This window comes from Kribbella sp. NPDC049584, from assembly GCF_040675555.1.
In the GTDB taxonomy this organism is placed as follows: domain Bacteria; phylum Actinomycetota; class Actinomycetes; order Propionibacteriales; family Kribbellaceae; genus Kribbella.
Genome location: NZ_JBFAPF010000001.1, coordinates 933,076 through 1,159,557 on the forward strand (window position 1 = coordinate 933,076; position 226,482 = coordinate 1,159,557).

At 68.2% G+C, this 226,482-nt stretch carries 221 protein-coding genes (1 of these 221 only partly in view); 94 read left to right on the forward strand and 127 right to left on the reverse strand.

The annotated features are described in order from the left end of the window. On the forward strand, positions 1–486 hold the 3' portion of the coding sequence (locus AB0J62_RS04635; RefSeq protein WP_130440992.1) for a citrate synthase 2. Its footprint begins 627 nt before the window's first position; 486 of the gene's 1,113 nt are visible here — the last part of the coding sequence; the start codon falls outside the window, past its left edge; its stop codon occupies positions 484–486. On the opposite strand, the gene AB0J62_RS04640 is transcribed toward AB0J62_RS04635, so the two are convergent. Continuing rightward, positions 483–1,232, reverse strand: coding sequence for an AraC family transcriptional regulator (locus tag AB0J62_RS04640; RefSeq protein WP_363864398.1), 750 nt, complete (start codon positions 1,230–1,232; stop codon positions 483–485). The two genes, AB0J62_RS04635 and AB0J62_RS04640, sit on opposite strands and share 4 nt — an antisense overlap. 104 nt (positions 1,233–1,336) lie before the next feature. Here AB0J62_RS04640 and AB0J62_RS04645 point away from each other — a divergent pair, with 104 nt between their 5' ends. Both AB0J62_RS04645 and serC read left to right on the forward strand, forming a co-directional pair. Continuing rightward, positions 1,337–2,188, forward strand: a complete 852-nt coding sequence (locus AB0J62_RS04645; RefSeq protein ID WP_363864400.1) for a phytanoyl-CoA dioxygenase family protein — start codon at positions 1,337–1,339, stop codon at positions 2,186–2,188. A gap of 105 nt (positions 2,189–2,293) precedes the next feature. Next, entirely contained in the window at positions 2,294–3,421 is a 1,128-nt protein-coding gene (gene serC, locus AB0J62_RS04650; RefSeq protein WP_363865149.1) for a phosphoserine transaminase, read from the forward strand. Positions 3,422–3,477: 56 nt separating this feature from the next. Here the strand turns inward: serC and AB0J62_RS04655 are convergent, their stop codons facing one another. The 3 genes from AB0J62_RS04655 to AB0J62_RS04665 are packed head-to-tail and all read right to left on the reverse strand — an operon-like array spanning position 3,478 to position 6,930. Next, complete coding sequence (locus tag AB0J62_RS04655) at positions 3,478–4,437, reverse strand: GNAT family N-acetyltransferase (RefSeq protein WP_363864402.1); 960 nt, start codon at positions 4,435–4,437, stop codon at positions 3,478–3,480. Positions 4,438–4,486: 49 nt separating this feature from the next. Continuing rightward, positions 4,487–5,605, reverse strand: coding sequence for a hypothetical protein (locus AB0J62_RS04660; protein ID WP_363864404.1), 1,119 nt, complete (start codon positions 5,603–5,605; stop codon positions 4,487–4,489). Next, the gene (locus AB0J62_RS04665; protein WP_363864406.1) at positions 5,602–6,930 is read right to left on the reverse strand and encodes an SAM-dependent methyltransferase; all 1,329 of its coding nucleotides are present in this window, start codon (positions 6,928–6,930) and stop codon (positions 5,602–5,604) included. Before AB0J62_RS04665 ends, AB0J62_RS04660 begins: the two co-directional genes overlap by 4 nt. A gap of 163 nt (positions 6,931–7,093) precedes the next feature. Here AB0J62_RS04665 and AB0J62_RS04670 point away from each other — a divergent pair, with 163 nt between their 5' ends. Both AB0J62_RS04670 and AB0J62_RS04675 read left to right on the forward strand, forming a co-directional pair. After that, positions 7,094–7,345: a type II toxin-antitoxin system prevent-host-death family antitoxin gene (locus AB0J62_RS04670; protein ID WP_363864408.1), complete on the forward strand. Its 252-nt coding sequence runs from the start codon at positions 7,094–7,096 to the stop codon at positions 7,343–7,345. Further along, positions 7,342–7,722, forward strand: a complete 381-nt coding sequence (locus AB0J62_RS04675; RefSeq protein WP_363864410.1) for a PIN domain-containing protein — start codon at positions 7,342–7,344, stop codon at positions 7,720–7,722. The genes AB0J62_RS04670 and AB0J62_RS04675 overlap by 4 nt, the downstream gene beginning before the upstream one ends. Before the next feature lie 9 nt (positions 7,723–7,731). Here the strand turns inward: AB0J62_RS04675 and AB0J62_RS04680 are convergent, their stop codons facing one another. Then, positions 7,732–8,097, reverse strand: coding sequence for a hypothetical protein (locus tag AB0J62_RS04680; protein ID WP_134107605.1), 366 nt, complete (start codon positions 8,095–8,097; stop codon positions 7,732–7,734). Positions 8,098–8,281: 184 nt separating this feature from the next. Here AB0J62_RS04680 and AB0J62_RS04685 point away from each other — a divergent pair, with 184 nt between their 5' ends. Together AB0J62_RS04685 and AB0J62_RS04690 are read left to right on the forward strand one after the other, a co-directional pair. Continuing rightward, positions 8,282–8,869, forward strand: coding sequence for a helix-turn-helix domain-containing protein (locus AB0J62_RS04685; protein WP_363864412.1), 588 nt, complete (start codon positions 8,282–8,284; stop codon positions 8,867–8,869). Continuing rightward, positions 8,866–10,134 carry an MFS transporter gene (locus AB0J62_RS04690; RefSeq protein WP_363864414.1) on the forward strand — a complete coding sequence of 423 codons (1,269 nt, stop codon included), beginning with the start codon at positions 8,866–8,868 and terminating at the stop codon, positions 10,132–10,134. The genes AB0J62_RS04685 and AB0J62_RS04690 overlap by 4 nt, the downstream gene beginning before the upstream one ends. A 4-nt stretch (positions 10,135–10,138) precedes the next feature. On the opposite strand, the gene AB0J62_RS04695 is transcribed toward AB0J62_RS04690, so the two are convergent. Continuing rightward, positions 10,139–11,020 carry a universal stress protein gene (locus tag AB0J62_RS04695; protein ID WP_363864416.1) on the reverse strand — a complete coding sequence of 294 codons (882 nt, stop codon included), beginning with the start codon at positions 11,018–11,020 and terminating at the stop codon, positions 10,139–10,141. 85 nt (positions 11,021–11,105) lie between these two features. Beyond that, positions 11,106–12,143, reverse strand: coding sequence for a hypothetical protein (locus tag AB0J62_RS04700; protein WP_363864418.1), 1,038 nt, complete (start codon positions 12,141–12,143; stop codon positions 11,106–11,108). Between the two features lie 262 nt (positions 12,144–12,405). Between AB0J62_RS04700 and AB0J62_RS04705 the strand changes: the two genes are divergently transcribed. The 4 genes from AB0J62_RS04705 to AB0J62_RS04720 are packed head-to-tail and all read left to right on the forward strand — an operon-like array spanning position 12,406 to position 18,087. Then, positions 12,406–13,368, forward strand: a complete 963-nt coding sequence (locus AB0J62_RS04705) for a sugar ABC transporter permease (RefSeq protein WP_363864420.1) — start codon at positions 12,406–12,408, stop codon at positions 13,366–13,368. Beyond that, positions 13,368–14,228 carry a carbohydrate ABC transporter permease gene (locus tag AB0J62_RS04710; RefSeq protein ID WP_363864422.1) on the forward strand — a complete coding sequence of 287 codons (861 nt, stop codon included), beginning with the start codon at positions 13,368–13,370 and terminating at the stop codon, positions 14,226–14,228. The genes AB0J62_RS04705 and AB0J62_RS04710 overlap by 1 nt, the downstream gene beginning before the upstream one ends. Before the next feature lie 18 nt (positions 14,229–14,246). After that, complete coding sequence (locus AB0J62_RS04715; RefSeq protein ID WP_363864424.1) at positions 14,247–15,557, forward strand: extracellular solute-binding protein; 1,311 nt, start codon at positions 14,247–14,249, stop codon at positions 15,555–15,557. Positions 15,558–15,567: 10 nt separating this feature from the next. Beyond that, positions 15,568–18,087 (forward strand): hypothetical protein, encoded by a 2,520-nt coding sequence (locus AB0J62_RS04720; protein WP_363864426.1) that lies wholly within the window; start codon positions 15,568–15,570, stop codon positions 18,085–18,087. A gap of 108 nt (positions 18,088–18,195) precedes the next feature. On the opposite strand, the gene AB0J62_RS04725 is transcribed toward AB0J62_RS04720, so the two are convergent. Beyond that, the gene (locus AB0J62_RS04725) at positions 18,196–19,845 is read right to left on the reverse strand and encodes an acyltransferase (protein WP_363864428.1); all 1,650 of its coding nucleotides are present in this window, start codon (positions 19,843–19,845) and stop codon (positions 18,196–18,198) included. Between the two features lie 83 nt (positions 19,846–19,928). On the opposite strand from AB0J62_RS04725, the gene AB0J62_RS04730 reads away from it, so the two are divergent. From AB0J62_RS04730 to AB0J62_RS04745, 4 genes are all read left to right on the forward strand, one after another. Beyond that, positions 19,929–21,014, forward strand: a complete 1,086-nt coding sequence (locus AB0J62_RS04730) for a LacI family DNA-binding transcriptional regulator (RefSeq protein ID WP_363864430.1) — start codon at positions 19,929–19,931, stop codon at positions 21,012–21,014. A gap of 211 nt (positions 21,015–21,225) precedes the next feature. Then, positions 21,226–22,545, forward strand: a complete 1,320-nt coding sequence (locus AB0J62_RS04735; RefSeq protein ID WP_363864432.1) for a sugar ABC transporter substrate-binding protein — start codon at positions 21,226–21,228, stop codon at positions 22,543–22,545. A gap of 88 nt (positions 22,546–22,633) precedes the next feature. Further along, positions 22,634–23,614: a sugar ABC transporter permease gene (locus tag AB0J62_RS04740; RefSeq protein ID WP_363864434.1), complete on the forward strand. Its 981-nt coding sequence runs from the start codon at positions 22,634–22,636 to the stop codon at positions 23,612–23,614. Further along, the gene (locus tag AB0J62_RS04745; protein ID WP_363864436.1) at positions 23,607–24,446 is read left to right on the forward strand and encodes a carbohydrate ABC transporter permease; all 840 of its coding nucleotides are present in this window, start codon (positions 23,607–23,609) and stop codon (positions 24,444–24,446) included. Before AB0J62_RS04740 ends, AB0J62_RS04745 begins: the two co-directional genes overlap by 8 nt. Positions 24,447–24,552: 106 nt before the next feature. Here AB0J62_RS04745 and efeB read toward each other — a convergent pair whose 3' ends face one another. The 4 genes from efeB to thpR are packed head-to-tail and all read right to left on the reverse strand — an operon-like array spanning position 24,553 to position 28,433. Then, positions 24,553–25,803 carry an iron uptake transporter deferrochelatase/peroxidase subunit gene (gene efeB, locus AB0J62_RS04750; protein ID WP_363864438.1) on the reverse strand — a complete coding sequence of 417 codons (1,251 nt, stop codon included), beginning with the start codon at positions 25,801–25,803 and terminating at the stop codon, positions 24,553–24,555. Then, positions 25,800–26,939, reverse strand: a complete 1,140-nt coding sequence (efeO, locus tag AB0J62_RS04755; protein WP_363864440.1) for an iron uptake system protein EfeO — start codon at positions 26,937–26,939, stop codon at positions 25,800–25,802. Before efeO ends, efeB begins: the two co-directional genes overlap by 4 nt. Before the next feature lie 32 nt (positions 26,940–26,971). Beyond that, entirely contained in the window at positions 26,972–27,823 is an 852-nt protein-coding gene (gene efeU, locus AB0J62_RS04760) for an iron uptake transporter permease EfeU (protein ID WP_134107573.1), read from the reverse strand. Between the two features lie 46 nt (positions 27,824–27,869). Next, a complete protein-coding gene (gene thpR / locus AB0J62_RS04765; RefSeq protein ID WP_363864443.1) occupies positions 27,870–28,433 on the reverse strand; it encodes an RNA 2',3'-cyclic phosphodiesterase in 564 nt (187 codons plus the stop codon). Between the two features lie 34 nt (positions 28,434–28,467). Between thpR and AB0J62_RS04770 the strand changes: the two genes are divergently transcribed. Next, on the forward strand, positions 28,468–29,916 hold the full coding sequence (locus AB0J62_RS04770; protein ID WP_363864445.1) for an LLM class flavin-dependent oxidoreductase: 1,449 nt from the start codon (positions 28,468–28,470) through the stop codon (positions 29,914–29,916). Here AB0J62_RS04770 and AB0J62_RS04775 read toward each other — a convergent pair. Next, positions 29,899–31,302, reverse strand: a complete 1,404-nt coding sequence (locus AB0J62_RS04775) for a mycothione reductase (RefSeq protein WP_363864447.1) — start codon at positions 31,300–31,302, stop codon at positions 29,899–29,901. The genes AB0J62_RS04770 and AB0J62_RS04775 overlap by 18 nt on opposite strands. Before the next feature lie 107 nt (positions 31,303–31,409). Between AB0J62_RS04775 and AB0J62_RS04780 the strand changes: the two genes are divergently transcribed. Then, entirely contained in the window at positions 31,410–32,114 is a 705-nt protein-coding gene (locus tag AB0J62_RS04780; RefSeq protein WP_363864449.1) for a DUF4429 domain-containing protein, read from the forward strand. Between the two features lie 27 nt (positions 32,115–32,141). On the opposite strand, the gene AB0J62_RS04785 is transcribed toward AB0J62_RS04780, so the two are convergent. Then, a complete protein-coding gene (locus AB0J62_RS04785; RefSeq protein WP_363864451.1) occupies positions 32,142–33,488 on the reverse strand; it encodes an MFS transporter in 1,347 nt (448 codons plus the stop codon). After that, positions 33,485–33,934: a MarR family transcriptional regulator gene (locus AB0J62_RS04790; RefSeq protein WP_350858923.1), complete on the reverse strand. Its 450-nt coding sequence runs from the start codon at positions 33,932–33,934 to the stop codon at positions 33,485–33,487. The genes AB0J62_RS04785 and AB0J62_RS04790 overlap by 4 nt, the downstream gene beginning before the upstream one ends. 82 nt (positions 33,935–34,016) lie before the next feature. On the opposite strand from AB0J62_RS04790, the gene AB0J62_RS04795 reads away from it, so the two are divergent. Beyond that, entirely contained in the window at positions 34,017–35,117 is a 1,101-nt protein-coding gene (locus tag AB0J62_RS04795) for a hypothetical protein (RefSeq protein ID WP_363864454.1), read from the forward strand. Here the strand turns inward: AB0J62_RS04795 and AB0J62_RS04800 are convergent. Further along, entirely contained in the window at positions 35,078–36,550 is a 1,473-nt protein-coding gene (locus tag AB0J62_RS04800; RefSeq protein ID WP_363864456.1) for an NCS2 family permease, read from the reverse strand. The genes AB0J62_RS04795 and AB0J62_RS04800 overlap by 40 nt on opposite strands. Positions 36,551–36,623: 73 nt before the next feature. Here AB0J62_RS04800 and AB0J62_RS04805 point away from each other — a divergent pair, with 73 nt between their 5' ends. Next, complete coding sequence (locus AB0J62_RS04805; RefSeq protein ID WP_363864458.1) at positions 36,624–36,935, forward strand: DUF2530 domain-containing protein; 312 nt, start codon at positions 36,624–36,626, stop codon at positions 36,933–36,935. Between the two features lie 626 nt (positions 36,936–37,561). Continuing rightward, positions 37,562–37,774 carry a hypothetical protein gene (locus tag AB0J62_RS04810; protein WP_363864460.1) on the forward strand — a complete coding sequence of 71 codons (213 nt, stop codon included), beginning with the start codon at positions 37,562–37,564 and terminating at the stop codon, positions 37,772–37,774. Positions 37,775–37,937: 163 nt separating this feature from the next. Here the strand turns inward: AB0J62_RS04810 and AB0J62_RS04815 are convergent, their stop codons facing one another. Next, on the reverse strand, positions 37,938–38,723 hold the full coding sequence (locus AB0J62_RS04815) for a DUF3027 domain-containing protein (RefSeq protein ID WP_363864462.1): 786 nt from the start codon (positions 38,721–38,723) through the stop codon (positions 37,938–37,940). Between the two features lie 220 nt (positions 38,724–38,943). Between AB0J62_RS04815 and AB0J62_RS04820 the strand changes: the two genes are divergently transcribed. Next, a complete protein-coding gene (locus AB0J62_RS04820; protein ID WP_363864464.1) occupies positions 38,944–41,241 on the forward strand; it encodes an MFS transporter in 2,298 nt (765 codons plus the stop codon). 129 nt (positions 41,242–41,370) lie between these two features. Here the strand turns inward: AB0J62_RS04820 and AB0J62_RS04825 are convergent, their stop codons facing one another. Further along, a complete protein-coding gene (locus tag AB0J62_RS04825; protein ID WP_363864466.1) occupies positions 41,371–42,918 on the reverse strand; it encodes an MFS transporter in 1,548 nt (515 codons plus the stop codon). Between the two features lie 100 nt (positions 42,919–43,018). Here AB0J62_RS04825 and AB0J62_RS04830 point away from each other — a divergent pair, with 100 nt between their 5' ends. Beyond that, a complete protein-coding gene (locus AB0J62_RS04830; protein WP_363864468.1) occupies positions 43,019–43,744 on the forward strand; it encodes a TetR/AcrR family transcriptional regulator in 726 nt (241 codons plus the stop codon). On the opposite strand, the gene AB0J62_RS04835 is transcribed toward AB0J62_RS04830, so the two are convergent. Together AB0J62_RS04835 and larE are read right to left on the reverse strand one after the other, a co-directional pair. Next, positions 43,741–44,124: a cold-shock protein gene (locus tag AB0J62_RS04835; RefSeq protein ID WP_130441062.1), complete on the reverse strand. Its 384-nt coding sequence runs from the start codon at positions 44,122–44,124 to the stop codon at positions 43,741–43,743. The genes AB0J62_RS04830 and AB0J62_RS04835 overlap by 4 nt on opposite strands. Before the next feature lie 127 nt (positions 44,125–44,251). Further along, entirely contained in the window at positions 44,252–45,727 is a 1,476-nt protein-coding gene (larE, locus tag AB0J62_RS04840) for an ATP-dependent sacrificial sulfur transferase LarE (protein ID WP_363864471.1), read from the reverse strand. A gap of 112 nt (positions 45,728–45,839) precedes the next feature. On the opposite strand from larE, the gene AB0J62_RS04845 reads away from it, so the two are divergent. The 3 genes from AB0J62_RS04845 to AB0J62_RS04855 are packed head-to-tail and all read left to right on the forward strand — an operon-like array spanning position 45,840 to position 48,380. Further along, entirely contained in the window at positions 45,840–46,769 is a 930-nt protein-coding gene (locus tag AB0J62_RS04845) for a TauD/TfdA family dioxygenase (protein WP_363864473.1), read from the forward strand. Between the two features lie 55 nt (positions 46,770–46,824). Beyond that, entirely contained in the window at positions 46,825–47,436 is a 612-nt protein-coding gene (locus AB0J62_RS04850; RefSeq protein WP_363864475.1) for a TetR family transcriptional regulator, read from the forward strand. Next, positions 47,433–48,380, forward strand: coding sequence for a R2-like ligand-binding oxidase (locus AB0J62_RS04855; protein ID WP_363864477.1), 948 nt, complete (start codon positions 47,433–47,435; stop codon positions 48,378–48,380). Before AB0J62_RS04850 ends, AB0J62_RS04855 begins: the two co-directional genes overlap by 4 nt. A gap of 158 nt (positions 48,381–48,538) precedes the next feature. Here the strand turns inward: AB0J62_RS04855 and AB0J62_RS04860 are convergent, their stop codons facing one another. The 9 genes from AB0J62_RS04860 to AB0J62_RS04900 form a co-directional block, all read right to left on the reverse strand. Next, on the reverse strand, positions 48,539–49,636 hold the full coding sequence (locus tag AB0J62_RS04860; RefSeq protein WP_363864479.1) for an MSMEG_0565 family glycosyltransferase: 1,098 nt from the start codon (positions 49,634–49,636) through the stop codon (positions 48,539–48,541). Next, positions 49,566–50,453: a carbon-nitrogen hydrolase family protein gene (locus AB0J62_RS04865; RefSeq protein WP_363864481.1), complete on the reverse strand. Its 888-nt coding sequence runs from the start codon at positions 50,451–50,453 to the stop codon at positions 49,566–49,568. Before AB0J62_RS04865 ends, AB0J62_RS04860 begins: the two co-directional genes overlap by 71 nt. Beyond that, complete coding sequence (locus AB0J62_RS04870) at positions 50,444–51,271, reverse strand: carbon-nitrogen hydrolase family protein (protein ID WP_363864483.1); 828 nt, start codon at positions 51,269–51,271, stop codon at positions 50,444–50,446. The genes AB0J62_RS04865 and AB0J62_RS04870 overlap by 10 nt, the downstream gene beginning before the upstream one ends. Continuing rightward, on the reverse strand, positions 51,268–52,698 hold the full coding sequence (locus AB0J62_RS04875) for an MSMEG_0567/sll0787 family protein (protein ID WP_363864485.1): 1,431 nt from the start codon (positions 52,696–52,698) through the stop codon (positions 51,268–51,270). Before AB0J62_RS04875 ends, AB0J62_RS04870 begins: the two co-directional genes overlap by 4 nt. After that, positions 52,668–53,738 carry an MSMEG_0568 family radical SAM protein gene (locus AB0J62_RS04880; protein ID WP_363864487.1) on the reverse strand — a complete coding sequence of 357 codons (1,071 nt, stop codon included), beginning with the start codon at positions 53,736–53,738 and terminating at the stop codon, positions 52,668–52,670. The genes AB0J62_RS04875 and AB0J62_RS04880 overlap by 31 nt, the downstream gene beginning before the upstream one ends. 11 nt (positions 53,739–53,749) lie before the next feature. After that, positions 53,750–54,271 (reverse strand): MSMEG_0572/Sll0783 family nitrogen starvation response protein, encoded by a 522-nt coding sequence (locus AB0J62_RS04885; protein WP_131286158.1) that lies wholly within the window; start codon positions 54,269–54,271, stop codon positions 53,750–53,752. Between the two features lie 15 nt (positions 54,272–54,286). After that, the gene (locus tag AB0J62_RS04890; RefSeq protein WP_363864490.1) at positions 54,287–55,105 is read right to left on the reverse strand and encodes an amidohydrolase family protein; all 819 of its coding nucleotides are present in this window, start codon (positions 55,103–55,105) and stop codon (positions 54,287–54,289) included. 1 nt (position 55,106) lies between these two features. After that, entirely contained in the window at positions 55,107–56,363 is a 1,257-nt protein-coding gene (locus AB0J62_RS04895; protein ID WP_363864492.1) for an MSMEG_0569 family flavin-dependent oxidoreductase, read from the reverse strand. 129 nt (positions 56,364–56,492) lie between these two features. Continuing rightward, positions 56,493–56,918, reverse strand: coding sequence for a helix-turn-helix domain-containing protein (locus AB0J62_RS04900; RefSeq protein ID WP_363864494.1), 426 nt, complete (start codon positions 56,916–56,918; stop codon positions 56,493–56,495). A gap of 50 nt (positions 56,919–56,968) precedes the next feature. On the opposite strand from AB0J62_RS04900, the gene AB0J62_RS04905 reads away from it, so the two are divergent. Next, positions 56,969–58,123 carry an MFS transporter gene (locus tag AB0J62_RS04905; RefSeq protein ID WP_363864496.1) on the forward strand — a complete coding sequence of 385 codons (1,155 nt, stop codon included), beginning with the start codon at positions 56,969–56,971 and terminating at the stop codon, positions 58,121–58,123. Here the strand turns inward: AB0J62_RS04905 and AB0J62_RS04910 are convergent. After that, positions 58,059–59,681 carry an AMP-binding protein gene (locus AB0J62_RS04910; RefSeq protein ID WP_363864498.1) on the reverse strand — a complete coding sequence of 541 codons (1,623 nt, stop codon included), beginning with the start codon at positions 59,679–59,681 and terminating at the stop codon, positions 58,059–58,061. The genes AB0J62_RS04905 and AB0J62_RS04910 overlap by 65 nt on opposite strands. A 229-nt stretch (positions 59,682–59,910) precedes the next feature. Between AB0J62_RS04910 and AB0J62_RS04915 the strand changes: the two genes are divergently transcribed. The 7 genes from AB0J62_RS04915 (at position 59,911) to AB0J62_RS04945 (ending at position 65,637) form a co-directional block, all read left to right on the forward strand. Continuing rightward, positions 59,911–61,368, forward strand: a complete 1,458-nt coding sequence (locus tag AB0J62_RS04915; RefSeq protein ID WP_363864500.1) for a restriction endonuclease — start codon at positions 59,911–59,913, stop codon at positions 61,366–61,368. 220 nt (positions 61,369–61,588) lie between these two features. Then, complete coding sequence (locus tag AB0J62_RS04920) at positions 61,589–62,056, forward strand: nucleotidyltransferase domain-containing protein (protein WP_363864502.1); 468 nt, start codon at positions 61,589–61,591, stop codon at positions 62,054–62,056. Next, complete coding sequence (locus AB0J62_RS04925) at positions 62,056–62,433, forward strand: HEPN domain-containing protein (protein WP_363864504.1); 378 nt, start codon at positions 62,056–62,058, stop codon at positions 62,431–62,433. The genes AB0J62_RS04920 and AB0J62_RS04925 overlap by 1 nt, the downstream gene beginning before the upstream one ends. Before the next feature lie 54 nt (positions 62,434–62,487). Continuing rightward, on the forward strand, positions 62,488–63,096 hold the full coding sequence (locus AB0J62_RS04930; RefSeq protein ID WP_363864506.1) for an SIMPL domain-containing protein: 609 nt from the start codon (positions 62,488–62,490) through the stop codon (positions 63,094–63,096). 60 nt (positions 63,097–63,156) lie between these two features. Beyond that, positions 63,157–64,392, forward strand: a complete 1,236-nt coding sequence (locus AB0J62_RS04935; RefSeq protein WP_363864508.1) for an Nramp family divalent metal transporter — start codon at positions 63,157–63,159, stop codon at positions 64,390–64,392. Positions 64,393–64,411: 19 nt separating this feature from the next. Then, positions 64,412–65,188 carry a metallophosphoesterase gene (locus tag AB0J62_RS04940; protein ID WP_363864510.1) on the forward strand — a complete coding sequence of 259 codons (777 nt, stop codon included), beginning with the start codon at positions 64,412–64,414 and terminating at the stop codon, positions 65,186–65,188. Positions 65,189–65,259: 71 nt separating this feature from the next. Beyond that, positions 65,260–65,637, forward strand: coding sequence for a DUF427 domain-containing protein (locus AB0J62_RS04945; protein ID WP_363864512.1), 378 nt, complete (start codon positions 65,260–65,262; stop codon positions 65,635–65,637). Here the strand turns inward: AB0J62_RS04945 and AB0J62_RS04950 are convergent. Continuing rightward, a complete protein-coding gene (locus AB0J62_RS04950; protein WP_363864514.1) occupies positions 65,624–66,391 on the reverse strand; it encodes an alpha/beta hydrolase in 768 nt (255 codons plus the stop codon). The genes AB0J62_RS04945 and AB0J62_RS04950 overlap by 14 nt on opposite strands. Positions 66,392–66,496: 105 nt before the next feature. Between AB0J62_RS04950 and AB0J62_RS04955 the strand changes: the two genes are divergently transcribed. Genes AB0J62_RS04955 through AB0J62_RS04965 form a run of 3 tightly spaced genes read left to right on the forward strand, consistent with a single transcriptional unit; the run spans position 66,497 to position 70,094 of the window. After that, the gene (locus AB0J62_RS04955; RefSeq protein ID WP_363864516.1) at positions 66,497–67,279 is read left to right on the forward strand and encodes a GNAT family N-acetyltransferase; all 783 of its coding nucleotides are present in this window, start codon (positions 66,497–66,499) and stop codon (positions 67,277–67,279) included. Beyond that, complete coding sequence (locus AB0J62_RS04960) at positions 67,276–67,809, forward strand: kinase (protein WP_363864518.1); 534 nt, start codon at positions 67,276–67,278, stop codon at positions 67,807–67,809. Before AB0J62_RS04955 ends, AB0J62_RS04960 begins: the two co-directional genes overlap by 4 nt. A 2-nt stretch (positions 67,810–67,811) precedes the next feature. After that, complete coding sequence (locus AB0J62_RS04965) at positions 67,812–70,094, forward strand: helicase-associated domain-containing protein (protein ID WP_363864520.1); 2,283 nt, start codon at positions 67,812–67,814, stop codon at positions 70,092–70,094. Here AB0J62_RS04965 and AB0J62_RS04970 read toward each other — a convergent pair whose 3' ends face one another. Beyond that, the gene (locus AB0J62_RS04970; protein WP_363864522.1) at positions 70,095–70,505 is read right to left on the reverse strand and encodes a DUF4259 domain-containing protein; all 411 of its coding nucleotides are present in this window, start codon (positions 70,503–70,505) and stop codon (positions 70,095–70,097) included. 137 nt (positions 70,506–70,642) lie between these two features. Here AB0J62_RS04970 and AB0J62_RS04975 point away from each other — a divergent pair, with 137 nt between their 5' ends. Continuing rightward, positions 70,643–72,316: a DNA repair helicase XPB gene (locus tag AB0J62_RS04975; protein WP_363864524.1), complete on the forward strand. Its 1,674-nt coding sequence runs from the start codon at positions 70,643–70,645 to the stop codon at positions 72,314–72,316. Positions 72,317–72,431: 115 nt separating this feature from the next. On the opposite strand, the gene AB0J62_RS04980 is transcribed toward AB0J62_RS04975, so the two are convergent. The 4 genes from AB0J62_RS04980 to AB0J62_RS04995 all read right to left on the reverse strand — a co-directional run bounded on the left by AB0J62_RS04980 (position 72,432) and on the right by AB0J62_RS04995 (position 76,210). After that, entirely contained in the window at positions 72,432–73,289 is an 858-nt protein-coding gene (locus AB0J62_RS04980; RefSeq protein WP_363864527.1) for a type IV toxin-antitoxin system AbiEi family antitoxin domain-containing protein, read from the reverse strand. Positions 73,290–73,445: 156 nt separating this feature from the next. Further along, positions 73,446–74,156 carry an FCD domain-containing protein gene (locus tag AB0J62_RS04985; protein ID WP_238160520.1) on the reverse strand — a complete coding sequence of 237 codons (711 nt, stop codon included), beginning with the start codon at positions 74,154–74,156 and terminating at the stop codon, positions 73,446–73,448. Between the two features lie 39 nt (positions 74,157–74,195). After that, entirely contained in the window at positions 74,196–75,131 is a 936-nt protein-coding gene (locus tag AB0J62_RS04990) for a dihydrodipicolinate synthase family protein (RefSeq protein WP_363864529.1), read from the reverse strand. Between the two features lie 14 nt (positions 75,132–75,145). Then, the gene (locus AB0J62_RS04995; protein WP_363864531.1) at positions 75,146–76,210 is read right to left on the reverse strand and encodes a sialidase family protein; all 1,065 of its coding nucleotides are present in this window, start codon (positions 76,208–76,210) and stop codon (positions 75,146–75,148) included. Positions 76,211–76,257: 47 nt separating this feature from the next. Between AB0J62_RS04995 and AB0J62_RS05000 the strand changes: the two genes are divergently transcribed. The 5 genes from AB0J62_RS05000 to AB0J62_RS05020 all read left to right on the forward strand — a co-directional run bounded on the left by AB0J62_RS05000 (position 76,258) and on the right by AB0J62_RS05020 (position 82,645). Further along, positions 76,258–77,880, forward strand: coding sequence for an extracellular solute-binding protein (locus tag AB0J62_RS05000; protein ID WP_363864533.1), 1,623 nt, complete (start codon positions 76,258–76,260; stop codon positions 77,878–77,880). Then, complete coding sequence (locus tag AB0J62_RS05005) at positions 77,880–78,824, forward strand: ABC transporter permease subunit (RefSeq protein WP_363864535.1); 945 nt, start codon at positions 77,880–77,882, stop codon at positions 78,822–78,824. Before AB0J62_RS05000 ends, AB0J62_RS05005 begins: the two co-directional genes overlap by 1 nt. Next, positions 78,821–79,708 (forward strand): carbohydrate ABC transporter permease, encoded by an 888-nt coding sequence (locus AB0J62_RS05010; protein WP_363864537.1) that lies wholly within the window; start codon positions 78,821–78,823, stop codon positions 79,706–79,708. The genes AB0J62_RS05005 and AB0J62_RS05010 overlap by 4 nt, the downstream gene beginning before the upstream one ends. A 100-nt stretch (positions 79,709–79,808) precedes the next feature. Beyond that, the gene (locus AB0J62_RS05015; RefSeq protein WP_363864539.1) at positions 79,809–80,597 is read left to right on the forward strand and encodes a phosphatase PAP2 family protein; all 789 of its coding nucleotides are present in this window, start codon (positions 79,809–79,811) and stop codon (positions 80,595–80,597) included. Positions 80,598–80,635: 38 nt separating this feature from the next. Next, positions 80,636–82,645 (forward strand): ATP-binding domain-containing protein, encoded by a 2,010-nt coding sequence (locus tag AB0J62_RS05020; RefSeq protein WP_363864541.1) that lies wholly within the window; start codon positions 80,636–80,638, stop codon positions 82,643–82,645. Positions 82,646–82,679: 34 nt separating this feature from the next. Here the strand turns inward: AB0J62_RS05020 and AB0J62_RS05025 are convergent, their stop codons facing one another. Beyond that, the gene (locus AB0J62_RS05025; RefSeq protein WP_363864543.1) at positions 82,680–83,870 is read right to left on the reverse strand and encodes an MFS transporter; all 1,191 of its coding nucleotides are present in this window, start codon (positions 83,868–83,870) and stop codon (positions 82,680–82,682) included. Between the two features lie 89 nt (positions 83,871–83,959). Here AB0J62_RS05025 and AB0J62_RS05030 point away from each other — a divergent pair, with 89 nt between their 5' ends. Both AB0J62_RS05030 and AB0J62_RS05035 read left to right on the forward strand, forming a co-directional pair. Next, on the forward strand, positions 83,960–84,271 hold the full coding sequence (locus AB0J62_RS05030; protein ID WP_363864544.1) for a metalloregulator ArsR/SmtB family transcription factor: 312 nt from the start codon (positions 83,960–83,962) through the stop codon (positions 84,269–84,271). A gap of 97 nt (positions 84,272–84,368) precedes the next feature. After that, positions 84,369–86,615, forward strand: a complete 2,247-nt coding sequence (locus tag AB0J62_RS05035; RefSeq protein ID WP_363864546.1) for a PQQ-binding-like beta-propeller repeat protein — start codon at positions 84,369–84,371, stop codon at positions 86,613–86,615. Here AB0J62_RS05035 and AB0J62_RS05040 read toward each other — a convergent pair. Next, positions 86,599–87,483 (reverse strand): Gfo/Idh/MocA family oxidoreductase, encoded by an 885-nt coding sequence (locus tag AB0J62_RS05040; protein WP_363864548.1) that lies wholly within the window; start codon positions 87,481–87,483, stop codon positions 86,599–86,601. The two genes, AB0J62_RS05035 and AB0J62_RS05040, sit on opposite strands and share 17 nt — an antisense overlap. A gap of 175 nt (positions 87,484–87,658) precedes the next feature. On the opposite strand from AB0J62_RS05040, the gene AB0J62_RS05045 reads away from it, so the two are divergent. Further along, a complete protein-coding gene (locus AB0J62_RS05045; RefSeq protein ID WP_363864550.1) occupies positions 87,659–90,040 on the forward strand; it encodes a hypothetical protein in 2,382 nt (793 codons plus the stop codon). A gap of 329 nt (positions 90,041–90,369) precedes the next feature. Further along, entirely contained in the window at positions 90,370–91,557 is a 1,188-nt protein-coding gene (gene tuf / locus AB0J62_RS05050; RefSeq protein ID WP_363864552.1) for an elongation factor Tu, read from the forward strand. A 26-nt stretch (positions 91,558–91,583) separates the two neighbouring features. Here the strand turns inward: tuf and AB0J62_RS05055 are convergent, their stop codons facing one another. Beyond that, entirely contained in the window at positions 91,584–91,850 is a 267-nt protein-coding gene (locus tag AB0J62_RS05055) for a DUF4031 domain-containing protein (RefSeq protein ID WP_134107446.1), read from the reverse strand. Further along, entirely contained in the window at positions 91,847–92,551 is a 705-nt protein-coding gene (locus AB0J62_RS05060) for a copper homeostasis protein CutC (protein ID WP_363864554.1), read from the reverse strand. Before AB0J62_RS05060 ends, AB0J62_RS05055 begins: the two co-directional genes overlap by 4 nt. A 109-nt stretch (positions 92,552–92,660) precedes the next feature. Between AB0J62_RS05060 and AB0J62_RS05065 the strand changes: the two genes are divergently transcribed. After that, positions 92,661–93,698 (forward strand): LacI family DNA-binding transcriptional regulator, encoded by a 1,038-nt coding sequence (locus AB0J62_RS05065; RefSeq protein ID WP_363864556.1) that lies wholly within the window; start codon positions 92,661–92,663, stop codon positions 93,696–93,698. 77 nt (positions 93,699–93,775) lie between these two features. Continuing rightward, complete coding sequence (locus AB0J62_RS05070; RefSeq protein ID WP_363864558.1) at positions 93,776–93,985, forward strand: hypothetical protein; 210 nt, start codon at positions 93,776–93,778, stop codon at positions 93,983–93,985. A 72-nt stretch (positions 93,986–94,057) separates the two neighbouring features. On the opposite strand, the gene AB0J62_RS05075 is transcribed toward AB0J62_RS05070, so the two are convergent. Then, positions 94,058–94,402: a hypothetical protein gene (locus tag AB0J62_RS05075; RefSeq protein ID WP_355482883.1), complete on the reverse strand. Its 345-nt coding sequence runs from the start codon at positions 94,400–94,402 to the stop codon at positions 94,058–94,060. 155 nt (positions 94,403–94,557) lie between these two features. On the opposite strand from AB0J62_RS05075, the gene AB0J62_RS05080 reads away from it, so the two are divergent. The 3 genes from AB0J62_RS05080 to AB0J62_RS05090 are packed head-to-tail and all read left to right on the forward strand — an operon-like array spanning position 94,558 to position 96,883. Continuing rightward, positions 94,558–94,950, forward strand: a complete 393-nt coding sequence (locus tag AB0J62_RS05080) for a hypothetical protein (RefSeq protein ID WP_363864560.1) — start codon at positions 94,558–94,560, stop codon at positions 94,948–94,950. Further along, positions 94,947–95,378 (forward strand): hypothetical protein, encoded by a 432-nt coding sequence (locus AB0J62_RS05085; protein WP_363864562.1) that lies wholly within the window; start codon positions 94,947–94,949, stop codon positions 95,376–95,378. The genes AB0J62_RS05080 and AB0J62_RS05085 overlap by 4 nt, the downstream gene beginning before the upstream one ends. Next, complete coding sequence (locus AB0J62_RS05090; RefSeq protein WP_363864564.1) at positions 95,375–96,883, forward strand: multicopper oxidase domain-containing protein; 1,509 nt, start codon at positions 95,375–95,377, stop codon at positions 96,881–96,883. Before AB0J62_RS05085 ends, AB0J62_RS05090 begins: the two co-directional genes overlap by 4 nt. Here the strand turns inward: AB0J62_RS05090 and AB0J62_RS05095 are convergent. From AB0J62_RS05095 to AB0J62_RS05105, 3 genes are read right to left on the reverse strand one after another with little or no spacing between them, the layout of a single operon-like run. Beyond that, on the reverse strand, positions 96,880–97,518 hold the full coding sequence (locus tag AB0J62_RS05095; protein WP_363864566.1) for a DUF998 domain-containing protein: 639 nt from the start codon (positions 97,516–97,518) through the stop codon (positions 96,880–96,882). The genes AB0J62_RS05090 and AB0J62_RS05095 overlap by 4 nt on opposite strands. Next, a complete protein-coding gene (locus AB0J62_RS05100) occupies positions 97,518–98,000 on the reverse strand; it encodes a Clp protease N-terminal domain-containing protein (RefSeq protein WP_363864568.1) in 483 nt (160 codons plus the stop codon). The genes AB0J62_RS05095 and AB0J62_RS05100 overlap by 1 nt, the downstream gene beginning before the upstream one ends. Beyond that, positions 98,000–98,224: a hypothetical protein gene (locus AB0J62_RS05105; RefSeq protein WP_130441176.1), complete on the reverse strand. Its 225-nt coding sequence runs from the start codon at positions 98,222–98,224 to the stop codon at positions 98,000–98,002. Before AB0J62_RS05105 ends, AB0J62_RS05100 begins: the two co-directional genes overlap by 1 nt. 124 nt (positions 98,225–98,348) lie before the next feature. Between AB0J62_RS05105 and AB0J62_RS05110 the strand changes: the two genes are divergently transcribed. Genes AB0J62_RS05110 through AB0J62_RS05130 form a run of 5 tightly spaced genes read left to right on the forward strand, consistent with a single transcriptional unit; the run spans position 98,349 to position 101,019 of the window. After that, positions 98,349–98,678 carry a metalloregulator ArsR/SmtB family transcription factor gene (locus tag AB0J62_RS05110; RefSeq protein ID WP_134107429.1) on the forward strand — a complete coding sequence of 110 codons (330 nt, stop codon included), beginning with the start codon at positions 98,349–98,351 and terminating at the stop codon, positions 98,676–98,678. After that, on the forward strand, positions 98,675–99,142 hold the full coding sequence (locus tag AB0J62_RS05115) for an SRPBCC domain-containing protein (RefSeq protein ID WP_363864571.1): 468 nt from the start codon (positions 98,675–98,677) through the stop codon (positions 99,140–99,142). Before AB0J62_RS05110 ends, AB0J62_RS05115 begins: the two co-directional genes overlap by 4 nt. After that, positions 99,139–99,741, forward strand: coding sequence for a dihydrofolate reductase family protein (locus AB0J62_RS05120; RefSeq protein ID WP_363864573.1), 603 nt, complete (start codon positions 99,139–99,141; stop codon positions 99,739–99,741). Before AB0J62_RS05115 ends, AB0J62_RS05120 begins: the two co-directional genes overlap by 4 nt. A gap of 5 nt (positions 99,742–99,746) precedes the next feature. Then, positions 99,747–100,334, forward strand: coding sequence for a dihydrofolate reductase (locus AB0J62_RS05125; protein ID WP_363864575.1), 588 nt, complete (start codon positions 99,747–99,749; stop codon positions 100,332–100,334). Positions 100,335–100,344: 10 nt separating this feature from the next. Continuing rightward, positions 100,345–101,019 (forward strand): hypothetical protein, encoded by a 675-nt coding sequence (locus AB0J62_RS05130; protein ID WP_363864577.1) that lies wholly within the window; start codon positions 100,345–100,347, stop codon positions 101,017–101,019. On the opposite strand, the gene AB0J62_RS05135 is transcribed toward AB0J62_RS05130, so the two are convergent. Beyond that, positions 101,004–101,738 carry a peptidyl-tRNA hydrolase gene (locus AB0J62_RS05135; RefSeq protein ID WP_363864579.1) on the reverse strand — a complete coding sequence of 245 codons (735 nt, stop codon included), beginning with the start codon at positions 101,736–101,738 and terminating at the stop codon, positions 101,004–101,006. The two genes, AB0J62_RS05130 and AB0J62_RS05135, sit on opposite strands and share 16 nt — an antisense overlap. Before the next feature lie 33 nt (positions 101,739–101,771). On the opposite strand from AB0J62_RS05135, the gene AB0J62_RS05140 reads away from it, so the two are divergent. From AB0J62_RS05140 to AB0J62_RS05195, 12 genes are all read left to right on the forward strand, one after another. Beyond that, positions 101,772–102,563, forward strand: coding sequence for a thymidylate synthase (locus AB0J62_RS05140; RefSeq protein ID WP_363864581.1), 792 nt, complete (start codon positions 101,772–101,774; stop codon positions 102,561–102,563). Next, positions 102,560–103,015 (forward strand): dihydrofolate reductase, encoded by a 456-nt coding sequence (locus AB0J62_RS05145; RefSeq protein WP_363864583.1) that lies wholly within the window; start codon positions 102,560–102,562, stop codon positions 103,013–103,015. The genes AB0J62_RS05140 and AB0J62_RS05145 overlap by 4 nt, the downstream gene beginning before the upstream one ends. Before the next feature lie 121 nt (positions 103,016–103,136). After that, positions 103,137–104,396: a toxic anion resistance protein gene (locus AB0J62_RS05150; RefSeq protein WP_134107413.1), complete on the forward strand. Its 1,260-nt coding sequence runs from the start codon at positions 103,137–103,139 to the stop codon at positions 104,394–104,396. Between the two features lie 31 nt (positions 104,397–104,427). Further along, positions 104,428–105,024 carry a hypothetical protein gene (locus AB0J62_RS05155; protein WP_363864586.1) on the forward strand — a complete coding sequence of 199 codons (597 nt, stop codon included), beginning with the start codon at positions 104,428–104,430 and terminating at the stop codon, positions 105,022–105,024. Continuing rightward, a complete protein-coding gene (locus tag AB0J62_RS05160) occupies positions 105,021–106,427 on the forward strand; it encodes an AAA family ATPase (protein ID WP_363864588.1) in 1,407 nt (468 codons plus the stop codon). Before AB0J62_RS05155 ends, AB0J62_RS05160 begins: the two co-directional genes overlap by 4 nt. Next, positions 106,424–107,752, forward strand: a complete 1,329-nt coding sequence (locus AB0J62_RS05165; RefSeq protein ID WP_363864590.1) for a hypothetical protein — start codon at positions 106,424–106,426, stop codon at positions 107,750–107,752. The genes AB0J62_RS05160 and AB0J62_RS05165 overlap by 4 nt, the downstream gene beginning before the upstream one ends. Beyond that, the gene (locus AB0J62_RS05170; protein WP_363864592.1) at positions 107,749–108,753 is read left to right on the forward strand and encodes a glutamate ABC transporter substrate-binding protein; all 1,005 of its coding nucleotides are present in this window, start codon (positions 107,749–107,751) and stop codon (positions 108,751–108,753) included. The genes AB0J62_RS05165 and AB0J62_RS05170 overlap by 4 nt, the downstream gene beginning before the upstream one ends. Next, positions 108,750–109,865 (forward strand): hypothetical protein, encoded by a 1,116-nt coding sequence (locus tag AB0J62_RS05175; RefSeq protein WP_363864594.1) that lies wholly within the window; start codon positions 108,750–108,752, stop codon positions 109,863–109,865. The genes AB0J62_RS05170 and AB0J62_RS05175 overlap by 4 nt, the downstream gene beginning before the upstream one ends. After that, a complete protein-coding gene (locus tag AB0J62_RS05180; protein WP_363864596.1) occupies positions 109,862–112,201 on the forward strand; it encodes a tetratricopeptide repeat protein in 2,340 nt (779 codons plus the stop codon). Before AB0J62_RS05175 ends, AB0J62_RS05180 begins: the two co-directional genes overlap by 4 nt. Then, positions 112,186–113,250 (forward strand): PP2C family serine/threonine-protein phosphatase, encoded by a 1,065-nt coding sequence (locus AB0J62_RS05185; protein WP_363864598.1) that lies wholly within the window; start codon positions 112,186–112,188, stop codon positions 113,248–113,250. Before AB0J62_RS05180 ends, AB0J62_RS05185 begins: the two co-directional genes overlap by 16 nt. A 15-nt stretch (positions 113,251–113,265) precedes the next feature. Further along, positions 113,266–114,543 (forward strand): VWA domain-containing protein, encoded by a 1,278-nt coding sequence (locus AB0J62_RS05190; protein WP_363864600.1) that lies wholly within the window; start codon positions 113,266–113,268, stop codon positions 114,541–114,543. Beyond that, positions 114,540–115,274 carry an FHA domain-containing protein gene (locus AB0J62_RS05195; RefSeq protein WP_363864602.1) on the forward strand — a complete coding sequence of 245 codons (735 nt, stop codon included), beginning with the start codon at positions 114,540–114,542 and terminating at the stop codon, positions 115,272–115,274. Before AB0J62_RS05190 ends, AB0J62_RS05195 begins: the two co-directional genes overlap by 4 nt. Here the strand turns inward: AB0J62_RS05195 and AB0J62_RS05200 are convergent. After that, positions 115,271–115,732 (reverse strand): hypothetical protein, encoded by a 462-nt coding sequence (locus AB0J62_RS05200; RefSeq protein WP_363864604.1) that lies wholly within the window; start codon positions 115,730–115,732, stop codon positions 115,271–115,273. The genes AB0J62_RS05195 and AB0J62_RS05200 overlap by 4 nt on opposite strands. 87 nt (positions 115,733–115,819) lie before the next feature. Next, the gene (locus AB0J62_RS05205) at positions 115,820–116,758 is read right to left on the reverse strand and encodes a GNAT family N-acetyltransferase (RefSeq protein ID WP_363864606.1); all 939 of its coding nucleotides are present in this window, start codon (positions 116,756–116,758) and stop codon (positions 115,820–115,822) included. A 256-nt stretch (positions 116,759–117,014) separates the two neighbouring features. Here AB0J62_RS05205 and AB0J62_RS05210 point away from each other — a divergent pair, with 256 nt between their 5' ends. Beyond that, complete coding sequence (locus AB0J62_RS05210) at positions 117,015–117,995, forward strand: glycoside hydrolase family 6 protein (RefSeq protein ID WP_363864608.1); 981 nt, start codon at positions 117,015–117,017, stop codon at positions 117,993–117,995. Positions 117,996–118,070: 75 nt separating this feature from the next. On the opposite strand, the gene groL (AB0J62_RS05215) is transcribed toward AB0J62_RS05210, so the two are convergent. Together groL (AB0J62_RS05215) and AB0J62_RS05220 are read right to left on the reverse strand one after the other, a co-directional pair. Next, positions 118,071–119,696, reverse strand: coding sequence for a chaperonin GroEL (gene groL, locus AB0J62_RS05215; RefSeq protein WP_134107387.1), 1,626 nt, complete (start codon positions 119,694–119,696; stop codon positions 118,071–118,073). Positions 119,697–119,921: 225 nt separating this feature from the next. After that, positions 119,922–120,248 carry a cupin domain-containing protein gene (locus AB0J62_RS05220; protein ID WP_363864611.1) on the reverse strand — a complete coding sequence of 109 codons (327 nt, stop codon included), beginning with the start codon at positions 120,246–120,248 and terminating at the stop codon, positions 119,922–119,924. A 93-nt stretch (positions 120,249–120,341) separates the two neighbouring features. Between AB0J62_RS05220 and AB0J62_RS05225 the strand changes: the two genes are divergently transcribed. Next, on the forward strand, positions 120,342–120,905 hold the full coding sequence (locus tag AB0J62_RS05225; RefSeq protein WP_363864613.1) for a GNAT family N-acetyltransferase: 564 nt from the start codon (positions 120,342–120,344) through the stop codon (positions 120,903–120,905). Here AB0J62_RS05225 and AB0J62_RS05230 read toward each other — a convergent pair. Genes AB0J62_RS05230 through AB0J62_RS05245 form a run of 4 tightly spaced genes read right to left on the reverse strand, consistent with a single transcriptional unit; the run spans position 120,886 to position 123,354 of the window. After that, a complete protein-coding gene (locus tag AB0J62_RS05230) occupies positions 120,886–121,218 on the reverse strand; it encodes an MmcQ/YjbR family DNA-binding protein (RefSeq protein ID WP_363864615.1) in 333 nt (110 codons plus the stop codon). The genes AB0J62_RS05225 and AB0J62_RS05230 overlap by 20 nt on opposite strands. Before the next feature lie 34 nt (positions 121,219–121,252). Further along, positions 121,253–122,110 (reverse strand): PASTA domain-containing protein, encoded by an 858-nt coding sequence (locus AB0J62_RS05235; protein ID WP_363864617.1) that lies wholly within the window; start codon positions 122,108–122,110, stop codon positions 121,253–121,255. Continuing rightward, a complete protein-coding gene (locus AB0J62_RS05240; RefSeq protein WP_363864619.1) occupies positions 122,107–122,598 on the reverse strand; it encodes a SigE family RNA polymerase sigma factor in 492 nt (163 codons plus the stop codon). The genes AB0J62_RS05235 and AB0J62_RS05240 overlap by 4 nt, the downstream gene beginning before the upstream one ends. A 48-nt stretch (positions 122,599–122,646) precedes the next feature. After that, a complete protein-coding gene (locus AB0J62_RS05245; protein WP_363864621.1) occupies positions 122,647–123,354 on the reverse strand; it encodes a PASTA domain-containing protein in 708 nt (235 codons plus the stop codon). Between the two features lie 153 nt (positions 123,355–123,507). Here AB0J62_RS05245 and AB0J62_RS05250 point away from each other — a divergent pair, with 153 nt between their 5' ends. Beyond that, the gene (locus AB0J62_RS05250) at positions 123,508–123,855 is read left to right on the forward strand and encodes a PspC domain-containing protein (protein ID WP_363864623.1); all 348 of its coding nucleotides are present in this window, start codon (positions 123,508–123,510) and stop codon (positions 123,853–123,855) included. Positions 123,856–123,936: 81 nt separating this feature from the next. Here the strand turns inward: AB0J62_RS05250 and AB0J62_RS05255 are convergent, their stop codons facing one another. Next, complete coding sequence (locus tag AB0J62_RS05255) at positions 123,937–124,902, reverse strand: glycerophosphodiester phosphodiesterase (RefSeq protein ID WP_363864625.1); 966 nt, start codon at positions 124,900–124,902, stop codon at positions 123,937–123,939. 170 nt (positions 124,903–125,072) lie between these two features. On the opposite strand from AB0J62_RS05255, the gene AB0J62_RS05260 reads away from it, so the two are divergent. Then, positions 125,073–126,794 (forward strand): ABC transporter ATP-binding protein, encoded by a 1,722-nt coding sequence (locus AB0J62_RS05260; RefSeq protein ID WP_363864627.1) that lies wholly within the window; start codon positions 125,073–125,075, stop codon positions 126,792–126,794. Further along, entirely contained in the window at positions 126,791–128,527 is a 1,737-nt protein-coding gene (locus tag AB0J62_RS05265) for an ABC transporter ATP-binding protein (protein ID WP_363864629.1), read from the forward strand. Before AB0J62_RS05260 ends, AB0J62_RS05265 begins: the two co-directional genes overlap by 4 nt. A gap of 119 nt (positions 128,528–128,646) precedes the next feature. Here the strand turns inward: AB0J62_RS05265 and AB0J62_RS05270 are convergent, their stop codons facing one another. The 3 genes from AB0J62_RS05270 to AB0J62_RS05280 form a co-directional block, all read right to left on the reverse strand. Further along, the gene (locus AB0J62_RS05270; RefSeq protein WP_363864631.1) at positions 128,647–129,189 is read right to left on the reverse strand and encodes an rRNA adenine N-6-methyltransferase family protein; all 543 of its coding nucleotides are present in this window, start codon (positions 129,187–129,189) and stop codon (positions 128,647–128,649) included. A gap of 61 nt (positions 129,190–129,250) precedes the next feature. Continuing rightward, positions 129,251–130,408, reverse strand: coding sequence for a CapA family protein (locus AB0J62_RS05275; protein WP_363864633.1), 1,158 nt, complete (start codon positions 130,406–130,408; stop codon positions 129,251–129,253). A 72-nt stretch (positions 130,409–130,480) separates the two neighbouring features. Further along, on the reverse strand, positions 130,481–130,765 hold the full coding sequence (locus tag AB0J62_RS05280; RefSeq protein WP_363864635.1) for a helix-turn-helix transcriptional regulator: 285 nt from the start codon (positions 130,763–130,765) through the stop codon (positions 130,481–130,483). 64 nt (positions 130,766–130,829) lie between these two features. Between AB0J62_RS05280 and map the strand changes: the two genes are divergently transcribed. Continuing rightward, positions 130,830–131,597 (forward strand): type I methionyl aminopeptidase, encoded by a 768-nt coding sequence (map, locus tag AB0J62_RS05285; RefSeq protein ID WP_363864637.1) that lies wholly within the window; start codon positions 130,830–130,832, stop codon positions 131,595–131,597. Positions 131,598–131,744: 147 nt separating this feature from the next. Here map and AB0J62_RS05290 read toward each other — a convergent pair whose 3' ends face one another. Both AB0J62_RS05290 and AB0J62_RS05295 read right to left on the reverse strand, forming a co-directional pair. Beyond that, positions 131,745–133,022 (reverse strand): Rv2578c family radical SAM protein, encoded by a 1,278-nt coding sequence (locus AB0J62_RS05290; protein ID WP_363864639.1) that lies wholly within the window; start codon positions 133,020–133,022, stop codon positions 131,745–131,747. A gap of 59 nt (positions 133,023–133,081) precedes the next feature. Beyond that, positions 133,082–133,915 (reverse strand): NAD(P)H-binding protein, encoded by an 834-nt coding sequence (locus AB0J62_RS05295; protein WP_363864641.1) that lies wholly within the window; start codon positions 133,913–133,915, stop codon positions 133,082–133,084. 70 nt (positions 133,916–133,985) lie between these two features. Between AB0J62_RS05295 and AB0J62_RS05300 the strand changes: the two genes are divergently transcribed. Then, positions 133,986–134,774, forward strand: a complete 789-nt coding sequence (locus AB0J62_RS05300) for a TetR/AcrR family transcriptional regulator (protein WP_363864643.1) — start codon at positions 133,986–133,988, stop codon at positions 134,772–134,774. On the opposite strand, the gene AB0J62_RS05305 is transcribed toward AB0J62_RS05300, so the two are convergent. From AB0J62_RS05305 to AB0J62_RS05345, 9 genes are all read right to left on the reverse strand, one after another. After that, positions 134,769–135,731 carry an endonuclease/exonuclease/phosphatase family protein gene (locus AB0J62_RS05305; RefSeq protein ID WP_363864645.1) on the reverse strand — a complete coding sequence of 321 codons (963 nt, stop codon included), beginning with the start codon at positions 135,729–135,731 and terminating at the stop codon, positions 134,769–134,771. The genes AB0J62_RS05300 and AB0J62_RS05305 overlap by 6 nt on opposite strands. Before the next feature lie 115 nt (positions 135,732–135,846). Then, on the reverse strand, positions 135,847–137,397 hold the full coding sequence (guaA, locus tag AB0J62_RS05310) for a glutamine-hydrolyzing GMP synthase (protein ID WP_363864647.1): 1,551 nt from the start codon (positions 137,395–137,397) through the stop codon (positions 135,847–135,849). A 9-nt stretch (positions 137,398–137,406) separates the two neighbouring features. Beyond that, positions 137,407–137,604, reverse strand: a complete 198-nt coding sequence (locus AB0J62_RS05315; RefSeq protein WP_363864649.1) for a hypothetical protein — start codon at positions 137,602–137,604, stop codon at positions 137,407–137,409. Between the two features lie 20 nt (positions 137,605–137,624). Then, positions 137,625–138,698 (reverse strand): hypothetical protein, encoded by a 1,074-nt coding sequence (locus tag AB0J62_RS05320; RefSeq protein ID WP_363864651.1) that lies wholly within the window; start codon positions 138,696–138,698, stop codon positions 137,625–137,627. Beyond that, positions 138,695–139,357, reverse strand: a complete 663-nt coding sequence (gene bioD / locus AB0J62_RS05325; protein WP_363864653.1) for a dethiobiotin synthase — start codon at positions 139,355–139,357, stop codon at positions 138,695–138,697. Before bioD ends, AB0J62_RS05320 begins: the two co-directional genes overlap by 4 nt. After that, positions 139,354–140,475: an 8-amino-7-oxononanoate synthase gene (locus tag AB0J62_RS05330; protein ID WP_363864655.1), complete on the reverse strand. Its 1,122-nt coding sequence runs from the start codon at positions 140,473–140,475 to the stop codon at positions 139,354–139,356. The genes bioD and AB0J62_RS05330 overlap by 4 nt, the downstream gene beginning before the upstream one ends. Then, positions 140,475–141,788 (reverse strand): adenosylmethionine--8-amino-7-oxononanoate transaminase, encoded by a 1,314-nt coding sequence (gene bioA, locus AB0J62_RS05335; protein ID WP_363864657.1) that lies wholly within the window; start codon positions 141,786–141,788, stop codon positions 140,475–140,477. Before bioA ends, AB0J62_RS05330 begins: the two co-directional genes overlap by 1 nt. Positions 141,789–141,881: 93 nt before the next feature. After that, a complete protein-coding gene (locus tag AB0J62_RS05340; protein WP_363864659.1) occupies positions 141,882–142,820 on the reverse strand; it encodes a zeta toxin family protein in 939 nt (312 codons plus the stop codon). 2 nt (positions 142,821–142,822) lie between these two features. Beyond that, on the reverse strand, positions 142,823–143,221 hold the full coding sequence (locus AB0J62_RS05345) for a hypothetical protein (RefSeq protein WP_363864661.1): 399 nt from the start codon (positions 143,219–143,221) through the stop codon (positions 142,823–142,825). A gap of 195 nt (positions 143,222–143,416) precedes the next feature. Here AB0J62_RS05345 and AB0J62_RS05350 point away from each other — a divergent pair, with 195 nt between their 5' ends. Beyond that, a complete protein-coding gene (locus tag AB0J62_RS05350; RefSeq protein WP_363864663.1) occupies positions 143,417–143,560 on the forward strand; it encodes a hypothetical protein in 144 nt (47 codons plus the stop codon). Positions 143,561–143,657: 97 nt separating this feature from the next. Beyond that, on the forward strand, positions 143,658–143,849 hold the full coding sequence (locus AB0J62_RS05355; RefSeq protein ID WP_363864665.1) for a hypothetical protein: 192 nt from the start codon (positions 143,658–143,660) through the stop codon (positions 143,847–143,849). Positions 143,850–143,951: 102 nt separating this feature from the next. On the opposite strand, the gene AB0J62_RS05360 is transcribed toward AB0J62_RS05355, so the two are convergent. The 5 genes from AB0J62_RS05360 to AB0J62_RS05380 all read right to left on the reverse strand — a co-directional run bounded on the left by AB0J62_RS05360 (position 143,952) and on the right by AB0J62_RS05380 (position 150,152). After that, complete coding sequence (locus tag AB0J62_RS05360) at positions 143,952–145,121, reverse strand: hypothetical protein (protein WP_363864667.1); 1,170 nt, start codon at positions 145,119–145,121, stop codon at positions 143,952–143,954. Between the two features lie 20 nt (positions 145,122–145,141). Beyond that, positions 145,142–145,330 carry a hypothetical protein gene (locus AB0J62_RS05365; RefSeq protein WP_363864669.1) on the reverse strand — a complete coding sequence of 63 codons (189 nt, stop codon included), beginning with the start codon at positions 145,328–145,330 and terminating at the stop codon, positions 145,142–145,144. Continuing rightward, on the reverse strand, positions 145,327–146,322 hold the full coding sequence (gene bioB, locus AB0J62_RS05370; RefSeq protein ID WP_363864671.1) for a biotin synthase BioB: 996 nt from the start codon (positions 146,320–146,322) through the stop codon (positions 145,327–145,329). The genes AB0J62_RS05365 and bioB overlap by 4 nt, the downstream gene beginning before the upstream one ends. Positions 146,323–146,862: 540 nt before the next feature. Further along, complete coding sequence (locus AB0J62_RS05375; protein WP_363864673.1) at positions 146,863–148,563, reverse strand: GMC family oxidoreductase; 1,701 nt, start codon at positions 148,561–148,563, stop codon at positions 146,863–146,865. Next, complete coding sequence (locus tag AB0J62_RS05380) at positions 148,560–150,152, reverse strand: succinic semialdehyde dehydrogenase (RefSeq protein ID WP_363864675.1); 1,593 nt, start codon at positions 150,150–150,152, stop codon at positions 148,560–148,562. Before AB0J62_RS05380 ends, AB0J62_RS05375 begins: the two co-directional genes overlap by 4 nt. Positions 150,153–150,244: 92 nt before the next feature. On the opposite strand from AB0J62_RS05380, the gene AB0J62_RS05385 reads away from it, so the two are divergent. Together AB0J62_RS05385 and AB0J62_RS05390 are read left to right on the forward strand one after the other, a co-directional pair. Further along, entirely contained in the window at positions 150,245–151,693 is a 1,449-nt protein-coding gene (locus tag AB0J62_RS05385) for a hypothetical protein (RefSeq protein ID WP_363864677.1), read from the forward strand. A gap of 68 nt (positions 151,694–151,761) precedes the next feature. Beyond that, positions 151,762–152,670 carry a TIGR03086 family metal-binding protein gene (locus AB0J62_RS05390; protein WP_363864679.1) on the forward strand — a complete coding sequence of 303 codons (909 nt, stop codon included), beginning with the start codon at positions 151,762–151,764 and terminating at the stop codon, positions 152,668–152,670. On the opposite strand, the gene AB0J62_RS05395 is transcribed toward AB0J62_RS05390, so the two are convergent. The 10 genes from AB0J62_RS05395 to groES all read right to left on the reverse strand — a co-directional run bounded on the left by AB0J62_RS05395 (position 152,667) and on the right by groES (position 161,916). Then, complete coding sequence (locus AB0J62_RS05395; RefSeq protein WP_363864681.1) at positions 152,667–153,065, reverse strand: hypothetical protein; 399 nt, start codon at positions 153,063–153,065, stop codon at positions 152,667–152,669. The genes AB0J62_RS05390 and AB0J62_RS05395 overlap by 4 nt on opposite strands. A 51-nt stretch (positions 153,066–153,116) precedes the next feature. After that, complete coding sequence (locus AB0J62_RS05400) at positions 153,117–153,830, reverse strand: alpha/beta fold hydrolase (RefSeq protein WP_363864683.1); 714 nt, start codon at positions 153,828–153,830, stop codon at positions 153,117–153,119. Further along, on the reverse strand, positions 153,827–154,933 hold the full coding sequence (locus AB0J62_RS05405) for a GuaB3 family IMP dehydrogenase-related protein (protein ID WP_134107321.1): 1,107 nt from the start codon (positions 154,931–154,933) through the stop codon (positions 153,827–153,829). The genes AB0J62_RS05400 and AB0J62_RS05405 overlap by 4 nt, the downstream gene beginning before the upstream one ends. A gap of 28 nt (positions 154,934–154,961) precedes the next feature. Then, entirely contained in the window at positions 154,962–156,473 is a 1,512-nt protein-coding gene (gene guaB / locus AB0J62_RS05410) for an IMP dehydrogenase (RefSeq protein WP_363864686.1), read from the reverse strand. A gap of 143 nt (positions 156,474–156,616) precedes the next feature. Further along, the gene (locus AB0J62_RS05415; RefSeq protein ID WP_363864688.1) at positions 156,617–158,038 is read right to left on the reverse strand and encodes a hypothetical protein; all 1,422 of its coding nucleotides are present in this window, start codon (positions 158,036–158,038) and stop codon (positions 156,617–156,619) included. Then, a complete protein-coding gene (gene shbA, locus AB0J62_RS05420; RefSeq protein ID WP_134107313.1) occupies positions 158,031–158,654 on the reverse strand; it encodes an RNA polymerase sigma factor ShbA in 624 nt (207 codons plus the stop codon). The genes AB0J62_RS05415 and shbA overlap by 8 nt, the downstream gene beginning before the upstream one ends. A 100-nt stretch (positions 158,655–158,754) precedes the next feature. After that, positions 158,755–159,303, reverse strand: a complete 549-nt coding sequence (locus AB0J62_RS05425; protein WP_363864691.1) for a TetR/AcrR family transcriptional regulator — start codon at positions 159,301–159,303, stop codon at positions 158,755–158,757. Positions 159,304–159,316: 13 nt separating this feature from the next. Beyond that, positions 159,317–159,766 carry a GNAT family N-acetyltransferase gene (locus tag AB0J62_RS05430; RefSeq protein ID WP_363864693.1) on the reverse strand — a complete coding sequence of 150 codons (450 nt, stop codon included), beginning with the start codon at positions 159,764–159,766 and terminating at the stop codon, positions 159,317–159,319. 72 nt (positions 159,767–159,838) lie between these two features. Beyond that, positions 159,839–161,458 (reverse strand): chaperonin GroEL, encoded by a 1,620-nt coding sequence (gene groL / locus AB0J62_RS05435; RefSeq protein WP_363864695.1) that lies wholly within the window; start codon positions 161,456–161,458, stop codon positions 159,839–159,841. Between the two features lie 161 nt (positions 161,459–161,619). Next, positions 161,620–161,916 (reverse strand): co-chaperone GroES, encoded by a 297-nt coding sequence (gene groES / locus AB0J62_RS05440; protein WP_133782216.1) that lies wholly within the window; start codon positions 161,914–161,916, stop codon positions 161,620–161,622. A 267-nt stretch (positions 161,917–162,183) separates the two neighbouring features. Between groES and AB0J62_RS05445 the strand changes: the two genes are divergently transcribed. From AB0J62_RS05445 to AB0J62_RS05455, 3 genes are read left to right on the forward strand one after another with little or no spacing between them, the layout of a single operon-like run. Next, positions 162,184–162,780, forward strand: a complete 597-nt coding sequence (locus AB0J62_RS05445) for a peptidoglycan-binding domain-containing protein (protein ID WP_363864697.1) — start codon at positions 162,184–162,186, stop codon at positions 162,778–162,780. A 9-nt stretch (positions 162,781–162,789) separates the two neighbouring features. After that, positions 162,790–163,950 carry a methyltransferase domain-containing protein gene (locus tag AB0J62_RS05450; protein ID WP_363864699.1) on the forward strand — a complete coding sequence of 387 codons (1,161 nt, stop codon included), beginning with the start codon at positions 162,790–162,792 and terminating at the stop codon, positions 163,948–163,950. 11 nt (positions 163,951–163,961) lie between these two features. After that, on the forward strand, positions 163,962–164,759 hold the full coding sequence (locus AB0J62_RS05455) for a helix-turn-helix transcriptional regulator (RefSeq protein ID WP_363864701.1): 798 nt from the start codon (positions 163,962–163,964) through the stop codon (positions 164,757–164,759). 184 nt (positions 164,760–164,943) lie between these two features. Here the strand turns inward: AB0J62_RS05455 and AB0J62_RS05460 are convergent, their stop codons facing one another. From AB0J62_RS05460 to AB0J62_RS05505, 10 genes are all read right to left on the reverse strand, one after another. Further along, entirely contained in the window at positions 164,944–165,657 is a 714-nt protein-coding gene (locus AB0J62_RS05460; protein WP_363864704.1) for an alpha/beta hydrolase, read from the reverse strand. Beyond that, a complete protein-coding gene (locus AB0J62_RS05465) occupies positions 165,654–166,100 on the reverse strand; it encodes a GNAT family N-acetyltransferase (RefSeq protein ID WP_363864706.1) in 447 nt (148 codons plus the stop codon). Before AB0J62_RS05465 ends, AB0J62_RS05460 begins: the two co-directional genes overlap by 4 nt. Then, complete coding sequence (gene tsaD, locus AB0J62_RS05470; protein ID WP_137258724.1) at positions 166,097–167,146, reverse strand: tRNA (adenosine(37)-N6)-threonylcarbamoyltransferase complex transferase subunit TsaD; 1,050 nt, start codon at positions 167,144–167,146, stop codon at positions 166,097–166,099. The genes AB0J62_RS05465 and tsaD overlap by 4 nt, the downstream gene beginning before the upstream one ends. After that, on the reverse strand, positions 167,139–167,588 hold the full coding sequence (locus tag AB0J62_RS05475; RefSeq protein WP_363864708.1) for a GNAT family N-acetyltransferase: 450 nt from the start codon (positions 167,586–167,588) through the stop codon (positions 167,139–167,141). The genes tsaD and AB0J62_RS05475 overlap by 8 nt, the downstream gene beginning before the upstream one ends. After that, complete coding sequence (gene tsaB / locus AB0J62_RS05480; protein ID WP_363864710.1) at positions 167,585–168,244, reverse strand: tRNA (adenosine(37)-N6)-threonylcarbamoyltransferase complex dimerization subunit type 1 TsaB; 660 nt, start codon at positions 168,242–168,244, stop codon at positions 167,585–167,587. Before tsaB ends, AB0J62_RS05475 begins: the two co-directional genes overlap by 4 nt. Before the next feature lies 1 nt (position 168,245). After that, positions 168,246–169,172, reverse strand: a complete 927-nt coding sequence (gene tsaE / locus AB0J62_RS05485; RefSeq protein WP_363864713.1) for a tRNA (adenosine(37)-N6)-threonylcarbamoyltransferase complex ATPase subunit type 1 TsaE — start codon at positions 169,170–169,172, stop codon at positions 168,246–168,248. A gap of 163 nt (positions 169,173–169,335) precedes the next feature. After that, positions 169,336–170,490 (reverse strand): alpha/beta hydrolase, encoded by a 1,155-nt coding sequence (locus AB0J62_RS05490; RefSeq protein ID WP_363864715.1) that lies wholly within the window; start codon positions 170,488–170,490, stop codon positions 169,336–169,338. 6 nt (positions 170,491–170,496) lie between these two features. Then, entirely contained in the window at positions 170,497–171,675 is a 1,179-nt protein-coding gene (gene alr / locus AB0J62_RS05495; protein ID WP_363864717.1) for an alanine racemase, read from the reverse strand. A gap of 15 nt (positions 171,676–171,690) precedes the next feature. After that, positions 171,691–172,332, reverse strand: coding sequence for an HAD-IA family hydrolase (locus AB0J62_RS05500; RefSeq protein ID WP_363864719.1), 642 nt, complete (start codon positions 172,330–172,332; stop codon positions 171,691–171,693). 68 nt (positions 172,333–172,400) lie between these two features. Continuing rightward, positions 172,401–173,621: a hypothetical protein gene (locus AB0J62_RS05505; protein WP_363864721.1), complete on the reverse strand. Its 1,221-nt coding sequence runs from the start codon at positions 173,619–173,621 to the stop codon at positions 172,401–172,403. A 222-nt stretch (positions 173,622–173,843) separates the two neighbouring features. Here AB0J62_RS05505 and AB0J62_RS05510 point away from each other — a divergent pair, with 222 nt between their 5' ends. Then, a complete protein-coding gene (locus tag AB0J62_RS05510; RefSeq protein WP_363864723.1) occupies positions 173,844–174,620 on the forward strand; it encodes an META domain-containing protein in 777 nt (258 codons plus the stop codon). Here the strand turns inward: AB0J62_RS05510 and AB0J62_RS05515 are convergent, their stop codons facing one another. The 4 genes from AB0J62_RS05515 to AB0J62_RS05530 all read right to left on the reverse strand — a co-directional run bounded on the left by AB0J62_RS05515 (position 174,621) and on the right by AB0J62_RS05530 (position 182,030). After that, positions 174,621–177,548: a PIG-L family deacetylase gene (locus tag AB0J62_RS05515; protein WP_363864725.1), complete on the reverse strand. Its 2,928-nt coding sequence runs from the start codon at positions 177,546–177,548 to the stop codon at positions 174,621–174,623. It lies immediately after the preceding gene. A 111-nt stretch (positions 177,549–177,659) separates the two neighbouring features. Next, complete coding sequence (locus AB0J62_RS05520) at positions 177,660–179,405, reverse strand: ABC transporter ATP-binding protein (RefSeq protein WP_363864727.1); 1,746 nt, start codon at positions 179,403–179,405, stop codon at positions 177,660–177,662. Beyond that, positions 179,402–181,153, reverse strand: a complete 1,752-nt coding sequence (locus tag AB0J62_RS05525) for an ABC transporter ATP-binding protein (protein WP_363864729.1) — start codon at positions 181,151–181,153, stop codon at positions 179,402–179,404. Before AB0J62_RS05525 ends, AB0J62_RS05520 begins: the two co-directional genes overlap by 4 nt. Before the next feature lie 64 nt (positions 181,154–181,217). Continuing rightward, positions 181,218–182,030, reverse strand: a complete 813-nt coding sequence (locus tag AB0J62_RS05530) for an alpha/beta hydrolase (RefSeq protein WP_363864731.1) — start codon at positions 182,028–182,030, stop codon at positions 181,218–181,220. A gap of 18 nt (positions 182,031–182,048) precedes the next feature. Here AB0J62_RS05530 and AB0J62_RS05535 point away from each other — a divergent pair, with 18 nt between their 5' ends. After that, the gene (locus AB0J62_RS05535) at positions 182,049–182,906 is read left to right on the forward strand and encodes a GNAT family N-acetyltransferase (RefSeq protein ID WP_363864733.1); all 858 of its coding nucleotides are present in this window, start codon (positions 182,049–182,051) and stop codon (positions 182,904–182,906) included. Here the strand turns inward: AB0J62_RS05535 and AB0J62_RS05540 are convergent. The 4 genes from AB0J62_RS05540 to AB0J62_RS05555 are packed head-to-tail and all read right to left on the reverse strand — an operon-like array spanning position 182,888 to position 186,099. Next, positions 182,888–184,378, reverse strand: coding sequence for an NAD(P)H-hydrate dehydratase (locus AB0J62_RS05540; protein WP_363864735.1), 1,491 nt, complete (start codon positions 184,376–184,378; stop codon positions 182,888–182,890). The genes AB0J62_RS05535 and AB0J62_RS05540 overlap by 19 nt on opposite strands. Before the next feature lie 2 nt (positions 184,379–184,380). Next, a complete protein-coding gene (locus tag AB0J62_RS05545) occupies positions 184,381–184,731 on the reverse strand; it encodes a holo-ACP synthase (RefSeq protein WP_363864737.1) in 351 nt (116 codons plus the stop codon). Between the two features lie 10 nt (positions 184,732–184,741). After that, the gene (locus tag AB0J62_RS05550; RefSeq protein ID WP_363864739.1) at positions 184,742–185,746 is read right to left on the reverse strand and encodes a LacI family DNA-binding transcriptional regulator; all 1,005 of its coding nucleotides are present in this window, start codon (positions 185,744–185,746) and stop codon (positions 184,742–184,744) included. A 32-nt stretch (positions 185,747–185,778) separates the two neighbouring features. Continuing rightward, a complete protein-coding gene (locus AB0J62_RS05555) occupies positions 185,779–186,099 on the reverse strand; it encodes a hypothetical protein (protein ID WP_363864741.1) in 321 nt (106 codons plus the stop codon). 139 nt (positions 186,100–186,238) lie between these two features. Here AB0J62_RS05555 and coaA point away from each other — a divergent pair, with 139 nt between their 5' ends. Continuing rightward, positions 186,239–187,192 (forward strand): type I pantothenate kinase, encoded by a 954-nt coding sequence (gene coaA / locus AB0J62_RS05560; protein ID WP_363864743.1) that lies wholly within the window; start codon positions 186,239–186,241, stop codon positions 187,190–187,192. On the opposite strand, the gene AB0J62_RS05565 is transcribed toward coaA, so the two are convergent. From AB0J62_RS05565 to AB0J62_RS05590, 6 genes are read right to left on the reverse strand one after another with little or no spacing between them, the layout of a single operon-like run. Continuing rightward, a complete protein-coding gene (locus tag AB0J62_RS05565; RefSeq protein WP_363864745.1) occupies positions 187,173–188,351 on the reverse strand; it encodes an MFS transporter in 1,179 nt (392 codons plus the stop codon). The two genes, coaA and AB0J62_RS05565, sit on opposite strands and share 20 nt — an antisense overlap. 31 nt (positions 188,352–188,382) lie before the next feature. Then, positions 188,383–189,660 (reverse strand): PLP-dependent aminotransferase family protein, encoded by a 1,278-nt coding sequence (locus AB0J62_RS05570; protein WP_363864747.1) that lies wholly within the window; start codon positions 189,658–189,660, stop codon positions 188,383–188,385. Further along, positions 189,642–190,718 carry an alpha-hydroxy acid oxidase gene (locus tag AB0J62_RS05575; RefSeq protein WP_363864749.1) on the reverse strand — a complete coding sequence of 359 codons (1,077 nt, stop codon included), beginning with the start codon at positions 190,716–190,718 and terminating at the stop codon, positions 189,642–189,644. The genes AB0J62_RS05570 and AB0J62_RS05575 overlap by 19 nt, the downstream gene beginning before the upstream one ends. Further along, on the reverse strand, positions 190,711–191,628 hold the full coding sequence (locus AB0J62_RS05580; RefSeq protein WP_363864751.1) for an alpha/beta hydrolase: 918 nt from the start codon (positions 191,626–191,628) through the stop codon (positions 190,711–190,713). Before AB0J62_RS05580 ends, AB0J62_RS05575 begins: the two co-directional genes overlap by 8 nt. Before the next feature lie 4 nt (positions 191,629–191,632). After that, entirely contained in the window at positions 191,633–192,832 is a 1,200-nt protein-coding gene (locus AB0J62_RS05585) for a cytochrome P450 (protein ID WP_363864753.1), read from the reverse strand. Between the two features lies 1 nt (position 192,833). After that, entirely contained in the window at positions 192,834–194,114 is a 1,281-nt protein-coding gene (locus AB0J62_RS05590; protein ID WP_363864755.1) for an SGNH/GDSL hydrolase family protein, read from the reverse strand. Between the two features lie 236 nt (positions 194,115–194,350). Here AB0J62_RS05590 and AB0J62_RS05595 point away from each other — a divergent pair, with 236 nt between their 5' ends. From AB0J62_RS05595 to AB0J62_RS05605, 3 genes are read left to right on the forward strand one after another with little or no spacing between them, the layout of a single operon-like run. After that, positions 194,351–195,874, forward strand: coding sequence for an AMP-binding protein (locus AB0J62_RS05595; protein WP_363864757.1), 1,524 nt, complete (start codon positions 194,351–194,353; stop codon positions 195,872–195,874). After that, positions 195,871–197,088, forward strand: coding sequence for an MFS transporter (locus AB0J62_RS05600; protein WP_363864759.1), 1,218 nt, complete (start codon positions 195,871–195,873; stop codon positions 197,086–197,088). The genes AB0J62_RS05595 and AB0J62_RS05600 overlap by 4 nt, the downstream gene beginning before the upstream one ends. Beyond that, entirely contained in the window at positions 197,085–197,789 is a 705-nt protein-coding gene (locus AB0J62_RS05605) for an SGNH/GDSL hydrolase family protein (protein WP_363864761.1), read from the forward strand. The genes AB0J62_RS05600 and AB0J62_RS05605 overlap by 4 nt, the downstream gene beginning before the upstream one ends. Here AB0J62_RS05605 and AB0J62_RS05610 read toward each other — a convergent pair. The 12 genes from AB0J62_RS05610 to AB0J62_RS05665 are packed head-to-tail and all read right to left on the reverse strand — an operon-like array spanning position 197,740 to position 209,049. Then, positions 197,740–199,068, reverse strand: a complete 1,329-nt coding sequence (locus tag AB0J62_RS05610; RefSeq protein ID WP_363864763.1) for a hypothetical protein — start codon at positions 199,066–199,068, stop codon at positions 197,740–197,742. The two genes, AB0J62_RS05605 and AB0J62_RS05610, sit on opposite strands and share 50 nt — an antisense overlap. Beyond that, positions 199,065–200,039: a transketolase C-terminal domain-containing protein gene (locus AB0J62_RS05615; protein WP_363864765.1), complete on the reverse strand. Its 975-nt coding sequence runs from the start codon at positions 200,037–200,039 to the stop codon at positions 199,065–199,067. The genes AB0J62_RS05610 and AB0J62_RS05615 overlap by 4 nt, the downstream gene beginning before the upstream one ends. Further along, positions 200,039–200,980, reverse strand: coding sequence for a thiamine pyrophosphate-dependent dehydrogenase E1 component subunit alpha (locus tag AB0J62_RS05620; protein WP_363864767.1), 942 nt, complete (start codon positions 200,978–200,980; stop codon positions 200,039–200,041). The genes AB0J62_RS05615 and AB0J62_RS05620 overlap by 1 nt, the downstream gene beginning before the upstream one ends. A gap of 4 nt (positions 200,981–200,984) precedes the next feature. After that, on the reverse strand, positions 200,985–201,770 hold the full coding sequence (locus tag AB0J62_RS05625) for a DUF3050 domain-containing protein (RefSeq protein ID WP_363864769.1): 786 nt from the start codon (positions 201,768–201,770) through the stop codon (positions 200,985–200,987). A gap of 11 nt (positions 201,771–201,781) precedes the next feature. Beyond that, positions 201,782–202,687 carry a phytanoyl-CoA dioxygenase family protein gene (locus AB0J62_RS05630; protein ID WP_363864771.1) on the reverse strand — a complete coding sequence of 302 codons (906 nt, stop codon included), beginning with the start codon at positions 202,685–202,687 and terminating at the stop codon, positions 201,782–201,784. Then, entirely contained in the window at positions 202,684–203,751 is a 1,068-nt protein-coding gene (hppD, locus tag AB0J62_RS05635; protein WP_363864773.1) for a 4-hydroxyphenylpyruvate dioxygenase, read from the reverse strand. The genes AB0J62_RS05630 and hppD overlap by 4 nt, the downstream gene beginning before the upstream one ends. Beyond that, positions 203,752–205,017 carry a beta-ketoacyl-[acyl-carrier-protein] synthase family protein gene (locus AB0J62_RS05640; protein ID WP_363864775.1) on the reverse strand — a complete coding sequence of 422 codons (1,266 nt, stop codon included), beginning with the start codon at positions 205,015–205,017 and terminating at the stop codon, positions 203,752–203,754. Beyond that, positions 205,014–206,591, reverse strand: a complete 1,578-nt coding sequence (locus AB0J62_RS05645; protein ID WP_363864777.1) for a class I adenylate-forming enzyme family protein — start codon at positions 206,589–206,591, stop codon at positions 205,014–205,016. Before AB0J62_RS05645 ends, AB0J62_RS05640 begins: the two co-directional genes overlap by 4 nt. After that, on the reverse strand, positions 206,588–207,019 hold the full coding sequence (locus tag AB0J62_RS05650) for a hypothetical protein (RefSeq protein ID WP_363864779.1): 432 nt from the start codon (positions 207,017–207,019) through the stop codon (positions 206,588–206,590). The genes AB0J62_RS05645 and AB0J62_RS05650 overlap by 4 nt, the downstream gene beginning before the upstream one ends. After that, positions 207,016–208,572, reverse strand: a complete 1,557-nt coding sequence (locus tag AB0J62_RS05655) for a beta-ketoacyl synthase N-terminal-like domain-containing protein (protein ID WP_363864781.1) — start codon at positions 208,570–208,572, stop codon at positions 207,016–207,018. The genes AB0J62_RS05650 and AB0J62_RS05655 overlap by 4 nt, the downstream gene beginning before the upstream one ends. After that, complete coding sequence (locus AB0J62_RS05660; protein WP_363864783.1) at positions 208,565–208,795, reverse strand: acyl carrier protein; 231 nt, start codon at positions 208,793–208,795, stop codon at positions 208,565–208,567. Before AB0J62_RS05660 ends, AB0J62_RS05655 begins: the two co-directional genes overlap by 8 nt. Then, positions 208,795–209,049, reverse strand: coding sequence for an acyl carrier protein (locus AB0J62_RS05665; RefSeq protein ID WP_363864785.1), 255 nt, complete (start codon positions 209,047–209,049; stop codon positions 208,795–208,797). Before AB0J62_RS05665 ends, AB0J62_RS05660 begins: the two co-directional genes overlap by 1 nt. Before the next feature lie 17 nt (positions 209,050–209,066). On the opposite strand from AB0J62_RS05665, the gene AB0J62_RS05670 reads away from it, so the two are divergent. After that, positions 209,067–209,660, forward strand: a complete 594-nt coding sequence (locus AB0J62_RS05670; protein ID WP_363864787.1) for a 4'-phosphopantetheinyl transferase superfamily protein — start codon at positions 209,067–209,069, stop codon at positions 209,658–209,660. Here the strand turns inward: AB0J62_RS05670 and AB0J62_RS05675 are convergent. Continuing rightward, on the reverse strand, positions 209,591–210,988 hold the full coding sequence (locus AB0J62_RS05675) for an AMP-binding protein (RefSeq protein ID WP_363864789.1): 1,398 nt from the start codon (positions 210,986–210,988) through the stop codon (positions 209,591–209,593). The two genes, AB0J62_RS05670 and AB0J62_RS05675, sit on opposite strands and share 70 nt — an antisense overlap. 377 nt (positions 210,989–211,365) lie before the next feature. Here AB0J62_RS05675 and AB0J62_RS05680 point away from each other — a divergent pair, with 377 nt between their 5' ends. The 5 genes from AB0J62_RS05680 to murQ all read left to right on the forward strand — a co-directional run bounded on the left by AB0J62_RS05680 (position 211,366) and on the right by murQ (position 218,824). Next, positions 211,366–213,915: a glycoside hydrolase family 3 N-terminal domain-containing protein gene (locus tag AB0J62_RS05680; RefSeq protein ID WP_363864791.1), complete on the forward strand. Its 2,550-nt coding sequence runs from the start codon at positions 211,366–211,368 to the stop codon at positions 213,913–213,915. A 10-nt stretch (positions 213,916–213,925) separates the two neighbouring features. Beyond that, on the forward strand, positions 213,926–215,218 hold the full coding sequence (locus AB0J62_RS05685; RefSeq protein WP_363864793.1) for a DUF1343 domain-containing protein: 1,293 nt from the start codon (positions 213,926–213,928) through the stop codon (positions 215,216–215,218). Beyond that, on the forward strand, positions 215,215–216,939 hold the full coding sequence (locus tag AB0J62_RS05690; RefSeq protein ID WP_363864795.1) for a serine hydrolase: 1,725 nt from the start codon (positions 215,215–215,217) through the stop codon (positions 216,937–216,939). The genes AB0J62_RS05685 and AB0J62_RS05690 overlap by 4 nt, the downstream gene beginning before the upstream one ends. Positions 216,940–216,975: 36 nt before the next feature. Next, on the forward strand, positions 216,976–217,863 hold the full coding sequence (locus AB0J62_RS05695) for a MurR/RpiR family transcriptional regulator (RefSeq protein WP_134107253.1): 888 nt from the start codon (positions 216,976–216,978) through the stop codon (positions 217,861–217,863). A gap of 67 nt (positions 217,864–217,930) precedes the next feature. Further along, positions 217,931–218,824, forward strand: a complete 894-nt coding sequence (gene murQ, locus AB0J62_RS05700; RefSeq protein ID WP_363864798.1) for an N-acetylmuramic acid 6-phosphate etherase — start codon at positions 217,931–217,933, stop codon at positions 218,822–218,824. Positions 218,825–218,827: 3 nt separating this feature from the next. Here the strand turns inward: murQ and AB0J62_RS05705 are convergent, their stop codons facing one another. The 7 genes from AB0J62_RS05705 to AB0J62_RS05735 all read right to left on the reverse strand — a co-directional run bounded on the left by AB0J62_RS05705 (position 218,828) and on the right by AB0J62_RS05735 (position 226,415). After that, positions 218,828–220,018 carry a low temperature requirement protein A gene (locus AB0J62_RS05705; RefSeq protein ID WP_363864800.1) on the reverse strand — a complete coding sequence of 397 codons (1,191 nt, stop codon included), beginning with the start codon at positions 220,016–220,018 and terminating at the stop codon, positions 218,828–218,830. Between the two features lie 10 nt (positions 220,019–220,028). Beyond that, positions 220,029–221,474 (reverse strand): ketol-acid reductoisomerase, encoded by a 1,446-nt coding sequence (locus AB0J62_RS05710; protein ID WP_363864802.1) that lies wholly within the window; start codon positions 221,472–221,474, stop codon positions 220,029–220,031. Positions 221,475–221,549: 75 nt separating this feature from the next. Continuing rightward, positions 221,550–222,641 (reverse strand): Gfo/Idh/MocA family oxidoreductase, encoded by a 1,092-nt coding sequence (locus AB0J62_RS05715; protein ID WP_363864804.1) that lies wholly within the window; start codon positions 222,639–222,641, stop codon positions 221,550–221,552. Next, on the reverse strand, positions 222,634–223,407 hold the full coding sequence (locus AB0J62_RS05720; protein WP_363864806.1) for a ThuA domain-containing protein: 774 nt from the start codon (positions 223,405–223,407) through the stop codon (positions 222,634–222,636). The genes AB0J62_RS05715 and AB0J62_RS05720 overlap by 8 nt, the downstream gene beginning before the upstream one ends. A gap of 19 nt (positions 223,408–223,426) precedes the next feature. Beyond that, a complete protein-coding gene (locus tag AB0J62_RS05725) occupies positions 223,427–224,227 on the reverse strand; it encodes a carbohydrate ABC transporter permease (protein WP_134107242.1) in 801 nt (266 codons plus the stop codon). A 9-nt stretch (positions 224,228–224,236) separates the two neighbouring features. Continuing rightward, positions 224,237–225,175, reverse strand: coding sequence for a sugar ABC transporter permease (locus tag AB0J62_RS05730; protein ID WP_363864809.1), 939 nt, complete (start codon positions 225,173–225,175; stop codon positions 224,237–224,239). A gap of 4 nt (positions 225,176–225,179) precedes the next feature. Continuing rightward, on the reverse strand, positions 225,180–226,415 hold the full coding sequence (locus tag AB0J62_RS05735; protein ID WP_363864811.1) for an ABC transporter substrate-binding protein: 1,236 nt from the start codon (positions 226,413–226,415) through the stop codon (positions 225,180–225,182). Positions 226,416–226,482: the final 67 nt, after the last annotated feature.

Here is a 226,482-nt window from a genome sequence, read left to right on the forward strand (position 1 = left end):
CACGGCGGTGCGCCGGCGCGGGTGCTGACGATGATCGAGGGTGTGGAGCGATCCGGCGACGCACGCTCGTACGTGAAGGGCTTGCTGGACGCGGGCGAGCGGCTGATGGGCTTCGGGCACCGGGTGTACCGGGCCGAGGACCCGCGCGCCCGCGTGCTTCGTCGTACGGCGCGTGAGCTGGACGCCCCGCGGTACGAGGTGGCTGAGGCGCTGGAGCAGGCCGCGCTGGCCGAACTGCGCGAGCGGCGGCCGGACCGTGTGCTGGAGACCAACGTGGAGTTCTGGGCGGCGATCGTCCTCGACTTCGCGGAGGTGCCGCCGCCGATGTTCACGTCGATGTTCACCTGTGCACGGACCGCCGGCTGGAGTGCGCATGTACTGGAGCAGAAGCGGACCGGCAGGCTGATCCGGCCGTCGGCGATCTACTCCGGCCCCGCGTCCCGGCCCGCCGACGCGATCGAGGGCTGGAACCCCGACTGGGCCTAACGGTCCTGGCTTGGAGTGCGGCCGGTGCGTTGCTTGTACTGGCGGCTGAAGTACGGAACGTCGGTGTAGCCGAGGGCGGCGGCCGTCTCGGTGACGGTCATGCCGCTCTCGGTCAGCAGCTGGTGTGCGCGATCGATGCGGGCCTGGATGAGGTACTGCGCGGGTGACATCCCGAACTGCGTGACGAACCTGCGCGTGAACTGCGCCCGGCTCAGCGAAGCCTTGGAGGCCATCTCCGCCACCGTCCAGTCGCGGCCCGGGTCCTGCCGGAGCTGCCGGGCGATCTCGTCGACGGCGGTGTCGGTGACGCGTCGGCCCGGGTTGTGGACGGCGTCCCAGATCAGCGCGATCAGTTGCTCAAGGCACAGTTCCGCCTGGCGCCGGCCGAGCGCGTCCTGCCGCCGGTAGGACGCGTCGCTGGTGCGGGCGAGAACGCCGAGCAGCTCGCGGTCCATCACCTCGCCCCAGCGCGGGTCTGGCGCCGCGCCGGTCGTCTGGAAGTGCATGCCGAAGACCAGCAGCCTGCGATGCGGGTCGTGGGTGGCGCGCGGGGCGTCGCCGGGCTGGAAGACCGCGCAGATGCCCGGGTGCAGGTCCTGGCGTTCGCCGTCGAGAACCAACTCGCCGCGGCCGTCCATGACGCACCAGAGCAGGTGATCCGCGAGCGGGCGTGAGGTCCACGACCAGCTCGGCTCACACCGCCAGAAGGTCGGCGCCGACATCAGCTCGAGCTCTAGTCGATGCAACAAAAGTTCAACTCCTCGCGCGAATCCTCCGTGGTTCGGTGCCGGTACCAGGCAGGAGAATTGGATCTGACCAGCAGCGTAGAGCACATCCGCGGGAGTCGTGCATGAGCGTTTCATCCAACATCGACGTCGTACTTCGGGAAGAGTTCGAGCGGACCGGTTACACGCTGGTCCGTGGCCTGTTCAGCACTGACGAGGTCGACCGGTTGCGGGACCACTACATGGAGGTCCGGCACCGCGGGCCGCGCTCGCACGACTTCGCGGGGCACAACTCCACCGACCGGGACCCGCTGAAGCGGTATCCGCGGATGGCGCAGATGCACCGCTGGGACGAGACGTCGCTGCAGTGGCTGATCGACCCGCGGATCCACGAGGTCATGACGACGCTGCTCGGACGGTCGCCGTACGCCGTACAGACGATGGTCTACTTCAAGCCGCCGGGCTCCCGCGGGCAGGCGCTGCACCAGGACAACTTCTACCTGAAGGCCGATCCGGGGACGTGCGTCGCGGCGTGGATGGCGCTCGACCGGGTCGACGAGGCGAACGGGTGCCTCGAGGTCGTGCCCGGTTCGCACCGCTGGCCGATCCTGTGCACCGAGAAGGCCGACACCACGGTCAGCTTCACCGATGTCACGGTGCCGCTCCCGTCGACCGGGTCCGCCGTACCGGTGGAGATGGAACCGGGCGACGTGCTGTTCTTCCACGGGGCGCTGGTGCACGGGAGCAACCCGAATGTCACCACGGACCGGTTCCGGCGGGCGCTGATCGGCCACTACATCGAGGGCGAGGCGGAGCGGGTCGCGCAGTACTACCACCCGGCCCTCCGGATGGACGGGACCGAACTCACGCTGGAGGTAGCCGAAGGCGGCGGCGCCTGCGGCGAGTGGACCGAGACCCCGGACGGCCCGGTCGCCGTCCTGACCGGCACCCAGACCATCACCCGCAAGCACGAGTAGTCCGCGCGGTGAGCCCCCGGGTGGTGGGGTGGGAGCGGTGTGGGAGGATGGTGGGCGCTGACAGCGTCGTCGGCTTTCTGAGATGCAGACGACGAAGGGAAGACGCTGGTGACCAGCGACATTCAGATTCCTGCTGAGCTCAAACCCGCTGACGGCCGTTTCGGTTCGGGTCCGTCGAAGGTCCGCCCGGAAGCGATCGCCGCGCTGGCGACCGAGGGCGCGAAGCTGCTCGGCACCTCCCACCGCCAGGCCCCGGTGAAGAACCTGGTGGCCCGCGTACAGCAGGGCGTGGCCGAGCTGTTCAGCCTGCCCGAGGGCTACCAGGTCGTGCTCGGCAACGGCGGCTCGACCGCGTTCTGGGACATCGCGACGTTCGGGCTGATCCGGGAGAAGAGCCAGCACCTGAGCTTCGGTGAATTCTCGTCGAAGTTCGCGAAGGCCGCTCAGCTCGCCCCGCACCTCGGCGACCCGACGATCGTGAAGTCCGACCCCGGCACCCGCCCGGTCGCGGTGGCCGAGGCCGGCGTCGACCTCTACGCGTGGCCGCACAACGAGACCTCCACCGGTGTGATGGCGCCGGTCAAGCGCGTCGAAGGCGCCGACGAGGGTGCGCTGGTCGCGATCGACGCGACGTCGGGTGCGGCCGGTCTGCCGGTCGACGTCAACGAGGCCGACGTGTACTACTTCGCGCCGCAGAAGGGCTTCGCGTCCGACGGCGGCCTGTGGATCGCGCTGATGAGCCCGGCAGCACTCGCCCGGGTCGAGGAGATCGCCGCGTCCGGCCGCTGGATCCCGGCGTTCCTGGACCTCGCGACCGCTGTCGACAACTCCAGCAAGAACCAGACCTACAACACGCCGTCGCTCGCCACGCTGTTCCTGATGGCCGAGCAGACCGACTGGATCAACAACCAGGGCGGCCTGAAGTGGAGCGTCGCCCGGACGACGGACTCCAGCAACCGGCTGTACACGTGGGCCGAGAAGTCGGAGTACGCGACGCCGTACGTCACCGACCCCGACGCCCGCTCCCTCGTCGTCGGCACCATCGACCTGGACGACGCGATCGACGCCGCCGCGGTCGCCAAGGTCCTCCGCGCCAACGGCATCGTCGACACCGAGCCGTACCGCAAGCTGGGCCGCAACCAGCTTCGCGTCGCGATGTTCCCCGCGGTCGACCCGGACGACGTCGAGAAGCTGACCCAGGCCATCGACTACGTCGTCGAGAACCTCAAGTAACCGGAGTCACCGAACAGCCGCCGTACTCACGTGGGTACGGCGGCTGCTTCATTTGCTCAGAAGTTGATGCGGAGCACGGCTCGGCGGTTGCCGGGGCGGCTTACTTCGGTGAAGCCGGCGGCGGTGAACATCGCGAGGGTGCCGACGGAGCCGCCGTCCACGAGGTCGGGGTAGCCCTCGAGGGCTTGGGCGCCACTGCCGCGGGCGAAGGGGACGGTGGCTCGGGCCAGGGCGCGGGCGATACCTCGGCGGCGGTAGCCGGCGCGGGTGACGAAGCAGGTCACGGCCCAGACGGTCGGGTCGGTCCTGTCCTCGTTGCGGCCGAGCCAGGGGACGCGGAAGTCGCGGAGCAGCCTCGGGTGGTCCGCGCGCGGAGCGACGGCGCACCAGCCGACAGGCTCGCCGTCGACGTACGCGATCAGGCCGCTGGTCTCCTGCGCCTTGCGGTTGCCGCAGGCAGTCTGGTCGCGGAGCCGGGAGGCGAGCTCGTCGGGACCTTCAGATGCCCATGACTCCTTGGGCAGCATCCGGAACCGCTGACACCAGCATCGTCCGGGATCGCCGGCGCCGAAGACCGCCTGCAGGTCCTCCCACGACGCCTCGTTCGCCGGAACGATCGTGAGCTGCTCGTCGGTGACCGGCTCCCTCGAACCCGCCGTACGTGGAACAGGAACCCGCTTGGCCGGCTTCCGCTGTGTCTGCTCGCGCCGTGTCTGCTTGCGAGCCGGCGCCTCGAACGTGAGCCGAAGGTCGACCGTGTCGCCCGCGTCCAGTCCTTGAGGCTTACGCACGCCGTCCTTCAGCGGCAGCAGGTATCCACCGTCCTTCGACCACAATGACGTCTTCCACTCCGTGGTCCCGAGGCGTGCGCGGATCGGGAGCATGCCCCAGCTGTGGTGGCCGGCGGCCGACGCGGCCTCCTTCAGCGCGGCAGCGTCCTCGTCCGGGACGGGAACGAAGTAGTACGGCGCCGGACCGCGCCACTCGATGACCTCGCCGCTGAACTCGTGCTCCATGCCCCGATGCTAGGACCGGTTCCGGACGTACAGCTTCCGGATTTGCGGATCAGACGTGCGGGCGGCGATGACCTGTGGGTGGGGACTGGCCGGTCAGGCGGTCGTTCTCGGCTTGGCGGTCCAGGCGTTCGCGGCGGCCCGGAGGAAACGTCACGATCGTGATGATCAGCGCGAACAGGCCGGCGCCGATGATGATCCAGCGGAGGTTGTGATTCTTGCCGGAGTCGGAGTTGCCGGAGTCCGACGTCGTGGCCTGCTTCGGCGTCGCGCCTGCGGACGGCGGGGTGGAAGCGACTGCCTTGGCGGGAGCCGTCAGCTGGTAGATGGCCGAGTTGGCGCCTTCGCTGCCGACGAGGACGGTGTTGTCGGTCGGGCCCACCGCCACGGTCTCGCCCTGACCGAGGACTGCGGCGCCGCGCGCGACCACGGTGGGCGTATCGCCCCAGGCGACCGTTGCGACATCGGTGTACGTCCGGAGCACCACGCGCTGGCCGTCCGGCAAGAATGTGCCGTCGGTGATGATCCCGGACGGCGCCGGCGCGAGCTTCGAGAGGTCGTTGGTGCCCTGGCGGCTCGGGGCGGGCGGGGCGGCGTAGATCGCGCCGGTGCCCTTGAGCTCCTTCGTCACGATGTACAGCTGACTGGTGCCCGGCTCGATCAGCAGCGTCTCCGCGTCGTGCGCGCCGTCCGGGTATTTGAAGTCGAACTGGTGGTACTTGACGTCGGCGTCCTCGAGCGTCTCCGGCTCCGGGATCGTGTAGATCTCGATCTGCTCGCGGTCGGCCTTGTTGTCGCCGATGTCCGCGATGTAGATCGTGCCGTTCCGGTCCACGCCGAGGGCCTCGACGTCGCTCACCTTCGCGCCGAACCGCAGTACCGCCTCGACCTTGCCGGTCGTCGAGTCGATCGCGAACACCCGGCCGGTGTCGCCGGAGTCGTTCACGGTGTAGTACGTGCCGGGGTGCTTCACGCTCTTCGCCAGACCGGACGACTCCTTGATCCGGTCGTCGCGGATCGTGAACAGCTTCTTCGGAGCGGCCGGGGTCGGGTCTGCCTGCACGATCGCCGAGGTCGCGGAGGCCGTTGTGGCCGTTGTGGGTAGCGCCACACCCGCGAGCGTGCACAGCGTCGCCCCGACCAGCGCGAACGCGGTCCGAAGTCGCCTCACAAGCCCACCCCGCCGCCCACGGCCCGCCCGCCAGGCGGCGTCGCAGCCGGCCCAGTCGCGGCGATCCCCGTCGTACCAGGCGGAGTCTCGGCCGATGGCGTCTCTACGGGTAGGAGGAGTTGAGCCAGGCGGGGGTTGACCTGCCATTCGGTGATCAGGGCCTGGTACTCGGTCTGGAGATCGGCGGTCGGCTTCGCGCCGGTCCGCGCAGCGCGAAGCAGCAGATTGCGCGGCGTGTGCTGACTGTCCACGAACTGCACGACCTCCACCCGGTAACCGACCTGTCGCAGCACCGCCGCCCGCAACGAATCCGTCAGGACGTCGGCAAACCGCTCACGAACGATGCCATATCGCGTCATCAGCGCATAAGGCGCCGGTGGTGTGACGCTCTTGAGCTGCTTTTGGATGTCGTGATGACAACACGGGGCCGCGAGCACCAGCGGAGCCTCCCAGCCGACGGCCCGCGCGAGCGCGTCGTCGGTCGCGGTGTCGCAGGCATGCAGCGCCAGCACGACATCCGGCCGTACGTCGAGCTCGGCCGCCTCGATGGTCGCGTCGACGAACCGCAGGTGATCCTGCCAGCCGAGCGCCTCGACCACCCGGGCGTTCCGCTTCCGGGCCGCCGGGTTGTGGTCGATGCCGGTCATCCGGACGTCGTGCCCGGCCGCGGACAGCAGGTGGTACGCCGCCAGCGTGAGGTAGGCGTTCCCGCAGCCGAGGTCGACCACCTGCAGCGGACGGTCCGTCGCGATCCGGCCCGCCCCGATCGCCTCGTCGAGCGCAGGCGCGAGCAGCTTGCAGAACTCCTCGATCTGCTTGTACTTCGCCTGCCGCGACGGCTTGACCCTGCCCTGGTGGTCGCTGATACCGAGCTCGATCAGGAACGGCGCGGCCGGATCGAGCACCCGCTGCTTCACCCGGTCGTGCCCGGTCTCCTGCTGCCGGCTGTCGTCCTGCCGGTGCAGCAGCTCCTTGCCCTTCTTGGTGTACCGCAGCCGCAGGGTCTCGTCCGTCGTCTCCACGTGCCACGACCCGTACGGCAGGTCGAGGAGCTCGTCGACCGCCTTCTCCACGTCGGCCGCGGCGACGTTGCGCGTGTGGGCCTGCCGCTCGTCGAACTCGGTGATCTGCAGGTGCCGCTGCCCCTTCAGATCGACGTACCGCACCTCGACCCGCAGGTACGCCGGCGGGTCGAACCCGCGACGCCGCCCGGACGCCAGCGCCCGCACCAGACTGCTCTGATCCAGCAGGGCAGCACGAACCACCTCCAGCGCCCCGGCCTCCGCCGACCGCGCCGGCTCGCCCGACCGCACCACTGGTTGCATCGCGCCATTGTCCCCGACCCCCACCCCCGATCTCAAAAGGGTCTCGGAACCCACCGTCGCCCCCTCCCGACTCCTCGCACATTTCCTCCGCTGCCATCGAGCACGAAGGGCTCGTCTTGCCCACGCCGGCTCAACGGGTAGCACATGTGCTACCTTGGGGTTCATGGACGCATTGGGACTTCGTGAGCTGCGGCAGAACGCGAGTGATCTCGTCCGCCGCGCCGAGGCCGGCGAGCACCTGGTGATTACCGTGTCCGGCCGCCCAGCGGCTGTGCTCGGCCCACCGGAACGCGACCACTGGCGGCACTACGACGAGATCGCAGACATCCTGAGCCGACGCACCGATGACGCCTGGGAGACCGATCGCGACCTGATCGATCAAGACCTCGTCGATCCCTGGGAGCCGACGAAATGAGGGCACTGCTAGATACCAGTGTCCTCATCGAAGGCCTGGATGAGCCAGTTGATGCGGAGTTTGCGATCAGCACCATCAGTCTCGCCGAATTGCACTTCGGGGTGCTGGTCACCAAGTCACCGGAGACTCGTGCGGCCCGGCTGCGGCGTCTTGCCGGCATCGAACGCGCTTTTGAGGCACTGCCGGTAACCGACGCAGTGGCTCGCACCTACGGCTCCTTCGCAGCAGCGGTTGCGGCCGCAGGAGGGCAGCCGCGCGCCCGCGCGTTCGACCTGGTCATCGCGGCAACCGCGGCCACTCACGAGGCTGCCCTCTTCACCCGAAACCCGAAGGACTTCCGCGCAGTTCAGGAGCTCGTTGAGGTCGTCGGTATCTGAGCCGCGCCGTCATTCGAGTTTTTGGTCGTCGGTGAGGAGGCCTAGGGAGCGGAGGCGGGTTGCGATGCCGCCTTCCTGGCGGCCGAGGGTGGTGACGAGGTCATCCTTGGTGGCGCCGTTGTGGAACATCTCGATCAGGGTCTGCTCGTCCTCGGGGGACCACTGGCTGAACGCCTTCGGGTGGTTCTTCCGGGCCTGCTCGATCTTGCGGGTCATCGAGCGCGGGTTGAGCAGCTCGAGCGAGCGGATCCGGGCCTGGCGGTGGCGGCCAACCTCCTCGCCGCCGCGCCAGAACACCACCGCCCCGTCGTCGAACGTCATCAGGTCGGCGGGGACGTCGCAGTAGTCGGCGTCCTCGAGCATCACGCGCATCATTGCTGGTTCTCTCCATTCACGGTCGATGCGTGGTCGACAGAGAAGATGCCGCGATCCGGCCCGCCCCGAGCCACCGATCCCCAATCTGTGGACAACCAGGCCAAACGCGGACCGCAAGGACAATCGCAGAACTTCTTTGCAAAAATTCTTTGCAAAGAGCCTTTGCAGTCCTATGCTCGACACCATGAGCGATGAGACCAACCCCCAGCCACCCCGCACAGTCCGGCTGGACCGACACCTGGTGCGCGCCCTAGCCCACCCGATGCGGAACCGGATCGTCGGCCTGCTGCGGGTGTACGGCCCGCAGACCGCCACCACCCTGGCCGGCCGCCTCGGTGTGAACACCGGCGCGACCAGCTACCACCTCCGCCAGCTGGCGGACGCCGGTCTGGTGGTCGAGGACGACAGCCGCGGGAACGCACGCGACCGTTGGTGGAAGTCCGCTCACCAAGGCACCGAGTTCAACAAGGCGGAGCTGCTCGAGCAGGAGCCCGAGCTGGCACTGGGCTTCCTGCACGGCGTCGGCCAGACGTACGCCGAGAACATCTTCGGCTTCATCGACGCGATGCAGACGATGCCCGAGGACTGGCGCGACGCCAGCGTGCTGGCGGACTACTTCTTCCACCTGCGAGCCGACCAGCTCGACGCGATGATGCACGAGGTCATGGCGGTGCTGGAGAAGTACAAGACACCTGACCTGACCGCTCCCCTGCCGGAGGGCGCCGAGCAGGTCACCGTCCAGATCCAGGCGTTTCCCCGGGAGACACGATGAACAGGAACCGCGCTCCGCTCGTCGCGTTCCTGGTCGCGAACGTCGTCTCGATCTGCGGTACCAAGGTCAGCGCGATCGCCATTCCCTGGTTCGTACTGATCACCACAGGCTCGCCCGTGAAGACAGGTCTGGTCGCGCTGGCCGAGATGGCGCCCCTGGTCATCGTGAAGGCCGTAGGCGGCCCGCTCATCGACAAGGTCGGCGCCCGTCGCATCAGCGTCCTGGCCGACACCGCCAGCACCGGCGTCGTCGCGCTCGTACCACTCCTGCACACGCTCGGCCTACTGCACTTCCCGACCCTGCTCGCGCTGGTAGCCATCGCCGGCGCGCTCCGTGGACCAGGGGATTCCGCGAAGGAGACCCTGATCCCGGACATCGCCCGCGCGGCGAAGGTCCCACTCGAACGCGTGACAGGCCTGGAGAGTACGACGGAACGCCTGGCCGGCTTCTTCGCGTACGCACTCGCCGGCGGACTGATCACCCTGGCCGGAGCAGTCAACGCGCTCTGGATCGACGCAGCCTCGTTCGGCGTCTGCGCCGTACTGATCGCCCGCTGGATCCCCAAGCAGGACAGGCAACCGACGAACAACGAGACCGAAGAGAGCTACGGCCGCCGGCTCCGTGAAGGCTGGAACTTCCTCCGTACGGACCGCCTGCTGCTGCCGCTCGTGACGATGATCGCCGTCACCAACCTGCTCGACGCCGCGATCGGCACCGTCCTGCTGCCCGTCTGGATCAGGGAACACGGCTACGGTCCCGGCCACACCAGTCTGATCCTCACCTCGTTCGCTGTGACCGCTACCGCGTTCGCCCTCCTCGCGTCCGCCATCGGTGACCGCATCCCGCGCAAGCTGATCTTCACGATTGCGTTCTTGATCGCAGGAGCTCCCCGCTTCATCGCCCTGGCGACGGACGCACCCGTGTGGACGCTGATGGCGGTGTACGCCGTCGGCGGCATCGGCGCCGGCTTCATCAACCCCGTGCTCGGCGCGATCCGCGTCGAACGGATCCCCAGTCACCTGCTCGGCCGGGTCAACTCGTTGTCGAACGCGGCCTGCTGGACGGGCGTACCACTGGGAGGCGTCGTAGCCGGCGCGGCGATCGCGGGCATCGGTCTCGCGCCCGCACTGCTCGCAGGAGGTGCGATCTACCTGATCGCGACGATGTCACCAGTGCTGATCGGGCGCCACGAGAAGTGGAAGGCTACGCCGGGCCCAATGGAAACCACGGCAGCTCCGGTTCGGGACGCAGTCAGCGCCGTTTAGCAGATCAGCTTTCGGGGAGGTCGACGACGGCGACCGGCCGGTCGGCGTCGTTCAGGACTCGCCGGCTGACAGATCCGAGCAGGATGCGCTGGACCAGGCCCTTGCCGTGCGTACCGACCACGATCAGCTGGGCGTCCTCGGCATGACCCAGGATTGCTTCCGCGGCCGGGCCTGCTACGGCCACGGGCTCGACGTTCACCGACGCGGCGTCCGTCCCCTTCACCTCGTCGAGCACTTGGGTGACGGCGCCGGTGGCCTCGGCCTCCACGTCCGCTCGCATCCGTGCGACGAGCTCCGGGTCGTCCCGCAGCGCAGGGTGCGGAAGCTCGTACGCCGCGACCGCACGCACCGACGTCCCCCGCACGGCAGCCTCGGTGATCGCATAGCGGAGCGCGTTCGTGCCGAACTCGGATCCGTCCACGCCCACCACGATCGGGCCCGTCGCCGGTGCCTCGCCCTCACCGATGACGATGACCGGGCATTTCGCGTGGATCGTCAACCGGTTGCTCACCGAGCCCATCAGCGCACTCCTGACGCCACCCAGCCCACGCCGTCCGACGACGACCGCAGCCGCGCCCTCGGAAGCGTCCGCCAGCACGTGCGCCGGGTGGCCCAGCTGCGAGGTGAGCGTGCAGGTCAGCTCGGGTGCGAGCTCGCGCACCCGGGCCGCCGCGGCCTCCAGCAGCTCCCCGGAGAACTCGGCGTACCAATCCACGGGCTGGCTCGGCACTCCGTGGTAGCCGTAGAAGTTCAGGTCGGGAAGAGTCGTGTAGGCACTGATCAGTTCGAGCTGCTCACCCCCGAGGCGAGCCCGGGACACCGCCCATTCGAGCGCTTGCGCGCTCTGCTCCGATCCGTCGATGCCGACCACGATCCGTCCAGCCATGTCTGTCCTCCCGTGAAAGAGCCGACAGTTCCGAACTTAACCCTCCGTGACGGGATGCGACAGCCCTCCGTCGACAAACAGGCAGCTAAGCCCTCGCGGACTTGGCCAGTTCTCGCTGCATCCGGTCCCGCTCGGCCCGCAGCAGCCCCAGCATCACCAGATCCAGCAACATCCCACCCGCGGCCGCGAACTGCGTCGCGGCGAACTGGAAGACCTGTGTCATCAGCAACGACACCAGGACAGCCAGCTCGAACAGCCGCACCGCCCTGGCCCGATTGCCCTTCCGCAGCGCCAGTGCACCCCGCACCGTGAACGTTGCCGACAGCAAGCTTCCGGCCGTCACGCCCAGCACTGGAAGGTGATTCAGCCCATTGCCGACGACGATCGCGATGGCCATGGCCGCAACCACCTGCAGCACCAGGACGGCGACAGCGATCCGCGGGGCCTTCGGGTGCGTCGCGAGTCGCTCGAACGCACGCTGCAGTGCCTGCCAGGCGGCATCGACCGGAGCAGCCAGCTCAACCTCGTCGGCGGGGCACGCGGCCAGCAGTTCCCTGGTCTCCCGCCTCCCCTGCACCTGCGGCGGCACCGCCCGCAGCAGCTCCGACGCCTCCGCACGACGACGTCGCGACAGACCGCCGGCGACGCCCTCGACGGCATGGTCGATGACGTTGGCCAGCTCCTCCCGCGGGTCGATCGGCCGCCGCGTGGTGAGGAACCGGAATCCGAGAACGATCAGCACGAAGACGATGTACACGATCGCCGCGGTCGGCTTGTAGAAGTAGTTGTTGTCCGAGGTGACGAACTTCCCCACCTCGTCGATGAACAGCCCGAAGCCGATCCCGCCGACCGTCGCGGCGGCCGGCCGGACGACGGGTCCGACGTACCCGAGCAGCAGTGAGATCGCGATCAGCATCAGCAGACCGCCGGGTAGCACGTGCGCGATGTGCAGACCCTTGCCGCCGATCTGCGGGTAGCCGCTCAGGCTGAGGATGAGCCGGGTCACCAGGACCGTCGCCACCCCCGACACCACGAACGTGGTCAGGTGCTCCCCGGACCGCACATTGCGGACCAATCCGGCCCGCATCAGGTACGACGACCGCGCGGCGGTGCTGTTCGTCATTGGCGCGACGTTACCCGGGCCTCGGACCCACCACAGCAGTGGAGCGTTTGAGACGTGTGAATACGAATCCACTTCGCTATTGCGCTTCGCCCATCGGCGGCTTAATCTCTCGCGTAGCGGAATACCACTTCCACCAAGTGATACCCGTCCGCGCCGCCCCCTGACCGGCCGAAGTCCTTCCAGAGCAGTGATCCGAAGGCTTCGGCCGATTTTCCGGCCCGTTTCTACATCGGTGAAGAAGGACTCCTGAGAGGAGGCCACCATGAGCACGAGCACCGAGATCTCTGCTCCGGCAGGCCGTGAACCGACAGCTGAGGCCCCTCCCCCGGCAGCACGTCCCAGACCCGGCCGGCGCACGGACCGGGTCGCCTACCTCTTCCTGCTCCCCTGGTTCACCGGACTCCTGCTGCTGACCGCCGCACCCCTGCTGGGATCGCTGTACCTGTCGTTCACCAAGTTCAACCTGCTGCAGTCACCGCGCTGGAACGGCTTCGGCAACTACGTGAAGATGTTCACCGACGACCCGCGCTACCTGCAGTCGTTGAAGGTCACGTTCATCTACGTGGCCCTCACCGTCCCGCTGCAGCTGGGATTCGCGCTCGCGGTCGCCGTGATGCTGAACCGCCCGATGCGCGGGATGGCCTTGTACCGCTCGATCTACTACATCCCCTCACTGCTCGGCGGCAGCGTCGCGATCGCGGTGATCTGGGGCCAGCTGTTCGACGACGACGGCGTACTCAACGCCTTCCTCGCGTTCTTCGGCGTCGGCGGCCGGAGCTGGATCTCCAACCCCGACACGGCTCTCTACACGCTGGTGCTGCTGAACATCTGGCAGTTCGGCTCACCGATGGTGATCTTCCTGGCCGGCCTCAAACAGATACCCCAGGAGCTGTACGACGCGGCCTCGGTCGACGGCGCGAACGCCTGGCGACGATTCTGGTCGGTCACCGTGCCGCTGCTGACGCCGATCATCTTCTTCAACGTGGTGCTGCAGATCATCCAGGCGTTCCAGGCCTTCACCCCGGCGTACGTCGTGAGCGGCGGCAGCGGAGGCCCCTCCGACTCCACGTTGTTCTACACGCTTTACCTGTACCAGCAGGGTTTCGCGAACCTGAACATGGGGTACGCCTCCGCGATGGCGTGGGTGCTGCTGCTGATCATCGCGATCTTCACGCTGATCAACTTCGGGCTCGCCCGCCGCTGGGTCTACTACGAGGACCGCTGATGACGACACTCCAGCACGCTCCCGCAGCCCGGCGGCGCACCCGCAGGTGGCTGACCCATCTCGCGCTGATCGCCGGCACCCTGGTGATGGTGTATCCGCTGCTGTGGATGGTCGGCGGATCCTTCAAGGACGAGTCCGACATCTTCTCGCAGCTCAACCCGTTCCCCAGTTCGCTCGACCCGCGCAGCTACATCGCCGGCTGGACCGCGACCGATCCCACCTTCACCCGGTTCTACATCAACTCGATGCTGATCGCGGTGCTCGCGGTGGCCGGCAACGTGATCGCCTGCACCCTCACGGCGTACGCGTTCGCCCGGCTGGAGTTCCGCGGCAAGAAGGTGTTCTTCGCGATCATGCTCGGCTCGATCATGCTGCCGGCGCACGCGCTGCTGATCCCGCAGTACGTGCTGTTCTTCCACCTCGGCTGGGTGAACACCTATCTCCCGCTGGTGGTGCCGAAGTTCCTGGCCACCGACGCGTTCTTCATCTTCTTGATGGTCCAGTTCATCCGCACGATCCCGCGGACGCTGGACGAGGCCGCGATGATCGACGGCTGCGGCAAGGTCCGCATCTTCAGCCGGATCATCCTGCCGCTGACCGGACCGGTGCTGATCACCACCATGATCTTCACCTTCATCTGGACGTACAACGACTTCTTCTCCCAGCTGATCTACCTGTCCTATCCCAGCAGCGAGACCGTCCCGGTCGCGTTGCGGCGGTTCGTCGACGCGACCGGCAACTCGTCGTACGGGCAACTGCTGGCCATGTCGGTGCTGTCGCTGGTGCCGACCTTCATCGTCTTCCTTCTCGCCCAGCGCCGGATCGTCGAAGGCATCGCCACGACCGGCCTGAAGGGCTAGCCCGAAAGGACCCCTGTCATGACCACACACATCGACCGGCGGCGCTTCCTGCAGGCCGGACTCGCGGCCGGCGTACTCGCACCGCTGCTGGCCGCCTGCAACCTCGACCCCGCGGCGAAGGAGGCGAAGAACTCGGTCCGCTTCTCGAGCTACGGGGACCCGACGAAGCTCGGCCTGCGCAGCAAGCTCGCGGACAAGTACACCGCGACCCATCAGAACGTGAAGATGGTCTTCGAGGGCACCGCGACCGCCGAGTACTGGGACAAGCTCGCCACGCAGATGGCCGGCGGCAACGCCCCGGACGTCATCAATATCGACGCTCCCCGGATCGGCCAGTACGGCGCGGCAGGAGCGCTGCAGTCCCTGCAGAAGTACATCCCGGACACCATCGACACCAAGCCGATCGATCCCAACCTGCTGGTCCAGGGCCAGTTGAAGGGCGAGCAGTTCGGCATCCCGATCGCGATGAGCACCTACAGCATCGGGTACGACGTGACGGTGCTCGACCAACTCGGTCTGGAGCACCCGAAACCGACCTGGACCTGGGCCGAGTACGCGACGCTGGCGAACCAGATCCGGCAGAAGTCCGGCAAGAAGATCTACGGGGCGGAGGACCCCAGCGGGGACACGGCCTCGTTGCAGATCTTCCTGCGCGGCAAGGGCGAGGACCTGTACAAGGACGGCTCGCTCGCCTTCACCGATGCCTCGCTGACCGAGTGGTTCGAATACTGGGCCGCGTTACGGGCCACCGGCGGCACGATCCCCGCCGACATCGCAGCGCAAGCCGTGTACGGCGACTGGCCGAACGGTCCGCTGGTCAAGAAGCAGGCGGCGCTCGCGCATATCCAGACGCCCAACCTCAAGGGCGGTTTCCAGGACCTGACCGACCACACCATCGACATCACGCTGCCACCCCGGCACACGAAGGCCGGCAAATGCGGGACCTTCCCGGCACCGAGCAGCTTCCTGTCGCTGAACGCCAAGAGCCAGCGTCTGGACGACGCGGCCGCCTTCATCAACTGGTTCGCCAACGGCGCCGACGCCGCGAAGACCTTGCGGCTGATCAGCGGACCGCCGGCCTCGTCCGAAGGGCGCGACGTGCTCGTCAAGGGCAGTGACCTGTCGGCGAGCGAGAAGCAGGTGCTGGCTTACACCGACCTGGCGTTGAAGAACTCCTCGCCGCCGCCGCAGGCCTCGCCCGCTGCCTCGACCGCGGTCGGCGACCTGTTGCTGAAGGTCAGTCAGGACATCGCCTTCAACAAGATCTCGATCAAGCAAGGCGTGCCGAAGTTCATGGCCGACGCCGCCAAGACCCTCGACGGCAAGTGATTGGAGCCCTATGAACGAGCAGAACCCCGTCACCACCGGCCGCACCGCCATCTGGGCCATGGAGCAGCTCGTCCAAGCCCTGGCAGAGAAAGGGATCACAGCCACGGACCCGCCGGTGCGACTCGCCACTCCGGACGAGGTCCCGGCGGCGGACCTCTCAGACGTGCCCGAGTCGTACGCCGTACTCCGCGTCGACGGCGAGATCGTTGTCGTTAGCAACGACGAGATCGGCCTGCGCTGCGGAGTACTCGAACTCGCGGACCGGGTCGCCGCGGGCGAAGATCTCGCTGGTACGACGCCTTTCGCCGAGCAGCCCGCCGTACCGGTCCGGGGTGTGGTGCGGTCGTTCTCCAGCGTGGACGAGGACTCGCCGTGGTTCCACGACCAGCGGTTCTGGACCGAGTACCTGACCTGGCTGGCCGCGTCGCGGTTCAACCGGTTCCACCTGGCGCTCGGCATGCAGTACAACTACGGCGCTGATCGGCACGGTGCGACCGACAACTACCTGTGCTTCGTCTATCCGTTCCTGTTCGACGTAGACGGCTACGACGTACAGGCCGAGGGCGTCGGCGCCGACGAGCAGAAGCGCAACCTCGACACCCTGCGGTTCATCGCTGCCGAGAGCAAGCGACGCGGGCTGAAGTTCCAGCTCGGGCTGTGGAACCACGCGTACGACTACGGCCGCGACTCGGTGCATCGGTACCCGATCACCGGGATCGGTCCGGACACCCATGCTGAGTACTGCAAGGCCGGTATCGCCAAGCTGCTCACGGAATGTCCCGACATCGACGGGCTCACCTTCCGGGTGCACTACGAGGGCGGCATCCCCGACGACAAGCACGAGATCTTCTGGCGGGCGGTGTTCGAAGGCGCGAACTCGGTCGGCCGGCCACTCGAGGTCGACATGCACGCCAAGGGCGTCGACCAGGCCCTGCTCGACGCCGTCGACCTGCCGAACCTGTCCCCGGTGCTCTCGGCGAAGTACTGGGCCGAGCACGTCGGCCTGCCGTATCACCAGGCCTCGATCCGGGCCAAGGAGACGGCCAAGCCGATCCCGCCCGGCCACGAACTGAAGGGCATCACCGAGTTCTCCCGCCGGTTCACCCGCTACGGGTACGGCGACTTCCTGCGCGAGGACCGGAACGTCGACCTGATGTTCCGGGTCTGGCCGGGAACCCAGAAGTTGCTGGCGTGGGGCGATCCCGCGATCGCGGCCGGCTACGGGCGGCTGTCGACGTTCGGTGGATCCCGCGGTGTCGACCTCTGCGAACCGCTGTTCTTCAAGGGACGCAAGGGCAGCGGCGAACCGGGCAAGCGCGACCCGTACGTCCGCGAGGACCTCAGGTTGTCTGACAACCGGGAGTGGACGAAGTACCGCTACGGCTACCTGTTGTGGGGTCGGCTGCTCTACAACCCCGACGCCGAGCCCGAGACGTGGCGTCGTCACCTGCGCGCGACGTACGGCGAGGCTGCCGCACACGTCGAGGACGCCCTCAGCCCGCTGAGCCGGATCCTCCCGCTGGTGACCGTGGTCCATGGCGTCGGCGGATCGAACAACGGCTACTGGCCGGAGGTGTACCTGAACCTCCCGATCTCGTCGCGCGTCGAGTCGCCCCACTACGCCGCCGACACCGACCCGCCCGTGAACTGGGGCGGCGTGAGCCCGTTCGACCCGACGACGTTCTACGCCATCGACGAGTACGTCGCGGCGCTGGCGAGCGGCTCGGTATCGGCGAAGTACACCCCGCTCGAGGTCGCCGCGTGGATCGAGCGACTCGTCGACGACGGCCGGCAGGCTCTCGACCGCGCTCGTGAAACCGCGGACGAGTCGGACGCGCAGGTCCGCCGGGTCCTGATCGACCTGGAGATCCTGGTCCGGATGGGCCGGTTCTTCGCCGGCAAGTTCCGGGCCGCGGTCGACTACTCGATCTATCGGACCACCAAGCAGGTCAGTGCCCTGGAGTCGGCGGTCAAGGCCTGCCAGGCGGCGCGGGACGCCTACGCCGAGATCCCGGGCATCGTCGACGGCGTCTACCAGCCCGACCTGCGGTTCGGGATCGAGACGTCGGAACACGGTCACTGGGCGGATCGGGTCCCGGCCATGGACGCCGACCTCGCAGCCCTCGAGGAGGAACTGAAGGAGGCGACCGGCACGCAGCAGGTCACCCAGTTGGCCCAAGCGCCGACCCGGCCGGCCACCGCCGGCGTCGACCACAAGGTGCCGGAGAGCTTCGACCGGGGCAAGCCGGTCACGCTGTCGCTGGAAGTCGTGGAGCCAGATGTGATCGGTGCAACACTGCACTACCGGCACGTGGACCAGTCGAAACCCTGGCAACAGGTCCCGATGGAGCTGTCAGGGCAGACGTTGTCCGGCACGATCGACGGTGAGTACACGTCGTCGACGTACCCGCTGATGTACTTCTTCAGCGTGCAGCACCGGGCCGGTGGGCAGGCGCTCTACCCCGGTCTGGCCGCCGACCTGTCCAACCAGCCGTACGTCGTTCTGGGTTCCTCGACCGTCACCGGATGATCGCTGCGATCACGACGATCGCGACGAGCGCTGCCAGCACGACCGAGGTGACGAGTCGACGAGTCCGGGGGTCCACTTGCTCAGGCTAGTGGACCCCCTCCGGCTCATTCACACCAGTGGGGTCCGGGTTGTGTGGACAGTGACGAGTGGTTCGGGGCGGTGTACGCCGCGGGGGCGGTAGCCGAGGGTGTCGGACAGGCCCAGGTAGTCGGACAGTAGCCAGATGATGGCCAGCCACATCTCGGTGCCTTGGAGGCCGGGGATCGCACGGTCGTCGGTGCCGTCGGGAGCGAACGCGAAGCCGGCGCCGTCGACCCAGCGCGGGAGGATCGCGCGCAGTTGTTCCTCGGCCCAGCGGCGACCGTCCTGCTCGCCGTACGTCGTCTGCTTGCGGGCCAGCCACAACGGGTGGATGACGTCGAGGATGTTGCAGGAGTTGTAGTTGTCGCCGGTGAACATGCGGCGGTCGTTGCTATGAGCAAGTACCGTCGCGACCGCCTGTTCGGGGTACGGCAGCGGGAGGCCGAACTGCGCATAGGTGCCGCGGGTGAGGCGGTAGAAACCGTTCACGACCTGCAGCCAGCCGTCGTCGGGATGTTGGTGACCCCAAGCACCGGTCGTTGGATCGACCCTCGTGACGAGCCAACCCATCAGGGCCTCGAGCGGCCCGGACTCGTCGTGGTCGAGGAGATTCCGGGCGATCGCGGTGCCGAGGTGATCGATACCGGACCCGGCCGACCAGGACCTTCTTGCCCAGGGCAAGTTGTCCAGCTCGGCGAAGGTGAACGTGGTGTCGATCGGGTGCTCGAAGTTGCTGCCGAGGAGCTGGAGCGCATAGCCGACACACAGCACGTGGTAGCCGGCCGGCCCTTCCAGGACAGAGAGTTTGCTGTCGTCCGGCAGGTCCAGCCCGGAGTCGGAGAGGTCTCCTGGTGCGACCAGTCCGGTCTTCGGGTCCTGTCGGTGACGCAACCGGCGGACCAGGTCGTCGCGAGTGTGACCGAGCGGAGTGCGACGTACCAGCAGGTCGGCGATCTCGATCGCGTCGCACCATGGACGCACCGCCGGCTCGTGGCCGAGGTCAGGACGGTCGACGAAACGCTCACCGTCCCAGCAGCGAGCGAGTACGTCGTCCACCTGCGAACGCGCCTTCGCGGCGAACGCGGTCAACTGGGTCCGGAGGTCACCTGACATGGAGGATCCTGTTCGCGAGCGGAGGACGCGGGCCGGGTTGCCGGCGGCGACCGAGTTGGCCGGGACGTTCTTGGTGACGACCGCGCCGGCGCCGATGATGGTGTGCGGGCCGACCGTGACGCCGTCGAGGATCGTCACGTTGGAACCGATCCAGACGTCGTCGCCGATCGTGATGCCGAGGGCGGTGTGAGGTTGCTTGAAGATCGGCTGACCGGGAGCCGTGCCGTGGTTGAACGCGAGCAACGACGTGTGCGCGCCGATCCGTACGCCGTCGCCGATCGTCACGTTGCCGCGGACGGCGGAGAACGGGTTGATCGTGGAGTCGGATCCGAGCGCGATGTTCCCGGTGACATAGGCGTGCGCGGCGATGTACGAGCGCTCCCCCATCGTCAGCTCGTCGCAGTACACGGCGGCCGACTCCGCGACGTACACGTCGGCGGCGAGCCGGACCGACCCGCCGAGGCGCGACTGCCGCTCGGCCTGGCGATCGCGGTCGGCGTCGGAGGCGGTTCGCTTGTACTCCCACGGCAGGAAATCGAGTCGCAACGGCTCATTCGGCAGCATGGGAAAACGCTATCCAAAAGACGAGAAGCCCGCCAGCCCCGAAATGCCGCTGCTAATCTCCCCTCTGTGCGGGGAGCCAGGCGATGACGACGAGCGGATCTGTGACCGACGGCGGTGAGGTCGGCGACGACGGTCCACAGGGCAGCACGCGCCGGAGTCATCGGGTCACGATCAGCGATCTCGCGCAGCGGTTGCACATCTCGAAGGCGTCGGTCTCGTACGCGCTGAACGGGCGGGCCGGCGTCAGCGAGGAGACCCGGCAGCGGGTGCTCGACCTGGCCGAGGAGCTGGGCTTCCACCCGAACTCCGCCGCGGTCGCGCTGTCGGCCAGCCGGACGCGGACGATCGGGATCGTCATCGCCCGCGACCCGGCGCTGATCTCCACCGAAGCGTTCTACATGCGCACGTTGGTCGGCATCGAGCAGTACCTGAACGAGGTCGACTCGTCGCTGCTGCTCCGGCTCACCGGCGAGCACGGCGAGGATCTCGACGTACTGCGGCGGTGGTCGCGGCAGGGACGCGTCGACGGGTTCATCCTGTTCGACGAGCACGACGACGACCCCAGGATCCCGCTGCTGAAGGAGCTCGGGGTGCCGTGCGTGGTGGTGAGTTCGAACGCGCCCGACGATTCGGTCGGGCGGTTGATCAGCTCGTCGGAGGAGACGGTCGAGCTGCTGCTCGATCATCTGGTCGAGCTCGGTCACCGCAACATCGCGCATATCAGCGGGCCGTTCACGTTCGTCCACGAGCGGTTGCGGGTGCAGGTCCTGCAGGAGCAGGCCGAGCGGCGCGGCGTCGCCGTACGGCAGATCGAAGGCAGCTATCGCTACGACGACGGCGCCGAGCTGACCCGGCAGTTGCTGGCCGATCCGGATCCGCCGACCGCGATCGTGCTCGGCAACGACCTGATGGCGGTCGCGGCGCTGCGGGTGGCGATGGATCTCGGTACGGCGGTGCCGGCCGAGGTCTCGATCCTCGCCTGGGAGGACTCGCCGCTGTGCGAACTCGCCCGGCCCGGCATCACCGCGGTCAACCAGAAGACGATGGAACGCGGGCGGGCGGCTGCCGATTTGCTGCTCCGGATCGTCACCGGCGAGAGCGAAATGCACGAGGAAGCCCCGGCGGGCGAGCTGAAGGCCCGGGATTCCAGCGGTCCGGCGCCTTTCTGACCACTTTCAAGACTCTGTGAATTCACCCGGATTCGGAGAGTGTTGGATTGCGTTTGCCGTGGCCTCGCGAGAGGTTGGATCAGTCACGAGGTCGTAACGAAGACCCCGGAACTGAACCGGTTAGGGTTTCGAAACTTAACCGGTTAGGTCAGTATGGGGCCGATCCGCCTTCGCAGCTCTGTGGAGGCTCGACGGGACGAGGGAGTCCGACGTGAGACTGCGTTCGTTTGTAGCCGCGATGGCGGCGACCGCCATGGGAATCAGCCTCGCCGCGTGCGGCGGTGGCGACAAGAATGACTCCTCCGGCGGCGGTTCCGGTGGTGACCAGACGCTGACCTACTGGGCCAGCAACCAGGGCACCAGCCTGGACAACGACAAGGAGGTGCTGACCCCGGTCCTGCAGAAGTTCACCCAGGACACCGGCATCAAGGTCAACCTCGAGGTGATCGGCTGGAACGATCTGCAGACGCGGATCCAGACCGCGATCACCTCCGGCCAGGCGCCGGACGTGGTCAACATCGGCAACACCTGGGCGGCCTCGCTGCAGGCGACCGACGCGTTCCTGCCGTTCGACGGCGACGCGATGGGCGCGATCGGCGGGAAGGACAAGTTCGTGCCGACGGCTCTGGCGACCGGCGGCAAGGAGGGCACCGACCCGACCTCGGTCCCGCTCTACGGTCTGGCTTACGGCCTGTACTACAACAAGGCGATGTTCGCGGCGGCCGGTCTGCAGCCGCCGAAGACCTGGGAAGAGATGGTCACCGACGCGCAGAAGCTGACCAATCCCGCGAAGAAGCAGTGGGGGATGGCGCTGGCCGCCGGCAGTTACACCGAGAACGTGCACTTCGCGTTCATCAACGCCGCGCAGAACAAGGCCGACTGGTTCGACAAGGACGGCAAGCCGACCTTCACCGGTGACGGCAACGTGCAGGGCGTCCTGCGGTACCTCGACCTGATGCAGAAGGACAAGGTCGCGAACCCGTCGAACGCGCAGTACGACAACGGCACCAAGTCGGTGAACGACTTCGCCACCAAGAAGGTCGCGATGGTCATCAACCAGAACAACGCCGACTCCTCGATCGTTGCCAACGGCATGAAGGCCGGCGAGTACGGCGTCGTGCCGTTCCCGGCTCCGGCCGGCGCCGAGCAGGTCGCCAGCCACGTGGCCGGTATCAACCTGTCGATCTTCAAGAACACCAAGCACAAGGACGCGGCGCTGAAGTTCGTCAAGTACATGACCGACGCGCAGACCCAGACCACGCTGGGCAAGCCGTTCTCCTCGCTGCCGGTGCTGAAGGACGCCAAGCCGGTCTTCACCACCGACGCGGCCGAGGCGGCGACGTTCCAGGACGTCTACAACACCAAGTCCAAGCCGCTGCCGCTGGTGCCGGCCGAGGACCAGTTCGAGAGCACCGTCGGCAAGGCGATGAACTCGATGTTCGCCAAGATCGCCACCGGTGGGACGGTCACCGCCGACGACGTGAAGGCGGCCCTGAAGACCGCCCAGGATCAGGTGGCCGCAGGTAGCTGACCCGCGCTCGGTGGCCCGGACTACTCGTCCGGGCCACTGCCCGCGTCAGCCCCCACCCCCGATCCGACAGACAGGAGGCGACCAGTCGATGTCCGTCGCCACACAGGAAGCGACGCCGGCCGCCGCGAAGCCTGCGAAGAAGAAGACCAAACGCGGCCCCGAACACCGTCCCGGCCTGAACCGGTGGCTGCCGTATCTGCTGCTGGCGCCGGCCGTGCTGGCCGAACTGCTGATCCACATCATCCCGATGCTGGTCGGCATCTGGATGAGCTTCATCAAGCTGACCAAGTTCTTCATCGCGAACTGGTCCGCGGCTCCGAGCGCCGGACTCAACAACTACAAGGTCGCGCTGGACTTCAACAACGCGGTCGGTGAGGGCTTGCTGAAGTCGTTCGGCGTCACCGTCGCCTTCTCGCTGATCACGGTCGCGCTGTCGTGGGTGCTCGGGATGGCCGCGGCCGTCGCGCTGCAACCGCCGTTCCGCGGTCGCGGCATCATCCGGACGTTCTTCCTGGTGCCGTACGCGTTACCGGCGTACGCCGGGATCCTGACCTGGAACTTCATGCTCCAGCGCGACACCGGCGCTGTGAACCATGTGCTGAACCAACTGCACCTCAGCGACGGCCGGACGTTCTGGCTGATCGGCAGCAATGCGCTGGTCTCACTGATCACGGTCGCGACCTGGAAGCTGTGGACGTTCGCGTTCCTCACGCTGATGGCCGGACTGCAGAGCATCCCGGGCGATCTGTACGAAGCCGCGTCGGTCGACGGCGCCGGCAACCTCCGGCAGTGGCGCAACATCACGCTGCCCTCACTGCGACCGGTCAACCTCGTGCTGGTGCTCGTCCTTTTCCTGTGGACGTTCAGCGACTTCAACACGCCGTACGTGCTGTTCGGTACGGCGCAGCCGCCGGCCGGTGACCTGATCACGTTCCACATCTACAACGCGTCGTTCCTGACCTGGAACTTCGGCACCGGTGCGGCGATGTCCGTCCTGCTGCTGATCTTCCTGATGATCGTCACCGGCGCGTATCTGCTCGTCACCGGAAGGAGGTCGCGTCGTGCGTGAGACCCAGGGGTTCAAGATCTACCGCGGTGTCGTGCTGACGGTTCTCGGCCTGTTCGTGCTCGTCCCGCTGTACGTGATGATCACGTCGTCGCTCAAGCCGCTGAAGGACGTGCAGGGCGCGTTCAGTTGGTGGCCGTCGAACCTGACGATGACGCCGTTCGTGGATATGTGGAAGACGGTGCCGCTGGCCCGGTACTTCGTGAACAGCACGATCGTCTCCGTGTCGGCGACGGTGTTCTCGGTGGCGATCGCGATCCTGGCCGCGTTCGCGGTGTCGCGCTTCCGGTTCCGTGGGCGGACGGCGTTCACCACGACGGTGTTGTCGACGCAGATGTTCCCGGGCGTGCTGTTCCTGCTGCCGTTGTTCCTGATCTTCGTGAACATCAACAACTCGTTCGGGCTGCAGCTGGTCGGGACGCGGCTCGGATTGATCATCACGTATTTGACGTTCAGCCTGCCGTTCTCGATCTGGATGCTCGCCGGGTACTTCGACAGCATCCCGCGCGAGCTGGACGAGGCTGCGCTGGTCGACGGCTGTGGGCCGATGGGCGCACTGTGGCGCGTCGTACTTCCCGCTGCGCGACCTGGCGTGATCGCGGTCGCGATCTACTCGTTCATGACCGCGTGGGGCGAGGTTCTGTTCGCCTCGGTGATGACGACCGAAGCGAACCGCACCCTGTCGGTGGGCCTACGCCAGTACTCCACCCAGACCAACATCTACTGGAACCAGATCATGGCCGCCGCGCTGGTCGTCAGCGTCCCGGTAGTCATCGGCTTCCTCCTGGCCCAGCGCCACTTCGTCGCCGGCGTCACCGCGGGCGCCGTCAAGTAGCGGACGTCCGTCACTGACCAACCTCCGCCTGGCAAGACTTCTACCGCTCACCGAGCGAGGCGAACAGGTCGACAGGGGAGGTTGGTCAGTGCGGGGAGTCCGCCCGCTAGCTGAAGAGTTTTTCGCCCCAGTAGGTGCCGGGGGTTACGCCGGGTGGGCAGGCGAAGATGCCGGAGCCGACGTGGTGGATGTACTCGTTCATCGTGTCGTGCTTGGCGAGTTGGTTCTGGATCGGGATGAACTGCTTGCGCGGGTCGCGCTGGTAGGCGAGGAAGAAGAGGCCGGCGTCGAGGCGGCCCAGGCCGTCGGAGCCGTCGACGAAGTTGTAGCCGCGGCGGAGCAGTTCGGCGCCCTTGTTGAAGGTCGGGTGGGCGAGCCGGACGTGTGAGTCGACCGGGATCTTCGGCCGGCCGTCGGTCTGCTTGGCGTTGAAGTCGAGGGTGTCGAACTCGTCTGCCTTGCCGAGTGGGGCGCCGGTGCCCTTGCCGCGGCCGATGATGCCTTCCTGCTCGCCGAGCGACGTACGGTCCCAGATCTCGATGTTCATCCGGATCCGTCGCGACACCAGGTACGAGCCGCCGACCATCCAGTCCGGGCCGTCCTCGGGCTGCACCCACAGTTGCTGCTCGAGCTTGTCGGCGTCCTCGAGCTTGAGGTTGTTCGTGCCGTCCTTGAAGCCGAACAGGTTCCGCGGCGTCGCCTGCGCCCGCGACGTCGACGACGTACGGCCGAATCCGAGCTGGGAATACCGTACGGCGACGCGGCCGAAGCCGATCCGGGCGAGGTTGCGGATCGCGTGTACTGCGACCTGCGGATCGTCGGAGCAGGCCTGTACGGCGATGTCGCCGTACGAGCGCGTCGGGTCGAGGTCGTCGCCGATGAAGTGCGGCAGGTCGACCAGAGCCTTCGGGCGTTTCGCGGCGAGGCCGAACCGCTTGTCGAACAGCGACGGCCCGAACCCGACGGTGATCGTCAACCGAGCCGGCGGCAGACCGACCGCCTCGCCGGTGTCCTCGGGCGGAGCCTCGTCCGGCCCGTTCACCGCACCGTACTGACCGATGTCGCGCCCGGCCGTCAGCAGCGCGGCCGCGGCGGTCCACTCCTTCAGCAGCGCGATCAGCTCGTCCCGACTCGTCGTCGTCACGTCGAACGCCGCAAAGTGCAGCCGATCCTGAACCGGCGTCGTAATACCGGCCTGATGCGGCCCATGAAACTCAACCGGCCCGGTGTTATCAGCCGCCTGCGAGGGTTCGCTGGTGAGGGCCGAGTGCGCGGCGTACCCGGCAACACCCGTCGCAACCGCTGCTCCCGCGGCCCCGAACAGGCCGCGCCGCGAAATTCCTTTGCGCTCGGTCATTTGTGGGCGATTACTCCGGCTACTTGGCTGACCGGCTCGGCGAGGCCGTCGACTACGGCGCCCAGGGCCTTCTTCTCGGCTTCGGAGGCGGTGTACGGCTTGAAGCCTTCGCCGTCGCGGTACTTGGCCAGCGCCGCGAAGACGGCCTTGAAGTTCGTGTCCAGCTGGGTGACGAGCGCCGCGTCGCGTGACTGCAGCGCCGGGCGGAGCGCCTGGACGGCTGCCTGCGAACCCTCGACGTTGGCCTGGAAGTCCCACAGGTCGGTGTGCGAGTAGCGGTCCTCCTCGCCGGTGACCTTGCCCGTCGCGACCTCGTCGAGCAGTTCCTTCGCGCCGTTGGCCAGCTGCAGCGGCGTCAGCTTCACCACCTTGGCCTTCGCCACCACGGTCTTCACGTCGGCCAGCAGCTGATCGGCGTACTTCTCCATACCCTTCGTCGAGTTCGAGACCCAGAGCGCCTGCTCGATCCGGTGGTACCCGGTCCACTCGGTGCCCGGCTCGACATCGTTGACGCGGGCATCGATCTTCGGGTCCAGGTCGCCGAAGGATTCCGCGACCGGCTCGATCCGCTCCCAGTACGTCCGCGACACCGGGAAGAGCGCCTTCGCCTTCGCGACGTCGCCGGCCTTCACCGCGGCGACGAACTCTGCGGTCTTCTGCTCCAGCGCGATCGCCTGCGAGTTCACGTAGCGCTGGTAGCTCGTGGTCGCCTGCAGCAGCTCGGTGTCGGTGTCGGCCTGCGCGGCCGCGGCACCGGTCACCGTGAGGTCGCCGCGGATCCCGTCGCCGACCATGCCCGGCTTGCAGACCGCCTGGTACTTGCCGGTCGGCAGCTCGACGATCAGGTCCCGCTTCAGGCCCGGGCCGATGTTCTCGACCTCGCCCATCACCCGGTCGCCCTCGGCGTACACGTAGAACTCGGTGATCTTGCTGCCGCTGTTGGAGACCGAGAACGTGCTCGTGCCGGCCTTCACGTCGCGGCGGCTCAGGTCACAGCCCGAGTCGGAGGCCTTCACCGAGATCGGGCCGGTGCCGTCGTCGTTGGCCGCAGGCTCGTCCTTCGCGCACGCGGTCAGCGCGCCGATGCTGAGGACGACGCCGAGGACGGCGGCCCGGCGGGGCAATGAGCTGGACATGGTTCTCCTGAGCGGGGATGTGAGGGGGTGGATCAGGCCGCTTCGCCGGCGGTCTTGGCCGCCGGGACGGCCGGAGGCGTGGAGCTCTTCACCGGCCGGAAGTAGAGCACCATCACCGGGACGAGATAGACGACCCACGCGGTCGCTTCCAGCACGGTCGGCGCTGGGTTGAAGTTGAAGATGCCCTTCAGCAGTACGCCGTACCAGCTGGCGGGCGGGATCACGTGCGAGATGTCGAACGCCAGGTGACCGATCCCCGGAAGGATGCCGGCCTCCTGCAGGTCGTGGAAGCCGTACGCGAAGATGCCGGCCGCAACCAGCACGAGCACCGCGCCGGTCCACTTGAAGAACACGGCCAGATTGATCTTCACCGCGCCCTTGTAGATCGCGATCCCCAGCAGCACCGACGTACCCAGACCGAGCAGAACGCCGATCAGCGGTACGGCGGTGGTCGCGGTGGCGGCCGACGCGTACACGATGAACGCGGTCTCGATGCTCTCGCGGAACACCGCCAGGAACGCGAGGATCACGACGGCGCGGGAGCCGACCTCGAGGGCCTGTCCCATCCGCTCGCGCAGTTCCCTGGCGATGCTGCGGGACGCCTTGCGCATCCAGAAGATCATCCAGGTGACGAAGCCGACCGCGAGGATCGACATCACCCCGCCGACGGTCTCCTGGGTGGTGAACGACTTCGCGGTCAGCGCGGTGACGAACTGGAGCAAGCCCCAGGCGACCGCGGCGACGCCGAGCGCCGAGGCAACACCGATCCAGACCAGTTTCAGTCGATCGCGATGTCCGGACTTGACCAGGAACGTAGCGAGGATGCTGACAACCAGCGAGGCCTCGAGTCCTTCACGGAGTCCGATCAGATAGTTCGCGAGCATGGCGGCGACACTTCCAGAGCATTAGGTACGGCTAACCTTGCTGAGGTTAACCTAAGAAGTCCCATTCGCCTACTGTGTCGTACGCCGCACTGTGGCCCGGACCCTCACCGAGCCGGGAGGAGATCAGTCGCAGACTACCCGCGGTCCAGACCGGACCCTCGTACGTGTCGAAGATCCTGACCCACCTGGTCGCGTCGACCGGCCGCCGCAGCCGGGCCAACGTGACATGAGGGGTGAACTTCCGGCCCTCGACGGGGACGCCGGCGCGACTCGCCGCTGCCCGCGTGGTCATCGACAGATGCTGGAGTGATTCGGTGTCGTCGCGCACTCCGGCGTACAGCACCCGCGCGTCCGGTACGCCGGGGAACGCGCCCGCACCGGTGAGCTGCAACTCGAACGGCTTCTGCCGCCGCGCGGCCGACTCCAGCCGCTCCTCGAGCTCCTCGGTCTTCCAGTCCGGTACGTCGCCGAGGAACGCAAGCGTGATGTGCCAGTGCTGGTCCGAGGCCCACCGGATGTCGTCGTCCGGATACTCCCGCCGCGGCTCGACGAACTCGTTCAGATCCTCCACAACCTCGATAGGTGGCACCACGGCCACGAACAATCGCATCCGGAAATGCTATCGGTGGTGGAAACTGCTTTGTGTGGAACTCAAGCTGCCGTCGCCGTGTGTGGTGATCCTGGTCGGACCGGGGGCGTCGGGGAAGTCGACGTGGGCGGCCGACCTGTTCGCTCCTGAGCTGATCGTGTCGAGTGATCGGTTGCGGGCGTTGGTGGGTGCCGGCGAGGACGACATCGCGGCGAGCGCGGATGCGTTCGCCTTGTTGGATGTGGTGGTGAAGCAACGAATCGGACGGCGGCTGACGACTGTTGTCGACACCCTGGGACTGGACAAGGAACGGCGGATCCGGTGGCTGGAGCTGGCGCGTGAGGCCGGGATGCCTTGTGTGGCGGTCGCCTTTGACACGCCGGCCGAGGAGTGCCGGCGGCGCAATCGGGAGCGGTCGGCGAAGCGGATCCCGGCCGATGTGCTGACCTCGCAGTTGCGGTCCTGGGCGGCAGTGAAGAAGGAACTGCCGGACGAGGGGTACGACCAGGTTCTGCAACCGACGGCCGTTCGGGTGGTTCCCGAGGCGTTCGTGCAGGCGGGCGCGGCAGCCGTGCGGCAGGCGGAGAGGCCGAGCGGGCTGAGGTTCGGGCTGCAGTTAAGCAGTTACACGCATCCGGCCGGGCGGGCCGGGATGGCGGAGTGGGTTCGCGAGGTGGCCACGCGCGCGGAGGCAGTGGGGTTTGATGCGATCTACGTGATGGATCATTTCCGGCAGATTCCGCAGGTGGGGCGGGCCTGGGACGACTTCCTCGAGAGTTGGACGACGCTGGGTTATCTGGCTGCCTGTACGACGCGTGTGCGGCTCGGGACGTTGGTCTCGGGGATCACATACCGGAACGTTGCGCACCTCGGGAAGATCGCGGCGACGCTCGACGTGTTGAGCGGCGGGCGGGCCGTATGCGGGGTCGGGCTCGCGTGGTTCGAGGCCGAGCACAAGGCTTATGGATGGTCGTTCCCGCCGGTGGGTGAGCGGTATGCGCTGCTCGAGGACGCCTTGCAGTTGCTACCGGTTTTATGGGGACCAGGCAACAAACCGTTCCACGGCAAGGTTCTCGACGTACCGGACACCACGTGCTATCCGCGACCGTTGCAGGAACACCTGCCGGTCCTGGTCGGTGGGAGTGGGCCTCGCACCCTGCGGCTTGCAGCGCGGTATGCGGATGCGGTGAATGTGTTCGGGGATGTCACCGCAGTACGGAAGGCCTCCGGGGTCCTCGGAGACAGACCTGTCGAGTTGACGCACCTCTCGACAACGCTTGTGGGCAAGGGTTCTCAGGAGGTCGACCAGCTCATCCAGAAGCTGCGGCCTCGCAACGTGAACCCGGCGCGGTACGCCGCCCTGGTGAACGCGGGCACGGTCGACGACCAGATCGGGCGGTTCCGCGAGCTGTCCGAGGCGGGTGTGGCCGAGGTGATGATCAGCCTCCCCGACCTCGAAACGCTCGACACGGTCGCCAACGTGATCTCAGCCTTCCGGGTGTAGGTCCAGCTTGAGCAAGGCGTTCTCGATCAGTTCGGGCATCGCGGGATGGATCCAGTACTGGCCGCGGGCCATTGCGTACGCGTCCAGCTCGAAGCTCATCGCCTGGATGATCGGCTGGATCAGGGTCGGCGCCTGCGGGCCCATGATGTGCGCGCCGATGATCTGCCCGGTCTTCGGGTCGGCCAGGATCTTCGCGAATCCGGTCGTGTCCTCCATCGCCCAGCCGTACGCGATATCGGCGTACCGCTCAACCGCTTTGACATAAGGGATCCCGCGCTCCTTCGCCTCCTCCTCGGTGAGACCGACGGACGCGATCTGCGGCGCGCTGAAGACCGCATGCGGTACGAAGCGGTGGTCGGACTCGATCCGCTCGTCGGGGTTGAGCAGGTTGTGCTTCACCACCCGTGCCTCGTGGTTCGCGACGTGCTTCAGCTGGTGTGGCGTGGTGACGTCGCCGAGCGCGTAGATGCCGTCGACAGTGGTCTGCTGGTATTCGTCGACGACCACCCGCGCCTCGCTGTCGACCTCGACGCCGGTGGCGGCCAGGTTCAGCAGGTCCGAGTTCGGTTCCCGGCCGACCGCGATCAGCAGCTCGTCGACGATCAGCTCGTCGGCGCCCTCGGGGTTGAGCATTCCGACCAGGATCGAGCCGTCGTTGCGTCGCTCCACCCGGATGGTCTCGTGGTTCAGGCGTACGTCGTACAGCTCCTGGGCGATCTTCGTGTACGCCGCCGCGAGCTCGCTGTCCTCGTGCCGGAGCAGCACGTTCGAGCGGGCGACGATCGTGACCTCGACCCCGAACGACGCGAACACGTGCGCGAACTCGGCCGCGACGAACCCGCTGCCGATGATCGCCAGCCGACGCGGCAACTCCTCCAGCCGCATGACCGTGTTCGAGGTGTGGAACCCGGTCTCCTCGAGCCCGGGGATCGGCGGGACGATCGGCCGGCTGCCGGTGGCGAGCACGAACTGGTCGGCGCTGAACACGCTCGTCGACCCGTCCTTGTTGTCGACGGTCAGCTCCTTGAAACCGGTGAACCGGCCGGTCCCGTCGTACACGGTGACGTTCGCGTTGTCCGGGTCGTGGTGCCGGTACTCCGACCCGCCCGCCGCGATCGGATCGATCCGGCCGAAGATCCGGTCCCGGACCTCGGGCCAGCGGACGCCGAGCAGTTCCTCGTCGATGCCGAAGCGTGCGCTCTCCGACGGGGTAGCGGCGATGTCGGCGGCGTGCACGAACATCTTGGTCGGGATGCAACCGACGTTCAGGCAGGTGCCGCCGAAGGTGCCGCGCTCGACGATCGCGACCTTCCGGTCGGCGAACCGCCTGTTCACGATCGTGTTGCCGGATCCGGTCCCGATGACTACCAAGTCGTAATGGGTCACACCTCATTGTGGCCCTGACAAGCAAGTCGGCTTGGTTCAGGGGCAAGAAAGGGGTACTTACACGCAGGGACCTGCGGTGGACCCGGTCAGCGGGGAAGATGGGCAGGGTGGCAAGTGGTGAGCTGACAAGCACGAACGGCACGGTCGTCTGGGACGGCATCGGGATCCTCCGCCTCCGGTACGACGGAACACAGGCCGGACTGGATGCGCTGACCAGCTCATTGCGGACCCGGCTGGGCGAGCGGGTCCTGCCGGTCGAGGCCCTCAAGGCGGTCGAGGTCAGCCCGACGGGCCTCAAGCTCGTACTGCGCGACGGCGCCGACCCGCTGCAGTCCGTGACCGGCGGTCAGGTCCTGATGGATCCGTACGACTTCCCCGAGGTCGATCCCGCACTCGCGGAGCTGATCGCCCGCGACATCCGCAGTACTCTCGTCCGCCGCGACGTACCAGCGACGCCCTCTGCTCGCTGGCTCCTCGCACCACCGCCCGCGCCGGACCGGCTCGAGGGCCGGGACGCGATCCTGTCGGTGGCGAACGGACAGCTCACGTTCGCCTACAAGCGGTCCGCCGGCCGCAAGAAGAAGTCCCTCGGCCGGCAGTGGTCGGTGCCGCTGGGTGAGATCGTCGACGTCGAGTGGACGCCGAACCAGGGACGGCTCGGCGCCCGCGGCTTCCTCCGGGTCGCGACGGACAGTACGCCGGTCGAGCGACCCAAGCCGAAGCACGACCCGGCGGCGATGTTCATCGAACGCGGCGCCGACGTCGACGCACTGTTCTTCGCCGCCCGCCTGCTGACCCGGATCCGGCCCTAGGCCCTGGCTGGATTACCAGCCAGGACGTCAAGCGACTTTCGGTCCGACGTCCTGCTTCGTCGCAGTCGCAGGCTCGTCTTGCAGCGGGACAGTCTCCAGGACCGCCTTGTCGCCGAGCAGTTCGGTCTGCGGCAGCACCTCGAGGTGCGGGCGTGGCAGCAACCGCGGCCGGATCGCGAGGCCGCGCCGGCGCGAGAAGTACAGCACCGAGGCGACGGTCCCGATCACGGTCAGCCCACCGCCGACGATCAGCGAGTACCGCGCACCGAGCACCTGTCCGATCCAGCCGATGAACGGCGAGCCGATCGGCGTACCGCCCATCAGGACCGTCATGTACAGCGCCATCACCCGGCCGCGCATGGTCGGCTCGATGCTCAGCTGCATGGTTGCGTTCGCCGAGGTCAGCATGGTCAGCGAGGCCAGGCCGACGATCGGCAGCACCAGCGCGAAGGTCAGGTACGTCGGCATGACGGCGCTGACGATCTCGGCGATACCGAACGCGAGCGCGGCGCCGATCACCAGGCGAGCCCGGATCCGGACCCGGCGGGCGGCGAGCAACGCGCCGGCCAGCGAGCCGATCGCGAGCACCGAGCCGAGGATGCCGTACTCCCCCGCGCCCTTGTGGAACACACTCGTCGCCATCAGCGCCGAGGTGAGTTGGAAGTTCAGGCCGAAGGTGCCGGCGAAGAACACCGCGACCAGGACCATCATCAGGTCCGGGCGGCGCCACAGGTACCGCATGCCGTCGCGGATCATGCCCTTCTCGCGGCCGGCGGGCTTCGGGGTGTGCAGCTCGGAGACGCGCATCAGCCGCAGCGACACGATCACCGCGGCGTACGTGAAGCCGTTGACCAGGATCACCGGACCGGTGCCGATCCAGTTGATCAGCAGACCGGCCAGCGCCGGGCCGAGCAGCCGGGCCGCGTTGAACGACGCCGAGTTGAGCCCGACGGCGTTGGAGAGCTCGTCGCGGCCGACCATCTCGACGACGAAGGACTGCCGGGTCGGGGCGTCGAAGGCGGTGCCGACGCCGAACAGCAGGGCCAGCAAATAGACGTGCCAGGTCTGCACGACGCCGGCGATCGTCAGACCACCGAGCGTCAACGCGACGGTGGCCATGAAGATCTGGGTCATCGTCAGCACCTGCCGCTTCGGGAAGCGGTCGGCGACGAGCCCGGCGTACGGACCGAGCAGGAGGGCCGGCAGGAACTGGAGTCCGGTGACGATACCGAGCGCCGTACCGGAGTGGGTCAGCTCCAGGACCAGCCAGTCCTGGGCGACGCGCTGCATCCAGGTGCCGACGTTCGAGACGATCGCGCCGGAGGCGTAGAGACGGAAGTTACGGACTTTGAACGCGCGGAAGGTCGGGCTCACTGGGCCGCCAGGCGTTCGAGAACAGGTGCTGCCTTGCGCAGGATGTCGCGCTCCTCGGGGGTCAATTGCTTCAGCTTGGTCTGCAGCCACTCGTCGCGGCGCCGGCGGTTCGCCAGGATCAGCTCGTCGGCGCGGGACGTCAGCTCGACGACGATCTGACGCTTGTCGGTCGGATGCGGTCGGCGGATAACCAGCCCCGCCTCCTCCATGTTCGTCACGATCCGTGTCATCGACGGCGGCTTCACCTGCTCGTGGGAAGCCAGCTCGCCGATCGTCATCGACTCGTGCTTGGACAGCGCGCCGAGCACGCTGAGCTGGTTCGCGGTGAGGTCGTGGCCGGGCTCACGCTGGCGCCGGATCTGCCGGGACAACCTGAGCGTCGAGGACCTCAGGGCGCTGGCCAGCCCGACGTCACTCTTCACCTGCTGGGCTACAACTTCGGGCATGCCTTTACCTTAACTCATTACCTTTGCTAACTAAAACCCGCGACCGGGGGCCGGTATTCCCGGGCCGCTAGAGTTCCGGGTCATGAGCGCCGAGCTGGAGCGGTACGAGCAGCGGTTCCGGCGGGCCGGGCTGCCGCTGTTCATCGAGGACTTCTCGCCGACGCATGACATCTTCACGCGGGCCACGCCGCTGCTCGTGCTGGTGTTCCTGGCCGAGATGCTCGGGGCAACGTCGCTGGACTGGCACTGGTGGCAGAACCTGCTGGCCGCGCTCGGCGGCCTGATCGCGCTGGTGGCCGGGTTCGGCCTGCTGAACCGGCTGCGCGGGCGGCCGTTCTGGTCGTTGCCCACCCGCTTCGGCATCCCGGAGCTCGCGGTCTTCGTCCTGCTGCCCGCGCTGTTGCCGGTGGTCACCCAGGAGCAGGTCCGGCAGTTCTTCGGGATCGCCGCCGGCAACCTGCTGCTGGTCGGCCTCGTGTACGCCGTGGTCGGCTACGGCCTCGTCGGTACGACGCTCTGGGGCCTGCGCCGGCTCGCGGGTGAGCTGGCGAACTCCGTGGCCAGCCTGGTCCGAGCCCTACCGCTGCTGCTGATCTTCTCGCTGGTGCTGTTCATCACCGCGGACACGTGGCAGGTGTTCGGGGGCATGCCGGTCGCCTTCCTGGTCTTGCTGGCGGCCGGCTTCGCGGTACTCAGCAATCTGTTCCTGATGCTGCGGCTGCCACGCGAGCTGGAGGCGATCGAGCGCGAGGTCAGCTCCGGACCGCCGCTGCGGCGCGTCCAACGGATGAACCTGAGCCTCAGCCTGGTGATCCGCCAATGGATGCAGGTCCTGGTGGTCAGCACCGGCGTAGGCCTGTTCTTCGTTGCCTTCGGCATGCTCGCGATCAGCGATCACATCTACCAGCAGTGGGGTATCGACCACGGCAGTTGGTCGCACATGGTGCTCGTGCTCGAGCATCCGGTGGTGATCAGTTCGTCCCTGGTGAAGGTTGCCGTCGGCATCGCAACCTTCACCGGCCTGTACTACTCGATCGCGCTGCTGACGGACGCGACGTACCGCGCCGACTTCCTCGAAAGCCTCACCGCAGAACTCCGCGAGCTCTTCGCGGCCAGGACGGAGTACGTGCAGCTGCGATCGGCTCAGGTGAGCCAGTCGGTCAGCGGGCCGATGACGAAGTAGACGACGAAGAGGGCCGCTACCACCCACATCAGCGGGTGGATCTGGCGGGCCTTGCCGCGGACGGACTTGAGGATGACGTACATGACGAAGCCGGCGCCGATACCGGCCGAGATCGAGTACGTGAACGGCATCAGGATGATCGTCAGGAACGCCGGGAACGCGACCTCGATGTCGTCGAAGTCGATGCCCTTCACCTGGGTCATCATCAGGAAGCCGACCAGGATCAGCGCCGGCGTCGCCGCCTCGTACGGAACCAGCGTGACCAGCGGCGCGACCACCATCGAGATCAGGAAGCAGATCCCGGTGATCACGCTCGCCAGGCCGGTCCGCGCGCCTTCACCGACACCCGCCGCCGATTCGATGTAGGACGTGTTGCTGGACACGGAGGCGGCGCCACCGGCGGCGGCCGCGACGCTGTCGACGACCAGGATGCGCTGCGAGTTCGGCGGGATGCCGTCCTTGTCGAGCAGGCCGGCCTCGGCGCCGATCGCGGTCATCGTGCCCATCGTGTCGAAGAAGTCGGCCAGCATCAGCGTGAAGATCAGCAGGGTCGCCGACACCACACCGATCTTCTCGAACGAGCCGAACAGGCTGAACTCGCCGATCGTGTCCAGGTTCGGTTTCGTGAACCACTGGTCCGGCAGCTTCGGCACGCTCAGGCCCCAGCCGCCGGGGTTGTCCGCGGTCCGTGCGCCGACGTTCGCGATCGCCTCGATGATGATCGCCAGCACGGTCGCGGCCAGGATGCCGATCAGGATCGCGCCCTTCACCTTCCGCGCGTACAGCGTGACGATCAGGATCAGCCCGACCACGAACACCAGCACCGGCCAGCCGCGGAGGGTGCCGCCGACGCCCAGTTCGACCGGCGGGCCGGTCGGCGCGGCGGGACGGCGTACGAAACCTGCGTCGATCACGCCGATGAACGCGATGAACAGGCCGATGCCGACGCTGATCGCGATCTTCAGCTGGAGCGGAACCGCCTCGAAGACCGCTCTGCGGAACCCGGTCAGCACCAGGAGCAGGATGATCAGGCCCTCGAGCACGACCAGGCCCATCGCGTCCGCCCAGGTCATCTTCGTCGCGACCGAGAACGCGATGAACGCGTTCAGGCCGAGCCCGGTGGCGAGTGCGAGCGGGAAGTTCGCGACCACACCCATCAGGATCGTGACCACACCCGCGACCAGCGCGGTCGCGACCGCGATCTTCGCGATCGCCGCCGCCGGATCGGTGCCGCCGCCGACGAACTGCCCGGCGCCGTCCTTGACGGTGCCGATGATCAGCGGGTTCAGCACCACGATGTAGGCCATCGTGAAGAACGTGACCAGGCCGCCGCGGACCTCCCGCCCGAGCGTGGACCCGCGTTCAGTGATCTTGAAGAAGGAGTCGAGGGGACCGGTTCCGGAGCGGGCCGTCGAGGCCTGGGACGAGCTCATGACCGCATCGTGCCAGTTCCTACCGACCAGTTGCGAGCACTTACACCAATCCGTTGCGGGTTAGGGTAGGGGCGTGAGCGAGGAGCAGGGCGGGATCAAGAAGCGCAGCGATCCCACGAGCCAGCTGGCGCGTGGGGAGTTGGTGCACGCCGAGGTCAAACCGCTGGACCTGTCCGGCATCCCCAGCGTCATCACCGGCATCGCCCTGTGGGCGGTCGCCTTCGTCGTCCTGCTGTTCTTCCGCGACCAGTTGAAGGCCGACGGCCTCGACTGGTGGCTCTGGGTCCCGGTCGCCGGCTTCGGCCTCGGCCTCATCGGCCTCTGGTACTGCAAACGCCGCTGGACCGCCATCCAAGCCGGCCACCGCCCCGACACCGAAGACTGACTGAAGGCTCCAATCGGACACGGCCTAACGGCCGCGACTGTTCTTATTGCCGCCTTCGGCGGGGCGCTGCAGCTGATCCCGCCCGAACGCACCCCCGCGAAGCAGACACACCACCCCCGGAGCAGCTCCCCCACGCCGCCCATCCCAATCGGACACGGCCTAGGCGGCCGCGACTGTCCTTCTTGCCGCCTCCGGCGGGACGCTGGAGCAAATCCCGCCCGAACGCACCCCCGCGAAGCAGACACACCACCCCGGAGCAGCTCCCCCAAGCCGCCGACCCTATCGGACACGGCCTAACGGCCGCGATTGTCCTTCTTGCCGCCTCCGGCGGGGCCGAGCAGGCGATCCCACACGAACGCATCACCGCGGAGCAGACGCATCACCGCCTAGCGGACGCACGACCGCGCAGCAGACGCCTCACCGGGCAGCAACTGTCGCCGGCCCGCGATCGCGCGAATCGCTCGACACGGCCCCGGCGGCCGTGACTGTTCTTGTTGCCACCTCTCGCGGTGCGCTGCAGCTGATCCCGCCAAAACACGCCAGCGCGGAGCAGCAGCGCCACCCGGAGCAAGTGCCGCCAGCCTGCAATCCGGCCAACAGCTCGGACATGGCCCCGGCAACTTCTCTTGCCACCTCTGGCGGGTCCAGGCAGGTTCCACGCACAGACGCCCGCCGCGAAGTACCTCGCGGTGTGGTTGCTCACGGCGTGGTTGCTCACGGCGTGGTTGCTCACGGCGTGGTTGCTCACGGCGTGGTTGCCCACGGCGTGGTTGCTCGCGGTGTGGTTGCTCGTCCACGAGACGGATTCGCGCGGCAATAAGAACAGCCGCGGCCGCTAGGCCGTGTCCGATTCACGCAGCCGATCGCCCGCCGCGCGCCTGCTCACGCCGCAACTGCTCGCGGCCGAACGTTCGTCCACGAGACGGACTCGCACCCGCCGAAGGCGGTAACAAGAACTGCCGCGGCCGCTAGGCCGTGTCCGATTTGCTCGGCCGGCTGGTCTTATTCGGCCGGTTGGTCGGCTAGTTCGAGGGTGTCGTAGCCGGTGGTGTCGAAGGCGTGGTCGGGGGTGGGGGGCTCGGTGATGTCGATGGTGGCGTCGGAGTGGGCGCCGCAGCCGTAGTCGTAAGCGACTACGTGGGCCTCGCCGGGGGCCATCTCGTTCGCGCAGACGCCGAAGGCCTGGCCGAGGCTGTCGGCGAGGCGGATCCAGTAGCCGCAGGAGTAGCACTTGTACGGAACGGCCTGCGCGATCGGCGACGTCGGACCGAAGTCGCCGGCGTACCAACGCTCGGCCGCTTCCTCGCGCCCGAACGGTGACAGCACCCGCTCACGCCCGAGGCCGAGCTCCTCGACCACCGTGAGGACGTCCTCGGGCGCGTCGGAGGTGTCGGTGAAACCCGGCTCGAGGCGCGGGTCGTCGGGGAGGGTCGGGAACAGGTCGCCGGGACGGAGGTCGCCGGGCTGGACGCGGTCCGACCACGGGATCCACTCGGGGGCAACGATGGCGTCGTCCCCGGGCAGCATCACGACCTCGTCGATCGTGACGGTCTTGGCGCGGGAGGCGCGCGTGACGGTGACCGCCCAGCGCCAGCCGCGGTACCCGGGGTGGGTGGACGCGAAGTAGTGGGTGACCAGGCGCTCGCCCTCGACCAGATGACCGAGGTGCTCACCGACCTGCGCGGCGCCTGCCTCGGCGATCGCAGCTTCACGGGCCGGTTCGACCGCCGCGACGGCAATGGCGTCGGGCTTGGCGCGGACCGCTTCCGGAGCTCTGACGGGAGTCACAATCGCCCATTCTCGCACGCCCTCGGTAGTACTCCGAACCCCCGTCGGTCAACCGCTCGTACCGATCGAGCAGGCAGCCACCGCCGGGTACACGTGGGCCACGTCCGTGGCGGCGCTACTGGTACGCGTCCGTGGCGGGGCCACTCGTACGCGTCCGTGGCGGGGCTACCGGTACGCGAGGTGACTGCGCTCTGTCCCCGGCGCGAGGCAGGATGGTTGCATGCACTCCCCCGACCCCGACGACGCTGCGCCCGGCCCGGGCGGCGATGCCGCCGCGCGGTCGCAGGGCAACGCGGGCCGGTCCCCGGGCGACGCCAGCCGGGCGCGGGGCGACACAGGCCGGGCGCGGGGCGACACACGCCAGGCGCGGGACGACGCAGGCCGGGCGCGGGAGGAGAATGGGGGCCAGCGGGGCGCCGAGCAGGCTTCGAACCGGTTGGCTGCGCACGAGCAGGCGGGTGGTGGCATGGGGGACAACACAGGAGGGCCCGGCGACCGAGCCGGCACCTCCGGCGCAAACGGCCGAGCAGAACGCCCCGGCGGAAACGCGGGCGCGGATCGCTCTGGCTCAAACGGCGGCGCAGAACGCCGCGGCGGCGGGACTGGGCTGGGTGGGGGTGCTGGGTCGGGGAAGGCGGCTGGTGAGCGGCTGAGTGATGCTCGGGAGCGGGTGGGGTCGGCTAGCAAGAAGGTCGGGCATGCCTCGAAGGTCGGCGCCGAGGGTGTCGCTTCGGCGTCCAAGAAGGCGGCTGAGGTCAGTGGGAAGGTGGGGCGGGCTACCGGACGTCGGATTCGGGGGCTGACCAGTGCGCAAGGTGCTGGGGAGTCCGGGCTTTCGCGGCTCATCGAGCTCGGCGCGGTGAACGCAGCGGGTGATACGGCGTTCGCGGTGTCCCTCGCCGGGACGGTGTTCTTCACGGTGCCCAGCGACCAGGCGCGCGACCGGGTGGCCTTGTTCCTGCTGCTGACGATGGCGCCGTTCGCCCTGATGGCGCCGTTGATCGGCCCGATCCTCGACCGGTTCAGGCACGGTCGACGCTGGGCAATCGGCGCGACACTCGGCGTACGCGCGTTCCTCGTCTGGAGTCTCGCGTCCTCGATCGCCGGCCACGGCTCCGCCTGGCTGTACCCGGCCGCCCTCGGCTGCCTCGTCGCGTCCAAGGCGTACGGCGTCACGCGCGCCTCCGCCGTACCGCGTCTGCTCCCGAAGCAGATCACGCTCGTCACGGCCAACTCACGCATCTCGCTGGCCGGTGTTGCCGGCGCGACGATCGGCGCCGGGATCGCGGCCGCGTTCGCCGCGATCGGCCCGCAATGGTCGCTGCGCTGGGCCGCGCTGGTGTACATCATCGGCCTGATCCTCGCGATCCGCCTGCCGAGTGCGGTCGACTCCCCCGCCGACGAAGAGGTCACGGGTACGGCGGGGCGCCAGGCTCGCCGGCGCGCGATCACCGCCGCAGTTTCACGCGGGATCCGCTGCAATCTCGGACTGCGGTTCGTGTCCGGATTCCTGACCATGTATCTGGCGTTCCTGTTGCGCGACCAGCCGATCAGCGGTGTGAAGGGCGCGGTCGCGGCCGGTGCGGTGATCGCCGCGGCCGGCATCGGGAACAGCCTCGGCACCCTGCTCGGATCGTTGCTCAAGGCACGTAAACCGGAAGCGGTCGTGCTGTCGGTGCTGCTCGCGGACGCGATCGTCGCGGTCGCGGTCGCCGTCCTCTACGGTCTGCCGATCCTGGTCGCGCTCGGCCTGGTGGCCGGGTTGTGCAGTGCGCTCGGCAAGCTGTCACTGGACGCGATGATCCAGCGCGACGTTCCGGAGTCCGTGCGTACGTCGGTCTTCGCCCGCTCGGAGACCGTCCTGCAACTGGCCTGGGTGATCGGCGGCGGGTGCGGGATCGTGATGCCGCTGATCCCGCGGCTCGGGTTCGGGTTCCTTGCGGCCGTGCTGGTGATCGTGGTCTTCCTCGTACTGCGGATGCGCCCGGCGCCCCGCCCCGCCGACGGACCGCTCCGACCTGGCGGCCTCGGCGGACCACGGCCCGGCCCACGCCCGTCCGGCCACGGGCACGACGGGCACGGCCACGGACACGACGACGGCTCGGAGAGCAGGCCGCGTGCTGACAGCACCACGCGGACGATCCTCACGACAAGCGTCGCCGAGCAGCGCGCGAACCGGGCGCGCCGCTCAGACTCCGGCGAGGAGCCGACCATCGAATGGCGCGGCGGCGATCAGCCGCCCGCCGACCGCCCGACAGACCAGCGCCCAGGCCCGACCCGCCACCCAGAGCCCGGCACCCGCCCCGCGCCCGGCACCCGTTCGGAGCCCGGCAGGCGGCCCGAGCCCGGTAGGCGTCCCCAGCCGCCGGCTGGCAAGTGGTGGAGCGGCCAGCCCGACGAGGACGAGGACACCCAGAACCAGGCCGCCTGGGCCGAAGAGCCAACCGAGGAACGCAACCGAGGCAGCCTCTTCAAACGCCGCCCCGGCACCGACAACCACCGCCACCCACCCCGCTGACACCCGCCTGACAGGCCCGCTGGCGGGTTATGTGCCGACTGCCGGGTTGTAAACCGCCAGCAGCGCAACAACCTGCCAGCGAAAGCGGCGACCGGGGTGGGATTCACGCCGGCCGCCGCAGGTTCGGGGTCAGAGGGCTGGGGTTAGGTCCGCGTCGTCGGGCTCGGGGGTTTCGGTGGGGGTGGCGTGGGTGGTGCCGCGGAGGGTGAGGGTGGCGGTTATGGCGGTGGCCAGTAGGAGGATGGTGCCGACGATGGCGACCACGGTCATGCTGTGGGTGAAGGCGTGGCGGGCGGTGGTCAGGACGGTGTCGGCCAGCTGACCCGGGAGGTGCGCGGCAGCGGCGGTCGCAGCCGGCAGGCCCTCACGGACGGGTCCGGCAACACCCGCAGGCAGGTTGGACGGGAGGTCGGAGCGGTACGCCGCAGTACCGATCGAACCCAGGATCGCGATCCCGAGCGCCCCGCCGAACTCCGAGCAGGTCTCCATCACCGCGGACGCCGAACCGGCGCGCTCCGGGGCGACCGAACCGACGACCGCCTCGGTGACCAGAGTCATCACCATTACCAGACCGGCAGCCAGCAGACCCGCGCCCACCAGCGGCACCGCCAGCGACGAGTCGACGTGCACCTGGGTGAGTACGGCGTACCCGGAAGCCGCGAGCACGAACGCTCCACCGATCACGTACGCACGGTCCATCTTGTTCGCCAGCGCAGTCGCCAAAGGAGCGGCGCCGCCGACGAGCACCGACGGAGCGAGCGACCACAATGCCGCCTTCAGCGGGCTCAGCCCGTGGACCAGCTGCAAGTACTGAGTCAGGAACACCGCGTTGCCCACCAGCGCCAGGGTTCCAACAGTGTTGGCCGCCAGCGAACCGCTGAACGCCCGGTTGCGGAACATCGACAGGTCGACCATCGGGTACGCCGCGGTCCGCTGCCGCTGCACGAACAGGACCCCGAACACCAGCCCGGCCGCGATCGCAACCACCGGCAGCACCGACACACCGTTCGCCGCGACCTCCTTGATCCCCCAGATGACCGGCAGCACGGCCGCCAGCGAGAGCAGCGAGCCCGGCAGATCGAACCGTCCACCGGCGGGGGTCTTGAACTCCGGCAGCAGGATCGGCGCGAGCACCAGCAGCAGGACCATCGCCGGGGTGTTGATCAGGAACACCGAACCCCACCAGAAGTGCTCCAGCAGGAACCCGCCGAGCACCGGCCCGAGGGTGATCCCGCCCATCATCACCGCGCTCCAGAACGCGATCGCCTTCGACCGCTGCTTCGGGTCGTGGAACATGTTGCGGATCAGCGCGAGAGTCGACGGCATCAGGGTCGCTCCGCCGATCCCGAGGATGGCGCGGGCCGCGATCAGCTGCTCCGGGTTCTGCGCGTACGCCGCGGCCACCGAGGCGAGCCCGAAACCGACCGCGCCGAAGATCAGCAGCCGGCGGCGCCCGATCCGGTCGCCGAGCGAGCCCATGGTGATCAGCAGGCCGGCCAGGACGAAGCCGTAGATGTCGAAGATCCACAGCTGCTCGGTCGCCGACACGCCGAGGTCCGCGCTGATGAACGGGACCGCGAAGTACAGCACCGACACGTCCATCGAGACCAGCAGCAACGGCAGTGCGAGCACGCCGAGCGCGATCCACTCCTTGCGTCCCGCTCGTTCTGCACCCATGACACCCTCCCAGGGGATCTGTCTATGCCGCACACTGTGTACGACATAGACAGACCATAACCGAGACTGTCTATGCTGTAAACAGATAAGGTGGTGAGCTATGGAAGAGCACGAACTGCCGCGGGTGCTTCAGCAGCTCTGGGGGATCGAGGGGCGGAGCCGGCCGGGGCCGAAGCCGGCGTTCCAGGTGCAGGACATCGGCGATGCGGCGATCAAGCTCGCGGACGCCGGCGGGCTGGGCGCGGTGTCGATGAGCAAGGTCGCGGCCGAGCTCGGAGTCACCACGATGGCGCTCTATCGGTACGTCGAGGCGAAGGACGACCTGTACGTCGTCATGCTCGACCAGGCGTTCGGGCTACCGCCGGAGGTCGGCGAAGCCGCGGATTGGCGCGAGCGGATCACCACTTGGGCGGAGGCGTTCCAGGCGGCGTTGCAGAAGCACCCGTGGATCCTGCAGGTGCCGGTGGTCGAGCCGCCACTGTCACCCAACCAACTGGTCTGGATGGAGGAGGGCCTGCGCGCGTTCGAGCACACGCCCTTGACGCCGACCGACAGGATGTCGGCGATGCAACTGGTGAACATCTACGTCCGCGGCACGACCGGGCTGAGTGCCAGCATGCTGAGCATGCCGCCGGAGGAGGCCGCGGCGGCCGGCAAGCAGTACCTCCGCCGGCTGCGCGGCCTGGCCACCCCGGACCGGTTCCCGACCATCGCAGCCGGGCTCGACGAGCCGCAGGACTACATCGACAACGACCCGTCCGAGTTCTACTTCGGCCTGACCACGGTCCTCGACGGCATCCAGACCCTGATCAGCAGACGGAACTAGAAGTCGAGCTTGTCCGCGACACCGCGCAGCACCGTGGCCACCTGCTTGGCGGACTTGTTGTCGGGCTGGCGGCCGCGGCGGTAGTTCTCGCCGATCCGGTCGAGAAGTTTGATCAGGTCCTCGATGACGACCTGCATCTCCTCCGGCTTCGGGCGCATCGCCTTCGCGACCGACGGCGGGGGGTCGATCAGCCGGACCTGCAGGGCCTGTTCGCCCTTGCGTCCCTCGACGACGCCGAACTCGACCTTCTGCCCGGGCTTCAGGTTGGTGACACCGGCCGGCAGGGCCTCGGCGCGGACGTAGACGTCCCCGCCCTCCTCCTTGCTGAGGAAACCGAACCCCTTGTCGGAGTCGTACCACTTCACCTTGCCAACGGGCACGGGAACCTCTTCATCAGTAATCGTCGGAAGCGAACGAGCCGTGAGGCCCGGTCAGGAAACCCAGCCTACGTGACCCGGCGCAACGGCGCCTCCGGGAAACTACCTGATCCGGCAGTCTTCCCGCACCTCACAAAGCCCGATACTTTTCGGGATCCGGGAGCCGCTCGTTCATCGACCCGGACCGGAATCCGCGCGGGTCCACCTGCGCCGCCGCGAACCCTTCGGCCATGACCGCATCTACCAGCTCCTGGTGGTCGACCCGATCGAGGAGCGCGGCGTCGATCTCGATCGAGGCGCTCTCGCCGAGATCACGCACCCGCACGTTCTGCACGTCGTACGACGCGAGGCGCGCGCGGACCGTCTGTTCGGCGCGGTCGACCCGGGCGAGCAGGTTCGGCGTGATCCGGATGCCGTACGCGATCCGGCTCGACAGGCACGCCGCGGCCGGCTTGTCCGAGGTCTCGAGTCCCCAGCTGCGCGACGCCGTCCGGATCTGTGCCTTGGTCAACCGGGCGTCCCGCAGGGGTGTCAGCGCACCGCGCTCGAACGCGGCGCGGATACCCGGCCGGAAGCCGGCGATCGCGTCGTCGGCGTTCGTCCCGGTGGCGATCGCGGTGATGCCGAACTCGTCCGCGATCGGCTGCAGCGTCTCGATCAGCTCGGCCTTGCAGAAGTAGCACCGGGCGCCGGAGTTGGCCTGGTACCCCTCGCGCTCCATCTCGTGCGTGTGCGGGGTGACATGCCGGACGCCGATGGTGTCGGCGAACCGGGCCGCCGGCTCGAGCTCCGCCGCCGGGAGCGAGGGCGAGATCGCGGTCGCCGCGACGACGTTGGCCGGCCCGATCGCGCGGGCCGCGGCCGCGAGCAGGAACGCCGAGTCGGCGCCACCACTGAACGCGACGACCATCTTGTCGTACGACGACAGCCGCTTCATCAACGCTTCCAGCCGCTGCTCGAGCACGTACTCATCGAGCCAGGCCGGGAACTCCGTGAGGTCATTGAGTACGACGTCCGCGCCGTACGCCCGCAGCTCGTCCGCGGTGAACGGACCGGTCGCGACCGATACGGCCAGGGCACCCGCCGCATGCGCTCCGTCGATGTCGGCGGTGTGATCGCCGACGTAGATCGTCGCCTCGTGCTCGCGCAGCGCCGTACCCTTCTCGGCGCCGTGCAGATCACCGACCGGCTCGTCGACGTCCAGGCCGAGGTGCTCGAGGTGCAGCCGGACCGACGGGGTGTACTTCGCGGAGACGACCATCGTCCGCCCGCCCAACGCCCGGATCGCGGCGAGCGACTCGGCCACGCCCGGCAGCGGCAGGCTGCCCGTGATGGCATGCGACGGGTAGTGCTCGCGGTACCGCGCGACCATTGCGTCGACCTGCTCGGGCGGGAACCAGTTCGCCATCTCCCAGGTCAGCGGCGGCCCGAGCCGGCTCACCACCAGGTCGGTGTCGATGGCCACCCCGGTCTCGGCGGCGAGCAGATCCCAGACGGCCTGGATCCCCGGCCGGGAGTCGATCAGCGTCATGTCCAGGTCGAATCCGACCACGAGCTCCGGCACATCGGCGGCGGTCGGGGCGGGCTGGATCTCGGCGGTTGACACGTCCCCAACCCTACGTGCTCCCAGCGGCCGAGTGGTCTCGCATCCCGAAACGGCCGATAAGTCTACTAATTCAGTCGGATTATGGATGATAACCGACCGTGAGGGAGCAACCATGACCACGCAACTCCAAGCACCGCAGATCACCATCACGAAGGCCGGCGGCGCGCTCGGCGCCGTGATCGGCAACGTCGCGCTCGGCGGTGACCTGGCACCGGAGACGGTGGCCGCGATCCGGCAGGCGCTGCTCGACCACAAGGTGATCTTCTTCCGTGAGCAGCACCACCTCGACGACGCCGGTCAGCTCGCCTTCGCCCGGCTTCTCGGTACGCCGACGCTCGCACATCCGACGTCGAAGAGCCTCGACGGCGCGGCGAACGTGCTGCCGATCGATTCCGACTACAGCAAGGCGAACAGCTGGCACACCGACGTCACGTTCGTCGACCGGATCCCCGCGATCAGTCTGCTGCGGGCCGTCACCCTGCCCGCGTACGGCGGTGCAACCTCCTGGGCGAACACCGTTGCGGCGTACGCGAAACTGCCGCAGGCGCTGCAAGCCCTGGTCGACCGACTGTGGGCTGTACACAGCAACGTGTACGACTACGCGGGCCATGCGGACGAGGGCCGGATCGGCGGCGTCGACGTGAAGTTCGAGGAGCACCACCGGCAGTTCGAGTCCAAGCGGTTCGAGACCGAGCATCCGGTGGTTCGCATCCATCCGGAGACCGGCGAGCGTTCGCTCGTACTCGGCCACTTCGTCCGGCGGTTCGTCGGGCTGACGAGCGCGGAGACGACCGCCCTGTTCCAGCTCCTGCAGAACCGGGTGACCCATCTCGACAACACCGTCCGCTGGCAGTGGCAGCCGGGCGACCTGGCGATCTGGGACAACCGCGCGACCCAGCACTTCGGCGTCGCCGACTACGACGACCAGCCACGCCGGCTGCATCGGATCACGCTGGCCGGTGACGTCCCGGTGAGCGTGGACGGCGTCCGGAGTACGCCGCGCACGGGTGACGCGTCGCACTACTCGTCACTTGACAACTGAGGACACTCTGTCCGAACACTTGACACCGGCAGCACTTTTGTAAACCCTCGTCGTCATGACCTCGTTTGCCGATCGGACCAAACGCCGGCTGCGTGACGAGCTGCTCGACGCGGCGCAGGAGGCAGTCGTTGCCGGTGGGTACGACGGACTCCGGATGGCCGAGGTGGCTCGCCGTACCGGGGTCTCGCGCCAGACCGTCTACAACGAGTTCGGGGACAAATGGGGCCTGCTGGAAGCGGTCGCGGCCCGTGAGACCGAGCGGTTCCTGCTGGATGTCAACACGGCGATCGCCGAGCAGCCCGACCCGATCGACGGCCTCCGGGCCGCGGTCGAGCGGGCGCTCACGCTCGCCAGTGAGAACCCGTTGATCAAGGCGGCGCTGAGCCAGCCCGGATCCGACCAGGCCAGTCAACTGCTGACCACACGGGGGCAGCAGGTCCTTGAACTGGCCCACCTCCGGCTCGGTGCCCATGTCAGGGAGCACTGGCCGGAGGTTCCCGCAGAGGACGCGACCAGCTGCGTGGACGTCGCCTTGCGCGTCGTCATCAGCCACATCGTCACGCCGGGCCCTCCCCCGGCGGCGGTGGCCGATCAGCTGGCTCGCGTCCTCTCGCCCTTCCTCGCCCAAAAGCGTGGTCTCGCCGAGTCCCGGAGGTTGTACCTATGAACGAGCTGCACAGGCAAGGCTTCACCACGCTGAAGGCCGGCGGACTCAACTGGGACGCGCTGCCGTTGCGTCTGTTCGACAAGGGCAACCGCAAGTTCTGGAACCCGCGTGACATCGACTTCAGCCAGGACGCGAAGGACTGGCAGGAGCTGAGCGCGGACGACAAGGACAACGCGTTGATGCTCTGCTCGCAGTTCATCGCGGGCGAGGAGGCGGTGACCGAGGACCTGCAGCCGTTCCTGCAGGCGATGGCTGCCGAGGGCCGGTTCGGCGACGAGATGTACCTGACCCAGTTCTGCTTCGAGGAGGCCAAGCACACCGCGGTCTTCCGGCTCTGGCTGGACGCCGTCGGCGTCACCGAGGATCTGCACCACTACGTCGAGAACAACCCGGGCTATCGCGCGATCTTCTACGAGGCGCTGCCCGTCGCGCTGAAGTCGCTGGCCGACGATCCGTCACCGGCCAACCAGGTCCGCGCGTCCGTCACCTACAACCACGTGGTGGAAGGGACTCTGGCCCTCACCGGCTACCACGCGTGGAACCTGCTCTGTACGGCGCGTGGCGTGCTACCCGGCATGCAGGAGCTGATCCGCCGGATCGGTGACGACGAGCGCCGGCACATGGCGTGGGGCACGTTCACCTGCCGTCGGCACGTCGCCGCGGACGAGGGGAACTGGAAGGTCGTCACCGACACGATGGAGGAGCTCCTCCCGCACGCGTTGACGCAGATCCAGTGGGCGATGGACAACACCGCCGCACTCCCACCGGAGATCAACCCGACCGCCCTGATGACGTACGCCGGAGACCGCGCCACGCGTCGACTCAGCGCAATCGAGTCCGCCGTCGGCGCGGACGTGGCCGGGATCGACCTCGACTACTCCCCCGAGAAACTCGAGGACGACTTCGGCGACGAGGACTCAGCCGCGCTGGCAGCGGTTCGCTAGCAAGACGACCAGTGCGGCAGTCGCCAATACGCCGCGAAGTGGCCGGTCACGATCAACGCGACAAGGACCAGCATCCCGCTGACCGGCGTACCCGAGTCCGCTCTCGGCCTGGTGTGGCGCCGCGGCGAGGACACTCCTGCCCTGAAGGCTTTCGCCGATCACCTCAAGGAGTCGTAGAACTCCAGGTGTGCCTCGGCGGCTGCCGTCCAGGTGTAGGTGGCGGCGACCTTGCGGCCCAGATCGGCGCGGGTGTGGTCCGTCAGCGCGTCGTGGAGGGCGTTCGCGAGAGCGGCCGGGCCGGTGGCATAGGTCGCGGCGTCGCCGAAGATTCCGCGGAAGACCGGTAGATCGGAGACGACGAGCGGGACGCCGGCGGCGAGCGCCTCCAGCGGCGCGAGTCCGAAACCTTCCTTGATCGACGGGAAGGCGAAGGCCTCGGCACCCGCGACCAGAGCGGGCAGGTCGGCGTCGTCGACGGGCCCGAGTACGACGGGTGCCACGCCGAGCTCGGCGGCGCGCTCGTCCCAGGTCGCACGGTACGAGCGGTAGTCGAAGAGCGTCTCACCGCCGGCGATCACCAACCGCAGCTTCTGGTGACCGGCGACGGGCGCGGAAGTCAGCCGGGCGTAGGCCTCGAGCAGCTCGAGCGAGCCCTTGCGCGGCTCGATACCACCAACGGTCAGCACGTACCGGCCCAACTGCCGGCGCCATTCGTCCCGGCGGGCCGCAGCGCCCGGATCGTCCGACGCGGCCGCCGCAAAGCGCTCGGCGTCGACGCCGTTCGGGATGACCGTTGCCTTGAGCCCCCAACCGTCGAGCAGCTCGCCGGCGACCGCCGCGGACACGCAGATGTGCGCGTACGGGTCGACGATCGCGCGTTCGTGACAGGCCGCCAGCTCCGGTGTGGTGAAGTGGTCGAGGTGATGCACCGTCCGGATGCAGCGACCGGCAGCGTTGGCGCTGATGCAGTCCTGCGCGTGCACGACGTCGTACTGCGTTCCGTCGAACGCATCACGCAGTACGGCGATCGACCGGAGGATGCGCGGGCCGACACCTTCACCGGCCACGTCAGGGAACGGGATCAGCGACAACCGCACGCGCGGGTCGACCGGGCGGAAGAAGCCCTCGTCGCCACCGCGGGCGAGCGACCAGACCGTCACGTCGGCGCCGGCCGCTGCCAGCGCCTCAGCCAGATAGAGCGTGTGTACGACGCCGCCGCGCGGTTTGGTGGAGTAGCTCAGCAGCGCGATCCGCATCAGTAGACCTCCGGCGGCGTTCGCCGAGATGGTGCAGCACCCGGCGGGCGGTCTCGATCTCGGCACGTACGTCGACCTCCGCGATCGCGATCCCGGCCTTCGACCAGGTGCGAGCGACGATGTCGCCACCCGGCCCGACCACCTTGGACTGGCCGAGGAACCGCAGGCCGCCGATCGACCCGGTCAGGTTGGACGAGACCAGCACGACCTGGTTCTCGGCCGCCCTGGACCGGTCGTAGAGGTCGAACAGCCGCGACTGGCGGTCCTCGTTCATCCGCGCCGCGCGATTGGTGATGCTGGTCGGCCACGCGCACAGGCAGGCGATCACGTCGGCGCCATCCACCGCGAGCGCCCGGGCCGCCTCCGGGAACGTCTTGTCGTAGTCGATCATCATCCCGATCCGGCCGACCGGGGTGTCGAACCCGGCGAATTTGTTGCCTGCGGCATAGATCGTGCGTTCGCCCGGCGGCTGGTGCACCTTGCGATGCCGACCCAGCACGCCGTCACCGGTGACGCACAATGCGGTGTTGTAGCGGTCCGGGCCGTCCGCCTCGCAGAAGCCGAAGCAGACCACCATCTCGCCGGCCATCGCGATCACCTTGGAGATCAGCGGATCGTCGAGGGTGAGTGCGGGCGGGAGATCGTCGAGCGCGGGATTACTGAGGTCGTTGAGGTACCCGCCGAGCACCGCGTCCGGCAGCACGAGCAACTCGACCTCCTCGCGACGGCCGTGCCGGATCAGCGCCTCGACCCGGGACAGATCGAACTCCAGATCCCGGGTGAACCCCGCCGCGACCGCACCGATCTTCAGACCCATGCCAGCTCGTACGCCTCCGGCCGCCGGTCCCGAAGATGTCCCATCGACCGGCGGGCCAGCTCCAGCGCCTGCTCGACGTCGAGCTCGGCGATCGCCATCCCCTCGGTCACCCCGGTGTCCGCGAGGACCTCGCCACCGGGGTCGACAACCTTGGCACTCGCCACGAACCGCAGCGAGCCGAAGGTGCCGGACTGGTTCGCCGATACCCAGACCACCTGGTTCTCCAGCGCTCTGGCCCGGTCGAACAGGTCGAACCGCCGCTTCCACCGGTCCTTCGCGAGGTCCGGGTCCGGGTTCGTCCGCGCACCCGGCCACGCCGACACGCAGACGATGATCTGCGCACCGTCCAGGGCCAGCGTCCGCGCCGCTTCCGGAAACGCCTTGTCGTAACAGATCATCAGACCCAGCCGTCCGACCGGTGTGTCGAACGCCTCGAACCGGTCCCCGGCCGCGAAATGTGCGTCCTCGTGCAACGGCTGGTGCACCTTGCGGTGATGTCCGAGTACGCCGTCACCGGTGACGCAGACCGCACTGTTGTAGATCAGTCCGTCCACTGCCTCGGCGTACCCGGCGGTGACGACCAGGTCGCCGGCCAACGCGGTGAGCCGGCGGATCTCGGGGCTGTCGGTGGTGAACGCCGGCGGGGGTTCCGCCGTACCGTCGAGGCTGAGCAGGTATCCGCCGAGGGCGCCTTCGGGGAGCGCGAGCAGCTTCACGCCGGCGGCGCGGGCCTGGTCGATCAACCGCTCCACCTGCGCGAAGTCGGCTTCGAGGTCGCGGTCGAAGTTCGCGGCCACGGCCGCCATTTTGAGCATCATGCTGCTCCCATCCCGGTCACTCCGGCGGCCAGCGCCTCGGTGAGCTCGCCATCCGGCCAGCGCAGTACAACGCCCTGCCCTGTAGTCAGCTCACCGCAGATCGCACTGGTCGCCGGGCCGGCATCGAGTGGACCGGTCGTGAGCATCGCGAAACCGGGGAAGCAGGTGAGCCAGTCCCCCATCGATGCCGTCTCCGGCTTCGGTACGGCGGCAACGTCCAGGACCGCCGCGCAGCCGGAGGCCTCGGCGAGCATCCCGAGCGTGCCGACGACTCCGGCCATCGACACGTCCTTCGCCGCTGACGGGCGCGCCCGGCTGACCGCAGTCACCATCGTGCGCAATTCGCCCGGCGCGCGATGACTGGTCGAATCCCATTGCCGCCCGGCGTACCCGGGTCGCCAGCCGCCGCCGAGGTCGGCCGTCAGCCGGACCCGCTCGCCCGGACGTCCGCCACCACCGGCCACCGGATGAGCCGTCCGCCCGAACGCGGTCACGCTCAGAGCCGCCGGCACGCCCAACTGCGTATGCCCGCCGAGAATCGGTACGCCGAAAGCCGTCGAAGCTCGTTTCAGCCCCTGCAGTACGCGCTCTGCGGCGGCCGCGTCCCGGGCGCCGAGAGCATCCAGCAGACCGACCGGTACGGCGCCCATCGCGGCGAGATCGTTGACGTTCACCAGGACCGAACACCAGCCGGCCCACTCCGGATCCCGCTCGACCATCGCCGGCAGGATCGCGTCACACGCCGCGACGAGATCGCTGCCGGGCACCGGCGCGCCGTCGTCGCCGACGTACCCGGCCGGCCCAATCCCTTGCAGCAAAGGGCCGAGCGCGCTTTTGGTCGCCGCGGCGAGCCGGGCGATCCGCCCGATCGGCCACCGCATCAACACATGCGGGCTCTGGGCAACCGTCACCGGCCTGACGGTCTCCCAGCCCAGCCGCTGGAAGAACCGCTGGGTCCCGAGCTGCACGGTCGCGTCGAACCGCAGCGCGCCGGCTTCCTCGGCCCGAGCACAAGCCGCCCGGACCAACGCGGCGCCGGCACCCGCCACCCTCGTGGTCATCGAGCCGCGGGCTGGGGCGACAACCAGGCGGCCGCCCTGCCACCAGCCGATGTCCGGTCCGGCGGCGGCCGGGCCGAGCCGCACGCCGCCGATCACCTCCCCGCCGGCATCGCGGGCCACCAGAACCACCGTGCGCGGGTCCTCGTCGCGCTCGTCGAGGTCGGTCCGCTCGAACAGTCCCTGTTGCTCGACGAACGTGGCATACCTCAGCCGGTGATACGCCTGCCGGGCGGCGGCATCAGCTTCCTCGATGAGGAACGCCGGCGGTGGGTCGCCCAGCAACGCGCGGACGTCGGCCGCCCGCATCACGCCGGCGGTCTGCACCACCGTCGTACTCATGAACCGGCCGCCGACAACAGGCTGCACGCACCGCACGCAGCGCAGCCGGCGCCTTGGTCCGCGCCGCGCATGTCCGCGTCCGCGAGCAGCGCGGCAACCCGGGCCGTCACGTCCCGAACCACGGCGGGATCCGGCGCCGTCACGCCATCGGCCCGGGCGAGCGTCCCGAGCATCGGTCGAAGCGGTACGACGAACGGGTACACCCCGCGCTCGATCAACCGCGCCGCACCGGCGACCAGCTCGTCGGGGTCCTCGCCCATGCCGATCAGCAGGTACGTCGACACGCGGTTGCGCCCGAACACCCGGACAGCCTCGTCCCACGCCGCCTCGTACTCGGCCAGGCTGACCGTCGACTTCCCCGGCATCCATTTCCGTCGTACGGCGTCGTCGAGCGACTCGATGTGAATGCCGATCGAGGTCGCCCCCGCGTCGCGCAACTCGGTCAGCACCGACAACTCGCCGGGCGGCTCGATCTGCACCTGGATCGGCAGCCCCGGTACGGCGGCCAGCACGGCCTTCACCGACCGGATCAGATTCCGCGCGCCCCGGTCCCGGCCGGTCGTTGTACCCGTTGTCATCACCATCTGCTTGACACCGTCGAGCCGCACCGCCGCCTCCGCGACCTCGGCCAACTGCGCCGGCGTCTTCGCGGCAATCGTCGCACCGGCGCGCAGCGACTCCTCGATCGAGCAGAACCGGCAGCGGGTGGACTCGTCGTACCGGATGCAGGTCTGGACGACTGTGGTCGCGAGCACGTCCTTGCCGTGCAGCAAGGCGATCTGACGGTACGGGACGCCGTCGGCCGTGGTCAGGTCGTAGAACCGTGGCCGACGGACCGGTTCGACCGACAACCCGAGATCCAGTCCGTTGCGGAACACCGCGCCGTCGCGAACCTGATAGGGGCTGTCGGCAACGATGGGCAGAGTGGCGTTGGCACCGTCGACGACCAGGTGCCCGTCGTCGCTCGGCCCGGCGCCCTTGCTGCGACGGACGGGTGCGTCCACCTGCACGCCGTACACGGCCATCTCGGCCCGGACGGCCAAGGCTTCCTCGGTGCCAACACTCATGGTGGACCGCCTCAGAACATGTAGGTCGAGTTGATGATGGCGCCCTTGCGGGCGTAGTGGATCAGCGCGTCCTGGACGTCCAGCGGGTGCGTCGGGATGACACCCTCGATCAGGTCCTCCTCGCGGGCGCCGTGCAGCGACAGGCCGAACCGGCAGCAGTAGACCTTGCCGCCCTCGGCGATGAACGTCTTCAGCGACTCGTTGATGTTGTGCTCACCTGGGAAGGCCGAGTTGCCGGTGGTCGGGAACCCGCGGGTGGCCAGGCAGTTCAGCGAACCCGGACCGTAGAAGTAGATCGCGGACTCGAACCCCTTCCGCTGTGCCCGGGTCGCCTGCAGGATCGCGACGAAGCTCACCGAGGACTCGTGCGCGATGCCGTGCACCAGGGTGAAGTAGGTCTCGCCGTCCTCGGCCTGGTAGTCCGGGAACACCTTGGTGCCGCCGTAGATGCTGGAGCCCTGCGGCAGCGAGGGGTGCGGGATCTCCTCCAGGCTCTTGGTCTCGAGCTCGGTCAGTTCGGCGGTTTCGGGCATGTCGTTGCTCCTTGATCAGTCGTACAGGTGGGAGAAGGTGCGGTGGAAAACGTGGCCGGCGAGTTCGCCGTCGCCCATCGCGGCGCGCATCCGGGCGAGCTCGCCGGCGTGGTCGCCCCACGGCTGGTCGCTGGCGAACAGCACCCGGTCGTGACCGACGCCGCGGCGCTCGATCTCGGCGGCCAGCCAGCCCGGGGCGAAGCCGATCGCCCAGGACAGATCGGTGTAGAGCTGCTTGCCGGCTTCGATCCAGTCGAAGAACCGTGAGCCGATCAGCTTGATGTGCCCGCTCATCCCGCCGCCGAAGTGGACCAGATGCAGCGGTACGTCGTCGGCGTACGTCTCGACCAGGTGACCGATGTGGTCGATGTCGGACGCGGCGCCGGGAGAGGTGTGCACGTGGACGACGAGGCTGTTGTCCCTTGCGGTCCTGAAGATCTCGTCGAGTTGTGGCCTGACGGCCTCGTCGGCCGGATGACCACCGAGCAGGAAGCTGAGCTTGAGCACCCGGACGCCGGGCTCCGCGGCCAGCGTGAGCGCCTTCGCGGTGAGCTCCGCGTCCTGCGGCCGGGGCGAGACCCAGAGGCCGGCGCGGATCCGATCGTCCCGGGCGGCCGCCTCGACCACGAGCTCGTTGAACCCGAACGAGACGGCGACATCCGGTACGCCGTAGTTGGGAATCACCAGCGCCCGGTCCGTCCGCTCGGCGTCGAGGTCGGCGATCAGCTCGTCGATCGTCGCGCGTGCGGTGATGTCGGGGTTGACCGGAGGCCCGCCGTAGAAGGGATAGGCCGGGAGTACGCCGAGATGGCGGTGGGCATCGCAGACGTCCATCTCAAGCCACCGTCCGATGCAGGCCCGCGATCCAGTGCACGCCGGCCCGCCGCTCGACGATCCGTTCGGCGACGTACTGCGCGTCGTCCGCGACGCCGCCGAAGCGGCCCGAGCCCCACGTGTGCTGCCAGGGCAGACCGATGAAGTACAGGCCGGGGACGTTCGTCACCCCGCGCCGGTGGGTCGGATAGCCCTGGCCGTCGAAGACCGGCACCCGGATCCATCCGTCGTCCCGGCGGAACCCGGTGCTCCAGACGACGGCCGCGATCCCCTGCAGGGACAGGGATTCCGGTACGGCGGCCGGCCGCCAGACCGGTTCGTACCGCGCCTCCTCGGGAGCGTCGATCCCCTCGGTGGCGATGAAGGCGTCGATCGAGTCCTTGATGCCCTCGGACACGGCGTCGGCGTGGTCGAGGTTCCGCTCGAGGTCGTCCGCGAAGTGCAACGTGTCGCGGTCGGCGTCGATCAGCCGGCCGTAGAGCCGCATGCCTTCCAGCGCGAACTTCCGCAGGTCGATGTCCCGGCCACCGTCGCGACCGGTGACGTAGTGGTTCGCCCGCAGCCGGACGGCATCCGCGTCGTCGAATTCCTCGATCGCCTTGCGGTAGTAGCCCATCCGGTCCAGCCAGGTGACTACGTCGAGGCCGCGGTAGAACCGCGCCACCCGCGGCGCGCTGCCAGTGGCCAGGTGCACCGTCCGCCCGGCCAGATGCAGGTCCTCGGCGATCTGGCAGCCGGACTGCCCGGTGCCGACCACGAGGACATCGCCGTCGGGCAGTTGCTCAGGACGCTTGTACTGCGAGGAATGCAGCTGCGTCACGGAGAGCCGTTCAGCCAGCCGCGGGATCCTCGGAGCCTGGTACGGACCGGTCGCGACCACTACCTGCCCGGCCGTGATCGTCCCGGCCGTGGTGACGATGCGGAACCCGGCGTCGAGCCGGGTCGCCCGGACACCCTCGACGATCGGTACATCGAACGCCTGGCGGTAGTTCTCCAGATAGCCGACGATCTCGTCGCGGACCATGAAGCCGTCCGGGTCGGGGCCGTCGTACAGAAAGCCAGGCAGTCGGCATTGCCAGTTCGGGGTGACCAGGCAGAACGAGTCCCAACGGCGGTTCCGCCACTCGCTGCCGACGCGATCCGCCTCCAGGACAAGGTGATCCACGCCGTGCCTGGACAGCTGCCAACTGGTCGCGAGGCCCGCCTGTCCGCCGCCGATCACGACGACGGAATGGTGCGCACCGTCGGTGAGTTGCATGCCGGCTCCCGGGGTCTCGGTCCGTCCTGGATGTGTTCCAGTGAAGGACCGCCCGATTGCCGCGCTGTTGCCCCCGGAACAAACTCACGTTTCCAGATCGGCGGCGCGTGTTTCGGGTGGGTAACCGCGTCAGGGGACTTTGTGGACCTCGGTGTCGGCCGGGGCAAGGAGGCGACCGTCGGCCGCGTGGACCTCCAGCGGCTTCAACGGCTGCTGGTCGCGGCGGTCGAGGAGTCGTGAGTGGGGTTCACCGGGAGCGAAGGCGAACGCCTCGCCCCACTGGCGAAGGGCAACGATCACCGGGAACAGCGCCTCACCCTTGTCGGTCAGCTGGTATCCGGTCGGCACCTGTTCGAGGATGCCGTTCTCGGCCAGCGCGCGCAGGCGGGCGCTGAGGATGTTCTTCGCCACGCCGAGGCTGCGCTGGAACTCGCCGAACCGCCGGCTGCCGTCGAACGCGTCCCGCACGATCAGCAGCGACCACCAATCGCCGACCGCGTCCACCGAGCGCGCAACCGGGCAACTCTCCTCGTCGAACCGGGTCCGTTTGACCACGTTCCACCTCCTGGTTGCAACATGCTACCAACATCTCTTACGGTAGCAAGATGCAACCAACCAGGCTGTTCCTCGCCGTCGCGGCCGGAATGGCTGTCGCGACCGTGTACTTCGCCCAGCCGCTGCTCGTGACGATGGGCAGCGATCTCGGGATCGCATCGGGAACGGTCGGGGTGTTCGTCACCGTCACCCAACTCGGGTACGCCGCCGGCCTGTTCTTCCTTGTCCCGCTGGGCGATCTGCTCGACCGCCGCCGGCTGATCCGCCTGCAGTTCTTGCTGCTGGCAACCGCCCTGCTGCTGACCGGGATCGCTCAGAACGCCGCGATGTTGCTGGCCGGCCTCGCCGCGGTCGGCGCCCTCGCCGTCGTCACCCAGTCCCTGGTCGCGTACGGCGCTGCACTGAGCGCGCCGGCCGACCGCGGGCGCACGGTCGGCACGATCACCAGCGGGATCGTGCTGGGCATCCTGCTCGCCCGCACAGTCTCCGGAGTCGTCACCGATCTCGTGGGATGGCGAGCGGTCTACCTGCTGGCTTGCGTCGCTTGTCTCGCGATCGCGAGCCGTCTGGCTGCCACGACGCCACAAATGCAGGCTCACCTGACCTACGGTGCGCTCCTCCGCTCGACCCTCAGCCTCGGCTGGGAGCCACTGTTCCGCGAGAGCGCCCTGCGGGCGTTCTTCATCTTCGGGTCGTTCAGCACGCTGTGGAGCTCGATCGCGCTGCCGCTGACCTCGCGATCGTTGTCGCACACAGAGATCGGCGCTTTCGGACTGATCGGTGCGGCCGGCGCACTCGCCGCAGGGCCGGCCGGGCGACTGGCCGACCGTGGTCGCGGCCGGCTCGTCACCATTGCCGCTTCGGTGCTCTTGGCAACGAGTTGGGCGGTGATCGCATCGGGATCCCTGGCGGGGTTGGCGATCGGGGCGATCCTGCTCGATCTCGCCGTACAAGCCATCCACGTCACCAACCAGAGCATGATCTATCGGCCGGAGCTCGGGAGCCGGTTGATCGGCGGCTACATGGTGTTCTACTCGTTGGGCAGCGGCTTGGGCGCGATCGCGTCGACCGCGCTCTACGAACGGGCCGGTTGGGGCGGTGTCTGCCTGCTCGGTGCGGCCTTCGGCGCCGGCAGCCTGGTCACATCAGTCCGAGGAGCTCGACGGAGCGCTCGCGCATCTCGACCTTGCGAATCTTGCCCGTGACGGTCATCGGGAAGTCGTCGACGAGCAGGACGTACTTCGGGATCTTGAAGTGTGCGAGCTTGCCGGTCGCGAATGCCTTGATCGCTTCGGCATCGAGCGGATCGGCGCCCGGCTTGAGCTTGATCCACGCGCAGAGCTCCTCGCCGTACCGCTCGTCTGGTACGCCGATCACCTGGACGTCGGCGATCGACGGGTGGGTGTACAGGAACTCCTCGATCTCCCGCGGATAAACGTTCTCACCGCCGCGGATGACCATGTCCTTGATCCGGCCGACGATGTTCACGTACCCGTCCTCGCGCATCGTCGCGAGATCGCCCGTGTGCATCCAGCGGGCCTGGTCGATCGCCTCCGCGGTCTTCTCCGGTTCGTCCCAGTAGCCGAGCATCACGGAGTACCCGCGGGTGCACAGCTCCCCCGGCTCGTTGCGGGGGACGACGAGACCGGTGGCCGGGTCGACGAGCTTCACCTCGACGTGCGGCATCACGCGGCCGACTGTCGACGTACGGCGGTCGAGATCGTCGTCGCGCCTGGTCTGCGTGGACACCGGGGACGTCTCGGTCATCCCGTAGCAGATCGCGACCTCGGCCATATGCATGTCCGCGACGCAACGCTTCATCACCTCGACGGGGCACGGCGATCCGGCCATCACGCCCGTACGCAGGCTGCTCAGGTCGTACTCCGCGAAGTCCGGCAGGCCGAGCTCCGCGATGAACATCGTCGGTACGCCGTACAGCCCCGTGCACCGCTCGTCCTGGACCGCCTGCAGGGTCGCGGCCGGATCGAACGCCGGGCCGGGGATCACCATGCAGGCGCCATGAGTGGTGCAGCCCAGATTGCCCATCACCATGCCGAAACAGTGATAGAAGGGCACCGGGATGCACAGCCGGTCGTCGGCGGTGAACGCGATCGTCTCGGTGACGAAGAAGCCGTTGTTGAGGATGTTGTGGTGGCTGAGGGTCGCGCCCTTCGGGAATCCCGTCGTGCCGCTGGTGTACTGGATGTTGATCGGATCGTCGAAGGACAGCTCGGCTTCCCGGGCGTGCAGGTCCTGCACCGGTATCCGGCTTGCGTCGTCGCGGAGCGCGTCCCAGTCACCGGTGCCGAGGTAGATCGTCTCCTCGAGCGCGGGGCACTTCGGCCGGACTTCCTCGACCATCTCGCGATAGTTGCTGGTCTTGAACTCGGTCGCGGAGACAAGCAACCGGACGCCGGACTGGTTCAAGGCATAGGACAGCTCGTGGGTCCGGTACGCCGGGTTGATGTTCACCAGGATCGCGCCCATCAACGCGGTCGCGTACTGCGTGATCGTCCACTCGGCCTGGTTCGGCGCCCAGATGCCGACCCGGTCGCCCTTCGCGATCCCCCGCGCCAGCAGGCCGCGGGCGACGAGCTCGACCTCCGCGCCGAACTCGTCGTACGTCCAGCGCCTTCCGGTCTGAACCTCCACCAGGGCCTCGCGATCGCCGTACTCGCTGATCGTTCGTCTCAGGTTGGCGCCGATCGTTTCACCCAGCAACGGAACCTCGGACACCCCGGACGCGTACGACGGAAGGCTCATCTTGTCATCGTCACCTCACTCGTTTGCCCCTGCAAGTGCACGCGCGGCAGGAAACAAGGGTCTCCTACCTCCTCCTTTCCTCTTTCCTTCCTTGAAGACGAGACACGGGAAGATGCACGTGCGGCAGGAAACAAGGGGTGGACGGCAAGCAATGTCCTTCCCAACTCTCCGTCATTTTGGTTGCGGAGCGTGGTTGGACCGTTACATTGATTATGAGAGGTGTGAGGCGATGGACCGATCGATGGAAGGTCACGCCCGCAGCGACCGTCCGCCCGGACGTACCGCCGAGGCGGCCCAACGTACCGCTGCGGTACAGGAACGCGTCCAGCTCCTGGGCAACGTCCTGGCCGACGCACTGGCTGTCGATGTCAACGGCACCGATCTGCAGACCCTCAAACGGGCTCCCCGGCGGGCTCCACCGACCGTCTCGCCGGCCGATCTCGAAGCGCATCCCGGACCTGTCTGGGATGCGTTCGTGCCCCACCCGCCGTTTCGCTGGTGGGGCGCCCAGCGCCGGTTCGCGCGGCGGCTCGCCGATGCCGAGGACCGGTTCGCGGAGGCGATCGAACGGCACCGGGCCGCCGAGGAGACCCGACGCGAGCGGGTCGCCAAGGCTTTGCGGGAGCAGGTCGAGCACCAGCGCCGGCTCGACGAGGCAACCGCGGAGCAGCATGCACGGATCGACGCGTACGAGCGCGCGGTGCAGAACCGCGGCCGCGCGGCGGTGACGCGCTACTTCACCAAGGCGCTGGACCGGGTGCCGGAACCGCTGGACTTCCCACGCCGGCGCAAGGTCGGGTACGTGCCCGAGTCGACGCTGCTGGCGGTGGAGTGGGACCTCCCCGACGTCAGCGTGGTGCCGGCCGAGGCGTCGTACCGCTATGACCGCGCTGTCGACGCGGTGCTCGCCGTACCGCGCGATCCTCTCGAGCTGCGGCGGCTGTATCAGCAACTGGTCGCACAGTTGGCGTTGCGGGCTCTGCACCTCGTTTTCGGCAGTGACAGGTACGGCGTGGTCGACACCGTCGTGTTCAACGGGATGGTCGAGTCGGTGGACCTCACCACGGGGCAGACCGTGCGGCCGTGCCTCATCACCTTGCGGGCAACGCGGGAGCAGTTCGAGGCGCTGGTGCTCGACCAGCTCGACCCGGTCGCCTGCGTACGGCACTACTTCGCTGCGGAGGTGTCACGGCACCCGGAGGAGCTGCAGCCGGTGGAGCCGGTGCTGGAGTTCGACCTGGCCGATCCACGCACCATCGAGGCAGTCGACGTGATCAGCGAGATCGACGCCCGCCCCAACCTGCTGGACCTGAGTCCCGAGTCCTTCGAGCACCTGGTGCACAACCTGCTGACCCGGATGGGCCTGGAGACCCGCCTGTTCCGCCGCGGCACCGACGGAGGCATCGACTGCGTCGCGTACGACCCCAGGCCGATCACCGGCGGCAAATTCGTCGTACAAGCGAAGCTCTGGACCCGCACCGTCCCCCCGTCCGCCGTCCGCGACCTCTTCGGCACCGTAGTAGACGCCGGCGCCACCAAAGGCATCCTCATCACCACCTCCGGCTTCGGCCCCACCAGCTACCAGTTCGCCAACGGCAAACCCCTCCAACTAATAGACGGCACAGCCCTCCTCTCCCTCTGCCACCTCCACAACATCCCCGCCCGCATCATCCCCAGAGCCAGCTAACTATGCTCTAAAAAGTGGGCATATGCCTGATATAGTGGGCACTGGAGGTGGGGAGTCCATGCGGTTCTCAGAGCCGATGTCCAGTGTTGTTCCCGGGTTGCACGGCCGGGTCCTCGGAGTGCTCGCGCGGACCGACCGTGCACTGACAGGGCGATCCGTCGCCGCACTGCTGCATTCGCCGGCAAGTCCGAGCGGAGTGCAGAAAGTGCTTGATGACCTTGTGAGCAACGGTGTTGTCATCGCAGAGCCGGCTGGTCGGGCTCGGCTCTACACCCTCAACCGGGACCACGTGGCCGCAGCGGCCATCGACCAGCTCGCGCGGCTCCGCGACGTACTGCTCGAACGGATCAAGGCCGAAGCCGAGACGTGGACGATTCCTGCGAAGGCGATCTGGCTGTTCGGGTCGACGGCTCGCGGGCAGGGGGATGCCGACAGCGACCTCGATCTGCTGATCGTCCGGCCGGATGACGTCGATGACTCGGAGCCGGGCTGGGTCGAACAAGTCGAAACCCTGTCAGCGCACGCAAGTCTGTGGTCCGGCAACTCGTGTGAAGTCATTGAGTACAGCGCCCAAGAGATCCGCGACCTCATCAACCACGGCGAGCGCATCGTGACCGAGCTACGCCGTGACGCACTTCCGATCGCAGGCCGCACACCACAACAAACCCTCAACCGAAAGGCGGGCTAGTGACCGCACTCGACGAAGCCCGAGCGCACTTGGCAAAGGCTCGCGAGTTCCTCGAAGCCGCCGACCTGACGAACGACCTCCAGCTCTACAACGCGGCGGCGTCCAACGCCGTCACCTCAGGCATCAACTCCAAGGACGCCATTTGTCTTATCCTCACCGGCCGGACCAAGAAGTCTGACAACCACGCCGAGGCGATCGCGGAGCTGAAGGGCGCCGGATCAGCCGGACGGGACAGCAGTACGACGCTGTCCCGGTTGTTGAGGCTCAAGTCCAAGTCGCAGTACCAGGCCGCTTCGGTGACTGCCGCGGACGCCGCCAAAAGCATCGACTGCGCTACTCGATTGTTCGAGACAGCCCAGACTGTCGCCTCCAGTTGAGCCGTGCCCAAATGACATCCAGGTGATGCCAGACTGGCGGTTATGGATGCAGGGGTGAGTGTTGTTGGGTCGGGGCAGGTTAGTGGGAAGCCGGATGTGTTGCGGGTGTCGTTCGGGGTGGATCATTTGGCGCCGGATGTCGCGGCTGCGGTGGCTCGCGTCGGGGAGCAGACGGACCGGGTGATCGCGGCGTTGCGCGGGCAGGGGGTCGAGGAGTCGCAGCTTGGGACCAGTGCGGTGAATGTGTACCAGGACTACAAGGAGCCGGACGCGGCCGCGTTGTACCGGGCGTCGCACGTCATCACCGTCCAGACGAAGGACCTGACCGGCTTCGGCACGCTGCTCAACGCGGCGGTCGATGCCGTCGGCAACAGTCTGAGCCTGCACGGGCTGCAGTTCGACGTCGAGGACAAGTCCGAGCTGCTCACCCGGGCCAGGGAACTCGCTTTCCAGCAGGCCAAGGAGAAGGCCGGGCACCTGGCCGCCCTGGCGGGGTTCTCGCTCGGTTCGGTCACCGCGATCAGCGAGAGCCGCGGCGATTTCCCGATCCACGCACAACCCGCATCCCTCAGCACCGGCGGCGCTTACGATTCAGCGCTCAACCTCACGCCCGGCGACCACGTCGTCATGGTCGCACTCCAGGTGCAGTTCGCCTGGGCGTAAGGCGCGTCTCAAAAGCAGAACAGGTGTTGCGTTGTCGGTGGCTTCGTAGAGACTTCTCTCATGTACGCACCGGCGCCGCTTCGGCGGCAACTGAGTCGGTCCGGGCTGTTACTGCTCGGGCCGGCCTTCGTTGCGGCCGTTGCGTACGTCGACCCGGGCAACTTCGCGACCAACATCGCGGCCGGCGCTACGTACGGTTACCTGCTCTGCTGGGTGGTCGTCGGCGCCAACCTGATGGCCGTCCTGGTGCAATATCTCGCGGCCAAGGCGAGCATCGCGACCGGGCGGACCCTGCCGCAGCTGTGCCGTGACCACTTCCGGCGGTCGACGTCCACCGGGCTGTGGGCGCAGGCCGAGGTGGTCGCGATCGCGACCGACCTGGCCGAGGTCGTCGGCGGCGCGATCGCGCTCAACCTGCTGTTTGGGATCCCCCTGCTGCTCGGCGGCGCGATCACCGGCGCGGTCTCGTTCGCCTTGCTGATCTACCAGTCCAAACGCGGTCAACGCCCGTTCGAGGCAGCGATCATCGGCCTGCTCGCCGTCGTACTGATCGGCTTCGTCGTGTCGACGGCCAAGGCGAACCCGTCGGCGACCAGTGTGGTCGGCGGCCTCGTTCCTCGCCTGGACGGGACGCAGTCGCTCGTGCTTGCGGCCGGCATGCTCGGCGCGACCGTGATGCCGCACGCGATCTGGCTGCACGGCGCCCTGGTCACCGACCGCCATTGGAAGAGCATCCGCTCCCAGGAAGGCAAATCCCGGGTGCTGCGTGCCACCCGCATGGACGTCGCGATCGCGATGGCGTTGGCCGGCGCGGTCAACCTGGCGATGGTCGTCCTGGCCGCGGCCGCGCTGAAGGGCACCGGCGCCGACTCGCTCGACGCAGCTCACATCGCGATCGGCGACCGCCTCGGCCAACTCCCGGCGCTGCTGTTCGCACTCGCCCTGCTGGCCAGCGGATTCGCCTCGTCCTCAGTGGGGACGTACGCCGGTTCCGTGATCCTCGACGGCTTCTGGCAGCGTCGGGTCCCGCTGGCGGCCCGCCGCCTGATCACTCTGGTCCCGGCCCTGCTGGTTCTCGCGATCGGCATCGACCCGAGCCGGGCACTGGTTGTTTCCCAGGTGGTCCTGAGCTTCGGCATCCCGTGCGCGCTGTGGCCGTTGGTGAGATTGACCGCATCCCGGCGCGTCATGGGTAACCTTGTCAACCGCTGGGCGACTACTCTCGCGGCATGCCTGGTAGCGACCGCCGTCACGGCCCTCAACGTCGTCCTGATCGTGCTGACCATTCGGGGATGACGTGACCCGGGTGTTCGCCGTGAGTGACATCCACGGCCACCTGGAGAAACTGACCGCCGCCCTGCACGACGCCGGCCTCACCGATGCCGACGGCAACTGGGCCGGCGAGGACGCCCGGCTGTGGTTCCTCGGCGACTTCTTCGACCGCGGCCCGGACGGCATCGGCGTACTGCGGTATGTCCGCGACCTGATCGAGCAGGCGCCGGACGGCGCGATCCAGATGCTGCTCGGCAACCACGAGATCCTCGCGCTCGGGATGCGCAAGTTCGGCGACACGTACGTCCCGCACGACGGCATCACCCTGCGCAGCTTCGAGCGATCCTGGGCCCTGAACGGCGGGCAGGACCGCGACCAGGAGCTGCTGACCGACGACGAGACCGCCTGGCTGCTCGACCGGCCGATGCTTGGCCTGGACGCGGGCCACCTGCTGATGCATTCCGACACCTCGGAGTACGTCGAGTGGGGCGACTCGCTCGACGCCATCAACGCGGCGGCCAGCTCCGAGCTGGATTCCGACGACATCGAGGTGTGGTGGGAGATCTGGCGCCGCATGACGTCCCGGTACGCGTTCCGCGGTGCCGGCGGGCCGGAGATCGCCCGCATCATGCTGCACCACCTCGGCGGTCATCGGATCGTTCACGGTCACAGCATCGTGGCCGACCAGCTCGGCATCGACCCGCAGTACCTGACCGAGCCGCTCCTGTACGCCGACGGTCTGGTGCTGGGCATCGACGGCGGCGCCTTCGACGGCGGACCGTGCCTGGTCGTCGAGCTGGAAGAGCTCACCGCGGAGTGAGCCGCGGCAGGGCGGCTACGAACGCGGCCTAGCTGGGAATGACCCCGTGGCGGGCGGGGTTGTCAGCAGGTATGGCGGACAAGACTGTGAAGATTCCTGGGCCGGACCACCCGATCACCGTCGGGAAGAACCCGGACCGTGTGGTCGTGAAGGTCGGCGACCAGGTGATCGCGGACACGCGCGACGCGCTCTCGCTGCAGGAGGCCAACTACCCCGCGGTGCAGTACATCCCGCGGAAGGACGTCGACCTCAGCCAGCTCGAGCGGACCGACCACGAGTCGTACTGCCCGTACAAGGGCGACGCGGCCTACTACAGCGTCCTCCCCGCCGGGGCGGACGGGGTCAACGCGGTCTGGACCTACGAGCAGCCGTACGACGCAGTCGCGGACATCCGCGAGCACGTGGCCTTCTACCCCGACAAGGTGTCGATCGAGATCATCGCCGACTGACGAAGTCGGTGAGCACCGGAGCGAGCAGCTCCGGCGGTACGACGTGGTGGTGGCCCGCGAGCTCGACGAGTTCGGCCGCGGGCAGCATCGTCACGATCCGGTGCGCCGCATCGACCATGAACGGCGCTGACGCGGTCCCGGCGAGCACCAGCGTCTCCGGCTTGATCGCGCGCAGCAGCTCGACCGGAGTACCAGTGCCGGTCAGGCCATGTCCCATCACCGCGAAGTCGTAGGCGAGCGTCGGCGCGCGGTCCGCCAGGCTCGGGGCGTACTCGAGCGCCTCCTGCTTCGGCATGCCCGTCATCATCAGGAACAGCTCGACCGCCTCCCGGTTCTGCCCCTCGCGGATCAGTTCGAGCACCTGGTCGCCGTCGTCCGACGGATCCACGTCATCCGGCCCGTACGGCGGCTCGTGCAGCATGACGTGCGTGAACGGCACCCCGGTGCTCGCTGCGATTGCTGCGAGGCCCGCACCGGACGAGTGGCCGTAGATGGCCGCCGTACCGCCGAGCGCCGTCACCAGTGCGGCGATGTCGTCCACCTCGCGCCGTACGGCGTACGGCGTACCGTCGCCGGAGTCACCGCGTCCGCGCCGGTCGTAGGTCACCACGTCGAAGTCGCTCGCCAGTACGTCGGCCAGCGGCCGGAGTGACTCCCGGTCGCACAACGCTCCCCCGACCAGGACCAAGGGGTGGCCGCTGCCCAGCCGGTCGTAGGCGATCGCCGTACCGTCCGCAGACGTCACTGTCTCCATGTTTGTCCTCCAATGTGGTGTCGACGGGTGTGACGTCGGAGCCGATGGGCAGCTTTCGACATATCCACTGGCCGTCGGCCGGTCGGGGTGATTCACTGCCTGGCGATGATCACCAGAGTCGACACCTACCTCCATAGCGTCCCGCTGTCCGGTGCAGTCGCCGAACAGGTCGGACCGTTCACCTTGTTCCGCAGTACGACGGTGTGGCCGTACTACGCGCGTCCGGTGCCGGGCTCCGGCGTCACGATCAAGCCGGACGATGTCGAGCTCGTGCGGGAACGCTGCGCCGAGCTGGAGATCCCGCTGAGCTTCGAGTGGGTCGTGGACACCTGTCCGTCGCTGGGACCAGCTGCAGCCGCTGCGGGCCTGACTGTGGTCGAGCATCCGTTGCTGGTGCTCGAGCGCGACGACTTCCGACCTGTCGTAGCGGATGCTCGCGTGGAGATTCTGTCCGCGGACGAGGACGTGGTCCGGCAGTGTCGTGCTGTCGCCAACCTGGCGTTCAGCGAACCGGGTACTGAGGTCGGCACCGCCGGTCCGGCTGAGCGGGACGTGGCGGCCGCGGAGACGTCGGACGACATGGTGGCGACGCTGCGGGACCGAGCGCTCCGGGGTGTCGCAGTCAGCGCCGGAGCGTTCACCGACGACGGCATGGTGGCCAGCGGAACCCACCAGCCGGTCGACTCCACCACTGAGATCGTCGGCGTCGGCACGCTGCCGTCGGCACGCCGTCGCGGTCTGGGTGCGGCTGTGACGTCAAAGCTGGTCGAGCACGCGTTCTCCAACGGAGTGGACCTCGTGCTGCTGTCGGCCGAGTCCGATGCAGTTGCGGCTGTCTACGAGCGCGTCGGCTTCCACCGGATCGGGAGCGCTGGGGCAGCCGAGTGACGGGCAGCTCAACCTCGCGCCTCGTCGTACTGCGCGGAAACTCGGGTTCGGGCAAATCCACCACGGCCAAGGCCCTCCGCGAACGCCTCGGCCGTGGCACCGCCTGGATCGAACAGGACCATGTCCGCCGCATCCTGCTCCGCGAGCATGACCTCCCAGGCGGCGTGAACATCGGACTGATCGACCTGAACGCCCGCTACGCGCTGGACCACGGATACGACGTTGTGCTCGAAGGCATCATGCATGCCGGCCGGTACGGCGACATGCTCCGCCGGCTCACGGCCGATCACCTCGGCATCACACTGCACTACTACTTCGACATCCCGTTCGAGGAGACTGCTGCCCGGCATGCGACGCGGGAGCTGGCTCGAGAGTTCGGTGTTGAGGACATGCGGGAGTGGTATCGCGAGCGGGACCTGCTGGACGGGGTCGAGCAGACCGTGATCGGTCCGGACAGTGCACTCGACGAAACCGTGGGCCAGATCCTGACCGACCTTGGGGTGGAGACCAGCGGGGCCGTACCGTTGTAGGGATGAGCACTACCGAGCCGACCCGCCCCCGTACCCTCGCTGAGGCGCTACGGACCTGGGACGACGCCGGGCTCGGTGAGCTGCTACGACGGCGGCCCGATCTGGCGCTGCCGATTCCTGCGGACACCGGCCAGCTGGCGGCGCGGGCGACGAGCAATGCGTCGGCTGCGCGGGCGGTCAACCGCCTGGACGAGTTCGGTGTGGACCTGCTGGAGTCGCTGTCCGCACTGCCGGAGCCGGTCGACCTGGAGGCGCTGGCGCGGGGTGTGGGTCAGCCGGTGGAGGTAGTCCGCCCGCGAGTGACCGAACTGTTGGACCTGGCACTGGTCTGGGGCACGGAGGACGACCTGCGGCCGATCCGTGCGGTGCACGAGCTGCTCGGTCCGACGCCTGCCGGGCTCGGTCCTGTCACCACACGGCACTTCGGTGATCTGGACAAGCTGATCGACGAGGCCGGTCCGGATGCGCGGGCCGTACTCGACAAGCTGACCTGGGGTCCCCCGACCGGTTCGGTGGAGAAGGCCGAGCGTCCGGTGACGATCGCATCGGCCCGTACCCCGGTCGAGCGGTTGCTGGCGCGCGGTCTCGTCGTACCGAAGGATGCGAACACGGTCGTCTTGCCGCGGCAGATCGGGCTGCATCTACGCGGTGGACGGGTGTTGGCGTCGACCAGGCCGGTGCCGCCGCCGCTGGACGGCAAGAAGGTGTCCGCCACGATCGCCGACCGGGCTGCTGCGGGTGCCGCGCTCGACCTGGTGCGGCTGGTTGACCGAGCGCTGGAGCAACTGGGGACCGAGCCGCCGCCCGTGCTGCGGACTGGTGGCATCGGTGTCCGTGAGCTGCGCAACGTGGCCGGGAAAATCGGTGCGGAGGAGCACAACACCGCAGCGGTGCTGGAGATCGCGTACGCCGCTGGGCTGGTTGCAGCGGTCGAGGTTGGCACCAGCGAGCTGTGGTTGCCCACCGGCGCGTACGACGACTGGCTGGAGCTCGATCTGGCGCATCGGTGGGCCCAGCTCGTCATTGCGTGGTTCTCCGGGCTGAGAGCGATCGGACTGATCGGGCGACGGGACAGTGGCGCTGGTACGGCGGCTGCACGAGAGCGGCTGATCAATGCGCTGGCTCCGGACCTGGAGCGGTTGCTTGCGCCCGAGATCCGCGTACTCGCGTTGCAGGCGTTGGCCGGAGCCGGTGCTGGTACCGCGCCTGCTCCGGAGACTGTGGTCACGTGGGTCGCGTGGCATCGGCCTCGGCGTGGCGGGCAGTTCCGGGACGACCTGGTCGAGTGGAGCGTGTCTGAAGCGGCCCTGCTCGGACTGACCGGTTTGGGTGCGTTGGCGAGTCATGCGCAACCGCTCCTCGGTGCTGAGCCGACGGCTGACGAGTTGGCCGAGGCGATCAGTCCGCTGATGCCGGAGCCGGTGTCGGAAGTGCTGCTGCAGGCGGACCTCACTGCAATCGCTCCTGGTCCGCTGGTACGCGTTGTGCAGGACGAGCTCTCAGCAATGGCAGACGTCGAGTCGGATGGCGGCGCGGGCGTCTATCGGTTCAGTGAGAGTTCGGTGCGGCGCGCGTTCGACCTCGGACGTACTGCGGAGCAGTTGCACGCGTGGTTGGTCGAGCATTCGCGTACTCCGGTGCCGCAGCCCCTCACGTACCTGATCGACGATGTTGCGCGACGGCACGGCGTACTGCGACTCGGCACGGCATCGACGTACCTGCGGTGTGACGACGAGACCGTGCTGACCCAGCTGATCAATTCGAACCTGCCTGGTGTTCGCTTCCGTCGGCTGGCGCCGACCGTGGTCGTGTCGCCGTCCCCGCCGGACATGGTGCTGAGCCGACTGCGTGACGCCGGGTTGGCGCCGCTGGCGGAGACGTTCGACGGCGCGCTGCATGTGACGGGTACGCCGCGACGTGGCGAGGCTCCACGTCGCCGTACCAGCAGAGACTTCAACGAGAGCGCGTTCGACCTGACCGACGACCAGGTGAAGGCCGTCATCGAGAAGGTCCGCGCCGGCGACCGCATCGCCGCCGAACGACCCGGCGACCAGGGCCTCGTCGAACCAGCAGCCCCCGCCGAGACCATCGCCGTACTCACCAACGCCGCGGAGTCCCACGGCCGCACCTGGATCGCGTACGTCGACCACAACGGCACCTCGTCCGAACGCATCGTCGAACCCGTCCGCGTCGCCGACGGCTGGCTGACCGCCTACGACGACACCACCAACACCCCCCGCACCTACGCCCTCCACCGCATCTCCGCGGCGAGGGCGGTGGAGTAGTCAGCCCAGCCGGGTCAGCAAGTCAGCTGCCGCTGCCTGCCAGGCCTCGTAGTCAGCCGGCTCGGCATCTTGCCAGAGCTCGAGCAGCTCGGACTCCCCGCTGCGAACTCGCTCGACAGCTGCTTTTGCCACGTCCTGCAGCTTGACCAACTCGGGGTGCTGAGCCACCCACGCGAGACCCGCCTCGCTGTACGAGCTAGCAGGCAACCCACGCCCCAACGCCGCCGCAACCAGCTCCGCCGCAGCCAACACCTCAGCCCCCGGACCGCTTTCCAGGTACTCGTCCGCCCCGAGCCCGGCTACGTCCCGCAGCAGCCCTTCGACCTGTTCTACCGTGCCACCCTCGGCCAGATTCCCCACCCAGTCCGCTGCGACGTCGTTCCCGAACACCGACGCATCCCAAGCTCCCATGCCAGCGCAATCTACAGCGATCGGGTCGCCCGTCGACACGCTCAGGCACAATCGAAGGTCCGCTCGGAGCGGGCTGGAGGCTCGGGAAGGAGCTTGAGGTTGTGAGGGTGGGGGTGTGAATTGACCGCTCGGGCACAATGGAGGGTCGGGGCGAGATTGAGGAGCAGCGGGTGACAGACGGTCCACTGATCGTGCAGTCGGACAAGACGTTGTTGTTGGAGACCGCGCATGCGGACGCCAACGAGTGTCGGAAGGCTATTGCGCCGTTCTCCGAGCTGGAGCGGGCGCCGGAGCATGTGCACACCTATCGGCTGACGCCGCTGGGGTTGTGGAACGCGCGGGCCGCGGGGCACGACGCGGAGCAGGTGATCGACGTACTGCTGCGCTACAGCCGCTACCCGGTCCCCCACTCGCTGCTGGTCGACATCGCCGAGACGCTGGATCGGTACGGGCGTCTGCGGCTGGAGAAGCACCCCCAGCACGGACTGGTGCTGGTGACGACCGACCGTCCGGTGCTGGAGGAGGTGCTGCGCAGTAACAAGGTCAAGCCGATGCTGGGCGCGCGCATCGACGACGACACCGTGCTGGTGCACCCGTCCGAGCGCGGTCACCTCAAGCAGACCTTGCTCAAGCTCGGTTGGCCCGCTGAGGACCTGGCCGGGTACGTCGACGGCGAGGCACACAAGATCGAGCTGGCGCTGGACGGCTGGGAGATGCGTCCGTACCAGCAGCAAGCGGTCGACTCGTTCTGGCACGGCGGCTCCGGTGTCGTCGTACTGCCCTGTGGAGCCGGCAAGACGATCGTCGGCGCGGCTGCGATGGCGCAGGCGTCCGCGACCACGCTGATCCTCGTCACGAACACCGTGTCCGCGCGGCAGTGGAAGGATGAGCTGCTCCGGCGGACGAGCCTGACCGAGGAGGAGATCGGCGAGTACTCCGGTGCGCGCAAGGAGATCCGCCCGGTCACGATCGCGACGTACCAGGTGATGACGACGCGCCGGAAGGGCGTCTACACGCACCTGGAGCTGTTCGACGCCCGCGACTGGGGCCTGATTGTGTACGACGAGGTGCACCTGCTGCCCGCGCCGATCTTCCGGATGACCGCCGACCTGCAGACCCGGCGCCGGATCGGTCTGACCGCGACGCTGGTCCGCGAGGACGGCCGCGAGGGCGACGTGTTCTCACTGATCGGCCCGAAGCGGTACGACGCTCCGTGGAAGGACATCGAGGCGCAGGGCTGGATCGCGCCGGCCGACTGCATCGAGGTGCGGGTGGATCTCGAGCAGACCGAGCGGTTCGTGTACGCGACCGCCGAGCCCGAGGACCGCTACCGTCTGGCCGCGTCGACACCGGCGAAGTCCAGGCTGGTACGCCGGATCGCCGACCATCACGCGGGTGAGCCGCTGCTCGTCATCGGTCAGTACATCGACCAACTGGACGAGCTCGGCGAACGTCTCGAGTGCCCGGTGATCAAGGGTGAGACGACGGTCCGCGAACGCCAGCGGCTGTTCGACGCGTTCCGGCACGGTGAGATCACCCGGCTGGTGGTCAGCAAGGTCGCGAACTTCTCCATCGACCTGCCCGAGGCTTCGGTCGCCATCCAGGTCTCCGGCACCTTCGGCTCCCGCCAGGAAGAGGCCCAGCGGCTGGGCCGGGTCCTCCGCCCCAAGGGCGACGGCCGCACAGCCCGCTTCTACTCGATCGTCGCAAGAGACACCATCGACGCCGAATTCGCCGCCCACCGCCAACGCTTCCTAGCCGAACAGGGCTACGCCTACACGATCGTGGACGCAGAGAACCTGTTCGCCTGACTCCTGAATCTGCATCTCGACAGGACGTGTCGGCTGAAGAGAACGATTGCCACGCTGGGCGCGCGAGGCGTGGCCGGGATTTGAGGGACACCTCCTGTCGAGATGCAGGAATTCCTCAGGCGAGCCGCTGGGCCAGCGCCGCACGAATGGTTGCCACCACCCAGGTCGGGTCGCCGATGATCTGTTCGTACGTGAACCGGAGGACCAGCCAGCCGGCCGCATTCAGCTCGTCGTAGCGATAGCAGTCGGCCGCGAAATCCCGCCGGGAACCGTGGTACTCGAAGCCTTCGGCTTCCAGTACCAATCTGGCCTGCTGATGTCCCAGGTCCACCCGTGCGCAGAAACCCTCGTGCGTCACCAGAAGTTGCGGTTCGAAATCCTCGATGCCTTCGATGATGAGCAACGCCCTGAGCATCGATTCCAGGAAGCTGCCGGACAGTGCCGTCGCGGCGGTCGCCACCTGGCGAGCGTTCGGACAACCGGCGCCCCGCAGCGCGACGGCACCGGCAAGCAACTCCTCCGAGTGCAAGCGCCCGGTCGCCAGCGCTGCGTCGGCGACGGCAAGTCCCTCAGCGAACGGCAGCATTCGCGAACAGTCGAGAACAGTCCTCGACAGCGAGGTGATGCGATCCTGGCGCTCGCCGGAACTGACCTCGGCCCAATGCAGCACAGCGGGCGGCCCAGGACGTGGACGTCGGCGCGGCGGGACCATCACGTGCGGCTTCTCGGGCCTTACCAGAAGAGGCAGACCCAGAGCATCCGCCGCACTCACGTGTGACAGTACTCCGTCATAGGCGAGCACCGCCGCAGTATCGGCCGGAAGGCCAGGCAACGCGTAGATTCCCGCCGCGATCCGCTCGATCTCACCGCGCTCGAGGGCCGTGGCAACAGCATGGCGAGAGGCCGCCCCGGTGAGGTCAGCGAAGGTAGCCCAACCACCCCGGTGCAGCAGGAACTGGGCGAGCGATTGCATCCCAGGATCGTGCCTGACATCGACCGGCTGCTGCGTTGGTTCATCCACAGGCGACATCCCGACAGGAGGTGTCGGCCTCCGGCCGTCATCCCACCGCTCAGCGGACCCGCCGATTCCTCACAGTGGACGTATACGTCCTGTCGAGATGCAGATAACTCACTCCCCTAGGCGGGTGTGGATGCCGTTGAAGTGGCTCTTCATGGAGTGGGCGTAGGTGTCTGGGTTGGCCGACTCCAAGGCATTGAGAAGGTCTCGGTGCCAGGCGGCGGCGTCGGCCGGGGTGTAGCGGGCGCCGGGGAGGCGGGCGTCTACCTGGGCGAACGTGCGCCAGAAGACCGACAGTAGGTCGATCACTAGAGCGTTGCCCAGCGGCTCGTAGAGCGCCTGGTGGAAGGCCCAGTCCTCGTCGGGGAAGTACTGGCCCTCGGCGGCCTTGGCCTCCATGCGCTGGACGATCGGCTCCAACGCGTCGTACCCGTACTGCTTGAAGTGGGCGACCACGTCGTCCGCCAGGCCGACCTCGATGGCCTGGCGGACCTCCAGCACGTTCTGTACGTCGCGGAGGTCGCCGGCCATCGACTGTGACATGCGGAAGGCCAGCCCGTCCTCGAGGGACTGCAGGTTCACCTCGCCGACGTACGTCCCGTACCCGTGCCGGATCTCGATGATCCCGACGGCCTGCAGTGCCTTCATCGCCTCGCGGAGCGGGTGCCGGCCGACGCCGAGCTGCGCCATCAGCTCCTGCTCGTTGGGCAGCGGGTCACCCGCCTTCAGCCCGCGCTCCAGGATGTACGACTTCATCGCATCCCGGATGAAGGACTGGTTCCCCGCCGCACCTCGTGCCCGGCTGAGCCCACCCGTCGTCACTGCCGGCCTCCCTTAGGTCGGACACCCCCCTCGAACCGCTCAGTGTAATCCGGCGCGGTCGAGGAGCGGCCGGACCGCGGCGATCTCCGTGTCGTTCAAAGGAATGCAGGGGTACGCCGTCACCGGGCAGTCGATCACGCCGAGCAGATGCAGCCCGGCCTTGAACGCACCCAGTGCGGCCGAGCTCGCACCCATCCTCGTCCGGTCCGCGACGTTGATGATGTCGAAGAGGCGGAACAGCCGGTCCTGCTCGGCCCGGGCAGCCTCCGCGTCACCACCGACAGCCGCCTTGAACAGCCGGACGTAGCCGGCCGGGTCCACGTTGCCGAGGCCGGGTACGACGCCGTCCACGCCGAAGGCCAGTGCGGAGTCGACCGTCACCTCGGAGCCGGTCATGATCGCGAATTCGTCCAGCTGCTTCTCGCGGCGGGAGAGCACCAGCTCGCGCAACGACGTCTCCTGGCCGGACGAATCCTTGACTCCGGCAATCACGCCCTGCTCTCCCAGAGCCATGACGACGGAGGCCGGGAGCTTGGTGCCGACCCGGGACGGGATGTCGTAGGCGTAGAGCGGCACCTCCCCCGCCAGACCAGCCAGCTTGACGAAGTGGCGCTCGATCTCGGCGCGATGTGTGGCTGCGTAGAAGGGCGCGGTGGCGACCAATGCGTCGACACCTGCCTTGAGAGCGGCGGAGACATGCGCGGCGACCCGGTTGGTCGACGTGTCGATGACGCCGGCCAGCACCGGCACCTGTCCGGCCACCTCCGCCACAGTCGTCTCCAGCACGACCTGCCGCTGCTCGTCGGTCAGGAACGTGCCCTCACCGGAGGTGCCGAGCACGAACACCCCGTTCACACCCCCGGCCAGCTGGTACTGGATCAGCCGCGCCAGCGATGCGGTGTCGACGTCGTACGACGGTGTGAGTGGAGTGACGAGCGGCGGTACGACGCCAGTCAAACGGGCGGATGCGGTCAAGGGGTCTCCCAACCTCAAAGGGCGAATGTGGCAAAGCGCAAGGTCGCGAACGAGGACGTCTCACCGGCCTCGTAGAAGATGCCGACGGACCCGTCGGCCAGCAGCGCCAGATCGGAATACCCGGCCATGCCCTCGTGCACGACCAGCGCCGGCTCCCACGACACACCGGCGTCCTCGGACACGAAGATGGTCAGCTCACGGCGGGACGTCGGGTTGACCGGTGTCGACAGCAGCAGCCGTCCATCAGGCAGGCAGACGACGCTCCCCTGGATCACGGGCGCCGTGATCTCAGGGATCCCGGCGTACGGCGCATCGAGGGTCTGACCGCCGTCGGACGACCAGGCGTGGACGCGGGCGGGTCCGGTGCCCTGGTGGTTGCGGGCGTTGAAGTAGAGCCGTCCGTCGGGCAGCTCGGCGACGGTGGTCTCGTTGGCGTTGATCTCCGCGCCGTCGTTGCGACCGACGAAGCCCACGGACCAGTTCACACCACCGTCGTCGCTGTAGATGCAGTGCCCGCCGTTGAGCCGGATCAGGTCGTCCACCGGCTCGGACGGCACATGGGAGTGGTTAGCCGGTACGACGAGACGCCCCGAGCGCAGCGTGATCCCGTGACACGGCCCGGTCGCGTACCAGCCCCAGTCCGCCGGCTTCACCTGCGACGTGATCTCCACCGTCGGGCTCCAGGTCGCACCGTCGTCCGACGACCGCTGCACGAACACCCGCCGGCCGGACTCCGGATCGGTGCCACGAGCCAGCGACATCTCGACAGCGTCGGCGCCGTTCTCCACCGTCACCAGCACGACGTCGCCGGACACCGGGTCGAACAGGGGCACCGGGTTGCCACAGGTCTTGCCGGCCTTCGCCGACACCACCTGCGTCGGCAGCCAGGTCTGCCCGCCGTCCAGCGAGCGCCGCAGGACGATCTCGATCTCGCCCGCGTCGCCGGACCCGTGCAACCGTCCCTCGCAGAACGCGAGCAGCAGTGAATCCTGCACGACCACGGACGGGATCCGGAACGTGTGATAGCCGCTCCCCGCGGGGTCGAAGACGATTTCCATCGCGCCGACTCTTGAAGACATAGGACGTACTATGTCATGGTGTGGCCCTCCGATGGAAGTGAGGCCTCATGCCAGTCAGCAGAAGATCTTTCCTCGGCGGCGGCCTGGCCGCCGCCGCTGTCGCGGTCACCGGTACGCCGCTGCTGGCGGGGTGCGCGTCGGACAAGAAGAACACCGCGGCCGCCAACTCGGCGGTGAAGCTCCCGACGTACACCAAGTACGGCGAGATCAAGCCGGACCTGCCCGGCACCGACGTGGTGCTGGACGGGTTCCTGAAGTACCCGGCGAACCCGGTGAAGGCGATCTCCGAGGTGCCCGGCGACGGCAAGCCGATCACGTTCATGACCAACATCCCGGGCGCGATCCCGCCGTCGGTCGACAAGAACCAGTTCTGGCAGGAGCTGAACAAGCGGCTCGGCTCCGAGCTGCAGATCAGCATGGCGTCGAACGACGAGTACAACGACAAGTTCGCCACCCGGATCGCCGGCGGCGACCTGCCGGACATCCTCAACGTCCCGCCGGGCACGCCGCAGATCCCCGGACTGCTCAAGGCCAAGGCGATGGACCTGACCGAGCACCTGTCCGGCGACGCGGTGAAGAAGTACCCGTTCCTGGCGAACATCCCGAGCCTGTACTGGAAGGGCTGCGTCTTCAACGGCGCGATCTACGGCGTCCCGGTGCCGCGCGGCATGTCGCGTACGTCGCTGCCGCTGTACCGCACCGACCTGCTCGCCGCGAAGGGCATCAAGGACCCGGCGCCGAAGAACTTCGAGGAGTTCTTCGACCTCTGCAAGGAGATGACCGCGGCGAAGGAGAACCGCTGGGCGTGGACCCGCGTGCCCACGTCGTACCTGCGGATGATGCTCGGCCTCCCGAACAACTGGAAGGAGGAGGGCGGCAAGTTCACCTCGGTGTACGAGGTGGACGGCAACGAGGACGCGCTCGAGGCGGCCCGCAAGATGGTGGCTGCCGGCGTCATCAACCCGGACACGTTCAGCGCAAAGGCAGCGGCCCGCAAGCAGTGGTTCAACGGCGGCACCGCGGCGTTCGACTACGACAGCTTCGTGGCCTGGAACCAGTACTACTCCGACAACACCGCCGGGGACGCGTTCGGCGTCAACATGCTCGACGTACCGGGCTTCAGCAGTGGTGACGGCAAGGTGTGGATGGGTGCGGCGCTGAACAACGTCACCGCGTTCAACAAGTCCACCAAGCACTCCGTGGAGACGCTGCTCAAGGTGGCGAACTGGATGGCCGCACCGTTCGGCACGGAGGAGTACCTGTTCCGCAAGTACGGCGTGGCGGGCCGGCACTACACCCTGCAGGGCACCGACCCGGTCCCGACCAAGACCGGTGTCGTGGAGACGGGTATCGGCCTGCAGTACATCTCCGACTCGACGCTGGCGCTCTACTGGGCCGGCAAGCCCGACGTACCGCAGAACCAGCACAAGATCCAGCAGAAGATCGCGGACCGGCTGCTGTACGACGCGTCGTACGGCCTGTACTCCGAGACGATGTCGAAGCAGTGGGGTCAGCTGACCGGCGTCCTGACCGACCTGGAGAACCAGATCGTGCAGGGCAAGAAGCAGGTGTCGGAGTGGGCGCCCGCGGTCAAGACCTTCCTGTCCTCGGGCGGTGAGAAGATCCGCGGCGAGCTGCAGGACGCTTTCACCGCGACAGGCGGGAAGTAATGCTGCAACGAACCTCCAAGCGCCCGCAGCAGCAGCTGAGCCTCGGCCGGCGGCTGCTGCGGGACCGCGTCCTGCTGCTGTTCGCACTGCCAGGCTGTGCGCTGATCATCGTGTTCCACTACGTCCCACTGCTGGGCAACGTGATCGCGTTCAAGGACTACCAGCCCTTCCTCGGCATCACCAGCAGCGACTGGTCGGGCTGGGAGAACTTCAGCGTGATCTTCAACGGCGACCCGGCGTTCCTGCGGGCGCTGAAGAACACGCTGATCCTCACCTGCCTGCAGTCGATCTTCGTGTTCCCCGCGCCGATCCTGCTCGCGCTGCTGCTGAACTCGCTGTTCTCCGAGCGGATCAAGCGGATCGCGCAGAGCATCCTCTACCTGCCGCACTTCATGTCCTGGGTGATCGTGGTCGCGCTGTTCCAGCAGATGCTCGGCGGCAGCGGGTTGCTGAACAACTACCTGCGCTCCCACGACCTGGCCACGATCAACATCATCGGGAACTCCGAGCTGTTCCACGTGCTGCTGACCTCGCAGATCATCTGGAAGGACACCGGGTGGGCGACCATCCTGTTCCTGGCCGCGCTGTCCCAGATCGACTCGCAGCTGTACGAGGCGGCGAGTGTGGACGGCGCGAGCCGGATGAAACAGCTGTGGCACGTCACGCTGCCCGGACTGCGCGGGATCATCATCCTGCTGTTCATCCTGCGGCTCGGTGACTCGCTGACGGTCGGGTTCGAGCAGATCATCCTGCAGCAACAGGCGGTCGGCCGGGACGTCAGCGAAGTACTGGACACGTACGTCTACAACAACGGCGTACTCGGTGGCGCCTGGGGCGTGGCCGCGGCGGTCGGACTGGTCAAGGGCGTCGTCGGCGTGGTCCTCGTCCTCACCGCGAACAAGGTCGCCCACATCTTCGGCGAGCAAGGGGTGTACCAGCGATGAGTACCAAGATCGTCCAAGGCGTGCCAATGCCCGGCTGGCCGATGCGGATCTTCAAGGGTCTCGTGCTGCTGGTCTTCTGCGCGGTCGTGATCATCCCGTTCGTCGGCGTGATCTCGACCAGCGTGGCGCCGAACAAACAGATCAACGAGTCCGGCGGCCTGGTGCTGTTCCCGAAGTCGGTGAACTTCGCGGCGTACGAGTCGCTGTTCGCCGGCGGCGTGGTGACGCAGGCGCTGTTCGTCAGCATCTTCGTCACCGTCGTCGGCACGCTGCTCAGTCTGACCGTGTCGTGTCTGCTGGCGTACGCGCTGGCACGGCCCAGCTTCACGGCCGGGCGGCCGATCCTGCTGATCGTGCTGTTCAGCATGCTGTTCTCGCCGGGCATCATCCCGACGTACCTGACCGTGAAGGGCGTCGGGCTGCTGGACAGCATCTGGGCCCTGATCGTGCCGACGATGATCAGCGCGTTCAACGTCGTCGTCCTGCGGGCGTTCTTCATGAACCTGCCGAACGAGATCACCGAGAGCGCCCGGATCGACGGCGCGGGTGAGCTCAAGACGTTCACGTACATCGTGCTGCCGCTGTCGAAGGCGGTGCTGTCCGTGATCGGCCTGTTCTACGCCGTGGCGTACTGGAACGCGTTCTTCTCCGCACTGCTCTACCTCAACGACTCCAAGCTCTGGCCGTTGCAGCTTGTACTGCGGACGTACGTCATCAACGACACCCAACTGGGCAGTGCCGAGCTGGGCACCGAACTGCTCCCGCCGCAGGCCTCGATCCAGATGGCGATCCTGGTCGTCTCGATCGTGCCGATCCTGGTCATCTACCCGTTCCTGCAGCGCCACTTCGCGAAGGGCGTTCTCACCGGAGCCGTCAAGGGCTGATCACAGCTCCGTCTCAAAGCACGTTTCGGGGGTTGCCCAGGGCAACGCCAGGGTTGCGCCTGGGCAAACCCTGTGGGAACGGCAGGTACCGTCGAAAACTATGGGGATCGAAGCGCTGGAGCGGGTGGGGCAGGGTGGGGAACAGCAGCAACGAGGGGTCCAGGTCTTCTGGAGGGTGGTACGGGAAGCAGTCCTGTTGGCCACCCTCTTCCTCGTCTACAGCGCGGGCCGGCAGATCGCGGCCCGGCATACCGGCTCCGCGTTCGGCCATGCACACGAGGTGTTGTCGTTCCAGAACTGGCTGCACCTGCCGAACGAGGCCGCGATCCAGCAGTGGGCGCTCCAGTTCCCTCACCTGGTCGAAGGCGCCAACATGTACTACGCGAGCGTGCATGCGCCGCTGACTGCCGCCGTGCTGCTCTGGCTGAGCATCTGGCGCCCGAAGGCCTACTCGCATGTCCGCTGGACGATGGTGTCGCTGACCGGACTCGCACTGATCGGTCACATCGCGTTCCCGCTGGCGCCGCCGCGGATGATGCCGGGCTTCGTCGACACCGGGCTGCGGTTCGGTCAGTCCGTGTACGGCCCGGACCACACCGGCGGGCCGGCGAACCAGTTCGCCGCGATGCCGAGTCTGCACGTCGGCTGGGCGGCTCTGATCGCACTCTCGATGATCCTGATCACCAGGTCGCGCTGGCGCTGGCTGTGGCTGCTGCACCCGATCATCACGTTCAGCGTGGTCGTCGTGACCGGCAACCACTACTGGCTGGACGGCATCGTCGCACTGCTACTGCTCGCAGCCAGCCTGCCGTTCCTGCTCCGGCCCGGCCTGCACGCCGACAGGCCGCGCTCGCGTAATTCGGTACCACCACGGAGGGTGCTCAAGTAACGTAGCTGGGCTCCCCCACTGCTGCCGGAGGTTTCAGCATGCCCCCCGATACGTCCGACATCCTCCAGGCCGAGAAGAACTACCTGAAGAACTCCCGGGCCGCACTGGCCGTGATGCGGGAGAAGACCGGCGCACTGGAGATCCACAGCGCCGACCGGGTCAACCAGGAGTTCCTGAAGGCCGCCATCTACCGGCGGATGAAAGAGCTGGAGGACGACCCGGACGTACCGCTGTTCTTCGGGCGGCTGGACTACCTCGAGCCGACCGACGAGACCTTCCACATCGGCCGCCGGCACGTGAACGACGCGCTGGGCGAGCCGCTCGTCGTGGACTGGCGAGCAGACATCTCGGTGCCGTTCTACCGGGCCAGCAAGACCGAACCGATGGGCGTGGGGGTACGCCGGCGGTTCGGCTTCACGCACGGCGAGATGACGGCGTTCGAGGACGAGGACCTGACCAGCTCTGCTCCGACGGAGCAGCACAGCAACATCCTGGACGCGGAGATCGAGCGGCCGCGTTCCGGCCCGATGCGGGACATCGTCGCGACCATCCAGCCGGAGCAGGACGTGATCGTCCGGGCCGGCGTCGACGACACCATCTGCGTGCAAGGAGCACCCGGCACCGGTAAGACCGCGGTCGGGCTGCACAGAGCGGCGTACCTGCTCTATGCGTACCGGGACCAGCTCAGCCGGGCCGGTGTGCTCGTGGTCGGCCCGAACGCGAGCTTCCTGCGCTACATCGGCGACGTCCTCCCAGCCCTGGGTGAGATCGAGGCGAAGCAGACCACCGTCGAGGAGCTGGTCGCGCGAGTGAAGATCGCCGGTCCGGGGCCGGCGCTGGTCGACGTACTCAAGGGCGACGCGCGGATGGCCGAAGTACTGCACCGCGCCGTGTGGTCGAACCTCAATCTGCCCAAGGAGCCGCTGGTCGTGCCGCGCGGAGCACACCGCTGGCGCGTAGCGGCGTACGAGGCCGAGGAGTTGATCACCGAGCTGCGCAACCGCGGCATCCGGTACGGCGCAGGCCGGGCGATGCTGCCCCAGCGGCTCGCCCATGCGGTCCTGCTGCGGATGGAGGCGGCCGGCGACTCCCCCGACGACCGGGTGCAGGACTCGGTCGCCCGGAGCCGACCGGTCAAGCAGTACGCCGAAGCGCTCTGGCCGGCCGTAGACCCGGCGAAGCTACTGTTCCGCCTCTTCACCGACCCGGAGCTTCTGGCCGAGCACGCCGACGGCATCCTCACCGCCGACGAGCAGGCGATGCTGATCTGGGACAAGGTCCCGCGCTCCGCCGGTGCGGCCAAATGGTCCGTTGCCGATGCCACGCTGATCGACGAGATCGCCGATCTGGTCGACCGCACACCGTCACTCGGCCACGTCGTACTGGACGAGGCACAGGACCTGTCCGCGATGCAGCTGCGCGCGGTCGGACGACGCTGCTCGACCGGCTCGATGACGGTCCTCGGTGACATCGCGCAGGGCACCACACCGTGGGCCACGCCGTCCTGGGACGAAGCGTTGAAGCATCTGGGCAAGACGGGCGCCCACACCGAGGAGCTGACCGCGGGCTTCCGCGTCCCCGGCCAGGTCATCGAGTACGCCGCCCGCCTCCTCCCGACGATCGCACCACACCTCAAGCCACCGACCGCGGTACGACGCGCGCGTGGTGAGCTCACGATCTCCCGCGTACCGGACAGCCTCGCCGCCGCGGTCACTGCCGTCCGTGAGGTGTCCGAGCGTCCCGGTTCGATCGGACTGATCGTTCCGGACGCGCTGGTGGCAGCGACCCGGAAAGCGCTGCACGGCATCGCGTTCTCGGTCCTCGGCGACGAAGACGACGTCGACGCCCACCTGGACGTCGTACCGGCCTCACTTGCCAAGGGTCTCGAATTCGACCACGTAGTGCTGGTAGAGCCGGCCGGCATCGTGGCTGGTGAGGCCGACGAGCGGACCGGTCTCCGTCGGCTCTACGTCTGCCTGACCCGCGCCGTCACTTCACTGGTCGTGGTCCACAACGAAGACCTGCCCGCGGTTCTCGAAGCCGCGTGACCACCAGCCTGGAACCTGCCGCTACCGCCCGGCCTCAGTCGGCTGCGGCTGTGAGGAAGATGTCTTCCTCACGTTCTAGCTCCTCGACCCGCTGAAGCGCAGAGTCACGCCAGAGCGCGTAGACCAGGCCGAGCACGACCAGCGACAGTGCGCTGGCCAGCACCGGCAGATAGCCGACGCCGAACGCCTGGATCACCAGGCCGCCGACCACGGCCGACAGTCCGGCTCCCAGGTAGATCGCGGATGCGTTGAGCGAGATCAGCAGGCCGCCGCCGAGCTCGAGCAACAGGTTCTGGATCGGCGGGTTGAAGGCCCAGGTCAGCATGCCCCACACCACCAGTGCGGCGCCGGCACCCACCTCGGTCGTCAGCGTGACGTCGAGGGTCGCGAGGACGGCGGTGATACCGATCATCAGGACGGCGAGAGTACGGAGACTGCCGAAGCGATCCGTGATCCGGCCGCCGAGGAAGTTGCCGACGACCGCGCCCACGCCGTACAGCAGCAGGAGCAGACCGGTGACACTGCCGCTCAGACCGGCGGTGTGCTTCAGCAGCGGGACGATGTAGATGTACACGCTGAACGCCGCGAGCACCGCGAGGACTGTGATCGCCAGGATGATCTGCACGCGCCGATCGGTCACACCGGCGAAGCGTTCGCGCAGACTGACCGCTGGGGGCGCGTCGACCGTGGGCAGCGCGGCCCGCTCGGCGATCGCGACCAGTACGGCGACTGCGGTGATCAGAGCGAAGACGCCCTTGTAGCCAAGGCTCGGGCCGAGCAGCGTGCCAGCAGGTACGCCGAGCACCAGTGCGAAGGTCAGACCGCCGAACACGATGGCGACTGCTCTACCGCGCTCCTCCGGACGCAGCAAGCTCGTGGCGAACAGAGTGGCTGCCGGGGTGTACATGGCGGCGCCGAACGCGGCCACGACCCGGCCGGCGATCAAGATCGGGTAGTTGACGGCCAGCGCGGCGATCAGGTTGCCGAGCGCGGCCAGGACCAGTGCGGCGATCAGGAGCGTACGGCGCTCCCAGCGGCCGGTCAGCGTGGACAGGATCGGCGCACCGATCGCATAAGACAGGGAGAACGCGGTGGCGAGCTGGCCCGCGGCAGTCAGCGAGACATGCAGCTCGGAGCTCACGTCGGGGAGCACACCGGACACGACGTACGCGCTGGTGCCGACCGCGAACGCACCGGCGCCGAGCAGGTAGATCCGTGCGGACATCGAAGGCCTTCCGGGAAGGGGTTCACTAGTTCGATCATCATCGTACTACGATCCTCGTCGAACTTCGACAGGCGTCGTAGTATGGACACATGGCCACGAAGGTTCTCCCACAGCCGGAGCGGGACGAGATCCGCGTCGAAGCGGTTCTCCAGGCACTGGGCGAGCCTGTCCGGCTCACGATCGTCCGTGCATTGGCCGACAACCCGGCAGGTGTCTGCTGCGGCGACATCGAGCTGCCGGTCACGGCATCAACCCGCGCCCACCACCTCAAGACGCTCCGCGAGGCCGGCGTGCTCTCGACCCACACCGACGGCACCCGCCGGATCAGCGTCCTGCGCCGCGAAGACCTCGAGGCGCTCTACCCGGGCCTGCTCACGGGCATCCTGTCCGCCAAGCAGTAGCCACCCGCACACACCCGGTGAACCTGCACGCCAACCGCAAGGTGGCGGTGGGGTGATCGAGGGCTGGTTGTAGAGGTGCTGCTGGCAAACTGAAGCAGTGGTGGAGCTACGGGCGCGGTGGGCTGACCTGGTGCCCGGGTCTGCCTCGCTCGCGGACGAGCTCGTCGCGCGGTACGTCGAACGCAACCGCCGCGCGTACCGCGACCAGTACCTCGCCATCGTCCTCACCGCGCTGGACTCGTTCATCCAGCTGTCGACCGACCCGACGAGCGTCCGGCTCGCGGCCTGGTTCCACCGCGCGGTCCACGAGCCGGGCGGCACGCCATCCGAGGACGCCGAAGCCTCAGCCCGTCTGGCCGAGCAGCTCCTCCCGCAGTACGGCGTACCGCCGATCCGGATCGCGGAGGTCTCCCGCCTGATCCGACTGACCGGTGACCTCGCCGCACCACCACCGGACGCCTACGCACCACCCCGCCGCGACGCGAACGGCGACGTACTGCTCGATGCCGTCAACGCGATCCTCGCCTCCGACCCCAGTCGGTACGCCGTACACACCGCCGAGGTACGCCGGGATGCCAGCGACCGCAAGGCCGCACTCGAGCACCGGTACGACGAAGTACGCGAACTGCTCGACGGCCACCTCTACCGAACGCAACTGGCCCGCCAACGGCTCGGGCCGGTCGCCCGCGTCAACCTCGAGTCAGAGCTGGCCGGACTGGACAGCGAGCTCCCGGCTCCGTGGCGTGGTTGGCAACAGGCCGCTTTGACCGCGACGGCTACCTTCACTGCGATCGCTGCCGCAGTAGTCGCCATCGCCGCCTCCGGTGCGTCATGGCAGATCCCAGCAGCACAGGACGAACCCGGCTGGCCGCCTATCGCGCTGGCCGTGCTGTCGTTCTTCAGCGCACCGGTCCTGTTCCGCTGTGCCCGTAGCGCCAGTCAGCGCGCCCGCCTCGTCGCCGGCGCCGTACTGGCGATCGCGGTGACCGGACTGCTCGTGGCCTGGGCGCAGGCACCGCGGACGAATGTCGCCGTCGGTGTGGGCCTGCGCGTCCCGTTGATGATCTCCGCACTGCTCCTGCTGCTGGTCGCCAGCGCTGCTGCCCTGGTGGCGTCGCTGCTCCGCACGAGGACGGCCCGGTTCCTTCCGGCGCGCAATCTGGGCCAGCAACTGGCCTGGCTCGCAGCACCGGCCGCAGTCGCACTCACGCTGTTGCTGATCATCCAGCCGCTGTCGCGCGGCTATGTACTCGGCTCGAACGAGCGAGTCGAAGGAACACCAGGCCAAGCGGGCAAGGCACTGCCGTCCGTCCTCGACGGCAGCGTGGCATGGGTCAGCGAGTCGGTCGCCGGCACCGGTGCGGAAGAAGCAATCGGCACCCGCTACGGCCTCGCGATCCCCCGTCCGAGCGGCGTGGTCGAGATGCTGGATGCAGCCACCGGCGAACTGCGCTGGCGCTACAGCCGATCCGACTCCGACGAGAAACCAGTCATCGCTGCGACCGGCAACGGCGACTACGTCCTCGCTCAGTTCGCCGACGTCGGCTATCTACTGCTCGACGCGAACACGGGCGAGCGCAAGGCCGCCTGGCCCGGCCGGACGCGGGACCGGTACATCCAGCAGTCGCAGCCCCTCCTGACCGGCGAACGCTCCGGCAAGCTGCACGGCGTGGACCCGAGCGGCCACGAACGCTGGACGTACGACTCCGGCGACTGCACCGACCTGGGCGCGATCGCCACGGCCGAGACGGTGGTCACGTTCGTCAGTCACACCTGCGACGACCGCCCTGACGAGATGGCTGCGCTGGACGTCCAGTCCGGCAAGAAGCTGTGGACGAAGACGTCGGACACGTACCGGCGACCTGTCGTGGTCGCCGGTCTGGTTGTCGTGGCCGAGCCCGGCGGCGACTCCGACGTACCTGCCGCACTGACGGCGATCGAGCCGCGGACCGGCGACGTCCGCTGGCGTTGGGAAGTGCCGAGGACCTGGTCCTGCCGGACGCTGCTCAACGCTGCGGGGAAGTACCTGATCGTGGTCGACTGTCCCGGCCCGAGCAGTCTGGAGAACCGCAAGAGCATCGTCACGGCGATCGACGCCAACACCGGCCTGACCGCCTGGCAGACGCAGGCTCCCGTCAGTCCACGCGTGAAGGTCACAGTGACCGCGGACGGCCGCGTCATCTCGTTGAGCCGCGGCGCGACCGGGTGCATCGCGAACGTGATCAGCCAGACCGGCTTCCGTCAGGTCCGTCTGCCTACCGGCATCTCCTGCAATCGGGATCCGCGTGCGGTCGGCAATCTGGTCCTCACGTCCGGCTCAGGCACGGTCATCGCCCTGCGCTGAGCTGCTTCTGCGCAGAAGCCAGTAGCTCGACGATGCGGGTGCCGAAGGCCACGTCGGTCGGGTGGGACTCGCCTGACTCCGCTGCCACGACCAACTCCTCCGCGGCGAGCCGGAGTGCGTCCGCGGCCGGGGTCGTGCGCTCCGGGAGCAGCGCCGTACCCGATTCGCCCCAGACTCCGGTCTCGAAGTTGCTGCCAGCCGGCGGGGCGAGCAGGGTGATGCTGGCCGTGCTGGTCGCGCCGGACTCGTGAGTGAGGACCATGTGGATCAGACCGTCGCCGCCACCGACAGCGGTGACCTCACCGATCGGACCGAGCATCGCTGCCAGGTTGGACAGAGCATGCGGGCCGACGTCCCAGAGCGACCCCCACTGCTCACGCCGCCAGACCGAGTTCGCGTAGCGGTTGCCCGGCGCGTCCAGCGAGGCGAGCATCCGGCTCCAGCCGCCCTTCCAGCCGCCGGTGGCCGCCAGACCGGCGAAGAACTCGCGCATCGGCGGCTCGAACCGCTGGGTGAGGAACACGACCGACGCGATGCCCTCGTCCTCGGCCTCCTCGACCAGCGCACGAGCGTCGTCCAGCGAGTCGGAGACCGGCTTGTCGAGCAGCAGATGCTTCCCGACGGCCGCCGCTTCGAGCGCCATCGATGCCTGCACCCGTGGCGGTACGGCAAACGCCACCGCGTCGACGGACTCGAGTAACTCCGCGTAGTCGTCGTACGCCGCCAGTCCGAACTCACCCGCGAAGGCGGCCGTTTTCTCCGGGTGCCGGCCCCACACGCCGGCCAGCTCGACCCCGGCCGCCGCCGCGAGCCCCGGAGCGTGCGTACGCGCCGCCCACCCGCCCGTCCCCACCAGACCGAACCGCATCTCGACCTCCCGAGCCGAAGTGTGATCTGCACCGCAATCCCACCGGTGGAATTCGATGCCGGACGCACCTGTCGAACCGGTCAGGTGACGAGCCGATATCGCTTTGGCCACGACCCTATCCGCGAACCCCGGATCGGTCGGTACAGGCTCCGATGGGGTGCCAGACTCCTTATCCATGGACCTGCGCGACCGGTGGAATCGCCTGCTGCCGCATGCGCAGCCGTTGGGCGAGGATCTGCTGGCTCGTTACGCAGAGCAACATCGCCACTATCACGACCAGCGCCACCTGACCGAGGTGCTGGAGACCATCGACGACCTGGCGGAGTACGCCGACGACGCGGACACGGTCCGGCTGGCGGCCTGGTTCCACGACGCGATCTACGACCCGCAGGCCGATCCCGGTGAGAACGAGGAGGTCTCGGCCCAGCTGGCCGAGCTCGAGCTCGCGGCGTACGGCGTGGAGGCCGCGCGGGTCGAGGAGATCGGCCGCCTGGTCCGGCTGACCGCGAAGCACGACTGCGCACCGGACGACCGCAACGGCGCCGTGCTCTGCGACGCCGACCTGCGGATCCTGAGCCTGCCGCAGCACCGCTACGACGAGTACGCCGCCGGGATCCGGCAGGAGTACGCGCATATCGGTGACCGTGATTTCGCCCGCGGCCGGATGACGTTCCTGCAGGGCCTGAGCGACACCCGCCTGTACATGACGCCGAGAGGCCATGAGGAGTGGGAGCGACCGGCCCGGGAGAACCTGGCCCGGGAGGTCGGGTCCCTGGGCCCTAGGGCGGCCCGACCGATCGGCGGGCTGATCCCGATCATCTACTTCGGTGCCGCCCTCGGTGCGGTCGTCGCGTCCTCGGTCCTCCTGGGCCGCGGCCTCGGTGCGGCCGCCAAGTGGCCGGCCGACCCGTCCGACGCCGGTGGCTTCCCGGTGTGGGCGCCGATCGCCGGTACAGCGGTGGCGGCCGCACTGACCTGTGCGTGGTTCCGGCGTGCTCAGCAGCGACTGGTGACCATTCCGGCGGTTGTGTTCGCTGTTGTCGGTGTGGTCGCGATCGGTCTGTGCTGGTGGCGCTGGCCGGCCGCACAGCCCGGTGCAGCCATGTCGGAGCGCTGGCCGTACCTGATGCTCGCTTCGGTCGCGCTGGTCCTCGCGGGCGCGCTGTTGGCGCTGGCGAGGCGGTTGCGGCTCGCACCGCCGTACGCGCAGGCTCCTCCGCGGTGGCTGGGCGTGGGTGCGACCGCGATCTGCGGTGCGCTGCTGGCGTGGGTCGTGGTGTCGGCCGGTGAGCCGTTCGTGCAGGCCCGGCTGGAGACGGCCAACACGGTCAGTACGACGACCACGATCGAGCCGACGCAGCTGCCGGTGCAGCTCGACGGGACGCTGGCGTGGAGCCGCGAGGTTCCAGCAACCGGTGCGATCACGGGTACTGCGGGTGGAGTCGCCGAACTGCGGTCCGACGGCGTGGTGATGTCCGACGCGGCCACTGGCCAGATCCGGTGGCGCTACTCGCGTGCCGACGTACAGGACGCCGCATCGAGTGGCGCGAAGGGGCTTCTGGTGTCGGCGGACACCAGAACGATCGCTGCGCATCTCCCGCACTCGGAGTACCGCGAGCCCGCGGGCATCGACCTTCCGACGTACGCCGTACTGGACGCGGTGAGCGGGCAGGTGCTGACCGAGGTTCACACCGACGGTACGGCGCTGGCGGTCGACGAGAACCAGCTGCTCGTAGCTGAAGGGAACTACGTCGTGGCCCACGGCGTGAGCAGCCCGACGCACTGGCGGGCGCAGGTGCGCTGCAACGTGACCCAGGGCGCGCTGGTCGGCGACCAGGCGGTCGTCGTGGACGCGTGCGCCGGGAACAGTGCCGTCGTACGCGGACTGGATCTCAAGACGGGCGCTCAGCGCTGGGAGGTCGATCTGGGAGCACGGATCGACCTGAGTGCGGAGCTGGACCCGTCCACGTGGGTCGGGGATCTGGTCGCCGTACCGGACACCCGTGAGGTGTCTGGCCTGATCTGGACCGGGGCTGCCGGCGGGACGCTGTACCAGTGGAGCGTCGACGTCGGCGAGGGCCGCGTCATCTGGACCACGCCGGTGCCGGGGACGCCGCGGCCGCGCCTCGGCTCGTCGTCCTGCGACGCGCAGCTGGCCGCCACACATGCGTCGTTGGTGCTCATCACGTGCCGCACCGGGGACGACCCCGGACAGCCGCAGACGTACGACGTGTCGTCGTCGAGCCCTGCTGATGGCACGCCGCAGTGGCATCACCTCTTGCAGGTGCCGCCGAAGCTGCAGCAACCGGAGTACCCGCGGAACGGGTTCGGACTGCTGCCGGACGGGCGCGTCGTCACACTGATGCCACAGCCGAACGGCAGCTGCTCCCCCGTCATGATCGGCACCACCGGCGTCCAACCACGACCGATCCTGCCCAGCGTCAACGCCCAGCCGGTGGCCAAGTCCGAAGAGGTCACCTGCAACAGGCCGGCCGTCACCGTGGCCGCCGCCCGCCCCGTCTTCTCCGACGGCACCCGGCTGTTCGCACTGAACTAGCCCCCTCTCCTCCTCCTTCTTCCTTCCCTTGGCTTTGCCCGTGCTGCGCGGGAATTCTGTTGCCGCGGGCACGGTTACTTAATACCGTGATCCGCATGTTCCACGTGGTTTTCGAGTCCGACCTGTCAGGCAAGGGCCTGACGGGCGCTCCCACGTGGGCGTCAGTCGATTCAGCCTTCACCGGCACGCGAAGCTGACCCTCCTCCTGCTGAGCAGGACCCGCGGAGGAGGGTGGCTCTCACCGGCCCCCTCCGTGTGGTGACAGCACTGGAGGGCTTGCCGGAGGGTCCTGGCTCTCAGCGAATCTTCTGACATACAAGGGAAAACTCATGGCCAAGAGCCAGTTCGTGCGGACCAAGCCGCACCTCAACATCGGCACGATGGGTCACGTCGACCACGGCAAGACCACGCTGACCGCCGCGATCACCAAGGTGCTCGCGGAGCGCGACCCGAGTGTCAACCGCTTCATCGCCTTCGACGGCATCGACCGTGCGCCGGAGGAGATCCAGCGCGGGATCACGATCAACATCTCGCACGTCGAGTACGAGACCGCGACCCGCCACTACGCGCACGTCGACATGCCCGGGCACGCCGACTACGTGAAGAACATGATCACCGGCGCCGCGCAGGTGGACGCCGCGATCCTGGTCGTCTCCGCGCAGGACGGCGCCATGCCGCAGACGCGGGAGCACGTGCTGCTCGCGCGCCGCGTGGGTGTGCCGTACCTGGTGGTCGCGCTGAACAAGGCGGACACCGTCGACGACCCCGAGCTGCTCGACCTGGTCGAGCTGGAGGTCCGTGAGCTCCTGTCGGAGTACGGCTTCCCGGGTGACGACGTACCGGTCGTCCGCGTGTCCGGTCTCAAGGCGCTGGAAGGCGACCCGAAGTGGACCGCCGCGATCGGTGAGCTGCTGGACGCGGTCGACAGCTACGTGCCGGTGCCGGACCGAGAGCTGGGCGAGCCGTTCCTGATGCCGATCGAGAACGTGCTCACCATCAGCGGCCGCGGCACAGTGGTCACCGGTGCGGTCGAGCGCGGTTCGCTGAAGCTCGGCGACGCGGTCGAGGTCGTCGGCCTCGGTCCGACGGTCACCAGCACGGCGATCGGCATGGAGACGTTCGGCAAGTCGCTGGAGTCCGCGGACGCGGGCGACAACGCGGCGGTGCTGCTGCGTGGCGTGAAGCGCGACGAGGTCCGTCGCGGCCAGGTGGTGGCGTTGCCGGGCAGTGTGCGGCCGCACCGGAAGTTCCGAGCGACCCTGCACGCGCTGTCCACGGCGGAAGGTGGTCGGCACACCCCGTTCGCCGCGGACTACCGTCCACAGTTCTACTTCCGTACGACGGACGTGTCGGGCGGCATCGACCTCGGTGAGATCACCCTGGTGATGCCCGGCGACACGATCGACCTCGGCGTGGAGCTGGAGAAGCCGATCGCGATGAACGTCGGCCTCGGCTTCGCGGTCCGCGAAGGCGGCCACACCGTCGCCGCCGGCACCGTGACCGAACTGCTCGACTGAACCTCGACTGGACAACGGCCCCCGATCTACTCGGTCGGGGGCCGTTTCCGGTGCCGGAGTCCCGCAGCGGTGATCCGGCGGACGAGCTCCCGGCTGGACACCGGTACGGCGCCGGCGGCGATCAGGTCGTCGTACCGGTCGCTGGGTACGTCGTAGTGGTCGCGGTCGAAGCCGCGGGAGGGGATGCCGGCGGCCTTCGCGAATGCGTGGAGCTCCTCGTAGGACTCGTCGCTGACCAGGTGGGACCAGACTCTATTCCACGCCGGCCAGGCGGGTGGGTCGATGAGGATCATTCGCGAGCGTCCTGCGCGTCGAGCAGATTGCGCCAGGAACGCACGAACCGGGAGTTCACGTACGCCTTCGTCCAGGAGCCGTCCTGGCGCACCGACGAACCGACGTGGAACCGGCGTACGCCGCTCTGGAACAGCCACGGGACATGCTCCGGCTGCAGACCACCACCGGCCATCATCACGCCCGCCACGGCGGAGTCCTCCTTAGCCAGCTTGCACAGGTCGTCCAGCCCGTGGCTGACACCGATCGAGGAGCCTGCCGTCAGTACGCAGTCCAGACCGGACATGGTGCGCAGCGCGCTCCACGCCCGCTGCTGCTCGAGCACTGCGTCTATGGCGCGGTGGAACGTCCACGGCGTACCGGCGAAGGTGCTGGTCAGCGCAGAGACCGACTCGACGTCTACCTGGTTGTCGGGGGTCAGGAAGCCGAGCACGAACCCGTCAGCACCGGCGGACAGGTAGGACTGCGCCATGGCGGTGAGCCGGTTCAGCTCGGCGCCGTTGGTGGTGAACGAGTTCTCCAGCCGCAGCATGACCCGCAACGGCAGATCGGTGACGCGGCGGATCGCACTGACCGTCGACACCGACGGGCACAACCCGTCCGCCTCCATCGAGGCGCACAGCTCCAGCCGGTCCGCCCCGCCCTCCTGAGCCGCCTCCGCATCCGCCGGATGCAGCGCGATGATCTCCAGCAACGAACCCATGCCCGCTATCTTCTCGCACCTTCGCGGAATTGGTGTTGCACTCGCCGCCAGCCTTCTGTATCGTTTTTCTAGAACGATTTAGAAGAACGATACAGAAGGGGTGGTCGAGATGGCCGGAGTGACGCTCAAGACGGTGGCCAAGGCCGTCGGCGTTTCGCCGTCGACCGTCTCGAACGCCTACAACAAGCCCGACCAGCTCTCCACCGCCCTCCGCGAGCGGATCCTGGCCACCGCGCGCGAGCTCGGGTACGCCGGACCGGACGCGTCGGCCCGCGCCTTGCGCAGCGGGAAGGCCGGCGCGGTCGGGGTGCTCTTCACGGACAAGCTGGCCTACGCCTTCTCGGACCCGTACGCGGTCGGCTTCCTGGCCGGGCTCGCCGAGGTCGCGGAGGAGTTCGCCACCAGCCTGCTGCTGATGCCGCTCAGTTCGACCGACATCGCCGGCGGGAGCAACGCAGTACAGCAGGCAGCCATCGACGCGGCGGCGATCTTCTGCGTGCCGGGCGGTCATCCGGCGCTGGACATCCTCGCCAACCGTGGGATCCCTGCCGTCTCGACCGATCGGGGCGACCATCCGGATCTGTCCTGGGTCGCGATCGACGAGGTCGAAGCAGCCGCACAACTGGGCGAGCACCTGGCCCGGCTCGGTCACCGCGACGTCGTCGTACTCGTCGACAACGCCGAGGCTGCCGGCGGGCGCCCGGTCGAGCTGACGCTCGACGAGGTCGGGTACACCGACTGCGAGCTGCGGATCCGAGGGCTGCAGAAGACGATGCCGGACGCGCGGCTGCGCATCGTCTCCGGCGGGCACAACGCATTCGCGTCCGGAGTGCGCGGCGCGGAGTACGTGCTCGACTCGCAGGACCGGCCCACCGCGATCGTCGGGCTCAGCGACGTCCAGGCTCTGGGCGCCATGGAAGCGATGAAGGTTCGGGGGCTGACTCCGGGTCGCGATCTGACGCTGGCCGGGTTCGACGACATCCCGGCTGCCGAAGCCGCCGGGCTGACCACGGTCCGCCAGCCGATCAAGGACAAAGGACGCGCGGTCGGACGGATCCTGCTCGACCCGTCGACCACCGAGCGCCAACTACTGATGCCGACACAGCTGATCGTCCGCTCCAGCAGCGGACCGGCTCCTAAGCGCTGACAAATCCACACACACCTACCTGGGACCGGCTCCGGTTCCCGGGCTGATCGAACACGCTCTCAGGAGGGAGCAGAACCATGACGTACTTCATCCCCGGCAACACCGCGGTCGAGAACGCCCGCAACCTGGCCCAGTCCGCTCTTCCGAACGCTCCCCAGGAGGAGTACGACGAACCCCGCCGCCCCCTCGCACTCCGCGCCCGCTTGAGCGCCGTACTGCGAACCACCGCCCGCCAAGAGCTAAGGCTCGCAGACCGCCTCGACCCAACCTGCTCCGCCGTCAGCTGAGCATCCCCCCGAACCCCACGTCCCACAAAGGCCGTGGGGTTCGGTCGTGCAGGCCTGAGTGGACGGCAGGGACTAGGTGAGGTGACCTAGCGGTGCGACTGTGATGCCGGCTCGTTCGCAGACCCAGTGGGGGTCGGGGCCCAGCTCTGGCTCGATTCGGAGTTCGTGGTCGTGGAGGTCGTCGCAGGCGGTGCAGCGCGGCCAGCGGACTCCCGAGTCGACCAAGCGGTCTTGGACATCCTGGGCGACCAGGCCGGCGATGTGTTCGGCGCCGTCGGGCCACTGGTCGAGCCACCACTGACGACCGGCCACGGCGTCCTCCAGCAGCGACACCATCACCGCGTCGTCGAAGCCCCGCGCGGCGAGGTCGTGCAGCACCATCGCCCGCGCAGTCAGCAACACCCCTGGCTCGTTCATCGCCCTTCAGAGTGCCAGACGACACCGACAAAACCCCACCGGAGCGTAAGAAGCCCTTCCACACCCGTGGGAACCGCGTGGGGGTAGCCCCGATGGCTGCGTCCGGGTGATACCTGGTTGCTCTACATGTAGCCAGACTACTATTGTCTGTCTACATGAAGGCTTTGACGGTGCTCCGGATGGTGGCTGGGCTGCATGCCGTGGCGATCTGTCTGCAGCCGGTGTTCGCGGGGATCTACCTGGACGGCTCGCCCGCCGGTCTGCGGATGCATGAGCCGACCGGTCTCGTGATCGTCTTCCTGGGGCTCGGGCAGTTGCTGGCAGCAACGATCTGGTGGCGGGCCTGCGGACGCTGGCAAGCGGCCGCGGTGAGCCTGTTGATCTGGCTCGGCGAGGTCGTCCAGGTCTCGATGGGCTACAGCCGCCAGCTGGCGATCCACATCCCGCTCGGCATCGCCCTGGTCGCGACCACGGTCGCCCTCGCCATCTGGATCAACCGTCAGCGGCTCACCAACCGGCAGACCGACCGTCAGCGGGTGGCAGCATGACCGCCACGATCGAGCAACCGGCCAAGATACGCCGTCCGCGCGCCAGCCTCCAGCTTCTCCGTATCACCCTGGTCCTGCACGCGCTCCTCGTGATCGCGCAGCCGATCGCCGCCGGGTACTTCCTGGCCGGCAACGTCGACGCGATGACCGATATCCATGCCACCATCGGCGGATCGATCTGGATGATCGCGTTGCTCCAGACCATCGTCGCCGCGTGCTACACGATCGCGGGCCGCGGCCGGATCTGGCCGACCATCGCGTCCGCGGTACTCGTCGTGGCCGAGTTCGTCCAGCTCACGTTCGGCTACGCGCAGAACTTCGCCGTACACATCCCGCTCGGCACCGCCATCGTGACCGCCGTCGTCTGGATGACGGTCTGGTCGTTCCGTTCCACTGCCCGAACGAGTCGCCGGGAGGCGAAACGATGAAGATGTCCCGCCGCGGGTTCATGATCGCCGGCGCCGGCGCGACCCTGGCGCTGACGGGCTGCGGACAGGAGGCGAAGCCCGCACAGGCCGGGGAACTCCTGCGCAGCAAGGCGAAACTCCCCGCACCGTTCCAGGTCCCGCTCCCGGTCCCGCCGGTCAAGAAGCCGGTCCGCTCGGACGCGAAGGCCGACTACTACCGCGTCGTCCAGCGCAAGGCGAGCCGCGAGATCCTCCCCGGTCTCACGACCGAAGTGATGGGGTACGACGGTCTGTTCCCCGGACCGACCTTCGACGTACGCAGCGGTCGCACAACCGTCGTCGAGCAGGTCAACGAACTCGACGTCTCGACAGTCGTCCACCTCCACGGCGGCCACACGCCGGCGCCGAGCGACGGCTGGCCGCTCGACCTCGTGATGCCCGCGAACGGCGGCCACGCCGAACACCACATGATGGCCGGCGGCGACATGACGATGGGCCGCCGCACGTACACGTACCCGAACTCCCAGCGCGCCGCGACGCTCTGGTACCACGACCACACCATGGACTACACCGCACCGCAGGTCTATCGAGGACTGTTCGGACTGCATCTCATCCGCGACGACGAAGAGGACAACCTCCCGCTCCCGAAGGGTGATCGGGAGATCCCGCTCGTCATCGCGGACCGCGCGTTCGACGCCGACGGCTCGTTCCTGTACCCGGCCGCGAAGGACGGTCCCGGCGTCGAACCGGCGTACATGGAAGGGGTGATCGCGGACGTCACGCTGGTGAACGGCGCGCCGTGGCCGGTCCACGAGGTCGATGCGGTCCGGTACCGCTTCCGTATCCTCAACGCCAGCAACGCCCGCCGGTACGAGCTTGCCTTCAGCAACGGACCCGCGAAGTTCGTTCAGATCGGCAGCGACGGTGGCCTGCTCGACGTACCGGTCGAGCACCAGACCGTCGTGATCGCGCCGGCCGAGCGGTTCGACGTAATCGTCGACTTCTCGCAGTATCGCCCCGGTGACGAGGTCACACTCGTCAACAAGCTCGACAACAACTCGAACGTCATGCGCTTCAAGATCGTTCGCAAGGCCGTTGACGAGAGCAACATCCCGGCCAAACTCTCGTCGTACGCCGTGACGCCCCGGCCGACCGGCGTCGTGCGACGCGAGTGGCGCTTCCGCCGCGGAGGTGGTCACTCGGGGTGGACGATCAACGGGAAGGCGTTCGATCCCGCGGTGATGCAGGCGCAGGTGAAGCTCGATCAGTACGAGATCTGGACCTTCGTCACCGACGTACACCATCCGGTGCATGTCCACCTCGCGCCGTTCCAGGTGCTGAGTCGCGGCGGGAAGACGAAGGTCGCGGAGTACGACCACGGCTGGAAGGACACCGTCGACATCCGTCCCGCCGAGGTGGTCGAGGTACTCGTGAAGTTCACCACTCACAAAGGCAAGTACCTGATCCACTGCCACAACCTCGAGCACGAGGACATGGCGATGATGGCCGCCTTCGAAACGATCTAGGTACGGCGCAGTCGCACCGCGAGCGCGATCGTGAACCCCCACCCGACGACAACCGCGAGCCGCTGGAACAGCCCGCCCACCGCGACCAACCCGGCCGTCTGGTTGAAGCCCGCACTGGCGAGGAAGAAGCAGACCAGATAGGCCGTTGCACTGAGCAACGAATACACCAACCACCGTCGGCCGTTCCCGCGGGACAGCACGAGCTGGGCAACGAACAGAGCAAGGAACGCCGGCAACGAGAACCCGTCATGCATTGCGCCGGAGGTGGTGTAGTCGGACGCGGCCGGCGTACCGAGTGGAAAGCCACTCACCGGGTCGGTCGTGAACACCCCCGCGCCGAGCAGCCCGACTCCCCAGACCCCGATCAGTACGGCGCCTGCACGATGACCAGATCGCCAGACCCCGAGGGCGAACGCCATCGTGAGCACCCCGGCGACGAGGAAGTTTGCGACCTGCACCCAGCCGCCGCCACCGAGCTCCAGCGAGCTGACCGGGTGCCGAAGCGCGCTGTACCCGGCGCCTTTGAACGCGCTCTCGAGCATGAAGACGACCACGAAGAGCGGACCCGCAACCAGGCCGCAGGCCAAGAGTCGATCGGTCCGGGTTCGGCGCTCGGCCACTACCGGCGGGGACATCAGCGTGTGCCTGCTGCTAATGCTTCGGTGGCCCTGGCGCGAAGGGCGGCGCGGTCCACGCCCGCGACATCGAGGGCACGGGCCACCCGGCCGCGTTCGGTCGCGAGGAGACCCACCAGGACGCGCATCGGACCGATGCGGCCGGCGCCCGGCTTCGGGGCGGCGTCCATCGCCCGGTGCAGCACGAGTTTGGTCGACTCGCCGATCTGCGGATCGCGGCCTTGCTCGGGAGTTGCTTGTGGCAACGATCCCGCCCGGACCTCGATCCCCGCAACGGCCAGGCTCTGCTCCCATTCGCGATTCAGGGCGGACCGGATCGCGTCTTCGGTCAGGCCGGCGTCGGCCAGCAACTGCGCGGCCGCAGTGTCGTGTTCCCCGGCCAGCGCGAGCAGTACGTGCTCGGCCTCGATCGTCCGCGAGCCGTCACGGCGGGCCTCGACGCGGGCCGCCCGCACCAGGATCGAGCGAACATCGGTCGACATCAGCGCCTCCTCAGGGCAACCCCGGCGGCGAGCAGCCGCCGGGCATGTTTCTTGTGCACCGCCTGCCGGGTGACCCCCAGCACCTCGGCCACCTCGGCCCAGCTCCAGCCGGACCGCATCGCGCGCTCAACCTGACTGTCCTCGAGCCGGTCAGCCAGCCGGCGCAACGCCACCACCGCGGCCAACCCGGCCGCCGGGTCCTCGGGATCCACCAACTCGGTCATATAAGCAACTTAGGTTGACAACGCCGAAGTGTCAACCAAAGTTGCTAAAACTGGCGGGTTGACGACCCGCGAAGCCTCGCCCTATATTCAACACATCGGTTGATCAAGGAAATGGTTGATAAACATGACAGTTGATGATGATCAGCTCGACCGGTCGTTCGCGGCACTCGCCGACCCGGTCCGGCGGGCGATGATCGCGCGGCTGTCGCGCGGACCGGCCACGGTGAACGAGCTGGCCGAACCGTTCCCGATCACCAAGCAGGCGGTGTCGCGGCACATCCAGGTGCTCGAGGCCGCCGGGCTGATCACCCGGACCCGGGACGGCCAGCGCCGCCCGTGCCACCTGGTGCCGGCCGCCCTCGAAGCCCTGACGAGCTGGATCGACAACTACCGGCTCGAAACCGAACGCCGCTTCCGCCGGATGGAAGCACTGTTGAAGGAGAACGAATCATGACTGGAACCGTCATCAACACCCCGGCCGGCACCCCGTTCGTCGAGGTGACGCGTGAGTTCGCCGCCACGCCGGCGCAGCTGTTCAAGATCATGACGGATCGCGACCTGGTCGCCGAGTGGCTCGGCCCGCGCAACCTGGACGCGACCATCGAGGAGTACGACGTACGTCCCGGCGGCACGTATCGCTACATCCACCGCGACGACTCCGGTGAGTACGCGTTCCGCGGCGTCTTCCACACGGTGGAGCAGGACAAGCTCGTCATCCAGACCTTCGAGTGGGAGGGCGCGCCGGGCGAGGTCTGCCTGGAGAAGATGACGCTCGAGCCGACCGACAACGGCGTACGGCTGCACCAGCAGTCGGTGTTCCCGTCGGTCGACGCCCGCGACCAGTCGATCGAGTACGGCATGGAGAACGGCATCAACGACTCCATGGACCGCCTCGCCGAACTGCTGGCGAAGTCATGAGCCAGGTCGTCGTCGACATCTCGGTCTCACTGGACGGCTACGTCACCGGGCCCAACGCCGGCCTCGACAACGGGCTCGGTGACAACGGCATGGCCCTGCACGACTGGGTCTTCCACGGAAACGACGCGGACCGCGCCGTACTGGACGCCGCCTTCGAGGAGACCGGCGCCGTGATCCAGGGCCGCAACCTGTTCGACGTCATCGATGGGCCTGGCGGATGGAGCGACGAGATGGGGTACGGCGCGAAGCCGACCGGCGAGGTGAACCCGCCGATCTTCGTCGTCACCCACGCTCCCCCGGAGAAGACTCGCCTCGGCGACCGGTTCCGGTTCGTCGCCAGCCCCGCCGAGGCGGTCGCGCAGGCGCTCGAGGTTGCCGACGGCAAGGACGTCGTGGTGATGGGCGGCGGTCAGATCTGTCACGAGGCCCTCGCGGCCGGGTTGGCCGACGTACTGCGGTTGCACGTGGCAACCGTCGTACTCGGTGACGGGACGCGGTTGTTCCCGGCCGAGCCGGCGACCGGGCTGAAGCTCGAGCTGACCGAGGCCGTCTCCACTCCGAGCGCGCAGCATCTCACCTACCGGATCGTGAAGGAGTAGTAGCCATGGGCAACGTCATCGCCACCGCGGCGGTCTCCCTGGACGGGTTCGTCGCGGACACCGAGGACGGGGTCGGGCCGCTGTTCGACTGGTACGGCAACGGCCCGGTCGAGGTCTATGGGACCGACCCGGGCCGGCCGTTCCACGTCAGCCAGGCGAGCGCCGACTACATCAACGCGACCTGGCCGAACGTCCGCTCGTGCGTGATCGGTCGCCACCTGTTCGACATCACCAACGGGTGGAACGGCGTACCGGCGGTCGGCGAGCATGTCTTCGTCGTCACTCACAAGCCGCCGACGGACTGGCCGTTCCCGGACGCGCCGTTCACGTTCGTCAACGGCATCGAGGAAGCGATCACCCAGGCACGCGCCTATGCCGGCGACCACGACATCAGCATCACTGGCGGCAACCTGACCGGCCAGGCAATCGCCGCCGGCCTCGTCGACGAGATCGCCTACAACCTGGTCCCCGTCCTCTTCGGCACCGGCGTCAAGTTCTTCGGCGAGTACGTCGGCCCGCAGGTCCTTCTGGACAACCCCCGGATCGTCCAAGGCGACCGCGTCACCCACCTCCACTACCGCGTCATCCGGTAGAAAGTCCTGCATGGGCGCCAAGGACTGGATGATCATGTACGCCGACACCGACACCGACATTGCCGGCGTACTCCGAGACCACCCGCCGATCGACCGCGCCGCCACCCGGGCCGTCGTCGAACGACTCCACCCGGGCACCAGCCTGATCCCGTTCCAGGACGGCACCCTCGCGGACCAGTCGAACCCGGAAGACGGCACGGTATATGCCGGGGTCTATCCCGGGCTCACTGTCCTCCTGACCGAAGAGGCCGCCCAGGAACGCCCCTCTCAACTGCCTCAGCGGTTCCTGGACGAGGCGCAGGGACGGACGGTCTACTTGCATGCGATGCACAGCGTCGTGGGCTGGTTCGCCTACGCGGTGTGGGAGAACGGCGTACTGCGGCGGTCGCTCAGCCTGTCGCCGGACGACGGGATCCTGGAGAACCTCGGCGAACCGCTTCCGTTCGAGCAGCCGTACTGGGCCGGTGAGCGCGCCGACGAGGACGATGCCGACTGGGCCGAATTCACCAAGTTCGTTGTCGTCGAGCGGCCGGTCGCGGTCAAGGAGCAGCCGTTCGACTTCAACCCGTTGGAGCTCGGCGAGGACGCTTTGAGCGCGCTGTTCGGCTTCGTCTACGAGGGGACGCCGCCGGACGATGCCCCGGACCTGGAGCGGATCACGCTGGCGGGTTATCGGTTGAGTTGAGGGTGCTCCGCGATCACAGTGCGGGAGCCGGGCGCGATCTCGGTGAAGCCGGCGTCCTGGACGACCGGGAGGTCGCTCGCCAGTAGTTTCGCCCAGCGCGCGGGAGTCGCCGTACGGACGGCCAGCGCGAAGTCCGACGCCGCCCACTCCTTGCGGCTCTCGTCTGACAGCCTCCACCAGGCGAGCTGCGCCGCGTGACCGCATTGCGCCATCGCCTTGCCGCTCGACATCTCCAACTCCGGATTCACCCACAGCACAGGTACGCCGGGCTCGACCGGCGGGAGCTCCCCCGCGTCGACGAAGTCCGTCCCGCTCACCTGTAGGTTGGCGATCTCAGCCGGTACGTCGTCGACCGGCGCAGGCGGAAACACGCGCACCTCAGCCGCAGCACCGCCGTTTGCCGCGGGACCAGCATCCTCCGGCTCCGCCGGGGCGCTACCGGCGGTCGCCGGTGCATCGGTTCCTGTTCCGTGGCCGAGCACGGTGATGCCCGGTAGGGCTTCGGCTCGGCGCCATTCTGCGCCGCGGGCGCGCTTCACGATCTTGCGGATGCGGTCGTCCTGCCAGGACGTCATCGCCTCGGCCCACTCGCCCTCGCCGTACGACCGCTCGTCCGCGAGGATCGCCAGCACCGCACGAGCCGCCGTCTCCAGCGCATCGGTCTGCGCGGGCCGCGCGTTCTTCTCGACTCGCACCACGAGAGTCAGCACTTGTTCCACGCCGCGAGTCTGCCAGGGCTGTAGGTTGGCACCATGCAGCAGTACCTGGATCTTCTTCGGCATGTGTTGGACAACGGGGCGGAGAAGGGCGACCGGACCGGGACCGGCACGTTGAGTGTGTTCGGGTACCAGTCGCGGTACGACCTCACCCAGGGCTTCCCGGCGGTGACGACGAAGAAGCTGCATCTGCGGTCGGTGATCGGGGAGCTGATCTGGTTCCTCAGCGGCTCGACGAACGTCAAGTGGCTGCACGAGAACAACATCTCGATCTGGGACGAGTGGGCCGACGCGGACGGTGAGTTGGGCCCGGTCTACGGCTACCAGTGGCGCTCCTGGCCGACGCCCGACGGCCGGCACATCGACCAGATCGCCGAGGTGATCGAGTCGATCAAGAACAACCCGGACTCCCGCCGCCACATCGTCAGCGCATGGAACGTGGCCGATGTGGACGACATGGCGTTGCCGCCCTGTCACACCATGTTCCAGTTCTACGTCGCGGACGGCCGGCTCTCCTGCCAGCTGTACCAGCGGTCCGCCGACATCTTCCTGGGCGTGCCGTTCAACATCGCGTCGTACGCGCTGCTGACCCACATGGTCGCGCAGCAGACCGGGCTCGAGGTCGGCGACTTCGTGCACACGCTCGGCGACGCGCACCTGTACCTGAACCACCTCGACCAGGCGCGCCTGCAGCTGACCCGCGAGCCGCGCCCGCTACCGACGCTGAAACTCGCCAAGCGCGACTCGATCGACGGCTACGAGATCGCCGACGTCGAGCTGGTCGGCTACGACCCGCACCCCGGGATCAAGGCGCCCATCGCCGTATGAGCGTCATCCTGATCGCCGCGGTCGGCCGCAACGGCGTGATCGGGCGGGACAACGACCTGCCCTGGCGCATCCGCGAGGACCTCCAACGGTTCAAGCAGCTCACGCTCGGCCACACGCTCGTCATGGGCCGCAAGACCTACGACTCGATCGGCCGCCCGCTACCGGGCCGCCGTACCGTCGTCGTCACCCGCCAGCCCGACTGGTCCGCCGACGGCGTCGCCGTGGCCCACTCCCTCGACGAGGCCCTCCAGTACGACGGCACGCTGTACATCGCCGGCGGTGGCGACATCTACCGCCAGGCCCTTCCCCGCGCCCACGCCCTCGAACTCACCGAGGTCGACCAATCCCCCGAGGGTGACGTTACGTTTCCGCCGCTCACCCCGGCACACTGGACCGAAACCGCCCGCGAACCCCGCGACGGCTTCAGCTTTGTTAGTTACCGCCGCAGCTAACAACGAGTAGGCAACAGGGCAACCATCGGGACCTGGAACCGACTAGATTGTGTGCGCGTCACGGAGGTGACAGGGCGCGGGCGCGGGGACGCTTCGCGGAGGCCACCGGAGGGGAACGACGATGACCGAGGCAGACAACACAGCAGGCGCCGCTCAAGCGGCCGCGGCGCAGGCGCCGTTGCAGCCGCCCACGGCTACCGCGCCAGGGCTGATACTGACCGCTCCGCCGCCGTCACAGCCTGTTGCCGAGACGGCCGCGCCCAGCATGGCGCCCGCTGTCGACCCGGCCGCGCTGCCGGGGCTGGACGCGAAGGTCGACACGTTCCTGACCTCGCTGATGGCGGCCGAGCCGCGGTCGCCGGAGTTCGCGGCGAAGGCGAGTGACGTCCGCAGCATGGGTGACGTCGACATCCGCGCCGCGGCCGAGAGCTCGAACCGGTTGCTGCAGCAGCCCGTGAAGGCGTTGCAGAGCGGCGGTCTGTCGGAGGGCTCGACCGTCGGCAAGACCCTGCTCGAGCTGCGTCGTACGGTCGAGGACCTGGACCCGAAGGAAGCGACGGGGCCGAAGAAGCTGCTCGGGATGATCCCGTTCGGCGACAAGATCGAGGACTACTTCCGCAAGTATCAGAGCGCGCAGAGCCACCTCGAGGGCATCCTGCACAGCCTGCGCAACGGCCAGGACGAGCTCGGCAAGGACAACGCCGCGCTGAACCTGGAGAAGCAGAACCTCTGGGACGCGATGACCCGGCTGAACCAGTACGTGTACGTCGCCGAGCGGCTCGACGCGCGACTGTCCGCGGCGATCGCGGAGCTCGAGGCGACGAACCCGGACAAGGCGAAGGCGTTCCGCGAGGACGTGCTGTTCTACGTCCGCCAGAAGCACCAGGACATCCTGACCCAGCTGGCCGTGTCGATCCAGAACTACCTGGCCATCGACATCGTGATCAAGAACAACATCGAGCTGATCAAGGGCGTCGACCGCGCCTCGACCACCACGGTCTCGGCGCTGCGTACGGCGGTCATCGTCGCGCAGGCGCTGGGCAACCAGAAGCTCGTGCTGGACCAGATCACCGCGCTGAACACGACCACCAGCGGCATGATCGAGCGCACCTCGCAGATGTTGCGGGACAACTCGGTGGCGATCCAGCAGCAGGCCGCGTCGGCGACGATCGGGCTGCCGCAACTGCAGGCCGCGTTCGCGAACATCTACGCGACCATGGACGCGATCGACACGTTCAAGGTCGAGGCCCTGGACAACATGGCCGCCACGATCGGCACGCTGGAGACCGAGGTGACCAAGTCCCGCAGCTACCTGGACCGGGTCGCCCAGCAGAACCAGCAGGTCGTGCACGGCAGCCTCGACCTGAACCTGGGTCGCTGATTCCGGCCTCGGCCGGTGGACGGGAAACTGCATGGCACTCGGTGACTTCTTCGCGCGGCTGACCGGTCGCAAGCAGGAAGCGCCCGAACCTGCTGCGGTCTCCCGTCCGCCGACCACCGAGGACCTGCTCGCGTCCTTGGTCCGTGTCGAGCAGCTGGTTGCCAACGGCGCCGTACCGGCCGTCGTCGCGTCGCGGGTCGGCCGGGTGATCCGCGTCGTACGGGAGACGATCCCGCGGCTCGGGAACCTGGGCGGCAGCGCACAGGCGTACTCCGTGATGGCGACGGCGACCGACTACTTGCCGGAGGCGATCGGCGGCTACCTGCGCCTGCCGCGGCAGTGGGCGGACACCCGGCCGGTCGACCGGGGCAAGACCTCGCTGATGATCCTGATCGACCAGTTGGACCTCTTGGCCGCGACGATGGACAAGGTGTTCGACGCGGTGAACCGGGCCGACGCGGCGGCATTGATCGCCCACGGCAGGTTCCTGCAGGAGAAGTTCGGCACCGGCTCCACCGGCGGCGGCCTGGCCCTCGGCCCGACCGAATCAACCCCGCCACCGGACCTCGGGCCGAGCACAGGGCCGGCGGGACCATTGGCACCACCACCTGGACGAGGAGGGTCATGAGCACCGCGGGGGGACTACAGGAGGCGCTGTCCGGCTTGCTCACCGTCGCAGCCCGTGCCGGGGTCGTGGAGGAGCAGGCCCGCGCCGAGGCGCTCTCACTCGCCGCCGCGCTGGCAGAGTCCGCGCCTGGTGCGCCTGCTGACTGGGCGAAGGCGGTGCCGGGTGGGACGACACAGGACTTCTTCGACGCAGCGGTTCGCGGCCGACGCTGGCGTGGTGCTCCGACCGCCGTACTCACCGAGCTGATCGCCAGCAGTTCCCCGGAGAAGGCGGCGTACGCCGAAGCACTCGCCGAGATCGCGTCCGCTGCGTGCACGCTAGGCGAGCCGACCATGCGGGTAGTCGGCAACGCGTCGGTGGCGGCCGCTGCACAGCTACAGGCCGCGGGTGCTCGTCCGCTCCAGACCACTCCCACTCCGACAACTCCAGCCGCTCCAGTTGCTGCAACTGCTGCCCAGCCGGCGGAAGTACCGGTTCCGGAGAAGACGGTTGAGGAGCTGCTGGCTGAGCTGGACGAGTTGACCGGGCTTGCTCGGGTGAAGCGGGAAGTGCATCGGCAGGTCGCCGTACTGCGGGTCGAGAAGCTGCGGACCGAGGCGGGGCTGAAGAGTCCGACCATCACGCGCCACCTGGTGTTCGTGGGCAATCCGGGGACCGGAAAGACGACCGTCGCGCGCTTGGTCAGCGGGATCTACAAGGCACTCGGGTTGCTGTCCAAGGGGCAGCTGATCGAGGTAGACCGGTCGGAGTTGGTCGCCGGGTACCTCGGGCAGACCGCCACCAAAACGGCTGAGGTGGTCGCGTCCGCCGCCGGTGGTGTGCTGTTCATCGACGAGGCGTACAGCCTGACGGCGGGTGACACCGGCGCCGACCAGTACGGGCGGGAGGCCGTCGACACGCTGGTCAAGGAGATGGAGGACCGGCGCGACGACCTGGTTGTGATCGTTGCCGGGTACCCCGAGCCGATGGAGGCGTTCATCGCCGCGAACCCGGGGCTGGCCAGCCGGTTCCGGACCACGATCGAGTTCGAGAACTACACCGACGACGAACTGACCGACATCCTCACCGGGCTCAGCGAAGCGGCCGACTACGAGCTGGTCCCCGAGTCGCTGGACAAGTTCCGGGAGATCCTGGTCGCGACGCCGCGGGACAGCTCGTTCGGCAACGGCCGCTTCGCCCGCAACGTCCTCGAGGCCGCCATCGGCCGGCACGCCTGGCGCCTTCGCGACGTCACGGCACCAACCACGGACCAACTGCGTCAGATCCTCCCGGAAGACCTCACCGACGAGCCCGACCAACCCCCCGAGCCCGACCAGCCCGCCGACGCCGAGCGGGCCGATGAGTCCGAGCGGGCCGCGAGGCCAGAGGTAGCAGACCAGTCCGAGCAAGGAGATCAGGCGTGACCCAGACACAGAGTGCGCCGCCCGCGACCTGGTCGCCCCCAGCGCCGCCGGCGGGTACGACGCAGCCGGCCGCCCGGACCGCGAGCCGCCGCAACGCGATCGCCCAATGGTTCGAGGGCACCCCGGGCCGCATGCGCGCCTTCCTCATCCTTGCCGCGGTTGCCAGCATCCTGTTCGGCATTGCCGCGGCCCAGGGCCACGCCCAGTCCAACGGCGCTCTCGAGCGAGCCGAAGCGAACGCAGCCCAACTGGTCCGGATCCAAGGGATCCACACCAACCTGGTCAGCGCCAACGCCGACGCCACCAACGCCTTCCTGGTCGGTGGTCTGGAGCCACCTGCTCAGCGGCAACACTTCGTCGACTCGATGGCCGCGGCCGCCCGGCTGATCTCCGAGGCGTCGACCGCCCAGCCCGCCGACCAGAACGTCCTCGGCCAGCTGAACACGACACTGATCACCTACAACGGCCTCATCGAGCAGGCCCGCGCGAACAACCGGCAGGGCCTCCCGATCGGATCGCAGTACCTCAAGGACGCGAACGCCGTCCTGCAGGACGACTCACTCCCACTGGTGAACGCGCTGGTCCAGGCCAACCAGAAGCGGGTGGACGACGAGTTCGACGGTGTCAGCCACGGGACCATCTGGGTCCTCGTCGGCGGCCTGCTCGCCCTTGTGGTCTTCGGGATCACGCTGCGCTGGCTGGCTCGGCGTACGCATCGCTATCTGAACATCCCGATCGTGGTCGGCGCCGCGCTCATCCTGATCGTCACGATCATGGGCGGCGTCTCGCTCTCGTCGGCGTCCGGTGCCGCGTCCGACACCCGGTCCGACGCGTACGCGAAGACGTTGGCGTTGTCGACGGCCCGGATCGCGGCGTACGACGCACGCTCGAACGAGAGCCTGACCCTGATCGCCCGCGGCTCCGGCGACGCCTTCGACAAGGCATTCAACGACGCGGCCCGCGTGGTCGACGACCAACTCGGCAAAGCAACGGGTACGACGGACGGTCTGCAGGGCCTGTGGGGCAAATACAAGGACGTGCACAAGAAGGTCCGGGACGCTGACGCTGTCAAGGGCAACTGGGACGGAGCTGTCGACATGGCGGTCGGTGCGACGAAGACCGGGGACAACTCGGTCGCGACGTTCGGTGCCTTCGACAAGCAGTCCGCCAGCCAGCTCGAGACCACCAGCGAGGACGTCTCGGACCGGTTGTCCGATGCCCGCGGCAGCATCCGCCTGTTCGGCTGGCTAGGCCTCCCGATCGGCATCCTCGCCGCCCTACTCGTCGCCTGGGGCATGTCACAGCGCCTGGAGGAGTACCGATGAAAAAGCTCATCCCACTCGCTGTCGCGAGCGCGCTTCTCCTCACTGGCTGCGGTTCCGGCAACTACGCGGCCACCCAACTCCCGGCCGAGCCGGCACCGACGCAGGCGTCGACGGCACCGTCGACCACCACACCGTGCAGCAAAGAAGGGGAGCTGGCGTCATACGCGCCGAACGAGAACACGCCGGCGCCCGGCGGCGTGATGCCCGCGGGCAGCTACATGGAGAAGATCAAGGATCGCGGCCGGCTGATCGCGGGTGTTTCGGCTGACAGCCTGCACCTGGGATCCCGGAATCCGTTGACCGGGCAGATCGAGGGCTTCGATATCGACATGATCAATATGGTCGCCGACGCGATCTTCGGCCCGCCCGCGCCGGGCCAGGCCCACAAGGTCGAGCTGCGGGTGATCTCCAGCCCGCAGCGGATCCCATCGCTGCAGAACAACACGGTCGACATCGTCGCCCGGAACATGACGATCAACTGCGCCCGCTGGCAGCAGATCGCGTTCTCCGCCGAGTACTACCGCTCCGGTCAGAAGACGCTGGTCCAGCGGGATTCTCCGGCTAAGAAGACGGAGGACCTGGACGGCCAGACCGTCTGCGCTCCGGCCGGGTCGACCAGCCTCGACAACCTGAAGAAGAAGAACCCGGCGGTCAAGCCGATCACGGCCGACTCGGACACCGGCTGCCTGGTGCTGTTCCAGCAGGGCAAGGCGCAGGCGATCAGCGGTGACGACACCGTGCTGGCCGGTGACGCCGCGCAGGACCCCTACGCCAAGATCCTGCCGGAGCGGTTCAGCGACGAACCCTACGGCCTCGGCATCAACAAGAAGAACGTGGACTTCGTCCGGTTCGTCAACGCCGCCCTCGCGCAGATGAAGACCCCCGGTCCTTCAGGCATCAGCGCGTGGATGGCGTCGTACAACAAGTGGCTTGGTCCTGACCTGGGGCCGCTGAAGGCTCCGCCGAAGGCGATCTACGGCCGGGTCCCGGTGAAGCAATGACCGTACGTACGCCGACGGTCTCGGCGCCGGTGCCGCCGGGGAGGATGGGGAGCAGTGTTCCGGCGACGGAGCTGTTGCCCTTTCTCGGTGCGCTCGGGGAGTGGCGGGATCGGCGGAAGGCTGAGCTGGACGAGCTCGACCAGGCTGCGTTGCATTCGCCGGACGCGGATGCGTTGAGTGCGGATGTCGTGCTCAGCATGACCGTGTGGAAGGCCGTGTCGGACCGGTACGAGTTGATGCTGGTGACGTGGGACTCGGGCCGCGTCGGACCGACCGAGACCGAGCGCATCTCCGCCCTGATCTGGGGCGGTCTGGATGCCGGCGGCGCGGGCGGATCGCTCGCGGTTTCGTTGCCCGAGGCATGTAAATTGTCGGACGCACTGGCGGCGACGCTCCGCGCCAAGCTCGCGCTCGAGCCCGGTGACGCCGACCTGGCCGCGCGGCTGCGGCAGCTGCGGGCACAGGTCGAGCGGATCAGTGACCTGGTGAAGCTGGAGCCGGCCAACGTCCGCGACCAGGCGCTCGCGCAGCACCACGACCTTGATCGCCGCCTGACGGATCTTGCCGACCGCAACAAACGCGGCGCGGACATCGGCGGTCTGATCGGGCCGTTCGAGATCGACGCCGCCCGCACCGAACGCGACCTGATCGTCGGCGCCGCCACCCGCAAGGAACGCGCCGCCGACGTCGCCCGGGCGCGGACGCTGCGCGGCGAGCTCGAAGCGCAAGGTACTGCGGTCCGCGCGCTCGCGGACAAGGCGGTCGCCACGGTCACGCCGGCCCCGCGTCTCGCCGTACCGGATGTCACCGCGCTGGGGCCGGTGCCCAACACGCCGTCCGAGCTCGAGAAATACCTGACCCGGCTGGACGCCGTACGGCGGGCGCTCGGGCAGGCGCAGGCGGCGTACGGCACCGCGCTGGGGAAACGTGACGAGCTGACCCAACTGCTGGACGCCTATCAGGTGAAGGCGGCAAGTGTTGCCAAGGGCAACGAAGATCTCGCCGAGTTGTACCGGCGCGGCCGAGCGGTGATCGAGGCGGAGCCGGTTGACCTGGCTCGCCTCGGTGCACTGGTAGCGGCCTACCAGGCCTACCTGGAGGGGACGAAATGACGACCTGCACTCAACCGGGCTGCACCGGCTCCATCGTCGACGGGTACTGCGACGTCTGCGGCTCCCCCGCCGCGCCAAGCCAAGCCGCGAGCGCACCGGCGGCCGGTGCCTGCACTCAGCCCGGCTGCACCGGTACGTACGTCGACGGCTACTGCGACGTCTGCGGGTCCCCCGCCTCGTCCACGCCCAGCGCTGCCGCCCCGGACCCGGACCCGATCAGCTCGGTCTCGACCGTCTCGCGCGCGTCCAACCGCCTGGCCTCCACACCGCTCGGCTCCGCACGTGCCGCCCAGGCCGGCTCCAAGCTGACCCGCAAACTCGGTACGTCGTCCACCCGCCTGCGCGGCGCACGGCTCGGCGCTGGCCTGACGCACGTGCCGTCGATCCCCGCGATCGACGCCAGTCAAGCGATCCTCGCCAACCCGATGGTCCCCGAGGACCGCCGCAACTGCCCAAACTGCGGCAACGCGGTCGGCCGCTCCCGTGACGGCCAGCCCGGCCGGACCGAGGGTTTCTGCCCGCACTGCCGCAGCCGGTACTCGTTCTCGCCGAAGCTGAAGGCCGGCGACCTGGTCGGCGGGCAGTACGAGGTGCGCGGTTGCCTCGCGCACGGCGGGTTCGGCTGGATCTACCTGGCCCAGGACCGCAACGTGTCCGACCGCTGGGTGGTGCTGAAGGGCCTGCTGAACTCCGAGGACCCGGACGCCGTCGCGGCCGCGATCGCGGAGCAGCAGTTCCTGGCCCGCGTCGAGCACCCGCTGATCGTCGAGATCTACAACTTCGTCACCCACGACGGCGCCGGCTACATCGTGATGGAGTACGTCGGCGGCACCTCGCTGAAAACGTTGCTCAAGCAACGGATGACCGCCAACAACGGCCAATACGACGCGCTCCCGATCGACCAGGCCATCGCGTACCTGCTGGAGATCCTGCCCGCGTTCTCGTACCTGCACGACCTCGGCCTGGTGTACTGCGACTTCAAGCCGGACAACATCATCCAGGTCGGCGACGCGGTCAAGCTGATCGACCTCGGTGGGGTCCGCCGGATCGACGACCTCGACTCGGCGATCTACGGCACGGTCGGCTTCCAGGCGCCCGAGGTGGCGGAGGTCGGCCCGTCCGTTGCCTCCGACATCTTCACGCTCGGCCGGACGCTGTGCGTGCTGGCGATGGAGTTCCGCGGCTACCAGGGCCGGTACGTCGACTCGCTGCCGCCGGTGGCCGAAGTACCGCTCTTCCAGAAGTACGACTCGGTGTACCGCCTGCTGGCGAAGGCGTGTGCAAAGGACCCGGCGGACCGCTTCCAGTCCGCGGACGAGTTCCGCGTACAGCTTCTCGGCGTACTGCGTGAGGTCGTCGCGGACAAGCAGGGCGTCAAGGCTGCCCAGCACTCCGCGTCATCGCTGCTCTTCGGCACTCCGGGTGACAAGTCGACCGGACTGGGCGACACGGTCGAGCCATGGCAGCAGCTGCCGTCGCTGGTGCCCGACGAGAGCGACAAGATGGCAGGCTGGTTGAAGACGGTCAGCGTGCCGGACGCGGCCAAGCGACTCGAGCTGCTGATCGACGCGCCGGAACAGTCCGCGCAGACGCTGCTGGAGGTTGCAGAGGCCGCGCTGGAGGTAGGACCCGAGCGGTACGACATGGTCGACACTGCGGTCGCCGACCTGCTCAACGCCGACCCCTGGGAGTGGCGGGCTGTCTGGATGGCCGGACTGGTCGCTCTTGCTCGCGGCGACTCAGCCGCTGCGCAGTCCGCGTTCAACGCGGTCTATGGTCAAGTGCCAGGCGAGCTGGGGCCGAAACTCGCGCTGGCGATCGCCTGCGAGCACAGCGGCGAGTACGACGTTGCCGAGGGCCTCTACCTGACCTGTGCGCGCACGGACGCCAACTACATCGCACCGTCCGCGTTCGGCCTGGCCACGATCCGTACGTCGCGCAACGACCTCGACGGGGCGCTCGGCGCGCTGGACCTGGTCCCCCGCACCAGCGGCGCGTACGTGCGGGCCCGTCGCCAGCGAGCCGGTCTGCTGGCAGGATCGGGGCGTGGCCTTCCCGCGCTCGCCCAGGCGATGGACAGCATCACCGCGCTGACCATCGACCCGGTCGACCGGGCAAACCTGGCCGCGGACGTGTTCCGGACCGCGCTGGCCGAGGTCCAGCAGTCCGGTCCGCAGGAGGCTCTGCGGATCGACGGGCGGGCGGCGACCGAGTCGGACCTGCGGGACGGGCTGGAGGCGACCTACCGGTTGCTGGCCGACCAGGCCGAGACCCGCCCGGAACGGATCGCCCTGGTCGACCAGGCCAACGAGGTTCGAGGATGGACGTTGCGATGACGAGTACGACCGAGACGGTCTGCCCCAGCTGTGGCGAACCGGTGTCCGAGGCCGATCGCTTCTGCGAGGCCTGCGGCGCCGAGCTCACCCCGGCGACCACGCCGAGCTCGACAGCGCTGGACACCGATACCGAGCCGACGATCGAGATCACCGCGGCCACGGTCGAGGAGACCGGTCCGTGCAAGTCCTGCGGCGGCACCATCGCCGCCGACGGGTACTGCGAGACGTGCGGCACCAAGGCTGCGAAGCCGCGGGACCACTTCGAGGAGCAGCCCGCGCCGTGGGTGGCCGGCGTCTGCGACCGCGGCATCCGGCACAGCCGGAACGAGGACGCGATGGCGATCGCGGCGGACGCCGAGCCGGGCAGCCGGGCGTTGCTCGTGGTCTGCGACGGCGTGAGCTCCTCGCTGGACTCCGACGTCGCGTCACTGGCCGCGGCGCGGGCAGCGTGCGAGGTGCTGCAGGCCGGGCACGCTCAGGGTCTCGGCACCGAGTCGTCCCGGGGCAGTGCGATCGCGGCCCGGCTCAAGGCGGCGGCCGACGCGGCGAGTGACGCCGTACTCGACAACACCAGTCCGGACAGCCCGAACCCGGCGTCCTGCACGTTCGTGGCGGCTGTCCTGGAGGACGGGCTGCTCGTGGCAGGCAATGTCGGTGACAGCCGCGCGTACTGGTTCCCGGACGAGGCCGAGGCGGTCGCGCTGACCGTCGACGACTCGTGGGCGGCCGAGCTGATCGCCACCGGGATCTCGCGCGAGGAGGCCGAGTCCGGCCCGCACGCGCACGCGATCACCCGCTGGCTCGGTAAGGACGCGCCGGACCACACACCCCGGACCACGACGCTGCACGTGACCGGGCCGGGCTGGCTGGCAGTCTGCTCGGACGGTCTGTGGAACTACTGCTCCGAGGCGGCACCGCTGGCCGACCTCGTCCGTCAGACAGCTGCGGCGTGTGGTGGCGAGCCGAGGGCCACCGCGTCCGCACTGGTCGACTGGGCCAACGCCCAGGGCGGCCAGGACAACATCACCGTCGCGCTCGCACGCATTTAAGGAAAGGGACCCGAGATGGCCGACTTCACCGCCAGCGTCTACCAGAACGAGTTCCTGCCCGACGGCGGGACCGACGTACACGCGATCGTCACGGTGAACTGCACCGGCGCCGGCGCGGCCGGGCAGTCCGGTAGCGGAGACGCGGGCGAGATCATCATCGTCGACACGTCCGGCTCGATGGGCCGAGACGGCGTACAGGCCGCGGCGTACGCCGCACAGACCGCGCTCGACCAGATCCTCGACGGGGTCTGGTTCGCGGTGATCTCCGGCAACGACCGGGCGCAGCTCGCGTTCCCGCCGTCCTCGGAGCCGGTGATGGTCCGGATGGACCCGTACACCCGGCAGGCGGCCAAGGACGCGGTCTCCCGCTTCTACGCCGACGGTGGTACGGCGATGGGCACCTGGCTGCGGCTGGCCTCGCGGGTCTTCGCGACCGTTCCGTCGCTGTCCCAGAAGCACGCGATCCTGCTGACCGACGGCGAGAACCAGCACGAGACGCCGGAGGCGCTGACCCAGGCGATCGAGTCGGTGACCGGTCAGTTCCAGTGCGACACCCGCGGCGTCGGCGTGGCCTGGCAGGTGGACGAAGTACGGCGGATCGCGCAGGCACTGCTCGGTACGGTCGACATCATCCCGGCGCCCGACCAGTTGGCCGCGGAGTTCTCCAAGCTGATCCAGAACGCGATGAGTCGCGGTGTCGCCCAGGCGGACCTGCGGGTGTGGGCGCCGCAGGGCGCCGAGGTGCTGTTCGTACGGCAGGTCGCGCCGACGGTCGAGGACCTGACGTCGCGTCGTACGGCAATCAACCCGCTCACCGGCTCGTATCCGACCGGCTCGTGGGGTGACGAGTCCCGCGACTACCACGTGGCGATCCGACTGGCTGCGAAGGCGATCGGGCAGGAGCAGCTGGCCGCCCGCGTGCAGTTGGTGATCGGCGACCAGACCGTTGCCCAGGGCCTGGTCAAGGCACTGTGGTCGGCCGACGAGGCGCTCACCACCCGCATCAGCCCGGAGGTCGCGCACTACACCGGGCAGACCGAGCTGGCGCAGGCGATCCAGGACGGTCTGGCCGCCAAGGCTGCCGGCGACACGGCGACCGCGACCACGAAGCTGGGCCGGGCGGTGCAGCTCGCGGCCGCGACCGGCAACGAGGAAGCGACCACGCGGCTGCGCAAGGTTGTCGACATCGATGACCAGGAAACGGGTACGGTGCGGCTGAAGCGGACCGTGGAGAAGGCCGACGAGATGGCACTCGACACGGCCTCCACCAAGACCACCCGGGTGAAGAAATGACCGTCAACTGTCCGAGTGGGCACCCGTCCACCTCGACCGACTACTGCGACGTCTGCGGGCTGCCGATCGGCGCCGCCGCCACGCCGGCGGCAGCCGCCGTACCGGCGCCCGCTGTCGCAGCGCCTGGTCCGGCTGCCACGCCGGCTCCGGCCCCGGCCGGTCAGTCGTGTCCCAACTGCCAGGAGCCGGCGTCTGCCGACGCGCTGTTCTGCGAGAACTGCGGCTACGACTTCACCACCGGCACCATGCCGCGAGCCGCGTCGCCGCTGGACCTCTCTTCGGCCGGCCCGACACCGCCGGCGCCGCCCGCTGCCGTTGCGGAGTGGGTCGTCGAGCGGTGGGTCGACCCCGACTGGTACGCCGTACAGCAGAGCGACGACCCGTGTCCGTCGCCTGGACTGCCGACGGTGATCCCGTTGACCGAGAAGAGCCTGCTGATCGGCCGTCCGTCGCGCAGCCGCAACATCCACCCGGAGATCGACTGCGGTGACGACACGGGTGTCAGCCGTCGCCAGGCGCAGCTCACCACGGACGGCCAGCGCTGGTGGGTCGAGGACCTCCAGTCCTCCAACGGCACGTACGTCGCCTCGGCCGCCGGCCCGCTCCCGGAGGACCCGATCATTCCCGGCCAGCGCCAGGAGCTGAACCCGGACGACCGCATCTATGTCGGCGCGTGGACCCGTCTCGTCGTACGCAAGGCCACCCCGGAAGAACAGGCCGGCCAGGCCTAGGACGCCGCGCCGGCCTGTGGCTCCCGGGTCCAGGCCGGCGACGGGTTGAAGCACAGCCATTCGATGACGGTCGAGCCGACGACGATCGGGATCGCCCAGGTCCAGGGGTGCTGCGGGAGGCTGACGACCGCGACCGCCGTCCAGAGCGCGATCCAGCCTCCGCCGTACCCACGCAGGACGCCGCGGTACCAAAGTCCGCCGGGCGCCTCCGCGGAGCGCTGGCCGAGGTAGACGAACAGGTACGACGCGATCGTGATCGGCCAGAAGTACCAGAGCCGGCCCCAGTCGTACGGGACCATCACGAGTGCGGTCAGGCAGACCAGCGCGATCGTCCAGTGGTAGACCTCGCCAGCCCAGTTCAGCCCGCGCCGGCGCAACGTCAGCACGATCGCGAGCGGGCCGAACAGCACGGCGAGAATGCCCGCCGCCACATGCAGAATCAGCGCGATGTCACGCATCGCAGCGACTCCCCCGCTGCCCTAACTGACATGTCAGGGAGCATAGGACGCGAGGTCGTCGCTCGTCTGCACCTCGGCCGGGCGAGTTCAGCTCTGCGGGAAGGACAGCACCCGACGGACTGCGAAGTTCCGATATCTCATGCGTTCAAAGGACTTCGCCATCGGAACGTTGCCGAAGTCCGTGTCGGCCCTGATGTGCTCGGCGCCCCGCTCGGCGTGTACGTGGGTGATCTCGGCCAGCAGTTCGTCGATGTACCGGTGACCGCGGTGCTCCGGCTGGACGCCGAGATACCCGACCGTCGGGCCACTCGCGTTCGCGGACGGGATCGCGAACCCGATGAGCTTGCCCTCCTCGTTGTACGCCAGCCGCCACCAGGCCCGGTCGCTGTTCGGCATCGCCTTGTACAGGTCGAGTTCCTCGCGGGCCGCGGCCTCGACACCGACCCTGGCGATCTCCCGCGCCGTGGCGGCATCCAGACTGCCCTGGCTGACCTGCATGAAGACGTCGACGAACGCCTCGTCGTCGGCCGGCTCGAACCGCAGCCGCGTCGACCGCTTCGGCAGTCCGTACTCCGGCCTCCACTCGTACCGCAGCCGGTCGGTGACCGCGGTCAGCCCGGCCGCCGCGGCCGCCTGCGCCCGCGGCTCGAGGCCCGCGACGACGTCCGGCTGCTCCTGCCAGTCGCTGTCCAGGAAGAAGTGGTACTCCGGTTGCTCGGCATCGGCCGGCCTCGATGCGAGGGCGTGCTTGATCAGGTCGGTCCACGCCGGGACCGGATCGCCGTCGCCGGCGTAGTACAGGCCGTCGATGCTGAACGGCAGCTCCTCGCCAGGAGCGCCCCACCAGATCGCGAGGGCCTGGATCACGCCGTTCTCCTCGACGACCCAGGTCCAGTCGTCGCGGTAGTAGCCGTCGGCAACATATTCGACGTACCGCTCGTGGGTGACGGTGTTGACGGACTTCTGCTGCTCGATCAGAGCAAGGATGGTGTCGAGGTCGGCCTCGACGGTGTTGCGAATCGTCACAGATCCTCCAGCAGGAGGCGCGGATCCGCTCAGTGCGAGCTGTGGGAGCGGGTCGGCTGCGCCGGGAAACAAGTCAGTGTGCTCATCGGTCGCTCCTTCCACTCCTGGATCGGTCTCGCCGCGCCAGACTCTAAGGTGCCGACGGGGTCATAGTCCACCTGTTATTCACAGCCGGGATGACGAATGGCTGAGCCTCTGAGAGTAGTCTCATCGGCACGTTGAGTGATCACTCCGTGGATGGAAGGGCGCCTCACCGATGCCGACTCTGCGAGCGGGCCGTGCAGGCCGCCGTACTGGCCGATTGCTAGCTGCGGGTCTGTTGCTGTCCGCCGCGCTGCTCGCCTTCGGCCGGCCCGAGACCGGGCTCGCCGAAGCGACCGGCGATCCGCTGAAGCTGACCAACGGGTTCTACGTCGACCCCGGATCAGCCGCGGCGGCCTATGTACGACGGCATCCCGAGGACACCGAGCTCGCGTCGAAGATCGCCGGGCAGGCGTCGGCCCGATGGTTCGGCACGTGGAGCGGGGACGTGAAGGCGGCTGTTGCGGCGTACACGATGGCTGCGGACCGGGCCGGCAAGCTGCCGGTGCTCGTCGCGGACAACCTGCCCGGCGGACCGTGCGGTGTCGGCGGTGGCGCGGCGTCCGAAGCGGCGTACCGGAGCTGGATCGCGGGCTTGTCGGACGGGATCGGCGTACGGCCGGCCGTCGTGGTGCTCGAGCCCGATGCGCTGGCGCGACTCGACTGCTTCCCACCGACGGAGTGGGACGGCCGGATCGCAATGCTGAAGTACGCCGTGGGGCTGCTCGCGGCGAAGAACGTGAATACCTGGGTGTATCTGGACGCTGGGAACGTCGGGTCCGGGGACGCGAAGGAGATGGCGCGGCGGTTGCGCCTTGCCGACGTCGGGAAGGTGCGCGGGTTCGCGCTGAACACTGCGAACTACTTCACGACGTCCGATTCGGTCAGCCGCGGCACGGCGATCCTTCAGGCGCTCGGCGGTGGCTCCCACTTCATCGTCGACACCAGCCGGAACGGCAACGGCTCCGACGGCAGCTCCTGTAACCCGCCCGGCCGCAAACTAGGCACTCCCCCCGCCAGGTCCACCTCCCCGGTAGACCTCGAGCTCTGGCTCCGCACCCCCGGCGAATCCGACGGCCCCTGCGGCCTGGCCCCCACCCTCCCCGTCCGAGCCTTCTCCGCGGTACTCGCCCACCACCTGATAACCGGCACCTGAACAAACAGCAAGCGGTCCCGGGCTGAGCCCGGGACCGCCTTTACTGCGTGTGCTGTGCTGTCGGACTTCAGTGGATCAGAAGTCCATGCCGCCCATGTCGGGCGCGCCGCCCGGAGCGGCCGCGGCCTTCTCCGGCTTGTCGGCGATGACGGCCTCGGTGGTGAGGAACAGGGCCGCGATCGACGCTGCGTTCTGCAGCGCGGAGCGGGTCACCTTGGCCGGGTCGATGATGCCGGTCTTGATCAGGTCCACGTACTCACCGGTTGCGGCGTTGAGGCCCCAGCCCGGCTCGAGGTTGCGAACCTTCTCCACCACGACGCCGCCCTCGAGGCCGGCGTTCACGGCGATCTGCTTCAACGGCGCCTCGACCGCGGACCGCACGATGGCGGCACCGGTGGCCTCGTCACCCTCGAGGTCCAGCTTCTCGAACGCGATCACCGACGCCTGCAGCAGAGCCACGCCACCACCGGCGACGATGCCCTCCTCGACGGCAGCCTTCGCGTTGCGAACGGCGTCCTCGATGCGGTGCTTGCGCTCCTTCAGCTCGACCTCGGTGGCCGCGCCGACCTTGATCACCGCAACGCCACCGGCCAGCTTGGCCAGCCGCTCCTGCAGCTTCTCGCGGTCGTAGTCGGAGTCCGACTTCTCGATCTCGGCGCGGATCTGGTTGACCCGGCCGCCGATCTGGTCCGCGTCGCCCTCGCCCTCGACGATGGTCGTCTCGTCCTTGGTGACGACGATCTTGCGGGCCTGGCCGAGCAGCTCCAGGTCGACCGAGTCCAGCTTGAGACCGACCTCCTCGGAGATCACCTCGCCGCCGGTGAGGACGGCGATGTCGACCAGCATGGCCTTGCGGCGGTCACCGAAGCCCGGCGCCTTGACGGCGACGGCCTTGAAGGTGCCCTTGATCTTGTTGACGACCAGGGTCGCCAGCGCCTCACCCTCGATGTCCTCGGCGATGATGGCCAGCGGCTTGCCGGTCTGCATGACCTTCTCCAGCACCGGGACCAGGTCCTTGATGCTCGAGATCTTGCTGTTGACGATCAGGATGTACGGGTCGTCGAGAACCGCTTCCATCCGGTCGGTGTCGGTCACGAAGTACGGCGAGATGTAGCCCTTGTCGAAGCGCATACCCTCGGTGAGCTCGAGCTCGAGGCCGAAGGTGTTGCTCTCCTCGACGGTGATGACGCCTTCCTTGCCGACCTTGTCCATCGCCTCGGCGATGATCGAGCCGACCTGGGTGTCCGCGGCCGAGATGGACGCGGTCGCCGCGATCTGCTCGCGGGTCTCGACCGGCTTCGCGAGCGCCAGCAACTGCTCGCTGACGGCCTCGGTGGCCTTCTCGATGCCCTTCTTCAGGCCCATCGGGTTGGCGCCGGCCGCAACGTTGCGCAGACCCTCGCGGACGAGAGCCTGAGCCAGCACGGTGGCCGTGGTGGTGCCGTCACCGGCAACATCGTCGGTCTTCTTGGCAACTTCCTTGACGAGCTCGGCCCCGATCTTCTCGTACGGGTCCTCGAGCTCGATCTCCTTGGCGATGGAGACACCGTCGTTGGTGATCGTGGGGGCGCCCCACTTCTTCTCCAGTACGACGTTGCGGCCCTTCGGGCCGAGCGTCACCTTGACGGCATCGGCGAGGGTGTTCATCCCTCGCTCGAGGCCGCGGCGCGCCTCTTCATCGAAAGCAATCAGCTTGGGCATTCTCCGCGAGTCCTCCCGCGTCGAGTCTTTGTGGTCCAGCCGGCCCGGATGCCCGCGACGGACGGCACCGACCCGCGACGCTCATGTCCCGCCACGCTCCGGCACCTCATCGAGGCCGTCTTCTTGCACACTCCCGGGGCACGAGCACTTATCACTCTCGCCCTTGGAGTGCTAACCAAGTATTAGCACTCGACCCAAACGAGTGCAAGCCGGACCACCTGGCGCTCACGCGGTGAGCGGAACCTCCGCGGGGCCGAAGACGATGATCCGGACTCCCGTCTCGGTCCGCGGCTGGTGCCGGCTGCCGGCCCGGTAGTAGAGGTACGTCCCGGCCGGGTAGGACCGGCCGTGGTCGAGCAGCTCGCCCGACGCGACGTAGATCAACTCGTCCCGGTCGTGTACGTCGACCTCCGGCCAGGTGATACCGGCCTCGAGGTCGAAGGCGCGGACCAGCACCTGCCCGCTGGACGGCAGAGCGCGGCGGACGATACCCGGCGCGACCGGGCTGGTTTCGGCGTCATCGAGCAGGACTGCTTGAGGTTCGTTCGGCATGGTCACAATCTGGCAGCACGGCCCCGTCCGGCGACAGGCTCGTCCCGGTCCCGGACCGGACGCATCCGGTCAGGGTGACGCTACGGTGTGCCCATGGTGAACGTGCGCCCGGCCGGCCCGGACTCCTGGCCCGACGTGGCCGCGGTGATGGGTGAGCGCGGCGACCCGTCCCGCTGCTTCTGCCAGTACTTCCGTCTCCGCGGCAAGGCCTGGTCCGACAGCAGCCCTGCCGCCAACCGCGAGGGCCTCAAACGGCAGGCCTGCACCGCTGAGCAGCCACCCGGCGTCCTTGCGTACGACGGCAGCACCCCGATCGGCTGGTGCGCGGTCGCCCCGCGTACGGCGTACCCGCGTGTCGTCGCGTCGCCGAACTGGCGCACGGATCACCCGGATGCGTGGGTGATCACCTGCTTCGTCGTACCGGTCGGCCACCGCCGCCAGGGCGTCGCCGCGGAGCTGGCGTACGGCGCTGTCGACCTGGCGCGCTCGTACGGCGCCTCCACCGTCGAGGCGTGCGCCGTCGACACCACCGCAACGGGCCGGATCTCGTCCGCCGATCTGTACCGCGGCCCGCTGTCTGTCTACCTCGGCGCCGGCTTCACCGAGATCAGCCGCACGAGCTCGCAATGGGTGCTGGTCAGGTCAGCTGTGCAATGAGGTACTTCGGCGCTGTGAGGCGCCACGCCTCGGTGATTAGCTCCCCGAGCTCCTCCTCGTCGGCCTGATCCAGCTGGATCAGCACCCAGGCGAAGCGACCGCCGTCCCAGGACGGTGCGTAGACCTCAGGATTCTCGGCAACAAGCGCCTCCTGCTCCTCCCGGAGCGCCTTGAGGTGGAGGCGGCTCTGGTCCTCGGACATGTACGCAAAGCTCTTGTTCCGAACCTTGAACACCGGCTGCCCAGCCCACCCCTCATGCTCCTCGGCACCCGGCAACCCCGCCATCACCTTCACCACCACCTGCGCATCCATACCCCAACGCTAGGCACCCCCACCGACAGTTTCGTCAGCCTGCGACGGTCACCGTCACGGTCGATCCGACCGGCAGCAGCGTCCCGACAGCGGGCGAGACGCCGAGGATGGTGCCGTCCGGATAGCTGGGCGACGCCACCCTCTGGTACCGCACCTCGAGATCCGCGGCCGCCAGCAAAGGTGCGTAGTTCACTGCGAGCGGCCCCGTAGGCGGGCCGCCGACCGACGAGTAGCTGGGGACACCGGACCTGTCCGGCAGGATCTGAATCCGGTCGAGTATCTGGTCGACCTCTGCGGAGCTCGTGGACGACTCGGCGTAGAACCACACCTTGAGCGATGGGATGCCCACCGCACCCAGACAGACCCGAGTGCCCTGCCAGCCGTCCAGGCAGCGCGTTCGCTGACGCTCGGTCCGGACTCCGTCGATCAGCACCGTCTCGTCGGCGTGGTACGCGAGGCTCGGCGGTGCGCCGGTCAGCTGCACGCTGTCGACACCGTGCGGGCGGTCCGACTGGCAGAGCTGCACCGCACTGGGATCGTCTATCTGGACTGTGTCCTGCTTCGGCGTGCCGCAGCTGCTCTTGTTGGTCGACCAGGCGGCCGGTACGGCGATGGCCGCGTGGCCAAAGCCGACCATGCGCATCGCGGGCGGTGCCGGGGCTGCCGTCGTCGGCGCTGGTGAGGTAACAGGTGCGGGTGGGCTGGCTGAGGTCAGTAGGTTCGAGCCGGCGATCACAACGCCGACAGCGGCCACGGCGACCGTGCTGAGTCCTGCAGTCCGGCGTCGGCGTCGGCGGGCTGCTCCGGCCCGGAGGGCAGCCAGCGGAGGTTGGCTGACCGGGGTGTGGTCGGCGGCGTCTTCCAGGAGATGGATCAGCTTGGTCTCGGTCATCGGGGTTCTCGCAGTTCTGACAGGTGGGGGTCCTGTGCGAGGGCCTTTACTGCACGGGACAGGCGGCTCTTGACTGTGCCGGCGGCGACGCCGAGGACGGAGGCCATCTGTTGTTCGTTGAGGTGGGCGTAGTAACGCAGTACGACGGCTGTGCGCTGGTCGTCGGGCAGGCCGTCTAGTGCTCGCATCACCGCGTCCGTTTCGTCGATGCTGGCGGTCGGGTCGACGTCGGCGTACTCAGGTAGCACCGCTGACGGCCGCTCCCCGTGCCACCGGCGCCGTCTGGACGTGTGGAAGCAGTTGATCAGCACCCGGTGCACGTATGCGTCGCGGTCGTCGGCGGCGCGGACTCGGTTCCACTTGACCAGGCAGCGCTCGAGCGCCGTCTGGACGAGGTCCTCGGCTTCAGGCGGAGTGCAGCCGAGCAGAACCGCGCTGCGGACCAGCGTGGGCCAGCGCGCGGTGACGTACTCGCTGAAGTCGTCCATTCCCCTCCTCACCCGTACAGACAGGGTGACGGCCGCCGCAGGTTCCCTCTACTTGATCACCGTCAGCGTGACTGTCTCACCTGGGCTCAGGAGGGTGCCGGGAGACGGCGAGACGCTGACGAGGCGACCGGGCTTGTAGACGGTGGACGTCCTGGTGCTGATCTCAGTCCTGAGCCCCAGCTCCCGGAGCCGCTTCGCGTACGCCGTACTGTCGCGGCCGTCGTCCATCGTCCGAGAGCTCGGCACACCGACCCGGTCGGGCAGGATCTCGATCCGCGAGAGGATCTCGTCCACCACCGCTGCATCGGTCGACGAGGACGCCCGGAACCACACGTGCAACGACGGGAGACCCACCGCACCCCAACACACGTCATCACTCGCACACGTTGTCTTCCGGCGCTCGGCGCGCACTCCGTTCACGAGGAAGACCTCGTCGACCCGGAAGCCGCTGGGCGGGTCGGTGCCGAGCTCCACGCTGTCAACGTCCGGCGGGCGCGGCAGGTCGCAGAACGACGCCGCAGCCGGGTCATCGACAAGTACGGTGTCGCGGTGCGGGATGCCGCAGCGAGAGGCGTTCGTACCCCACACCTTCGGCACTGCGATCGCCGCGTGTCCGTAGCCGACCATCCGCATCGCCACCGGACCCGGGGGCGGGTCAGGGGTGGTGATCAGTGTCCCGCTGCCGTTGGAGCTCAGCGCATTGGTGACACCGATGACGGCCAGCACCGTGATCGCCGCGGCTGCTGATGCCAGCACGCCACGGCCTCGGCTCGCATCGGGGCGGGGCTCCACCCCCTAAGTCTCAGCGCTGGGCAAGTGTCTTGTCACGAAAGTCGTCAGGGGTGGATCAGGGGTCGGTCGGTACCGATCCGGATGCCGTGAACCGCGCGGAAACGGGAGAGTGGAGCCATGACGAACTCCAACGCACCGTTCCAGAACCTGTCCGGCAAGGTCCTCCGTCGCTCCTCGAACCAGCGGATGCTCTCCGGCGTCTCCGGCGGCATCGCCGAGTACCTCAACGTCGACGTGACCCTGGTCCGCCTCGGCTGGGTGGGCCTGACCCTCATCACCGGCGGCGCCGCGATGATCGGCTACGCGGTCGCGTGGATCGTGATCCCGGAGTCCGACGGCAAGGCCGTGTGGCAGAACGTTCAGCAGTCGGTCAACCAGAACCAGCACCAGGACTCGACCGAGAACGACATCGCCTCCCGTATCTACGACGACACCACTACCAACAACAAGCCCCCGGCGGCGTGACACCGCCTGCGCCTGTAGCGGGCGCAGCCCCAGTCACTCGGGCGGGGTGACCGCAACGGCGGTCACCCCGCCGTCGACTGTCTAGACCTTGAGGGCCGGCTTGCGGAGTGCGGCCAGTGCCTGGTCCGGGTGGTCGGCGAAGATGCCCTGCAGCCCCAGGGCGGCGAATCGCTTCAACTCTGTCGAGTAGTCGGTGGCAGTCGGCAGGAATCGACGCTCCGCGCGGAACGTCCAGACCTGCACAGCCAGACCGACGCGGTGGGCCTGCTCGACCAGACGGGTCGGCTCCCCCAGACAACCCTCCGCAGTACGTGGAATGACCAGGTCCTTGTGCGGCGCCAACACGTGTGCGTACGTCGCGATCTCCCGCAGTCCGGCCGGCTCGATCAGGTCGGCGTACGTGCGGCCGTCACCAGTGCGCAGGAAGTCGTTCGGCGCGCTCTCCGCGTCGATCAGCTGCACCAGCGGCACCCGTGTCATCACCGACAGCCGTCGCAGGCTCGTCGGCTCGAACGACTGCACCATGATCTCGTCGTCGCGCAGTCCGAGCGCCATGATCCGCTCCGTCAGCAGCTCCTCCAGCGGCAGTCCAAGCCGCCGGAAGTACGCCGGATGCTTGATCTCCGGGATCACCCCGATCGGATGACCCAGCCGGGCGGACTCCCGCCGCGCCAGCTGGACCACCTCGTCGAAGGTGGGGATCGCCTCCAAACCGTCGTACGACGTGTTGCTCGCCCGGAGCGCGGGCATCCGTTCCCGCGCGCGCAGCATGCGCAACTCGGCGAGCGTGAAGTCCTCGACGAACCAGCCCGTGACAGCTGTCCCGTCAACGATTTTGGTGATCTTCCGGTCGGCGAAGACCGGGTGGTCGGCCACGTCCGTCGTACTCGAGATCTCGTTCTCGTGGCGGCAGACCAGGACGCCGTCGAGGGTCGCGACCAGGTCCGGTTCCAGGTAGTCGGCACCCTGTGCCGCGGCCAGCCGATAGGCCGACGGCGTGTGTTCCGGACGGTAGCCACTCGCTCCCCGATGCGCGATCACCCACATGGATCCAGGACAGGGGCCACACATTGCCCAGCGGGAACCCGTTGCCCAACGCAAGGTGAAGCTCTACCGACCGTCACCGTCAGGTCGACGACGGTGCCGCTCCAGGCGGTCCACAGACGCGAGTAATTCGCATGCGGAGTGTCGGAGGCGGGACCTAGCCTGAGGGGGCTATGAGACAACTTCCCCTCGCCGATCCCGGCGTCCCGAATCATCGTTCGCCGACCCGCTACCTGTGGTGGGTCGCCGGCGGTCAGGCCGGCACGCTCGCAGGCGGGATGGCCTTCGGCATTCTGTGGATGGGCGCCCAGGCGTTCATCCCGGCGATCCTCGGGCGGGCGATCGACGAGGGCATCGCGGCGCAGGACGGCGAGCGGCTGCTGCAGTGGACCGCGCTGCTGTTCGCGGTCGGTGTGGTTCAGGCGTTGGCCGGCATCATGCGGCACCGGTTCGCGGTGACCAACTGGCTGATGGCGGCGTACCGGACCGTCCAGGTGGTGACGCGGAAGTCGGCCCACCTCGGCGCGACGCTGCCCAAGCACCTGGCCACCGGCGAGGTGGTCAGCGTCGGCGCGGGCGACCTCGCCTACATCGGCAACCTGATGGAGGTCTCGGCCCGGTTCGCGGGCGCGATCGTCGCGTTCGTCGTGGTTGCGGCAATTCTGCTCTCGTCGTCGACGGCGCTCGGCCTGGTGGTTCTCATCGGCGTACCGATCATGCTGTTCTGCCTCGGACCGATGCTGCGTCCGCTGCACCGGCGGCAGTCCGCGCAGCGCGAGGCGGTCGGCGAGCTGAACTCGTTGGGTTCGGACATCGTGGCCGGACTGCGGGTGCTGCGCGGTATCGGCGGTGAGGAGTCGTTCTCCCGGCGGTACCGGACTGAGTCGCAGGAGGTGCGGAAGGCTGGTGTGCGCGTCGCGGGCATCCAGTCGATGCTGGACGCCGCACAGGTGCTGCTGCCAGGGGTCTTCGTGGTGCTCGTGGTCGGCCTGGGTGCGCACTTCGCACTGCGTGGCGACCTGAGCGCCGGGTCGCTGGTGGCCTTCTACGGGTATGCGACGTTCCTGGTGCTGCCGCTGCGGACGGCGACCGATTTCGCCAATCAGCTGATGCGTGGGCTGGTCGCGGCCGGCCGAGTGATCCGCGTGCTGAAGCTGGAGCCGGACGTCACCGATCCCGCAGCGCCACTGGAGCTGCCGGACCATGGTGATCTGGTCGATCCGGTCTCCGGCGTGCGTGCGCGCGACGGACTGCTCACCGCGGTCGTGGCCGCCGAGTCGGACAGCTACGCCGAGCTCGCGGACCGCCTGGGGCGGTACGACGACGCCAGCGAGGTCAGGTACGGCGGCGTGACGCTGGCCAGCGCTACCCGGGCGGCTGTGCGGGAGCGGATTCTGGTGAGCGACACCGGCTCCCAGATGTTCACCGGCGTACTGCGGACCGAGCTGGACCCGGACGGCCGCCGTACCGATGACGAGCTGATGGCTGCGCTGCGTACGGCCTCTGCCGAGGACGTCCTGGTCGCACTGCCGGACGGGCTCGACTCCGAGGTCGAGGAGAAGGGCCGGTCGTTCTCGGGTGGTCAGCGTCAGCGGCTGGTGCTCGTGCGGGCGCTGCTCGCGGACCCGTCCGTGCTGGTCCTGGTCGAGCCGACCTCGGCCGTCGACGCGCACACCGAGGCCCGGATCGCGGACCGGCTGCGCGACCACCGAGCCGGCCGGAGCACCGTCGTACTGACCGCGAGCCCGCTGCTGCTCGACCGCGTCGACGAGGTGATCTTCGTCGCCGCCGGCCGGGTGGTTGCCACCGGCAAGCACCGTGACCTGCTGGAGAACGAGCCGCAGTACCGCCGGACCGTCACCCGCCAGACCGAAGAAGAGGAGGCCCTGCGATGAGGCAGATCCTGCCCGTTGCCGGGCCGGCCGAGATTCGGCAGCACGCGCGCCGGCTGGCGCTGCGGCATCCGCGCAACCTGCTGATCGCGCTCGTGCTGCACGTGTTGGCGGCGGTGTCGGGACTGGCGGCGCCACGGCTGATCGGCGACCTCGTGGAGGACGTGCAGAACGGCACGACCGCCGCGAAGGTCAATGAGGTCATCGTGGTGATCGCGGTCTTCATCGTCGCGCAGTCGCTGCTGACTCGCTGGGCGCGGTACCGCTCGTTCGCGCTGGGCGAGCAGGTGCTGGCCGAGCTGCGTGAGGAGTTCGTCGACAACGCTCTGGCGCTGCCGATCGGCACGGTCGAGCGGGCCGGCACAGGCGACCTGCTGTCGCGGACGTCGCGCGACGTCGACACGTTGTCCCGGACGGTGCGGTTCGCCGTACCGGAGACGATCATTGCGTTCGTCACCGTGATCTTCACCGCGGTCGCGACGGTGCTGGTCGGGGTGTGGGTGCTGGTCCCGTTGGTCGCGATGGTTCCGCTGCTGTGGCTGAGCACGAAGTGGTACCTGCGTCGCGCGAAGGATGGATATCTTCGCGAGAATGCGGCGTACGCGCAGATGACGAGCTCGCTCGCGGAGACGGTCGAGAGTGCGCGGACGGTCGAGGCGTTGCGGCGGTACGACGACCGCGTGCGGCGCGGCGATGTGGACATCCGCGGGTCGTATCTGGCGGAGCGGTACACGCTGTTCCTGCGGACCGTGTACTTCCCGGTTGCGGAGCTGGGCTATCTGGTGCCGGTCGTGGGCACGCTGCTGTTCGGCGGCTGGCTGCACCTCAATGGTCATGTCTCGCTCGGCGCGGTGACAGCGGCCGTGCTGTACGTAAACCAGCTGATCGATCCGGTCGACCGGCTGCTTTCCTGGCTGGACGAGCTTCAGTCCGGCGGCGCCGCGTTCGCCCGGCTGCTGGGCATCAGCGACGTACCGGATGACCGGACGCCGTCGGGGCAGCAGCCGTCGTCGGAGCTGGTCGAGGCGCGGGACGTGCGGTTCTCGTACGTCGATGGTCGCGACGTACTGCACGGTGTGGATCTGACCATCCAGCCTGGTGAGCGGATCGCGATGGTGGGACCGTCTGGTGCCGGCAAGTCGACGCTGGGGCGGTTGGTCGCGGGCATCCACCCGCCACGGACCGGTTCGGTGACGGTCGGCGGTGTCGGCATGACGGAGCTGCCATTGGACGAGCTCCGCAAGCAGGTCGCCCTGGTCACGCAGGAGCACCACGTCTTCGTCGGCACGCTCCGAGACAACCTGTCGATGGCACGCCCGACTGCGTCCGACGCTGAGCTTTTGGAGGCCTTGGCAGCAGTCGACGCCCGCGAGTGGGCCCAGGCGCTACCCGACGGCCTCGACACCCGAGTCGGCTCCGGCCAACTCGCACTAACACCCGCCCAGGCACAGCAACTCGCCCTAGCCCGGTTGGTGCTGGCCGACCCGCACACCCTCGTCCTGGACGAAGCAACCTCCCTGATCGATCCCCGCGCAGCCCGCCACATGGAACGCTCCCTAGCCGCAGTCCTAGAGGGCCGCACGGTCATCGCCATCGCCCACCGCCTCTACACCGCCCACGACGCAGACCGCGTAGCAGTAGTAGAAGACGGCCAAATAACAGAACTAGGCAGCCACGAAGACCTAGTAGCCCGCCAAGGCTCCTACGCCGCCCTATGGAATTCCTGGCACGGCTAACGCCAAAGACCCCCGCCACGCCGGCGGGGGTCTTTTAGCGTTTGCGTAGTTGGAGGACGGAGGAGTCGACATGTGGCCGACCCCTCGCCCGCCTCCGAGCGGAGCGAGGGGCGGGTTGTTTAGCGTTTGCGTAGTTGGAGGACGGAGGAGTCGACGTGTGGGGGTGGGGTGAAAGCCTTGCGGGGAAGGTGGAGGCCGATGGACGGGTCGTAGTAGCGGAACCATCGGTTTGCGCCCGGTGCCTCGCCGCGTGCCCAGCGGTTCGCTACCTGTCGCTGGAGCACGAGGTCAGCCGACACCAGGCGTGAACCCGGCGCCAGCAACCGCTTCAGCAGCAGCGTAGAGACGTTGTACGGCGGACTGGACACCACCCGGAACGGCCGCGACGGCAACCGGAGATCACCGGCATCGGCACGCACCACCGTAACCGGCGCGTCCGCGAACCGTTTCCGCAACCGATCGGCACGACCGGGATGGAGTTCGACGGCGACCACCCGGGCGCCGGCGCGGACCAGCGGTGCAGTCAGCGCACCGAGACCGGCCCCGACATCGAGGACGAGCTCACCGGGTTTGACCCCGGCCGCGTCCACGACCCGTTGGGCCCAACGACTATCGAGCGGATGCCATCCCCAGGCACCCCTCGCCTGCCCGGAGCCGGGCACGACGGACCATCACGAAGTACGTAATCATGCAACGGACCCTAGACCGTCGAACCCCACCAGCTCAAAGCATTTTCGGCGCCGCACCGAGCGACAGAACGGTCTCCGTCGTACGCCGCTGCGCCAGCTCGAGCCGGCTCCTCTTCGCCACCGACGTGCCCTTCGCGAGCTCACGCCGTACGTCGAGAACCCGCACCGGCAGTACATCCGTCATCAACAGCGGTGCGAACTCTGCCTGCTCGATCGACCACCGAGAACCGTCACGCTTGAACGTGAACCGGACGAGCAACCCCTCGGCCTTCGTGCTCTCGGGTTCGCGATGCGCGGCGACCAAGTTGCCCAGGCCGTACGCGACCCACTTGCCGTCGATCTGCTCCATCGGCTGCACCACATGCGCATGGTGACCGATCACCAGATCAATGTTGCTATCAGCAAGCAGTTGCGGGGCGATCTCACGCTGCTGATCGTTCAGCTTGCTCGAGTACTCCGTGCCCCAATGACAGCTGACCACGACGAGATCGGCGCCGCGATCCTTCGCCTCCTGCGCCTTGCGAGCGATCGTCTTCGCGTCGATCGTGCCGGCGCGCCAGGTCTGACCGTTCGGGTACGGCAACCCGTTGAACCCGAACGTGAAACTGAGCGAGGCGATCTTCACACCGCCCACGTCGACGATCGTCGTCTGCTCCGCCTCGGCCCGCGACCGCGCCGTACCGGCATGCTTCAAACCGACCTTGTCCAAGGTGTTCAGGGTCCGGTCGACACCGTTCGCGCCGCCGTCGAAGCTGTGGTTGCTGGCGGTCGTGCACAGGTCGTACCCGGTCTTCTTGAGCGCGGTTGCGATCTGCGGCGGACCCTGGAAGAGCGGGTAGCCGTGGTACGGACCGCCGGCAGGTGCGAGCGGAGTCTCCAGGTGCGCGATCGAGAGATCCGCCTTCTGCACAAGGGGTTTCACGCTGCTCATCAGCGGAGCAAAGTCCCAGTCCCCACCCTCGCCATCACGCTTCGCCGTGGTCCACAGCCGTTCGTGCAGCAGTACGTCGCCGGTCGCGACAACGGTAATCCGATCGGGTTGCTTACCCTGCTTCGGTTCTGTGGTCTTCGCGGTCTTCGCGCCGTGATCGCTGGTCGTATTCGCGTAGGTGTCCGCGATACATCCGGTCGTCGCCATCGCCGCGGCGCCGGCCAGCATGCCCCCGAGCACCGCACGTCGTCGTACTGCCATCCCCAGCCCCCTTTGTCGCCGATGAAGACGCGGCGCCGAGGGCTTTGGTTGGGACGGAGATCTGATCGTGTCCTACGCGATCAGGTCGGAGCTGCTGGCTCTACCTTCCGGCCGGCTGTCCTGGCACGCGTCCACCAGGTCGTCGAGGGAGATCTCGAGAGTGGCGGCGACGGCAGCCACCGTGAACAGGGCCGGCGTCGGGATGCGACCGGTCTCGATCTTGCGGAGCGTGTCGACAGAGACGCCGCACGCCGCGGCCACCTCGACCATGCTGCGCTCGCCACGCGCCTCGCGGAGCAGACGGCCGAGCTGACGACCGCGTTCGCGGTCCCAGGTGGACAGAGGTGGTCGGACCATGAGTGTGATAATAGTACCGGTATAGTTATCCGGTGACATCGAGTCGTGAACGAGGAAGCAGACGATGGTCGAGTTGAAGACGGCGGCGGAGATCGAGCAGATGCGCGAGGCCGGGCGGGTCGTCGGTACTGCGCTGGCCGCGGTGAAGAAGCAGGCCGCAGCCGGGGTCTCGCTCCGCGAGCTCGATGAGGTCGCCCGGGACGTACTGCGTTCCGCCGGCGCGGTGTCGCTGTTCGAGGGGTACCAGCCCGGGTTCGCGACGTCGCCGTTCAGCGGGGTGATCTGCACGTCGGTCAACGACGCAGTACTGCACGGACTGCCGAGTGACCTTCGCCTGGAGGACGGGGATCTGCTCAACGTCGACTGCGGCGCGTCGATCAACGGCTGGTGCGCGGACGCCGCGACCAGCTTCTGCGTCGGTACGCCGCGACCCGAGGACCTCGAGCTGATCGCGACCACCGAGGAAGCACTCGCCGCGGGCATCGCAGCCGCCGTCGAAGGCAACCGCATCGGCGACATCAGCGCCGCGATCGGACGCATCGGCAAGCGCGACAACGTCGGCACCAACCTCGACTTCGGCGGCCACGGCGTCGGCCGCCGCATGCACGAAGACCCGCACATCGCCAACGGCGGACGTCCGGGCCGAGGCCTCAAACTCCTCGCCGGCCACGTCTTCGCCATCGAACCCTGGTTCTGGGCCGGCCCCGGCTCCACCTACATCATCGACGAAGACGGCTGGACCCTCCGCTCCGCCGACCACACCCGAGGCGCCCACGCCGAACACACCGTCGCCATCACCCCCGAAGGCCCCCAAATCCTCACCCTCCCCTAGTCGTTCCAACCAGAACGCCGCACCGCTGGTCCGCCGCCTGAGGTCAGAAGAGAGCTTCCTGCGCAGGAGCCGCGGGACGGACGCGGCAGCTCCGCCGGCCAGGCGGACGGCGGAACCGATCCGTTCCGCCGGTCGGCCGCCTGGGGGTCAGAAGAGAGCTTCCTGTATGGGAGTCGCGGGGCGGGCGGGGCGGCTTCGCCGGGCAGGCGGATGGCGGAAACGATCCGTCGCGGGGTCGGAGACTGATGCATTGCTCACATCTGCCCCCGCTCTGCTCGCCGATTCTGCCCCGGCCCGGCTCGCCGATTCTGTCCGCGCGCCGCTCGCTGATGCTGTCTCCGCGCTGCTTGCCGATTCAGGCTCCGGCAGCAGCTCGTCTGCTGACTCGCCCCAGCCGGAGGTGGTGCGGTGGCCGTTTAGTACTCCGGTTGGGGGCTTGGGGTGCATGCCGTTGGGGGGTTTGGAGCGGTGGGAGGAGCCTCGGCCGAAGCCGTGTTTGTCGAGGAGGGGGCGGGCCTTGTCTTCGAAAGCTTTGCGGTAGCTGGGGCTGGCGTAGGAGCCGTGGGCATAGAGGGATTCGTAGCGGGAGACGAGGTCGGGGTGGTCGCGGGCCAGCCAACTCATGAACCAGTCTTTGACGCCGGGGCGTAGGTGGAGGATGAGGGTGGTTACGCCGGTGGCGCCGGCTTCGGACAGTTGGCCGAAGAGGTGGTCCAGCTGGTCGGCCGAGTCGGTCAGCCAGGGCAGGACGGGGGCAACCATCACGCCGCACGGGAGACCTGCGTCGCGGATCGCACGGATCAGGTCCAGGCGGCCGCGGACCGACGGGACACCAGGCTCGAGGCGGCGGCGGAGCTCCTCGTCACCGAGAGCCAAGGAGATGCCGATGCCGACTCGCACCTCGGAAGCAGCCGCAGACAGCAGACCCAGATCCCTGCGAAGCAAGGTGCCCTTGGTCAGAACCGACAGCGGCGTACCGGACGAGGCGAGAGCGTCGATGATGCCGGGCATCAGCCGGTAGCGGCCCTCGGCACGCTGGTACGGATCGGTATTGGTGCCCAGGGCAACTTGTTCATGATTCCAGGACGGGCGCGCCAGTTCCCGCCGGAGTACATCGGCGACGTTGGTCTTCACCACGATCTGCCGGTCGAAGTCCTGGCCGGTGTCGAGCTCCAGGTACTTGTGGGTCGGTCGGGCGAAGCAATACCGACAGGCATGCGTGCAACCGCGGTACGGATTGACCGTCCAGTTGAAGGGCAATCCGTTGCCCGGCACAGAGTTCAGCGCGGAGCGTGCGACCACCTCATGGAACGTGATGCCCTGGAACTCCGGCGTCGTCACCGACCGGACCAGACCCGCGATCAACCCGAGCCCCGGCAACGTGCCCGGCGTCTCGGCATCCAACTGCTGACCTGCCCATCGCATGCCCAATAGTCGAACACATGTTCCCCTGGATGTCCAACGCGATCCCGGGTGATCGCACGTCAGCGGAAGGCGGCGGCGTTGCCGACTGCCCACTCGCGGTAGGTCACTGCGGGTCTGTCGAGGAGGTCAGGGACCGCCTGCTCTGGCTTCATCGGATGCTCCGCCATCATTCGGAAGCCATCAAGCAACCACTGCGCGGTCTCCAGACCGATCGCCGGCGCGAGCTCGTCGAGGTATTGCTGCGGCGTCTGCTCGATGAAGCGCACCTCGCGCCCGATGGCCTCCGCGATCTGCTCGACTTCCTCCGGCGGCGTCAGCGCCTCCGGCCCGCTCATCATGATCTTCTGACCGGAGAAGCGGCCCGACAGCAGCACCACGCGCGCGACCGCGGCGATGTCCCCAAGGTCGATGGGCGTCTGCACAGCCCCGGCGTACGGCGCTCGTACGACGCTTTCGGCCTTGATCGACGGCGCCCAACCGAGCGTGTTGTTCATGAATTGCCCCGGCCGCAGGAACGTCCAGTCGAAGCCGGCCGCCTCGATCGCGCGCTCGATCCGGTAGTAGTGCCACGCCGACGGATCCCCTTGCGCCTCATACTCGGCCGGCTCCCCCGACAACACGACAACCCGCCGCACACCAGCCACTTGAGCGCAGGCGACGAAGTCGTCGACGTACGCCGGAAGCGGCGCGAGGTAGACCGTGTCGATGCCGGCCAGCGCAGCCGGCAGCGTCGAAGGCCTGCCGAGATACCCGCGGGCGACCTCCACCTCGTCCGGCAGCGCCGCGCGAGCCGGATCGTTGGTCAGCGCCCGGACCTCCGCACCCGCCGACACCAACTCGTCCACGAGCAGCCGGCCCACACTGCCGGTCGCCCCTGTCACCAGGATCGTCATACCGCTCCTCCCTCACGGACAATTCTCGTAGGGTATACGAGAATTCGACCGACCGCCTATCGTTAGCGGCGTGAGCGAGCGGCGAAGCGGTCAGGGTCAGCCGGACAAGACGCTGGCGTTGCTGTGGCGCAACCACCGCCGCGCAGCGGAACCGACGACGAACGAGCCCGCCAGGCAGCGTGGCGCGGGCAGGCGACCGTCGCTCAACGTGGACGACGTCGTGCAGGCAGGCATCCGGCTGGCGGACGAGCAAGGACTCGCGGCGGCCTCGATGGGCGGGCTCGCCAAGGAGCTCGGCGTCGGCACGATGACGCTGTACACGTACGTGCCGTCGAAAGACGAGCTGCTTGACCTGATGGTCGACCAGGTGCTCGTCGAACGCGAGCTCCCCGGACCAGGTGCGCCCCGCCCCGAGAACTGGCGCGAGCAGGTAGAGATCTACTCGCAGCAGACCCGCGCGATGTTCCAGCAACACCTGTGGCTGTCGCAGGTCTCGACGATCCGTCCGCCCGTCGGGCCGGGCATGCTGGCCGGCCGCGAGTACCTGCTGTCCGCGGTGCTCGGTCTCGGCCTGACCGCGACCGAGACGAACACGGCTGCCCTCGCCATCACGACGTACGTCGACTCCGCCGCCCACCTCGAGGCCGAGAGCCGGCTGGTCGAGCGCACCACGGGGCAGACCAACGACGCCTGGTGGTTCGAGCGGAACGACCTGTGGGAGACGTACTTCGATGTCGACCAGCATCCTGCGATGACGGCGATCTGGCACGCAAAGGGGTACGACTCAACTCCCGCCGACTCGTACCGCTACGGCCTGGACCGTCTCCTCGACGGCATCGAGGCGATGAAACCCCTATAGATCAAGGGAGATCCAAGCCGGATCGTGATCCGTCCCGTCCCGCGCCAGCTTGCGACGACGACCGATGAACGACCCCGTCAAGCGCGGCGCCAGCGCCGGCGACAACCAGATCTGGTCGATCAGGTCGAACGTCCGCGGCTGCCCGGAGTCCTTGAACGTCGACGTCCACGCAGGGTTCGCGGGCAACTCCACTGTCGTCTGCACTGTGCCGATCTCAGTGGGCGCCGTGAGCGCGCTGACGAGCCCGGCCTTCTCGTAGGCGACCAACGCGGACGAGTCCGGAGTGTCGTTCATGTCGCCGCACAGCAGGTACCGCTGACGCGTACCCATCCGCGATCCCATGATCCGCACGATCGTCTCGGCCTGCTGTGTCCGCAGCAGGTGCGCCGCGGCCTCGGCCAGGGCCTGGTCCGGCACCTTGAAATCGACGTACTTCGACTTCAGGTGAGTACCGAACACCGTCAGGATCTTCCGGCCGCGAGCATCCAGGATCTCCACCTCGATCAGATCACGCGAGAAGATCGGCCGATCCGGTACGTCCGGATGGAACGTCCGCTGATAGCTCGTCACCCCACCGATAGGACGGCGCGACAGCAGCCCGATATCGATGAACCGCGTCGCGTCGTTGCCGTCGATCACCATCACGTGCTGGTACGTCCCGTTCAGGTGATCGCGGTTGAACTCCCGCAGTACGTCGACGTTCTCGACCTCCTGCACGATCCAGACATCGACGTCCGCGCCCAGCAACCGCTCGGCCACCCGGTTGGTGTCCTCAGGCTTCTTCGCCGTCAGCAGCTTGCCGTTCCCGTCGAGCTGCAGCCGCCGCCGATGCTCGTCGTCGAACGTGTACGTCGCCGGCACCGAACCGGTCCCGCTCGCCAGCACGTCGACCGCACCCTCGAAGTTCCACCGGTCGAACAGGTTGTTCAGGTTGAACGTGCCCACTGTGAGCGCCATGTCCCCCACCTCCCCTAACGGAAAGGTACGCCGCCGTCACGAACTGCGGACGAACATTCAGGTGCGGATACCCGACAAGACGTCGGCGCCGACCAGGTTCGCCCGTTGGGACGGGTTACTCCCACTCGATGGTGCCCGGCGGCTTGCTCGTGACGTCGAGCGTGACGCGGTTGATCTCGTCGACCTCGTTGGTGATGCGGGTCGAGATGCGCTCGATCACTTCGTACGGCAGGCGGGACCAGTCGGCGGTCATCGCGTCCTCGCTGGTGACGGGACGCAGTACGACGGGATGGCCGTACGTGCGGCCGTCGCCCTGGACGCCGACCGAGCGTACGTCGGCCAGCAGGACCACCGGGAACTGCCAGATGTCGCGGTCGAGCCCGGCCGCGGTCAGCTCGGTGCGGGCGATCAGATCGGCCGCGCGGAGGATGTCGAGCCGCTCGCGGGTGACCTCGCCGATGATCCGGATGCTCAGGCCCGGGCCCGGGAACGGGTGCCGGTAGACCATCGTCTCCGGCAGGCCGAGCGCCAGGCCGAGCTCGCGGACCTCGTCCTTGAACAGCGTCCGCAGCGGCTCGATCAGGCTGAACTGCAGGTCGTCGGGCAGACCGCCGACGTTGTGGTGCGACTTGATGTTCGCCGCGCCCGTGCCGCCGCCGGACTCGACGACGTCCGGATACAGCGTGCCCTGGACCAGGAACTCAATGTGCCGCTCGGCGTCCACCTTGCGGGCGGTCGCCTCGAACGTCCGGATGAACTCCCGGCCGACGATCTTGCGCTTCTGCTCCGGATCGGTCACCCCGGCGAGCGCGGTCAGGAACTGCTCCTCGGCGTCGATCGCCTCCAGCCGGATCCCGATCGCGGCGACGAAGTCCTTCTCGATCTGCTCGGACTCACCGGCCCGCTGCAGACCGTGGTCGACGTACACGCACGTCAACTGGTCGCCGATCGCCTTGTGGACCAGGGCCGCCGCGACCGCGGAGTCGACGCCGCCGGACAGCGCACACAGCACCTGCTTGTCGCCGACCTGCCGGCGGATCAACTCGACCTGCTCGTCGACGACGTTGGTCGTCGTCCAGTCACCCTTGCAGCCGGCGATCTGGTAGAGGAAGTGCTCCAGCACAGCCTGCCCGGCCTGCGAGTGCAGGACCTCCGGGTGCCACTGGACGCCGGCCAGCCGCCGGTCCAGGTCCTCGAACGCCGCGACCGGCGCACCCTCGGACGCGGCGAGTACGGCGAATCCCGCGGGCGGCGCGTGCACTGCGTCGCCGTGCGACATCCACACGTTCAGGTCCTCGGGGATGTTCGCGAGGAGCGTGCCCGGCTCGCTGACGGTCACCGGCGTACGCCCGAACTCGCGCAGTCCGGTACGTCGGACGTCGCCGCCGAGCGTCTGCGCCATCGCCTGGAACCCGTAGCAGATCCCGAATGCCGGTACGCCGGCCTCGAACAGCGCGGTCTCGACCCGCGGCGCGCCCTCGGCGTACACCGACTGCGGACCGCCGGACAGGATGATCGCCTTCGGCTCGCGCGCCAGCATCTCCTCGACCGGCATCGAATGCGGCACGATCTCGGAGTACACCTTCGCCTCGCGCACACGGCGCGCGATCAGCTGCGCATACTGCGCTCCGAAGTCGACGACCAAGACCAACTCATGCTCTGCCACGCGCAAAGCCTATCGGTGCAGGTCAGCAGGGCTGTAATCCGCCGGCCGGGCCGTCATCGGCAGCGGGTCGGTGGTGATCTCCAGGCCCGGGAAGCGGCGTCGCATCGCTGCCTCGTAGCGGGCGGCGGCGGCCTGGTCGCCGATGTAGTCGGAGATCTGGTGCGGACCGAACCACAGCCGGACTCGGCATCGGGAGGTTGAGCTCACGAGTCCGGACGCTAGTCGCGTCAGTTGTCGCGGGTGTTACCGTCCGTTACAACCAGGAGACGCTTCGGCGCGCGGAACGAGAGCAGGTCGATCATCGGCGGCTCCTCGGTCAACCGCACACCGGCCAGCAGGTCCTGCGCACATTCCAACGCAACCCGAGCCTCCAGCCGCGCGAGCCCCGCGCCGAGGCACCGGTGCACACCGATCCCAAAGGCAAGATCAGCCGGCCCACCGTGCCCGGACAGCCCGAGCAACACAGGCGCCCCCGCAGGCAGCACCACGTCACCAATCGTCGTCGCACGCGAGGTAACCCGCCTCCAGGTAGGAACAGAAGACGCCTCCCGAAGCATCTCCTCAACCACCTCACCCGGTGGGGCGGAGGGGTGGGTGAGGGCGTGTTGGAAGGTGGTGGAGATGAGTTGGGTGGTGGTTTCCTGGCCGGCGATCAGGAGGAAGTAGCCGACGGCGCAGACCTCCTCGTCGGTCAGGCCGAGAGCGACCAGCGCGCCGAACAGGTCGTCGGCGGGCTCGAGCCGGGCAGACTGCGTACGCGTCCGCAACCACGCGTAGAACTCGGCCGCGCTGTGAGCCAGCTCCAGCTGACGGTCCTCGTCCGGCCGGCCCCAGAACAGTTCGAGCGAGTCCAGACTCCAAGCCTTCAACGACGGTACGTCGACGTCCGTGAGACCGAGCAGCTGGAGCAGCACGAGGGCTGGCGGTTCGGCGGCGATCGCCTGGACGAGGTCGACCTCCTCACCATCCACGAGCCGAGCCGCTGCCCCCGCGACCCGAACCGAGGTCAGCTCACGGACAAGAGGCTCGACAGCGGCCACCCGGGCAGGGCTGAAGAACCGCGCAACAGTAGCCCGGATCGGCCGATGGGACTCCCCCGCGTTGTTCGCCAGCGTCGGCGGCAGCGCAAACCCGACCCCCGACAGCACCCGCAATGCCTTCACCGACAGCGGAGTATGCGCGAGTACGGCGTTGTCCGGCCGGAACGTCTCCGGATCCAGCAACACCTCACGCGCCAACGCCGGATCGTCGACAACCCAGTACCCGAGCGCCGCGTCGTACCGGGCCGGGCAACCGCTCACCCGAACCAACTCGGGACCGCGGCCTTGAACGCTTCCTGATCGAGGGATCCCGCACCGGCAGGAATCCGACCGATCACCGGCACCCCGGTCACCGCCGGGAGGTCCACCAGGTTGCACTCCTCGGCGAGGTCCAGCTCCGCCGGCAACGACCCGATCACCAGTCCTTCGATCGGCAGTCCCCGTGACCGCAACGCCTCGACCGTCAGTCCGGAGTGGTTCAGCGTCCCGAGACCGGCTCGCGCGACGACGACGAAACCGAACGGTGTCGTCAGGTGCCCGGCGAGGTCCGCAAGGTTGTTGCCCTCGGCATCCAGCCCGACCAGGATCCCACCCGCGCCCTCCACCAGCACGGTGTCGTTCGTGCGGGCGAGCTCGTCGATCGCCTTGGCGTGCACGGCAACCGGAGGCAAGGTGACGCCCTCCCGTTGCGCGGCGGTGGTCGGCGCCAACGGATCGCGCAGCCGGACGCCCTCGTGCAGTTTGGTCAGCCCAGTCAGCCGGTGGATGTCGTCGAGGTCGCCCGGCTCGTCCGGCCCGACCCCGGTCTGCGCCGGCTTGACGACAGCAAGCGAGCCGGATGCGACCGCGCGGACCGCCAGGGCGGCGGTGGTGACGGTCTTGCCGACCTCGGTGTCGGTGCCGGTGACGAGAATGATCATGAGACCTGTGCGATCGCCTCGACGATCACATCGCACGCGCGGTCGAGGTCGTGGCTGGACAGACCGGCGTGGGCGGTCAGGCGGAGACGCGAGATTCCATCGGGGACCGAAGGCGGCCGGAAGCTCCCCACGCGTACGCCGTTGCGACGGCACACATCCGCTGCCTGGACCGTTTGCTGCGGGCCGGGCATGGGGATCGAGACCACCGGTCCGGCAGGGAGCGGAACGTCGAAGGCACCGGCCAGGCGGGTCGTGGCGGCGTGGATGCGAGCGGGGCGATCCGGTTCGGCCTCGAGGACGCGAAGCGCGGCGAGCGCCGCGGCGCAGGCGGCCGGATTGAGGCCGGTGTCGTAGATGAACGGCCGCGAGCGATTGACGAGATGGTCGCGCAACAGCGCCGGACCGAGGACGACACCGCCCTGCGAAGCCATCGACTTCGACAGTGTCATCGTGACAGCGACATGGTCCAGCCCCGCCAGCCCCGCGGCGTGCACCGAGCCCCGGCCGCCGCCGGTCACCCCGAGACCGTGCGCCTCATCCACGAGCAGCAGCGCCCGATGAGCCTCGGCGACGGCCGCCAGCTCGGTCAGGGGCGCTCCATCGCTGAGCACGCTGAACACGGACTCGGTCATCACCACCGCGTGCGGTTCGTTGCGCTCGGCAAGCACCTTCTCGACGGCTTCCACGTCGTTGTGCGGAACGACCTCGACGCGGGATCGGGACAAGCGACAAGCGTCCACCAGCGAGGCATGGATGTGCTCGTCGGATACGAGCAGGGTTCCAGGGCCGCCGAGAGCGGTGACCACGCCGAGGTTGGCGAGGTAACCGGACGAGAACACGAGCGCGGACTCCTGCCCGACATAGGCAGCCAGCGCGGACTCCAACTCCTCGTGCAAAGCCGTCGTACCGGTCACGAGACGGGATGCCGTTGCACCTGTGCCCCAGGTGCGGACAGCATCGGCGGCGGCCGTCACAACGCGCGGATCGCGCGCGAGACCGAGATAGTCGTTGCCTGCAAGGTCGATCAGGTCGTCGTCCGCGGCACGCGACCGCAGCCGCCGGGTGAGGCCACGCGCCTCGAGCGCCGCCGCCTTCGGGGCGAGCCAGTCCTCGAGCATCAGCCGACCTCCTCGATCGCACCGGTGATCCCCGCCGCGATGGTCGCGATCTCCTCGTCGGTGCACACGTACGGCGGCATCGTGTAGACGAGGTCGCGGAACGGCCGCACCCACACCCCGCGCCGCAGAGCCGCCTCGGTCATCCGCGGCAGATCGACCGGCCCGCCGAGTTGTACGACGCCGACCGCGCCCAGCACGCGCACATCCTTCACCGCAGGCAACTCCCGCGCTCCGGCCAGCCCGGACGACAACCCCGCGGAAATCGCACCGACGCGAGCTGCCCAGTCCTGGGACAACAGGAGATCGATCGAGGCCAGGGCGACCGCGCAGGCCAGTGGATTAGCCATGAAGGTCGGCCCGTGCATCAAGGCGCCACCCGGGCCATCGGAGACCGTTCGCGCGACGTCCGTCGTACAGAGCATGGCCGCGAGGGTGAGGTAGCCGCCGGTCAGAGCCTTGCCTACGCAGAGGATGTCGGGCTCGACATCGGCGTGTTCGGAGGCGAAGAGAGTGCCGGTGCGGCCGAAGCCGGTGGCGATCTCGTCGAGGATGAGGAGGAAGCCGTAGCGATCCGCCAGCTCGCGGAGTACTCGCAGGCAGGCTGGGCTGTACGGGTACATGCCGCCCGCACCTTGGAGGATGGGCTCAACGATGATGGCGGCGATCTCGTCCGAATGTTGCTCGGCGAGGTCACTGATCGCGCCGGCCCAGGACTGCAGTTCAGGGTCGTCGGAAGGACGGTCGAAGCCGACCGGGGGTTGGGGCCCGAAGACCTGCTCCTTCAGGGCGCCGGTGAAGAGCGAGTGCATGCCGTTGACAGGGTCGCAGACGCTCATGGGAGCGAAGGTGTCACCGTGGTAGCCGCCGCGAACGGTCAGCATCCGGGTCCTGCCATTGTTGCCACGGGCAACCTGGTACTGCAGCGCGAGCTTGATCGCGACCTCGACCGAGACCGAGCCCGAGTCGCAGAAGAAGACGTGCTGCAGCGATGCGGGCGTGATCTCCACCAGCCGTTCGGCCAGCCGGATAGCCGGCTCGTGCGTCAACCCGCCGAACATCACGTGGCTGAAGTCGTCGACCTGACTCTTCACCGCGGCGTCCAGCACCGGGTTCCGGTAGCCGTGGATCATGCACCACCAGGACGCCATCGCGTCGATCGCCTCGACGGTCCCGCCCGCGCCGTCGTCGAGCTGCAGCCGTACGCCGGACGCGCCGCGGACCAGCCGGACCGGCGGCGGCGCGGTCAGCGAGGAGTACGGATGCCAGAGCAGCTCCGAATCCTGCTGTAGCAGCGCATTGACCGACTGTGACACCGTCTCCCGCCTCCATCCTGAGGACCCACCACGGTAATCGCTGCCCGCCGACGACGGCGTCACGGGTGGTCAGGATGTGGGCGACATCTCCTGCTACTGGGTCCCGGCCGTTGCGATATGCAACGTCACCGCATCCGGATGCAACCGCGACCGCGCCATCGCGGTCACCGTCTTCCCGCCGTCGACCGACTCGTCACGGATCCACTGCACCGGCGCCGCCAGCCCGATCCGGGCGACCTGCGACGCGGTCTCCAGGAAGTTCCGCGACTCGACCACGGTCCACGGACGGTCCCGCTCGTACGTGATCGCCTCGGCGGTCCGCACCGGTCGTTGCCACTGCCCGTCGGCGGTGCGCTGGTTGCCGTACAACAGCTGCCCGTCGGGACGCAGGACGGCGATCCGGTCCGCCCAGTCGCCCGCATCGATCAGTTCGGCGGCACGCAGCACACCGGCGTACCCCGCGTCGTGGACGCTTTGCGGCGCGAGCCGGGCGAAGCCGTAGGCCTCCAGCGCGCGCAGGTGACGCTCGAGGACGCCGAGGCGGCTGAGTGCCTCGGGCACCGCCAGGATCGCGACCTCGACCTGGAAACCGGCCGCCTTGAAGCGCCGGGCCGAGTCGGCGAACGCGTCCGGGTCGATGAGCTCGGTCTCGACGATCACGTCGTACCGCTGCTCGATCACGTGCGCCTCGGCCATCGCGTACCAACGCCGGCCGTCGGCTTCGACGTCCGGGCTCGGTGTCGGCGGTTCGTCGGTGATCGGCTGGTAGAAGCGCGGGTGGTACGGCTCGTAGGCGGCCGGGTTGAGAACGACCGGACGACCGCGGTGGCGCAGCAGAGCGGCAACCAGCGCGGTGATCGTGGCTTTGCCGTCGCCCGGCTGACCTGCGACGAGCACCACGACCGGATGCTCCTGCCGGCTCCCGGCGAGCTGGTCGGGCAGGATCAGCTCGCGGAAGATCCGCGCGCTCTCCCCGGCATCCAGCGACTCCCGGTCAGCCGCCGCCGACCCGGTCCCCCACAGACTCGTCACGACTACTCCAGTGTCCCGTCGTCGTCCTCGTCCTCGTCACCCTCGGCGAGGTCGTCGTCGTCACCGTCGTCGTCAGCTTCGTCATCGACACCGTCCTCATCATCGTCGTCTTCGTCGTCGATGATGAGGAGGTCGTCGGCCTCTTTGCGGATCCGCTTGATCGCCCGGGTGTCGAGCGGGGTGAGCTCCTGTCCGCGCGCCGCCCAGGCCTGCTGCTCCGTCCGGCGGCTCATCGCGGCATCGGGATCGGCAGCCAATTCCTCGGCCGTGATCGGCCGGGCGTAGAAGCCGATCGCCTGCCGGACACCCTCCTGGGCGATCTCGTAGGCCATGGCCTCCGGCGCCGACCATCGCGCCGTGCCGAGCTCGGTCAGCACGTTGACGGCGGCGACGTTAACCACGCCCAAACGATAGCCGACGTGCCAGGTCAATCGCTCATTCGGCGACCACCGCTGTGAACGCAGAGTGAACCCCGGTCGTGGTTAATCTTCCGATGCTTCGAACCAGCGGGGAACCGGCCGGCGACACCCGACGTCTGCTGGAGACATGACCGATCACGAGCGGCATCCCGCAGCTCGCATCGAGAGGAGCATCACGTGCCGTACGGCGCCAAGGACACGAACAAGGACAAGCCCAAGGGCGGCAAGAGCGAGCAGGGCGGGAAGGCAACGACCCCTCGCGATCTGCCGATCCTGACCCCGGCCCGTCCGCCCCGGCGAGAGGGACAGGGCCGCGGCTAGCCTGCCCGCCTTGGAACCGGCCCGCGCGTCGGGCCGTCTGCTGGAACCCGACCGATCATGCGCCGCGGCTCGCGGCTTCGACAGAAGGAAACCGGATATGCCCTTCAGCAAAAAAGGCAAGGACCAGGAACACGACAGCAACCAGCGCGAGAGCAACCGCAACAGGCACGAGCGGGGTGCATCGCGCAAGCAGGCCGACCAGGCTCGCTCCACCAACCCGAACACCCAGCGCGGCCGCGCTGCAGCCGCAGCGAAGAAGGCCGAACAGAAGAAGGGCAAAGGCAAGTAAGAGGCTGACGCCGGCGGCCGTCCACAACGGGCGGCCGGTGCGCGACCGAGGCAACCGGGGCGACCGCGTGTGGTCTGCCCCCGGCTTGCTTTCCTGGCAGCGTCAGCGGCGCCGGGAGCCGCGGTTCGAGTTGGGTCGGCCAGGCTGGGCGGCGCGACCCGAGCGGCCGCCGGCCCGCTTGCCGCCCGAGCTACCCGACTTGCCGGCGCTGCTGGACTTGCCGCCCGAGTTGCCGGCCTTGCTGGACTTGCCGGGCTTGCCGCCGGAGTTGCCGGGTTTGCCGCCCGGGGTCCGATCGACCGGGCCGGCTTCGAGGGCTGACTTCACCGCGTTGAAGGCGTCGTTGGCGTTGCGGGCCGGGCGGACGCCGGCGAGCTTGGGGATGGCCGCACGCTGCCGGCGGGTGTGGGTCTGGATCCGTTCGACCACGCGCTTGCGGACCTCGGCCTGGTCGTCCGCGTTCAGGTTCTCGAGCGACTTACCCCGGTCGAGCGCCACGTCGAACCACTCGGTGTACCCGTGGGTGTGGACGACCTGGTTCGGCGACTTCTGACCCAGCCGGCGGTACTGCGTAAGGACGTCGTACCGCTCGTCCAACCCGAGGACCTCGTCGCGGAGCCCGCGCTCGATCTGATGGTCGTACGTCGCCGCGACCCGCTGATCGATCTCGCTCGCCGGCCGGTCGACCGAGAACACGACCTGCCGGGTCGCCGGCGCGACGGCCCGTTCCGGATCGTTGCCCATGGCCCGTGCCAGCGCGTTCACGATCGCGTCGTAGTTGTTCTCGTGGATCTTGGCGGCGCCCTTGGGGTCGAGCCGGCTGAGTACGGCGTACGCGTCCTCGGCCATGCTGCGCGGGAAGTCGCGGCGGATCGCGTTCCGCGCCTCGGCGACGGCGTCGACCTCCCAGCCCTCCAGCAGCGAGCGGACGTAGACGCTCGTACCGCCGACGATCACCGGCACGCCGCCGGCCGCCCAGGTCTGCTCCATGTGCCCGCGCGCCTGCGAGACGAACGTCTCCAGCTCGAGCTTCCGCACCGGCTCGGTGACGTCGATCATCGTGTGCGGGATGCCGCGCATCTCTTCCGGCGTCGTCTTGCTGGTGCCGATGTCCATGTACCGGTACACCTGCCGCGAGTCCGCGGAGACAACCATCGTCGCGAGTCCGAGCTCGTCCTGGATCCGCAGGCACAGATCGACCGACACCGCGGTCTTGCCCGCCGAGGTCGGCCCGTAGAGCGCGACCAGGAGGCGAGGCGCGGCATCAGGCATGCGCACCAGCCTAGCCGGGCTCAGCCGGAGGTCAGCTCACCGTGGACCGAGCAGCGGGCCGACCAGCCCATCGGGTGGACCTGCACGACCATCCGGCGGCGGCACTCGGCGCAGTACCGCGGCGGCTCCAGCGCCAACGCCCGGCGGCAGCCGTCGTGCTCGCCATCCTCCACGGAACGGCCGCATCGGCCGCAGTAGATCTCGGTCACAGCGTCTTCTGCAGCTCTTTCACCGGCATCTTCAGCTCGGCGAGCAGGTCGAGGTCGGCGGTCGCCGGGCGGCCCAGGGTGGTCAGGTAGTTGCCCACGATCACGGCGTTGATCCCGCCGAGCAGTCCGTCCCGCGTGCCCAGGTCGCCGAGGGTCAGCTCGCGGCCGCCGGCGTACCGGAGGACGGTGCGCGGCATGGCCAGCCGGAACGCGGCGATCGTCCGCAGCGCGTCCTTGCCGTCCATGACCTCGAGGTCGCCGAACGGTGTGCCCGGTCGTGGGTTGAGGAAGTTCAGCGGGACCTCGTGCGGGTCGAGCTCGGCCAGCTGCGCGGCCAGCTCGGCGCGCTGCTCGAGCGTCTCGCCCATCCCGACCAGGCCGCCGCAGCACAGCTCCATCCCGGAGTCGCGCACCATCAGGCAGGTCTCCCAGCGTTCCTCGAACGAGTGCGTGGTGACGACGTCACCGAAGTACGACCGGGCCGACTCGAGGTTGTGGTTGTAGCGGTGCACGCCCCATGACTTCAGTTCGTCGACCTGCTCCTGGGTGAGCATGCCGAGCGAGCAGGCGATGTTGATGTCGACCTCGGCGTTGATCGCCTCGATGCCGGCCTTCACCTGGCTCATCAGCCGCTGGTCCGGTCCGCGGACGGCGGCGACGATGCAGAACTCGGTGGCGCCGGTCTTCGCGGTCTCCTTGGCGGCCTCGACCAGCTCGGGGATGTTCAGCCAGACCGAACGCACCGGCGAGGTGAACTGACCGGACTGGGAGCAGAAGTGACAGTCCTCGGGGCAGCCGCCGGTCTTGAGCGAGATGATCCCCTCGACCTCGACCTCCTCGCCGCACCACTTCACCCGGACGTCGTGCGCGAGCGCGAGCAGTTCGGGCAGCCGGTCGTCGGGAGTGCTGAGGACCTCGACCAATTGCTCCTGGCTCAGCCCGATGCCCTGCTCCAGAACCTGCTCACGTGCCACGTCCAGGATCTCGCTCATGCCTTCTCCTGCCTCATCAGAACGGTCGGCTCAGAGTAGGTCAGGCGGGTACGCCCGTTCTGCGGCGGGCGTCACGTGCAACACCTCCGGCCGAAGTGCCTCACGACCACTCTCCGCACTTCCCGCAAAAGAATCCGGATATTTCTGCGGAACCTCGTAACCCCCCGTAGATGGGCTCGTTGATGTGTACGAAGGCGGTTACCGCAAGGAAGACCGCCACCCGGTTACCAGGAGCAACAAAAGCTGATCATTACGATCAGCACGCAGAGTGGTCACAAGGCCTCGAAGCGGTGGGAATCGGATGTAAGGTAGTACCCAAGAGCTCGGGTCGCCAGCCATGGTTGGCGATCCGATCCCAAAGCGCCGGGCGCCTCACCCCGGCTTGAGTGGGTCCCTCGGGAAACGATTTGGGCGGAAACGTTCCCGAGGGACCTGCTCCCTTTTCTGGACCTTTTCAATAAGCCTCAGCAAACTTACTGCTGAGGCTTATTCATTTCCCTGCCGCCGCATTCTTTTCGATCTCCGAAGATCGCAAAGGTGTTACGGCTTCGTCACAGACTGTTTCGGGATGATCGGCAGCCGGAGCGCGCCGGGTGCGTCGGCCGGAACGACCGGATGCGAAGGCTTCACCGGTTGCACCCGTCGGTACGCCGACCCGATCGCCGGCCGCGGGTCGTCCTCGCCCTTGTTCGGCCAGAACGACAGCGCGCGCTCGGCCTGGGCGGTGATCGTCAGCGACGGGTTGACCCCGAGGTTCGCGGAGATCGTCGAGCCGTCGACGATGTGCAGGCCGTCGTACCCGTAGACCCGGTGGTAGGGATCGACCACGCCGGTCTCGGCCGAATCGCCGATCGCGCAGCCGCCGATGAAGTGCGCGGTCATCGGCACGTTGAACGGCTCCCCGATCGTGCCGCCCGGCGTACCGTTCATCAGCTTCGCCATCCGCCGGACCACCTGGTTCGCGACCGGGATCCAGGACGGGTTCGGGGCGCCGTGGCCCTGCTTGGACGTCAGCCGCCAGCGGCCGAGCCGATCCCGCTTGCCGTACGTCGTGATCGAGTTGTCCGCGGTCTGCATCACCAGCGCGATCACGGTCCGCTCGGACCAGTGCTTGAGGTCGTACAACTTGCGGATGTTCTTCCGCTGGACGCCCAGCTCCCGCAGCCAGGTCCGCCAGCGCGGCTTGTCGCCGTCGCCGTCGGTCAGCACGGTCTGCAGCAGCGACATCACGTTGCTGCCCTTGCCGTACCGCACCGGTTCGATGTGGGTGATGTCGTCCGGGTGGAACGACGACGTGATCGCGACCCCGCGGCTGTAGTCGACGTCGCGGTCCTTCGAGATCGCGCCGAGCAGCGACTCCGAGTTGGTCCGGGTCAGTACGCCGAGCCGGCCGGACAGGCGGGGCAGCTTGCCCTCGTCGCGGAGCCGGTGCAGGAGCTTCGCCGTACCGAGGGCCGACGCGGCGAAGATCACTTGCTGCGCGGTGAAGCGACGGGTGAGCTTCCTGTTCGACGTACGGCGGGTGTCCACGGCGTACCCGCCGCCGGGCAGTGGCTCGACCGAGGTCACGGTGGTCAGCGAATAGACCTCCGCGCCGGACTTCTCGGCCAGGTACAAATAGTTCTTCGTCAGCGTGTTCTTCGCGTTGTGGCGGCAGCCGGTCATGCACTCGCCGCAGTCGATGCAGCCGGTCCGACGCGGGCCGGCGCCGCCGAAGTACGGGTCGTCGACCTCGACACCGGCCTCGCCGAAGAAGACCCCGACCGGCGTCGGGTGGAACGTGTCGCCCACGCCCAGGTCATCGGCGACCTGCTTCATCACCTTGTCCGCCGGCGTGAAGCCCGGGTACGTCGTGACGCCGAGCATCCGCTTCGCCTGGTCGTAGTACGGCGCGAGTTCGGACTTCCAGTCGGTGATGTGCGCCCACTGGCGGTCGGCGTAGAACGCGGGCAGCGGTTCGTAGAGCGTGTTCGCGTAGACGAGACTGCCGCCGCCGACACCGGCGCCGGACAGGATGATCACGTCACGCAGCGCGCTGATCCGCTGGATGCCGTACATCCCGAGCTTCGGCGCGAACAGAAACCGCTTGGTGTCCCACGAGTTCTTCGCGAAGGCGCCGTCCTCGAACCGCGCCCCGGCTTCCATGACGGCGACGTGGTACCCCTTCTCGGTCAGCCGCAGGGCCGACACGGACCCCCCGAAGCCGGACCCGACGATGAGGACGTCGTAATCGAAACTCACGGACGGCCGATCTTCTTGAGTATCCGCAGTGCGCCCGTCATCAGCTCGGCGAACTTCTCGTCCGACAGGCCGTGCGACGCCGCGATCGGCATCAGACGTTGCGTGGCGATCGCCTGCGGTTCGACGTACCGGCGAATGCCCTCGACGCCCTGGCGGCGACCGAGGCCGGACGACCGCATGCCGCCCATCGGCGTGTCGATCGAGCCGAAGGTCGCGCCGTATCCCTCGTTGACGTTGACCGTGCCGGCCATCAGCTGCGCGGCAACCGCACGACCACGCCGGCCGTCGCGGGTCCAGACGCTCGCATTCAGGCCGTACTCACCCTCGTTCGCGCGCTGGATCGCCTCGGACTCGTCGGAGAACCGGTAGATCGACACGACCGGCCCGAAGGTCTCGTTGTCGAAGCACTCCATCGCCGGGGTGACGCCGGACAGCACGGTCGGCTCGTAGAACAGCGGGCCGATGTCCGGCCGCGGCTTCCCGCCGGCCAGGACGGTCGCGCCGTTGGACCGCGCGTCCTCGACATGCCGAGTGACCGTCTCGAGCTGGGCCTTCGAGATCAGCGACCCCATATCCACGTCCCAGCCGGTGCCGGCCGACAGGCGGAGCTTCTTCACCCGGTCGACGAAGGCCGTCACGAACGCGTCGTACACCTGGTCGGCGATGTACAGCCGCTCCATCGAGACGCACAGCTGGCCCGCGTTCGCGAAGCAGGCTCGTACGGCGCCCTCGGCGGCACGGTTGATGTCGGCGTCACGCAGTACGAGCATCGGGTTCTTGCCGCCCAGCTCGAGGCTGCAGCCGATCAGCCGCTCACCGCACTGCTTCGCGACCAGCCGGCCGGTCTTGGTCGAGCCGGTGAAGCAGATGTAGTCCGCGTTCTGGATCAGCGCGCCACCCACGGTCGGGCCGTCGCCGTTCACCGCGAGCCAGGCCTCTCGCGGCAGACCGGCCTCGTACAGCAGCTCGATCCCGCGGAGCGCGGTCAGCGGGGTCTGGCTGTCCGGTTTGTGCACGACCGTGTTGCCGGCCAGGATCGCGGGCAGACCGTCGCTGATCGCCATCGTCAGCGGGTAGTTCCACGGCGAGATGATGCCGACGACACCCTTCGGCACGAACCGCTCCTCGGCCCGGGTGAGCACCGGGAAGATGCCGAGCTTGCGCTGCGGCTCGAGCAGTTCCTGCGCCTTGCGGCCGTAGTACCTCGCCGTCAGCGCGACGTGCGCGAGCTCCTCGAAGGCCTGCTTCCGCGCCTTGCCGGACTCGCGGATGATCAGGTCGATCAGCTCGTGCCGGTGGTCGAGGACCAGGTCGTGGTACCGCAGCAGGATCGCGGCGCGCTCGGCGAGCGGCACCCGTCGCCAGTTCTGCTGCGTCTTCCGGGCCAGCCGGACCGCCCCGACCACGTCGTTCTCGCTCGACACCGGCAGGTCCGCGATCGGCTGCCCGGTCGCCGGCGCGTACGACGTCCTGGTGCCCGCCGTCGCCCGCAGCAGCCCCGACAACCGGCGGATGACCGACTGGTCGGTCGCGTACGACGCGGTCGGATCGAGCTCCGGATCCGCGGGAATCGACGTCTGCTCGCTCATCTGCCTAGGCTACCTGCCAGTAATCGACAGTGTCAGTATCAGATCCCCATTAAGCTCACCCTCTGGAACCTGCGAAGGGGTGGAACGTCAAGATGGTGGACAGCGGGGGGCTCTGGACGCCTCCTGAGGACGAGCTCGGCGAGGCGCTGCAGACAGCCCAAGTGCTGATCGAGGAGGGGCGCGCCGACGAGGCCGGGCCGTACCAGCAGCGGGTCATCGAGCTGGCCCGGGAGCGGGCCGAAGGGTCCCCGAACCACTACGAGGCCAAGCACCTGATGGCCGCGACCCAGTACGAGCTGGCCGGCTCACTGAACGCGTCGGGCCGCCACGAAGAGGCACTGGCCGCGCTGCACGAGGCCCAACTCGGCTACACCGAGCTGCAGGACGCCGGCGTACTCGATGCCACCAGCTTCCTCGCCGACATCCGCGCCCGGCGCGCCATGACGCAGGCGCATCGCGGTCACGGAGCGACCGCCGTACTGGAGATGGACGGCGCGGTGATCGCCTACGGCCAGCTGGTCGGCGGTGCGGACGGGCTCAAGCACCAGCCTGACTTCGCCCGGGTGCTCGCGATGAACGCCCTGATCCTGCGACGGTACGGCGACCCCGCGCTGGCGGTTGCCTCCGCGGACGCAGCGACCCAGTTGTTCCTGCAGCTAGCGGACCAGATCAACGAGAGCCCGCAGTCCCTGTCGTACGCGCGCTATCTGTGTACGGCGACCGCGGTGTCGGCGGATGTCCACGCGGCCGAAGGGCGGCTGGACCTCGCGCTCGAGGCGGACGAGATCGGGCTGACGACGGCCGACACGCTCGCCGACTCGGACTCGGCGACCGACATGCGCACGCTGGTCGCCGCCCTGGTCAGGAAGGGCAAGCACCTCGGCATCGTCGGCCGGCTCGAGGGCGAGGCCTGCCTGCGTACAGCGTACGACACCGACGGCGAGACGGCGGTCCGGGTAGTCGAGGAGCTGGACCGCGGGCTGCCGCTGACACTGGTCGCGGCGTTGGAGAACGCTGAGATCAAGCTCGGGCCGTTCGAGCAGTACCACCGGCTGCTTGCGTTGAGTGAGCCCGCGCCGGGGATGACGCTGGCGACGGTGTCGGGCCGGACCGACCCGGAGTCCGCCGCCGTCCGTGCGACCGAATTGGCCGAGCTGGTTCGGCCACTGCTGATGCAGGATGCCGAAGCCGGATTGACGCTGGGGCTGGAGGCGCACTACTTGTTCGCGATCTCGTCGGAGCGTGAGTCGCACCGGATGCGATACGAGACCAGCACGTACGTGCCGATCTGGGCACAGCTCCTGCTCGACATCTCGGAGGCGTACTACCAGGCCGGCCGGACCGAGATGGCGCTCGACCTGGGCGGCTGGTGCGCCGAGGTCGCGACCGCGCTGATTCCGTTCACCGACGACAACCCGACCATGAAGGACCTCGCCGGGTCCTGCTACCGGCACCACGGCGACCTGCTCGCGGCCGCCGGCGACCTGACCGCGTCCCACCACGCCCACGAGGCGGCGCAGCAACTCCAGCTCGGCCGCTAGGTAACCCTGGGGTAATTGACCCGGCCCCCACGCAGGCGGACGCTGACGCTTGGGAGGGGGTGCGGGAGATGGATGTCGTAGAGCTGCACAACCGCACGGTCAGGAATTTCGCGGAGCTGGTCGCGGACGTCGCGGACAACCAGTGGACGGAGCCGACGCCGTGCTCGGACTGGGACGTCCGGGCGCTGGTGAACCACGTGGTCGGCGAGGAGCGCTGGGCGGTACCGCTGATGGAGGGCAGGACGATCGCCGACGTCGGGGACTCGTTGGACGGCGACCTGCTAGGGGAGGATCCCGCCGGTGCGGCGTCGTCCGCGGCCCGGGAGGCGGAGGCCGCGGCAGGGCTGCCGATCGACAAGGTGCACCTGTCGTACGGCGACGAGGACCCGGGCGAGTACCTGCACCAACTCGCCGCCGATCACCTGATCCACGGGTGGGACCTGGCGGTGGCGATCGGCGCTCGACCACGTCTCGACGCGGATCTGGTCGACGAGATCACGCCGTGGTTCGCCGAGCGCGAGCAGATCTACCGGTCAGCTGGTGCAGTCGGTGCGCACCTGGAAGGCTTCACGGCTCCGGCCGACGAACTGCTGGCAGCCTTCGGCCGCGATCCGCGATGGACCCCGGCGCTCGAGGTGATCGAACGGTTCGGGAGCGCGTTCGACGCGGGCGATCTGGACAAGGCGATGTCGCTGGTCACCGACGACATCGTGTTCGAGTCCACCTCGCCGGCCCCGGACGGCACCCGTCTGGAAGGCACCGATGCAGTACGGGCGGAGTGGGCGCGGCTTTTCGCAGACACCGACGACCCACACTTCGAGACCGAGGAGACGGTGGTGCTCGGTGAGCGGGCCGTCGTGCGGTGGCGGTACTCGTGGCGTGATGCGTCCGGCGATCGCGGGCACGTCCGCGGGGTCGACGTACTGCGGCTGCGCGACGGGAAGATCGCCGAGAAGCTGTCGTATGTGAAGGGTTAGTCCTGCGCGTCGGCGCGGAGGGCGCCGACGAACAGGCCGGCCTCTTCGTCGGTCATGCCGGTCTCGGAGACGACCAGGGCAGTGGCCTGGTGCAGCTCACCCGCGGCCTTGAGGGCGCGGGTGCGCTCGGCCAGGTTCGTCCCCGGGCGGCGCACGAGCGGCGTGCCGGTGGTCGGCGGCACGTAGCGGCCGAGGCGGATGTCGTCGACGAGTTCTTTGGACTGCTTGAGGTCCAGTCCGGTGCGATCGCGGATCAGCTTGACCGCGTGCACTGCCTTCTTCGTCGTGATCAGGAAGCGCACCTGATCCACGTCATCGGGAGACAATCGGCCCCGCGCTGCGGCGAGGGCAACATTGTCCGTGTCCTGGCTGCTCCGTCGGCTGAAAAGTCCCATGCCGCAATCCTTCCAGAACCCTCCAAGCTGTGGGGACTCGTAGCATTTCGCTCACCCTGCGAGCAGATTGCGGATCTCGTCCCAGGCACGCGCGCCGAGCTCGCGATCGGCCGCCTCGGTGCCGCCGCGCGCCATCCGCTGACCGGCCGACTTCGGCTCCTCCCCCGGCAGCACCGGGCGATGACCCGCCTCCGGGCTGACCAGGAGACGGGTCGGACGCTCACCTCGCCGGCGGACGATCTCCTCCGCGAACTCCACAGCCGGCCACACCTTGTCGTCGCCACCGGCGATCAGCAGTACGTCGCGGATGCGCTCGACCGGGATCCGTGCCTCTTCCGCCGCGCTGAGCAGACTTCGGCGGTACAGACCGGTGTAGCTCGGCGGGTCGTCCTCCGCCTTCCAATCCTGGTCGAACGGAACGAATGGCAACGGCTCGCCCCGCCAGGTCCACGCCGAGCGTTGCGTTCCGTCCTCGAGGACCCGGCCCCAGACGTAGGCGCTCGGGGCGAACGCGACCACCGAGTCCACCCGCTCGTCGAGCGCACCCAGCAGCAGTGCAGCCTCGGCACCCCACGAGCTGCCCATCACGACCAGCCGGTCGTTGCGAGCCGCTAACTCGTCCAATGGGAACGACTCCAGCGGCACCTCGTGCGTAACGGTCCATCGCGGCGCGAGTACGTCGTACCCCTCCCCCTCGAGCAGGCGGGCACGCTGGACGTCCGGCGTACCACTCGAACCGTGCAGGAGCAGTAGGCCGGTGCTCAACCTACGACGACCTCGACCCGCTGGAACTCCTTGAGCTCCGTGTAGCCGGTGGTCGCCATCGCGCGCTTGAGGGCGCCGACCAGGTTCATCGTGCCGTCCGGGACCCAGGAGGGGCCGAACAGGATCTGCTCCATCGTGCCGGTGACGCCGACCTCGACCCGCTCACCGCGCGGGAGGTCCTGGTGCCAGGCCTCGGCGCCCCAGTGGTATCCGCCACCGGGGGCATCGCTGGCCCGCGCCAGCGGCGAACCGACCATCACCGCGTCGGCACCGCAGGCGATCGCCTTTGCCACGTCGCCGGACCGCCCGACCGAGCCGTCCGCTATGACATGCACATACCGCCCGCCGGACTCGTCCATGTAGTCCCGCCGCGCCGCCGCCACGTCAGCGACCGCCGATGCCATCGGCACCGCAACGCCGAGCACCTTGCGCGTCGTGTGCGCCGCGCCGCCGCCGAAGCCGACGAGCACGCCGGCGGCACCGGTCCGCATCAGGTGCAACGCAGCCTGGTGCGTCGCACAGCCGCCGACGATCACCGGCACGTCGAGGTCGTAGATGAACTGCTTGAGGTTGAGCGGCTCCGCCTGCCCGGACACGTGTTCGGCGGACACCGTCGTACCGCGGATGACGAACAGGTCGACGCCCGCGTCGACGACGTGCTTGGCGAACTGCTTGGTCCGCTGCGGCGACAGCGCGCCGGCGACGGTCACGCCGGAGTCGCGGATCTCCTGCACCCGCTGGGAGAGCAGCTCGGGCTTGATCGGCGCCGCGTAGATCTCCTGCAGCCGGTGCGTGGCCTGCTTCTGATCGAGGCTGGTGATCTCCTCGAGCAGGCTGGTCGGGTCCTCGTACCGCGTCCAGAGACCTTCGAGGTTCAGTACGCCGAGGCCGCCGGCCTTGCCGATCGCGATCGCGGTGGCCGGGGACATCACCGAGTCCATCGGCGCGGCCAGGATCGGCAGCTCGAACCGGTACGCGTCGATCTGCCAGGCGACCGAGACCTCCTCGGGGTCCCGCGTCCGGCGCGAGGGCACGATCGCGATGTCGTCGAACGCGTACGCCTGCCGCCCACGCTTGGCGCGGCCGATCTCGATCTCGGTCATCTGGTGTGTCCTAACGGGTTGCAGGCGGTCAGCGGCCGGAGTAGTTCGGAGCCTCGACCGTCATCTGGATGTCGTGCGGGTGGGACTCCTGGAGGCCGGCGGAGGTGATGCGGACGAAGCGGCCCTTGTCCTGGAGCTCCGGGACGGTGCGGGCGCCGGTGTACCACATCGACTGGCGCAGGCCGCCGATCAGCTGGTGCGCGACCGCCGACAGCGGGCCCCGGTACGGCACCTGACCCTCGACGCCCTCGGCGATCAGCTTCTCGTCGGAGCCGCCGTCGTGCTGGAAATAACGGTCCTTCGAGTACGACTTGCGCAGTCCGCCGGACTGCATCGCGCCGAGCGAACCCATCCCGCGGTACGCCTTGAACTGCTTGCCGTTGATGAACACCAGGTCGCCCGGCGACTCCTCGCAGCCGGCCAGCAGCGAGCCCAGCATGACCGTGTCCGCGCCGGCGACGAGCGCCTTGGCGATGTCACCGGAGTACTGCAGGCCGCCGTCGCCGATGACCGGGACGCCGGCCGGCTTGCAGGCCAGCGAGGCCTCGTAGATCGCGGTGACCTGCGGCACGCCGACGCCGGACACGACCCGCGTCGTACAGATGGAGCCCGGGCCGACGCCGACCTTCACGCCGTCGGCGCCCGCGTCGACCAGCGCCTGGGCGCCCTCGCGGGTGCCGACGTTGCCACCGACGATGTCCACGCCGCGGGTCGCCGGGTCGGCCTTGAGCTTGCGGATGATCTCGAGCTGCGCCTGGGAGTGACCGTGCGCGGTGTCCACGACGAGCACGTCCACACCGGCCTCGACCAGGGACATGGCCCGCTTGTACGCCTCGCCGAAGAAGCCGATCGCGGCGCCGACCATCAGCCGGCCGCTGGCGTCCTTGGTGGACAGCGGGAACTTGTCCCGCTTGACGAAGTCCTTGAGCGTGATCAGGCCGGTCAGCTTGCCGGCGTCGTCGACCAGCGGCAGCTTCTCGACCTTGTGCTTGCTCAGCAGCGCCATCGCGTCGTCGGCCGAGATCCCCTGCTTGCCGGTGATCAGCGGCTGCTTGGTCATCACCTCCCGCACCGGGCGGGACAGATCGTTCTCGAAGCGCATGTCGCGGTTCGTCACGATGCCGACCAGCACGCCGGCGTCGTCCACGACGGGCACACCTGAGATCCGGTACTGCCCGCAGAGGGCGTCGGCCTCGCCGATGCTGGCGTCCGGACCGATCGTGATCGGCTGCGCGATCATGCCGGACTCGGAGCGCTTGACCAGGTCGACCTGCTGCGACTGGTCCTCGATCGAGAGATTGCGGTGGAGGACGCCCAGACCGCCCTGGCGGGCCATCGCGATCGCCATCCGGGCCTCGGTGACGGTGTCCATCGCGCTCGACACCAGCGGGATGTTCACCCAGACATTGCGGCTCACCCGGGACCGGGTGACTGTCTCGGACGGGATGACGTCGGACTCGTTCGGCTGCAGCAAGACGTCGTCGAAGGTGAGGCCGAGGACGGCGAACTTGTCGGGAACTCCAGCGGGTGTGATGTCCATGGGTAAAACAAGCACCTTTACACGGCGAGAACGGGACCCCATCCTATCCGCGCGCCCGCCGACCCCCGAATCGGCCGTCCACAGCACTCCGTCCACAGCACTCCGCCCGCCGCGGCTGCGCGGCGGGCGGAGTGGGTGGTCGGCTACTTGTTGACCGGCGCGTTGACGATCTGCAGGATCGCCAGGACGTCCGCGTCGGCGGTGGACCCGTGGGTCCGCTCGATCGCCGCGTGCTTGCCCTCGGGGTACAGCCCGGTCGAGTGCTTGCCCTTCGGGTAGGCCTTGCGGACCGAGCCCGTGGTGACCGTCCCGCTCGAGTGCTTCCCGGCCGCCTTCTTGGCCGACGCGGTCTTCTTCGCGGTCGCCTTCGTCACCGTCGGCGGCTTGCCTGCCACCTGCGAGTCGCCGAAGAACTGCTCCGCGCTCTCGATCGTGATCGGCCCGCCGGTCGGCGTCGGCAGGATCGGGCTCAGGATGTCCCCGACGATGCTCGCCGGATCCTTGCCGCCCGGAACCTGGGTGACCTCGTCGCTCGGCTTCTCGTCGCCACCCGGCGTGGACGTGTCCGAGCCGCTGGTGTCGCTCGAACCGGTCCCCTGCGTCCCGGAGCCACCGGTGCCACCGGTGCCACCGGTGCCATCCGTCGTCTGGCCGTTGTCTCCGGTAGGCGTGCTGGTCGGCGCACCCGTCGGGTCGCCGGCCACCGTGTTGTCGCCCGTACCGGTGTCGTTCGGCGGCGGCGTGGTCGTGTCGGTCGGCGTCGACGGCGGGTCGGTCGGCGTACTGGTCGGCGTGTCCGTCGGTGTGGACGGAGGCGGCGTCGTCGTGGTCGTCGTGCCGTCCGTGCCGTCGCCACCGGTGGTGTCCGTCGGCGGATCCGTCTTCGTGTCGCTCGGCTTGTCGACGTTGACGTCGTCCGGGTCGTCCGTCTTCGTCGAGGTCGGCGGCGGGATCGTTGGCTTCTCGAGGACCACCAGCGGCTTCTCCGTCGGCAGCACGGCCACCGGCGGCCGCAGGTCGTCCTTCACCGCCGCCGGATCATTGATCAGTGAGCCGTCCTTGCCAGCTGCCTGGGCGGCGCGCTCGGCCTGGGCCTGCTGCTTGTAGTCCTTGCCGACCTTGACGATCTTGGTCTTGTCCATCACCGGCAGACCGTCGAGGTCTTCCTTCGGGAAGCTGGTCTGCGGACGGACCGCGTCGACCATCTTCTCGATGACCTTCTCGTACGGCGAGAGCGGGTCGCCGTTGACGGCTGCTGCCACCCCGGAGACCGACAATGCGGCGACCGCGGCCACCCCGAGAGCCAGACCGCGCGTCGCCATCTTGCGGGCGAACGGGTCGGTGATCGGGTTGAGCGCGGCGCAACGCGCCAGGAAGCTCTCCGGATCGTCGATGGTCTCCACCGGGAGCTCGTCCTCGACCTCAACCGCCAGCCGTAGACCGGCCAGAAGCTGAACGGCCGCGTCGTGCTCGCCCGCCACACGGGCGGACTCCCCACCGGCGGCGAGCAGATCGAGCAGCGCGTCATCGGCCTCGATCGCGTCCAGATCAAAACGGTCAGCCATGATGCTCCTCCCCTGCTCTTCCTCGTTCCAGCTGTGCTTCATGCCCCACAAACCCCCTGAGCGTGTTCAACGCCCGATGTTGTGCGACCCTCACCGCCCCCGGTGTCATCCCCAGTGCCCGGCCGGTCTCCTCGGCTGACATCCCCGCTACCACCCGGAGCCGCAGGATCTCCCGCAGCTTCTCCGGCAACTTGTCCAGCAGCCCCATGATGTGCTGGACCTCTGACTGCCGGACCGCGCGCTCCTCCGGCGTCGGTGACTCGTCCGCGCCGTCCGGCAGGTCCGGCGTCGAGACGTCGGCAACCGCGAACGCACGCTGGGCATCGGCGACCTTGCGGGCCGCGATGCCGTAGACGAAAGCCTCGAAAGGCCGCCCCTCGTCGCGGTAGCGGCTCAGCGCGCCGAAGACCGCGACACAAACCTCTTGTGCGACGTCGTCGACCATGTCGGCGCCGCCGGGATAGGTCCACAGACGGGACCGTACGTATCGGTGCGCCACAGCGCGCACTCTGGTGAGCAGGTCGTTGAGAGCTGTTCGGTCCCCGTCGCCGGCCAGCGCGGCAAGATCCCTAAGCTCGACCCGGTCGTGGGTGTCAGGTACTCGGACCTCTGTCACCCCTCGCCCCCTCGTGTTCAGACCGGTTCAGCCTGAAAGATGGTACGGCGCTCAACTCTTCTTGCCTAGTGGCAATTCGTGGTCACTACCGGCCACTTGATCACGATCTGTCACTACTCACGAGTTCACTGATCTCGCTCTCAACCAGCCGGGACGGATCCACGTCCATACCCGCGAAATGCCCTGCCACTTCAAGCGACAGGACACCGTGAACGCGGGTCCAAAACGAGACTGCCCGGTCCGGTCCGACGGCCTCGACCAGCACGGCCATGATCTCGTCGGAGATCGCCCTGGTGTCGTCCGGCGGGTGGTAGCCAGGCACGGGCGTCCCGTAGATCAGCAGGTACCGCTGCGGGTCGGCGAGCGCCCAGTTGCGGATGACCTGAGCCAGTGCGACCGCGTCCGCCCCTCCGTCGTACGCCGAGCTGACCGTGTCGGCGAGGCTGCGGTACGCGTCGCGGATCAGGGCGGTGACGAGATCGTCGCGGTTCGCGAAGTACCGGTAGAGCGCCGGCCCGCTGACGCCCATCTGCTTGGCGATCGCGTTCAGGGACAGGGCGGAGACCCCTGCCTCGGCGATCTGCAGCCAGGCGTGCTGCTTCACCTCCTCGCGCACCTGAGCGCGATACCGCTCCCGTGGCCCGGCCATCAGTGAGAGCCTCTCACGTCGGGGCGGTGAACCGGATCAGCTCGGTCGCGTGGGCGCCGCCCCAGTCAATAGGAGTACGGCCGGTCTCCCGCCAGCCGGCGTTGCGGTAAAGGTGCACTGCTGCGCCGCGGTTGTCCACCACCTCGAGGGCGAGCTCGCGGTTGGCTGCGCCCGCAGCGGTGACGCAGCGCTGGAGGAGCTGGCGGCCGATGCCGCGGCCGGTTGCCTTCGGATCGACGAACAGGCGCTCGACCTCGGCGCCCGCCCCGGCGGCGGTGAGGACGACGTGCCCGACGACCTGTTCGGCGTCGACCGCTACCCAGATGCCGACGGCATCCTTCGGGGTCAACCACGCTGCTGGGTCCGCGGGCCAGTTGATCGGGTAGCCGGCTCGCTCGTGGACCTCGCGCAGGATCTCGACGCACACGGGCAGGTCTTCGTCGCCACGCTCTCGAATCAGCACAGGCCACATAAAAGCACCGCCCGGCAGATGACCTGCCGGGCGGTGCTGGGGTACTACGCGTACTGCGAGGAATCAGTGACCGTGGCCGTGGCCGTGACCGGCCGCCGCGGGCTCCTCGTCCTCGGGCTTGTCGACCACCAGCGTCTCGGTGGTCAGCAGCAGCGCGGCGATCGAGCCGGCGTTGGCGAGCGCGGACCGGGTCACCTTGACCGGGTCCAGCACGCCGCTGCCGAGCAGGTCGCCGTACTCGCCGGAGGCCGCGTTGAAGCCGAAGCCCGGCTCCAGCTCGGAGACCTTGGCAACCACGACGTAGCCCTCGTAGCCGCCGTTCTCGGCGATCCAGCGCAGCGGCTCGACGACCGCCTTGCGGACGATCCGGACACCGGTGGCCTCGTCACCGTCGAGCTCGAGGTCCTTGTCCAGCACGGTGGCCGCGTGCACGAGAGCGGAGCCGCCGCCGGCGACGATGCCCTCCTCGATCGCGGCCCGGGTCGCGGACACGGCGTCCTCGATCCGGTGCTTCTTCTCCTTCAGCTCGACCTCGGTGGCCGCGCCGACCTTGATCACGCAGACGCCGCCGGCCAGCTTGGCCAGCCGCTCCTGCAGCTTCTCGCGGTCCCAGTCGGAGTCGGTGCGCTCGATCTCGGACTTGATCTGGTTGACCCGGCCCTCGATGTCCTCGGTCTTGCCGGCACCTTCGACGACGGTCGTGTTGTCCTTGGTGACCACGATGCGGCGCGCCGTACCGAGCACCTCCAGACCGACCTGGTCGAGCTTGAGGCCGACCTCCGGGGCCACGACCTGCGCGCCGGTGAGCGCGGCCAGGTCCTCCAGCATCGCCTTGCGGCGGTCACCGAAGCCCGGCGCCTTGACGGCGACCGAGGTGAAGTTGCCGCGGATCTTGTTCACCACGAGGGTGGACAGGGCCTCGGCCTCGACGTCCTCGGCGATGATCAGCAGCGTCTTGCCGGACTGCACGACCTTCTCCAGCAGCGGCAGCAGGTCCGCGATCGCGGAGATCTTGCCCTGGTGGATCAGGATGTACGGGTCCTCCAGCACCGCTTCGCCGGCCTCGGCGTCGGTGATGAAGTACGGCGAGATGTAGCCCTTGTCGAACTGCATACCCTCGGTGAACTCGAGCTCGGTTCCGAAGGTGTTCGACTCCTCGACGGTGATCACACCGTCCTTGCCGACCTTGTCGAACGCGTCCGCGATCAGCGTCCCGATCTCGGCGTCACGCGCGGAGATCGTCGCGACGTGGGCCATGTCGCCCTTGTCGTCGACCGCGCGGGCGGTGTCGACCAGCCTGGCGGAGATGGCCTCGACGGCCGCCTCGATGCCGCGCTTGAGGCCCATCGGGTTGGCGCCGGCGGCGACCGCCCGCAGGCCCTCGTGCACCAGTGCCTGCGCCAGCACCGTCGCGGTGGTGGTGCCGTCACCGGCGATGTCGTTGGTCTTGGTGGCGACCTCCTTGGTCAGCTGCGCACCAAGGTTCTCGAACGGGTCGTCCAGCTCGACCTCACGCGCGACGGTGACACCGTCGTTGGTGATGGTCGGGGCGCCCCACTTCTTGTCCAGGACGACGTAGCGGCCCTTCGGGCCCAGCGTCACCTTCACCGTGTTCGCGAGCTTGTCGACGCCGCGCTCCAGCGCGCGCCGAGCGTTCTCGTCGAACTCGAGGATCTTCGGCATGAAAAATCCAGTCCCTCTCTGAAATCGCTAGTTCGTTGCAGGCACAGACCATCGCTGTGCGGTAGGCGAACCCGCCCCACCGCCCCGGTCGGGTCCGAACCGACTCCGCCCCGGCGCCGGAGGGCACCAGGGCGGTGTCGGTCAGAAACAGCGAGCGGCCGTCACTTGCTGACGACTGCGAGGATGTCGCGGGCGCCCAGGATCAGGTAGTCCTGGCCGTCGTACTTGACCTCGGTGCCGCCGTACTTGGAGTAGATGACCTTGTCGCCGACGCTGACGTCCAGCGGGACGCGGTTGCCGTTGTCGTCGATCCGGCCCGGGCCGACGGCGAGGATCTCGCCCTCCTGCGGCTTCTCCTTGGCGGTGTCCGGGATCACCAGGCCGGACTTCGTGGTCTGCTCGGCTTCGAGCGGCGCGACGAGGACACGGTCCTCGAGCGGCTTGATCGTGACCGACACTTGCTGACCTCCACGGTCGATTTGCTTGTCTGGTTCATGGTGGTCGCGCTCCCCTGCCGTCGCGGGGGTCAAGGGCCGGACCGCTGGCACCCTCACACAGAGAGTGCCAACACCGAATCTAGGCCGCGATTAGCACTCGGTCAACTCGAGTGCCAAAGGATTCTCACCCTGAGGCAATCGGTGACCGGTAAGCGCCCGGCCACAGCCAGTGGTCAAGGACCGGGCGTTCGTGCGACCGTTGCGTCAGAACGGGTGCGAGGAGGAGCCATGGCGTTCAGAGTGCCGGCACTGCCCAAGCTGTCCCCCCGGACGATCGCACTCCTGGCCGCCGTTGCCGCGGTCGCGGTCGGAGCTGTTGCCGCCAATGCGTCGAAGCACGAGTCACCGGCCGCGGCAGCACCTGCGGCCGCTCCGGCACCGAAGGTGCCCTCCGACCAGAAGTTCTCCCACGACGCCACCGCGGCCGAACTCAAGGCGGCTGCCGCCCTGCCGCAGTGCCGGTCCGCCCGGCTCGTCCCGGTCAACCGCAGCTGGGGCATCCCGATGCCGTCGATCTATGCCAGCACCAGCACCACCTGCAACCTCATGTACGGCGACGACCCGTACCGCGGCTCCAACCGATACGGCGACCCGGACACCGCCATCCAGGTCCTCCAGCGCAACCTCAACTTCTGCTACGGCACCAAGCTGGCCGTGGACGGCATCTACGGCAGTAATACCCGCGCGGCGATCAAGACGGTCCAGCGCAAGCACCACCTGGTCGTCGACGGCATCTACGGCCCGAAGACGCGCTCGGCGATGAACTGGCGCCTCTACTCGATGGCAACGCGAAGCTGGAGCAGGAGCTGTTCCAGCCCCCTCTAGAGTTGCCGGGTGACAGTCACGGCGTTGCTCGACGGGCCGGGCGCCGAGGTGCTCGCGGCGGCGTGTGCGGAGTACAAGCCTGGTAGTGAGCTGCAGTTGGTCGAGAAGCTCCGACGCCGGTACGACGCGACGCTCGTGACTGGTGCCGTCACGCAGGCCGCACTGCGGCACCGGGCGGTCGCCAAGTTCGGTCCGGACGCTGAGCACATGTACTTCACCCCTGACGGTCTGGAGCAGTCCACACGGACCGCTGTCGGCGCCCACCGCGCCGCACGCCTTGCAGCCACCATGCCCGGCGCCAGCATGGTGGACCTCGGCTGTGGGATCGGCGGTGACCTCATCAGCGCCGCACGCGCCGGCCTCCGGGTGACTGGTGTCGAACGTGATCCCGAGACCGCAGCCACCGCCCGTGCCAACCTGGCCGCCCTCGGCCTCGCCGGTGAGGTACGCGTAGGTGAGGCCGAGTCGACCGACCTCACGCCGTACGACGTGGTGTTCGCGGACCCGGCTCGACGGGCGGACGGGCGACGGGTGTTCGATCACAACGCCTATTCGCCGCCGTGGACGTTCGTGCTGGAGTTGCTGCAGCGCACTGCCTGCGTGAAGGTGGCCCCCGGCATCCCGCACGACGCGATCCCCGCCGGTGTTGAGGCGGAGTGGATCAGCGACTCCGGCGAGGTGAAGGAGGCCGCACTGTGGTCCGGCCAACTCTCCAGCAGCACCCCGCGACGGGCGACTCTGCTGCCGAGCGAGGCGACCGTCACGGATGCACCGGACGCTGAGGTCGGCCCGGTCGGTCAGTACATCTACGAGCCGGATGGTGCGGTCGTACGAGCCGGTCTGGTCACCGCCGTCGCTGCAGCGGTCGACGGCTGGCTGCTGGATCCGCGCATCGCCTACGTCACCGCAGCGAAGCACGTCGCGACTCCGCTCGCGTCGGCGTACGAGGTGGTGGAAGAGCTGCCCTACAAGGAGAAAGCGCTGCGCTCGTGGGTTCGCAGCCAGGACATCGGGACGTTGGAGATCAAGAAACGCGGTGTGGATCTCGACCCGGCGCAGCTACGGAAGAGGCTCGCTCCGAAGGGCTCCGCGTCGGCGACGCTGATCATCACCCGGATCGGCCGGGACGCGGTCGCGTACTCCTGCCGCAGACTGGCCGACAGCCGATAGAATCCTCAGCTATGCCCGATGACGGCCAGCCGCTCCGTTCGGAACTCTTTCCGTCTGCTGGCGCGCACGAATGGGCGTCCGGCGGCACAAGCTCGGTGCAGACGCACGAAGAAGGACATCTGGTGTACGCCGCCCGCGGCGTGCTGTCCGTGCAAACCGATCGGGGTACGTCGATCGTTCCCGCCAACCGCGTCGCGTGGACGCCGGCCGGATTCACACACCAGCACCGCGCGCACGGCGAGACCGACATGCGCATCGTGTTCCTGCCGGCCGCGCTGGCCCGGCGCATCCCCGACCGCCCCGCAGTGTTCCTCGCATCCGGACTCGCCCGCGAAGTGCTGCTCGCCCTCACCAGCCGCCACCTCGACGACGCTGCCCGCGCACGACTCCAGCGGGTCCTCGTCGACGAGCTCCACGAAGCGACCGAACAACCGCTGCACCTACCGGAACCCCGCGACGATCGTCTGCGCACGATCGCTCAGCACCTCCGCGAGAACCCCGCGGACAACACCTCACTCGCCGAGCTCGGACGCCGGGCCGGCGCCGGCGCCCGGACCCTCAGCCGCCTGTTCCGCGACGAACTCGGCATGACGTACTACGAATGGCGCACGCAGCTGCGGATCTACCACGCCCTCGTCCTGCTGGCGGACGGCCACGACACGACGTACGTCGCGCATGCCTGCGGCTGGGCGAACCCGAGCGGCTTCATCGCGGCGTTCGCGGCCGTCGTCGGAACAACTCCGGGACGGCACTTGCGTTCGACGCATATTCGAACATATGATCGATCTCGCGAGCGGGTCTCCGGGTGACAAGCCGGCGGGCGAGGTGCTGCGTCCGCTGCTGCACTCACCCGGAGGCCCGCCACTAACAGTTCAACAGTGATTCACCTGGGTGCGGGAGGCTGGCGTGAGAACCGGTTGGCCGCTGACCGTTCGCCTGGGGAGCAAGCGGTGCGCGTCACCCCCGGGCCTCTGCAACCACGCCGGGTGCGCCCTATTGCGCCACGCGGAACCGTTCCTTCACCGGCAACCGGAGGCGCGCCAGCGCAATGCCGCCGATCGCCGACGCCACCTGGGCATCGACCGCCGGCAGTTGCTCGCTGCCACCCCCGGTCGGCGTCTGCCTGACGAAGTCGGCGACCAAGCGATTCCAGTCCTTCGGGCGCCGCAGCATCGCATGCCCTTCCCCCACGAGCGAATACGTCGTCACCGCCGCCCCTGCCGCCCGTAGCCGCTCGGCGTACGCCGTCGTACCGGCCGGATCGGTGACCGTGTCATCGGTGCCATGGACGAACGTGACAGGCACCCGAACCGCGACGAGCGGTTCGCCGACCGGCAGCCAGGGCGCCAGCGCGAGCACACCCGCGACCCGCGGATGATCGCCGGCGGCGACAACCGCACGCCCACCCATGGAATGCCCGATCAGCAACACCCTCGAGACCACCGCCGGCAGCTCGTCCAGCACGGACCGCAGATCGAGAGCAGCATCACCGCCGTCGTTCCACCCCCGGAAGCGGTACCGCAGGAACCCCACGGCAGCGTCCGGTGCGGCCGAACGCGCGACCGACGCGAAGGGCCACATCCGCAGGAGCGCGGGCCGCCACAGGTTCGGGTCGGCCTGTGAATGTTCCTGCCCGCCGTGCGCGAGCAGCACGAGATCGGTCGCCCCAGCCGGGTGCCGGACGAGATCGACACCCGGACTCCTCACGGCTGCGCGTACAGCTCGGTCGGGTCCTGCCGGATGGACATCATCCGCCCGGGCGGGGTCTCGGTGAAGCCGTACGAACGGTAGAGCTCATGCGCGTCGGCGGTTGCCAGCAGCACCTGCCGCAGGCCCTTCAGCTCGGGATGATCAAGCAAGGTCGACACGACGAACCGTCCTAGCCCGTGCCCGCGGTGCGATTCCAGGACAAAGACATCAGCCAGCCACGCGAACGTGGCCCGGTCCGTCACCATGCGCGCGTACGCGACCATCGCGCCGTCCGCGTCGTACACGCCGAGGTTCAGGGAGCCCGCGATCGCCTTCTCCACGATCTCGCGCGGGATCCCGGCCGCCCAGTACGACGTACTCAGGAAGCCTTGCACCACGCCGGCGTCGATGCGCTCCGCGTCGTCGTCGGCCTCGAAGCCGTCCGGCCCGGTCCACTTCACTTGTTCAGCACCTCCGTGATCGGCATCGACGAGTCAGCCGGAAGATCCAGCGGCGACGGGGCCCTCCCGGCCCGGACGAGCTCCGAGCCCAGCGCGGCGACCATCGCGCCGTTGTCGGTGCACAGGCCCGGCCGCGGCACCCGTACGGCGATCCCCGCCGCGGACGCGCGCTCCTCTGCCATCGAACGCAGTCGTGAGTTCGCCGCGACGCCGCCGCCGATCAGCAGGTGCTCGAAACCGCGGTCCTTGCACGCGTCGATCGCCTTGCGGGTCAGGACGTCGCAGACCGCCTCCTGGAAGGCCGCCGCGACATGGTTCACCGGCACGTCCTCACCGTCGCGCCGCCGCGCCTCGACCCAGCGCGCGACCGCGGTCTTCAAACCGGAGAACGAGAAGTCGAACCGGTGCCGCTCGAGATCGCGCTGCGACGTCAGCCCGCGCGGGAAGGTCACGTACAGCCGGTCTCCGCCATCACGCGCCGCCTTGTCGATGTACGGGCCACCGGGGAACGGCAGCCCGAGCACGCGTGCGACCTTGTCGAACGCCTCACCCGCCGCGTCGTCGATGGTGCTGCCCATCGGCACCACACCGTCGGTGATGTCCTCGACCGACAGCAGCGACGAGTGCCCACCGGACACCAGCATCGCGACGCAGCCCTTCGGCAGGTCACCGTGCTCCAAGGTGTCGACGGCGACATGCGCCGCCAGGTGGTTCACGCCGTACAGCGGCTTGTCGAGCGACAGCGCCAGACCCTTCGCGGCGGCGACTCCGACGAGCAGCGCGCCGGCGAGACCGGGTCCGCTGGTCACGGCGACCGCGTCGACGTCGGTCGGCTTGATGCCGGCCGTCTCGCACGCTCGCCGGATCGTCGGCACCATCGCCTCGAGATGCGCACGACTGGCCACCTCCGGTACGACGCCACCGAACCGGGCGTGCTCCTCGACACTCGACGCGATCGCGTCGGCGAGCAGCGTCTGCCCGCGCACGATCCCGACACCGGTCTCGTCGCACGACGTCTCGATCCCCAGGATCAGGGGCTCACTCATCGATCCTCCACCGCATGATCACCGCATCCTCGCCGTCACCGTAGTACCCACGCCGCCGGCTGATCTCCTCGAACCCGAAGCCCGCGTACAGGCCCCGCGCCGATTCATTGCTTAAGGCAACTTCCAGTAGAACCGTCCGCCCCGCACAACGCTCCAGGGCCGCCGTCATCAGCTGCCCGCCGATTCCGGTCCGCCGCTCGTCCGGGGCGACCGCGATCCGCAGTACCTCGACCACGTCCTCGACCACGGGCGGCAACAGCAGCACGACGTACCCGACGACAGCGCCTTCGTCCGCGACCAGGATCACCCGGTCCTCGGACAACCGCTCGAACTCGTCCGACCAGCCGACCGTACTCCAGGCCTCCGGGCCGAAGCACAGCTCGTCCAACGCGACCAGCGCAGGTTGATCGTCCGCGCGAGCCGCTCTGATCGCAGGTCTCACAGCACGCTCTTGGGCCCGGCAGACATCGTCACGTCCGGCCGGCGCAGGTACAGCGGCTCCGGAGCCACGACCTCGAGCGTCCGGGTCGCCACGCCCGTCGCGAGCACGTCGGCCGACGGGTACTCCGCGACGTCGGCATCCGCCACGCCCAGCACGTCGCCGTACAGCACTGCTCCGCGACCGATCACCGGCAGACCGGACAGCACGTGCGCGACCTCGGCCGGCTTGTCGACCGCGGGTCCCTCCAGCCGACGACGACTGCCGTCCGCAGCCGGGCCGTCGTAGAGCGCCCAGTAGATCTCCTTGCGGCGCGCATCCGTCGCGACCGCGACCGGCAACGACAACGAGGACTGCCGCGCGAGGATGTCCAGGCTGCAGACGCCGGAGACCTCGATGCCGAGAACCTCACCCATCGTCCGCGCAGTCACCAGTCCGACCCGCAACCCGGTGAACGGACCCGGACCGACGCCGACGGCAATCCCGGTCAGGTCGCGCGGTGTGATGCCCACGGATTCCAAGGCCGCCGCGATCGCAGGCGCAAGCAGCTCCCCATGGCGCAGCGCGTCCACGGTCGTCGACGAGGCAACGATCTCGCCAGTCGGCGTGGCCAGCGCGACCGTCACCGCGGCGCTCGAGGTGTCAAAGGCAAGCAACATGTCAGTTCTTCTCCAGTACAGACACCCGTACGCCGGACGCCGCCCAGCGCGAACCCACAGGCGTGATCCGCAACGCCCGCGTCTCGTCGGTGTCGTCGTCTCCGCGGGTGATCACGATCTCGATGCGGTCCTGTGCCAACGGCTCGGCGATGCCATGGCCCCATTCGACCACCGTGACCGCATCCTCCAGACTCGCGTCCAGATCCAGGTCGTCCAACTCGGCGAATCCGCCGAGCCGGTAGGCGTCAACGTGCACCAACGCGGGCCCGCCGGACAAGGAGGGATGCACCCGCGAGATGACGAAGGTCGGCGACGTGACAGCTCCCCGGACCTTCAGCCCAACGCCGAGCCCCTGGGTGAACGTCGTCTTGCCCGCGCCGAGGTCGCCCGACAGCACGAGAAGGTCGCCTGCGCGGAGCTGACCGGCCAGCTGTTCAGCGATCGCCTGCATGTCCTCGGCGGTCGGAACCGTCAGCTCGACGGGCAAGGCCTTCGCGTAGATCAAGTTGTGCGCTTGCTGGTCGACCACGGAGTACCCGCGGCGCCGCCAGAACTCCACGGTGTCCGGCAGCTCGACGCGCGCGATCAGGTTCACCCGGCTGAGCCCACGCCGTACTGCGACCTCCTCGGCGCAGCCGACCATCGCCGAGGCGACACCGCGGGCCTGGCAGCGCGGGTCGACGGAGACGCGGCGCAGGTTGAGGACGTCGCCGGTCTGCTCGAACAGCATCGCCCCCACCGGGGCGCCGTCGCTCAGCACCAGCAACCCGCCGTGCTCGGCAACGGCCGCGGCAACGGTGGTCGCGTTCTCGGACAGCGCGGTCGACGGCGGGTCAAGCACCCGCCGCGCAGAGAAGGCGTGATGAATCACGGTCACGATGTCGTCGACGTGTTCGGCTGTGGCGTCAACGACGTGCAAGTCGGTCATTGGGGTCCTAGGGGGTGTCTGATGGCTTCACGCCGTAGCGAGGAGGTGCTCGGTGCGGTGCATCGGCGTGCGGGGGCGAAGGTCTCGATGCGGGTTTCATCGTGGCCTTTGCACCCGTGCGGCGAGGTGCCGTGCCGAGTGCCCCGCAGTAGGCGTGAAGCCATCAGACACCCCCTAAAGATTGTTCGGCTCTCTCGATCATGCCAAGGAGGGCTGCGGTGAATTCACGGTGGTGCTCGATCAGGCCCAGGTGGCCGCAGTTCTTCACCTCGACGAGCTCGGCGCCGGGCACCCGGCGGACGATCTCCTCGGCATGCGCGAACGGCGTCAGATGGTCCTTGTCGCCGCCGATCACCACGCACTCGACCTTCTGCAGCGGCTCGAGGGCGTCGTACTTGTCGTGCAGCGCGAAGATCGGGTAGAACTCCGCGATCACCTCGATCGGCGTGGCCGCGATCATCTCGTTGACGAACTCGGTGAACGCCGGCGGCACCTCGGATCCGAACGAGTACTTCCGGGTCAGCAGGTAGCTGATGTCCGAGCCGGCCTTCCGGCTGCGCTCGACCACATCGGGGATCCGCGCCAGTGCGGCGACCGTCGGCGTCGCGAGCGACCGCGCGAGCATGCCGAGCTTGCCCGGGAACACGATCGGTACGCCGTCCAGCCCGCCCGCGCTGGTCGAGCACAGGCCGACGCCGATCACCCGGTCGCCGAAGAGCTCCGGGTGCTGCTCGGCCAGCGCCATGATCGTCATGCCGCCCATCGAGTGACCGATCAGGATCACCGGACCGGTCGGCGCGAACCGCTCGATGATCCCGTACAGGTCCATACCGAGCTGCTCGATGCTGACGTGCGACCTCGGCGACCGGCCGGACCGGCCGTGCGAACGCTGGTCGTAGAACACCATCGTGCCGATGCCGGCCAGGTCGCGGCGCTCGAAGTGCCAGGCGTCCATGTTCAGCCCGTAGCCGTGCGCGAAGATCACGGTCAGGTCCTCGGGCGGCAGCGGCAGCTTGCTGTGCTCATTCTTTCCCCGCCCCACCGCCCCGGTCAGGCCGAGTCGGCGCTTCGGCGGCGGAGCAGGCCGCCGGGAGCGCTTCAGCTCGTCCACCTCGACGTACAGCTCGACGCCGTCGTCGGCGGTGAAGATGTGCGGCGTACCGCGTTGTGAGCCGAACGGCTCGGCCTCGAGCTGTTTGCGCTGACCCGACCGCCGGCCGATGACGGTGCGCTCGACCGCGACGCCGGCGGCAGCTCCCGCTGCCAGCACTCCGACCGCGGCCCCGATCAGACCAGCAGTCCGTCCCGCTTTGGACATGCCGGTCTACCTTTCGACTGGGGCGGTGGGGCGGGGAAGGAATTCAGCAATGTCGACGTACCTGCGCGGAATCCGGGCGCCCAGGCGGGTGACGATCTCGTAATTGATGGTTCCGGCCGCGTCGGCCCAGTCGTCCGCCGTCGGCTCGCCCGACGTACCCGGACCGAACAGCACGACCTCGTCGCCCGCGGCGGCCTGGTCGTCCTCGAGGTTGACGACGCACTGATCCATGCAGATCCGGCCGACGACCGCACGACGTTGGCCGCCCACCTGGACCGGGGCTCCGTTCGACGCGTGCCGCGGGAGACCATCGCCGTACCCGAGCGGGATCAGGCCGAGGGTCGACGGACGCGGCGCGGTCCAGGTCAGGCCGTACGAGACACCTGCACCGGTCGGCACGCGCTTCACCATCGCGAGGCGCGCCTTCAACGTCAGCGCCGGCTTCAGCCCGAGCTCGACCGAGGGCAGCGCATGCCCGAACGGCGACAGGCCGTACGTCGCGACGCCGGGCCGGACCAGGTTGAAATGCGTGTCCGGCAGCGCGAGCGTCGCGCCGGAGTTGGCCAGGTGCTTGAACTCGGCGTCGATACCGAACGACTCCGCGACCTCGATCGCCTCGACGAAGGTCGCCAGTTGGGACTCGTTCGCCGGGCTCTTCGGCTCGTCGGACGACGCCAGATGCGACCAGATCCCCTTGACCTCGATCCGCCCGGCTGCCTGCTCGCGCACCGCGGCCCGGATCAACGCCGGCCACTCCTCGGGTACGGCGCCACCGCGCGACATGCCGGTGTCGATCTTGAGGTGTACGCGGGCGGGCCGATCCGTTACACCCGCCGCCAGCTCGTCGATCTCCCACGGCGCCCCCGCGGACAGGTCGATGCCGGCGTCGATCGCGTCGGTCAGCGGCTCGCCCGGCGTGGTCAGCCAGCAGAAGATCGGTCCGGTGTCACCGGCCTCGCGCAGCGCGAGTGCCTCCTCGAGTACTGCGGCGCCGATCCAGCCGGCGCCCGCCTCGCGGGCAGCGCGGGCGACCTGCACCATCCCGTGCCCGTAGCCATCGGCCTTGACCACGGTCATCACCTGCGCACCCTCAGCACGGGCACGCAGCGTGGTCACGTTGTGGCGGATCGCAGCCAGGTCCACGACCGCCTCGGCGCGGACCGGGTGTGACTGAGGAGTAGACATGGTTCTTCCAGTGTCTCAGGCGGCGTCGATCAGGTCGGCCAGGGCCGCCATGTTGTGGAAAACCGTGTCCGCATCGGAAAGTTTCGCCGGGTCGGTCATGCCGGCGTACCCGAACACCTTCATGCCCGCCGCGACGGCGGCGGCGACGCCGAGCGGGCTGTCCTCGATCACCAGGCAGTCGGCCGGCTTCACGCCCATCGAACCGGCCGCGTGCAGGAAGAGATCCGGCGCGGGCTTGCCGTGCGCAACGTCCTCGGCGCTGAAGATCCGCCCCTCGAACCGGTCCAGGAACCCGACCGCGGTCAACGCCGTACGGATCCGTTGATGGGTGCCGGACGAGGCCAGGCAGTAGGTGATGCCGCGGGCGTCCAGGTGATCGAGGACAGCCTCGACGCCCTCGATGGCCTGGAGCTGGGCGAACCCCTCGAAGAGCCGCTGGTGGTACCGGTCCTCGAGATCCGCCGGCAGCGGGTGCCCTAACTGCGCCTCGGTCTTCTGCCGCATCGAGGCCATCGAGCCGCCCATGAAGTCGCGCACGGTTTCCTCGAAGGTGTACGGCAGCCCCGCCTCCGTCAGCAGTTCGGCCAAGATCGTGTTGGCCAGCCGCTCGGAGTCCACCAGCACACCGTCGTTGTCGAAAATCACCAGTCCGATCACACCGGAAACCCTAAGCGGCCACCACGAGGTCGTGGTGGCCGCGGGGGTGCGCGAGAGCGAGCTGGGGGTCAGTTCTCCTGGATGGAGAAGTCGGTGAAGTTGAAGCGCTGCTTGGTGCCGCCGGTGGAGACGACCTCGACGCCGTAGTCGACCTGCCAGGTGGTCTGCTTCGGCGCCCAGCCGCGGGTCGCCATGTCGTTGAAGAAGCTGGCCAGCGGCATCGTGCCGGACTTCTGCGTCACCTGGGACACGTAGGCGGTGTAGCCGCTCTCGTGCCAGACGTCGTACTTGAAGCCGCCGAACGTCACGGTGCCGACCTTGTTGCCGGCCGGGGTCTGGCCCTTGTTGTCGGTCCAGATCATCAGCTCGTTGTTCAGGTCGTCACCGACCCAGATGTCGAACGCGACGTCGTAGACGCAGGCGGGGCAGTCGGCGGGCGTGCTCGCCGCGAACTTGGCCGACTGGATCTTCGACAGCGCGACGTTGTTGTAGTCCTTGTGCACGTTCGGGTACGCCTGGACGCCGTTGTCGCCCGGCTTCGGCTGGGTCACGTCGAGGAACCAGTTGTTGTAGTTGCAGGCGCTCAGCGTGTAGGTGCCGTTGTCGTTGTTCCACATGTTGTTGTGGACGTAGTACGCACCGAAGGTCCGGCCGTCACCCTGGTTGTTCGTCGAGGTGGTGACGAACGACGGGTTGGTGCAGGTCGCGCTCGGGCTACCGGTCGACGTGGGCGTCGTGCTCGGCGGGGACGACGGAGGCGACGTCGGAGGGGTCGACGTGGTCGGGGGCTTGGTCGGCGTCGTGGTGGTGTGCGTCGGTGTGGGGGAGCTCGTCGCCGGCGGCTGCGTGGGCGTCGACGTGCTGGTCGGGGCCGGCGTGGTCGGCTGCGACGCGACGGCGGCGAAGTCGTAGTGGACGGTGTACGTCAGCTTGGTGCCGGCCGGGTACTTCTGGCCGTCGTACCGCAGGGCGCGCAGCCGGTAGCTCTTGTCGGTGGTGCGGCTCGGGTCGATCGACACCATCGCGGGACCGGAAGCGGTCGCGGTGATCGCGACGGGCTTCTGGGTGAAACCGTGCAGGACAGTGCAGCCGGAGTACGCGTCGATGACACAGGTTTCGACGCGTCCGACGTTCGGGAGGGCAGTGACCGTGCTGTCCGCGGCGTTCGCGGTCGATACCGGCGAGTCCTTGGACGCGTGGACGGCGATCGGCACTGCGACCAGGCCGGCCACGGCGAGGAGGACCGCAGGCAGGATCACGCGGCTCCGGGCAGTTCGGATGGGGGGCATGCGAAGAGTTCCTTAGTGTGCTCGACGGGTCGCACTGTTGCCCCAGAACTCCAGCGCGGCCCTCAACTGTTCGATTGAATCCCCAGAGGGGCCGGTTTGTCCGGCCTTGTCGTGCTGTTCGCTCTCGCGTACGGCGGTGACGTTATCGAACCGTGATCAAGGCTGCCAACCCTGGGTCCCGATTTAACGCAACGCGAACGTGCGGACCAACGTCCTCTGGGTGTGAACAAACGGATGATCGCTCTCGCCGGAACCGTGCTTCTGCTGGCGGGCTGCGGCCAGAACCCGGCCACCGACGCCGGCGCCTCGCCCGTCGGCAAGACGTTCCTGTCCACCGCGGTCACCGAGGACGGGAAACCGAAGCAGCTCGCACCGAAGACCCGCGTCCGGCTGCAGTTCACCGACGACGGACGGCTGGTCGCGGACGCCGGCTGCAACTCGATGCAGTCGAAGGTGTCGACCTCGGACGGCAAGCTCACGCTCGACGGCGAGCTGGCATCGACCGCGATGGGCTGCCCCGGTCCGCAGCAGGGCCAGGACCAGTGGCTGGCCGGCATCATCAGCGCGAAGCCGACGTGGAAGCTCGACGGCAACAAGCTCGACCTCACCGCGGGCAGTACGACGATCTCCTTGACCGATCGGAAGGTCGCCGAGCCCGACCTCGCCGTCGACGGCACCAAGTGGGCGCTGACCTCGGTCATCACCGGCGAGACCGCCTCGCACCTGGCCGGATCCGAGAAGGCGTGGATCACCTTGAACGGCGAGCGTGTGACCGGTTCAACCGGTTGCAACGACTTCCAGGGCGTGGTCGCCCGGTCCACCGGCAAGCTCACCTTCGGCGAACTCGCCACCACTCGTCGGGCGTGCCCAGGCCAGCCCGCGGCACTGGAATCCCAACTGCTGAAGGGATTGAAGGGCGAGGTGACCTACCAGGTCACCGGCGCGGAACTGAGACTGCGTTCCGCGGCCGGCGGCCTGGACTTCACGGCGGTCCGCTGACTACGCGATGCGAATGTCGAAGGCCTGGACCTCGTTCTGCGTTGTTTCGTAGGAGACCAGGAGGTGGCCCTGGTTCATCAGCTGGGTGCGTTGGGCGGCGGTCAACGGGATCGTCCAGTGCTGGACGCCACGGGTGATTGCTTGCGTGGCCTGATTGACCAGGTGGCCGCTCATGTTCGGGGACCACGGTGGGGTGGCGCCGTCGGTGATGGCGCACGGGGTGAAGCCGTAGTCCGGTGGCGGATCGGTGGTACAGGACGTCGTCCAGACCGGGATCGCCGCGATTTGCCCGCTGGTCAGGAACGCCCGTGCGGTGCCCGAGCCCTTCGAAGAGGTGACGAGATCGACCCCGGTGGGGCGAACCTTGGTGGACAGGATCTTGAGGTCGTCGGTCGGGACACGGCCGGAGATCGGTACGCCGTTACGTGCGGACTGCGCGATCGTTTGCGGTGACAGCGCGCCGTTGAGATTCGGGTTCGAGACGTTCGGCGGCGTCGGTGTGGTCGGGCGACCGGCCGGCGGGGTGTAGCCGGGCAGCGTCGCCAGACCCCAGCGGTACGGATCGGACTGCACGGACCCGAGCGCCGACCATCCCAGCCGCGTGCTCATGTCGATGTGCCGCAACGTCGTCGTACCAGGTGCTGACGTGTCGTCGTTGTCGTACGGCGTGATGTTCAGGCCGAGCCGGGACGGATCGACGGCGGCCGGAAGATCCGCGAGCGGGATCTTCACCTCGAGGTCGTACCCGCCACCGGCGTACGCGTGCGGCACCGTCGTCTCGTTGCTGCCGACCCACTGCGCGGTCGACGCGACCTGGACGCCCGGCGCGTTGCCGGTGTCGAGGGCGCCGCTCGAGTAGCCCTGGTGGTTGTCCGCGTCGCGTTCCCAGCACGGTCCGCCGCTCTGGGTGAACGGGAAGATGCCGAGCTTGAAGGTGTTCGCGGTGTCCTTCAGCGCCTCGGAGGCATTGCCGCGCGGGTCGAGCAGGATCTCGACCGAGTCGGCCTGCCAGTGGCCCACGCATTCCGCCGGTGTCACGGCGTACGACTGGTAGTCGTCGCGGATGTGGATGAAGAAGAACAGCGCGTCGTCGGACCAGCTGACCTTCGCCGTACTGCCTTCTCCTGTTGACGAAACGCCGCAGTCGTCGACGCCGGTGCAGGTCGCCGCGCCCTGCCAGATACGGCCGAGGTCGAGGGTCTGACCGGGGTATTCGCCCGGTTCGGCTTTGCCGTCGACCACCGGCGTTGCCTGCGGGATGACGGTGGTCGGGACGAGCGTGAGTGTCAGCGTCTCGGTGCCGGTCGCGGTGTGGATCGGGATGCTGACGTTCTGGTTGGCGGGCAGGGTGGTGTCGGTGTTGGTCAGCTTGAACGTGACTGTCTGATCGGCTCCGGGCTGCACGGAGTACGGCTTGGACGCCGCGTCGACGGTGAAGTCTGCCGGCAGATCGAGCGACACCGCGCCGGTCTGCGGCTGCGTGGACCAGTTGTGGACGACGACCGGGATGTCGATCGTCTGGCCGATGCCCATCGACTGGATCGCCTGCGAACGGCCGAGGCGGTTGGCCTGCGGGGCAGTGTTCTGCAGCCACTGGTCGTACTCCGCCCAGTTGCCCCAGCGCTGGAAGCGTCCCTCGGCGGCGGCCACGATCCGGACGACGTTGTCGGTGTAGCCGGTCGCGTGCTTGGTCGTGTAGATCGCGGAGATCTTGGCGTTCTGGTCGACCGTCGCGTTGGCGGCCGGGGTCACCGTGAACGTCAGGTCGGCGGACGGCTTCTCCTTCACCTGCTGCGGACCGCTGACCGACCAGCCGGCCGGCACCGTCAACGCAACGTTGCCCTTGGCAAGCTTTCCGCTCGGCGCCTTGAGGTGGACGGTCGCCTGGAACGGCTCGCCGGCGACGTTGTAGAAGCGGCTGAACGTGATGTACTCGAGAGTTCCGAGCGGGAGTCCGCCCGGATCCGGCTTCTTCGCGCCGAACAGGATCGCATCGTCGCGACCGGCCGCGGCGTTGCTGTTCGGCTGGAACGGTACGAACGACTCGGTCATGCCGAACCGCGGGCACGCCGGGACCGAGACGCCCTTGTACATCACGCGGCTTTGCGTCGGGTACGCCGCGCGTCCCTCGTCGGCCACCTGCTGCCAGATCTTCGGCGTACCGGCGGTCTGTGCCTGCGAGTTGCCGGCCGGCCAGGTGTACGGCGAGTTGTAGCCGGTCCACACGCCCGCGACGGTGTCGACACCGGTCGGGGTGAATCCGGTGGTGCAGTTCGCGGCTGTCGTCGTACCGCCCGTGCCCGTTGTGCTGCCGCCGGAGAAGACCTTCTTGACCTGCCAGGTGCTGAGCGCGTGCGGACCCGTGAGCTGCTCCGGGAACATGTTCGGGTCGGCGGCGGCGAGCACGCCTTCCCAGATCAGCCGGCCGGCCTGCTGGTGGTTGCCGTGACCGGCGGCCAGCGTCGGCGTGAAGCCGATGTAGATCTCCGGCTGCGTCTCGCGAATCACGCGGGTAACTCGTCGGAGCGTCTCCTGCTCGTCCCAGAAGTACTGCGTCAGCGGCGCGCTCTGGTTGTAGAAGAAGTCGATCCGGTCGAGGTTGAAGATGTCGACGGTGCCGGAGCGGTAGTGCGCGACGCGGTCCTCGTTCTCCCGGCGCAGACCGAGATCAGGCCCGAGCTCGTTGCCGGCCGCGTTCCCGCCACCCTCGCCGCGGGTCACCTGGATCACGCCACACTTCACGCCGTACAACTGATGCCACACCCCGCACGGCCCGATGATGCTCGTGTCGTCATCGGGATGGGCCCACTCCCCCATCACGTCGATCTTCGTCTGACGATCGGCCACATAAGGCCGCGCCGTGGCAACCGCCGGAACCGGCAGCACCGCAAGCAGGACAAGAACCAAAAACCCCACAAGTCGCTTCACGTGCACACTCCAAAGGCGGCGGAGGCACTAGCAGAACCAGTCCTACGTCCGACCCACCCACCCGCGCAACAGGAATCGCGCGCCCGGGTCCGTTGACCACTTGCGGAATGTTCAGTTTTCGGTGTGCCAGGTTTGCCAGAGTTGGCCGTAGGGGCCGTTGGCGGTGACCAGTTGGTGGTGGGTGCCGAGTTCTACTAGTTCGCCTGCCTCCATGACAGCGATTCGGTCGGCGTCGTGGGCGGTTTGCAGGCGGTGGGCGATGGCGATGACCGTGCGGCCTCGCAGTACAGCGGCCAGCGACTGTTCGGTTCGGCGGGCTGTTTTGGGGTCCAGGAGGGAGGTGGCTTCGTCGAGGATGACGGTGTGGGGATCGGCCAGGACCACTCGGGCCAGCGAGAGCTGCTGGGCGCTGGCGTCGTCGAGCTTCGTGTCCTCGCCGAGCTCGGTGTCCAGGCCGTGTGGGAGGTCGTTCCACCAGGTGGCGCCGACGGCGGTCAGCGCGGCGTACAGCTCGTCGTCCGTTGCGTTCGGCTTTGCGATCAGCAGGTTGTCGCGGACGGTGTCGTGGAAGACGTGATGATCCTGAGTGATCAGGACGACGTGCTCGCGCAGCTGGTCCGGCGGCAGGTCGGCAACCGGCGTACCGCCGATCGTCACCGACCCGAGGTGCGGACGGTCGAGACCGGCGAGCAGCCGCGCGAGGGTTGACTTGCCGGCTCCGGACGTGCCGACGATAGCCAGGCGTTCACCGGGCTGCACGACCAGATCGATTCCATGCAGTACGTCGCGGGCGCCCGTGTAGCTGTAATGCGCGTTGTCGACCCGAATACGGTCACCGGCGGCGCTCTCGACCCGCGGCGTCAGCTCGGCCCGCGGGATGTCCGCGAGGCCTTCAACGCGCGCGTACGACGCTCCGGCGCCCTGCAGCTGTTCGATCCAGAGCATCAGCGTGTCCAGCGGGCCGACCAGTTGGCGCAGGTACACCGTGGCGGTCACCACAACGCCGAGGCTGACCAGCTCATGGAGGTAGAGGGCGCCGCCGATCAGAAGGACTCCGACCACCGGCAGCGCCAGCGCGACCTCGGACCAAGGGAACAGAACGGTCCGCAGCCACAATGCCGCCAGGCGGGCCGACCGGGCGTGGGTAATGGAGGCTTCGGTGGCCTCCGTACGGCGGCGTTCCAGTCCGAGGAGCTCGACCGTACGGGCGCCCTTCGCAGTACTGGCGACGACATCCGCCATCTCCGCACCGGTTGCGGCAACCGCCAGGTAGACCGGTCGGGCGCGTCTCACGTACCAGCGCACCGCGGCCCCAACCCCGAGCAAGCACACGAGCCCGCACAACCCGAGCCGCACGTCGAGGACCAGCACCGCGACGATGAGGAAGAGAGCGTGGACGCTGGCCACGAGGACCTCGGGCACAGCGGATCGCAGCGTCACCGCGACGAGGGACGCGTCCGTGCTCCCGCGGGCGATCAGGTCGCCGGCCGGAAGGTGGTCCGCAACTCGCGGAGGCAGCGCCAAAGTCCGCTGCAAGAAGCGCTCTCGTACCCGCGCCGCCGTACGCTCACCGAACCGATAGCCGATCTTAAGCGCCCACCACGCCAGCACCGTCTGTACGACGGTGAACACCAGCGCACCGAACGCGAGTCGATCCACCGCGCTGAGCACGTCACCGGAGCCGGCCCGGATCGTGTCGATGATTCGGCCGAGCAGCCACGGACCGACCAGACCTGCCGCGGCGGCGAGCCCGTTCACCAGGACGACCCCGACGACAGAACGGCGGTCCGCGCCCAGGTCACGGATCAAGGCAGCGCGTACTTCGGCCGGCCCAGCGATTGGCAGCTGCGTACTCACTGGGCATCACCCTGAGCCCGCGACACGAGGTCGCGATAGTAGGGATCGCTGCGCAACAGGTCCGCGTGTGTCCCGGCTGACGACACCTTGCCGTCGACCAGGACGATGACGTCGTCAGCGCGGTCCAGTACGAGCGGCGACGTCGTCGTGATGACCGTTGTCGTATCGCGCCTGACCTCGCGGATGCGGTCGATCATCGCCGCTTCGGTGTTCGCGTCGACCGCGGAGGTCGGTTCGACCGCGAGCAGTACGTCGGGCATTGCGTAGACAGCGCGAGCGAGCCGGATCCGTTGCCGTTGGCCACCGGACAGATCGCTGCCGCCGGCGGCGATCGTCGCATCCAGACCCCCGGGGAGTGCCTCGACAATGTCCTCGGCGACGGCGACGCGGAGCGCCGTACGAATCCGCTCGTCGTCCGGATCGATGCGCCCGGCAACAACATCGCGAACTGTTCCGGCGAACACCTCGGCATCGTTGTCGGCAACAACTAAACGGCGCCTGAACTCCTCGCGCGCGGACTCGTCGATCTCCATACCTGCTTGGGAATCGGTGTGCACCTGCCCGAGTCGCTCGATCACGGCAATTGCCTCCGCCGGGCGTGCGGTGACCAAGGCGGTCAGAGCGCCAGGCCTGATGACTACTCCCGACTCCGGGTCCGCCAGCGGGACGGTGCCGATCGATGCCGGATCGCCGTCGTTGCGTTTGGCAACTGGCAGGTTGAGCAGGTTGATGATTCGTTGCCCCGCCACCCGAGCGCGGGCGATGTCTCCGGCACCCTCGATGAAGAACGACACGGGTACGACCAGCACCGCGACGTACCCGTAGACGGCGACAACATCGCCGATCGTGATCGCTCCGGTCGCAGCCATGCGCGCCGACAGCCACACGACGGCGGCAAGGAAAAGCGCCGGCAGACCGGTCGACAATGCGACGACCCAACTGGTGGGCCCGGCGACCCGGTAGCCGCGTCGTACCAATCGCTGCGACTGGTCTTGATACCGCTCGGCGACGAACTGCTTGCCGCCGAGGCCGTTGAGGACGCGGAGTCCCGCAAGTACGTCGACAAGGCGGACTGTCAATCGTCCTTGGTGTACGCGATATTCGCCGCCCGTGCGTTCGATGCGCTGTAGGAACGGGCCTACTGCGAGGGCGAGCAGCGGTACGCCGGCGAGGACCACGGCAGCCAACAAGGGGTTGATGGTGAACAGGACGACGGCGACGACGGCGTACGCGATGACCGCGCCGACGCCGGGGCCGGTGACGGTCAGTGCCATCGCGACCGTGTACACGTCGGCGATTCCGACGGTCACGACCTCTCCGGCGCTTACCCGCTTCGCCAACGAGGCACCCAAGCGGCTCGTGTGCCAGACCGTGGCGCGGACCGACCGGAACGACGCGTCCATCCGGATCTTGGTCATCGTCCGATGTCGCGCGATCCCCAGCAGCGCGTTGAGCACGCTGACCGCGAGCAGGAGCAGAGCCCAGCCGACGAGGGCGGAGGGATCGCGCGCCACAAGTCCGTCGTCAACGGCGCGGGAAAGGACCCACGGCGGCACGGTCAAGCCGACTGTCCAACACGTGCCCAGCACCGCGCCCAACACGATCCGCCGGCCCTGCGAGCGAGTCAGCCAGTAGAGGAAACGCAGCGGACTCGCCAGATCGGTTGCGGTCGGCGGGACCCACGTCTCGTTCATCCGGTCCAGCCACGCACGGACGGCCGCCCCTCGGCGCCCACGGTCGCTGGCCATGCCCCAGATCCTTCCAGCAATACCGAACCAACTGCGACTTTGTGAGTGGCTTCACAAAGGCAGGTCAGCTGTGCTGGCGAAGGAAGGAGGTGAGTTCGGCGACGTACTGCGGGCGCTTGTCGCGGCGGACCGAATGGCCTGCGCCGGCGATGTGCGCGGCCTGGAACTCGCCGGCCGCGGCTTGGGCGCAGCGCTCGGCGTACTCGGTGGAGATCAGCCCGCCGCGCTCAGGGTCCCCGTGGATCAGCAGTACCGGGCAGGTGATCTCGGCCAGCAGGTCGGTCAGCGGCTGCGGGTCGCGATACGGCAGCTCGAACAGCTGCGGATTGACTTGCCCCTTCGACACGGCCCAGGGCTCGAGCTCATCCTCGGCCCAGTCGGGGTCCGCCGCTCGACCCCGCGCAATCCGCGCCGGCACCTCGAGCGCCCGCACCTCCGCAAGCCAATCCGGCATAATCATCGGCCTCTCCTGCCTCTCGCCGGTCGGCGGCTGCTGGTTGGCGGTTGGTGGACCGGTTGGTGGGTCTTCCAGGACGACTGCGCGGACCAGGTCGGGTCTCGCGGCGGCCAGGTAGGCGGCTGCCATCGCGCCCATCGAGTGCCCGACCACAATCACCCCGGCGTCCGATGGCTGGTTCGACAGCACGAGCGCGGCGTCGTCGCGATGTGCGGTGTAGCTGACGGGCTCCTCCGGAAGCCCGGACTCGCCGTGCCCGCGCGCGTCGATCGCCAGCGCCCGGATCCCCGCCATCGCTCCGATCAGTGGCTCCCAGCACTGCGCGGAGTCGGAGAACCCGTGCAGAAAGGCAACCTCAGCCGCCCCCTCATCAGTCCGGTACCACGCCAGATGGCCAGTCCTGCCTCGCACGCTGAACATGCTTGCGGACGATAGCGCATGCCGACTACCGCCGACGGGTCGCGCGAAACCCGGAAGTTAGAGTTCGGCGCCATGGATCGTGCGGAGCTGCTCGAGGCCGCGGACCGGAATGTGGCGGTGGTACTGCGGCATTTCGCGGCCAACGCCGAAGGGGCCGTGATGTCCGAGGGGTCAGCTGCCCTGCTGGTGGCGGCCGCGGTGCCCTACCCCGGCGCGTTTCACAATGCCGCGCTTCGCCTCGATCCGAGTTCCAATGCCGAGACGGTCCTGGACGAGATGCTCAGGTTCTCGGCCGAACACGATCGCGACGTGATTCTGTGGGCGTCCACCCACCGAGACGCAGATCTCGAAACAGCTGCGGAGCGCGCAGGCCTGCAGTTTCGCTCTACCACCGTGGGGATGGCGATCGATGCTCCTCCCGACAAGCCTGCCGTGGCGGGCCGCGTCGATCTTGTCCGGGTCACCGACGCAGCAGACGCAGCCCAGTTCGCCGCGGTTCACGAGCAACTGTTCCGCGAGTCCGGACGCTCTCCTGACGCGGTGGCCCACTTCGCCTCGCCAAGGGCACTGCTCGCGCCTAATGCTGCAGCATTCATCGCCCGGCTCGAGGGACGGCCGGTGGCTTGCGCGATGGCGGTGACATCGGGCCAGGAGGCCGGGGTGTACTGGGTCGCAACCCGGGCGGACGCCCGCCGCCGAGGTTTCGGCGAACTGGTGGCACGGGCGGCCACGCGGGCCGGGTTCGAGCAAGGAGCGCGCGTTGTAGTCCTGCAGTCGACCGAGCAGGGAGTGCCGCTGTACCGACGGCTCGGGTTCACCCCGTTCACTGCGTACGCGAGATATCTCGCAAACCCCTGTCAACCGCCGAGCAAGTAACGCGTGGCTTCGGGGAGGGCGGCGGCAACCGACATTGCGGTGATCGGGCCTGAGGACGACGCGAGGTTGGCGGCGGCGGCGTGGAGGTAGGCGCCGACGCTGCCGGCGTCCAGGGGGGTCAGGCCGGCGGCCAGGAGGGAGCCGCAGAGGCCGGCCAGGACGTCGCCGGCGCCGGCGGTGGCCAGCCAGGGCGTGGCGTTGGTGTTGACGCGGACCTGGCCGTCGGGGGATGCGATGACGGTCGTGGAGCCTTTGAGGAGGACGGTTACGTCGTAGCGTTCGGCGGCCAAGCGGGCGTGCTTGAGGCGCTCGGCTTCGACCGTGGCGCGGTCTACATCGAGAAGGCGGGCCAGTTCGCCGGCGTGGGGGGTGACAAGTACGTCGACATGGTCGCCGGAGTCGTCGAGTGCCTTCAGGCCGTCGGCGTCGAGTACTACGGGCTCCTCGGCGTCGAGCAGTTCACGGATCCGCGGGATGTCCAGCTCGTCGCCCAGGCCTGAGCCGATCGCCCAGGCCTGTACGCGGCCTTCGCCGGCGACGATCTCGGGATGGGCGGCGCGAACAGCTTCCGCGACGGCGTCGGGGCCGACATACCGGACCATGCCGACGGGACCGCCCAGGGCGCCGGACGTTGCGATGACGGCGGCACCGGGGTACTGCGTGGAGCCGACCATCAGGCCGAGTACGCCGCGGGAGTATTTGTCGGACTCGCCGTGCGGGACGGGGTAGAGGCGGCGGATGTCGGAGGTCTGGAGGGACTCGACTTCAGCAGGTGGGAGGTCGAGGCCGATGTCGATGAGGTGGACCGGGCCGCAGGCGGTGGCGGCCGGGTCTATGAAGTGGCAGATCTTGTGGGTGCCGAAGGTGATGGTGAGAGCGGCGTTGACGTGGGGTTCGGGGGTCTCGCCGGTGTCGACGTCGACGCCGGACGGGGTGTCGACTGCAACGATCGGTACGCCGAACCGCTCGACGAGCTGCACCGCCGCGAGAGCTTCCGGCCGTAGTCCGGGTCGACCACCTATCCCAACAATCCCGTCCACAACGACGTCAGCGGACCGGATGAGGTCAGCGACCCCGCCTGCGGCGGCGGTCGGGGCGGTGGCGGCGGACGCGTCGGCGGTGGCGGGCGGGTCGGCGCTCGTCGGGTCGGTGAGAGCAGTTGCCGTGATGAGGCGGCCGCCGGCTGTGCGGAGGGCTTCGGCGCCAGCCTGGTGTGCTTTGTCCGAGAGAAGGACGGCCGTGACTTGGGCGCCGCGTCGTGCCAGCCGGGCGCCGGCGTACAGGGCGTCGCCGCCGTTGTCGCCGGAGCCGATCAGCAGGACGACGCGGGCACCGTACGTGCTGCCGAGGAAGTTGCTGATGGCAACTGCCAGGCCGGTCGCGGCGCGTTGCATCAGGGTGCCTTCGGGGACGCGGGCCATCAGGTCGGCCTCCGCGGCGCGGACCTGCTCGACGGTGTGCGCGCTGCGCATGGTCAGCCCTCCAGGATCACCACGGCCGAGGCGATGCCCGCGTCGTGGCTGAGCGACAGGTGCAGGTTCTGTACGCCGAGCCGCGAGGCCTGCGCCGCCACGGTCCCGGTGATCTCCAGCCAAGGTCGGCCGGTCTCGTCGGTCTGTACTTCGGCGTCGTGCCAGTGCATGCCGCCAGGAGCGCCGAGCGCTTTGGCCAACGCCTCCTTGGCCGCGAACCGAGCCGCCAGCGATGCCGGCGGCTTCACCGCCTCGAGCGGCGTGAACACCCGCTCCCGCAAATTCGGCGTCCGCTCCAGCGTCCGCATGAACCGATCCACGTCGACCACATCGATACCCACGCCGACGATCATGCGGGCCAGCCTAACCCCGGGGTTCTGCGGTCGAGTTGCGGACTCTCATGTCTACGGCCAGATCCAGGCGGAGGGCAGCGGGGGTGCGGCCGCGGGAGAGGTCGAGGACCACGCGGGCCGCGAGCTCGGCCATCTGGTGGAGCGGTTGGTGGACGGTGGTGAGCGCGGGCGTGACGAACTGGGCGACCGGGAGATCGTCGTACCCGACGACGGACAGGTCGCGCGGGACGTCCAGGCCGAGCTCGCGAGCGGCCTGGTAGACGCCGAGCGCCTGCATGTCGCTGCCGGCGAAGATCGCGGTGGGGCGGTCGGGCAGGCGAAGCAGAGCGAGCGCCTCGCGGTGCGCGCCGCCGACCTCGAAGTCGCCGTACCGGATCAGCGACGGATCGACCTCGAGGCCGGCCGATCGCAGCGCATCCATGTAGCCGTCGACGCGTTGCCGCGAGCACAGCGTCTCGATCGGACCGCCGATCATCGCGATGCGGGTGTGGCCGAGCGTACGGAGATGGGTCGTGGCCATCCGGCCGCCGTTCCAGTTCGCCGAGCCGATCGACGGTACGTCGTCCCCCACGTCGCCGACCGGATCGACGACGACGAACGGGATCCGCCGCGCCTCCAGCTGTGCGCGCTGGTCCGCGTCGAGGTCCGAGAACACCATGATCACGCCGAGCGGCCGGCGATTCAGTACCGATTCGATCCACTGCTGCCGCGGCCGCAGCGCCCCGCCGCACTCCGACAGGACGAGCTCGACGCCCTCGGCGCGCGCGACCTCCTCGACACCGCGGATCAGCTCCATCGCCCATTCGCCGCCGAGCTGGTTGAACACCAGGTCGATCATCGGGCTGGCCGCCGTCCCCGGGCTGCGCCGTCGGTACCCGTGCTCCTGGATCAGGCTCTCGATCCGGGCCCGGGTCGCCTCGGCCACATCCGCGCGCCCGTTCAGCACCTTGGAGACGGTCGGCACCGACACGCCGGCCTGTTCGGCAATCTTCGCAATGGTCGGTCGCTCGCTCACCACGCCCCCTGGTTCGAAACTTTCGAACCAGCTTAGCGGTGGATCAGGCGCCCGTGGCTATCCGGTACGCCGCTGAGCCGGTAGAAGAACGTGTTGACCTGCTCGCGCCACTCCCGCGCGTTCGCGAGCTGCGCCTCGAAACGGGCCGTGACATTCTCCCGCACCACCGGCTCGAACCGCTCGGCGATCACCCGCCAACGGGCAACCATCGCCTCCCCCTCGGCGTACCCCTGGAAGTGCATGTCGTAGATGTGCTCCAGCACCGTGCTGCCGTTGCGCAGAACGTGGCCATAGGCAACGTGATGGAAGAACAGCAACAGCTCGTCCGGACAGGTGGTGACGTCTTCGTACACGCCACAGACGCATTACGGGCCGACATGAACCTTCCATATCGGGCGGTCACCGAAAGTTTCGGCGTTGGGGCGTGGCTGAGACAAAGGCCACGTCGGCCCGATGTGGGTGCAATCCGCGCCGGTGGGAAGAATGGGCCACATGCTGCAGCCGTCGCGGGAGGTGACTCCCTATACCGAGCTCGACCGGGCCACCTGGGCGCAACTGGCCGAGACCACGGTCTCCCCGCTGACGGCGGACGAGGTCGAGCGGCTGCGCGGCCTCGGTGACGAGATCGACATGGACGAGGTCCGCGAGGTGTACCTGCCGCTGTCGCGGATCCTGTCGCTGTACGTCCGGCACGCCCGCGCGCTGCACGCCGACACCGAGAGCTTCCTCGGCAAACCCGCCGCGACCCGTACGCCGTTCGTGATCGGCATCGGCGGATCGGTTGCCGTCGGCAAGTCCACGACCGCCCGGCTGCTGCGCGAGCTCCTGGCCCGCTGGCCCGAGCACCCGCGGGTCGCACTCGTCACGACGGACGGTTTCCTCTGGCCGAACGCCGAGCTCGAACGCCGGAACCTGATGCAGCGCAAGGGTTTCCCGGAGTCGTACGACCGCAAGGCCTTGCTCCGCTTCGTGGTCGAGGTGAAGTCAGGTATGGACGCGGTCGAGGCGCCGGTCTACTCGCACCTGCATTACGACCGCATGCCCGGCGTACGGACGACGGTCGAACAGCCGGACATCCTACTGCTCGAGGGGCTGAACGTGCTGCAGCCGGCGCCTCGGCACGCGGACGGGAAGAGCGGGCTCGCGGTCAGCGACTTCTTCGACTTCTCGGTGTACGTCGACGCCGCCGCCGACGATGTCCGCTCCTGGTACGTGGCGCGCTTCCTCAAACTGTGGGAGACGGCGTTCCGCAACCCCGAGTCGTACTTCGTCCGGTACGGCGAGCTGAGCCGCGAGGAAGCGATCAAGAAGGCCGAGTCGCTCTGGGACGGCATCAACGGCCCGAACCTGCGCGAGAACATCCTCCCGACCCGCTCCCGCGCGACTTTGGTCCTCCGCAAGGGCCCCGATCACGCTGTCCGCTGGGTCAGACTGCGGAAGCTTTAAGCGCCGGTACGACGGCAACCGCGACAACCGCTGCGGTCAAGGCGAACGCGACCGAGAAGCCAACTCCCCCGACGACGGCGCCGAAGATCATCGCGCCGGCGCCCCAGCCGCCGTCGTACGCGAGGTTCCAGAGGGCGCTGACCTGCCCGTAGCGGGAGCGGTCGACGCGGTTGTACATCAGGGTCAGGGTGAGGTTCTGCGCGGCGCCGAAGCCGATGCCGAAGCAGGTCGAGCCGATGAGAACCGCGACGACGCTGGGCAGGAAGACAAGCGATCCGGCGCCGACCGCGGCGAGGATCAACGCGGGTGCGAGTAGCCTCGCCGGGCCGATGCGATCGGCGTACCGGCCCGCCAGCCAACGGGCGATGGGCGCCGCGATCGCCTGCAGCAGAAGGGCTGTGGCGACCAGCGACTGCTTGTCTCCGGCAACGGCCAGCGGCAGGAAGGTCACGCTGATGCCCGCAGCAACAGTCACCGCGGCGAAGATCAGGGTCGGAGTCAGCAGACCGCTACGCCGTACACCGCCGAGCACCTTCACGTGCTGCTCTTCTTCAGAAGCGTTCACGTTCCCGGGCAGACCGACCAAGACCACCAGCCCGGCGAGCGAAGCGATCGCGGCAAGCACGAACAGTGCGCCGAAGCCGATCAAGTTGGTCAGGTAGACGCCCAGCGGGAGACCGATCACCGCCGGTACGCCGACAGCCACGCCGTACACCCCGAGTGCCTCGCCACGGCGGGTGGACGGGGTCAGGTCGGCGACCAATGCGACTGCTCCAACGACCAGGATCGCGAGGCCGGCGCCGCGGACGATGCAGACTGCCAGTACGACCGGAAGCGCCGCGGAGGTCAGCAGCACCAGCGACGGGGCGCCGAGGAGCACGAGCCCGAGGCCGAGGACGACCTGGTATCCCCAGCGTGCGAGCATCCGCGGCACCATCAGCTCCACGGCCACCGCGGAGAACATCATCGCGGCGGTCGACAGCCCCGCGCCGACGCCGCCGGACCCGTTCGCGGCGAGGTAGAGCGGGACCACCGAGGTGAGCAGATACATGCTCAGGCCGGAACCGAAGACCATCGCCAACAGCCGCGCGAACTGGCTGGTCAGCAGACGGTCGGCAGCAACAACCTGCACTGTGGGGATCTCGCACGCGGTGGTCATGACACTCACGCTAGGGAGATACCGGTCTGCCCTACAGATCCAGTTCTGGACCGCCCAAGAGGACCAGTTGGTCGAAGATGAAGGCGCTCAACCGATTCAGGGCAGCCTCGATCTGCTGCAGGGTGACCGCGCTGCAGGACAAGCGGAGGGCGTTGATCGGGGTGTCGCCGTCGTAGAAATGGCTCATCGGGGTCCACAGGACGCCGTACTCGTGGGCCGATTTCTCGAGCAGCGCATCGTCGACCGCGAACGGGACCGTGACGACAACGAAGAAGCCGCCGGCGGGAACGGTCCAGGTGATCTCGCCGTTCGGAAAGCGGGCGGCGAGGCCGTCGGTGATCGCCTGGAGGTTGGCAGCGTAGACGGCGCGCTCGCGTTGATTGGCCGCGACCAGGCTGCATTCGTTGGCGAGGAGTTTGCCGCCGACGACAGCCTGGGCGACTGGTGAGGTGTTGACGGTCAGCATGCTCTTCAGCTTTGAGAGCTCGTCGGCCAGCAGGCCCGTGCCGACTGTCTGGTCGGCGACCACGAAGCCGACTCGCGCTCCGGGCAGACCCGTCTTGGCGAACGAGCCCAGGTAGATGACTCGGCGGGAGGTGTCGAGGGACTTCAGAGTGGGCATGCGCTCGTGACCCTGGACCGGGAAGAGTCCGTACGGGTTGTCCTCCAGCAGGAGGATGCCCTCCGCGGCGGCGATCTCCAGCAGTTTGTGCCGGGCCGAGAGGTCCATGCTGAGGCCGGACGGGTTGGCGAAGTCGGGCATCACGTAGCAGGCGCGCGGACGCCGGCCCTCCGCGCGGACCGACTTCAGCACGGTGGCCAGATCGTCCTCCTCCCCCACCGGTACGACGGGGAGGTCGACGAGGCGGGCCGCGCCGGTGATGCCGACGTACGTCGGGGAGATGGCAAGCAGTACGTCATCGGGGCCGGCGCGGAGGGCGCGCAGCGTGAGGACCATTGCCTCCTGGCAGCCGACCGTGACGACGATCGCCTCGGGGTCGACGTGGATGCCCTCGTCGATCGCGAGATTGCGTGCGATCAGGTCCTGGATGATGCCCTTCGTCCGCCCGTACTGGAAGATCGTCCGCCGGACCGCGGCTTCGTCGTACCCCTGCTCTCGCAGGTACTGCGCGAACAGGTCGAGATACTGGTGCAGGTCCTCGAGCGCGAAGAACTCCTCGGTCGGCCGTCCGGCGGCGAGCGAGATCGCGTCCGGGTAGTGGTGCGAGATCTCGTTGAGGAAGTTCATCGAGTTCAGCGCCTGGTCGGTGAGCGAGCCGTGCAGGTCGCTCAACTCGAGATCGGCCATATTGCTCTCCCCACGCTCAGTTCCCGTACTGCAGCCAGATCCGCGCACCCCGCCAGCAGCATCGCGTCCCGCAGCTCGCGGTCCAGCAGGGCCAGCGCTTCATCCACAGCGCCAACAGCAAGTGCCCAGAGCAACGGTCGTCCGATCAGTACGCCGGAAGCACCCGACGCGAGCGCCTTCAGTACGTCGAGACCGCTGCGTACCCCGCTGTCCAGGAGTACTGCGCAGTCTCTGCCGACGGCGTCCACAACCGGGCCCAGGGCATCGATCGATGCGATCGCGCCGTCCAGCTGGCGACCGCCATGGTTCGAGACCACGACACCGTCTGCACCTAGCTCGAGCGCTCGGCGGGCGTCGCGAGGGTCCAGAATCCCCTTGACCACAAGGGGAATCGGACACATCAAACGCAGCCACTCGAGGTCTCGCCACGAGACCGCCGGCTCGAAGGCGGATGCGGTGTGCGCGGCGATCGCGGACAGGCCCGGAATCGCGTCGTGCGCTTCTGTCACTTTGTCGACAAGGTTCTCCGGGGCGACGTCCGGCGGCAGCGCGAACCCGTTGCGTATGTCCCGCAACCGTCGACCCATCACCGGAACGTCGACTGTCACCATCACGGCGCCGCATCCCGCGGTCACCGCCCGCTCCACCAGGCTGGTCACCACCCGGCGGTCCCGCAGCCAGTAGAGCTGGAACCACGAGGCGGCCACACCGGCGACCTTCTCCAGGGCGACACTGCTCAGCGTGCTGATGGTGTACGGGATGCCCGCTCGTGCGGCGGCTGCGGCCAGGAGCAACTCGCCCTCGGGATGGAGGAGCTTCTGGTAGGCCATCGGAGCAACAGCGAACGGCAACTCCCACCGCGTGCCGAGGACTGTCCAGGAGAGGTTCGGTGTTGCCGTGCCCGTGAGGATGCGGGGGGTCAGCGTGATTGCGTCGAAAGCGGCGCGGTTGAGGCGAAGGGTGCGTTCCGAACCGCTGCCACCGGCAACAAAGTCGTACACGGCCGCAGGGAGAGTCTCACGAGCGAGGAGCTCGTAGTCGGCGAGTGACTCAGCCATCCGAGAAGATCCCGCTCAACCAGGCCGACGCCTCACCCATCGCCTTCTTGCCGCCGTCCAGGATGCCGGACATGGCGAAGAAGCCGTGGACCATGCCGTCGTAGCGGCTGAGGGTGGTCGGTACGCCGGCCGCGTGGAGCTTCTCGGCGTAGTACTCGCCCTCGTCGCGGAGCGGGTCGTACTCGGCGGTGATCACCAGTGCCGGCGGCAGGTTCGCGTGCGATTCGGCAAGGAGGGGTGACGCCAGCGGGTTCTTGCCGTCCTCCTCATCTGCTAGGTAATGCTTCCAGTACCAGCTGACCGAGGTGTTGTTGAACAGGTACGGGTCGTTGCCGTTGCGCATCGAGATCGTGTCCGAGCCGTACAACGTGTTCGGGTACACCAGCAGCTGTCCGGCCAGTGCCGGGCCGTTGTCGCGGGCAAGCAAAGTCACCGCGGCCGCCAAGTTCCCGCCGGCGCTGTCTCCGCCGACCACCAGACGCGCCGGATCAACCTGTGGCTGCGCTGCGATCCATTGCGTCGCCCTATGGCAGTCGTGGACGGCTGTCGGGAACGGATGCTCGGGCGCCAGCCGGTACCCGACCGTGACCACCTGACAAGGTACGGCGTTCGCCAGCTTGCGGCTGATCCCGTCTGCGGTGTCGATGCTGCCGAGCGTCCAACCTCCGCCGAAGAAGTAGACCAACGTCGGCAGCGGTCCGGTCAGGTCAGGGCGATAGACGCGGAGGGGCAGCCCGGCGTCGGTCGTGACGTCCTCGATGTGATGGACCGGCTCGACCTCGCCGCCCGCGGCGCGGATCGAGGCCAGGTCAGCCTCCCGAGCCTCGGCCAGCGTCTGGGTGTAGAGCTGCGGCACCTGGTGCGACTCGCGTTCGGCGCGCATCGCCTCGACCTGCGGGTCCAACGGCATCGGTTCACCCCAATCGGATCGGCATGGACGCATGTCCACGCAGCAGCAGGCTGTGACTGCGAACCGGCTCCCCCGCCAGCTGCAGCTGGGGGAATCGCTGGAACAACTGCCCGAACGCCGCCCGCCCTTCCATCCGAGCCAGTCCGGCGCCGACGCAGTAGAACGGCCCGGCACCGAAGGACAGGTGCTGCAGATCTGCACGGTCCGGGTCGAACGCGTCGGCGTCGGAATGCTTGGCCGGATCCCGGTTCGCGGCGCCGGGCAGGATCAGCACCAGACTTCCCTCGGTGATCGTCTCGCCGGCCAGTTCGAGGTCGACCGACGCCTTCCGGCTGATCAGCTGGACCGAGCTCTGATGCCGCAGGATCTCCTCGACACAGCCGGCCGCCCGATCCGGTTCGTTGCGCAAGGCATCGATCAGCAGCGGCTGGGCAAGGAGCAACTCGAGTCCGTTCGTCAGCAGATTCATCGTGGTCACGAAGCTGGCGTTGACCAGCACGAGCAGGTTGTCGATCAGCTCCTGCTCGGCGAGCTCCGAGTCCACCAGCGAACTCACCAGGTCGTCGCGGGGCTGAACCCTGCGGTCGGCGAGCATCCGCGCGTAGTAGTCGTTCAACTCGTCCGCGGCCTGGTTGGCGGCGGCCAGTCGCTCCGGCGCCTTCCCGCCGAGGTCGAGGTAGTCGTCGATGGCCTTGGTCCGGTCGCGGAACCAGCCCAGGTCCGACCGTGGGATGCCAAGGAACGTGCCGATGACGGTGATCGGCAAGCGATACGCGAAGTCCACGAAGTCGATCACCTGACCGTCCCGGCCGGCCTTGCCCAGGTCGTCGAGCAGTTCGGTGGCCAACGCCTCCACGACCGGTTCGAACCCGGTCAGCCGACGGGGCGTCAGTACGGCCTGGAACACCTTGCGCATCCGCAGATGCTCCGGCTCGTTCTTGAACATCATCGACCCGCCGAGCCGGCGCAGTACGGCGTCCTGCGGGTCCGGATCGGCCGTCAGCAGCCGGCCGAACCGCGTGTCCTTCAAGGCTTCCTGCGCCGCGTCGTACCCGTTCACGACGACGGCGTACGGCGAGGTGCCGGGCTCGAGGCGGCAGACCGGGCCGATCCGATGCAGCTCCGCGAAGAGCGGCATCGGATCGCGACGGCCCTGCTCGGAGCCGAGGGCGGCGAGAATCTCGTTCGCACTCCGAGCAGCCATGTCAGCGCACCAGGTTCAGCGGGACCGAGGCAGCCATTAGTTGGTAGCCGGCGTCGTTCGGGTGGATGTGGTCACCCGAGTCGAGGTCCGTGCGGAGCTTCGACGGCGCCGCCGGGTCGCGCAGTACCTTGTCGAAGTCGAGCACACCGTCGACCTCGTGGCTCGACCGCAGGTAGCTGTTCACCGCCTGCCGCGTCGCCTCCTTGGCCGGCGTCCAGCTGTCCGTGCCGGAGAGGCCCTCGAACGGCGTGATCGTTGAGACCAGGCTACGGATGCCGCGTTCCTTGGCTTGCGCGTTCACCTGCCGCAGCGCGCCGATGATCTCAGCGGCGGAGTCGTCGGACATCCAGATGTCGTTGATACCGAGCTCGGTGATCACGGTCCGCACGCCGGTCTGGGCGAACACGTCCTCGTTCAACCGGGCCAGCGAGTTCACGCCGACCTCGCCGAATCCGGGGAACGCACCGTTGTCGGACGGCTCGGTGCCCTCGTGGTTGAGCCGGCTGCCGGCCAGACCCGCGTTCAGCACGCTCGGGAACGGCTTGTGCCCGGCCGATGTGGCCAGTCGCTCAGCGAGCTGGTCCGGCCAGCGGTTGTTGGCATTCGGGGTGCTGTTCGTGCCGTCGCTGATCGAGTCGCCGAGTACGACGATCGAGCCGGCCGAGTCGTCGGTCTGGACGTCCACGCCTGACAGGAAGAACCAGCAGCACCGGCGCGTGGTCGGATAGCTCGCGCCGCCCGGATCGCTGACATGGTTACCGGTGCCGACGAAGTTGTCCTGGATCGACGAGCCGTGGAACGTCGTCGGCCCGGTGTTGTCCTGGAAGTACAGGCTGACGACGAGGTCGTCGAGAGTGCCGATCCGCAGGTTGACCGGGTCGCTGAGCAGCTCGCTGCCCTTGACCATCGAGGCGCTGCCCGATCCGTTGAACGTCAACGTCCGCAGGGTTGCCGGGTCGATGTCGGACAGTTCCGGCGTCGCCTTGTTGGGTTTGGCAACGGTTGCGGCGGCGACCGTGACGGTTTTCTCGCCGTAGATGTTCGACAGCCGGACGCGGATCCGGTTGCCGCCGACGGTGGGGCGGATGTTCAGCCGGACGCTCTGATCGGTCAGCCCGAGATTCGTCGATCCGGTGGCGTCGCCGTGGGTGACCGCGGTCGCCCACGTGCCGACCCACTCGGCGTCGTCGTGACCACCGAGAGTCGAGCCGGCCAGGCTCGATCCGGCGAGAGTGAGAGCCGCGGTGACGGCAACCGCGCGCCAACTGCTGGAAATGGACATGAACTGACCTCCAGGCGGAATGGATGCGGACGGAACGTAATACGCCAGAAGTAATCCGGTCAATGAATCAGAATGCATTTCTTCCGAGCCGGACGCAGGGGTTAGCGGCCCGGTTCCACCCCCGAATCGCAGGGGTATTCCTTCACACTGCGCGGGGCCCCGATCGAGTAGAGTCGCAAGGGACGGCTGGGGGTGGCCGGAGTCGAGGGGCTCTTTCATTCAGCGACGGAGACGAAATGCCGCCTGAATTCGTCCTGCCCGGAAACAGTACCAATTACGTGGGTCGCGTCCTGCAGCTGTTCCAGGAATTCTCTGGACGTCCGGCGCTGGCTCGCGGTGACCGTTCCGCGACGTACGGTGAATTGATTGCCGACGTCCTGCGTTTCGCGGGTGCATTTCGGGATGCCGGCGTCCGGCCGGGCGGCAAAGTGCTGGTGATGGCGGCCAACTGCTTCGACGCCCCGGCGCTCCAACTTGCCCTGCACCTGCACGGTTGCCGGGTGCTGTGGAGCGCGCCGATCACGTCCCGCCGCGAGATCGATCGCTTCGCTGCGCTGGCCGACGCCGACCTGTTCGTGTACGACGATGCGAGCGACCTCGGCCAGGAACTGGCGGATTCGCTCGCCCCGATGCCGGCGTACCGGATCGCCGAGTTGGACTCGTCGACGCCGTACGAGATCGGCGTGACACCGGTGCCGGACTCGGTGTTGCAGACCAGCGGGACGACCGGCGATCCGAAGCTGGTTCATCACACCCAGGCGTTCTACGAGCAGATCCTCGAGTTGGCCGCAGCGTTTGTCGCCCAAGGGTTTCCGATGCTCCGGCACTACTCGGGGTCGCCGCTGTGGCTGGCGAGCGGGCAGATCACCACGTTCTTCAACCTGTTCACCGGCGGCGTGCTGTTTCTCACCGACACCTGGTCGCCGGAGGAGTTCTACCGGATCGTGCCGACCGAGCGGATCACGTCGACCTACGTGACGCCGCCGATGTTGTACGAAGTGCTTGATTATCCCGGTGGCGCGGACGTCGATTGCAGCAGTCTGTTCATGTTCAACGTCGGCGCGGGCCCGGCGACACCGGCGCGGCTGCGGCAGGGCATCGAGCGCTTCGGTCCTGTACTGCGGATCGTCTACGGGCTGAGCGAGTGTGTCGTGGTGACGGCGCAGCCCGGCTTGACCGAGGACCCCGATCATCCGGAGCGGCTGGCGTCGGCGGGCACGCCGTACGGCGATGTCCGGATCGAGATCCGGGACGACGACGGGAACGTGCTGCCGAACGGGCAGACCGGCGAGGTCTGGGTACAGAGCAACCTGGTCTTCGCCGGGTACCTGAACCAGCCGGAGCTCACCGCCGAGACTCTTGTCGACGGTTGGCTGAGGACCCGCGACCTCGGGTACGTCGACGACGACGGCTTCCTGTTCCTCGTCGACCGGGTGCACGACATGATCGTCACCACCCGGCGCAACTGGGCGATCTTCTGCCGGCCGATCGAGGACGTGCTGAGCAGCCACCCGGCGGTCAGCACGGCCGCGGTCATCGGCGTTCCCGACCCAGTTGTGGGCGAGGCCGTACATGCGTTCGTCGTTGCGCGGTCGCCGGTGACAGCAGACGAGCTGCAGGGACTGGTGACCACGGCCCTGAACGAGATGTGGGCGCCGACCGCGATCGACTTCGTCGACGAACTTCCGCTGACGAAGATCGCGAAGGTCGACAAGGTTGCCCTCCGCAAGCTCTACGCCGAACTGCACCCACAGTCATGACGCCCAAACGCGGGCTCGTCATCCTGTTCGTCGCGGACGTGTTGTCCGCGGTCGGCAGCCGGATCACCATGGTCGCGATCCCCTGGCTGGTGCTCGTCACCACGGGCAGCGCGGCCCGGATGGGCCTGGTCGCCGCGGTCGAACTCGTGCCCTACATCATCGCGAGCATCATGGCCGGCCCGATCATCGACACCCTCGGACCCCGTCGTACGTCGATCCTGGCGAACCTCTCCAGTGCCGTCGCGGTGAGCGCGATCGCCGCGACCGCCGGCCAGGGCTTCGCCGCACTCCTCGTCCTCGTCGCGATCGCCGGCGCCCTCCGCGGTGCGGCCGACCGGGCCAAGGATCTGTTGGTTCGCCCAATGGCCGAGGCCGCGAACGTCGAACTGATCCGGATCACGTCGCTCCACGAAGCCCTCGCCCGCGGCGCGACCCTGCTCGGCGCACCGCTCGGCGGCCTGCTGATCTTCTGGACCGACGCCGCCCGCGTGCTGTGGATCGACGCCGTGACGTTCGTGATCTGCGGTGTCCTGGTCGCGGCTTTCGTCCGCCCGCCCGAGGTGGTCGCGGACACCCGCCGGGACAAGTACTTCCGTTCCCTGGCCGAAGGCTTCTCGTTCGTACGACGCGACGAGCTGCTCGCGACGATGCTGATCACGACGTTCACGATCAACATCTTCGCCAGCGCGAGTACGGCGGTCTTCATCCCGGTCTGGGTCCGCGACGTCCTCGGCTCACCCGCCGGTCTCGGCCTCACGCTCGGGGCGTTCTCCGCCGGGGCTCTGCTCGGCAGCATCACCTTCGCCGTACTCGCCACCAAGGTGCCGCGCTATCTGACCTTCGCTATCGGCGCCTTCGTCGGCGGCAGTCCCCGGCTACTCGTCCTCGGTCTCAGCGACAACCTGGCCCTGGTCATGGTGGTGACCTTCCTATCCGGTATCGGCATCGCCGCGATCAACCCTGTCTTCGGTGCCGCCCTCTACGAACACGTCCCGAAACAGCTGCAGGCGCGAGTCATCGGTCTGGTGGCAGCGTCGTCATTCGCCGGACTTCCACTAGGCGCTCTGCTGGCCGGCGAGTTGGTCAGCAGCCTCGGCCTGATCCCGGCGTTGATCTGGTCAGGTATTGCCTGCCTGATCGTCAGCGTGTTCCCGTTGGTCCGCCGCGGCCCCGGAAAGGTTCTCGACGCACCAAGCACAGTGGAGGCAACGTGAACGAAGCCACTGACCCCTACTGCCTCCGCCCCGGCGAGAGCCTCGAGCTCCTCGAAGACCATCCGTGGCGGAGGTTCGTCGTACTGGGCGACAGTGTCGCCGAGGGATTGTGCGAGCCGGTCGACGGCTACAGCGATCTCCAGTGGGCGGATCGCATAGCCGCCGAGCTCCGCGCCGTACGTCCCGACCTCGCCTATCTCAACCTCGGCGTCAGCGGCTTGCGGACCCGCGAGATCCTCGCCACGCAGCTCGAGCCGGCTCTTGCCTTCGGCCCCGACCTCGCGCTGGTCGTTGGCGGAGGCAACGATGCGTTCCCGGCGACGTACGACGCGGACCGGGTCGACCGTGAGCTCACGCTGATGATCACCACGCTGCAGGGTGCCGGCGCGGAGGTGATGACGCTCGGCATGTTCGACATCTCGTACAGCCCGGCCGTCGTCGACTGGCTGCGTCCGGGTCTCAGGCAACGAATGCGAACTCTGTCCGACCGCACGGCCGCTATTGCTGAGCAGCTCGGCACGATCCACATCCACCTCACCGACCACCCGCTGTCCACCGACCCGAGTCTCTACAGCAGGGACGGCCGCCACGGCAACGCCCGCAGCGATGCCGTCGCGACCGCCGAAACACTCCGCGCGATCGGGCGCCGGCTCAAGGGACCAGCAGCAGACCGCTCGTCAGCGCACCCTGGCCGACGTTGACCACCGGGCCCGCACCCGGAACCGTGAACCGAAGGTAGGCACCGGCCGGAGTGCCTGCGAACAAGTACGGCGCGACGCAGAACGGCACGTCCGCCTCCTGCGTCTCCTCGGTCTCGAGGTGCACGAACTGCATGGTCAACCGATCCACCTCGATGTGCTGCTGCACGATGTACCCGCCCTCGCTGAGGGCTTCCTCGACCGCGTTCACCCAGCTCGCTTCGTCGACCTCAGGGCCGACCACCACGCCGACGCCGCCGTACGAACCGTTCGGCTTGAGCACCAACCGGTTGCGGTCGGCAAATACCCGCTCACGCAGACCCGCCGTCAGGATCTCGGTCCGCGGCACGTGCTGCCGGACGACCTCGGCATCCGCCGGGTCCAAACCGTCGAGGTCGCTCCACAGCCACGCCAGGATCGTTTTACTCGCCAGCAACCAACTCGCGGTTGCTGTGAACATCCGGACGGACCCGCTGGCGACGGCAGCCCCCAACGCGTCCAGACCGTCGCTGGGCTTCATGCCTTGCGGGACGAACATCCGCAGTACTGCGGCGATCGGGCCGTCGTCGACGCAGAGTCGACCGGCGGCGTCCAGCGTGAGCCACTCGACGGGGTACACCCGCATGTCCAGGCCGAGCTGGTGGCCACGCTCACTGAACGGTTCGAGCAACTTGATCATCGCCATGCCGTCCTGCGACCCCGGATAGGTCCCGCCGGTGGTGAAGACCATCGCCAGCCGATCGTCCCCGGTCAGCTGCAACGCCGACCGGACGGCCTCATACCGCGCGTCCACTGCCGACGGCGGCGCGGTCAACCCGAGCTCGTCCAGCACAGGGTCACCCGCGTACGCGTTGAGGAATCGATGCGCGACCCCGTCCGAGTCGTGCGCCCCACCGAGCGCGCTGTCGATATTGGCCTCGACGACGTACGGCGTCCCGTTGCTGAGCAGGATGTCCGCGCGCACACCGCCGAGCAGGTCATCGCTCAACGGCAGGTCCTCGTCCAGCAGGTCGATGTAGCCGACCGGCATCCCGAGCGCCCGCCGCAGCTCCCCCGCGGTCGTTGCCCGCCGCAAACACGCGCCCAGAATCAACCGCGCAACGGTTGCCGAGAGCTCCGTCATCGATCGGTAGGTGCTCGCAGCCATGATCGGCGGCCGGAGCGGTCGCCACTCCTTGTTGTGTGTCGCGACCCCGTCGTACACCTCCCGCCATGCCGCGGTACCCCGCTTCACCAGCGCCGTACGGGTTGCTTGGGGCAACTGGTTCCACACGTCGGTCATCGGTCCTCCAGTACGGCGTTGATCGCGCCGACGAGTTGGTCCCGGTCGGGCTGGATCGCTCGGTCGAGGGCAAGTGCGAACGGCAGGACGGCGCCGTCGGGCCGGGTCACGCGGCGAGGCGGAGCGTCCAGCGTGAAACGTTCGGCGGCGACCGCGAGGATCTCGGCGCCGAATCCGCTGGTGCGGTTGGAGTCGTCGATCACGACGAGGCGGCGGGTCTTCGCGACCGACCTGGCCAAGCCGTCGAGGTCGAGCGGAAAGACGGTCCGCGGATCGAAGACCTCGACCGAGATCCCCTGCCCGGCCAGCTCGTCCGCGACGGCCAGCGCATCATGGACCAGATGGCCGAGGGCAACCAGTGTCACGTCGCTGCCGGCCCGCACCAGGCGACCAGTACCGAGTGGAATAGGTGCCAGGGAGGTGAAGTCGACGTCTTCCCGGACTCCGAGCGCGCCCGATGGTGCGAAGAAGACCACCGGGTCGTCGTCGCGGATCGCCGACCTCAGCAGACCGTAGGCGTCCGTGGGGGTCGCCGGGACGACGGTCTTCACGCCGACATGGGCGAGCAGTGTGTAGGGATGATCCGAGTGTTGCCCGGCCCAGCCGGTGCGGGAGCCTGAGCCGGTGACGACGTACGTCACGGGGACCTTGCATTGGCCGCCGGTCATCAGGGAGAACTTGTGAGCCTGGTTCGCGATCTGTTCGAAGACCAGGAACAGCAACGACGGGATCTGGAACTCGATCACCGGGCGCATCCCGGCCAGCGCCGCACCGGTCGCGAAGTTCGTGAAGGCCTGCTCGGAGAGCGGGGTGTCGAGGACGCGGTCGGGGCCGAAGCGGGTGACGAGACCGGCGGTCAGGTTGGACGCGGCGACGCGGATGTCCTCGCCGAGCAGGAAGACCGATGGATCGCTGTCGAGGGAGTCGGCAAGGGCGCGGTTCATCGCCTTCAGGTACGAGAGCTTCGGCATCAGGGCATCACCGCATACAGGTACTTGAGCGCGCCGGCCGGATCCGGATGAGCACTCGCCAACGCGAACTCGGCCGCCGCGTCGAGCACTGCCTCGACCTCGGCGTCGACCTGCGCCCGCTCGTCGTCCGACAACCGTTCGCCCTGGATCACGACCGGATCCCGCGACCGGCCGAAGGCGAGCTGGTCGGCCGAGCGGTAGTCGAGTCGGGCACGATGCTCGAACGTGTGGTGCGCGTCGAAGCGATACGTCATGCATTCCAGGAACGTCGGCCCGTCGCCGGCCCGAGCCCGCGCAACCGCCGCCGTCGTTGCCTCCAGCACCGTCTCCGGATCCTGCCCGTCCACGAGGTACGCCGGAATCCCGAACGCCTCTGCCCGTCCGGTAATGCTCCCGGCCACCGCCGACTCGACCGGCATCGTCGTCGCATACCCGTTGTTCTCGCAGACGAAGATCACCGGCACCCGCCACAGTGCGGCCAGGTTGAATGCCTCCAGCAACATGCCTTCATTCATGGCCCCATCACCGAAGAACGTGACCGCGACCGTGTCCCGCCCTTGCCGGCGAGAGGCCCAGGCAGCACCGGTCGCGATCGATGCGGCCGCGCCGACGATCGCGTTCGCCCCGAGGATCCCCAAGCTGAAGTCGGCCGCGTGCATCGAGCCGCCGCGTCCCTTGTTCAGCCCGCTCTCCCGACCCATCAACTCGGCGAACAACCGCCCCGGATCGGCCCCGCGGGCAAGCACGTGTCCGTGTCCGCGGTGGGTGCTCGTGAGCACGTCGGCCGGCGTCAACGCCGCGCACATCCCGGTCGCGATCGCCTCCTGCCCGACGTACGGGTGGATCCCCCCGACGATCTCGCCGGATCGCACGAACTCGATCGCCCGCTCCTCGAAGCGACGGATCAAGCGCACGGTCCGGTAGAGATCGGCTGTGCTCACGTGGTCAGCCCTTCACCGCAGCGAGGATGGCGTCCCAGAGCCGGGCGCGCGCGCCGAGGGCGCTGTTGATGGTGTCCGCGCAGGCGTCCCACTTGGCTTGGTCGTCGCCGCAGAGGTCGGTGACCATCTGCATCGCCATCGGGGTGTGCTGCTCGCCGTCGACCTCGATGTGGCGCTCGAGGTAGTCGACGAACGTGTTGAGCCGGTTGGACCGTTCGTTGACCGCGACGACCTGCTGGAACATGTCCGGGATCAGGTCCTCACGCCCGAAGGCGAAGGCCGCTGCCTGACAGTGGATCGGCGCGTTCTCGATGATGTCCCAGGTCGTGCCGGCGAAGTCGATCGACGCCTGCGGTACTCCGGCAGCCTTCAGAGAGTCCACGACGCCCCCGCCGTCCCGTAGCAGATCCACCAGCGCGGAGATCGCCGAGGTGTCCGCACCGGCTTCCACCATGCCGTTCACGTACAGCTCGAAATGGCTGATGAAGCCGTCGCCGAGTTCGTCACTCTCCTCGACCATCACGATGTCGTTGATCAACCTGCGACTGCCGGTGTGCGCGGTCGGAATCCACGGGACCGTGACGCAGGTGAGCTCGCGCTGCAGTGACTTCAGCAGCGACATGAAGTCCCATACCGCGAATACGTGATGCTCCATGAAGGTCACGAGTGCCTCGTGCGTGTCCAGGTTCGCGTACAGCGGGTGCTGGACGACCTTGTCGCGCGCTTCGCCGACGGCCTTCTCGAGTTGCTCGATGCCGGGGTGCGTCTGACCCCAGTCGTAACGGGACATGTGCTGATCTCCTAGCGGTCGGCCCAGAGCGTTGGGCAGAAGTCGGGGTCGGCGTAGTCGGGGTGGCCGGCGGAGGTACGGCGTACCAGCGCGTCGTGGTTGTAGGCGGCGAAGGTCCCGTCACTGAGAGGGAACTCGCGGTAGGCGTTGGCGCCGTCCTGGAGGTGCAGCGAGACGGCGCGGCGGGGGCGGTCGGTGAGGTTGGCGCCGCTGCCGTGGTACGTGCGGCAGTGGTGGAAGTTCATGTGACCGCGCGGGATCGTGATCGGCACTTTGATCACCTCGGCGCCGTTGTACGCCGCGTTCTCGGCCAGCATCTGGTCGAGCTGCGACCGGTCCCGTTCGGCGAAGTGGCGTACGACGGTGTCGTCGGAGCCGATCTCCTGCCAGCGATGGCTGCCGTCGACCATCGTGATCGTGCCCATCTCCGGCGGGCAGTCGTGGAACGGGATGAACGCGGTCAGCATCCGGTCCGACGACGAGGACGACCAGTAGTGCTTGTCGAAGTGCCAGGGCACGACGTTCGACGGCTCACCGGAGATCGGCGGCTTGTAGATCAATGTGGACTGGAAGATCCGGATCTCGTCGGCCTGCGCGAGCCGGGCCGCGACCGCGCCGATCAGCGGCTTGCGGAGGATCTTGGCGAGACCGTCGTGCTCGTAGTGCACGTAGTCGTTGTGCCGCTGGACGTCGCCCTTCGACGGATCCCAGTACGCCAGCTTCGGCGGGGCGAGCGGTAGCGTGCGGTCACGTTCGCCGGCGTAGTACCGCTCGCTGGCGTTGACGAGCTCGTCGGTCTCGTCGTCGGTGAGCAGCTTCTTGGACAGGTACCAACCGTGCTCGTTGTAGAAGGCAACATCCTCGTCCGTCGGGAGAAGCTCGACCTCCTCTTCGGACAGCTTGAACTCCAACGTCATGAGACCCCCTCGAGCTCGCGTTCCTTCGCCTCGTACAGCGCCTTGATGTTGCCGCTGCCGAACGTCATCGCGCCGCGGCGCTCGATGATCTCCAGGAACAGCGTGCGGCGGACGTGCATCGACTCGGTGAAGATCTGCAGGAGCTGACCCCAGTGGTCCCGGTCGACCAGGATGCCGAGTTTCTCCAGGTCCTCGATTGGCGTCTCGACCTCGCCGACACGCTCCGGCAGCGCCTTGTAGTACGTCGATGGCGACGCGAGGAAGTTGACGCCCCGACCAGCCAGCGTGCTGACCGCCTCGACGATGTTGCTGGTACGCAACGCGATGTGCTGGACGCCGGCGCCGGCGTGCCAGCTGAGGAAGTCGTTGATCTGCCCCGGCCGGCGGTTCGGGTCCGGCTCGATCAGCGTGAACGTGACGTGCTTCGACGGGCTCTGGACGACGGTCGACTCCATCCCCTGCCCCGCGACCTCGATGGTTTCCTCGAAGATCGGCAGGAACCCGAAGACCTTCTCGTAGAACTCGACCGTCGGTTTCAGCTGCCCGGACGGCACGCAGATCGCGAGATGGTCGATCTCGCTGAACAACTTCTCGTCCGGTCCGCTGGCCGGCTCGGTGAGCTGGATCGCGCCCGGCAGGAACTCGTGCCGCGGTCCACGCCGTTCGACGAGCCGATGGATGACATCGCCGAATCCTCCGACCTCGGCGATCACCACCGTCGTCTCCTGGTCGGTGTAGATCACCGGCGCGGCGACCGATTCGGCGCCCCGGGCAAGCAATTCGGTGTAGGCGCCCGCCGCGTTGTCGACCTCTAGGCCGACAACGGCGACCCCGTCACCGTGCCGCTGCACATAGGCAGCCGCCGGATGCTCGGCGATCAGACCCGACGTCAGCACGATCTGGACCGCGTCCTCGCGCAGCAGCAACGAGCGCTGTCCGGGCAGGCCGGTCTCGGGTCCGCCCTGGCCGTGTATCTGCAGGCCGAACGCATGCCCGAGGTAGAACGCCGCCTGCCGAGCGTCGCCCACGTACAGCTCGACGTGGTCGATCCCGTAGATCTCCATTTACGCCTTCCCCTCACTGTTGATGTCGCGCCTGATCGGCGTAGTGGCGGCGCCGAGGAGCAGGCTGACGTTCTGACCGCCGAAGCCGAACGAGTTCGACAACGCGTACTCGAGCCGGGCCTCGCGGGGCTCCTTGCGGACGTGGTCCAGCGGGCAGGCCGGATCCGGGTCGTCCAAGTGGTACGTCGGGGGCAACAGGCCGGTCGTGATCGCGCCGACCGCGGCGATCGCCTCGACCACACCGGAGGTGCCGAGCATGTGCCCGGTCAACGCTTTCGTCGAGCTGACCGCCGGCTGGTGCTCACCAAAGGCTTTGCCGATAGCAACCGACTCGGCCACGTCACCAAGCTTGGTGCTGGTGCCATGCGCGTTGACGTAGCCAACCTGCTCCGGCCGGACCCGGCCAGTTGCCATCGCCAATCGCATACACGCCGCAGCGCCTTCTCCGTCGGGCCTCGGGGCAGTCGGATGATGCGCGTCCGAGTTCACCCCGTAACCCGCCACGTCCGCATACCCAGCCGCTCCTCGGGCTGCAGCATGCTCTGTGCTTTCCAGTACCAATAGGGCGGCGCCTTCGCTCAGGACGAACCCATTTCGCCGTACGTCGAACGGTCGGCTCGCCTCGGTCGGGTCGTCCCATCCACGAGCCAGCGCCCGCGCATTGGCGAAGGTCTCCGCGAAGGTGGGGAAGAGCGGCGCCTCGCTCGCTCCGCAGAGCACGACGTCGACCTCACCGGAGCGGATCAGCCGTACGGCGTCCGCGATCGCCTGAGCGCCGGATGCGCACGCCGTACCCACCGATGACGTATACCCACGGATGCCGTGGCGGATGGCGACTCTGGCCGCTGGCATGTTCGGGAGGATGCCGGTGAGGAGGTATGGGCTGACCGCGGCGCGGCCGCGTTCTGCGCGAGACAGGACCTGCTGCTCGAGGGTCGCCATACCGCCGACTCCGCCGACAATGATCCCGATCCGCTCGGGATCGATGGCGTCGCCAACGACCAGACCCGCATCCGCGAGTGCGTCCTCGGCGGTCAGCTGGGCGAGGATGACGGTGCGATCCATCACCTTGCCGTCGGGGCCTTTGGTGAGGTCGCCGGCGTCGAAGGGTGGCAGGATGCCCGCAAGCTCGATCGAGTTGGCGATCGGGTGGTCCGAGGGCGGTTCCACGATGCCGGATCGCCCGTGCAGCAAGGCGTCGTACGCCTCGCGCGGGGTTCGGCCGACCGGTGTCATCAGGCCGATTCCCGTGATGGTGGCATTCATGAGCGAGCCTCCCGAAGGGCGACCTTGCGGACCTTTCCGGTCACCGTGACCGGCACCTCGCCCGAATCGACCACGGTCACGTTGCGGAGAATTGCGGCGACCTCCTCCCCGACGGCTTTGCGCACGTCGGCGGCGCGATCGCGGTCGGGTGCGTCCGGGGAGAGCTCGAGCAGTACGTCGGCGACGTACCCGCCGTCGTCCGGCGTGATGATCACCGTGCAGTCGTCGACCTCGGGAAGTGCCGCGAGGATGCGTTCCTCGGACATCGACGTGAACAGCTGCGGGCCCTCGAAGCCGGCGACGGCGTCCGGCACGCGATCGAGGTGGAAGTAGTGGCCGGTGTCGTCGCGATACACCAGGTCGCCAGTCAGGAACCAGCCATTCAAGCGGAAGCGGTACGTCGTCACCGAGTCGTTCCAGTAGCCCGGTGACACCGACGGCGAGCGGAAGCCGAGCAGCCCGACCTTGCCCGGCGGCAGCTCCTCGCCGGTCGAACTGAGGACAGTTGCCTGCGCGAACTCGTACGGCTTGCCGATGCAGCGGCCGTAATGATCGCTGTCGATCGTGTGCGTGATGTGGAAGCCGTTGTGGCCCATCTCGCTGGAGCCGAGACCGTCGATGAAATGACTGCCCGGGACGGTACGGCGTCCCTCGCGGGTGACGGTCTGACGGGTGCCGACAGCAACGAGTTTGCGGATGTGCGGTTCGTGCGCACAGTCACCGGTGTTGAACCACATCCGGACCGAGTCCAGGTCGTGGTTGCTCAGGTTCTCGCGGGCGAGTCCCGCCCAGGTGACCGCGAAGCCGTAGACGGAGTGCGGCTTCCAGCGCTCGATGTTGCGCAGGACGTACGGCGCGTCCTGGCTGGAGAGCAGCAGCATCTCGGCGCGGTTGCCGAGGACCTGGTTGACCATGAGGATCGTCGCGGTGTGCGGGATCGGCAGTGCGTTCAGGATCCTGTCGGTGCCCTGCGCCTGCGGCATCGTCAGGAGGTGTTTGAGGGCGGCGTACAAGGTGGTGTGAGTGTGGAGAACAGCCTTCGGTACGCCGGTGGTGCCGCTGGTGTGCGTGATGACGACCGGGTCGTCGGCGTGATGCTGGTAGTGCTGCGGCGCTTTGGCCGTGTCGCCTTGGCCGAGGTCTTTCGGCTCAGCCAGTACTTCGGTATCGAGCAGCGAGCTGTGGTGGGCGTCGGCCAACACGGCCGTTGCTCGCAGGCGGCGGATGTACTCGTCGGCGATCGGCGGGGCCATCTTGCCGTTGAGGAGCGCCGGGATAGCGCCGATGCGGGTGAGGGCGAGGAAGCTGAGGACGATGTCCTGTGCTTCGGTGGCCCAGATCGCGATTACGTCGCGGCGGGTGATGCCGTGTTCGTGCAGCCACGCCGTACGTGCTTGAACGCGTTCATCGAGTTCGCCGAGGGTCAGTGGGTGCTCGGCCGGGAAGTGGTCGACCGGGGTGTCGAAGGTCAGGCCGGGGCCGCTCGGGTCGGCGCCGTACTTGAGGACTATTGCGAGGACGTTGCCGGTGCCGATGTCCGGGTCGGCGGCCAGTCGGGCTCTGAGACTCTTCACGTCGGATCTCCCCCACTCACGATCTGCGCGAACGCCCGGTCCGCGGTCACCTGCACGATCAGCACCTGCTCGGCGTCCCCGTCGGCGAGCAGGAGTTCGGCCTCGTCGAGTCCGCCGTTCATCACACACACCACTGGGCCACGCAGCTGCCACTTGGCCGCGAGCCAGCCGGCGATGCTGTTGGGTACGGACTGGAAGAAGTACAACGGGCCGATGCGCTTGCCCTCAGCAACTGCTTGTTCTACGTGCTGCGCGCCGGCTCGATCGCCCTCACTCACGAGCACGATCCCGGTCAGCGGTCCGGTATCCACCTGAGCCAGACACCGCTCAGCAGCCGCAACCACCATGGGGTTGAACGCCGACCCCACAAACCCGGGCACTCCCGGCGGCTCGCCGCCATCCCATCGCCCTTCAGCCAACGTCCTCATCCGACGCGCACCACCAATGCGGTGTTGGCTCCACCAAACGCGGAGTTCAACGACATGGCATACGGCGAGCTCACCAGCCGCGGCGCATCCAAGATCAAATCCACCCCACACGCAGGATCCGCCGCCAAAAACCCCGCATTAACAGGCAACTTCCCCACCCGAAGAGCCGCCACCGTCACCAAGAACTCCACCAACCCCGAAGCCTCCAACGCATGCCCATGCACCCCCTTCGTAGAAGAAACAGCAGGCCCACCTCGCTCCGCTCGGCGGGCCGATGGGATGACGAGCCTGTCCCGGTGAGCAGGAGACGCCACTTGCCGCGGCTCGGGTCCCCGCCCGCCTCGCTCCGCTCGGTGTGCGGGTGAGGGAATGAGGCCCGCCGCGCCGATGGTCGGGTCGCCGCGCTCCGCGCGGCTGGCGCGGGCGCGCACTGCGCCGTCGGCTGACACTCCGCCCGGAGTTGCCGCAGCAACCCCACCCGCCTGACCGGGCCCGCTGTGCGCCACGCCGCCTTCGGCTAGTTCGGCGAGCACAGCCGGCCCCACGTGATCGCCGCGCTCCGCGCGGCGCGCGGAGGCGACCACTGCGCCGTCGGCTGACACTCCGACGGGAGCCGACGCGCCGCCGCCACCCGCCTGGCCGGAGCCGCTGTGCGCCACGCCACCTTCGCTCAGTTCGGCGTACACACCCGGTCCCACCGACCCGCCGCGCTCCGCGCGGCTCGCGGAGGTGAGCACTGCGCCGTCGCTCGACACTCCGCCCGGCATCGCCGCACCACCCCGACCTGCCGGACCGGGGTTGGGTGCTCCGAATACGCGGGTTAGGGCTGCTGCTTCGGAGACGTCGGCGTACGTGGTGCCGGTGGCGTTGGCGTTGATGTAGGTGATGTCGGCGGGCGTCAGGTTGGCTTTGTGGAGGGCTGAGTGGACGGCGGTGGTTAGGCCTTGGCCGTGTGGGGCTGGTTGGACGGGGTGGTGGGCGTCGCCGGTGCGGGACCAGGCGAGTAGTTCGGCTAGGCCTTCGCCGGGTTGGAGGACTACGGCGGCCACGCCGTCGCCCAGCAACGTGCCAGTGCGGTGGAGGGAGAAGGGGCGTACGGCGCCGTCCGTCGACAGCGCTCGGCCGGCGTCGAAGAGGGCGTACTGGTAGGGCTCGACGAGGTAGGCGGCGGCTACTACTACGCGGTCTACCCGACGGAGCCGGATGAGGGTGGCGGCGTCGGCAAGGGCTGTGGTGGCGGAGACGCAGGCCGAGGTGTACGTGCGCAGTTGACCGAAGTCGCGGCTCGGCGGCTCGTGCAGAGCGAGCAGGAGGGGCGTCGCGCGGCGGTCGACACCCGCCTGCGCACACGCGTCGGCGATCGCTTGGTCGAGCTCTTCTTCCAGCGTACCGGCGTCGACGGCGATCGCGGCATGGTGTGTACGCCGCTTGCTCGTATCGAAGCGCGTGACCTCGGCGAACGCCGGCGTACCCGACAGCTGCGCCGAAAGCCCACGGCCGAGCGCAGTCATGATCGACATGCCGGTGACTGCGACCGGAATCTGGTCAGACATGGCTGGTCAGCACTTCGGCGAGTACGGCGACCGCGTCGTCGACCGTGTGCATGCGTTCGAGCTGTTCGTCGTCGAGCGCGACGCCGTACTGCTGCTCGACCTGATGAACCAGCCACGCCAGTTCCATCGAGTCGAGCCGTTCGGCGTCCGGCGGGCGCGGACCGAGGCCGGCCAGCCAGGTGAGGATCTCGGCCCGCCCGGGCGGGGGTGGGGTCAAGTTCATCAGACCTGCTGAGCTGCCCGGCCGGCCACCTCGGTGGTGAACTCGCCGACCGTCATCAACGCCAACTGCTCGGACTCGTCGTCGGAGAACCTGACCCCGAACCGGTCCTCGACCCGCACCGACAGGTCCGCCAGCGCCAGCGATTCCAGATCCACCCCGGCCGGGCCGAGCGTGGTCTCGTCGTCGATACCTTCGGTGTCGTAGTTCATGTCCTGCAGCTGCGCAATGACGAATGCGCGAACCTCGTCCTTCATCGCGTTACCTTCTTTCGGTGGGAGCTTCGGTACATGTCTGGGTGGCGCCGGCCGGCGCCGAGCCGCGCGCGAGAGCCCACGCACTGCTGCTCGAATTGGCGGGCACGCTCGTCCGCGCACCCCGGCTCAGCCACAGCCCGGACGGTCAGCCGCTCGTCCCGGGGCTGGCGGTGAGCGTCAGCCACACCCATCAGCTGGTCGCCGTCGTCGCGTCGTACGACGGGCCGCTCGGCGTGGATCTCGAGGAGGTGTATCCCCGCGAGGTGCAGGCGTTGGCCGGGCGATGGTTCACCGCGGAGGAGCTGGCGTGGACCGATCGGCAACCCGATGAGCTGATCGCCTTCCTTCAGCTGTGGACGGCAAAGGAAGCTGTGGGAAAGGCGCTGGGACGCGGGTTGCGGGGTGCCGGTCTGCGGCGGGCGATGCCACTGGGAGGTGGGGTGGTTGAGTCGGAGCCGCACCTCTTGGTGACGTATGTGCCGTGGCCTGGCGCGGTGCTGGCTCTCGCGGCGCCCGTCGGCCTGACGGAGATCGTCGTCCATCACGAGACCGCTTTGCGCAGCGTGGACAGATCGCGCACGAGCTTGCCAGTGGTTGTCCGAGGCAACTGATTCAGCAGGTGCAGAGTGCGGGGCCGTTTGTACGTCGCCAGCTGCTGCGCCAGCTCCGCCTCGAGATCCACCGACGATCGCGGTGCGTTTAGCTGCACGTACGCCGTGATCGCGCCGTCGAAGGCGACCACTGCCGCCTCGACCCCGCGCAACGATGCGAGTGCGGCCTCGACCTCCGTCAGATCGACCTTCAACCCGCCGACCGAGACCTGCGAATCCAGCCGGCCCTTGATGCTGACCAGCCCCGTCTCCGGATCGACGACGCCGGCGTCCCGCGTGTGCAGCCAGCCATCGGACCAGCGTGTCGGATCGGACAGCCCGAGGTACGGCGACTCCGGCCGCCGGATCTGAAGCTCGCCGTCGACCGCGCGGACCTCGATCCCGGGCGCGGGCCGGATCGCGGGCCGGTGCTCGCCGTACAGGTCGGTGCCGATGACCCCGACCTCGGTCATCCCGTACATGTTCCCGAGTGGTACGCCGTACTTCTCCTCGAACGCCTGCGACACCGCCGCCTGCACCAGCTCCCCACCCGTCGTCATCCGCTTGAACTGCGGCAACCACGGCGGGTCCTGCACCGACGCGAGCAGCCCGATGTGGAACGGCACCCCGAGCACGGTCGCCGGTGTCGTCGCCGCCGCGATCGCCTGCACGATCGCGTCTCCGGTGAGACGCGCCGGCGGTTGCAGTTCGACGCCCGCATGCAGCCCGTAGAGCAGACCGCCGACGAGGCCGAGGACATGCACCATCGACGGCAGCAGGATCAGTCGCTCACCACGCTGCGGTACGCCGTCGATCTGCGTGTATCGCAGTACCTCCGCGACCAGGTCGTCCGCAGTGCGCCCGATCACCTTCGACGGCCCGGTCGATCCCGAGCTCAGCTGTACGACGGCATGCGCGGTGCCGGCCGGATGACCGGAGTAGCTCGCCACGTCCGTGTCGATCTCGACGAACGTCCGCAGCCCGGACTGCACCGGACGCTCCGGCGACACGACGACCTGCGGCACCAGCCGCTCCATCGCCCGCCGGACCTCGTAGTCGGTCAGCCGGTGGTCGAGCAGAACGGCCTGCCCGCCGCCGCGCCAGATCGCCAGCAAATGCGTCACGAATGCCATCGACGGCGGCAACCGCAATGCCACCGCGCCACCCGGCCGGAAACCGGACTGGGCCAATTCAGTTTGCCGCTCGAGAACCGAACGGCGTAAATTCAAACGATCAATAGGATCGGGCAGCCGGAAGCAAACCTCGTTGTCCGGCCCAGCCAGCAGGACCTCGTCGACCCACTCTGCCCGTTGCGTGATTCCAGGCAGCACGACAGCACCATCGGTCATCCGAGCTCCAAAGTTCTTTATACACAAAGGATTCGAAGACCAGCACCCCCACCAAGGCCTGGCGATGACGCGACGATACGACACGATCACACGACTGCGCCATGAACCAGAGACAATGAAAAGCCCTCGATCGAGTCGTTCACACAGCCGAATGGCAAACCGCTGAAAATCCTCGGACGGGTTAGAAATGCAGTCGCCCGCATCGGCCGGACGCAGGGTTCCCCCGCCTCGCGCGGGCCGTCCGCGAGACCGCCGTGCGTCACCGACACTTGACCCGCCGTGCGCGCGTGGGTAACTTTCGCGTCGCGGGGGAGTATCTGTAATTCAATTACCTTGGCGATCGCCCCCTGCCCGCCCGCACAGAGTTGGTGACCCCCATGGAACTGACCCGCCGCCAGACCCTCGGCCTCGCGGCGGCGACCGTCGCCGGAACGACGGTCGTTGCCACCACGAGCGCCGCTGCCAGCCCGGACCGCTGGGTCCGCGACACGATGCGTCGGATGACCCTCGAGCAGAAGGTCGGGCAGTTGTTCGTCTGCTACGCCTACGGCCCGACCGCCGGCACCGCCGACGCCCGGAACACCAGCCTGTACGGCGTGGCCACACCGGCCGAGGTGGTCGCCAAGTTCAACCTCGGCGGCGTCATCTACTTCACCTGGACCGACTCGACGAAAGACCCGCAGCAGATCGCGCGCCTGTCGAACGGCCTGCAGGAGGCGTCGATCGCCAACACCGGCATCCCGCTGCAGATCGGCACCGACCAGGAGCACGGCTCGGTCGTCCGCGTCGGTCCGCCCGCGACCCAGTTCCCCGGCGGGATGGCGCTCGGCGCGACCCGCTCAGCGGCGTACGCGCGTGCGGCCGGGGCGATTGCCGGCCGCGAGCTGAAGGCCATCGGCATCACCACCGACTTCGCCCCAGACGCCGACGTCAACGTCAACCCGCTCAACCCGGTGATCGGGGTCCGCTCGGTCTCCTCCGACCCGACGTTGGTCGCCGAGCTCGTCGCCGCACAAGTGAAGGGCTACCAGCGCGACGGCCGGGTCGTCTCGACGGCGAAGCACTTCCCCGGCCACGGCGACACCGCGACCGACAGCCACACCGGCATCCCGGTGATCGGCCACACCCGCGAGGAGTGGACCCGGATCGACCTGCCGCCGTTCCAGGCCGCGATCCGGGCCGGCATCCAGTCGATCATGACGGCGCACATCGTCGTACCGGCGCTGGATCCGTCCGGCGATCCGGCGACGCTGAGCCGGCCGATCCTGACCGGGATCCTGCGCGAGCAGCTCAAGTTCGACGGGGTCGTGATCACTGACTCGCTGGGCATGCAGGGCGTTCGCGACAAGTACGGCGACGCCGAGATCCCGCTCCGCGCGATCGAGGCCGGCGTCGACCAGTTGCTGATGCCGGTCGATCCGGGGCTCGCGTACAACTCGGTCCTCGACGCGGTGCGCAGCGGCCGGATCAGCGAGGCCCGCATCGACGAGAGCGTCCAGCGGATCCTCACGCTGAAGCACGAGACCGGTCTGGTCGACCACCCGTACGTCGACCTGGCCCGCGTCGCGAAGATCGTCGGTACGCCGGCCAACTACGCCGAAGCCCAGCGCATCGCAAACCGCAGTACGACGCTCCTCCGCGACGACGCCGCCCTCCTGCCACTCTCCCCCGCGCCACGGACCATCCTCGTCACCGGCTACAGCCCCGCGAACCTGGCGGCCGCGCTGCAATCCCGCGGAGCGACCGCCGTCGTGAAGGACACCGGCACGACGCCGACCGACGCCAAGATCGCCGATGCGGTGGCGACGGTCGCGGATCTCACCGTGGTGCTGACCAACAAGGCGTGGGACACCGACGTCACCGACAAGCAGGCCAAACAGCAGAAGCTCGTCAACGCGCTGCTCGCGACCGGCCGCCCAGTGATCGTCGTCCCGGTCCGCGACCCGTACGACGTCGCGTACTTCGACCCCGCGCCGACGACACTCGTCACCTACGGCAGCACGGCGCCGTCGATGGAGGCGCTCGCCAAGGTCCTGTACGGCGAGATCGCGCCGACCGGCAAGCTTCCCGTCGCGATCCCGACCAAAGCCGACCCGACCGAGGTGCTGTACCCGTTCGGTCACGGCCTGACCTTCGACGCGCAACAGACCCGCCTGACCGTTGCCTCGTACAACATTCACGCCGGCGCCGGTGAGGACAACGTCTTCGACCTCGACCGCACCGCCGCGGCCCTCAAGGCTCTCGATGCGGACGTGATCGGCCTGCAGGAGGTCGACGTCCATTGGGATGCGCGCAGCCAGTGGCTGGACACGCTCGCCGAGCTCGCGACCAAGCTGGGCCTGCACTCGGCGTTCGCGCCGATCTACGACTTCGACCCGCCGGCGGCCGGTCAGCCGAGGCGTCAGTACGGCGTGGGCCTGCTGTCGCGCTTCCCGCTCATCCGCACCGAGAACCACTCGATCACGCGGCTGTCCACGCAGGATCCGAATCCGGTCCCCGCGCCCGCGCCCGGATTCCTCGAGGCGGAGCTCGAGGTGCGGGGACGTCGGCTGCACGTCTACTGCACGCATCTGGACTACCGAGCCGATCCGTCCGTTCGGCAGCTGCAGGTAGCAGACACGCTCAAGATCCTGGCCCAGGACCGTAAGAAGGATCTGCAGGTGCTCGTCGGTGACTTCAATGCGGAGGCCTCGGCGCCCGAGCTGGCCGGGTTGTGGACCCGGCTCACCGACTCGTGGACAGCCGCCGGTTCGACGACCGGCGGCCCCTACACCTACCCCGCGGTCGCCGCCACCAAGCGGATCGACTTCGTCACGGTCGGCACTAACCTGAAAGTGCTCCGTGCCGAGGTGCCGGCCGAAGTCCCCGTGGCCGAGGCTGCCAGCGACCACCGCCCGATGATTGCCGACCTCTCGTTCCGTCCCTGAGGAGATGTCCATGAAGCGACGTAGTTTGCTCGCCGGCGCCGGTGCGCTGGCCGCCGCACCGCTGATCGACGTACCGGCCGCCCAGGCCGCCCAAACCGCCCAGACCGCGTCGAAGCGCAAGGTGATGACCGGCGCCGAGGTGCTGGCGAACGACGGCTGGCGCGCGCTGGCCGGGCAGAAGGTCGGCGTGATCAGCAACCCGACCGGGATCCTGCCGGACTACCAGCACATCGTCGACACGATGCACGCGTCCGGGAACGTGAACATCGTCGCGGTGTTCGGCCCCGAGCACGGCTTCCGCGGCAGCGCCCAGGCGGGTGGTTCGGAGGGCGACCACGTCGACCCGCGGACCGGGATCATGGTCTACGACGCGTACGGCGCGAACGCGGACAAGCTGGCCGGCCTGTACGCGAAGTCCGGCGTCGAGACCGTCGTCTTCGACATCCAGGACGTCGGCGCGCGCTTCTACACCTACATCTGGACGATGTTCGAGGCGATGCTCGCCGCGGTCCGCACCGGCGCGAAGTTCGTCGTCCTCGACCGCCCGAACCCTGTTGGCGGCTACGCGCGCGGTCCGATGCTGAAGCCCGGCTACACCTCGGGTGTCGGCAAGAAGGAGATCGTCCAGCAGCACGGGATGACCGTCGGCGAGCTGGCCCGGATGTTCGACGCGGAGTACCTGCCGCTCGAGCCGAACGGCGGCCGGCTGAAGGAACTCCAGGTCATCGAGGTGTCGAACTGGAAGCGCGACCAGTTGTACGCCGACACCGGGCTGACCTGGGTGATGCCGAGCCCGAACATGCCCACGCCGGACACCGCCCTGGTGTATCCGGGCCTGTGCCTGTTCGAGGCGACCAACATGTCCGAGGGCCGCGGTACGACCCGGCCGTTCGAGCTGATCGGCGCGCCGTACGTCGACTACCGGTGGGCCGAGGCGCTGCAGACCAAGCACATCCCGGGCGTCGCGTTCCGCGAGGCGTACTTCACGCCGACGATCAGCAAGAACGCAGGAGTGCTCTGCGGCGGCGTACAGGTCCAGATCACCGACCCGCACAGCGTCGAGGCGATCACCGCGGCGACGCACATGATCGTCGAGGCCCGTAAGCTCTACCCGGAATTCACCTGGCGGGAGGAGACCCCACCCGGCCGGTGGATCGATCTCCTGACCGGTTCCGATCGGTTCCGGACCATGCTTTTGGCGGATGCGACCGCCGAGGAGATCGTGGCAGCCTGGAAGTCCGAGACCGACGCCTGGACGGCGCGGCGGGCGAAATACCTTCTGTACAAGGGCGCGCACCGATGAAACGGCTCGCCGCGCTCACGATTGCTTCGGCGGTGATGGTGACGATGGGAACGCCTGCGGTTGCTGGCGGCAACAAGTCGGGCTGGTTCGACCACCCGTACGACGGGTACGCGCCGAAGACCACGCTGCTGCGCGACTCGACCCCGGCCGCCGCGGGTCTCGACCCGGCGCCGATCGACGCGGCCCTGACCCAGGTCGCGGGCTGGACGCAACCGAGCGGTACGACGAAACCGTTGTACGCCGGCGCGGTCACGCTGCTCGGCCACGACGGGAAGATCGTCACCCGGACGGCCACCGGCATGGCGCTGAAGTACGCCGACGGTGCCGGCACCGAGCTGCCGCCGGACCAGCAGATCCCGATGCGGACCGACACGATCTTCGATCTCGCGTCGGTATCCAAGCTGTTCACATCGATCGTCGTGATGCAGCTGGTCGAGAAGGGCAAGATCGACCTGGACGCGCCGATCGCGACGTACGTCCCGGAGTTCGCCGAGAACGGCAAGGAAACCGTGACGGTCCGGATGGCCCTCACGCACACCAGCGGCTTCCCGTCCTGGCTGCCGCTGTGGAGTTCGCAGCCCGATCCGGCCTCCCGCCTGCACATGGCCCTGACCGCCAAGCTCCTGAACCCGCCCGGCAGCACCTACCTCTACAGCGACCTGAACCTGATCTCGCTCGGTGAGGTGGCCCATCGGGTGACCGGTAAGACGCTCGACAAGCTGGTTGCCGACGGCATCACCAAACCGCTGCAGATGCGCGACACCGGCTACAACCCGGACCCGAAGAAGAAGCCGCGGATCGCCGCCACGGAGTACCAGACCTCGCCGCCGCGCGGGATGGTGTGGGGCGAGGTACACGACGAGAACGCCTGGTCCCTGGGCGGTGTCGCCGGCCATGCGGGTGTGTTCAGTACTGCGGACGACCTCGCCGTACTGGCGCAGACGTTCCTGAACGGCGGTAGCTACCGCGGCGCGCGGATCCTCAAGGAATCCTCGGTCACCGCCATGATCACGAACTTCAACCAGGGCTTCCCGGGGAACGACCACGGCCTCGGCTTCGAGCTCAACCAGCGTTGGTACATGGGCGGATTGTCCGGACCGCGCACGGCCGGCCACACCGGGTACACCGGCACGTCGATCGTGATCGACTTCGACTCGCGCTCGTTCGCGATCCTGCTGACCAACCGGGTCCACCCGAGTCGCGACTGGGGCAGCAACAACCCGGCCCGTCGGGCTGTCACCCAAGGGCTCGCACTGGCCCTCGGCGTCGGCCCGCGCCACGGCAAGGACGCCTGGTTCTCCGGTACGACGGACGGCGCGACCACGACGCTCTCGACGAAGGTCGCCGTGCCGGCGGGCGGAGCGAAGCTGGCCTTCGACCTGTTCGTCGACACCGAGGACACGGATCTGCTGTATCTGGAGACGTCCGCCGACGGCTCGACCTGGACGAAGGTGCCGTTCTCGGTGCGTGATCGGGGCTCGGTGACCGATACCGACGGCTCGATCAGCGGTTCCGGCGACCGGCACTGGCATCAGGTGACCGCGGAACTCGGCGCCGGCGACCAGACCATCCGCTGGCGGTACACCAGCGACCCGCTGTACCAGGGCCGCGGTGTCTACGTCGACGGTGTGAAGATCACGAGCGGGACTGGTGTTCTTCTCGACGGTGAGCGCACGCCTGAATCATTTACCGCAACAGGTTGGAGACTTTCGCGTCGGTGACCCCACTCCGTGCATAGTCGCCGTACCGTGGCTGTCATGAATTCAACAACCTCTCCAGAACCCACGGGGCCGCTGCTGGTCCGGGTCCGCGCGGTGATGCCCGCGCTGGCGCCGGCCGAGCAGCGGGTGGCGAACGCGGTCCTCGCTGACCCGGGCGGAGTGGCGGCGATGACGATCTCCGAGCTCGCCGAGGTGGCCTCCACCTCGGAGACCACGGTCATCCGGTTCTGCAAGCAGATCGGCGTCCCCGGCTACCCGCAGCTGCGGCTGCAGCTGGCGGCCCAGTCGGCGCAGGAGAGCATCCGCCCCGAGGTGGGCGGCGACATCGAGCCCGGCGACTCGCTGGCCGACGTTGTCAGCAAGGTCGCGTTCGCCGACGAGCGGGCGGTCCGCGAGACCGCGCAGCAGGTCGACGTGGACGCGCTGGCGAAGGTCGTCGACGCGGTCGTGAAGGCGCCGCGGGTCGACCTCTACGGTTTCGCCGCGAGCGCGTTCGTGGCGCTCGACCTGCAGCAGAAGCTGCATCGGATTCGGCGGGTGGCTTTCGCGTGGTCCGACGTACATATCGCCCTGACCAGCGCCGCGCTGCTCGGTGAGGGCGATGTCGCGATCGGTATCTCGCACACCGGCACCACGGTCGAAGTCGTCGAGGCGCTCGAGGAGGCGGCCAAGCACGGCGCCACCACGGTCGCGGTGACGAACTTCCCGCGCTCGCCGCTGGCCCGTACGGCGGACCTCGTGCTGACCACGGCCGCGCGCGAGACCACGTACCGCTCGGGGGCGATGGCTTCGCGGATCGCTCAGCTGACCGTCATCGACTGCCTGTTCATCGGGGTCGCCCAGCAGGTGCTGCCGGACGCCCGGAAGGCGCTCGAGGAGACCGCCAGCGCGGTCCGCGGGCACCGGCTCAAAGGATCCGAGTGACGTCAACCATTTCCGTCAAAGATGAACGGAATTGAAAATCCTTAAGTAGAAAACTAACATCGATCCTGTGACCTCACCGACCGAGCAGCGGAACCCGAGGACGCTCGCCATCGATGCGGTGGGCACGTCCGAGATCCTCCAGATGCTGAACAACGAGGACGCCCGCGTCGCGGGTGCCGTCAGTGCAGTGATCCCGGAGCTGACCAAGGCCGTCGACGCCGCCGTCGAGGCGGTCCACGGCGGCGGCCGGGTGCACTACTTCGGCGCCGGTACGTCGGGACGCCTGGCGGTCCTGGACGCCGCCGAGCTGCTGCCCACGTTCCACGTGCCGGACGGACTGGTGGTCGCCCACCACGCCGGCGGGATGGAGGCGCTGCTGCGCGCGGTCGAGAACGTCGAGGACTCCGAGGACGGCGGCGCCGCTGATGCGGCCGCGGTCACCGGCCAGGACATCGTCGTCGGCCTCGCCGCTTCCGGGAGCACGCCGTACGTCGCCGGCGCCCTGAAGGCCGCCCGTGCGGCCGGGGCGACCACCGTGCTGGTCACGTCGAACCCGGACGCCCCGCTGGCGCCGCTGGCCGACGTCGTGATCGCCGCGGACACCGGCCCCGAGGTGATCGCCGGCTCGACCCGGCTGAAGGCCGGCACCGCGCAGAAGATGATCCTGAACGCGTTCTCGACGACGCTGATGATCAAGCTCGGCCGCACCTGGTCCAACCTGATGGTCGACCTGGTGGCGACCAACGCCAAGCTCCGCGGCCGGATGCTGCGCATCCTCGCCGAGGCCACCGGCGCCGACGAGGCCGCCTGCGAGGCCGCCCTGGCCGAGGCCGACGGCGAGCTCAAGCCGGCTCTCGTCCACCTCCTGACCGGATCACCCGTCGCCGAGGCACGAGCCGCCCTCGACGCCGCCCACGGCCGCGTGGCCACCGCCCTAGCCGAGCTCCGCAGCCCCGCCTGACCCCTAACCTGAACGCTGCCCCGAACGCTGCACCGAACGCTGCACCGGCGGGTGGATGACGAGGGTCGCCACGATCAGCGCCATGAAGACTGCGGTGAGCGCGAACGGGACCGGGATCAGCGGATCCAGCAGGACCAGGCCGGCACCGAGCGGTACGACGATGTTGACGGTCCGATCGGCGTTGTCGCGGATCGCGATCCACCAGATGCCGAAGACGAAGATCGCGATCGGGATCGTCACCGTGTACGACGCGGCGACCTCGCTCAGCTCGGTGTGGTGCGTGATGCTGTCGATCTCGACCTCGATCCCGGCCGAGAACGCACCGGCCGCGGCGAAGACGAAGTAGTGCACGTAGCCGTACCGCAGTGAGCTCGCGAACGTCCTGATCGCGGTGTGATGCGGCGGCCAGAAATAGATCCACCACATCGCCGCGGTGACCACGAGCGTGAGCACCGAGAGCGCGATCAGCGGGCCGAGCGACTCGTGGTCGTGGACGGCCTCGATGATCGCGTTGGCGGACGCGAGCAGGCTCTCGCCGAGCAGGATCAGCGTGAACAGGCCGTACCGCTCGGTGATGTGGTGCGGGTGCCACGGCGTCGTCCAGCGCCGCTCCGCCACCACCGGTACGGCAAGTTCGGCCAGCACGAACACGCACCAGGCGACCACCACCACCGTCCCGGACATCGCCAATGTGGTCAGCCACAGCACCTGCACGATGGCGATCCCGCCGGCGTACCTCAGGGTCGCCTGCCGGCTCTCCCCGGTCCGGTGCGATGCCCGCAGCCATTGCGCGATCATCGCGACCCGCATGACGACGTATCCGAAGACCACCACGGTGAAATCGCGGTCGGCGAAGACCTGCTCGATGCCTGCGGCGAGCACCAGCACCCCGCTCATCTGCAGGATCGTCAGCAGCCGGTAGAGCCAGTCGTCGGTGGCGAACGAGGTGGCGAACCAGGTGAAGTTCATCCACGCCCACCAGATCGCGAAGAACACCATCGCGTACGACCCCAGGCCGTCGACGATGTGCTTGTCCGACAGCGCGTGATGCAACTGGGACGCGGCGACACTCACCGCGACCACGAACACCAGGTCGAAGAACAGTTCGAGCGAGGAGGCGGTCCGGCCGGGCTCGTGCGGGTCCCGCGGGCGCATGGGGATCAGCCGTGACCGCGTCATCGTCGGAGACGTCATGGCGCCCAGGCTAAACGGAAATATCCACCGAGGGGCGCAGCTTGGCAGCCGCGGCCAGAGCGTCGTGGGCGGGGTTGCCTTCGAAGGCCTCGAGCAGCGCGGGGTCCGCGAGATGGTCGAGCCGCGGGAGGGCGATCTGCTCGTACGCCGCCTGGAAGCGCGGGCCCCAGCGGCGGGTGCCGAGGCGGGCGGTGCGGGAGCAGTTGTCGACCATGTACGCGACGTCGCGGGCGTGCATGTACGGCAGCAGCGAATCGACCGCTTCGATCACCGACTCGTTCACGATCTCCGACCAGGCGTGCCCGCGGGCGGCGAACTCGTCGACCTGCGCCATCATCGTCGCGACGAACAGTCCCGCGGTGACCGGATCGATCCTCTGGTCCGCTGTTGCGCGGCGGGCGTGCACCTCGGCGCTGTGCGACCACATCGGGCTGCCGCCGATCTCGGTCATCGGCCGGGTCGCGAGCCGCTGCTCGGCCAGGATCACGCTCCGCAACTCGGTGCCGTCGGCAACTTCATCGTAGATCTCCGCGACGAGGTCACGCGCCGGCCGGTACGCCGCGGAGTACGCGCGGTCGAACAGGTCCTGATTCCCGCAGGCCGCGCGGACAGCGGCCAGGCCCTCGCTCGAGATCGTCCGTGCGATCGGCCCGGTGATCGCCTCGGTGGAACGCTCGTACGCCGTCACCGGGTCGGCCCCGCCGATCCGGAAGTACCTGTACAGCGCCTCCACCAGCCCGTGGACGGCACCGAGCAGGATCGCCCGCTCGCCCACGATGTCGGACCGGTACTCGTCGGCCAGCGTGGTCGCGAACGTATAGGGCGACCCGAGCCCGATCGACCACGCGAGCGCCCGGTCCCATCCGTGCCCGTCCGGATCCGCGTGCACGGCGATACTCGCGTTGATCCCGGCCCCGTTCACCGTTTCACCTTGCCGGTAGAGACGGCGGACGGAATCTCCCATCCCCTTCGGACAGACCGCGATCACCGGATGCCCTTCCGGGAAGGCCGATCCGATCGCTTCCAGGTGGCCGAGGAGGAAGCCGTGCGAGAGGCCGATGGTGGTGCCCGGCTTCAGCACGGCGAAGATCTTCTCGTGCTCAGCGGCGAGAGCGGCGTCGGCGATGAGCAGGACGACCAGGTCGGACGAGGCCGCAACCTCCAGCCAGTCCCCGAGCGTGCCGTCGTCCTCGCTGAACCCCTCGGCCCGAGCATCCTCCGCGGACGCCGACCCCGGCCGAAGCCCAACGCTCACAGTGATCCCGGTTCCGGCGAGCGAGTCCCTCAGATTCAAGGCCTGCGCCCGCCCCTGCGGCCCCCAGCCCAGTACGCCGATGCGCTCCACCCCGTGCAGCGCTTCGGGCAGCAGCGGGAACAGGTCCCGTCCGCCCCGCACGATGGACTCCGTCCCACCCGGCACGACCATGCTCTCGACCCGAAACACCAAACTCTTCATGCCACCAGTCAAAGGGCGGTGCGCACATTGCAGCAAGCGCAATGTACGCACCGCCCCGTTGCACGGACTGAAAGGTTAGGGCTCCAGACCGACTGCCTTCAGCGGGTTGGGCCAGGACTTCAGGGCTGTCTGCAGGGCCGGGTCCTGGGTGGTGGCGATGGCCTCGGCGTGCGCCTCGGTGATGACGTCGGCGATGCGGACCGCGGCCCCGGTGTCGGCGGAGCGGACGGCGGCTTCGACCATGGCCAGGCTTACGACGTTGGAATGGACTTCGGATTGCGGCGTTGCCGACGTACGGACCGCGTTGACGAACTCGACCAGCGAGCCGGCGATCTCCTGGGGTTCGTCGGACATGACGGCCGGGAGGGGCTCGCCGGACACGAGCTCGGCGACGGGTGCGTTGTCGCCGTCCCAGGTTGCTGTGCCGGCCGCGGTGCTTGCGCGCCAAAAGCCGTTCCAGGACGTTTCGAGGCCTGGGGCGCACCAGCTGCCGGTGAAGGTGAAGCGGGAGCCGTCGGCGTACGTGAAGATCGCGGATGCGGCGGCGTTGCCGTCGAACCAGCTCCACGGCGGGTTGTACGAGTCGCAGTACACCGAGACGGGCTCGGACCCGAGGAGCTTGCGGGACAGGTCGAACTGGTGGATCGCCATGTCGACCAGGAGCGGCTCGGCCATGCGTTCGCGGAAGCCGCTGAAGTGGGGGGCTTTGTAGAACTCGCACGACAGGGTGCCGATCGGGCCGAGCTCGGCCAACTGGCGTTGGAACGCCGCCACGGCGCGGAAGTAGCGGCGGGATTGCGAGACCATCAGCAGCTTCCCGCTGACCTCGCTCGCCGCCACCATGACCAGGCATTCGCGGACTGTCTCGGCCAGTGGCTTCTCGCACAGCACCGGGAGGCCGCCGAGAAGTGCCTCGACGCTGACTTTCGGATGGGCGACCGGGACGGTGACATCGATGACCGCGTCGGCATCCGTGCTCAGTTCGTCGATGGAGCTCGCAATGGGAAGGTCGGCGAAGCCGTGCTGGTCAGCGGCGGCCCTGGCGGTGTCGAGGTCCAGGTCGACCAGTCCGACCAGCTCGACGTCGGGGTTCGCGGCGATGGTGCGGAGCCAGGCCCGGCCCATGCCGCCGGCGCCGACCTGGAGCAGCCGCAAGGGGTCAGGCATCCGCCGGCTCCTCGATCGGGCCGGAGTAGCCGTGACCGTTGAAGAAGTCGTCGGTCTCGTAGCGCAGCAAGGTCGGCAGCGACCGCTCGGGCAGATCGGTGCGAGCCCAGTTCACGCCGTTCGCGATCACCTTGCGGACGTCCTTGTGGTGGTAGACCGGGTAGTCCTGGTCGCCGGGTGAGAAGTAGAAGATCTTCCCGTGCCCGCGGCGGAACGTGCAGCCCGAGCGGAACACCTCGCCGCCGGAGAACGACGACACGAAGACCAGTTCGTCCGGGACGGGGATGTCGAAGAACTCGCCGTACATCTCCTGCTGCTCGATCACGATCGGGTGCGGGACGCCCTGCGCGATCGGGTGCGTCGGGTTGATCGTCCACACCAGCTCGCGGTCGCGTTCACTGCGCCAGCGCAGGGTGCACGTCGTACCCATCAGCTTGCCGAAGATCTTCGACCAGTGACCGGAGTGCAGCACGATCAGGCCCATACCCGACAGGACGTGCTGGTACACGCGGTCGACCACCTTGTCGTCGACCTCACCGTGCGCGGCATGCCCCCACCACACGAGCACGTCAGTGCCGGCCAGCACCTCGTCGGTCAGGCCGTGCTCCGGCTCGTCCAGCGTCGTGGTGGAGACCTTGGCGTCGGAGAGGTTCTCGCGGATACCGGCGGCGATGGTCTCGTGCATGCCGTCCGGGTAGATCTCGCGGACGTGCGGCTCGATCTGCTCGTGCCGGTTCTCGCCCCAGACGAGTACGTTCAACGTCATATTCGTGTCCTTAAAGAGTTTATTTGACGGCTCCGCCGATGGCACCGGCGGCGATGTACTTCTGCGCGGCGACCAGCAGCACGATGGCCGGGATCGCCGAGAGCACCGCGGTCGCCATCACCGCGTTCCAGTTCTGCACCTGCGTGCCGAGGTACTGGTAGATCCCCAACGTCACCGGCCGTACGCCGCCCTTGGTGGTCAGCGTGAGCGCGAACAGGAAATCGCTCCAGGAGAAGAGGAAACTGAACAGTCCCGCCGTGATCAGCGAGTTCCTGCTGATCGGCAGCACGATCGCCACGAACGCCCGGAACAGCCCGGCGCCGTCCACCCGCGCCGCCTCCACCAGCGACGGCGGCAGCGACATCATGAACGACCGCAGGATCAGGATCGCGAACGGTATCCCGCTGCTGCAGTTCGCCACGATCAGACCTGGGATCGAGTTCAGCAGCCCGATCCGTTCGTAGGCCGTGTACAACGCGTTCGCGATCACGATCCCCGGGATCATCTGCGAGATCAGGATCGCCAGCAGCCCGATCGACACCCAGCGGGACCGGAACTGCGAGAGCGCGTACGCACACGGGGTCGCGATCGCGAGACTGAGGACGACCGTCCCGGCCGCGATGATCATGCTGGTGACGAGGTTGCCGCCCTGCTCGTCGAGGGCGCGCTTGTAGCCGGTGAACGTCGGGTGCAACGGCAGGAAGCCCGCGGTCAGCGTGTTCCCGGACGGTTGCAGGGACGCGTTGACCATCCAGTAGACCGGGAACAGCATCACGGCCAGGATCACGATCCCGATGACGGTGTACGCCGTACGTCGCATGCTGACCTCCTACTCGTCGACCGCGCGGCGGGTGCTGCGCAGGTAGAAGATCGCGAACACGAACGAGATCGCGATCAGGATGTTGCTCAACGCGGCGCCCTGCCCGAACTTGAAGTCCACAAAGGATTTCTCGTACGACTGGGTGGCCAGCGTCTGCGTCGCGTTCGCCGGTCCACCGCCGGTGAGGCCGAGGATGATGTCGAGGACCTTGATCGTGTAGACGACCCCGAGCATCAGCACCACGCCCGCCACCGAGCGCAGGTTCGGCCAGGTGATGTGGAAGAACGCGCGCCATCCGGTCGCACCGTCGAGCTGCCCGGCTTCGTACAGCTCGTCCGGGATCTCGGACAGGCCGGAGTACAGCAGCGTGACGTTGAACGGGATGCCGATCCAGATGTTCACGCCGATCACCGCGATCAGCGCGACCGACGGCGAGTTCAGCCACGGCACCGGATCGTTGACGATGTGCAGGCCCATCAGGGTCCGGTTGAGGATGCCGCTGTCCTGCTCGAGGATCGAGCGCCAGGTCGCACTCGACACGATCAGCGGCAGCAGCCACGGCAGCAGGAGCAGCGAGCGCAACAGGCCGCCGAGCGGGAACCGATTCCGGAAGAACAGCGCCAGGCCGAGCCCGATCACGAACTGGAACGCGATCGACCCGACCGTGAACAGCGCGGTGTTGAGCATCGCGTCCGCGAACAGCTTGTCGTGCACGACCGTGGAGTAGTTCTGCAGTCCGACCCACGGCGCCACCCCGGTGAAGAACGTCTTCAGGGTGTAGTCCTGCAGACTCATCAGCAGGTTCTTCACCACCGGGTAGCCGAACAGGGCGACCATCGCCACCGCGGCCGGCAGCACGAACAGGACCTTGGTCAGGTCCTCGCCCCGGCGGCGCCGGCCGCGAACGCGCTCGCGGCCGGCCACCGTCGTACGTGTGAGTGCCACCATCGGATCAGCCCCCGGAGGCCTGCTTGAAGGCGTCCTGGGCAGAGGCCTTACCGGTCAGCGCCAGCTGGATGGCCTGGTAGATCACCTTCGCCGCGTCGGGCCACTTGTCGCCGAGCTTGCCGGTCCGGGACCGGGCGGTCTTGACCTGCTCGGTGAAGGCCTTCATCGACGGCACTTCCTTGACGTACTGGTCGAGCAGCGCGGTCTTGGTCGGGATGGTGAAGCGGGCCTTGGCCCAGTCCAGCTCGTTCTGGTCCGAGTTGAGGCACTTCACGAAGTCCGCGGCCTTCTGCTGCTTGGCCTGATCCTTGTTCAGCGGGACCGTCCAGGCCTCGCCGCCCAGCGGCGCGACCGGGGTCTGATCCGGCTTGTTCACCGGGAAGGTGACCACGTCCCACTTGATCTTGGGGTACTTGTTCAGCGCCGGGATCTGCCACGGGCCGTTGACCATCATCGCGGCCTTGCCGGCGATGAACTGGTCGTTGACGTCACCCTGGGTCCAGTTGATCACGCTCTTCGACGCGGATCCCGACTTCACCAGATCCACCCACAACTGCAGGGCTTCGGCCACCTGCGGGCTGGTCAGGTCGGTCTCGTCGCCGCCGTTGGTCCACATCGCCGGCAGGAACTGCCAGGAGCCCTCGTACGTCGCGTTGGCGTTGAACGCCATCCCGTACCGGCCGGGCTTGGTGAGCTTCTTGGCCGCGGCCTTCAGCTCGTCCCAGGTCTTCGGCGGCTGGACGCCGGCCTCGGCCAGCATGTCCTTGTTGTAGAACAGCGCGATCGTGTTCGTCACCGGGGCCAGTCCGTAGAGCTTGCCCTGGTACGACGTCGCGTCGACCATGCCCTTGATGACCCCGTCGCCGGTCAGACCCATGTCGTTGAGCGGCGCGAGCGCGCCGGTCGCGGCGATCTGCTGGACGTCGGGGTTGTCGAGCATCAGCACGTCGGGCAGCGTCTTCGAGGACGCCTGCTGCAGCACCTTTTGGATCAAGGTGTCACCAGGCACCGTCTCCCGTTGGATCGTGATGCCGAGCTGCGACGCGCAGGAGTCAAGTCCCTTCTGGACAAGGGATTTGTCCGGATCGTTGTTGTAGTAGTCCAGGATCGTGAGGCTCTTGACGCTGTCGCCGGACGAGGACGACGACTGGCCACCGCCGCCGTTGTCACCGCAGGCGACCAGCAGGAGCGACACCGTCGTCGCACCCGCCAGCGCGGCGGCGATCCGCTTGCTGATCATGACATCGGACTCCTTCTAAGCGTTTAACCAGGGGACGAGGGAAACCGTGCTGCTCTTGTCGATTGGG

Coding starts and splice junctions, on each gene's coding strand:
- AB0J62_RS05355 (WP_363864665.1), top strand. CDS start 143,658: ATGCCCTTCAGCAAAAAAGGCAAGGACCAGGAACACGACAGCAACCAG.
- AB0J62_RS05085 (WP_363864562.1), top strand. CDS start 94,947: ATGACCGCCACGATCGAGCAACCGGCCAAGATACGCCGTCCGCGCGCC.
- efeO (WP_363864440.1), bottom strand. CDS start 26,939: ATGTCCAGCTCATTGCCCCGCCGGGCCGCCGTCCTCGGCGTCGTCCTC.
- efeB (WP_363864438.1), bottom strand. CDS start 25,803: ATGACCGAGCGCAAAGGAATTTCGCGGCGCGGCCTGTTCGGGGCCGCG.
- bioD (WP_363864653.1), bottom strand. CDS start 139,357: ATGATCATTCTCGTCACCGGCACCGACACCGAGGTCGGCAAGACCGTC.
- AB0J62_RS04790 (WP_350858923.1), bottom strand. CDS start 33,934: ATGCCCGAAGTTGTAGCCCAGCAGGTGAAGAGTGACGTCGGGCTGGCC.
- hppD (WP_363864773.1), bottom strand. CDS start 203,751: ATGGAGATCTACGGGATCGACCACGTCGAGCTGTACGTGGGCGACGCT.
- AB0J62_RS05225 (WP_363864613.1), top strand. CDS start 120,342: ATGGTGAACGTGCGCCCGGCCGGCCCGGACTCCTGGCCCGACGTGGCC.
- AB0J62_RS04675 (WP_363864410.1), top strand. CDS start 7,342: ATGAGGGCACTGCTAGATACCAGTGTCCTCATCGAAGGCCTGGATGAG.
- AB0J62_RS05105 (WP_130441176.1), bottom strand. CDS start 98,224: ATGACCGAGTTGGTGGATCCCGAGGACCCGGCGGCCGGGTTGGCCGCG.
- AB0J62_RS05060 (WP_363864554.1), bottom strand. CDS start 92,551: ATGGGTTCGTTGCTGGAGATCATCGCGCTGCATCCGGCGGATGCGGAG.
- AB0J62_RS05145 (WP_363864583.1), top strand. CDS start 102,560: ATGAGCGTCATCCTGATCGCCGCGGTCGGCCGCAACGGCGTGATCGGG.
- AB0J62_RS04955 (WP_363864516.1), top strand. CDS start 66,497: ATGATCACCAGAGTCGACACCTACCTCCATAGCGTCCCGCTGTCCGGT.
- AB0J62_RS04880 (WP_363864487.1), bottom strand. CDS start 53,738: ATGAGTGTTGGCACCGAGGAAGCCTTGGCCGTCCGGGCCGAGATGGCC.
- AB0J62_RS05295 (WP_363864641.1), bottom strand. CDS start 133,915: ATGACGATCCTGGTGACAGGGGCGACCGGCAGTGTGGGCCGGCTGCTC.
- coaA (WP_363864743.1), top strand. CDS start 186,239: ATGCTGCAGCCGTCGCGGGAGGTGACTCCCTATACCGAGCTCGACCGG.
- AB0J62_RS04945 (WP_363864512.1), top strand. CDS start 65,260: ATGGCGGACAAGACTGTGAAGATTCCTGGGCCGGACCACCCGATCACC.
- groL (WP_134107387.1), bottom strand. CDS start 119,696: ATGCCCAAGCTGATTGCTTTCGATGAAGAGGCGCGCCGCGGCCTCGAG.
- AB0J62_RS05180 (WP_363864596.1), top strand. CDS start 109,862: ATGACGACCTGCACTCAACCGGGCTGCACCGGCTCCATCGTCGACGGG.
- AB0J62_RS04965 (WP_363864520.1), top strand. CDS start 67,812: ATGAGCACTACCGAGCCGACCCGCCCCCGTACCCTCGCTGAGGCGCTA.
- AB0J62_RS05130 (WP_363864577.1), top strand. CDS start 100,345: ATGGGCGCCAAGGACTGGATGATCATGTACGCCGACACCGACACCGAC.
- AB0J62_RS05155 (WP_363864586.1), top strand. CDS start 104,428: ATGGCACTCGGTGACTTCTTCGCGCGGCTGACCGGTCGCAAGCAGGAA.
- bioB (WP_363864671.1), bottom strand. CDS start 146,322: ATGAGCGAGATCCTGGACGTGGCACGTGAGCAGGTTCTGGAGCAGGGC.
- AB0J62_RS05405 (WP_134107321.1), bottom strand. CDS start 154,933: ATGACCGAGATCGAGATCGGCCGCGCCAAGCGTGGGCGGCAGGCGTAC.
- AB0J62_RS05020 (WP_363864541.1), top strand. CDS start 80,636: ATGCCCCCCGATACGTCCGACATCCTCCAGGCCGAGAAGAACTACCTG.
- AB0J62_RS05195 (WP_363864602.1), top strand. CDS start 114,540: ATGACCGTCAACTGTCCGAGTGGGCACCCGTCCACCTCGACCGACTAC.
- AB0J62_RS04905 (WP_363864496.1), top strand. CDS start 56,969: ATGCAACCAACCAGGCTGTTCCTCGCCGTCGCGGCCGGAATGGCTGTC.
- AB0J62_RS04975 (WP_363864524.1), top strand. CDS start 70,643: ATGGAGGGTCGGGGCGAGATTGAGGAGCAGCGGGTGACAGACGGTCCA.
- AB0J62_RS05600 (WP_363864759.1), top strand. CDS start 195,871: ATGACGCCCAAACGCGGGCTCGTCATCCTGTTCGTCGCGGACGTGTTG.
- AB0J62_RS05360 (WP_363864667.1), bottom strand. CDS start 145,121: ATGCCTGATGCCGCGCCTCGCCTCCTGGTCGCGCTCTACGGGCCGACC.
- AB0J62_RS04855 (WP_363864477.1), top strand. CDS start 47,433: ATGAACGAGCTGCACAGGCAAGGCTTCACCACGCTGAAGGCCGGCGGA.
- AB0J62_RS05280 (WP_363864635.1), bottom strand. CDS start 130,765: ATGGTCCGACCACCTCTGTCCACCTGGGACCGCGAACGCGGTCGTCAG.
- AB0J62_RS04670 (WP_363864408.1), top strand. CDS start 7,094: ATGGACGCATTGGGACTTCGTGAGCTGCGGCAGAACGCGAGTGATCTC.
- AB0J62_RS05455 (WP_363864701.1), top strand. CDS start 163,962: ATGCCCGATGACGGCCAGCCGCTCCGTTCGGAACTCTTTCCGTCTGCT.
- AB0J62_RS05660 (WP_363864783.1), bottom strand. CDS start 208,795: ATGAACTTGACCCCACCCCCGCCCGGGCGGGCCGAGATCCTCACCTGG.
- AB0J62_RS05170 (WP_363864592.1), top strand. CDS start 107,749: ATGAAAAAGCTCATCCCACTCGCTGTCGCGAGCGCGCTTCTCCTCACT.
- AB0J62_RS05330 (WP_363864655.1), bottom strand. CDS start 140,475: ATGCTCGAGGACTGGCTCGCCCCGAAGGCGGCGGCGCTCGAGGCGCGT.
- alr (WP_363864717.1), bottom strand. CDS start 171,675: ATGTCTACTCCTCAGTCACACCCGGTCCGCGCCGAGGCGGTCGTGGAC.
- AB0J62_RS05070 (WP_363864558.1), top strand. CDS start 93,776: ATGACGTACTTCATCCCCGGCAACACCGCGGTCGAGAACGCCCGCAAC.
- AB0J62_RS05120 (WP_363864573.1), top strand. CDS start 99,139: ATGAGCCAGGTCGTCGTCGACATCTCGGTCTCACTGGACGGCTACGTC.
- AB0J62_RS05045 (WP_363864550.1), top strand. CDS start 87,659: ATGGACCTGCGCGACCGGTGGAATCGCCTGCTGCCGCATGCGCAGCCG.
- AB0J62_RS05690 (WP_363864795.1), top strand. CDS start 215,215: ATGAAACGGCTCGCCGCGCTCACGATTGCTTCGGCGGTGATGGTGACG.
- guaB (WP_363864686.1), bottom strand. CDS start 156,473: ATGGACATCACACCCGCTGGAGTTCCCGACAAGTTCGCCGTCCTCGGC.
- AB0J62_RS04705 (WP_363864420.1), top strand. CDS start 12,406: ATGAGCACGAGCACCGAGATCTCTGCTCCGGCAGGCCGTGAACCGACA.
- AB0J62_RS05200 (WP_363864604.1), bottom strand. CDS start 115,732: ATGCGTGACATCGCGCTGATTCTGCATGTGGCGGCGGGCATTCTCGCC.
- AB0J62_RS05000 (WP_363864533.1), top strand. CDS start 76,258: ATGCCAGTCAGCAGAAGATCTTTCCTCGGCGGCGGCCTGGCCGCCGCC.
- AB0J62_RS05705 (WP_363864800.1), bottom strand. CDS start 220,018: ATGACGTCTCCGACGATGACGCGGTCACGGCTGATCCCCATGCGCCCG.
- AB0J62_RS05175 (WP_363864594.1), top strand. CDS start 108,750: ATGACCGTACGTACGCCGACGGTCTCGGCGCCGGTGCCGCCGGGGAGG.
- AB0J62_RS05730 (WP_363864809.1), bottom strand. CDS start 225,175: ATGGTGGCACTCACACGTACGACGGTGGCCGGCCGCGAGCGCGTTCGC.
- AB0J62_RS04655 (WP_363864402.1), bottom strand. CDS start 4,437: ATGGAGCACGAGTTCAGCGGCGAGGTCATCGAGTGGCGCGGTCCGGCG.
- AB0J62_RS05570 (WP_363864747.1), bottom strand. CDS start 189,660: ATGGCCGATCTCGAGTTGAGCGACCTGCACGGCTCGCTCACCGACCAG.
- AB0J62_RS04860 (WP_363864479.1), bottom strand. CDS start 49,636: ATGCGGATCGCGCTGCTGAGCTACTCCACCAAACCGCGCGGCGGCGTC.
- AB0J62_RS05680 (WP_363864791.1), top strand. CDS start 211,366: ATGGAACTGACCCGCCGCCAGACCCTCGGCCTCGCGGCGGCGACCGTC.
- AB0J62_RS04845 (WP_363864473.1), top strand. CDS start 45,840: ATGACCACGCAACTCCAAGCACCGCAGATCACCATCACGAAGGCCGGC.
- AB0J62_RS05575 (WP_363864749.1), bottom strand. CDS start 190,718: ATGGCTGAGTCACTCGCCGACTACGAGCTCCTCGCTCGTGAGACTCTC.
- AB0J62_RS05015 (WP_363864539.1), top strand. CDS start 79,809: ATGGGGATCGAAGCGCTGGAGCGGGTGGGGCAGGGTGGGGAACAGCAG.
- AB0J62_RS05545 (WP_363864737.1), bottom strand. CDS start 184,731: ATGATCGTCGGCGTGGGTATCGATGTGGTCGACGTGGATCGGTTCATG.
- AB0J62_RS05595 (WP_363864757.1), top strand. CDS start 194,351: ATGCCGCCTGAATTCGTCCTGCCCGGAAACAGTACCAATTACGTGGGT.
- tsaB (WP_363864710.1), bottom strand. CDS start 168,244: ATGTTGCTTGCCTTTGACACCTCGAGCGCCGCGGTGACGGTCGCGCTG.
- AB0J62_RS05625 (WP_363864769.1), bottom strand. CDS start 201,770: ATGTCCCGTTACGACTGGGGTCAGACGCACCCCGGCATCGAGCAACTC.
- AB0J62_RS05220 (WP_363864611.1), bottom strand. CDS start 120,248: ATGCCGAACGAACCTCAAGCAGTCCTGCTCGATGACGCCGAAACCAGC.
- AB0J62_RS04680 (WP_134107605.1), bottom strand. CDS start 8,097: ATGATGCGCGTGATGCTCGAGGACGCCGACTACTGCGACGTCCCCGCC.
- AB0J62_RS05685 (WP_363864793.1), top strand. CDS start 213,926: ATGAAGCGACGTAGTTTGCTCGCCGGCGCCGGTGCGCTGGCCGCCGCA.
- AB0J62_RS05265 (WP_363864629.1), top strand. CDS start 126,791: ATGAGGCAGATCCTGCCCGTTGCCGGGCCGGCCGAGATTCGGCAGCAC.
- AB0J62_RS05290 (WP_363864639.1), bottom strand. CDS start 133,022: ATGCGATGGGCAGGTCAGCAGTTGGATGCCGAGACGCCGGGCACGTTG.
- AB0J62_RS05010 (WP_363864537.1), top strand. CDS start 78,821: ATGAGTACCAAGATCGTCCAAGGCGTGCCAATGCCCGGCTGGCCGATG.
- AB0J62_RS04865 (WP_363864481.1), bottom strand. CDS start 50,453: ATGGGTCTGAAGATCGGTGCGGTCGCGGCGGGGTTCACCCGGGATCTG.
- AB0J62_RS04685 (WP_363864412.1), top strand. CDS start 8,282: ATGAGCGATGAGACCAACCCCCAGCCACCCCGCACAGTCCGGCTGGAC.
- AB0J62_RS04890 (WP_363864490.1), bottom strand. CDS start 55,105: ATGGACGTCTGCGATGCCCACCGCCATCTCGGCGTACTCCCGGCCTAT.
- AB0J62_RS05565 (WP_363864745.1), bottom strand. CDS start 188,351: ATGACCACCGCGTGCGAGATCCCCACAGTGCAGGTTGTTGCTGCCGAC.
- AB0J62_RS05725 (WP_134107242.1), bottom strand. CDS start 224,227: ATGCGACGTACGGCGTACACCGTCATCGGGATCGTGATCCTGGCCGTG.
- AB0J62_RS04710 (WP_363864422.1), top strand. CDS start 13,368: ATGACGACACTCCAGCACGCTCCCGCAGCCCGGCGGCGCACCCGCAGG.
- AB0J62_RS04730 (WP_363864430.1), top strand. CDS start 19,929: ATGACGACGAGCGGATCTGTGACCGACGGCGGTGAGGTCGGCGACGAC.
- AB0J62_RS04715 (WP_363864424.1), top strand. CDS start 14,247: ATGACCACACACATCGACCGGCGGCGCTTCCTGCAGGCCGGACTCGCG.
- AB0J62_RS05040 (WP_363864548.1), bottom strand. CDS start 87,483: ATGCGGTTCGGTCTGGTGGGGACGGGCGGGTGGGCGGCGCGTACGCAC.
- AB0J62_RS04910 (WP_363864498.1), bottom strand. CDS start 59,681: ATGAGCCTTCCGTCGTACGCGTCCGGGGTGTCCGAGGTTCCGTTGCTG.
- AB0J62_RS05615 (WP_363864765.1), bottom strand. CDS start 200,039: ATGCCGAAGCTCTCGTACCTGAAGGCGATGAACCGCGCCCTTGCCGAC.
- AB0J62_RS05715 (WP_363864804.1), bottom strand. CDS start 222,641: ATGCCTGACCCCTTGCGGCTGCTCCAGGTCGGCGCCGGCGGCATGGGC.
- AB0J62_RS05240 (WP_363864619.1), bottom strand. CDS start 122,598: ATGGACGACTTCAGCGAGTACGTCACCGCGCGCTGGCCCACGCTGGTC.
- AB0J62_RS05535 (WP_363864733.1), top strand. CDS start 182,049: ATGCCGACTACCGCCGACGGGTCGCGCGAAACCCGGAAGTTAGAGTTC.
- AB0J62_RS05675 (WP_363864789.1), bottom strand. CDS start 210,988: ATGACCGATGGTGCTGTCGTGCTGCCTGGAATCACGCAACGGGCAGAG.
- AB0J62_RS05505 (WP_363864721.1), bottom strand. CDS start 173,621: ATGCCCCCCATCCGAACTGCCCGGAGCCGCGTGATCCTGCCTGCGGTC.
- AB0J62_RS05235 (WP_363864617.1), bottom strand. CDS start 122,110: ATGACCGAGACCAAGCTGATCCATCTCCTGGAAGACGCCGCCGACCAC.
- AB0J62_RS05540 (WP_363864735.1), bottom strand. CDS start 184,378: ATGCGCAGCGCGCACACCGTCGAGCAGGTCCGCGCCGCGGAGGCCGAC.
- AB0J62_RS05095 (WP_363864566.1), bottom strand. CDS start 97,518: ATGTCCCCGCCGGTAGTGGCCGAGCGCCGAACCCGGACCGATCGACTC.
- AB0J62_RS05250 (WP_363864623.1), top strand. CDS start 123,508: ATGACGAACTCCAACGCACCGTTCCAGAACCTGTCCGGCAAGGTCCTC.
- AB0J62_RS05580 (WP_363864751.1), bottom strand. CDS start 191,628: ATGCCGTTGGACCCGCAGGTCGAGGCGATGCGCGCCGAACGCGAGTCG.
- AB0J62_RS04690 (WP_363864414.1), top strand. CDS start 8,866: ATGAACAGGAACCGCGCTCCGCTCGTCGCGTTCCTGGTCGCGAACGTC.
- AB0J62_RS05630 (WP_363864771.1), bottom strand. CDS start 202,687: ATGACGTTGGAGTTCAAGCTGTCCGAAGAGGAGGTCGAGCTTCTCCCG.
- AB0J62_RS05260 (WP_363864627.1), top strand. CDS start 125,073: ATGAGACAACTTCCCCTCGCCGATCCCGGCGTCCCGAATCATCGTTCG.
- AB0J62_RS05160 (WP_363864588.1), top strand. CDS start 105,021: ATGAGCACCGCGGGGGGACTACAGGAGGCGCTGTCCGGCTTGCTCACC.
- AB0J62_RS04935 (WP_363864508.1), top strand. CDS start 63,157: ATGTACGCACCGGCGCCGCTTCGGCGGCAACTGAGTCGGTCCGGGCTG.
- AB0J62_RS04700 (WP_363864418.1), bottom strand. CDS start 12,143: ATGACGAACAGCACCGCCGCGCGGTCGTCGTACCTGATGCGGGCCGGA.
- AB0J62_RS05735 (WP_363864811.1), bottom strand. CDS start 226,415: ATGATCAGCAAGCGGATCGCCGCCGCGCTGGCGGGTGCGACGACGGTG.
- AB0J62_RS04825 (WP_363864466.1), bottom strand. CDS start 42,918: ATGGGTGCAGAACGAGCGGGACGCAAGGAGTGGATCGCGCTCGGCGTG.
- AB0J62_RS04885 (WP_131286158.1), bottom strand. CDS start 54,271: ATGCCCGAAACCGCCGAACTGACCGAGCTCGAGACCAAGAGCCTGGAG.
- AB0J62_RS04725 (WP_363864428.1), bottom strand. CDS start 19,845: ATGCTGCCGAATGAGCCGTTGCGACTCGATTTCCTGCCGTGGGAGTAC.
- AB0J62_RS05025 (WP_363864543.1), bottom strand. CDS start 83,870: ATGTCCGCACGGATCTACCTGCTCGGCGCCGGTGCGTTCGCGGTCGGC.
- tsaE (WP_363864713.1), bottom strand. CDS start 169,172: ATGACCGACTTGCACGTCGTTGACGCCACAGCCGAACACGTCGACGAC.
- AB0J62_RS05665 (WP_363864785.1), bottom strand. CDS start 209,049: ATGAAGGACGAGGTTCGCGCATTCGTCATTGCGCAGCTGCAGGACATG.
- AB0J62_RS05150 (WP_134107413.1), top strand. CDS start 103,137: ATGACCGAGGCAGACAACACAGCAGGCGCCGCTCAAGCGGCCGCGGCG.
- AB0J62_RS04740 (WP_363864434.1), top strand. CDS start 22,634: ATGTCCGTCGCCACACAGGAAGCGACGCCGGCCGCCGCGAAGCCTGCG.
- AB0J62_RS04980 (WP_363864527.1), bottom strand. CDS start 73,289: ATGCAATCGCTCGCCCAGTTCCTGCTGCACCGGGGTGGTTGGGCTACC.
- AB0J62_RS05610 (WP_363864763.1), bottom strand. CDS start 199,068: ATGACCGACGTGTGGAACCAGTTGCCCCAAGCAACCCGTACGGCGCTG.
- AB0J62_RS05425 (WP_363864691.1), bottom strand. CDS start 159,303: ATGGCCGGGCCACGGGAGCGGTATCGCGCTCAGGTGCGCGAGGAGGTG.
- efeU (WP_134107573.1), bottom strand. CDS start 27,823: ATGCTCGCGAACTATCTGATCGGACTCCGTGAAGGACTCGAGGCCTCG.
- tsaD (WP_137258724.1), bottom strand. CDS start 167,146: ATGAGTGAGCCCCTGATCCTGGGGATCGAGACGTCGTGCGACGAGACC.
- AB0J62_RS04830 (WP_363864468.1), top strand. CDS start 43,019: ATGGAAGAGCACGAACTGCCGCGGGTGCTTCAGCAGCTCTGGGGGATC.
- AB0J62_RS05065 (WP_363864556.1), top strand. CDS start 92,661: ATGGCCGGAGTGACGCTCAAGACGGTGGCCAAGGCCGTCGGCGTTTCG.
- map (WP_363864637.1), top strand. CDS start 130,830: ATGGTCGAGTTGAAGACGGCGGCGGAGATCGAGCAGATGCGCGAGGCC.
- AB0J62_RS04970 (WP_363864522.1), bottom strand. CDS start 70,505: ATGGGAGCTTGGGATGCGTCGGTGTTCGGGAACGACGTCGCAGCGGAC.
- AB0J62_RS05210 (WP_363864608.1), top strand. CDS start 117,015: ATGCCGACTCTGCGAGCGGGCCGTGCAGGCCGCCGTACTGGCCGATTG.
- AB0J62_RS05385 (WP_363864677.1), top strand. CDS start 150,245: ATGGTGGACAGCGGGGGGCTCTGGACGCCTCCTGAGGACGAGCTCGGC.
- AB0J62_RS04895 (WP_363864492.1), bottom strand. CDS start 56,363: ATGCAACTCACCGACGGTGCGCACCATTCCGTCGTCGTGATCGGCGGC.
- AB0J62_RS05655 (WP_363864781.1), bottom strand. CDS start 208,572: ATGTCTGACCAGATTCCGGTCGCAGTCACCGGCATGTCGATCATGACT.
- AB0J62_RS04695 (WP_363864416.1), bottom strand. CDS start 11,020: ATGGCTGGACGGATCGTGGTCGGCATCGACGGATCGGAGCAGAGCGCG.
- AB0J62_RS05695 (WP_134107253.1), top strand. CDS start 216,976: ATGAATTCAACAACCTCTCCAGAACCCACGGGGCCGCTGCTGGTCCGG.
- AB0J62_RS05590 (WP_363864755.1), bottom strand. CDS start 194,114: ATGTCCATTTCCAGCAGTTGGCGCGCGGTTGCCGTCACCGCGGCTCTC.
- AB0J62_RS05055 (WP_134107446.1), bottom strand. CDS start 91,850: ATGATCCTCATCGACCCACCCGCCTGGCCGGCGTGGAATAGAGTCTGG.
- AB0J62_RS04795 (WP_363864454.1), top strand. CDS start 34,017: ATGAGCGCCGAGCTGGAGCGGTACGAGCAGCGGTTCCGGCGGGCCGGG.
- AB0J62_RS05190 (WP_363864600.1), top strand. CDS start 113,266: ATGGCCGACTTCACCGCCAGCGTCTACCAGAACGAGTTCCTGCCCGAC.
- AB0J62_RS04995 (WP_363864531.1), bottom strand. CDS start 76,210: ATGTCTTCAAGAGTCGGCGCGATGGAAATCGTCTTCGACCCCGCGGGG.
- AB0J62_RS04820 (WP_363864464.1), top strand. CDS start 38,944: ATGCACTCCCCCGACCCCGACGACGCTGCGCCCGGCCCGGGCGGCGAT.
- AB0J62_RS05005 (WP_363864535.1), top strand. CDS start 77,880: ATGCTGCAACGAACCTCCAAGCGCCCGCAGCAGCAGCTGAGCCTCGGC.
- tuf (WP_363864552.1), top strand. CDS start 90,370: ATGGCCAAGAGCCAGTTCGTGCGGACCAAGCCGCACCTCAACATCGGC.
- AB0J62_RS05530 (WP_363864731.1), bottom strand. CDS start 182,030: ATGTTCAGCGTGCGAGGCAGGACTGGCCATCTGGCGTGGTACCGGACT.
- AB0J62_RS05110 (WP_134107429.1), top strand. CDS start 98,349: ATGACAGTTGATGATGATCAGCTCGACCGGTCGTTCGCGGCACTCGCC.
- AB0J62_RS05075 (WP_355482883.1), bottom strand. CDS start 94,402: ATGAACGAGCCAGGGGTGTTGCTGACTGCGCGGGCGATGGTGCTGCAC.
- AB0J62_RS04645 (WP_363864400.1), top strand. CDS start 1,337: ATGAGCGTTTCATCCAACATCGACGTCGTACTTCGGGAAGAGTTCGAG.
- AB0J62_RS05395 (WP_363864681.1), bottom strand. CDS start 153,065: ATGGGACTTTTCAGCCGACGGAGCAGCCAGGACACGGACAATGTTGCC.
- AB0J62_RS05445 (WP_363864697.1), top strand. CDS start 162,184: ATGGCGTTCAGAGTGCCGGCACTGCCCAAGCTGTCCCCCCGGACGATC.
- AB0J62_RS05640 (WP_363864775.1), bottom strand. CDS start 205,017: ATGAATGCCACCATCACGGGAATCGGCCTGATGACACCGGTCGGCCGA.
- AB0J62_RS05140 (WP_363864581.1), top strand. CDS start 101,772: ATGCAGCAGTACCTGGATCTTCTTCGGCATGTGTTGGACAACGGGGCG.
- AB0J62_RS05490 (WP_363864715.1), bottom strand. CDS start 170,490: ATGTCCAAAGCGGGACGGACTGCTGGTCTGATCGGGGCCGCGGTCGGA.
- AB0J62_RS04720 (WP_363864426.1), top strand. CDS start 15,568: ATGAACGAGCAGAACCCCGTCACCACCGGCCGCACCGCCATCTGGGCC.
- AB0J62_RS05125 (WP_363864575.1), top strand. CDS start 99,747: ATGGGCAACGTCATCGCCACCGCGGCGGTCTCCCTGGACGGGTTCGTC.
- AB0J62_RS04800 (WP_363864456.1), bottom strand. CDS start 36,550: ATGAGCTCGTCCCAGGCCTCGACGGCCCGCTCCGGAACCGGTCCCCTC.
- AB0J62_RS04915 (WP_363864500.1), top strand. CDS start 59,911: ATGGACCGATCGATGGAAGGTCACGCCCGCAGCGACCGTCCGCCCGGA.
- AB0J62_RS04665 (WP_363864406.1), bottom strand. CDS start 6,930: ATGCAACCAGTGGTGCGGTCGGGCGAGCCGGCGCGGTCGGCGGAGGCC.
- AB0J62_RS05710 (WP_363864802.1), bottom strand. CDS start 221,474: ATGAAGAGTTTGGTGTTTCGGGTCGAGAGCATGGTCGTGCCGGGTGGG.
- AB0J62_RS05030 (WP_363864544.1), top strand. CDS start 83,960: ATGGCCACGAAGGTTCTCCCACAGCCGGAGCGGGACGAGATCCGCGTC.
- AB0J62_RS04850 (WP_363864475.1), top strand. CDS start 46,825: ATGACCTCGTTTGCCGATCGGACCAAACGCCGGCTGCGTGACGAGCTG.
- AB0J62_RS05390 (WP_363864679.1), top strand. CDS start 151,762: ATGGATGTCGTAGAGCTGCACAACCGCACGGTCAGGAATTTCGCGGAG.
- AB0J62_RS05650 (WP_363864779.1), bottom strand. CDS start 207,019: ATGAGGACGTTGGCTGAAGGGCGATGGGATGGCGGCGAGCCGCCGGGA.
- AB0J62_RS05275 (WP_363864633.1), bottom strand. CDS start 130,408: ATGGCAGTACGACGACGTGCGGTGCTCGGGGGCATGCTGGCCGGCGCC.
- AB0J62_RS05305 (WP_363864645.1), bottom strand. CDS start 135,731: ATGGCGCTCACAGTGGGCACGTTCAACCTGAACAACCTGTTCGACCGG.
- AB0J62_RS05080 (WP_363864560.1), top strand. CDS start 94,558: ATGAAGGCTTTGACGGTGCTCCGGATGGTGGCTGGGCTGCATGCCGTG.
- thpR (WP_363864443.1), bottom strand. CDS start 28,433: ATGCGATTGTTCGTGGCCGTGGTGCCACCTATCGAGGTTGTGGAGGAT.
- AB0J62_RS05230 (WP_363864615.1), bottom strand. CDS start 121,218: ATGGATGCGCAGGTGGTGGTGAAGGTGATGGCGGGGTTGCCGGGTGCC.
- AB0J62_RS05255 (WP_363864625.1), bottom strand. CDS start 124,902: ATGTGGGTGATCGCGCATCGGGGAGCGAGTGGCTACCGTCCGGAACAC.
- AB0J62_RS04870 (WP_363864483.1), bottom strand. CDS start 51,271: ATGATGCTCAAAATGGCGGCCGTGGCCGCGAACTTCGACCGCGACCTC.
- AB0J62_RS05585 (WP_363864753.1), bottom strand. CDS start 192,832: ATGGCTGCTCGGAGTGCGAACGAGATTCTCGCCGCCCTCGGCTCCGAG.
- AB0J62_RS05090 (WP_363864564.1), top strand. CDS start 95,375: ATGAAGATGTCCCGCCGCGGGTTCATGATCGCCGGCGCCGGCGCGACC.
- AB0J62_RS04950 (WP_363864514.1), bottom strand. CDS start 66,391: ATGGAGACAGTGACGTCTGCGGACGGTACGGCGATCGCCTACGACCGG.
- AB0J62_RS05185 (WP_363864598.1), top strand. CDS start 112,186: ATGGACGTTGCGATGACGAGTACGACCGAGACGGTCTGCCCCAGCTGT.
- AB0J62_RS05525 (WP_363864729.1), bottom strand. CDS start 181,153: ATGGCCAGCGACCGTGGGCGCCGAGGGGCGGCCGTCCGTGCGTGGCTG.
- AB0J62_RS05380 (WP_363864675.1), bottom strand. CDS start 150,152: ATGAGCGAGCAGACGTCGATTCCCGCGGATCCGGAGCTCGATCCGACC.
- AB0J62_RS05115 (WP_363864571.1), top strand. CDS start 98,675: ATGACTGGAACCGTCATCAACACCCCGGCCGGCACCCCGTTCGTCGAG.
- AB0J62_RS05415 (WP_363864688.1), bottom strand. CDS start 158,038: ATGGCTGACCGTTTTGATCTGGACGCGATCGAGGCCGATGACGCGCTG.
- AB0J62_RS05100 (WP_363864568.1), bottom strand. CDS start 98,000: ATGTCGACCGATGTTCGCTCGATCCTGGTGCGGGCGGCCCGCGTCGAG.
- groL (WP_363864695.1), bottom strand. CDS start 161,458: ATGCCGAAGATCCTCGAGTTCGACGAGAACGCTCGGCGCGCGCTGGAG.
- AB0J62_RS05720 (WP_363864806.1), bottom strand. CDS start 223,407: ATGACGTTGAACGTACTCGTCTGGGGCGAGAACCGGCACGAGCAGATC.